Raw genomic sequence first — 230686 nt, 5'->3', positions numbered from 1 at the left:
GTGGGTCACACGTAAAGCCGTACCTCAAATGTCCTGACAGAAACCCCATTCGTCCAGGTACACATGGATACGTATTATCTTCGTCGGCGATCATTTTACCAAATTGCGAATAAGCGTCCTGCTGCCAAGATGGAAGACGCTCAAACAAGGTGTTTATTTCGTCGGCACTATACAGCTCCGCCATTGATTCCCAACTCCATTCCACATGATACCGTTACAGTATTAATGTGGGGGAAGTTGGGTGACTGTCCAGTCTGATTTTATTGTCAGAAAAAAATGGAACGTACAGCTTCGTACCCAAAATACAAACCAAATCCGATCAGGCAGATTCCCGAAATGATGGAGATCCAGCGTAATACATTTTCACTGCTATGTTTGTGGAATCGACTGGCCATTCCAGCCATAATGACATCCCACACCAGGATACCAATGAATATGCCTGAGCTGTAGAGCAGCAAATGAGCCATGTCCGTGTGCTTCACAGTTGTCGCGAGAATAGAGCCATAGATCCCAAGCCAAAATAAAATGTTCAGTGGATTGGACAGGGCCATTAAAAAGCCGGAAATAAAGGATTTTCGAACAGTCGCTTCCGCAGTAGAGGTACCTTGAATCCCCTGTTTCAGCTTCGAGAGCGTTTCCACTCCCGTGTAAATCAGAATAAAACTGCCAAATGACCAGAGAAAAGAGCGCATGAACGGCGTGTCCAGAAAATGGGCAACTCCAAAATAAATCAGCAGCATATACACCAAGTCTGCAAACATAGCTCCGAGTCCTAGAATCCAGGCATGCATGAATCCATGTCGAGCTCCACGGTCCAGTTGAGCAGCATTAATCGGACCGATTGGAGCGGACAATGATATTCCCAGAATAATATAACTGAACAGTACAGACATAAACACGTTCACTCCTTAACGGGTTCGACGAATTGTACCAGTAGTCACATAAAAAGGGTACAAGTCATCGTATTCCCGCAAGGAGTGAATTAGAACAAACTGTGAGGATATAACACTTTAAACGGCAGGCGACTCCACATCGAGTTGAACAGGTGTACAATGATAGCCATTGCAAGAACTTTCCTCGCACGGACAAGCTGATAAACCGATGATCAGATCCATCAAAGCTTCCATTTCAACATAATCCCCTGCACATGATTCGGGAGCGATAACATCAATTTTGCCTTCACCATCTACTACGGAATTCATAAACAGATTGAAAGGATAATGTTGATCCGGGGGAGAGATACCGAAAGGTTCAAGAGCAGTATTCAGATTATTATAACAACTGGGATGATCCTTCTTATCATACAAGAACTCATACATTTCCGGACGACAAGCGGAATTAAAAAAATCATGTATGCCAGCAGTTTCACTTACAATGCTAATCAGAGGTTCATAACGGTTGGAATATAGACATTGTCCCGGTTTAATCCTGTAATTGCGCAGGACATCAAGGGTTACCCCGGGATCAAGCCGATTATTAATATTCTGTGCATCATAAGCGACAAAATCAACCACTTGCTGCCCCTCCAGATCAGTTATACGGATCAGTGAGCCTTTTTTCACTTTAAGAGCGTAGCCTGTCTTGGCAGGAATGTGAATAGATTGCTTATGAGATTCCGTTGAATTCATCCCTATCTCCTCCGAGGTCTTTTACTTCAGTATGCGGAGATGACATTGCTTTCATGCACTATAGCAAGTGATACAGGCATGTGAATATGAAGAATAAGAATAGGGTGGATAAAAGATTACTCATCAGAAACGGTGAAATATTTCGTTTATGCTGGAAACAGTGGATTACCTTTCATTCCAATCCAGAGGTCTGATTGTTCAAGCTGTGCAGCCAGATGTAATAACCAATCTTCGTGTCCTTTGGTAGCCATCACTTGAACGCCCATTGGCAAACCTTCAGGTGTCATATGAAGAGGCACACTAATCGCAGGTTGGCCTGTTAAATTCGCAAGCTGGGTGAAAGGTGTATACGTAAGACTTGGCTCAAACATTTCATAGATGAGTTGCTGCTGCTGGGTCTTGTCCAATTCACTGATTCGCATCAGATTACGGATCTGTTCGTCATGAGGTGTTAATTCACCAATCTTAGGCGCAGGAAAAGCATTAACAGGTGTGACGTAGAAGTCATAACGCTCAAATAAGGTGGACATCTGAGCTGCAGCTACATCCCATTCTGCTAAGCTATGTACAAATTCCGCAGCGGACACCTTTTTGCCTGCTTCAGCCAGAACCCAGGATTCAATCTCCATATCATCGGAGGTCAGAGCCCGGCCCATGGACCGTTCCATGGAAGAGATCATCGCGGCCATCTCACCACTGTTCATCATGTAATAGTTCTCCATCAACCGAACTCCATTGACTGGACTCAGTTTTTCTTCAACATGATGACCTTGATCTTCCAACCAGCGAACGAGCTTGTATACAGACTCTTTGGCTTCTGCGCTGACAGGTGTTCCCACGGGCGAATCCGTTGTGTATGCAATTTTCAGTTTGCGTTGATGTGGATAGCTCATATCTGCCAAGTAACTGCCTGGAAAGAGTGGAGCATGGAATGCAGCTTCAGGTTGAATGACTTGTAAAGTATCAAGCAATGCAGCACTGTCCCGAACCGAGCGAGAGAGGGCAAAATCAATCGATGCGCCTTGCCATTGACGACCAACTCCCGGTCCTACAGGTGTGCGCCCGCGGGTTGGCTTTAATCCAAACAATCCGCTAAAGGAAGCCGGGATACGGATCGAACCTCCTCCGTCACTGGCTCCGGCAAGAGGAACAATACCTGAAGCTACAGCGGCAGCGGCACCACCACTTGAACCACCTGGGGAGTGATTGATATTCCATGGATTACGAGTTGGACCATGAAGCCGGGGCTCGGTAATATTTTTCAAACCAAATTCAGGCGTATTGGTATGTCCTATGAAGATAAAGCCTGCATCACGGAGTCGAGTGACAAAATTGGAATTGCGTAATGCCCGATGCTCGCTGAACAGACGGGAGCCTGAAGTCAGAAATTCGCCTTCCAAGGATTGCGAGATATCTTTCAGGAGCAGGGGCACACCGGCAAAAGGTTGTTCTCCAGGGCGAACCAAACCGGCTTCCTCACGTGCGCGATTTTCATATGTACGAATTACCGCATTAAGTTGCGGATTCACTTCTTCAAGGCGTGCAAACGCCGCTTCCAGCATTTCAACCGGGGATACTTCCCGGGATCGGATCAGTTCAGCCAAACCTACGGCGTCGTAGGAGTTATATGAGAATGAAGACATCATGATCGTTCCTCTCTGAATATAATTCATCTGTTTATTCCATATGTCATCGTACCACCGGATTGGATAAAAGACAAAACATAGAAGAGACTTAGCGCGATGATTTTGATATTCGGTATGAGAGGAGAGAAAAGAGGGGCATTTGCATTTGAGATATAGAAATAAAGCACAGGGTTAATAGCTCATATTGCAAATTGAGAAAATGATCGAGTAATATCGAGTAAATTGAGTAATGGAAATAAAAAACCACTGCTCATCTAATTTGATGTGCAATGGTTTCTTTTTATATTTGACTATTTGTTTATATGTGAACCTCAGATATACCCACTTACTCTGTACGCAGCTTCGGTGCAGCATCGGCCGCAGTTGATGATCTTTCCTGCTGTCTGGAAATGGCGAAGAGGGCCACCCAGATCAGGATAAAACCAAGCAGCTGCTCCCATGTAATCAGTGTACGGAAAGCGATCCAGTTCACCAACACACCCGCCATCGGGAAGCTAAGTTCCGCGAGTGTTGCAACAGACGCTTTGGTTGACGACAGACCTTTGTAATACAACAGAAGACTGAGCAAACCTGGTAACAATGCCTGACCGAGAATGTTGAGGATGACAGCAGTCTGTTCACCCGTTCCGGACGGAAATGTCCATGCCGCACCTTCGTTCCACGTCATAAAGATCAGGAGTGGAAGAGCAACGACAAAGCGCAGGGAGGTGACCGTTTCATAACGCGCCTGCCCCAGCATCAACCGGCCCATAACGGTTGAACCTCCCCATAAGGCAGCAGCCCCAAGGGATAACAAGCTTCCAGCATGAATCCAGTTGTCCCAGTTACCTAATGGCAATGTGAAGCCAAATGTAAGCAGGTACGTTCCTGCTAATGCTATGAAGAACAATCCACCGAAGCGACGAGGCAACGTTTCTTTTAATAATAGTTTAGCCAGCACGATAGCGAAGAGTGGTTGCATTTTTTGCAATAAAAGCACCGTATTCGGATCGTTATGTGTTAGTGCCATGGTGAACAATACCGTTGCGAGTGCTGATCCTCCCCATGAAATAAAAATCACGGCAATCCAGTGGCGAGCGCGCAGGTTTTTCAGATCAGCCCGAAATTTCCACAGCACGGGTATGGCAATAAGACTGACGATGATGTGTTCCACCAGTACAATCTGCGTGGATGTCATCGTGTTTAGCAAAATAATGCGGAAGAGTGGGTCGACACCCCATAAGGCGGCGCCGAGAACTACAAGCCAGAATCCGGTATTACTTCGTTCCTTGCGGTAAACAGGTGATGCTGCTGATGTCTTTTCCATATTCAGGACTCCTTCGTCAGAACACGGAATCTTCAGTTGGCAAAATCGACAAAAGCCCCCGTTTTGGTATATACCAAATAAACGGGGGCTCATCCAAAGACATGCGTCAGGAAAGAGGCCTTCCCATAAACGGCATGTCAATGTGTTGATCTTCTCTCATCCGGACTATACCGTCGGCCTTGGATTCACACCAAGTCAGTCGCTAGATGTCCTTCGTTAAGAACTAATAGCGAGTCGCGGGCTGGTTCCGAAGAACATCACCGCCGGTTGGGAATTGCACCCTACCCCGAAGATCCTATTCAATTATATAGTGTGTTGAACAAGCTGTAACATTAATAAGTTCATCTTATTCCTGTAAGCGCTAGCAGTTCAAGCATTTTTTTTAGAAAACGATTTTCCAGCTTCCTTGCTGTCTGCGAAGGAGCACGATCTGACCTGCGTGATACGCATCATGGAGTACCCAGCGAGCTAGTTCGTGTGCCCATTTCTCTTCGGAGTCCATATATGCGGCTTCAAGATCTGACTCTTGTAGTGCAGCCAATTGATCTCGCAACTGCTGGGCTAATCGAGTTGTACCCTGTAGCAGTGTATTCCATCCAGCTGCATCCGTCGGATCTCCGGAATTCCCAAACGTGTATTCATTGGAGTCTACAGCAGGAAGGGTAGGCTCCTTACCTTGCATGCGACATAATAAGCGATGGTTGTAATAATACATATGGTTAACCAACTGCCAGATGCTTAATCCCCCTGAGGGTGGAATCCAGGCTGCTTGTTCTGCTGTAAGACCCTCCAAGGATTTCGACAAAGGTACAATCCAATTACATTGATCCCAAGTATCATCCTTTTGAATAAGTAATACATCTAGTGCTGTTGTTTTTGTCATTGTCTTTTCCTCCTTGTGTATAATTGTGATTTGTGATGTAACTAGCTAAAACTGATCAATGAGGTTACACTTAATATAACACATCAAAGATGAGTTGTAACCTTCTTTATTTAATTAGATAGTTACAATAAACGGAGGTATATATGGACAGGTTATGGACCGATTTTGTAAACAGCGATTATCACGACTGGCGTGGGGGAGATCGATCGGAGGACAGACTAGGGAAGGCGAGCTGGCAGCAAGATTTTCTGGAACGATGGCAACTTAACGCTTCTGTCCCTTCATCTCCAGAAGATGAGTTGTCGATGAGAAATTTCAGGAATGAATTGATGGCTCTTGGAGCCCGCTTGTCTTCTGGAGAATCATTAACGGATATAGAAAAACAATGGTTGAATGGCGTTATGGAAGCAGGGCATGTGAGAAGAACATTGACTACAATTGATCAGGGACTGAAACTCCAACTGGTAGCTGTAGAAACGGGTTGGCATCAGGTTATGGCTGAGGTAGCTGCTGATTTTGCTACGACTTTGGTAGAGGGAGAAGGCGGCAGGATTCGGATATGTGATAATTCGGATTGTCGCTGGATGTTTTATGATGATACCCGAAGCAGAACACAGAAGTACTGTGATGATAAGATGTGTGGAAATCTGATGAAGGTCAGAAGATTTCGGGCGAAACGCAAATCCCAAAATTGATAAATACTAACAATAACTATATAATGTATATATACTAGCGAAAAAATAGTCAGAAGCAGTACAGATTCGTAAGCAGGATGTGATCGTCTTTCAAACCAAATCAGATGGGAGATGTGTCTTGTGCGGACAAGTTATCTGTTGAAAAATGGCTGTGTGTTGTCGATGGATGCTCGAATTGGACAGTATAAGAGGGCGGACGTTCTGATTCAGGATTCACTGATCATGGCGATCCAGCCCGACCTGGATATTCCAGATGCGGAGATCATTGATGCTTCATCGATGATTATTATGCCTGGGCTGGTGGACACACATCGGCATGTGTGGGAATCACTGGTCAAAACAGCGGGAACCAACTGGTCCTTGCCAGTCTATTTGCAAAATCTCTATTATGGTGCGATGGGAAGCAAGCTCCGTCCAGAAGATAGTTATATTGCCAACTTACTCGGTTCCTTGGAAGCGCTTAATGCAGGAGTGACAACGGTGTTGGATTGGAGCATGCCGTATTCCCCTGACCATACGGATGAACTGATTCGTGGACTTCAGGATGCTGGCATTCGGGCGGTATTTGCTCACGGAGTCCCTGGTGAGACGAACTTCTGGAATCGGGATAGCCAGCTCACGTATTCGAATAATGATGTGAGAAGAGTCAAAGAACGTTATTTTTCATCACGGGATCAATTGCTTACTTATGGGCTTGCCATTCGTGGTCCGGAATTCAGTCATTGGGATACAACGGTGAAAGAGATCGAACTAGCACAAGAGCTGGATGCGATCTGTTCCATGCATGCCGGATTTGGCAGTTGGGGGTCTGTGGATCGTTCCATTAGTCAATTGTACGAAGCGGGGCTGTTAAGTCCACGAGTGAATATCGTTCATGGTAACACCATGGGCATGGATGAATACAAAATGCTGGCAGATAGCGGTGCTTCCTTGTCGGTCACACCTGAGGTTGAAATGATGATGGGTCATGGATATCCGGCCACCGGCTATTTTCTTGAACATGGGGGAACCCCTACACTTGGTGTAGATGTGGTAACGTCCACAGGCGGAGATATGTTCTCGCAGATGAAGTTTGCACTTCAAGCTGAACGATCCAGAGCGAATGAGCAACTTCTGCAGCAGGGTGAGATGCCTGGTGAGTTGAACTTGCAGTCCAGCCAAGTACTGAGATTTGCAACTTCAGCTGGTGCACAAGCATTGGGATTGGAGCAGAAGGTGGGTACGTTGACCCCGGGAAAAGAAGCGGATCTGATCATGATTCGTACCACCGATCTGAATATGTTCCCTGTTCATGATCCAATCGGCGCTGTCGTGCAATTTGCCAATCCATCCAATGTGGATACGGTATTTGTGGCAGGTAGACTTGTGAAGCGAGAGGGTAAACTGTTGAATGTTGATTTGGATGCGATTCGTCATGAGGCGATGCAGAGCAAAGATTATTTGTTATCCCAGTACCGGATGTCGGACGCGGAGAGAATTTCTTTTTCATAATTTACTTTTTCATAAAAACCTGAAATGAAGTCAGTTCGTATTTTTATATACATCTTTACCTATAGTAAAGAAATAAAGGGCCGCATAACACTATGTGGCTCTTTTACATGCCTTCATATCGTCGAATTAGACAGGATAAGGGAGGAAGGGACAGCGGAAAAAGACGAAAAGAGCTCTCATTTTTAAACTTCAGATAACAAGGGATATAAGTTGTTTTTCACGAAAATTAAGGCTCATAAAAACTGCGCATAATATAAATTATACGCAGTTTTGTTTTAAATCGATTTTCATATTTGTCCACGTGCAACAGTTCATGATAATTTTCGCGAAAAAAGAACAAAATAAGTGATCCTTAAAAATAAATTTAACCAAGCAACGCGATAACGTGTAGAATTCGATAGGTTTTTATAGGTGATCGATAAGATAGAACAAATGACTTTTTCATAGAACAGATGGGAAGCCATCCAATCGCTGCTACATCCATAGCACATATTGCACATTCAAGATTCATGACGAGAGGAACATGACTATGCGTGAGAACGAACAACGATCTTCATTATTTCGTAAAAAACCAATTGCCTACGGGGGCGATAACAACAGTGCATTGAAACGGGCGCTTGGTCCATTGGACTTAACCACACTTGGCGTAGGAGCTATTATTGGTACCGGGATTTTTGTGCAAACCGGTGTAGCTGCCGCAACGTATGCTGGCCCTGGCCTTGTACTGTCATTTTTGCTGGCAGGTATCATATGTGCATTCGCGGCATTGTGTTACTCGGAATTTGCCTCAAGCATACCGGCATCGGGTAGTGCGTACACGTATAGTTATACGGCTTTTGGTGAAGTGATTGCCTGGATTCTGGGATGGGATCTGATATTGGAGTATGGATTCGCGAGTGCGGCGGTAGCCAGCGGATGGTCTGGATATTTCCAAACGTTATTGTCCGGATTCGGGCTGGAGTTACCCCATGCGCTTACGAGTGCGTTCAGCCCGGAAAAGGGAACCTATTTTGACATCACGGCTGCGGTCATAACGTTAATTATTACTTTCCTGCTTACCCGAGGAGTGAAGGAAGCTGCTCGTGCGAACGGAATTATGGTTGCGATTAAGATTATTGTCGTGCTGATCTTTATTGGTGTAGGTGTCTTTTATGTAGAGCCAACAAACTGGCAACCATTCTTGCCCTTTGGTATCTCAGGCGTAACTGCGGGAGCAGCAACCGTATTCTTTGCTTACATCGGATTTGATGCGGTCTCCACAGCGGCAGAAGAGGTCAAGCGGCCACAACGGGATTTGCCGATTGGAATTATTGCGTCACTGGCGATCTGTACTGTTCTCTACATTGTTGTATCGTTGATCCTCACAGGGATCGTGCCTTATAACATGTTGAATGTAAGTGATCCGGTTGCGTTTGCATTTGAATTTGTCCAATTGAAGGGATTGTCCTGGATTGTGTCCCTAGGAGCGATTACGGGTATTACGACAGTATTGCTGGTCATGATGTATGGTCAGACACGTTTGCTCTATTCCATGTCTCGTGACGGACTGCTGTCTCCGGTCTTTTCCAAGGTTAGTGGCAAGAGTCAGACACCAGCGGTAGGGACATGGGTTGCAGGCATTATCGTGGCTCTGTTCTCCGGGTTCATCTCGTTGGGACATTTGGCGGAGCTTACGAACATCGGAACGTTGTTTGCTTTTGCAGTTGTAAGTCTTGGCATTATTGTGTTGCGTAAAAATAACCCGGATCTCAAACGCGGCTTTCGCGTTCCACTTGTGCCACTGATTCCGATTCTGAGTGCCTTGGGTTGTGTATACTTAATGACACGCCTTGCGGCGCTGACATGGATTACGTTTTTTGCTTGGTTGATTATCGGATTGATTATCTACTTTGCGTATGGACGTCATTACAGTCATCTGAATCCGGCACGCCGGATCTCCAGTGCTTTCAGAGCGAAGGATAAATAGATTAGTTGAGAACGTCTTTAACCGAGAACATCTTCATTTTTCCTCATTTCGTATCGCTTAGGCGAAGCGGGATGGGGATTTTTTTATATAGAAAGATAAAGGAAGATAACAGCAGGGGAAGGTTGGAATTTTCTTCATATATGGGTAAGTAATTAGGGACGTGACGAACTTAATCACGGGGGCGGGGTTGCGGCTAAGCCAAATATGAAATATATTTGGGGATGTGACATGCCATCAGACATAAGAGAGGGGATGTATCATGAACACACCATTACATACGAATTCAGATCATCAAAATGCAGCTTTTGGATTTGCACTGGCTGACTCAGCTGTACTTGCAGAGGCGCAATTAATTGTTTCACAATTAGAGGATTCACAAACCTTACAGTTGGATATTGATCCACAGCGTCTTCTGAAGGATGGACGTAAGGTATCTGTCATTGCACAACAGTTGGATTCACCCGTCAATCGTCAGGATGCCAATATCATCTATGGTCAGGAGTTAGCATACGTGCAGTATGCTGTTAACCTGAAACCGGATAGCTCGATCTCCATTGCTTCTATTGAAGGCGTTGAACAATCTGTTAATCTTGGTTGGGCAGCATTTCAAGAGGGGGAATACGAACTTCGAATCTCCCTGCATATGAAAACACCTCGTATTGCTGAAGGTACACTCGAACCTGAACAACTTGCAATGGTTAAGTATGCGCAAGTTATCACCGTATATATATCGCTTTTCCCGGCAGAAGCAGCGTCGTTGAGTTCACCATCTCAAGCTGTGTGGAGCAGAAACCATCATGTGTTTGACTCCTACGGGAGAGGAGGATTTATTCTCGCTGACCTGCCTCGACTCGCTAAGCGTGTGGAGGAACTGATTGGACCAGGTAACCATAATCTGATCGAACAATTTGCGGAAGGGGAACTGTCGGATACGTTGCTGGAAGAGGGGTTGATGGCGATCGCCTGGGGCGTGACTCCTTGGTGTTATTCACTCTATTCCGCACCAGATGAGCAGTCTGCTGGAATACTTGCCGTGGACAAGCTGGGCGATGAACCTGAACGGCAAGGGATTTACCAGCTTGATCCTTCCATTCAACAATTAAGTATCGTACCTGCGAATGAGCTGGCTTATTGGCCTGCCTGCGTTCAGAACGATTGGCCTGTCATTGATGTGGCAGGCGAAGGCGAGACGTTGCACATGGATTTATATACTCAGATCTGTGAATCCGTGAATGGGCTGCACGAGAATCCATTGCCATCGTTTGTACTTACCCGTAGTCAAGGCAAACCCGAAGCGATCATTCCGCTGATTGACGTTGTCATTGTGGATGAAGCGTAGGAGCACTGCTTAGCTTAGACTATAATAAATATATAAATTGAACTATTCATTTACACGATAACGGAGAGGACAGAAAGAACCTGAAAAAGCGAAGCTAAAAGCTTTCTGCAAGAAAGCTACTTCGGAAGCATACGCTTCGCCTTTATCCACGGATTTTCCCCTTTAGAAAAGGGAATCAGAAAAATCTGGGGGTAACAGCGATTGGAAGGTTGTTCTGTCATCGTAGTATCAGCGTAAATAATCTTAGTCAATTTTAAAGAACCGAATCGAGGTGACGTAGACAGATGATGACTGAGGAGATCCAGGAGCAATATGCGGACGAGCTAGAAGCTTTTCACATATGGATGAAGGATGCCGGATATACAGGCCATACGGTAAAATCATACACGGGTGACGTGGTGGAATTCCTGGTCTCCATTCAAGGAAAGTCACTGGAGCAGGTCAAAAAGCTGCATGTGCTGTCTTTTCTGTCCCGTGCGCGGGAGCGTGGGGTTAGTGATGCCACGAGAAATCGCAAACATGCGGCGGTGAACTGTTTTTACAAGTCCCTCATTGAACTCGAATTGTTAACAAATAATCCGGCGTTTGGGATCAAAAAATCCAAAACCGAGAAAAACCGTGCGCCCGTTTTTCTTGATGAAAGTGGGCTGACACGTTTTCTGGAGTCGGTAGAAGGCAAGTATCGCACACGTAATCTGGCTGTTTTTCTACTGATGGGATATATGGGATTACGGGTGGGAGAAGTGCACGCGTTGGATTGCAAAGACTATAATGCGGAGCGGCGTACATTGGATGTATTTGGTAAAGGTCGTAAATGGCGCTCGCTCCCTGTACCGGAGACTGTGGCAAAAGTACTGTCTCAAGCGATGGCTGAGCGTCTCGATCCTTGGAGGCCAAAAGAGGAAGCGTTATTTGTCTCGCAAAAAGGGAAAAGACTGTCGATTCGCAGCATCCAGCTCATATCTACGGAAACTTTTGAACGCTTCCAGCAGGAATCACCAGCCAATCAACGTCAAAACTACTCCAGTCATAAGCTGCGTCACTCCTTCGCGACCATGATGTTACGGCGTGGAGCCGATCTGCGTACCGTGCAGGAGCTGCTTGGTCACGCGTCGATACAAACGACAACCGTGTACACTCACGTAACCAGCCGGGAGAAAGAAGAGGCTATGGCTTTGCTGGACGTTAAACTTCCATCATATTAGAAAAAAAAGCCAATATTTAATCCAAAAAGGAGTCTGTCCAAGTGACAGGCTTTTTTTGTTATTGATTTGATGAAGGAGATTTAAACATAATTAATATTATGTAAACTAATATCTGGTATCTAAATACTCATATAAAATAGAAGTCAAACCAAAGAACCATTCGCTCCTTCTCTCTGGAAGAAACAAATGGTTCTTTTAGTAGCACAGATATCTTAATTCACAACGTTTAACATCCTAAATCGTTCACGATATGAATGTCTGCGTGACTTAGATTATTCCAATCCAGCGATCTGTTCTTTTAATTTGTTAGCAGATGCTTGGAAAGCCACTTTCTCGGTTTCATTCAACGGAAGAGGCAGAATCTCGCGCACACCGTTGCGATCAACAACGCATGGAACGCCTAGGTAAACATCCGATACGCCATTGTAATCTTCAAGCAATGTGGACACGTTCAGAACGGAGCCCTCGTTGCCGAGAATTGCAGCTACAATGCGGTCCAGAGCGAGGGCGATTGCATAGGAAGTCGCTCCTTTGGCATTAATAATCTCATACGCTGCATTTTTGGTACGGTCGAAGATATCCTGTTGTGTTTCTTCATCCAATTCCAGATCTGTTCCTGCAACGTTAGCCAGGCTCCATACCGGTACTTCGGAATCTCCGTGCTCACCAATAATGTGTGCGTGAATACTACGCGGGTCGATTCCTTTATTTTTACCAATCAAGTAACGGAAACGTGCGCTATCGAGCAATGTACCTGAACCGATAACACGGGAAGCAGGCCATCCACTTTGTTTCCATGAAGTATAGGACAAAATATCTACAGGATTGGTTGCAATCAGCAAAATACCATGAGAATTCACTTCAGTAATACGCTCGATAATATCTTTGAAAATGCTTGCATTTTTCTTCAGCAGATCAATCCGAGTTTCGCCCGGTTTCTGGGAAGCACCCGCTGTGATAATAATGATATCTGCATCTTTGCAGTCGGAATAATCGCCAGCCCATACTTTCACGCCTCCCGTAAACGGCAGACCGTGGTTCATATCCAGCATTTCGCCGGTTGCTTTATCATGATTCACATCCACAAATACCAACTCGGACGAACGCTGTCTCAACATTAGCGTGTATCCAGTTGTTGTTCCCACCGCACCCATGCCTACAATCACGACACGACTTGGTTTCAGAGCTGCACTATTTGTCATGTTCATATCCTCTCCTTTTTGGGTTATACTCCCATCCATATTAAGGGATTAGAGAATATAAAGCGAGTGTTGTCTATAAAATAGTTCACATTTCATGTCTTTTTACCAATTATTCCGTCGAAAAACAGTTTAGGATGAAATTAATGGTAATAAATGTGCGACATATTAGCCTGAGCATAAGATGGAACAAGGAATGGGCTGTCCGTGAGTGGGCTATGAGCCTTTTACATAAGGTTTGTGGTAGAATAGGAGCAGTGGATTCTGATGAATCGTAAATAAAACGCCATAGGACAGGCATGCGCGCCTGTATATTGGATGAGAGAGGTGGAACCCACTTGCGTTCGCAATGGATTAAAATCGCGCAGACAGCATTGCTGTCTATAGGTATAGCAGCTGTATTGGCTGCATGCACCGACTCAGATCAACCTCCGGTAGCAGAGCCTCCGCAGCAGCAGGAGGACGCCGGGAATACAGGGCAGACATTAACTGTCGTTCCCCCTGTGAACAGTACAGAATCTGCAGATATGGCCAAGTACCAGATACAGACTCGTTTGACCGATTTTCAGTTGCTCAATGACAACGGAGGATTGGCGTGGGGTGTGACGCGGAATGCGCTGCGCCTGTACTACACTCAGGATCAGGGAAAGACCTGGACTAATATTTCACCTTCGGAAAATGTACAGTTTCCGGCTAACCCTAAATATGGACAAAGCATTTATTTTGTAGATCGTGCACATGGTTGGATTGTTCGTGAAGGCATGGGTGGAACAGATACCATGGTGCTTCGCACCAACAATGGGGGCGTAACTTGGAGCCTGTCTTCTCTGTCCAAGACGGATAAAGTGACTGCGATCTCATTTGTATCTCCTGAAAAAGGCTGGATTCTCACCACGGTTGATACCGCTATTGGTAAACAGGACAAGAAACTTTACTTCACCGAGGACGGTGGAATTACCTGGAATCGGATGTCATCCAGTGATGAAGATGGTAAACAGGAAGCAGAAGAGATTTCCAAACGTGGATACACCACGGGGATGACTTTCTCGGATCCAAAGCATGGTTTCTTAACAGCGCTGGAGTTCGGCACACCGAAGTTGTATGTAACATCAGACGGCGGAGAGAACTGGAATACTGGACCATCTTTCTTTGATCGAAACAAATTCAACGGGTGTGGTAATTTCAGTGTTAGTTCACCACAATTTTTTGGACGTGAAGCGCAATCAGCCTGGATGTCAATGTCCTGTTCTCAAGGCGAGAGCACGACATTCAATGGATTCTTTACCACCGATGGCGGAAAGAGCTGGAAGCTGTCCAATTTCACTTTAAACAAACAAAAGGGTCCGAATCGTAACCTTTCACCGGTATTTCTAAACGCATCGGAAGGTTGGGCGATGCAAAAGGGCATAACCTACCACACCAAGGATGCGGGCAAAACGTGGAGCGCTCTTCCTGCAAGCAGTGTACTGGAGAAAATTCTCGAAGATTATCCGGAAATTGTGAAGATTCAGATGGTTAACCCCAAGCTTGGCTGGATATTGGTTGAAAATACAGATGCCAAAAGATCGTTGTTATTGCAAACGGTAGATGGCGGTGTACATTGGAAAGTACTATAAACGTAGAGTGTTATCGATGTGAATAGATAGGAGAAAGGAGAGGAGCCTAAGGGTTTCTTTTCTTTTTTTGCTTAGTTTGTGAAATAAATCACAAATAAATCCACTAAAAGGTGATATATTTAACTCAACAAGAGAAGGAGTGATGAAGATGAGAACCAACGGTCAAACTCAATTCACGCAGGCGGATGAATTAACCAGATATATGCTTCAATTATGCTACACATGTGACGATGCTAATCGTTGTACGACAGAGGAAGCAGTGAAGGCTTGCATGGCAGAACACGCACAGACAGACCAGCCCGAACCAGCCGAAGGTGGAGAAGTAACTCGCGGGTTTATGGATCTAATGTACGCTTAGGCTAATGATACACGGATCAATCACGGAGAACGCTCCTGCGGGAGGGTTCTTTTTGATTTGTTGATAAATGTATGCGCTTTTAAATTCACTTCGCAAATATTGCAGCATGGGTTATTATAGAAATAATTAAGGTAAATTACTCAAAATGTGGAATTGTTTTATTGACTCTTAGTTTGGAGGAAGGTGACATGGATAAACGTAGTATTCATGAAACCAATAGCCTGTCCTGGGATACAAAAGGAAATGATGTTTTAGGAGCGACAGCACTTCCGCTTTATGGAGGACGGATCTATCGGAGAATCAAATTGAAAAAACAAAACAACTTTTGTCATCCACAAATGTGTTGCTGCAGAAGAGGAGAGACTTGTTTTAGCATTTCGGATCGTAAACTATCAACTTATGTAAATGCGTTAGCAAAAGCGGGATTTGCCATTGAGCAGTTCATTGAGGAATCTGATGATGAATTGATGCAACTGCAAAATGATGATTTTGCCAATAAAGCAAAAATGCTCCCTGTAACCTTTGTGATAAAGGCACGAAAACTATAGTAGAACGATAAGGGGATAGCCAATGAAGATGAATCGAAAATATTATTATGTTAAAGTAATCGGTTGTGTTCTGGTACTTGCATTCATCATAATGACGTGTGCGGTACCTGTAAAAGCTGAGGTAGAGAATGTGGAGACTACGCCCTCCAGAATTGCGTTGTCATCGTTAGAGGAAACGATAGATTCATATGTTGCTACTAATCAGAAGAACACCGCTGCCGTTTCGGTTGTAGCTATCAAGAACGGTGAGACCATTGTAAATAAGGCCTATGGATACACAGATCTTGAGCAACAGAGAAAGGCAGACACCTCTACTGTATTTGAATGGGGTTCAACTTCTAAACTATTGGTCTGGACGAGTGTTATGCAGCTTGTAGAACAGGGAAAGCTTGATTTGGATACCGATATTCAGGACTATTTGCCGGAAGGATTTCTAAAGAAACTTGAATACGATGCTCCCATTACCCTAATGAACCTTATGCATCATAACGCAGGATGGGAGGATAGATTGATCGATTTATGGTATTCATCCGAGAGTGATATTGTGGAATTAGGTGAAGCTTTACAAAAATTTGAACCAAGGCAGATCGATAAACCTGGTAGTGTCGTTGCTTATTCAAACTATGGTACGGCTATGGCTGCTTACATCGTTGAAGTGCAAAGCGGACAACCCTTTTATAAATATGTCAACGAACATATATTTAAACCACTGAACATGAAAGACACATCGATTCACCCATCACAATATGATGATCTAAACGTCTTGAAACGAAGAAATGAGATTCAAGGTTACACTACGAATCTGAAACTAATTCCTAAGAACAGAGCATACATAAGCTTGTACCCTGCGGCAGGGGCCATTGGCACAGCAGAGGATGCAGCTAAATTTCTCGCAGCTTTAATGCCGGTGGATCGTAGCAATTTATTATTCACGAACAAGGACACGTTAGAAGAGATGCTGTCAACAAGTCTATATTACGATGGGACTTCAACTCCTCGTATTGCACATGGTTTCTTTGAAGTAGAGTACTGGGTGCCTGCACTGGAACACGCTGGAAGTACGGCTGGATTTACAAGTAAATTTGTTTTTGATCCGGAGTCTAATTTTGGGTTCGTGGTCATGACAAACCAGTCCAATGAAATGGTTTATAACGTTGGTCTTGTCCAGAAGGTGTTTGGAAGTAGTTTCAGCACGAATTCAGTTGAATCTGAGAGTGGAGGATATTATATGCCTGCGCGTCGGGTCGTTTCCGGTTTTACGAAGGCATATTCAATGTTAAGTCTGCAGAAGTATACAACATTTGACCTTAGTAACTTTGCAAATGTTGTTGAGCGTAACGGAACAGTTGAGAAGGTCTCCATTTCTTATAATGACTTTTTGCCCGTATCCAATTTAACGATAAACTTGATCAAAGCATCTTGTATTGCTCTTCCAGTAGCCATCCTACTCAGTTTGAGAGCGATAATTGGTTATTTTATTCGGTTATCCAAATACAAAATAAAAAACTGGGAAAGACCGGGTACAGGATTTGATAAATATCATATTGCTATTAATATTGCCAGTGTAGCATTGATTTTGAATACGATCCTATTGTTCATGCGCGCCTTAGGCTTTTCCCCTTATTCTTCATTACGCATCCATCTCATCTTCAACCTGGTTTATGTGATTCTAGCTGTGGCGTATCTTGTCTTGTTGTTCTACAAACTGCTGAAAAGAAGCTATAGTAAAAAGCAAAAGGCGGTATACATCATGTCTGGCATGTCTGCTTTCCTATTTGCTGCTTTTATTATGGGATGGGATTTGTACTTTTAGAGCAGTAGAAAGGATGAAACCATGAATATTCAGGATCTTCCAATTGAAATAAAAGAACATATAGGGAAAGTTCAGAAAATCACTTTTCCTAAGCAAGGTCATACTTCTACTGTGGCTATTCTGGATACGTTCGACCAAAAGTACATCATCAAAAAGACAGAAAACGATCTTTATAATGAATGGTTATCCGATGAATATAAGGTGCTTCAATACCTTTACCAAACGGGACTCCCTGTTCCAAAGGTATATGTATTTCATACTGAGGAGACATCAAGATGGCTTCTGATGGATTATATTGATGGAATAAGTTTAAGAGAATTTCTTTCTAAGATGCCTGACCTCCAGAGTAAAGAAAAAGCGATTTTTAACTTTGGGCTTTGTCTAAAGAAAATACATGAATGCTCTTGTCCTGTTGAATTATTGAACAATGACACTCCTTGGTTAGATACAATGCTTAATAGAGCAGAATATAATCTAACTCACTTTGCTGTAGACGGATCAGCAGAACTACTTCAACAGTTAAAAGAAGCAAAACCAAAACCAATAGAAAACACTTTCATTCATGGAGATTTTACTATAGATAATGTGCTAGTTAATGATTGCAATATTGTTGGAGTTATTGACTGGGCAGGAGCAGCTTACGGCGATCCAAGATATGATGTAGCATTAGCCATTAGACCGAAACAGAATGCGTTTGATAATGAAAGAGATAGAGAAATATTTTATAAAGGGTATGGAAAGTTAAGAATAACGGATGAAGAATATAATTATTTTGAAGACGGAATATATAACTTTTTTTAGTCTGGCTATAAGTTGTTCTTCAAATGCATATCCAATCTCTTTAGAAGGAGTAAAACAAATGAGCCCTCCAAAACATATCTTATCTGCCGCTGCAATCGTGATAAACGACAAAAATGAATTATTACTTATTAGAGGACCCCGAAGAGGATGGGAAATGCCAGGTGATCAAGTGGAAGAAGGAGAATCTCTAAGTCAAGCTGCGATCAGAGAAACAAAAGAGGAGTCCGGAATCGACATCGAAATCATCAAATTCTGTGGAATATTTCAAAATATCGAGAATTCAATATGTAACACATTATTTCTAGCCAAACCAAAAGGAGGAGAATTAATCACATCAACGGAGAGCTTAGAGTCTGGTTTCTTTCCGATCGAAGAAGCCATTTTAAAAGTCGAATGGAAAAACTTCAGAGAAAGAATAGAGTATTGCTTAAACCCTGAGATGCAACCTTTTTGCATTGAGTTCAGTGATAAGAATAATATTTAATGTTTCCGGAAAGGAAGTTCAATCTATGAAACGAGTCGATGTAGTTTACTCACTACTAACCAATCCATCCAAATCTAAAGTACTTGCAGTAAGAAATGTAGAACGTTCAAGCTGGTCGCTGCCTGGCGGAGCTGTTGAAGCCGATGAATCATGGGAACAAGCAGCAATCAGGGAAGCCAAAGAAGAAACAGGACTTGATGTTGGCATCCACGGTATTGTAGCAATAAACGAGTGTAAATTTGAAGAAATTAAAGAACATGCCATTTTTATCACATTCAGAGCGGAAATCGTCGGAGGGAGAGAAGAAATATCAAGACCAGACGAAATCTCTGAGACTGCATGGTTGGATATAACACAGGTAGATGAGCTTATGCCTTACTACAAGAACGGCTTTAAAAGCTTACTTAATGGCAATGAGATTACATATTTCAACGAAGGTAACAAGTAATGTTCTGGATGTAGTGTTGTGATTAAAGCAAGAAAACGATTATTTAATGAAATGAATCGGAGAGTGGACTATGTTTAAATATCAAATGGATGCCGCTACCCATATATCGCTATTGGCGATGAAAGATGCACCCCAATTATATAATTTGATTGATCGAAACAGGGATCATATAGGAGCGTGGTTAAAGTTCCCCAATATGACATTAACAGAAGAGGATTCAAGCACTTTCATCAAGAGAACTCGTATACGATATGCTCAAGATGATGGTTATTGGTTAGGAATCTGGTGTGGAGACGAGCTTGCTGGCTCTATTGGATACTTATACATTGATCAAGAAAACAAGAAGACCGAAATAGGATATTGGCTAGGTCAGGAATATGAGGGTAGAGGACTTATTACAAAATCGATTAAAGTTCTAATTGATTACGCATTTAATGAACTTAAATTAAATAAAGTTGAAATTGGCATAGCAACAGACAACTTCAAAAGCCGCGCAATTCCTGAAAAATTAGGCTTTCAACGTGAAGGTGAATTAAGAGATTACGAATATATTAACGGTGCATATTTAAACAGGATTATTTATGGTTTGAAAGCAGATCAATGGAGAACGTAATAAATCAAATTTTATTTTAACTAAAGGAGCTAGTTATGAGAAAATTACCGCTTTTTGTAGTGACAGGCGCAAGTGGAACAGGAAAAACAACGATCTCTTCACATGTTCGCAAGCAACTTCCCGAATTTGACGTCTTTGATATGGATATCATCGATAACGTGGATTGGCAGATTGCCAAAGAGAATTGGTTGAGGATTGCGTATAGCATATCCCTAAGTGGACGAGGGACTGTTTTATGTGGAACGATGGTGCCGGAAAACATTGCATCGTCCGATTACATAGATCGATTTGATCGAATTCTATATATGAATTTGCATTGTGACAATGTTACTCGCGAGACGCGTTTAAGAGTTCGTGGGTGGGACGAGAACCTGATAGAAGATCACAAGAATTTTGCAAATTGGCTACTCCAAAATTCGAAAACTGCATTTGACCCGCCAATGCAAACAATTGATACGACAGAACTTACAGCAGTGGGAGTAGCTGAACAAGTTAAAGAATGGGTTTTAAAGAACTGGTGCGAGGAATGAACACCTAAAATAACCTGATAGTTAGATTGAGTGGAGGAACATGATGCTGCCTTTTCAAGTGAATGAATCTATTGTATTAAAGCTGATCCAATCTCGAGATAGAGATGAGTTGTATGCGTTAATTGATGAGAATAGAAAGTACTTGAGAGCGTGGTTACTCTGGGTTGATAAACGACAATCGCCCAGCGATTTAGATTCTGTAATAGATGTATGGACACATAATTATGAAGAGAGGAACGGTTTTGATTCCGGAATATGGTTCAATGAACAATTGGTTGGGATGTTAGGATTGCATTATATTGATTGGAACAATAGAGCAACGAGCATTGGATATTTTTTAGCTGAGTCAGCACAGAGCAAAGGAATCATTACCAAATCAATAGAACAATTGCTTAAATATCTCTTTAACGAGTTGAAGTTAAATCGTGTCATTATTCAATGTGCAGAAAACAACTTTAAAAGCAGGGCTATACCTGAGAAAATCGGATTTTCAAATGAGGGCACATCCAGAGAAGCTCAATGGGTTTACGATCATTACGAGAATATAGTGACGTATAGTTTGTTGTCTAGTGAATGGCTACTTAAAAGGTAGAGTATATCATCTTGATGAGACGAAGGAGGTCACGTATTGTTTCTCAATGTATTACTTTGGTTGATTATCCTCTGGGTGATCTCCCTTTATTTCAGTTTTCCTAAGAAAGATCGCATGTACACAGTCAATATGCCAAGTACATATTACATTCAATCTTCAAATCGGTTGGATATTCAGAAAAACTACGAATGCGCTGCATTTTCCAGTGCTTTTGTCTTGAGACATTTCGGTTTGGAGTCCAACGGAACAAAGATTTATGAAACCTATCCTCGCAAATTACTGGATGGGACAGTATATCCCAAAGCGGTCGTTGTTTTTTTCAGGAAGCTAGGATATCAGGCAATGTACTTACGTGGAAATGTGAATACGTTGAAGAAACAGATCAGCCAAGGGGTGCCTGTTATATTATTTATTAGAGTACATCCCAAACAACGTTATTTGCATTTTGTTCCCGTCGTTGGTTATGATGAAACGCATTTTTACTTGGCAGAATCGTTAGAACACAAGATCAATTGTGATGAAGAATATTACAATCGAAAAATCAGCATAAGTGAACTCAACACGTTATGGAGGTCATGGTTGCCCTTTTGTCAAAACTCATATATCGTTGTACACCCGACGCAGATGTAAGACGGCCCTCTTTCAAGGGACAGGATATATTGGCTTTGAACGAACTAATCGGTATTATTCGGAACGTCTGTGTGGTTAAATCATGAAACTCATGCCCAAATGGCATGAGTTTTTTGGTGAACCAATCTCCTCACGTAAACCAGTTCACTTTAATCGATGGTTATAAACAAAATAGATTAAACATATAGGCAGTTGCTACCGATTTTATTGTTTTACCTGATAATCAGCGGAGTTTTTTAATTAAATTGGTTGTTCGTCCACGCATCTATTCATCTGCATACGTACGTTAAACTATGTCTATAGGGAGGTGTCCACACTGTGAGTTATTCAGAAGTGAAGAAACGTATGAAGAGAAAAAAGGCAACATTACATCCATGTAAAGTTAAAAGAAAAGACCGCCGACTGAAAGTGGTTAAAAAATTCGTTCAAGTAAAATGTCCGCCTCCAGAAGTGAACATATCTAACCCTACTGTTGTTGGCCCAACAGGACCACAAGGTATACAAGGCGTACAAGGCTTACAAGGTATTCCAGGTAAACAAGGGGTAGAAGGGCCACCTGGAGCTCAAGGACCAGCAGGAGGGCCACCTGGACCACAAGGACCTCAGGGACAGCCAGGTCCTGCTGGAGCGGTAGGCGCTCAAGGTCCGGTGGGACCTGCTGGCCCCGTGGGAGCACAGGGGATTCCGGGAGAAGCAGGGGCTGTAGGACCACAAGGTCCGCAGGGTAATCCCGGACCTGCCGGAGCGATTGGACCTCAAGGTTTTCCCGGAGCTGTTGGGCCGACGGGTGCGACAGGAGCTGCAGGAGCTGTAGGCCCGGCAGGCCCAGCCGGTGCAGCAGGAGCTGTAGGTCCTGCAGGAGCAGTAGGAGCTGTAGGCCCCGCTGGAGCAGTAGGCCCGGCAGGCCCAGCTGGTGCAACAGGAGCCGTGGGTCCTGCTGGAGCAGTAGGTCCGACAGGTGCAACGGGAGTAGCGGGTCCCGCTGGGGCAACAGGATCTACAGGTGCAACAGGAGTAGCCGGAAGCGTACTGGGATTCGCTGACTTTTTCGCACTGATGCCACCTGATAATGCAGCAACGGTTGCTCCCGGTACAGATGTAAGCTTTCCTCAGGATGGGCCAACAAGTGGAACAACTATCGCCCGCACGGGGCCTAGTGCATTCAATCTAGCAGCCATTGGTACGTATCAGATTTTATTCCAGGTGAGCATCAATGAAGCAGGTCAACTAATCTTAACTCTCAATGGGGCAGATTTGGCTCCTACTGTAGTTGGGCGAGCAACGGGAACGTCTCAGATTGTTGGTATGGCTTTGGTGCAGACAACCGTGATTAATTCTATTCTGACCGTGCGGAACCCGGCTGGTAATGCTACAGCATTAACAATCACGCCACTTGCGGGCGGAACTAGACCTGTATCCGCACATCTTGTGATCACACAATTAGCATGAGTACGTTATTAACCTAGGCTAATTGTCCTTTGCTTTATTAAATATGCATCCACAATGGTAACATTGGTTTGCTTGAACTGAGATAGCAGTGCTTTACTCAAGGCTGTTATCTCAGTTGGAGCTGATGTTGTACATAGCTTGGTTATATATGATGACTAGAAATAATATCGGCAATGTTTCGGTAGCGGACGAGAGTCATTCAATGAAGCGCAACATATTTATTCACTCATTCTTTGATTTTATTGCTCAAATATTTAATCGGATTAACAAGTTCCGTGTTCGTCCGCATATACATTACAGGAGACGGGTCAAGACTCCGGCTGTCCTAAGTTGTATGAACGGAGGGAGAGACATGGGCATTGAATCATCCTGGATGTTTGATTTGTTTGGAACCGTCTTTCCGGTTGTATTTGTTCTGATTATAGGTATAGTCCTTCTGTCGATGGGAAAGGAGGTATGGAGGTGGGGACGCAACAACTCGGAGCCGCTATTGACCGTGCCTTCACGAATCACCAGCAGACGGATGAAGATGAGTCAGTCGCAATCTGAACCGGGCAGTACAGCACGAACGTTATACTACGTCACCTTTGAAGTAGAAAGTGGAGATCGGCTTGAATTCAAAGTCAATGGCGAAGAGTATGGTTTGTGCGCTGAGGGGGATGAAGGACGGCTCTCGTTCAAAGGAACACGTTATGTAGGCTTCGAGCGATATAATCGCGTATATTCTGAACGCCTACGTGGTTAAACTGAGCAGCTTGCGCCAAGATGGCGTGAGCTTTTTTTGATTATTTACTGGACAAGCGTTTCTTAATGGCCCTGACGTGTATTTATATAAGAAGAGGCATAATGAAATTATGATCAAAGGATCATTACCATAGAGGAGGCAATGAATATGTCATTTACAGATCAGGTTGTTGTTGTAACTGGTGCCGCTCAGGGAATCGGACGGAGTGTGGCTGAGGCTTATGCGGTCGCTGGGGCCAAAGTTGTACTTGCTGACTACAAGGAAGCGGAGGGGGCGGCAGCCGCAGCTTCTATTCGTAATGAAGGCGGAGAAGCCATCTTTGTTCAATGTGATGTTCGGAGCGAGCAGGATATTACGAATCTTTTTCGTACAACCGTGGAAGAATTCAAGCAAATCGATGTTCTGGTGAATAATGCAGGACTCGCCAAGTGGAAGTCACCCTATGAGCTAACGCTGGAAGAATGGGACGATGTACTCAATACCAATGTGAGAAGTTGTTTTTTGGCGAGTCGGGAAGCAGCCAAACATATGAAAAGCAATGAACATGGAGGTGCCATTATAAACATGGCTTCTACCCGTGCGCTGATGTCTGAGCCGGATACCGAAGCTTATGCCGCATCCAAAGGAGCGATTGTAGCTCTAACGCATGCGCTGGCGGTCTCACTGGGCAAGGACCAAATTCGGGTCAATTGTATCAGTCCGGGATGGATTGAGACAGGTGACGCGCAGAAATTGAAAAAGGAGGATCATGAACAGCATCCCTCCGGTCGTGTGGGTGTTCCTTCGGATATCTCCCGTGCTTGTCTATATTTATCTGATCCAAGCAATACCTTTGTCACAGGGACCAACCTCGTTATTGATGGAGGCATGACCCGAAAAATGATATATGAGGACTAGAACCGGGATTGAGCCGGGCGAGCCCTAAGCTATCCCAACTTAAGAGCAATAAGCCCAAGTTAAGCACTTGGGCTTATTTGTTTTTAATAACTCGGTTGCTATAATAAATGTGATTTTACAACAGTAGAGGAATGGAGGGAGTATATGTTCGGGAAACAATCCCGGAAGGTATTTTGGCTGTTACTGCTGATCGGAGGGATGATAATGATAGGGAATGAGTCACCTGCTGAAGCTGACGGCGCAGATATACGGGCGGCCTGGGTATGGCAGGCACAGTCTGTTAGCAACGGAGATGAGCTGTTGGCCAATGCAGCTAAACATAAGATAAACAGACTGTACGTGAATGTAGACATGACGATGCCCAAGGAGGTATACCAGACGTTCATAGCCAAAGCCAGCCGTGCGGGTATTGCGGTTGAAGCTTTGGGAGGCGATCCATCCTGGGCAATCAGTGGCCGTGAAGGTCCCATGCTCAGATTAGCCTCGTGGGTAAGTGATTACAATCAAGCTGCTGAGACCAACGAGCAATTTGATGCCATACATCTGGATATCAAGCCCTATGTTTTACCAGCCTGGAAAGAAGATGCTAAGCCACTGGTACAATCCTGGGTAGCCAATATGAATCTGTTATTTGAGCAAGTGAGACAGGATGGCGCAGTTGCAGTGAATATTGACCTGCCATTTTGGCTGGATTCCTACACCGTCACAGGAAATAGAGTTTCTGAGGATGCAGATAACGAACCATTGTCACGTTGGTTCATTGAACGAGTGGAGCATGTCACTTTACTCGCTTACCGTGATAACGCGCAAGGGAACAATGGTATTATACGTTTAATTGAACAGGAAATGAACTGGGCCGATACTAGCAATGTGAGCGTTACGGTTGGGTTGAACACCAAGCCAATGCCTGGCGAGGAGTTCACGACATTTGCCGGTAAAGGTGCAGCACAACTGGAAAGCGTTATTGAAGAAGTTGCCTCCGCATTCAGCGAACATAGTTCCTACGCAGGTTCTGCTGTACATGACATCGTATACTGGGGACAACTGGAGCCATCAGAACTGCCATCACCGGAGATTCCATCCAATCAACCAGAGATTCGGGGAACGTATATCTGGGAGGCCTCTCAGGTGACAAATGACGGGGGAGAGCACATACTAGCGTTTGCTAGAGAGCAGAATATTAACTGGTTGTATGTCCGTTTGGACCTGGATCAACCCTATTCCAGTTACCGCAGTTTTGTGAAACGGGCAAAAGCGCAGGGCATTGAGATCCATGCGATGGGTGGACACCCCATCTGGGGCAAAAAGGAGAATCGTCCACGCATTAAGCGATTGATTGATTATGTGAAAAACTATAATGCTGAATCCGAGCCGGATGAACGATTTGAAGGCATCCATCTGGATATTGAGCCGTACACTTTGCCAGAGTGGGAGAATAGTCGGGACACCCTGTTGATCGAATGGGCTGCCAACATTACATTTTTCCAGGAAGAAACGAAGAAGGACAGTGATCTCGAAACAAGCGCAGACCTTGCTGTATGGCTGGATAGCTTCGCGTTGCCAGGAAAGGATACATCTGTGGCTGAATTTATGATCCGTACACTCGATCATGTGTCGCTGATGGCTTTCCGTAACAACGCCGAAGGTTCCAATGGGATTGCTGCTGTTGTGAGCCAGGAGATGGAGATCGCGGATCGTTTGGAAAAAAGGTTAATGATTTCGGTAGAAATGAAGCAGAACCACGAAGGTCCTCATATTTCTTTTTATGAAAAAGGGGCAGCGGAGATGGAACTTCAGCTTGCCAAGCTTCCGGATCTGCTGGCCGAACATCAGGCTTACCAAGGCAACATTGTTCATGCTTACGATTATTGGATTGAAGCCAAGCCTTAAACAGGCGAGTATTATAAGAAACGAGTTGCTTCGGGACTTCACCTTGGGTGAGGTTCCGGGCTTTTTTTTATGGAAAAAAGATGGAATCGTGTCACCGAATGGGCTCCTGCACAATACGATGTACGGTGATGAACAGCTGAAACAAGGGAGGAAACAGACTATGGCTGTTATTAAAGCCAACTCAGAGGACGTCAAGCTGCTGGCTAGGCTCATGAGGGCAGAGGCTGAAGGTGACGGCGAACAGGGTATGTTGCTTGTGGGCAATGTAGGTGTGAACCGGGTGCTGGTGGATTGTCTGGACTTCAAGGATATTCGCGATATCAATCGTATGGTATTCCAGAATCCAGGAGGCTACGAGTCAACACAGAAGGGGTACTTTTACCAACGGGCAAGACAGTCCGAGATTCGTCTCGCACAACGGGTGATCAATGGAGAGCGCATCTGGCCAGCGAGCAATTCATTGTGGTTTTTCCGACCTGTGGGCGACTGCCCACCAACATGGTATGACCAGCAAAATACAGGACGTTTCAAAGCGCATTGTTTCTTCAGTCCGACAGGCGATGACTGTCCGGAAGTATATTAAATTTTGGGAGGAATCACTATGATTAATCAGCCTTATCAACCAACGACTCAAACACTGGGTCAGCAAGCCAATTCTGTGTTGGGTCAACAAGCCAATTCTCAGGTTCAAGGTACGTCTTACAAAATTGGTAACGGAATGCCTGCCATGTCACCAACGCCAGGGATGGTATCACCAAGCTCGACAAGTGTACCCCCACTCGTATCCAGTGGAAGCCCAATGACACCAACGGGTGCAGTGATTACAACAACGGCTCCACAGTTTGAGCAGTCATACATTGAGAATATTTTACGTCTGAATCTTGGTAAATTCGGTACGTTCTACATGACATATGAAGGCAATAAAGAATGGAACGCTCGCATATTCCAAGGTATTATTGAAGCAGCGGGACGTGACCATATTATCATCAGTGACCCGAAGACAGGAAGACGGATCATGCTGTTGATGGTCAACTTTGACTATGCTACATTTGATGAGCCGTTGTTGTATCAATATCCAGGAGTGGTAGGCAATTACCCGCAAGCTCCAAGCAGATAATCATTGGCCCTCATCATTTTGATTGATAACTGACATGTCTAACACATACTGATTTACTTCGCTGTCCTGAATGTGGAGGTAATCCGCAGACAGGACAGCTTTTTACATAAACATATATACGAAGGTTACTATAGGTTTAGAGTCATACGTAACCTTTTGGCGATAACATGGCACTTATACATGAATAGAACAAGCAGCATGCTTATATGAAGGGAGTCCATAGCATTGAATTCATGGATTGAAGGAGCGATGAAGGGCGAACCCGAAGCTTACGCACAACTGATGTCTCAATATCGCGGGATGGCACTTGCTGTTGCCTACCACCGACTGGGGGATACATTTTGGGCAGAAGATGTCGTGCAGGAGGCGTTTACTGAAGCCTTTGGCAATCTGTCCAAGCTGGAAGCTCCTGAGGCTTTTCCCGGGTGGTTCAAGGTGATCGTGGAGAGGCAGTGTTATCGCTGGCTAAGACGCAAGCAGCATACCATGATTCCAGTTCAGGAGCTGGAGCATGTATTCCATGAAGAGGATCAGGCGCATAATCCGGAAAAACAAGCGGTGCAAAATGAAATGCATCGTACGCTTCGTGATTCCATTGCAATACTGCCATCATCGATGCGGATTGCTGTTGAACTGTTTTATTTGGAAGGATACTCGCTCAAGGAAATATCGGATTTCCTCGGGGTCAAGGTACCTGCATTAAAGAAAAGGCTGTTCGATGCCCGATCCAAACTCAAGCGTTCTATGCCTGTAAGGGATCTGGTCTCTGTATTCAGTGACTTGTATGAAGGGGGAAAAGGATTGTTACACATTATGAATGGGGATCACGCTGCCAATCGTTTAAGAGAGAGTGGAATTCAGGGAGACATCCTGGTATGGAGAGAGTTGTATACGTTCGGCCCGGTAGCCAAAGAGATGGGAGATACGCAGGAGCGGCAGAATCGGGCATCCGTGTTAGAGCAGCAGTTGGGCATTCCACAGGCGGAATACTTGAAGATTGAGGAGCTTGAACGCAAGTTGCATTCGTTTCAACAATACAAGGAAATTGTCTTATGGTTCGAATACGATCTCTATGATCAGACGATGTTATCGTATCTGTTACATTATTTCAAAGGACAAGCACTCCAGAATACGAAACTGAATCTGCTCTGTATTGACTCGTATCCAGAGATTGAGCACTTTAGAGGACTGGGACAGCTTACCTCCACACAGATTGAACGGCTGTCAGGAAGTTGGCATGTGATTGAGAAAAACGAGTTACAAGCCGGTGCACAGTTCTGGGAAGCCTATACGTCGACTGATTTCCGGCATCATCTGGATTACTTGCAGGCAGACACTTCTGCGCTACCCTTTGCAAAAGCTGCCTTTAAGGCACATTTGTCCCGTCTGCCATCTGTATCGAACGGTCTGGGGCTCATTGAGCAGACAACACTAGAGACCATTAGAGCAGGTGTGGAGCACCCGTATCCATTATTTCGCGAGGTAGGGGACAAGCTGCATATTCTCGGTCTGGGTGATCTTGAATACTGGGCACATCTGAAGCGGATGACAGAAGGACCTCATGCCCTGCTTCAGATGAGCGGTGCAACCACGTTGCCTAATTTCAAGCAGCATGATGAAAAATTCCGTGACGGTGTCCTGTCGCTAACGGAACTCGGAATTAAGGTGTTGAATGAAGAAGTCGATTGGGCACTGCTGAAGCAGGATGAATTCTGGATCGGTGGATTGCATAACCCAACCGGGAAACAAGCCAGATGGCGCTGGAACCCCACTTCTGAAACCGTAGTGGAGATTGAGTAGACATCGTAATTAGCGGATAGAATCTGAGAAAATAACAGTATTACAAAAAGAGAGTATCCAGCCATGCGGAAGCATGAGCGAGGGTGCTCTCTTTGGTTAGTTAAGAATTAGTTGTGATTCTCAAAATGATTTTTCCTTTTTTAATAGTTGTTTGACTAGATGCATACCTATACAGTAGACTGTACATATTACAGTTTACTGTATAGGTATAAACTAAAGTGTAAAGGAGTGAGTTTATGAATCAGTACACTGCAAAGCGTATCTCAGAAATTCTTCAAGAAGATGATACTAAGATGAATCTGAGGACGGTTCGGTACTATACACAAATAGGCATGATTCCTCCGTTAGAGTTGGTAGGAAATAAAAGAGTATACACCGATAAACACATTCATTATTTTCGAGCAATTATAACTTTATCTAGAACTGGTGAGAACTTAGCATCCATCCAAGAAAAATTAAATTCTCTTTCTTTAGAGGAAGTGGAAAAAATCGGCCAATTGATGAGTTTATATAGTCCAGACCGTGTCTTGGAAAACGAAACTCTAACAATAACAGATGATGTTTCAATTACATTAAGTCCTCGAGTTTCAGCCGAATTAAAACAGAAGGTCATTGATTCTGTTTCACAGGTTTTGAAGGGGGGAATTTAATGATGCTTAATTTACGGCTGGCTAAAAAAAAGATGGAAAAAGAAGAAGGAATGAATCATTTATGGATTGAGCTCACCTATACCAATAAATTATTTGAAAATGCAATATTACGTATTCACCTCCCAAATGGTCTTTATCGAGGATTAAATTTGAATGGGAATTTTGAAACAGAAACAGGTGAAATAAAATTAGTGTCACAAGATAAAGACGTATTTATTGAGTTTTATACACAGTCCAGAATAGATTGTGATGAGGCATTGATTAATGTGGAATTATGTTATCAAAGTAGTCATCTAAATTGGAAAGGAATAAAACAGGACATAACAGTTCGCTTTGTAGACGAGGAAGATGTAGATGATGAGCATATCGATCATCAAGTCATTGAACGAGTGATGAGACTCGAAATTAATTCGTCTAGCAAGGCTGGCTCAGATAAGGAATTATTAGTTATCAGACCAAGAACGTATCAAACAAGAGACAGTGAATATGCTTATCTTGAAAAGGACTATCGAATAAACTACTAGTGGAAGAGAGCGCTCAACGTATTTTACGAATGCGTAAACTTATTGATAATGTGATTGTAAAGCACAATAACAATGGGCAGGTGATTAAAAATGGACCGAGAGGCAATCGAATTTTCCGTAGAATTCCAAGATTCTTATGGAATCATATACACTCGAGAATTGAGAGCTGAAAGTATAGCTGAAGCCAAAATTATCATTCAGAATAACTATCCTGATGTTATAGTTCGAGCAGTCACACGTATTACAGAAAATGAAAAGGAATAACTATCTGATGATCTGGAATTTAATCATTTATCAATACAAATACACACGTTGCAGAGGATTCAACTAGTGTAAAAATAAGAAGCATAACGGCGTATTTAGTAAAAATTATTTCCGTGAAAACAGCGTAATCGAGACTTTTGTTAAAGAAAAAAGGCGTTTGTGCCATTTCGTTGTCATAGGACACGGATTGACTGTGTAGTGTAGAATTATATAATAAAAGAAGCATATCTTTGTTATTCGACAGAACAAGGTGGAGGTGGAAGCATTGGGAAGTTGAAATTGCATATGAACGGCAGAATGGCTAATATCCTACATTTTCGAAGGAGGTGGACCTATTTGCCGAAGAATGACGGCGAATAGGATGAAAATTTGAGTGACCCCTTACCGAGTATTTTAAATTTAGTAATAATTGGTTTACTTGTATTAATGAATGGTTTCTTTGTGTCGGCGGAATTTGCGATGGTGAAAGTTCGTGGAAGTCGGATTGAGGCTTTGGTGGAAACAGGCAACAAAAATGCCATCTACGCTTCCAATATCGTACGTAATCTGGATGCATATCTGTCAGCTTGCCAACTAGGTATAACTTTGGCTTCACTGGGACTCGGGTGGCTAGGAGAACCGGCAATTGCACATCTGTTAGAGCCCGTGTTTACCGCATTTGGACTGGGACCAGTCTACGTTCATGGAATCTCTATTGCCATTGCATTTGTGATTATTACGATCTTGCACATTGTACTGGGAGAACTTGCTCCCAAAACGATGGCGATTCGAAAGTCTGAGACGATCACGTTGTGGTCTGCGGCTTTGCTAACGTTCTTCTACAAGTTAATGTATCCATTCATATGGGCACTGAACGGTATGGCTAACGGCTTGTTGAGACTGTTCCGAATGGCACCAGCTTCGGAGATGGACGACGCGCATAGTGAAGATGAATTACGTATTCTCATGAAAGAAAGCAATAAGAGCGGTTTAATTGATAACACTGAATTAGCACTTGTTGATAATATATTTGATTTTACGGATACAACCGCCCGTGAAATTATGATTCCGCGGACGGAAATGATCTGTCTGAACGCCAATGAGTCCATGCTGGAGAATCTGGAGATTGCCAGCGAAAGTATGCGAACAAGGTATCCGGTATATAACGGAGACAAGGATCATATTATCGGCTTTATTCACATTAAGGATCTGATGCGATCCCAACTCACGGATACTATCTCCGTAATCCGGCCCATCCTGGCTGTGCCAGACACCACGCTGATCAGTGATCTGCTCAAGCGTATGCAGCGTAGCAAGACACAGATTGCGATTCTGATTGATGAATACGGCGGAACCTCCGGGCTTGTCACACTTGAAGATATCATGGAAGAGATCGTAGGCGAGATTCAGGATGAATTCGACCAAGAACGTCCTGCCATTGAGCAAGTGGATGAGATGGAATACTCCATTGATGGATTGATGCTGATTGAAGAAGTCAGTGAACGATTTGGACTGGATATGGATCGTGCCGATTACGATACCATCGGGGGCTGGCTATACTCCAGAGTAGATGCCATACCACCTGAGGTCGGTCAATCGGTTGAGTATGGGGGTTATGTATTTGTCATTCAAGAGACAGAGCATAAGCGGATTTCCCGAGTAAATGTGATTAAGCTGGAACTGTTGGTTGAAGAAGAAGGCGCGTAAGCCGGATCGAAATTGTAACGAATGAAGCTGTATGGTGACGTAATGGTCATCGTACAGCTTCTTTTCATGCTCATGATTCTTTGGGTGCATGAAGGACAACATCAGCGTAACGGTTCTCCGTGACCAAGCTATTTTTGATATAAATTCGCTTATAAGTGACATAAACATTCTCTCCAGGAGCGAGATCATGCTGGATATTCAACTTTTTTCGAGTGGATTGGGTTGTTGTCGGTGTCTTAAAGGTGATGATGTCGTACATATCGACGAAAGTAACCTCGTAAGAATTGTAGTCCCCCACCTTAGTAGTGGATAACACCGGATTTTGCTTATATTGGGTTAGGTGATCATTCACCATACTGAGTGTTGCTGGTAACACATAAAACAGAAGTACCAGAGGCAGGAGGCAAAAAGCAATCCCGAAAACACGTAAAAATTTGACATGGGAAAGGGTTCGGCCGCTCTGCTTGAGGAAAAGAAAAGCAAGGATGGGGGACAGTACAAGTCCCCAGATCATAAAGGGCAATACATAGCGGTCAATCCCCATGCTTATCCAGCTTTCCCGAGCTGTAGCCAATAAATATATTAAGGTCCCTGCGGTAAGCGAGCTCACCAAGATAACAAGCCAACGTTTGAACGAGACGGAAACTTCGATGTGTAGTTCATTCGGATTGGAGCTTTGACGATGCCTTTTGGATTTGGATTGAAGTTTACTCAAGTTATACACCTCATTTGCAAATCTTGTTGGTTAATATGATTTCGTGTATCCATTACCCAATACATACGGGCTGGAATAATTTAGGTTTCAATCATGCTGGAGATGCAAGCAAGACAAAAGACGCTGCCGACAGAAACATCGGAGCGTCTAATTTTTTTTGAAACCTGTCACCCGATCCGTCCGTTTATACCCTTACACAAAATCAAGTATAGAAGCGGAGGATGGATCAATATGCGGAAAACAAAAACGAAGAGTGCAGCATCTATACTAAAAATAACCCTTGTTGCCTTGTTAATGGTACCAACGCTTCTGGCTATACCTACGTCTGAACCAGCCGTTGCAAGCCCGGTTATTAATGTGTCCTCTGGTGCTCTTACAGCTCCGCCGCCGCCGGAATCATCCATTCATTCGCTCGCTAACACTCGCGAACGTGGACATATCTATCAGGCGGTCGGTGCAGTCATCCCTGGGGGAGGACTGTCCGCTATCGTCAATACCAAGACCACGACATATACAGCAATGAAGACACTTTCCGTAGATTATCGACTTGAGCGTTGGACAGGAACAGCATGGGTAACTTTCAAATCCAATTCCAACACTGCAACGAATACAAACTTACTGAATGCAACATCGGATTGGACCGTTATGCCAGGATATTATTATCGCGTTACCAGTATTCATACAGTGTATGATGGAAGTACCACGGATACAAGCAAACATGTCTCTGGCACCGTGTTATTCTGATCTTATCAACGGGTGCTGCCGGGAAACTTCTGCTCTTGAAAGTCGTTGGCAATAGCAGTCATTTCTTCTTCCGAAAGGGTGCCAAACAGACTCATATTGTTGGAACCCATCATCCACTGAAAGGAGTTATAGGGTGGGCCGATATACATCAGTGCTTCCGAGCCATCCGCCAGCTTTACGGTGCTCATATCACGAAGCATGGCCCCTTCAATTTTCTCCCCAGGCATGACATAGACATAATCAAACTGGATAATCTCATCCTCTATGCTCTTGCCTTCACTGGTATATTGAACTCTCATTTGTGTGGACTCATAATAATCGTCTGGATTCACAGGGTTTTCAGTATCAAGCACGAGTTCGAATTTGACCTTGTTGAATCGCTCGGGAATGGCATTGGATAACAGAAAGTCACCCATGAACCCTTCGCGTGCGATCTCTTCCGTAACAAGTACTGGACGAAGCAGGTGGCTCGATAACTCATACGAAGGTGTATTAAGAGCTTCTTCTTCTTGTACTTTAAGAATGTCGTCTAAGCTGGTTTCCGGTGGTGGAGGCGTTTTGGCTGTTGACGGATCAGCCCCCAGATGGGTCGTGCGATCCTCAATGATAATGGATTTCATGCCATTGCCCCAATCCTTGATGGATTGTACAAAAGGGGATACCGCTTGCGTACCGGACGGCAGGCTGAAGATTACGGCTCCGATGGTCACGGACGCGGCTACGACAACTGAAAGTCGCAAGGTACGTATTCTTTTTTTACGTAAACCGATTCTGTTAATTTCCCTGTGTACCTTCTGCCAGGATTGCTGCATGGATTCGGTATGGGAGGCGGAAGGGGCAGAGACGGCCTGATGGAAAGCTTCATCAAAAGCCAGGTCAAACGCAGCGTCGAAATATTCGTCTTCCAGCTCTGAATCGAATCGCTCCACGTTTTTATCGGACTTGCCTTTGCTCAATGCTTCCACCCCATTCCTTATGTAATTTCTTCTTGATACTGCCACGGGCTCTGAACAAACGTTGCTTCACAATGTCTTCGGAGGTATCCAGCAGTTCGGCCATCTCTCGGTAGGAGAGACCTTTTTTCCACCGTAACTCCACCAGTACACGATATTCCGGTTTGAGCTGTCTGAGATAATATTCAATGGACTCTTCCATCATCTGCGTTTCTACCATGCTTTCCACGGAAGCTGCCGTCTGATTCATCGTCTCCATATCTATAAAAACACTATCCGTATCCAATTGGTTACGGTTATTTTTATTTTTTCTCAGATAATTAATAGCTGTGTTCCGTGTGACGACCTTGAGCCAGGCTTTCAGTTTGACCTCGTCTTCAAAGATAGGTTTGTTTTTAATGATTTTGATAAAAGCTTCCTGAATAATATCTTCTGCTGCAGCACGCTCCTTGATGATATAAACAATAAGACCATGTACCATATTATAATATTCATAATACACTTCTTCCTGAAGTGCAGAGCCTAAATTATGGAAATCTGAGGCTAGTAATAACTGGAGCCGATTGGCCATGATGTTCTCCTTTCTGGTGAACAATCCACAAACATTGGTATCATTACATTTTACAACATAATATGGAAACGATACAATGGGAGGTTGGTCCGGGAAAAACCAGATGAGGGAAGTGTGTATAACATGCGGGAAAGTTTGCTGAAAATTAATAAAAGGCCGTCTCACCAACCATGAATACATGGTTGCAAGACAGCCTTTTCTACTGTTCAGTGAAAATACATTACGGGAGATAACTCTCCGTGATCAGTTAGAAAGCCCAGTCTCCCTTAAGGAAGATGGCTTCACGTTCGCCGTTTGCCGTAATACCGTAAATGTCCGTCTCAGGCGAGCCCATCATGAAGTCCACATGGGTGATACTGCTGTTCATGCCACGGGCTGCAAGCTCTTCAGGAGACATCGTTTTTCCACCTTCGATATTAAATGCATAGGAACTGCCGATCGCAAGATGGCACGACGCATTCTCATCATACAATGTAGTGTAATACAGGATACCACTCTCAGAGATCGGTGAATGGAAGGGGACCAAAGCGACTTCGCCGAGGTAATGAGATCCTTCATCCATGGAAATGAGTCTTTCCAGCGTATCTTGACCTTCTTCGGCATGAAAATCAATGATACGTCCGTTCTCAAATGTGAGTGAAAAACGATCAATGATACTGCCGCCATAGCTGAGCGGTTTGGTGCTGGACACTTTGCCATTCACGCCATGTTTGGCTGGAGCGGTGAATACTTCCTCTGTCGGGATATTCGCGACAAAAGGGGTGCCTTGCTCATTCACGCTACCTGCCTGCGCCCAGATATGACCTTCTGGAAGCTCGACAGTAAGATCCGTCCCCGGTGAGAGGAAATGTAATGCTTGATACTTCTTGTTGTTCAGGGCAACGGCTTTGGTCTCCAGTCGTTCAATATGCTGTTCCCAAGCCGCTACAGGGTCCTCCAGATCGGCTCTCACCGCAGCAAAAATGGCTTCCCACAGCTGGCTAACCTGCTCGGCTGCCGGGAGATCCGGGAATACTTTGGCTGCCCAATCGGGGGAAGGATAAGCCACACCCGTCCAGCTCATTTTATCCGCCTGTTGATACTGACGGTACTTGGCCATCGCCTGGCCAAATGTACGCTGATGGGTCGAGATCCGCTCAGGGTCAATACCTTTCATCAGGTCTGGACTGGATGACAATACGGTCAGAAAGGCTGCATTATTGGCCGCTAGTTCTTCAAGCTCCGCTGCATGCCATTTCGGCGGCTCTTGGAAGGATTCCTCTGGGGCCATCTCAAACCGCAATCGATTGACGGTTTCATCTCCGTATTTTACAATCACCTGCTTGGCGCCAGCTTCATATCCCTTGCGTACCAGCAAACGTACGAATTCAGCGGTATCAATCATCGCACTGATAACAAATACTTGCCCTGGTTGTACGTTAGCACCTACTTTTACAGCAAGTTCAGCGTAACGATCCAGTTTTTGTTCAAAACTTAACATATGAGTTCCCTCCAATTGTTGAATTGTTGACCTGTTGACACAGGAAAAGAGAGGAGTAATCTCCTCTCTCCTAAATCACATCAAACGGGATTAAAATGCCCAGTTTCCTTGCAGGAAGATCGGCTCTTCCGCACCTTCGGAGGTCACGCCGTGAATGTTCATTTCTCCGGATCCAATCATGAAGTCTACATGAGTGAGACTGGAGTTCATGCCACGTTCAATCAGCTCTTCTTTGGACATCGTTTTACCACCTTCCAGACAGAAGGCATAGGCATTACCAATCGCCAAATGGTTGGAGGCATTTTCGTCAAAGAGTGTATTGTAGAACAAAATATTCGTATCCGAAATTGGTGACTGATGTGGAACGAGAGCAACTTCACCCAGGTAGTGTGCACCTTCATCCATCTCGATCAGGTTTTTGAGTGCATCCAGTCCCTGCTCAGCGGTGTAATCTACGATTCGACCGTTCTCAAATGTAAGGGAGAATCCGTCAATCAGGTTGCCGCCGTAGCTCAGTGGTTTCGTGCTGTGCACTGTACCGTTAACACCCGTTTTCAGCGGAGCCGTGAATACTTCTTCGGTAGGCATATTGGCAATAAAGACATGTCCTTGCTCATTCACACTTCCACCGGATACCCAGATATGGCCTTCTGGAAGTTCAATGGTCAAGTCTGTGCCTGGAGCTGTATAGTGAAGCTTCTTGTATTTTTTGTTGTTCAGCAGATCAGCGCGGGAATCAAGGTTTTGCAAATGGGTTTTCCATTCGGCAACAGCATCCTGCTCACCGATCCGTACTGTTTTGAAAATGACGTCCCACAGGCGATCCACTTGTTGTGCTTCTGGAAGATCCGGGAACACTTTAGCTGCCCATTCTGGAGAAGGAACGGCCACGATAGACCAGCTGAATTTGTCAGCCATCTGATAAGAACGATATTTTTCGAGCGCTTTGCCGCGCACTTTTTGGCTAGTAACAATCCGTTCCTGAGCTACACCGTTCAGCAGATCCGGATTTTCAGCGATGACGTGCAGAATAGCGGCACCTTCTTCAACGAGTTCAGTCATTTCAGCTGCAAACCATTTCGGTTCAATGGAGAAGGCTTCATCAGGTGCAAGATCGTAATGAAGACGTGTAACGGTTTCATCACTCCAGTTTACTTTGACCAATTTGGCACCTTTACCGTAAGCTGCTTTGACAATCAGTCGTACAAAATGTGCTGCCGAGATTGGAGCGTTAACCACAAGTGTCTGCCCAGGATGGACATTGACACCGACTTGTACAGCCAGTTCAGCATATTGCTGAAGATTCGTTTCAAAAGTATTCATGCTATTTTTTCCTCCAATGTGATAATAATATCGTAGCTTGTTGGCTAATATAGATGTTGTTCAAACACGTATTATAATCCTCATTACAACTATGTAAGGACTCAGAATGGTTCCTTCATTGAATAAGGTATACGTTGCTACGTTATATATTGTACAATTAACCAATAATAATTACCAAACTAGGTTTACCAGAAATGTTGGAGACCGGCTGTAGATGAAAGATTAAAGGAGAGAATGATTGTGAATATTGAAATTATAAGTGCTGAAATGCGCCGTGAAGGTGAAAAAGGATACGTGGGAAATACCGTTTACCGCACAGAAGGCGAAAAGTCAGTATATGAGATTACCTTCATGAGCAAGAACGGAAAAGATTGGGACTATAGCTTGCATTTCACGGAGCAATCCGGTGATGAAGAAGAGTTACTTCGTATGGACGAGTTGCTTGAGAATGATGACGATCTGTACAATCAATTGCTCGATGCTGCCTTGGAGGCATTTCCGGCTTAACTGGCCGAGATGTTCTTGTTCTATTGTGTTGTGTCGATGACTATACTAGACGGTGTATGCCCGAAACAGGGTGTATGCCGTCTATTTTATTGGAAATGTTGAATAGATGATCCAGAAAAGGGAAGTCTACGAGATGAATGGAACCAGAGAGACAATCCGCCTAATGGGAGGTAACCGTGAATGGCATCTGACAATCTGATTACAGAAGGGTTGACGGGACTTGAAGAAGTCGCGCCCGATATTCTCAGTCTACGTACACTATTCGTTAATGTCGTGTTCATCGGAGAGCCAGGAAGCAGGAACTGGGTCCTCGTGGACACCGGAATGGCGAGGTTCACAGATCATATTGTTCAGGTTGCAACAGAACGATTTCAAGGTCCGCCGTCTGCGATCATATTGACACACGGTCACTTCGACCATGTAGGAACGGTTATTGAGCTGGAACAATTCTGGGGTGTGCCAGTGTATGCTCATCCGCTTGAAATTCCGTATTTAACGGGATTAAAAGATTACCCCCCAGCGGACCCTTCTGTAGGTGGAGGTTTAATGTCCAGGTTGTCATTCGCTTATCCTAATGAGGCAATCAATCTGGATGATCGGATATTCAGTTTACCCAAAGATCATTCCGTTCCAGGTCTATCAGAATGGGAGTGGGTGCACACGCCAGGTCATACGCCTGGACATGTGTCGCTGTTTCGGGAAGCAGACCGTTTGTTAATTGCGGGAGACGCGATCATTACAGTGAAGCAGGAGTCGCTGTGGAGTGTGTTGCTTCAGGACAAACAGTTGCATGGCCCGCCTTCCTATTTTACAACCGATTGGCAGGCTGCTCATCAATCTGTACAGCATATAAGGCATCTGGAGCCGAAACTTGCGATTACCGGGCATGGGCATGCCTTGAGCGGAGATATGCTGAGTGAATCCTTGAAGCGGCTTGATCTGGACTTTGAAGAGAACGCTGTGCCGGATCACGGCAAATATGTGGATTAATTGAACCATCATATGAAAGACAGCAGAGACAGCCGTAACGTATTGCAGCTGTCTTTTTTGTCTTTCTATTATGAATTTGTTCTCTATCATAGATTGGTATTTTGCGCTCGGGCATGATATAGTCGAGCCGTATAATATAACCTTAGTATGCAGGAGGTACATATAACGATGACACAGCAAAATGCAGCATTTGAAGAACAATTTGGAGGGATTCCGGCCATTTGGCTTCGTTTTAATCAGTTTGAAGCGGCAGTTATTCCAAGCGTGGGTGCCAACCTCGTTGCTTTCCGTGATACAGAAAAGGGTTTCCGTTATTTGAGAGAGCCGAATCAGGATCAGATGGATGAGTTTATGGCTGCACCTGCGGTCTATGGAATTCCGATTCTTTCTCCACCGAACCGATATGAGGATGGACGTTTCCCGTGGAATGGTAAAGTCTATCAGTTGCCTGTGAACGAACCGGCTACAGGTAACCATTTGCATGGATTTTTACATGATGCCGAGTGGAAGGTCGAGGGATACGGTTCTGATCAGCTGGAGAGCTATGTGTTGCTTAGCCAGGACGTGAAAGAAGGGCATACATTCCATCAGTACCTGCCGTTTACGTTCACAGTGACGCTCCGTTATTCTTTGAGCAGCCAAGGACTTCAGCAGCAATTGATCGTCCGCAACAACGGGACTGAATATATGCCGAATTTGTTTGCATTCCACACGGCGATTGCAGTACCTTTTGCACCGGACAGTCAGGCCTCGGATTACACGGCCAAAGTTACGATTGGACAACGTCGTGAATTGAATGAGCGTTCTCTGCCAACAGGACAATTTCAACCGCTTACACCTGAGGAAGAACAATTGAAAAAAGACGGGGTTAGTCCGTTCTTTGCAGCCATGGATAATCATTACACTGCGGAGCCGCAGAATGGACGTAACTATATGGAACTTACGGATCACCGTACTGGAGACAAACTGGTATACGATGTGGGTACTTCGTACAAACACTGGATGATCTGGAACAATAACATGGGTGGCGAATTCTTCTGTCCTGAACCACAGATGAACCTGGTTAATGCTCCTAATGTTGAAGGCATTCCGGCAGAAGAAATCGGATTGATCGGTTTGGAACCAGGTGAACTATTCGAACAGAGCAGCCGATTGTATCCAATTGCGTCACAAAAATAATTCACGCTCATTTTGCGCTACGCTTACAATTTTGTCAAAAAGGTGAAAACCTGCTCGTAAATCATGTATAATATGACGAGATACACAAGCTTTGTAGAGACCCAAACCATCTTTTTGGAGGAGGACAAGCAAGTGGAATACCGCATTGAGAGAGATACGTTAGGCGAAATGAAAGTACCAGCCGACAGGCTGTGGGGAGCTCAGACGCAGCGAAGCAAGGAGAATTTCCCGATTGGCAGTGAACATATGCCGATGGAAGTGATCCGTGCTCTTGCCATTTTGAAAAAAAGTGCTGCGGCCAGTAACCATAAATTGGGTAAATTATCTGCGGCTAAGTCCGATGCTATTGCTTATGCAGCAGACGAGATTATTGCAGGCCGAATTGATGACCATTTCCCATTGGTAGTGTGGCAGACTGGTAGCGGAACACAATCCAATATGAACGTGAACGAAGTGATTGCGAATTTGGGGAACCAACTGCTGGAGCAAAAGGGCAAGGAAGAGCGTCTGCATCCGAATGATGACGTGAATATGTCCCAGAGTTCCAACGATACATTCCCAACGGCTCTGCATGTCGCAGGTGTTCTGGCTGTTGAGGATCAACTCTTGCCGGCCATTGCGGTATTAAAAGCCACTTTTGCAGACAAGTCGGAGGCATTCAAAGATATTATCAAGATTGGACGTACCCACCTCCAGGATGCAACACCAATTACGCTTGGTCAGGAGATCAGTGGTTGGGAAGCCATGCTTGGCAAGAGTGAGCGTATGATCCGTGAAAGTGTACAGTATCTGAAGGAGCTTGCAATCGGCGGTACAGCTGTCGGAACGGGCATTAATGCGCATCCGGACTTTGGGGACTTCACTGCCAAGGAGATTGGCAAACATACGGGGAAAGATTTTGTATCTGCACCAAACAAATTCCACGCACTTACAAGTCATGATGAAGTTGTGTATGCGCACGGTGCTGTTAAAGCGCTTGCAGCTGATTTGATGAAAATTGCCAATGATGTCCGCTGGTTGGCCAGTGGTCCTCGTAGTGGATTGGGCGAGATCCGTATTCCGGAGAATGAGCCAGGCAGCTCTATTATGCCGGGTAAAGTCAACCCAACTCAGAGCGAGGCCATTACTATGGTGGTTACGCAGGTCATGGGTAATGATGCAGCGATTGGTTTCGCGGCAAGTCAGGGTAATTTTGAACTGAATGTATTCAAACCGGTTATCATCTATAACTTCTTGCAATCCGTGCAGCTCCTGGCGGACTCCATTATTGCGTTTAATGACAAGTGTGCCGTAGGCATTGAGCCTAATCTGGATCAGATTGAACATAATCTGAACAACTCGCTTATGCTGGTTACAGCGCTCAATCCGCATATTGGTTATGAGAATGCAGCCAAAATTGCGAAGCTTGCACATAAAGAAGGCTTGTCTTTGAAACAGGCGACGTTACAAACGGGTCTGCTTACCGAAGAGCAATTTGATCAATATGTCGATCCGGCCAAAATGATCGCTCCAAAGGCCTAAAATAAGCTAAAATGAGTAATATAGATCAATGATGAGGACGACCTGCTGAAGTAGGTCGTTTTTCTTATGCTTATCGATGAACTTAAAGCTTGTCAGACTATACGTATACATATAAACTACATATGCACCGTTTTAATTTAATTGAATGGATTCGTATATATTTGGAGGTTTCCGCGTTGTCAAAAACGAGAAGATTTACGATACGCTCCAAAATTTTATTGGGCTATCTTGTGGTTGTACTTTTGTTTGGTGCTGTTCTGCTAGTGCTTACGGCCCAAATTAATGTGTTACAGAAGGAAAATGATTTTATCTCCCATCATGATCTGGAAGTACATAATCTGACCAACGCGATTGAAAAAAATGTCTTGAATATGGAGACAGGACAGCGTGGATTCATGATTACAGGCAATGAAAGTTACTTGGAGCCTTACTCCCAAGGCCTATCCCAGTGGAGTTCCAACTATGATCAGTTGAATGCTCTCATTAGCGATAATCCTTCACAACAGCAGAGTCTGCAAAACATCAAAGCTCATATTACACGCTGGATTGAGATTGCTGGGGAGCCGTCGGTGGACTTGAAAAAGCAAGGGGATCAAGCGAAAGTTGTTGCATTCTTTCAATCTGATCCGGGTAAAACTGAAATTGATCTACTGCGCTCTCAACTTACAACCTTCCGTAACACAGAGATCGCTCTGACCGAGGCGAGGGTGACTGAACTTGCCAGACGCAGTTCCACACTGCTGACGATTATGTACACGCTGTGGGGTATTATTGCAGCATTATCCATTGCAGCCGCGATTGTGATATCAGGAAATATCGTCAAAACGTTGCGAGATGTTATGCAAACCATTAGTGATATCTCCAAAGGTGGAAACCTGAAGCAGCGGATTCAGGTGCGGACACATGATGAAGTGGGAGACCTGGGCCACGAAACCAACAAATTACTGGATGAAGTACAGGAACAGAATCGGGTCAAGGACCAGATCACAGGGATTGCCACACTCTTACAGAACCCGACCAATCTGGAGGGATTGTCCCGCTTGTTCCTGAACGAGATTGCCATGTTGTTTGAAGTTCCATATAGCGTCTTATATTACTGGAAAGACAATCGACTGTTGCGCGTGGCTGCATATGCTGGGGATGGAGAGAAAGAACGTTCGCTCGGTAAAGTGTCGCTTGCCCCGGGTGAGGGACTTGTAGGTCAAAGTGCTGTGGAGAAGCGAGTTCTACGCATGAATGATCTGCCCCAGAACTATATCCGAATCTCTTCGGGTCTCGGGTATACATCTGCCACATCACTTACTGTAGTCCCGGTCTTGTTCGAAGGCAGAACGATTGCGGTAATCGAGCTTGCTTCAATGAAGCCGTTGCAAGAGAATGATATGAAGCTGATGAAAGAACTGACGGAAATTTTTGGTGTTTCACTACACTCGACCGTCACTCGCATGGAATTACAGCAATTATATGATGAGTCACAAGTTCTGAATGAAGAATTACAGGCACAATCGGAGAAACTTCAGGCTCAGACCGAAGAGATGCTGTCTCAGACGGAGGAACTGCAAATGCAGACCGAAGAGCTTCATATGCTTAATGATCGCTTGGAAATACAGAAGAGTGCTGCTGAGACATCAGCCAATGAACTTGCAGTTGTGGCAGATCAGTTACGAACAAGCTCGGGGTACAAATCCGAATTCTTGGCGAACATGTCCCATGAACTGCGGACACCGCTCAACAGCATGTTGATCTTATCTGAAATCTTGTCTGAAAATAAAAATCAACACTTGAATAGTGAAGAGCAGAACTATGCTTCAGTCATTCACAAATCAGGTAAAGACCTGCTGAATCTGATCAATGATATTCTGGATCTATCCAAGGTAGAGGCCGGGCAGATGGAAGTGGATTTCGATGATGTCTATCTGGGCAGTGTTCCTGAAGTCATGAACCAGTATTTCCTGAAAACAGCGGAACAGAAAAAAATAGATTTCCGGATTCAGCTCCAAAGTCCTTTACCGGAAACCATCGTGACGGATGAGATGAGATTGCACCAGATTCTCCGAAATCTGCTCTCGAACGCATTCAAGTTCACGAGTGAGGGTGAAGTTGCCTTAACCATCTCCAAAATGAGTCTGGCTCATCCTGAATTGAAAGATCAAGAGACCGACGTGATTGCTTTCTCCGTCAGTGATACAGGGATTGGCATTGCGGAAAACAAACTTCTACAGATCTTTGATGCATTCAAACAGGCGGATGGGGCTACGGCACGTAAATATGGCGGGACAGGACTTGGCCTGTCGATCTCTCAATCACTTGCGACTTTGCTGGGTGGTTCAATCTCGGCAACAAGTCGTGAAGGACATGGCAGTGTGTTCACGCTGTTCCTGCCACTGCGAAGAGATGAACCTGAGACTATGAATGCATCGCGGTTGTTCCTGAATGAGGTGGCTACCACTACACCTGAGGTCAATAAGCTTCCTTCAATGACTTCCGAACAATCTGATGTTTTATTGACACCTCTGGAAGAATCTCTGCTCAGTGGTCGTCAAGTGCTTGTCGTTGATGATGATATACGAAATGTATATGCGCTGGCTAACGCTCTTGAGCGATACGGCATGAATGTCATTTCAGCTCAGAATGGGTACGAATGTCTAGAATTGTTGGAGCGTGGAGGAGTCAAGCCTGATATCATCATGATGGATATTATGATGCCGGAACTGGATGGTTATGAGACGACTCGCCAGATTCGTGAACGGCTTGGCATGACCCAACTTCCGATTATTGCACTGACAGCCAAGGCCATGAAAGAGGATCGGGAGAAATGCATTGCAGCAGGAGCTTCGGACTATCTCAGCAAACCGCTGAATATCAAAGATGTGTTATCCCGTATGAAATTATGGATGAATCACGAAACCATGGAAATCTGATTGTAGTTGAACTAAAGATTATTTACACGGACACTACGATGACAGAACAACCCTCCAATCGCTGTTATCCCCAGATTTTTTCGATTCCCTTTTTCAAAGGGGGAAATCCGGGGATAAAGGCGAACGCTTCGCTTTTTCAGGTTTTTTCTGCCCTCTCCGTTATCGTGTAAATGGATTACTTCAACATTATGTGGATCATAGTAACTTATAAAACTTATGCCGATTACAGGAAAGTGCGCTGTAATTAGGTCATAGGTTTTATTTTTTTGCCGTGTAAGCTTTATTTAGAAATTTGATGTTATAATACTTAACAACAAATAAAAGTTAAACGCATAAATATGGATTTAATTCGAAAAATGATACGAAATTTAGTTTTGATAATCAGAATGACATAATATTGTGTTATATATATGGGAGGTAGTGTCCATGCAACTTACGGTTAAAGAGGCTTTACAGGTATACCCGTTGTCAGAGGCCAAACTGGTTGCGGGTGGAGAAGGGACTTCACGGATGATGAAATCCGTTAACGTCATGGACGCTCCTGATATCGCGGATTGGATCAAATCCGGAGAAATGTTGTTCACCACCGCTTTTATTATGAAAGACAGTGAAACGGATGCACTGCGTTTGATGCGACGTTTGAATGAACGCGGCTGTGCAGGACTCGGCATCAAACTGGGACGTTTCTGGCAGTCCATTCCCCAAGGTATTGTCGAGGAAGCTGATCGGCTTCGTTTACCGCTGCTTGAGCTCCCCTTCCAATTCACCTTTTCCGACCAGATGAATGCCTTGTTCAAGGCTGAACATGAACGTAGTAACCGATTGCTGCATGAGGTTGTGCAGAAACAGAAAAAATTAATGCAGTTTGCACTGCAACAGCAGCCACATCGGAATGTGTTTGCCGAGCTTGCCACGGTGCTGAACTATCCGCTTGCCGTCATTGGTTCGCGTGGGCATGTGCTCTATGGGAGTGAAGGCATTGCAGGGGATGCTGTAACCCAAGGCTGGCCGTGGAAATCCGTCATGCACCGAGTGAAATGGAATCAGGGAAGTTGTCATCGCGTACCCATCAAGCAGAATGATGAAGAATACGGATCGTTGCTTGTGTTTACCGATTCAGCCTTATCCCTTCGAGCGGAGGAAGAGCTGTTCCAACAGGCTGCGGATGTACTGGCATTTTATATGGATATGACTTATCGCGAGCATATTAATCCGACTGTGCAAGATGAGATGCGTACATTGCTTTCACAGTATCTGGATAACAAAATGACCATCCAGGAATTGACCACTTTGAGTGAAAACAAAGGTGTACATCTGTTCCAGGGCACCTATCAGTGCGTATTGATTACACTTGAACCAACTCTGTTTGCCGAGGGAAAGCTGCTTAAACAGATTCATCGCGAGTTGCAATACAATCCGCTGATGCAATTCACGGCCTCACAGCATTTTCAGATCGAAGATGGCATTCTGTCCATCTATACCTGTCCAACAGGGCGAGATTATGGAGAGGAACTGTCAGGTTTTCTGTTGAACCGGTTCGGTGATGTTCTTGCAGCGCAAGAAGCAAAAGGGGCACCGGCTCCGCGTTTCTGGATCAGCAAAATGAAACATGAACCCAAATCGCTCCGTGAAGCATACCAGGAGTGTCTCGATACTCGACAACTGGCTCGTCGATTCGGTATGAAAGACCGTGCTTTGCAATTTGAAATGCTCGAATTTGCTTACGTTTTTCAACATGTACCGGATAACATTATGGAGAATTACTGCAATAAAGTACTTGAACCGTTACTTGCCAGGGATGGTGATCCCAATCAAGTGCTGATGAATACATTGGAGTCCTTTATCGAGAATGACGGACTGATCAATGAAGCTGCCAAACAGCTGTTTGTGCATCGTAACACGGTCACTTATCGGATGGAGAAAGTCGGCAGCTTGCTGCAAATGGACTTTAAGAAAACGAATGATCTGCTCAAATTAAAGCTGGTATTCACCTTCCGCAAGTTTGTGCGGGACAAAACAGCTTCAAGACCGCACAATGTCCAACTCTAGACCGCACATTGTGCAACATGACAATGTTACCGGGTCATACCCCCAAGAACCGCATTCCCTTGATGGAGTGCGGTTTTTTAATGTTTAAGGACCACAAAAACTGAATTTCCCGTGCACAGCAAACAAATCGCAACTCTGATGTTATGTTATATTACAAAATTGCGTAAATATTGTTGTCGCGACATTGAACGACACTTAGAATGAAGAACAATAATCCACAACAGACCGGAGGTTTTAACATGAGCGACTTAATTAAACTTGTTAACAACTGGTCTATCACACAGTTTGTGCATACGTTTGGCGGCTTATTTGAGGAATCACCATGGGTGGCTGAGCGGGCCGGGCTTTTACGACCTTTTGATTCATTTGAACAGATGATGAAAGTGATGAAAAACGTGGTTCAGGCATCGGATGACCAGGTGAAGTTACAGTTACTTCGAAATCACCCGGATCTTGGAGCGCGAATCAGCATGAGCAGCAACTCCGTTCAGGAGCAGGCTGGTGCAGGGCTTGATTCACTCTCACAAGAGCAATACAACGAACTTCAACAATTAAACAAAGCATATACAAGCCAATTGGGCTTTCCTTTCATATTGGCTGTAAAAGGCCATACCGCAAGCTCCATCCTCGAGTCCATGAGGCAACGTCATCGCCGAGGCAGGGAAGAAGAATTTGAGACTGCATTGAAGGAAGTATTCAAGATAGCGGGCATTCGTTTGGAGCAGTGGCTCGCACAGATCGGTCATGAACATGAGTTCGTGAGCAAACCAGCCGCAGTGCAGCAGCGGACGATGTATTACGGCAAAGGGGATGTGTGGATGTACCGATCCTACGCCAAACCGCTGACGGGTATTCAGTCCATTCCGGAATCTCCTTTTATGGGACGCAGCAATATTCTGTTTGGATTGAACATTAAGGTCGCTGTGCAGGGCGATGAATTCTTGCCTTCTTTTGCAGAAGGGGATAATTCGCTGGTGGTCGCAACCGATTCGATGAAAAATTTCATTCTTAAACATGCAGCGGATTACACAGGGGCGACGGTGGAAGGATTTCTTGCGCTGGTAAGTCGGCGTTTCCTGGAGACGTATCCGCAGATGAGCAAGGTTCAGATGACAGCGGACCAGATTCCGTTTGAAGATATACCGATTGGATTGGAAGGAAATTATCGACCGAGTGCGCTCGTATTTCGTTATTCGCAGAATGATCGTGCAACAGCTGCCGTGGAAGCAGAACGATCAGGAGACTCGATTGAACTCAGCAACCATTTCAGTGGTGTAGCCGATCTGAGACTGATCAAGGTCAAAGGCAGTGAATTTGCCGGATTTATGCAGGATGAATATACCACTCTTCCAGAGACATGGGATCGACCGTTATTTATTTTCCTGAATATTAATTGGCGTTATGAAGATCCGAGAGATGGCATGGATGATCAGCGTGGACGGTATGTGGCGGCGGAACAGGTCAGAGATTTGGCTGCTGCGGTATTTCATGAGTGTCGATCCGCTTCCATTCAACATCTGATCTACCAGATTGGACGAAGGTTGTTAAGCCGATTTGAGCAAATGAGTGAGGTTTCATTTGAATCCAACAATCGGACGTGGGAGACAGTGCTGGAGGAAGTGAACGAGGGAGAAGGCAAAGTCTTTACTGAGCCGAGACCACCTTATGGATTCCAGGGTTTCTCGATGACAAGGGATGATCTGGCAACAGACGGCCGTGACTCCGGGAAAGAAGGTGACGTCTGATGTCGATATCTGGTGGACGAATTACAACACATGTGCTGGATACATCCAAAGGTGTCCCAGCTGCGGGTGTTCGGATCGAACTGTATACCCTGAAGAGGAATGGAGAACAGGAAAGCAAGATAAAAGTGGCTGAGTCGTTGACCAATGCGGATGGGCGTTTGGATGCACCGCTGCTGGATGAAGGCAAGTTGGAGCCAGCCATATATGAGCTTCAATTCCATGTCGAGAGTTATTACGCACAGCGTTCGTTGGAGGAGCTGGGGCAGGCATTATGGACGATTGTTCCGATTCGTTTTGCCGTATCTGATGCCTCAAGCCATTACCATATTCCATTATTAATTGCTCCAGGAGGTTACAGTACATACCGGGGAAGCTGAATATGCACACATCCGGTTCTGATTCAGGGGGAGGGTCATCCACATGACAACATTTGATACCATCATCCGGGGGGCCCGGGTGGTGCTGAGAGATCGGGTAGAACAACTGGATATTGGCATTACTGGTGAGAAAATAACGGAACTATCCACGCGGCTGACTGCTGGTGAAGCGACTTGCATCATAGAAGCTGAGGGGCTTACAGTGATGCCGGGTGTCGTGGACATTCATGTACACTTCAATGAACCTGGACTCGCCAGTTGGGAGGGATTTCGATCGGGTTCGGCAGCTCTTGCCGCAGGGGGAATCACCACCTATGTCGATATGCCACTTAACGGCGTACCACCAACCACAAGGCCGGAAGCATGGGAGATGAAAAAGAAAGCAGCTGCAGACCAATCCTATGTTGATTATGCCTTCTGGGGAGGCTTGGTTCCCGGTAACCGTGAGGAACTTGCTCCACTGGCAGGGTTGGGTGCTGCCGGATTCAAGGCATTTATGTCCGAGCCGGGAGGCGAAGGGGAAGACATCTTTGCCAGAGCTGATGACCATACACTGTTGGACGGGATGCATGCAATTGCAAAAATAAACCGTGTGCTGGCACTTCATGCAGAGGACGAAGGCATGGTTGCCGAACTCGGCGCGAAAAGCATTGCTGAGGGAAAGACGGAACCGATGGACTATGTCCAGTCCCGTCCTGTGGAAGCCGAAGTCGTCGCGGTTGCGCGGGCATTGACATACGGTGAACAGACCGGGTGTGCGCTGCATTTTGTGCATATTAGTACCCGGGAAGCCCTGGATCTAATTGCAGATGCAAAACGGCGTGGGCAGGATGTAACTTCGGAGACATGCCCTCATTATCTGACGCTGACCGATCAGGATGTTGTCCGATTGGGTGCTATAGCGAAATGCGCTCCACCTCTTCGCAGCTCTTCCGAGCAGGAGCAGTTGTGGGATGCACTGACTTCGGGATTGATTGATGTTATTGCCTCAGATCATTCTCCATGTCCGCCATCCATGAAACAATCTGATAACTTCTTTGAAATCTGGGGCGGTATATCCGGAGCGCAAAGCACACTGCTGATCATGCTGGAGGACGGACATCTACAGCGTAATATCGACCTCCCGTTGCTCGGAAGAGTGCTCTCCCTGCAACCTGCCAGAAGGCTTGGTCTGGAGAGCAAAGGAGAGATTGCCGTTGGCAAGGATGCAGATCTGGTCCTGATTGATTGGGAGAAAAACACAATCCTGAACACGGAGGATCTTCTCTATACGCATCAACAGAGCCCTTATGTGGGACGTACATTTAACTGTCGCATTGCAGAAGTATTCTGTCGTGGGCAACGGGTATATAACTCGGAATCTGGGTTATCTCCTGTGCCTATCGGGCAACACATTGCGGCTTACTCTTCTAGTCCCATCGAAGCGGGAACGGAGGAGACGTCATGAATGAGTCTGGAGTATACCGGTCATCCGGTACAAATAACGCACCTCTTCCTTTGCCAAATGTAGAACAGGTGGAGCTGCAAGCCATGCTTGACTGGCTGTCGACCTATGGTGCGGATGCACAGGGTGGCGTCACACGACTGTTGTATGACTCGGCTTGGTGTGAAGCACAAGGTGCCCTTGCTGCCAAAATGCAGGAGAAAGGGCTGTCTCCCGAGTTCGACCAGTCCGGTAATCTGTATGGCACACTCAAGGGTGAGGGTGAGGGTGAGGAATCAGCGACTGGTGTTGAAGAATTACCGGTAGTGACCGGATCACATATGGATACCGTGGTGTATGGTGGCAAATATGATGGTGCTTACGGTGTGGTGGCGGGTGTTCTTGCTTTGGAGTATTTGCAGAAGCATTTTGGAGCACCAAAGCGAACACTTCAAGTGGTATCCCTATGTGAGGAAGAGGGAAGCCGATTCCCTTTTGCGTATTGGGGTTCACGCAGTATAACAGGAATGACAGCTCTGGAAGCTGTAGAGCATTTGAAGGATCAAGACGGCGTTACCTTTGCACAAGCGATCCGCGATGCGGGTTTTGGACCCGGTAGTGCATATAGACCCGCCGCGAAAAATTACGGTGCCTTTATTGAGCTTCACATTGAGCAAGGTCAGGTTCTGGAACGTCTCGGACATTCGATTGGAGTTGTATCCGACATTGTAGGTCAGAAGCGGTTCAGTATTACCGTAAGTGGAGAAGCGAATCACGCAGGAACGACACCGATGTCTTGGCGCAAAGACGCACTTGCAGGAGCAGCCGAGATGATTACTGCAGTAAGGAATATCGCATTGGAAGCAGGAGAACCACTCGTAGCCACGGTTGGGCGAATCACAGCCGATCCGGGTGTTGGAAATGTGGTTGCAGCACGGGCGGTGTTTTCATTGGATATCCGCCATATCCGGCAGGAGAGTATTGATCGGTGCTGGCAGGATATGCTTCAGGCTTTTAGTCGAATCGCAGCCGAGCAGCAGCTCGGACTGGACTGGGAAGAACATCTGTCGGTAACGCCTATTCCTATGAATGCAGAGATGATCTCAGACATTCAGGATACCTGTGAGCAGGAGCAGTTGTCCTATTGGCTAATGCCAAGCGGCGCGGGACATGATTCGCAGATTTTTCAGCCGGCTTGTCCAACAGCCATGATATTTGTGCCGAGTCAGGACGGTATCAGTCATAATCCACTTGAATATACAGCTGAAGCAGACCTGATGCACGGTTTTCGGGTTCTGGTACGGCTACTCTATAAATACGGTTACGGGAGTTGAATGAAGATGTCCACCTATAAAGAGTTATCTCCGTCCTTGCGGACCATTATGACCCCGGGGCCGGTTGAAGTTGATCCACGTGTTCTTAGAGCATTATCCTTTCCGATCCTGGGGCAGTTTGACCCGGAGTTCACATCCTTAATGAACGAGACGATGGCGATGCTGCGTGAGTTATATATGACAGATAACGAGTGGTGTTATCCAGTCGATGGTACATCCCGTTCAGGCATTGAAGCTGTGTTGGTTAGTCTGATCCAGCCCGGTGACAAAGTTCTCGTTCCGATCTACGGACGATTTGGACATCTGCTGGTTGAGATCTCGGAACGCTGCGGTGCAGAGGTTGTCTTTTTTGAAGCAGAATGGGGAACGGTATTTGATCCCGAAGAGGTGATCAAGGCGATTCATACCCATAAACCAAGTCTGGTTGCGATGGTTCACGGTGAGACTTCCACCGGTCAGATGCAGCCCCTTGCCGAGATTGGCAAAGCCTGTCGCGACCTTGATATCTTACTCGTCGTGGATGCTGTAGCAACCATTGGCGGGATTCCGGTGGAGACGGATGCCTGGCATCTGGATGCGGTGATGGGTGGCACGCAGAAATGCCTGTCCGTTCCTTCAGGGATGGCACCTCTCACGTACAACAGTCGTGTGGAACAGAAACTGATGAGCCGCAAAACAGTTGAACGCGGACTCCGAGATGCAACCAGTGCGCGGGCAGAAGGCCGCACCATTGCCAGCAATTATTTTGACCTGAGCCAATTGCAGGATTACTGGAGTTCGGCCCGGCTGAACCACCATACGGAGGCAACCTCCATGCTCTATGGTCTTCACGAAGGATTACGTATTCTGTTGCAAGAAGGTTTGGAGGCCAGGTTCAAGAGACATCTGGTCAATGAACGTGCGTTGGTCGCTGGAATTCAGGGAATGGGATTGCAGTTGTATGGGGATATGTCCAGTAAACTTCCGGTGGTCACTTGTATCACGATTCCGGAGGGGATTGATGGTGAGTCGGTGCGCAGCATGTTGCTGAACGATTTCAGCATTGAGATTGCCAGTTCATTCGGCCCGTTGAAAGGGCAGATCTGGCGGATCGGTACAATGGGATTCAGCTGCCAACGCAAGAACGTACTTCATGTGCTAGGGGCGTTGGAAGCTGTTCTTCTCCGTCATCGTCATGTACTACCTGCCGGTGAAGCAGTGCAGGCCGCATTGGATGTGTATGCAGGGAAGGAGGGCGCTTTATGTTAAACCAGATGCCAATCTCAAGGGAGGTCATGGTCACCACTCCTCATTATCTGGCGAGTGCAGTAGGAAGCTCCATCCTCCAGCAAGGCGGGAATGCTTATGATGCGGCTATTGCGGTCAGTGCAGCACTAGGTGTGGTATATCCGCATATGACCGGACTTGGCGGGGATGCCTTCTTCCTGATTCATGACGGAGCCAGCGGTGAGATTACCGCTTATAACGGAAGTGGTCGCTCAGCAGCAGGCATTCATGCGGAGACGTTCAAAGCGATGGGCATGAGTGCGATCCCTCAGCGTGGTGTGCTTAGTGCCATCACGGTTCCGGGAGTGGTGGATGCCTGGTGGGAAGTCTGGTCCCGGTACGGGAAGTTACCGTGGGAGCAACTGCTTGAACCTGCCGCGCAGTATGCGGAAAAAGGATGCCCTGTATCCCGGAATCTCCGCCTGTGGATGGAAAGGGATGAAGATTTCATTATGGGGCATACACCGCTGCGAGCGGTATTTGCGCCTTTGGGTAGACTTTTGCAGGAGGGCGAGCTGCTGATCCAACCTGATCTTGCTGCCTCCATTCGTCTGATTCAGACGGGAGGGCGAGATGCTTTTTATACAGGAGAACTTGCGGATCGTCTGACTTCGGCTATTCGTGAGGATGGGGGCATGCTTGCACCAGCAGACTTTGCAGGGCATCGGGGCGAGTGGGTGAAACCCGTTAGCACGGAGTATCGTGGCTATGAAGTTCATCAGATGCCGCCCAACTCGCAGGGATTCTCGATGCTGATGATGTTAAATATGCTGGAGCATACGGATCTGTCCTCTGTAGCACGTACCTCACCGGAATTCTATCATCTGATGGCGGAAGTGGTGAAAAAGGCGTTTCGTGATCGTGATCGTTATCTGACGGACCCTGATTTCAGGGACATTCCACTGGATCTTCTGTTATCCAAGAGTTACGGAGACCAATTGTGGAATGAGATTCAGTCTGCTCCACCTGTGGCACAACCGTTTTTGTCTAAAACAATAGGCCAGGACACGGCGTATGCTGCGGTTGTTGATAGCGAAGGCAATGCCGTTTCCTTCATTCAAAGCCTGTATTTTGACTTCGGTGCAGCGTATGTACCAGGGGATACGGGGGTTATCATGCAGAACCGGGGATCTTTTTTCTCCTTAGATCCGAGAGATGCCAATGTACTGGAACCGAATAAACGCTCATTCCATACCCTCATGCCGGGCCTCGTTACACGAGATGGTAAACCTTATATGCTCGTGGGTACGCAGGGAGGAGAAGGCCAGCCACAAACACAATTATCGGTGCTTACCGGAGTGCTTGATTACGGGCTGAACATTCAGGAAGCGATCAGCCTGCCGCGTTGGGTGTACGGACGTACCTGGGGCGAAGAAGGTGATACGATGCGTGTGGAGAACCGATATCACGATGACGTATGTGCAACCCTTGCCCAGTGGGGACATAACGTTGAAGCGAGAGCGCCGTGGGACGGTATTATGGGACAGTCGCAAGGCATTGTCATTCGTGAGGACGGCATGATTAGCGGGGCAGCAGATCCCAGAGGCGATGGTATGGCTATTGGGTGGTAACAGCTACATGAACATATAAGTTCAACTAGATATTTACATGATAACAGCGATCGGAAGGTTAGTCTGTCATTGGAGTGAGAGTGTAAATATGTATGAGTTGTACTATATAGACAGACACAGATAGGGGAGATTGGCATGGGAACGATCCTGCTGAAAGGCGCACAGCTTGTGACGATGAATGCAGAAGAGGAAGTGTTCATCGGAGATCTGTTAATAGAGGATAACAAAATCAAGGAGATTACAGCGCACATCGACGTGCAAGCTGACCAAGTCATTGATGCTCGTGGTAAAGTGCTGTTGCCAGGTTTCATCCAGACGCATATTCATCTGTGTCAGACCTTGTTCCGTGGACGTGCAGATGATCTGGAACTGATGGATTGGCTCCGTCAACGTATCTGGCCGCTGGAAGCAGCGCATGATGAGGAGTCCGTGTATTATTCAGCAATGCTCGGATTGGGCGAATTGATCTCCAGCGGAACCACCACCATTCTGGATATGGAGACGGTACATCACACGGACTCGGCGTTTCAGGCGATGGCACAGAGCGGCATCCGGGTCATCTCCGGCAAGGTGATGATGGATCATGGAGACGAGGTTCCGGAACCTCTGCGTGAGGATACAGCAACTTCGTTGCAACAGAGTGTGGATCTGCTGGAAAAATGGAACGGGTTTGGCGGAGGTCGCATTCAGTATGCTTTCTGTCCACGCTTCGTTGTATCATGTACCGAAGAATTGCTGGTAGAGGTGCGCGACCTGTCCAATAAATATCATGTCAAAGTCCACACCCATGCCTCCGAGAATCGTGGAGAGATCGAACTGGTAGAACATGAACGCGGAATGCGTAACATCGTATACCTTGATCATATCGGTCTGGCGACCCCGAGACTGGTGCTTGCCCATTGTGTATGGCTGAGTGAAGAAGAGAAGGAGATCATCCGTAAACGTGGTGTCAAAGTCACTCACTGTCCAGGATCAAATATGAAACTTTCCTCCGGGGTAGCAGATATTCCGGATCTGCTTAATCGTCAGATCGCTGTTGGGATCGGGGCAGATGGTGCCGCATGCAATAACAATCTGGATATGTTTCAGGAAATGCGCCTCACGGCGCTGATGCAGAAGATTCCTCATGGTCCAACGGTGATGGATGCCCGGACGGTATTACGCATGGCTACCATGGGTGGTGCAGAGGTGCTTGGCTTATCGAAGGAAATCGGCAGTCTTGAAGTGGGCAAAAAGGCAGATATGCTGCTGCTGGATCTGGATGATTTTCACACGTATCCTTCCTATGAGACAGATGTCTATTCCCGTGTGGTCTATTCTGCAACACGTAGCTGTGTGGATACCGTTATTATCGACGGCAGCATTGTACTCAAGAATCGCAAGATTCAGACGATTGATCGTGGCATTGTGCTGCGTGAGTCGGATAAGAGTATTGCGAGATTGATGAAACGTATCTGATCGAAGGAAGCTTATGCAATTCCAGAAAGGATGGAGACCGCTATGGAAATGCATGATCTGTGTGCAATCGCAGCCCGTGAAACGCGCTGCGTGCTCGCAACAGCGATCAAGGTAGAGGGTCATGCTTACCGTAAGCAGGGAGTCTCTATGCTGTTGACCGAGGATGGCATAATGTATGGCAGTATCAGTCCGGGATGCCTGGAGAGTGATCTTCAGGCCCGGGTGAGCCATGTGCTGGATACGAAGCAGATGGAATTCGTGGAATACGACATGCGTCCTGAGGATGATCTGTCCTGGGGTGAGACGATCGGCTGCGGCGGACTTGTTGTTGTGCTACTTGAACCTGTGTGTGGTGAACTCCGATATACGTTACAGAAGATGTACGAGTGTTTTCAATCCGGCTCTGCGATAGTGTTAACCCGAACATTTCAGGATGAGTATACAAGGGTTCGATATGACTGGAAACGGATTGAGCCAACAGATACCCGGCGCGAGCCGATCTTGCGTCCTTCGCTCGTCCCTCCTCATGATCGCGTGACGAACAATAATCCAGCTTCATTGCAGGTTGATGTCCAGCACAGCAGTGGGGATATCAAGCATGAACATACGGCATCAACACAACATTCTCCCAATATACCTCGCCTTACGCTTGTGCCTGAAGTGGCACCTGTTACGTCAAACGGACCTCATTCTTCCCATTTATCTGGTGATTCACAACATATCTCTGAGTCTGATGCTGAAATATTGACAAACGATAAGTTTTCAACGAATTCCTGGGACCTCCCGCAGCAACTTACTTCGCTGTACACACCTAAACCACGTCTGATTATCATCGGAGCCGGGAATGATGTTATTCCTGTTGCAAAACTCGCCCAATCCGCAGGATTCCGTGTTGTGATAGCCGATTGGCGAGAGTCCTTATGCACCACGGAAAGGTTCCCTGAAGCTGAACTAGAAACGGGTTTCCCGCGTGAGATTATGCCTTTGTTAAACGTGCACAAAGGAGATTATTTGATTTTGATGAGTCACAACTTTCCTCGCGAACGTGAACTGCTGGAGATGTTAGTGGACTGTGAGTATACGTATCTTGGCATCATGGGTTCCAAAACACGAACAGCCCGTCTGCTGGATGGCTTACCACCGTTGAAATATGTACATTCTCCCGTTGGTTTGAGCATCGGAGCAGACGGTCCCGAACAGATCGCCATCAGTATTGCAGCGGAATTGATCGCATGTAAACATAAGGTTTCTTCCTTGAGTTCTGAGGTGCAGAAGGGGAGCGTTGCACATGCGAATGACGGGCATAGTTCTGGCAGCAGGTAAGAGTTGTCGCCTTGGTCGGGATAAACTCTCGGTTGTCATGCCAGACGGGAGGTCACTGGCTGCATGGTCACTGGAAGCTGCGCTGAATTCGGATCTGGATCAAGTGGTCTGTGTAGTCAAACCGGAAGATTCATTGGCATGGCTGCCTGTAAAATGGGTTGATTCAGCCACGTATGCTTATCATCCCACAGCGCGACTTCGAATTGTGGCCTGTGCTGACTATGCTTGCGGTATGGCCAATTCTCTTCATTCTGGCGTATTGTCGGCCATGGAGTACAAACCGGAGGGCATTCTCATGTTACTGGGTGATCAGCCTTTGTTAAAAACGCAGGATATTAATCGGGTGACGACAGCACTGGCTACCCACAAGCTGTGTGACTATGTCGCAGCTACCGACGGTGAGGGAGGCAAGCCGCCCGTTGCTTTTCGCTCCCATATGTTCGGACCTCTGTTGTCCTTGCATGGAGATGAGGGGGCACGCAAGATTATGCGCAGCGCTAACTATTCAGGTGTACATGTACCACTGTCTGAGACTAGTTTCTGGGATGCGGATACGGAACCGGAATTGGAACGCATTTTGAATCATGTATATGAATCGGAGCAGACAGACTCATGAACAGGAGAAGATGAAAAATTATGTTTAATTTAATGACATGAACAGGTCAGCCAGGCAGTCTGGTTGGCCTGTTTGTCTTCTTTTATCATGTGATGAAAGAGAGTCTGTGTTAGCTTTCGATAGATCATGATGCATCAAGCACAAATGGAACGCAGGTTTTATACATTTATCCAAAACGATGTAAAGGTAATTGACGTTGCTGCCGAACTCTCATATGATTTGAAGAATTATCTGGATCAGACGGTTGAATTTCCTGCCCAAGGAAGAGAGAGAAAGGGGATGCAGCGATGGTCACACCGGCATACGGTTCTGGAGCATTGCCATCGGTATGGCAGCCTGAGAACCTGCAAGAACTCCAAGCGTTAAGAAGTAGACTCAAGGGAATATGTTGTTTTACGGCAGGCGGAACATTGCTGCGAACCCAGTGGGAGGGTGGCTTGGTTCAAGCGCCTGAACACATGATTAGTCTGGCTTGTATTCCTGAAATGAGTGGTATATCTAATCGTGGAAATGAGATAGTCATTGGCGCAATGACCCGATTAAAGAAATGTGCTTCACAAGCGTTGTTGCATCAACTGCCGATCTTGCAAGAAGCGGTGAATGCAATTGCTGCCCCTTCCATTCGTAATCTGGCAACCATTGGCGGAAATATTGTGTCCGGAGTAGGCGATACGCTGCCTGCTTTGCTTGTATATGATGCGAAGCTGCACTGGTTGACGGACAGCGGAATTGAGATCCGCAGTGTGTCTTCCTGGCTTCAGGGTGGACGGGATGGCAGCCGTAATCCAGGGGATGTATTAATCTCGATTCATATCCCGATGAGACCGTCCTCTCTGCTTAATGTGGACAGTGGGCATAGGCCTGCTGTACGAGAAGTTTCCTTTTACCGCAAGTTGGGTCGACGGGAGACGTTCAGTGCATCACTTGTGACGGTTGCGTTGTATGGAGAGATTGATTCGGATAACCGCTGGACAAAGATTGCGATTGCTGCGGGCGGGGGTTCAGGCATGGCGATGCGACTTCTGGAGTCGGAACAACAGCTTCTTGGTAGTGAAGCTACTGTCATGCAAGCGGCGACTCTTGCAACTGCTGTGGCTGCCGAATTTACGACTTATGGCGATACATTTGCAACAGAACATTATCGCAAACAGACCGCAGGCAATATGCTTGGCGCTGGGCTATGGGAGGCACTTCACGAATAAATGAATGGGATCAAGCAAAGGGGGAGAGGGATCATGCTGCTGAATCGGAAACAGAGCGGGAAACGCTGGCACTTGCGGCCAGATGGGGCACCCAAAGTTACAGGCCAGCTTCAATATCTGACGGATATGACGCTACCTGACATAATTCATGGCAGAGTATTGCGAAGCGAATATCCTTATGCTCGCATATTGTCTATAGATACTTCGGAAGCTGAGGCGTTGGATGGCGTCTATGCGGTTCTGACTTCCAAAGATGTACCTGGTCTGAATCGTTTTGGCATAGCGACCCCGGATCAGCCTGTGTTCTGCGAGGATATTGTACGTTATGTTGGGGATGCCATAGCAGCAGTTGCTGCGGATTCTCCGGAACGTGCGGCACTTGCGCTGGATGCGATTCGCGTAGAGTATGAGGAACTCGCTCCACTGAATAGTACAGACGCTGCCTTGGCTCCCGGAGCACCAGAGTTGCATGAGCATGGTCCAGGTAATGTGCTGCATCGCACGGAGATCAAACGTGGAGATACCGAGCAAGCTTTTGCCACTTGTGATCATATCGTGACTGAGACGTATTATACGCCTCGCCAGATGCATGCTTACATGGAGACAGAAGGTGGCCTGTTTGTCCCGGATGAAGAGGGAAGGCTGAATGTATACGCGGCAACGCAACATGGCTATAAAGACCGGATGCAGCTTGCGCGTATTATTGGCTGTCCTGAAGAAGATATTCGGGTGGTGTCTTCACCGATTGGTGGTTCATTTGGCGGAAAAGATGAACTCAACGTACAGCCCTATGGTGCATTACTGGCCTTGAGATGCGGGCGTCCTGTGAAAATGCATAATTCACGTAAAGAATCTGTACGTGCAGGATTGAAACGGCACCCAATGAAGATTGAAATGAAGACCGGTATGAGCCAGGAAGGTATCATCCAAGCGCATCGTGTCCGTATTACAGCAGATACGGGAGCGTATGCCACATTGGGTGCACCGGTGCTGAATTTCTGTACCGAGCATTGTCTAGGACCATACGCCATCCCTCATGTGGATGTGGAAGGTGTGTCTGTGTATACGAATAACGGACTGTCAGGTGAGTTTCGCGGATTTGGCGGGAACCAGGCGATTTTTGCCATGGAAGGCCAGATGGATCGGCTTGCGGATATCATGAACATGGACCCTTGGGAGTTCCGCAGACGTAATATGAGGGAAAAGAATGATCCCGGCCCGCTGAATCAACGCATTCTGGTCACGGATGGACTGTCCCAAGTATGGGAGGCATTGGATCGCTCCGAACTGTGGCAAAAACATCAGCAACCCCCGGCAGATCCTTCTCTGCCGCCATGGATCAAGCGTGGAGTCGGAGCAGCCATCGCCATGCACGGTGCAGGGCTGGGATACGGGATTCCGGACCCTGCGGGAGGCCGTCTGTCCCTGAATAACGAAGGAAAGATTGAGGTGGCGTTCAGCTACGAGGAATTCGGTCAGGGGCTTATTGCAACGCTGGAAATTATGTTATGTGATCTATTCCAGTGCAGTACATCGGATCTCAGTATCATCATTGGAGATACGGATCGTGTGCCACACAGCGGATCAAGTACAGCTTCACGTTCAACAACGATGGCATGGATGGCTCTTCAACGTTTGCAGACTCCATTTCGTTCCCGTGTTCTCGCTGTCGCGTCTGAAATGTCCGGCGTTCCGGCAGATGAACTGGTGACAGGGCCTGGTGGTATATGGCGTAAAGGCCAGCTTCCTGCCGAAACTTCAGAAGTAGAATCAGAATCAGGCTTTATAGTTTCGTATGCTGAACTCGCGACGCAGGGCAAAGCCGCTGAATGGATTTTCGATACAAAGTTTGATTACCCAACTACGCCAGACAATGTGGTAGGCGGGCATTATTTGTATACGTATGCGGCGGTTGCGGCAGAGGTGGAAGTAAATACTTTGACCGGAGAAACCAAGCTGCTGGATACACGCCATGTTGTAGCGGCAGGCCCGGTGATCAACCCTATGGGCTTTATCGGACAGATTGAAGGCGGCAGTGTCATGGCGCTTGGATTCACGTTGACCGAGGATGCGGTCATGCAGGACAGCCGTTATGTAACCACTAACCTCGACACGTATCTGATCCCAACCATTCAGGATATTCATACCAATCTGGAGGTTGAAGCTATTGAAGACTTGCCCGAAGGTGATTCATTCGGCCCTAGGGGGATCGGTGAGATTGGCTCCGTAGCGCTTGCGCCGGCCATTACAGCCGCAATACATCAGGCGACAGGTGTATGGGTTAACCGTCTTCCTGTACCGAGGGAACAACTGGTCAGACCTTTAAATGTACCTTTGCAGGAAGGAGTGAGTCCATCATGAGTAAACCACTTGAGAGTCACTGGACAGCCGTTGTGAATGGCGAAGAGAAACATCTGGAGATCGCGCAAACGACTCGACTTGTCGATGTGCTTCGGACTCATTTGCAACTGACGGGTACCAAAGTATCCTGCGAAGTGGGACGTTGCGGTGCATGTATGGTTCTGATGGATGGAGAGCCCGTGAACTCCTGTCTTGTCATGGCTTATCAATGTGCAGGCAGTGACATTACGACCATTGAAGGCTTACACGGCAAGGAGAAAGGCACTCTGCATCCGATCCAACAAGCTTTTGTGGAGGAAGGTGGCTTCCAGTGCGGCTACTGTACTCCGGGCATGGTGATCTCAACCAAGGCATTACTGGATGCACATCCTGAGCCTTCTCAAGAACAGATTGAATCGGGATTGTGCGGGAATCTGTGTCGTTGTACCGGCTACGGTGGCATTATTCGGGCGGTACGCAAGGCAGGGAACGTTGTGCGGTAAAGGAAACATCAGCCGAGGAAACCGTTTGTTGAACCGGGACGCAGGACGTGGACATAAAAACAAGGAGAATTGAAGAATCATTCATTGAAAAAGCATCCGATCCAGGAATGCTTTTTTTTGTTTTTTGTAGATTTTCTGCCAAGTACATTCATCTAACAGGAGATGAAGTTTAGGCCTGAAACTGGTTAGATAATGAACCGTTTTCGAATTGTCTTCAATATTGGTGGAACGATGGAAAAATGGCGTTCAAAGTACTGGTACAAAAGAATTTCAAACATTCTCATTAACCATATATTTACAAAAATTGATGCGCATGCTATGTTTAAAATGAAAGCGCCATCATGAATGGGTTCATTGACATTTCATTATCATATTTCACTTGGGAAGGAAGATGGAATTGATGAAAAATTTGCTCAAAAAGGCAACCACAATGATGCTGGCATTGGCCCTACTGATTGGATTAATGACAGCGCCCGTTCATGCAGACACACCATTGTTCACCATCGAAAGCGAAGATGCGCAGCTCACCCCGGATCTTCAAGTGGTTACTTCAATCTATGGGCAACCCAAGCCCGGATTCTCAGGGGTCGGATTTGTCTGGATGCAGAACTCTGGCACATTAACCTTCACAGTTACTGTCCCGGAAACCGGCATGTACGCAATCTCCACACGATATATGCAGGAGCTCAGTGCAGATGGCAGGTCACAAAATTTAATCGTCAATGGTGTTACGAAAGGGGCGTACATGCTGCCTTACACGACAACATGGTCAGACTTCGATTTTGGCTTTCACAAGTTGAATCAGGGTGCCAACACGATTGAGCTGAAGGCTGGCTGGGGCTTCGCGTATTTTGATACTTTTACAGTGGATCATGCTGATCTGGATCCCCTGAATGTGCAGCCAGTTCTCACTGATCCTGAAGCTACACCGGAAACTCAAATTTTGATGAATTATTTAACGGAGGTATACGGAAACAACATTATTTCTGGTCAACAAGAGATCTATGGAGGAGGGAATGACGGAGATACAGAGCTTGAATTCGAATGGATTCATGATCTGACTGGAAAGTATCCGGCAATCCGAGGCTTTGATCTGATGAACTATAATCCGTTGTATGGTTGGGAGGACGGTACAACCGATCGCATGATTGATTGGGTGAATAACCGTGAAGGTATTGCAACAGCTTCCTGGCATATCAATGTGCCTCGTAATTTCAATACGTATGAGCTCGGGGACTTTGTGGATTGGAAAGAGGCTACCTACAAGCCAACAGAAACGAATTTTAATACAGCCAATGCGGTAATTCCCGGTACGAAAGAGTATCAATACGTGATGATGACCATTGAGGATCTGGCAGAACAACTGTTAATTTTGCAGGACAACAACGTGCCGGTTCTGTTCCGTCCATATCATGAAGCAGAAGGCAACGGCGGACTGAACGGGGAAGGTGCATGGTTCTGGTGGGCTTCGGCAGGCGCAGAAGTGTACAAAGAGCTATGGGATCTGCTTTATACCGAATTGACCGAGACGTATGGCTTGCATAATCTGATCTGGACATACAACAGCTACGTATACAGCACTTCTCCTGCCTGGTATCCGGGTGATGATCAGGTAGATCTGGTGGGATATGATAAATACAATACGATCTACAACCGTTATGACGGTTTGTCTGGCGTACCGAATGAGGATGCGATTACCTCGATTTTCTATAAGCTTGTTGAGTTGACAGGTGGTACGAAAATGGTAGCCATGACGGAGAACGACACGATTCCAAGCGTGAAAAATCTGACCGAGGAGAAATCAGGATGGCTGTACTTCTGCCCTTGGTATGGCGAGCATCTGATGAGTTCAGCTTTTAATTACCCGGCAACATTGAAAACGCTTTATCAAAGTGATTATGTCATTACGTTGGATGAGCTGCCAAATCTAAAGGTTAACAATCCCAACCCCAGTGCATCCATCACACCTGGAAACGTTGAATTTGACAAATACACACCCAATCAAAGCGATAAAACCGTAACCGTGAATGCAAACGGCAATACGCTAATTGCTCTCCGGGCAGGCAACAATGCATTGACCGCAACGACAGACTATACCTTGAACGGAAGCACATTGCTGTTGAAAAAAGCTTATCTGGCAACCCTGCCAGTTGGTGAGCATTCGATTGTTCTGGATTTCAATCAAGGTCAGGACCCTGTGTTAAAAATCAAAATTGTGGATTCAACACCGAGTACCAATGCTGTGATTTCTCCTGTGAATGCAACATTTGATAAAGCAACGAATCCCGCACAGGATATTTCCGTATCTCTCACCTTAAACGGCCGTCAGCTTACAAGCATCACAAAGGAGAATGTTACACTTGTAGCGGGTCAGAATTATACAGCATCCAGCTCTGCTGTTGTTCTGAACAAATCCTATCTTGCCACGCTTCCGCTGGGCCAGAACGTATTGACCTTTCACTTCAATGGAGGAAATGACGCTGTGCTAACGGTGAACGTCGTAGACAGCACGGTTATTGTGCCAGCAGGGGATTTGACGATTCAAGCATTTAACGGCAACACAAGTGCATCCACCAACGGCGTCTCACCCAAGTTCAAATTGGTCAACTCAGGTAATTCGGCTATTCCGTTAAGTGATGTAAAACTCCGGTATTACTATACAATTGACGGGGAAGATGCTCAGAGTTTCTGGTCCGACTGGGCCAGTATGGGCAGTGCGAATGTAACGAGTCAATTTGTTAAACTGGCGACTCCAGTTGCCGGAGCGGATCATTATCTTGAAGTGGGCTTTACAAGTGCGGCGGGATCAATGAATGCGGGCCAGAGCGCAGAGGTTCAAGCACGCTTTTCCAAAAACAATTGGACGAATTACACACAGACTAATGATTACTCGTTTAAGGCAACCGGTAGTCAGTTCGCAAACCATGATAAGGTTACCGGGTATGTGAACGGTCAGCTGGTATGGGGAATTGAGCCCTAAGGAATAATGAACGGTTGATGGGCTGGATCAGGGGTTAAACCTCTGATTCAGCCTTTTTATGGTGTAGAAGGTGTACACCGATTAGACGGAATGTTCTTTTTCACTTCTAGTATGTGACGATGTGTCCATGTCTGTTAATATGCGATCTATTATCCTTTTCGTATGGCCCATGATTAACTGAAGAAGCACACCTGCACAACATACGGTTATCAACGTTCCAAGCCCGATCGGTCCACTGAGCAGAAACGCCAGAATTAAAAATACAAGGTAAATGAATGTTCTCGATACAAATAAGGGAGTTCGAGTGATTTCATGCAAGATTAATGTTAAGCGGTCAATTGGAATGGGTGCAAAATTGGTCTGTAAATAAATTGCCGTGCCGATACTTATGATCACTAAACCAATGACAAAAGTCATTAATTTGCTGTACCAAACTTCGGGTGTGATCAAGGAATCAGATACATAAAGCCAGATATCAATCCCCACACCAGTAATGAATGCGGTGATGAGCCCCAGAAACTCGGGTTTTTGCTGCTTCAAAAGCGAATTACATCCAATTAACAGGAAAGCAATGATGACCTCCCAGCTACCTACACTAAGCCCTACATGATGTGACAGCCCTACCAGAAGTGCATCAAACGGAGAGGTACCCAGTTCAGATTGGATGGTAAGGGAAATGCCAAGTGTTAAGATTAGAATACCTGCGACAAAAAGTACATATTTCAATTCATTCGACCTCTTTTTTAAAAAAATTATGTTGCAAATACAACAAAATTGAGCTAAATTCAATGTAACCCTTTTTTAGTGCATTTGCAACAAACGATTAACTTGTTAAAGGAATGTGAATATAGATGACGGTTCGTATAGAGATATGTACCATTGAACATGTATGTGAACTGCAGGAGATTAGTTATGAGACGTTTAATGAAACGTTTAAAGCGCAAAATTCACCCGAAAATATGAAAGCTTATCTGGAAAAGGCGTTTAATCGGGAGCAATTGGAAACGGAACTGTCCGTTATGGATTCACAATTTCTTTTTATTTATGTCAACCATAAAGTGGCAGGGTACATGAAGGTAAATATCAATGATGCTCAGTCTGAGAAGATGGGCGTGGAATCCCTTGAGATCGAGCGGGTGTACATCAAGAAAGAGTTCCAAAAACATGGCCTTGGTAAAGTGCTACTCCATAAAGCCATAGAGATGGCAACAGAACATCACAAAACGAATATTTGGTTAGGCGTGTGGGAGAAAAATGAAAATGCCATCGCATTTTATGAAAAGATGGGGTTTGTACAGACAGGTGCCCATGCTTTTTACATGGGAGATGAGGAACAGATTGATTTTATAATGACCAAAACGCTACTGTAACTGGATCATCGAGGGAAAAGCTTGGGAGAAACATGCTATTGAGCAGAATTCTTTCGGGCTTTTTTATGTTTTATCAGAACCGTTGAGCCATAAAATGAAGAAATTAATGAAAAATAATACATAATAAATATTATGTAAACTTATTATTTTCGATGCCCCTCATAAGCTGCATCTATGGCTTTAGCAAAAGTTAAAGGCCTGATTAATACATAATTGACTGTATAAATTAGCTCAATAACCGTCAAGGAAGCAGGCTGATCTCAAGGATTATCATTGCAGTTTATTAGTTTATTTCTGCGTTTGGGCCGCCAGTCGAAAATCGTTTTCGTTTGTAGGCTATTAGATAGCGTTACGTTCTTAATAATCAGTATATAAGTTGTATATACCTCATGTTAAAAGAACTTTTTGCACATGAAACGGACGTGTTAATCCACCATGTTGAATTATTTAGTTTTAGAGCGGAAAATGGAAAATAAAATTAATATTTCAAGTAATAAATCAGGAGGATTGGACTCTTAAAACCAGCCGAAAAAAAAACGAAATTGATCAAAATATTAATTGGATAAATAAGGTATAAATCGTTCGAAAGGCGCTACTACGCCTTTTATAGATCAATTTCATATGGATTTGCGATGGATTTAGTACCGCTTTCACGTTATGCTTTTGGAAATTGGAAAGGAAGTGGGAAAAATGGAACGCGAACTGGCGTTGGAAATTGTCAGAGTAACAGAATTGGCTGCGTTAGCTTCAGCACCCTGGATGGGAAGAGGCGACAAGAACAGTGCAGATGAAGCGGCTACTTTGGCCATGCGCGCCATGTTCGATTCCGTGTCCATTCGCGGCACGGTGGTAATCGGTGAAGGAGAAATGGATGAAGCACCCATGTTGTACATCGGCGAGGAAGTGGGCAACGCTGAGGGGCCTGAGGTTGACGTGGCTGTAGACCCGCTCGAAGGTACAGAAATCGTAGCCAAAGGACTAAACAACGCTCTATCGGTTATTGCAGTGGCGGGAAAAGGTAACCTGCTCCACGCACCGGACATGTATATGGAGAAACTGGCGGTAGGGCCTGCGCTTGTAGGCAAAGTTAGCATTGAAGACCCGGTTGAAGTCACACTGGAGAAAGCCGCTGCCGCATTGAACAAAAACATCTCGGATCTCACTGTGATGATTCTGGATCGTGTACGACATGAGAGCACAATTAAGACCCTGCGCAAGGTTGGCGTGCGGATCAAGTTCCTCAGTGACGGTGATGTTGCGGGTGCGATGGCACCGGCCTTCCCCGAGGCGGGTATTGATCTCTATGTCGGATCTGGAGGAGCGCCAGAAGGTGTGCTGGCTGCCGCAGCGCTATCTTGCCTTGGGGGTGAGATTCAAGGGCGCCTGATGCCTGCCAACGCGGACGAATTCCAGCGCTGCCTGCAGATGGGGATTGATAATCCTTACAAAGTGTTAACAATGCAGGATATGATCGGTACGGAGGACGTCATTTTTGCCGCAACAGGTGTGACACCAGGTGAGATCTTGGGAGGGGTACGGTATCTTGCGGATGATCGTGCCGAGACGGATTCGATTGTTATGCGTGCCAAAACCAAAACAATTCGGTTTATTCGTTCCCAACACTTCCTTCCTAACAAAGAAGTTCTGCACAAAGTAAGACAGCTCCAATCCACGCCAGAACCCTCGGATCGCATTCCGAGTCATGTGAAAACAATGGAACAGGCTGAATTTAGTCAATCCTCTGTTGATCTTGGCGTTACAACGACGTTGTGAGCTGCACTCCCCATAATTGAACAAATAGGATCAACTTAAATCGTTTTATTGAGTTTGATAAGTAACTTGAACCCCTAAGATTACAGGTGCTTGAATCATTGAAAGTACCATCTCTGGTAAGATAATAATGAGGGCTTGGATTAATCCAAACCCTCATTATTTTTTTGTGTTAAAAGCATTGACAACGGTTACATGGCATGAGAAAATGTACGCGCGTACATAAATATTGATTTTTAATTATTACATCATTAATAGGTGAGCTAGAAAGGGTTGAAATTCATGGCATCTCGTAAAGAAGTGGCTGATCTTGCGGGTGTTTCCGAGGCGACGGTCTCCCGGGTGCTTAATGGGGTAGGTCCTATTAAAGAAGAGACACGCCGCAAGGTTCTTGAAGCTTCCGAACAGTTAGGCTATGTGCCCAGCGCTCTTGCTCGCAGTTTTGCCAGAAGTAAAAGCGGGAACCTTGGCGTAGTATTGCCTTATGTTCCGAAGGCGCATCTGTTCTCGGCGTATTTTTTCTCGGAAATGCTGAGTGGGATTGGAAGCAAAGCCAGAGACAATGGCATGGACCTGCTGGTTATGTTCCGGACACCCGGTGAAGTGATGAATTATACGGATCTGTTCCGGCGGCAGAAAGTGGACGCCTGCATTATCCTTGGTGCCCGAGATGATCATGAAGAACTGGCGGCCATGCAGCAGCTTCACCGGGAAGGACACCCGTTCTGTGTCATGAATCAGCATTTTGAGGGCCAATCGTTCACGGAAGTGGATGCGGATCATGTGGAAGGAAGCAGGCTTGCCATACGTCATCTTACGGATCAGGGATATCGCAAAATCGCTTTTCTCAATGGTCCGGACAGCTATTCCAACAGCCAGGAGCGAATGGAAGGTGTCCGTCTTGGCCTGCTAGAAGCAGGTATGGAGCTGGACCCGAGTCTATTGCTTGAGGGGAATTATAGTAGACGGAGTGGCATTGAGGCGGCAGCGATTGTATCAGATCGCCTACATGAGATTGATGCTGTATTTGCGGCCAATGACCGGATGGCTATTGGGGTCATGCATGGTTTGCGTGAGCGGGGAATCCGGGTGGAGGATTTTCCGGCATTTGTGGGTTATGACGACTCCGATGCCGCCGAGATGGCGGTTCCGCCGCTGAGCAGCGTCAGGGTTCCATTTTTTGAAATGGGTGAACTTGCAGCATCGAAGCTTATGCATGGGTCTGTGGGTGACACACATAAAGCGAATAACTCTGTTGTAGCGGTAACCGAATCAGCGAGAGCGTTGTTGCCTACCGAACTGATCATCCGTGCTTCTTCTATCCGTCAATAGTTTATTGGTACACATATTGAAAGACTTTTTATTATTCCAAAGGAGGAAATGACCATGTCAAATCGTCTTCGTGTCGGAATGGTTGGATACAAGTTTATGGGGAAGGCCCACAGTAATGCCTATCGCAGTCTGCCGATGTTTTTCCCGTCTGCTCCGCTGCAGCCTGAGATGTCTGTGATCTGTGGACGTAACGAGCAGGGAGTGCAGGAGGCAGCGAATCAGTTTGGCTGGTCCGAAAGTGTGACTGATTGGCGTGAACTAGTGAAGCGGGATGATATCGATCTGATTGATATTAATGCACCAAGTGATGCCCATAAGGAAATTGCGTTGGAAGCGGCTCGTCAGGGTAAACATCTGTTTTGTGAGAAACCACTGGCCCTGTCGCTTGCGGATTCGCGTGAGATGCTTCAGGCAGCAGAGGATGCTGGAGTAGCCCATATGGTCGGGTTCAATTATCGTTTCTCACCAGCGGTGCAGTTGGCCAAAGATCTGGTGGAGAGTGGACGATTGGGTAAAATCTATCATTTCCGTGCTTTTTTCCTGCAGGACTGGATCATGGACCCTTCGTTCCCGCTGGTATGGCGTTTGCAAAAAGAAGTGGCTGGCTCTGGTTCCCATGGGGATCTGGGCGCACACTTAATCGATCTGGCTCGTTTCCTCGTTGGTGAATTCCAGGAAGTCATCGGCATGAGCGAAACATTTATCAAAGAACGACCGCTTGCAGCTGAGATGACCGGTCTGAGTGCAAAGGGCAGTTCGAATGCGGATGCACCGAAAGGAGAAGTGACCGTCGACGACGCTACGTTGTTCCTGGCACGATTCGCAGGAGGGGCGCTGGGCAGCTTCGAGGCTACACGTTTTGCAGCGGGGCATCGGAGTACAAACTCGTTTGAGATTAACGGCAGTCTCGGCAGTGTACGATTTGATTTTGAACGGATGAACGAACTGGAAGTGTATTTTACAAAGGATGAAGAGGACGTACAGGGGTTCCGCCGTGTACTGGCAACCGATCCCGCACATAAATATGCTGAAGCTTGGTGGCCTGCCGGACATACGATTGGATTCGAGCACACGTTCACCCATGAAATGCTGGAGCTGGTAACAGCAATCTCTGAAGGACGCCAACCATCACCGAGTTTCCACGATGGGGTCGCTTGTCAGGCTGTACTGGAAGCGGTAGAACGTTCGGTAACAGAACGGCGCTGGGTGACGCTTGAAGAGATGTGAGCAAGCAAGACAGTGACGTCAGAAATAAGGTTGAACACAACTAAACTAGGCGAAAGCGAGTGAATAAACGATGAGTAAAGCACTGATTGTATGGGGCGGCTGGGATGGACATGAACCGGAGCAGGTAGCAGCGATTTTTGAACGTATTTTGAAGGAAGAGCAGTTCGAGGTTGAAGTCTCAAATACGTTGGAGTCTTATGCGGATGCAGAGAAGCTGATGGGTCTGGATCTGATCGTGCCGTTGTGGACAATGGGACAGATTGAGCAAGAACTCGTCAATAACGTATCAGCGGCTGTCCAGAGCGGTGTGGGCTTGGCTGGTCTTCATGGGGGGATGTGTGATGCCTTCCGAAATAACGTAGACTGGCAGTTTATGACGGGTGGACAATGGGTTGCTCATCCAGGCAATGATGGTGTGGAGTACATGGTAAACATGAAGCGTGGCTCTAGCCCGTTATTGGATCATATTGAAGATTTTCAGGTAAAAAGTGAACAGTACTACCTGCACGTAGATCCGGCAGTGGAAGTGTTGGCAACAACTCGTTTCCCAGTGGTGACTGGTCCGCATGCGGCGAATGGCCCCGTAGATATGCCTGTTGTCTGGACGAAAAGATGGGGCGCAGGACGGGTATTCTACAACTCACTGGGACACCATGCAGACATTGTAGACATGAAACCCGTGACTGAAATGATGCGCAGTGGATTCAAATGGACAGCAGCAGGCAAAGAACTTGCCAAGAGTCGAGTAAGTTCAGCAACCGAAGTGTACACAGGTATGGCGGACAACCAGAACTAATGAGATTGTAGTTTGATTGCAAACGTAACTTCAGTGTTAACCATTCATCCTCAATGGATAAACATTCTGATCCACGGCGAAGGGAGCCACAGGCATGAAAACAATGAAAGTAGGCATTATTGGCTGCGGTAAAATCAGCGGTATTTATATGGAAAACTGTCACCGGTTCGAGGTGCTGGAACTTGTTGCTGTTGCGGATCTTGATCGGAAACGTGCCGAAGAGCAGGCTGCTGCCTATAACGTGCCTAACGTATACAGCGTCGACGAAATCTTGGCTGATCCCGAGATTGAGCTGATCATCAACTTGACGATTCCTTCCGTTCATGCGGATGTATGCTTGCGGGCACTTGAATCTGGCAAACATGTTTATGTAGAAAAACCACTCGCTGTTACCCGTGAAGAAGGGCAGGCCGTGCTCGAAACAGCAAAGCGTAAAGGATTACTTGTGGGTTGTGCACCAGAAACGTTCTTCGGTTCGGGTATCCAGACTTCACTTCAATTGGTGGAGGAAGGGGTCATCGGCAAACCGGTGGCGGCGACCGCATTTATGATGAGCCGTGGTCATGAGCACTGGCATCCCGATCCTGAGTTTTATTACGCCTCTGGTGGTGGACCAATGTTTGACATGGGTCCGTACTATCTCACGGCATTGGTTCAACTGATGGGCCCGATCAAGTCGATTGCGGGTATGACAGGTAAAGCGATGGAAGAGCGCACGATTACGAGTGAGAAAAAGAGAGGCCAGACGGTTCCCGTCGAAATTCCAACTCACGTTACCGGTCTGTTACAGTTTGAACAGGGGGCCATTGGCACACTGATTACGAGTTTTGACGTATTTGGCGGAAGTACATTGCCACCGATTGAGATATATGGCACGCACGGTACATTACAGGTGCCTGACCCCAATACCTTTGGCGGTCCCGTTCGTTACCGTTTGTTAGGTGAGCATGAATGGACGGAAGTTCCGCTTCTCCCAGGGTATCAGGAAAATACACGCGGGATTGGTGTGGCAGATATGGCCTATGCAGCTAATAGCGGACGTGCACACCGGGCAAGTGGGGAACTGGCATACCATGTTCTTGAGGCCATGTGGGCATTCCATGATTCATCAGATGAACAGACATTCTACCAGATGAAAAGTTCATGTCAGCGCCCGGCTGCGTTGCCGGTGGACCTGCCATTGTATACATTGGATAAATAAGATAGCCATCATGGCTTATGTCATGATAAATAGCCCCTTTTCCTTTGAACAAGGAAAGGGGCTGTTTTTTATTAAATCAAAAAAATTGGGATAAACAGCGATTGGAAGGTTGTTCTGTCATCGGAATGGCCAGTGTAAATATTCTTTAGTTCAACTTATATAACTATTTAAGGCTCAAATCCCGCCTGACTGATCCAGATTTCATCCTCGGCAAAATAGTCTTTCATCCGCTGAACCACAGTCTGATACGCATCTGGATGATACCAGTGCTCCATCCCTACTTGCTGATAGAGCGACTCCATACCGAGTCGACGGGTGCGCTTGCCCTCGCTACCATCACCCATGAAATAATCGTCAATGCATACACGCTGAACCAGAGGTCTCAAGATGGCTGCAAACTGTTCACTGCTGGGTAATACGGGAGCAATCGCAACCTGCGTGGGTATTCCGGCATCCCGCAACTGTTCCAATGCACGTAAGCGACCTGCAATCGGGGGAGCGGAAGGACTGAAATGCTTGCGCATATCGTCCAGATCCGTCTCCACCGTCATGCTGACCCGAACCCGGTCACCTAACTTCTGTAGCAGATCTATATCTCGGGTAACGAGTGGGCTGCGGGTCTGGACTAATACGAAATCAGGAGGATACTGCACCATCGTTTCAAGCAATGAACGCGTGATACACTCCTTGTATTCGGCGGGTTGATACGGGTCTGTACTGGATGACATGAACAGAGTGACTTTCCCTTTCATTAAGGCACGCTGCAATTCTTTGGCGAATATTCGAGAAGCCTCCTGTTTCACATCCACCCAACTCCCCCAATCCTCTTTGCGAAATAAGGAGACAGGCATCTGTCTGACATAACAATAGGAACAACCAAAGGCGCAGCCTGTGTAAGGATTCAGTGTATGTGTATATCCATGAAGGAACCCTGTCCCCTTGTTGAGTAACGTTTTGGGTATTTTGTAAGTAAGATTCGTCTTCATAAGTTCTCATGCCTTTCGCGGTAGTGTGCAGGTGTGAGACCTGTGTGTTTGCGAAATACAGTAATGAAATAAGCTGAGTTAGGTATACCGACATGGCGGCCAATATCGGTGACGGTGTGTCTGGTATGTTCAAGCAGCTTCCGGGCTTCGGTGATTCGTTTTTCCTGTATATATTGAACCGGTGTGCGGCCTGTAATTCGCTTGAACACACGATGCAGATGATAAGGACTGCCATGACTTACAGTGGCAAGGACATCCAAGGTTAGAGGTTCGGCGTAATGATGTTCGATGTAATCCGTGATTCCGTATATCCACTCCTGATCAGGTACCCGCTCGCCTGTTGGTTTACAACGTTTGCAGGGTCTGAACTTTCGCGCCAATGCTTCTTCAACATGTTGAAATATCAGCACATTTTCAGCTTTGGGTGCTCTGGACTTACAGGAAGGTCGGCAAAAGATCCCCGTTGTCTGCACACCGTAAAAGAACGTTCCATCATAAGAATTATCGTTGTGGATGATGGCATGCCAGTATTTTTCATCTATAGAATTAGGCAGTATGCGATCTTGATCTGGACTTTCCACGGTGATCACCTCATCTCTAATTATACCCCTGATTCCAAGGGATGGACGAAGTTTCAACTTAAAAAGCAAGATATCAATATCTGGGATAAAGTACCTTCCTTCAATCTGAACGAAATATGAGCTACAATATACAAGATGGTATACAGGTTTATATCTCAAATGAAATTTATAGATGAAAGAGGTAGGTAAGCATGGTTCGTTTTGGCGTAGTGGGTACCAACTGGATTACAGAAAGGCTTCTTGAAGCCGCAGCACAGGTTGAAGGTTTTAAATTAACCGCCGTGTATTCAAGAACTGAAGATAAGGCTAATGCATTCGCAGATAAATATGATGTTGAACACCGCTTCACCGATCTGGAAGAGTTGGCGGCAAGTGATGTGATTGATGCAGTCTACATTGCAACACCGAATACGGTTCATGCAGAGCAGGCTGAGCTTTTTCTGAGAAACGGTAAACACGTATTGTGCGAGAAACCTCTGGCTGCAAATAGCGCCGAAGTTCGGAGTATTATCGATACAGCACGAGAACATCAGGTTCTGCTCATGGAAGCGATGAAATCTACTCTTGTTCCCCAGTTCAAAATGGTGCAGTCTAACCTGCATAAAATCGGTCCTGTCCGCAAATACGTAGCAGGATACTCTCAGTATTCTTCGCGTTACGACAAGTACAAAGAAGGCATCGTCCTGAACGCGTTCAAACCTGAACTCGCTAATGGGGCGTTAATGGATCTCGGTGTGTATTGTCTCTATCCATTGATTACATTGTTCGGTGCACCTGACCGGGTTCAGTCCCAAGCGATGATGCTGGAATCCGGCGTGGATGGACAAGGCAGTGTGCTGCTGGACTATGATGGGATGGATGCGGTCGTTACATACTCCAAAATCTCCAACTCTCATGTACCAAGCGAAATTATGGGGGAACTGGGCAGCATCATCATTGACAAGATTGGCTCACCGGAACATGCAGAGATACGTTACAATGACGGTACGGTGGAGCAGCTCACAGTCGAACAAAACCATCCGGCGATGTATTATGAAGTGGAGGAGTTCGTGAATCTGGTTCAGGAAGGCAAAAAGGAGTCTGACATGAACACATATGAACGCTCCTATGTTACGATGCAGGTCATGGATCAGATTCGGAAGCAGATTGGGCTTGTGTTCCCTAACGATTGATTCAAGCGCAGGAAAGGAAGCTGAGACGAGATGAGTAGAGATGAGCAGAGCAACAGTAGAGAGCGTCAGAAGAACAGCCGAGAAGATCAGGAGTTCAATGATTCTGGTGGTTTGGAACTGAAACAAATTGTTTTCATAGGAAGAACCTTCGAGGAATATATGAAGATGTTCAACCTGACTGTGGAGGATCTTACAGGCAAGTCCATTCTGGATTGTCCAGGTGGAGCGTGTTCGTTCAGTAGCCAGGCGCGCAAGTTGGGTGCTGATCCCGTGGCCGTGGATATGGCCTACAAATACGAGATCGACGAGCTTGAAGTAAAGGGATTTCAGGACATTGAGCATACGATGAAACAGATGGAACCGGTGCAAGGCATATATGTGTGGGATCAATTTGGATCAGTCCAGGGGTTAAAGGAAGAACGAACTCGTGCCATCACAGATTGCATCGCAGATATGAGAATGTTTCCTGACCGTTATGTGGCGTCTGTGCTCCCGGATCTACCCTTTGCGGATGAACAATTCGATCTGACGTTATCCGCCCATTTCCTGTTTACGTATGCGGATCGATTGGATGTTGATTTTCATGTTGCAACCGTGATGGAACTGCTGCGTGTGACCAAACGAGAGGTTCGCATTTTTCCAACAGTGGATCTGTCTGGCGAACGTTACAAACACATGGATGAATTAAAATTAATACTTGAAGAGCTTGGGTACACGGTATCCGAAGAACCAACAGCATATGAGTTTCAACGGAACGCTCACACCATGCTTCAAATTGTTAAACATAATCGAACATGATAGGAGGTTTTTCGGATGAATAAAGTTCTTATACTTGGGGGTACACGTTTTTTTGGTAAACGTCTGGTGGATCACTTGCTGTGGGAAGGGAAGTCTCAGATCACAGTCGCAACTCGTGGTAAAACGGATGTTGACTTCGGACCCGAAGTAAACCGAATCAAGATGGATCGTGAAGACCCGGAATCTCTGGCAGAGGTTGCGCAGACAGACATGTGGGATGTTGTGTACGACAATATCTGTTATTCACCGGATGCAGCGAAAGCGGCATGTGAAGCTTTTGCAGGTCGCACCAAAAGATACGTTCTGACATCCACACTCTCGGTGTACGGTGATCCCAGACCTGGATTTAAGGAAACGGATTTTGACCCGTATACATATCCATTACAGTATGGGAGTGCGGCGGATTTTTCGTATGGAGAAGGCAAACGGCTTGCGGAGGCTGTATTTTTCCAGGAAGCGGATTTCCCAGTTGTGGCGATGCGCATTCCCATTGTACTCGGGATTGATGATTATACGAGAAGACTTCATTTTCATATTGAACATGTGCAAAAAGGAAAACCGATTGGCATGCCAAATCCGGATGCGGAGATTGGATTTATCAATTCCACCGAAGCGGCAAGATTTCTCGCTTGGCTTGGACATTCGTCCATTACTGGTCCGGTGAATGCAGCTTCCAAGGGTGCGATTACGCTGTCAGCCATGATACATCTGATCGAGACGGTCACGGGTATGCAGTCCCAGATCCTCACGGAAACCGTAAAAGAGGACATGTCACCCTTCGGAATTGAGCAATCATGGACGATGGAGACAACCAAGGCAGAACAAGCGGGGTATACGTTCGAACCTCTGATGGAATGGTTCCCGGGACTCGTTCGTGAGGTCGCTCTTGCATTACAGTCGGAGCGGTAGAATATCGGCTCGGATGGAACCAAAATGAAACTGAATGAACCTGACGAACCAATCGGTTCGGACGAACGGGTCATTCTAACGAATGAACATCAAACAGGGTGCAACCAGAGCGTAATCTCCGGTGCACCCTGTTTATGTTGTACATTTTTCGAATTTGAACGGGAACTAATCCAGATAAGTGGGACTAATCATTTACACGATAATATTTAGTCAACTCACGTGCTTAACTCTATTTTTGCTCACGTGGGGCAGTGGCTGAAGCACGTATGCGCAGTTCTGATGGTAGAATGACGGTTTGGGCTTCGGAAGGGGCCTTGCCTTCAATCCGGTCAATCAGCATATGTACGCCCTGAAACCCAAAGTCATATGCTGGCTGTGCAGCTACAGTTAGGAAAGGATCAAAAGCAGAAGCCAGATCCAGATCGTCGAAACACACGACGGAGATGTCTTCTGGCACACGCAGTCCCCGTTTGCGCAAAAGCCGAATGACCCCAATCGCCAGCATGTTGTTGGCTGCAAAAATGGCTGTTGGTTGCTCCGGTTGAGAGAGTAGTCGATCCAGTCCCTCGTCATCACTGAAATTCCGGTACCCGGTTCGAAGCATAAGCTCGGGATCGATATCAGCTCCGACCTCACGCAAACCCGCTACATAACCTTCCTCCCGCAGTCTGGCGGTAGAAACCTCAGAAGAACCATTGACCAGTGCAATGCGCCGGTGCCCCAATTGCACAAGGTAGCGGATCAGCTCAATCGCGCCTTCCCGGCTATCTCCGGCAATCATATCTGACGTAATGCCAGGTACGGTGCGATCAAGAAAGACAAACGGAATGTGACGTTCCTGCAGCTGTTTCAGATGAGGAAGAGAACGATCCCCCGCTGGAGCATAGAGTACACCATCCACACGAGTAGACAGAATCGCATCCACGTAATCCTTTTCTTTGTTGTAATCCTCGTCACTATTGCCGAATAAAAGACGGTACCCACGAAGATGGGCTGCATCTTCAGCACCACGGGCCAGTGTTGTATAAAAAGGGTTGGTAATATCCGTAATGAGCAGGGAAAGCATCTGGGTTCGTTGAAGCACAAGGCTGCGTGCATTGGAGTTCGGGATGTAACCCAGTTCGTCGATCACCTGTTGCACACGTTCACGTGTCGCGGAACTTATGCGGCCTGTATGATTAATGACCTTGGAGACCGTCATGGCGGAGACGTTGGCTTTTTTGGCAATATCGTAAATGGTAATCATTAGAATCTAACCTTTCCGCAACATAGTCTTACCATTCTATAGGATAATGCCAATTGACAGCAAGATAGGCTCATGCTATGTTAGGGTTACCGATAACCCTAAAGGGTTCTAAACGTATTTACTACATAAACCATTTCGTTGAATTCGCTCATGCACGTTCCATTTTCTGAATAGAGGAACTACATACATAGCTAATTGATGAAGTGGTTTATTGTTATTTTTAAAAATATGTAAACGCATTCAACACTCAAGTAGAGCTCTTGATAATCTGTGTATGTAGCTCTTGTGTGCCACTCGGGTATCGGTTGTATTTCCGTCATTATCTCATTCCAATCAATGCATATGGATCAGACAGAAGGTTTCTCAATTCAACCCAAACTCTATGAAACGAATTGAAGGAGGACATTCCAGTATGACACATCAGGATTATCGTAATAAGCAGGCTTTCCCCAAGATTGGTATTCGTCCCACGATTGATGGAAGACGCAAGGGTGTTCGGGAGTCACTGGAAGAACAAACGATGCGGATGGCAACATCTGTTGCGGAACTGCTTGCAGCCGAACTGCGTTATCCTGACGGGTCCGAGGTGGAATGTGTTGTGGCCGAGACTTGTATTGGCGGAGTGGCCGAAGCGGCCGCAGCATCAGAACTATTCAGCCGTTCTAACGTGGGCGTAACGATTACCGTGACACCGTGCTGGTGTTATGGTACGGAAACGATGGACATGTCGCCATCCATTCCTACAGCTATCTGGGGGTTTAACGGAACTGAGCGTCCAGGTGCAGTATATCTGGCAGCAGTACTCTCTGCCCATGCACAGAAGGGGATTCCGGCCTTTGGGATCTATGGAGAGGATGTGCAAGACGGCGGGGATACAACCATTCCCGATGACGTGCGTGAGAAATTGCTCCGGTTCAGCCGTGCGGGGCTTGCAGCCGCTACCTTGAAAGGGCAAGCGTATCTGTCCATTGGATCAGTTTCCATGGGGATTGCAGGCTCTATTGTGAACGATTCATTTTTCCAGGAGTATCTGGGCATGCGCAATGAATACGTGGATATGAGCGAACTCACTCGCCGGATCGAAGAAGAAATCTACGATCCTGAGGAGTATAAGCTCGCACTGGCCTGGGTGAAGGAGAATTGTAGCGAAGGTCCGGACAACAACGCTGCCCATCTGCAAACAGATCGTAAACGCAAAGAGTACGAATGGGAAACGGTTGTGAAAATGACCCAAATCGTGCGTGACTTGATGGCTGGCAATCCAAGATTGGCAGAGCTTGGTTTTACAGAGGAATCGATGGGTCACCACGCAATTGTATCCGGCTTCCAGGGACAACGGCAGTGGACGGATCATTCTCCGAACGGAGATTTTCTGGAGTCGATATTAAATTCTTCCTTTGACTGGAATGGCAAACGTGCGCCTTATCTGGTTGCAACGGAGAATGACAGCCTGAACGGGGTATCGATGTTATTCGGTTCGCTGCTTACACATACGGCACAGATCTTCGCTGATGTGCGTACGTATTGGAGCCCGGATTCAGTACAGCGTGTGACGGGGCACCAGTTGGAAGGAAACGCGAAGGATGGCATTCTGCATCTGATTAACTCCGGTTCCGCAGCTTTGGATGGCACAGGACAACAGTCCAGAGACGGGAAGCCTGTCCTCAAGCCATTCTGGGAAATTACAGATGAGGAAGTTCAGGACTGCCTGAAAGCAACATCGTGGAGACCGGCATCCGTAGAGTATTTCCGCGGTGGCGGCTATTCAGCGGATTTCCTGACCAAAGGCGGTATGCCTGTAACGATGACACGTCTGAATCTGGTCAAAGGACTGGGACCCGTGCTGCAAATCGCTCAGGGTTACACGGTCGATCTGCCTGAAGATGTGCATGATACGCTGGATCAGCGGACAGACCCAACCTGGCCATCCACCTGGTTTGCTCCTGTTCTAACCGGATCGGGAGCGTTTACTTCCGTATACGAGGTCATGAATCAATGGGGCGCCAACCATGGCTCCATCTCGTACGGACACATCGGTGCTGATCTGATTACACTTGCTTCCATGCTTCGCATACCGGTCAATATGCATAATGTCCCTGAAACGGAAATTTTCCGTCCGCGTGCATGGGGATTGTTCGGCACAAGTGAGCCGGAGAGTGCAGACTACCGTGCTTGCAGTGTGTTTGGCCCGTTGTATCGTTAAAATAAAGTTCCATTCCTGTCAAACGCCATGTTCCTTGTGAAATGAGGTAACATGGCGTTCTCTTGAAAGCTGTGTTCAGAACTCGAATACGGCTTATCGCGTAGAGTTAAGGAGGCTTGGTAGAATGGGCAATCAAGCAACACATGTGCTTGCTTCTGATTACGGCGCTGGGAGTGGACGCGTAGTCCGGGGTTCTTTTGATGGAAGCAGACTCTCGTTACAAGAAGTGCATCGATTCAACAATGAACCCGTGCAGCTGGGGGACGGATTGTATTGGGATTTCTTGCGACTTTTTCATGAATTAAAACAAGGCATTGTGAAAGGGACGCAAGGCGTCTCTCCATCGGTCCGTTCTATAGCTGTGGATACATGGGGAGTGGACTATGGACTGGTGGATGGTGACGGAAGGTTGTGCTCGAACCCACGTCACTATCGGGAAGCACGCAATGAGCAGTGGATGGAAGAGGTTCTGTACATGGTGAAAGAAGAAGAACTGTATGCCATGTCCGGGGTTTTGCCGCAGCAGATCAATACGGTATTCCAACTGCTAGGCAGTGTACGAGAGCAGGCCGAAGGTTTGCGTCCGGATGTGCGCATGTTATTTATGCCGGATTTATTTCACTATTATCTATCCGGTCAGCAGGCTTGTGAGTATACGATTGCAAGTACCAGCGGGCTGTTGCATGCAGGCGAGGCGCGTTGGAATGAACATCTGATCGGGCGTCTCGGTATACCGGAAACATTATTTCCAAAACTCGTTCAACCCGGAACCGTGCTGGGCGATCTAACAAATGAGTTGTGCGCCGAGTTACGGACTGGACCGATGCAGGTAGTCTCTGTGGGATCACATGATACCGCATCTGCCTTGGCAGCGATTCCTGCGATGGATTCGGATTTTGCTTTTATCAGCTGTGGAACCTGGTCTCTTATGGGGGGGGAGCGTGATACGCCTGTATTGGATGACCGAAGTCGTGCATTAGGATTCACCAATGAAGGGACCGTGAATGGCAAAGTACGTACCCTGAAAAATCGTTCAGGCTTGTGGCTGCTGCAGGAATGCAAACGGCAATGGGAGCGGGAGAATCAACTTTTTACACATGAAGAACTGATTCAATTGGCTACCTTGGCAACGCCGCATCAAAGTTATGTATCGCCGGGAGATGGCGTGTATTTGGCGCCAGGAAATATGTCTGAACGAATACGGCAACAATGCAGTCTCACCGGACAGACTGTGCCTGAAACGACTGGAGCGATTGTGCGCTGTATTCTGGAAAGTCTTGCACTGGAATTCAGACAGACGCTGGATGAACTGCAGTTGATTACAGGTACAAGACCTCGTGTCATTCATATGGTTGGTGGCGGTGTACACAATCGACTATTATGCCAGTTTACAGCCAATGCAGCCGGTGTCCCGGTGGTGGCAGGCCCGGCAGAGGCGACTTCAGCCGGGAATTGCATGCTGCAATTCCTTGCACATGGTGAAGTGAGTAGCTTGGCCGAGGTACGGGAGGTCATGGCTGCTTCCTTTTCCCCCGAGACCTACGAACCTGAGGATACAGAGCTGTGGCAGGAAGCTTATGAAAACTACCAAAGTCTGAATCAAATCAAAAGGTAATGAACAGATTCAATGCAATGAGCATTAACGCAAAATGCTAAAAAGAAAAGTATGAGGAGTGGTGAGCAACATGTCTGAACAGCAAATAAGGGAAGAGTTGACGAAATATGCTTGCAGAGCAGTTGCCCAAGGGCTAGTGGTAGGACCCGGTGGGAATCTGAGCGCTCGCTCTGGGGGAACGATGTTGTTGTCTCCGAGTGGTTATGCACTTGAGGATCTGGAGCCTGACGAATGGATCGCCATTGATATCGAGACAGGAGAGACTCGTGCGGGAGCAACACGCCCTTCTTCCGAAGTATTGATGCATCTGTACAGCTATCGTGTGAATCCTGAGATCCAAGCCATTGTGCATACGCATCCGGCATATACGATCGCACTTAGTCTTGTTTTCGATGAATTGCCACACTTGTTCCCTGATCAGTCTGCATTGGTGGGCGATATCGGGTTCGTTCCATATGTTCTGCCAACAACGAAGCAACTTGCCGATGCAGTCTCAGCCAAGGTAGAAGAACATACGGCACTTATCCTCGTCAATCACGGATTGGTTACGACCGGCAAAAACCTCCGCGAAGCCTATTACCGCACTCAGGTGGTGGAAGAAAGCGCGAAGGTATATATGATCGCCAAGGCAGCCGGGGAACCCAAAGTGTTAACTGCTGAAGAATATAAGGAAATTCAATCCCTTGAAAGTGAAGCCTACCGTGTGCAGTTATTGCAACAACTCAAGTCCTGAAAAGATTGCTATATTAAGGGCAGATTGCATCCTTCAGTTAAACGCTGGAATAAAGGATGTGAAATGCTCTTTTTTAATTTTAATTTTGATTTGAAAAAGCGCAGAGTATAGCTGAGGAAATAATTCGTACTAATTTGATGAGAATTGTTGAAATTGTGATGCCTGCAAGGTATACTAACGTTAATCATCAGTGAGTAACAACTAAGAAGAAGATTAAAAAACAATTAAGTATCTAAGAGGGGTGAAATCAGTGGGTCCTGAGCTAAACGAAATGGAGTTGGAATACGAACTGCTAAAGCAGCTTCGAGACGCTAATGCTCCCATCGGGGCCAGTACGTTGGTTCATACTTTGGGCAAAACGTATGGTCTGAGTCAGGCAACCATCGGAAGAAGACTTATGGAGATGGATGTTGAAGGTTTTACAGTTCTGGAAGGTCGCAAGGGAAGGACTTTGACCGAACAGGGTCTGGATCGAATGAAGACGTTGGAAAAAGATTTGCAGCAACAAAGCGTGAATTCACAGTTAATTCAGATGCTGAACCATTCCGGGGAAAAGGCTCTGCTAGATGTTCTCGTTGCCAGAAGGGCGCTTGAGCGGGAGATCGCTTCCCTGGCAGCACAACGTGCCTCGAAAGAATACATAGTACTGTTGCAAGCATCTATTGCCAACCAGCATGAATTGCTTTCCAAGAATATTATACCATACGAGGAGGACCGGGAGTTTCACAGATTGCTGGCTTATGCTGCGCAAAACCAAATTCTTCTGCACGCGGTTGAACTGGTATGGGAGACAAGCCGCGATTTTCTGGAAACCGCGTATATTCGCCGGAGAGTAGGAAGTGAATTAGTTGTGGATCATCAGCAGATTCTGGATGCTATAGTAGCAGGCTCTCCGGAGCAGGCTGAAGCGGCAATGGTGAATCATATCAACCAAATGATCGATGATGTCAAACGTTATTTCGCCATGCAAAACCAATAACTTACCTTAGAATGAGACCCTGTGATAAAGGAGTTGAGCTTGTGGACACAATCTACCGTTTAGGCATAGATATCGGAGGTACTTTCACAGATGCGCTGGTGATGGACCATCAGGGCAGCGTGATTGCGGCGCTCAAGACGCCATCGATTGCAACAGCTCCGGAACAGGCGATTTTTAACGCACTTGATCAACTCAAGGCGAATGGTGTGAACATTCGTGAGATTGATCTGTTTGTGCATGGAACCACGCTTGGCGTAAACACGTTGATTGAGCGAAATGGCGCAGTTACAGGTCTGCTGGTCACTAAAGGATTCCGTGACATTCTTGAAATCCGCCGGTTGCGACTTGAGGATACAACCAATCTGTATGGTGACAAGACCGATGCGCTGGTACCGAGACATCGCGTTAAGGAAGTCGATGAACGGGTCATTGCGAGTGGGGGCATACTCCAGCCACTGAATGAGGAACAACTGTTGCAAGCGGTGGATGAGTTGGTGGAGGATGGCGTTACCGCTTTGGCGATTAGCTTTTTACATGCTTATGTGAATCCCGCTCATGAGCAGCTTGCGGAAGATCTGATCAGGGAACGTTATCCGCAACTGTTCATCTGCCGAAGCAGCGCCATTTGGCCACAACAGCGTGAGTTCGAACGAACACTCGCAACGGCCATGAACGCTTATGTAGGTGACCGGATGGGGTCTTACTTCCTGCGTCTGCAAGAAGGGATTCAGGCATACGGCCTCAAAGCCAACTTGCTGTCGACCATGTCCAACGGTGGAATTATGACGGCTGCCAGAGCGGCTAATGAGCCGGTACGTACGCTTCTGTCCGGGCCTGCTTCCGGTGTAATCGCCGCGACCCATATTGCTGAACGAGCTGGCATTCATCAGGTCATCACATTTGACATGGGTGGGACAAGCGTTGACGTTGCCCTCATTGACAAAGAACCGAGTTATTCTTCTGAGAACAAGGTTGGAGATTTTCCTGTCATCATTCCTGCTGTTGATGTAACGGCTATAGGAGCTGGTGGTGGTTCAATTGCCTGGCTTGATTCCGTAGGCGTACTCAAGGTGGGGCCGCGCAGCGCGGGAGCCAATCCCGGTCCAGCCTGTTATCAGCGTGGGGGAGAAGAGCCGACAACCACAGATGCTTATCTACAGCTCGGTATCCTGCACGCTGACCGTTTCCTTGGGGGACAAATGCGTCTGTATCCCGAACTTGCAGAGCGTACTCTTTCCAATCTGGGAGAGAAGCTTGGTCTGAATGTCGAACAGACTGCGCAAGCCATTCTTGATGTGGCAACCGCCAATATGTATGCCCAATTTTCTCCCCTAATGGCTCGCAAGGGTGTTGATCCCCGCGATTTTACGTTGCTCGCATATGGTGGAGCTGGTCCGATGCATGCTTTTTTGATGGCACGCGAGGTAGGTATCGGCAGAGTACTGATCCCGCCATCTCCGGGAACATTGTGTGCCATGGGCTGCACGGTTGCCAATCTTCGCAATGATTTCGTTCATACGTTACACAAAAGTACCCAGACTCTGGAGTCTGGTGAATTAAGATCTCTTTTCACTGAATTGGAAAACCAGGGACGTAGCTGGGTCGATGAGGAAGCCCGTGGTGGTGTCAAGCTGGACAATATTTATTGCCTATACAGTGCGGATATGCGATATGAGGGACAGGCCTTTGATCTCGAGGTCACGCTGACATTGGAAGAAATTGAAGATCCCAAGAAGGCAGGGATTAAATTCCATACGTCTTACCAAAACGTGTTTGGCATTAGTCAGCCAGAGGCAGAGGTTATGTTTGTAAGTCTCAGAGCGACCATTGTTGGTGTTTTGCCTACCCATAACACGGTAGCTCCGGCAGATTTGCCATTCGACGAGAGTACAGCAGAAGAAAGGATCATAACCTTTGACCATGTACAGCAGACAGCCAAGGTACTGAAAAGGGGACAGATTCCATCGGTGGATGCTCCCATCCCTGGGCCCGTTATTGTGGAGGAATATGATACAACGATCTTTATCCCGCCTGGATATAAAGTATACCGGGATGGCCACGGGAACGTGATTGGGGAGGTGGAAGCATGATCGGCGACAAGGTCTTTCTTGAGATTTTTAACAACCGGATTCAAGCTGCCGTGGAAGAAATGGCGAATGTTGTTCTGCGCACAGGATTCACCGCTTTTGTCAAAGAAACGGGCGATTTTGGAACCTACCTCTTATCTCCATCCGGGGAAACGTTCGGGTCACCGCTGGAGACGGGTTACAATCTGTCCCTGGGCATCCCTGCTGCTGCGACCATTAACAGCATAGAAGACTGGAAAGAAGGGGATCTCGTCATATGTAATGATCCTTATTCCACTAAAGGCATGGTCACACACCTTCCAGACATTCATCTCATCAAGCCTTATTTTCACGAAGGGCGAATCATCGCTTACGGCATGTGCTTTGTTCATTCATCCGATGTGGGCGGCAAGGTACCGGGGAGCGTATCTCCCAGCGCCTACGATATTCATATGGAAGGCATTCGAATCGCACCAGTCAAGCTGTATGAAGCTGGTGTTCTGAACGAGCAGATCCTGAGCATGTTTCTGGACAACAGCCGAATTCCGGAGCAAAATCTCGGTGATCTCAAAGCACTTATGGCTGCATTGAATCGGGGAGAGCAGCGGCTTGAGGAACTCATTGCACGTTATGGTGTGGAAAAAATTCAGCAGGGCATCGAACAATTGCTGGAATACGCCGAGCTGAAGGCACGTGCTATCGTGCAGGATATCCCGGACGGTTCCTATGACTTCTGGGACTATCTGGAGAAAGGGCCAGGGGGATATCCAATCCGGCTGCGCTGCAAAATGACGATTGCAGGCAGTGACATTCATCTGGACTTTAGCGGCACCGATCCTCAGGTCAGGGCTTCATTCAACATTCCCACCCACAACCAACAGGGGCATTACATGCTGGTGCCAGCACTCATTCGTTATTTCCGTACCCTCGATCCGACCATTCCGTGGAATTCGGGTATGATTCGCATGGTGCGAAATTACGCGCCGCCTGCTTCCGTACTCAACCCGGAGCCGATGGCAGCAGTTGGAGCACGTGCTGCGACCTTTATCCGGCTTATGGACGTCATCACGGGTGCTTTGGGAAAAGCTCAGGGCAGTATGGTTCCCGCTGCAGGAGCTGGACAGGCCTGCATCGTCATGATGGCGATGACAGATGCATCCGATGGCAAGAAAAAGGTGGGAGTAATTCAGCCTATCTGCGGAGGTTCGGGAGCTAGGCCGATGAAAGACGGCATTGATGGCATGGATTTTGCGGTCGGTCATCTTCGGAATATTCCTGCGGAAACGGTGGAATCCGAGATGCCTGTGTTGATCGAACATTATGGTCTTCGTGCCGACTCGGCAGGTGCAGGAACCTTCCGTGGCGGAAGCGGAATTGATTTATGTGTCAGAATTCTAACACCGGATACGGTGATGACGGCCAGAAACATGGAGCGTATGGAGTTCCAGCCTTGGGGCAGGCTCGGTGGCGGCGTAGGTTCACATGGAGAAGCGATTCTTAATGCTGGGCGCGCAAGTGAGCATCATCTGGGAAGAATTGATGAGCTGCTGCTTCAACCTGGAGAAACGGTTACGTTCTTGTCGCAAGGCGGAGGCGGATATGGTGATCCACTTGAACGTGACCCACGCCTAGTTCTGGATGATGTAAGAAGAGGGCTAATATCCACGGAGAAAGCTCTTGAGTTATACGGTGTTGTGATTGACGGCCTGGAGCTGAACGAGAGAAAAACCGAACAAATGCGAGCCAAGCGATCACGCCAGCAGGAGGAATTCGCCTATGGCAAAGCGCGGGAGCAATTTGAAGACATATGGAGCGATGAGATGCAGGTAACGCTAAATCAGGCCTTGCTGAATGCTCCGCTTGCACTGAGAGACTACCTGAAGCGTCAGACCATGGGCGTTGTAGAGGAGAAGTATAAGGATTCCCTGTCTGTAGATCCACGGGAGATATCCGACATTATGGAAGGTTTACGCCAGCAAATAGGGTTGCATTGATCAAGTGTATGGAGACTATCTAGTTCTGTCATATCGGTAAAACCAACTACATGGATGGGGGAATTTGTATGTTCAAATCCAATAAAAAACGCTTTCTCAGCCTCGCCTCTCTGACACTGGCCGGTATATTGGTGCTTTCGGCCTGCGGTGGAGCAGGCAGCTCAAGTAATACTGCCGGAGAGAGCGACTCTTCAGGAGCAAGCGGAGACAAAGTTAAGCTGACGATGTTTATCTGGGCTGGCTCCAATCAGGATGTTGTACCCAAAGAAGTGGTTGCCGAGTATGTGAAAGAACATCCCAACGTTGAAGTCACCTTTGAGGAATCCTCCAATTCGGTAATGTACCCAAAAATGGTCGCAGGCAAGCAGGCTGATGCCAACAATCCGGTGGTTAACTTCGGTTACTTCAATGCAGATGCGACGGCAAAAGGATTGAATGATGACATGTGGGAGCCGCTGGATACAAGTATCGTGACCAATATCAAGGATATCCCGGAATCCTTCCACAAGCCTGATAATAAAGGTGTGGTCTGGGGCGTTTCGAGCTTTGCCCTGGTGTATAACAAAGACCTGGTGAAAACGCCGCCTACCAGCTGGAACGATCTATGGGATAACGAGGAGTTCAAAGGAAAAACTGCGCTTTGGGACTACATGTTCTATTCCTATATCTCTCCACTGATTGCTACCAAAGGTCAGGAGATTGGCGCATCCTATGATAATCCCGAGCCAGCCTTCCAGTTCTGGGCAGATCGCAGTGACCAGATTGGCACATTGGTTTCATCCAATGATCAGCTGAAGGCACTGCTGGAGTCAGGTGATGCTCTCATTGCCCCATTCAGTGCACAGGTTGCACAGACATGGATTGATGGCGGTTCTCCACTCGCCGTAGCATATCCGAGTGAAGGTGCCATCTCTTTCCCGTATACACTTCAGGTAGTGAAAGGCTCAACACCAGAGCAGACACGTGTTGCAAACGAAATTATTAACGAATTGTTGAGCGCAGAGGCGCTGTCACAATACGCAGAAGCAACGGGTACACCAGTAACCAGTACGACAGCTGCAGTTCCGGACAAGTACAAGGATGATCCTTCATTCTCCGTCGAAACGCAAAGTAACGGCATTAATCCAGACTGGGATGTGCTTGCACAGAACAGTTCTTCCTGGAAAGAACTATGGGACCGTCTCGTGAAAACAAAGCTTCAATAAAAGGATTGTTGCCAGAAACACAACGATTCTGGGTTCTGCTCTGGACCCGGAATCGATGGGAGGGAATCAGAGATGAGCAGTGGACAAGAGACCATATCCATTGAAACAAAGGAAGTCACGAAGACCTATGGTGAACGAGTCGCCGTTGATCAAGTAACACTGCAAGTGAAAAAGGGAGAATTCGTTTCCTTGCTTGGTCCGAGTGGCTGTGGCAAAACAACACTGCTGCGCATGCTTGGCGGACTTGAGCAACCGGATCAGGGCACCATTATGCTGGGAGGCCGGGATGTTACCGGCATTCCGGCCTATGGACGTAACAGCAACATGATTTTTCAGCAGCTTGCGCTGTTCCCTCATATGGATGTATTCAACAACATTGCGTATGGGCTAAAGGTGAAGAAGTTACCAAAAGCCGATATCCAACGGCAGGTAGGTGAAATGCTTGATCTGGTCCAGCTCGGAGACTATGGCAGGCGTGCTGTATCCGAGTTGTCCGGGGGTCAGGCCCAACGCGTCGCCATTGCTCGCGCACTGATTAACAGACCGGAAGTGCTGCTGCTTGACGAACCTCTCTCTGCATTGGACATGCAGCTGCGTCTCGATATGCAGCGCGAACTGAAACGGATACAGCGTGAATTTGGCGGAACGTTTATCTTTGTAACGCATGATCAGAGCGAAGCCATGAATATGTCTGACCGAATTGGCGTCATGCGCGCCGGAAAGCTGCTTCAATATGCAACCCCTGATGAAATCTATGAAAGACCGGCTGATAGCTTCGTAGCCAAGTTTATTGGAGATACCAATCTCTTTGAGACGGAAGTGTTGGGACATGAGGTGAATGGAATTCGGGTGGAATGCTTCGGCAAGCCATTACTGGTGAAAGTCAGTGATGGAAATGCTGTACCGAAAGCGGGAGCACGACATTCCTTATCGATCCGCAATGAGTATATTCGACTTGGAGAAGATGCAACTCACTGCCTGAACAAGCTGGATGGACATGTGATTGAAGCGGTGTATGGCGGAGCAAATATTCGATACAGTGTGCAGATTGCTGAGGGTTTTCTAGTTCAGGCCAGTATGCTGCATCAGCGGGGAGCTTCACGTTACAGTCCAGGTGAGCTAATACAAATCGGCTTTGACCCAGAGGACGCGCTCTTGTTATCTGAACCCATGCAAGACCATGTACAGGGTGCAGGAATATGAACCGGATCGCGGAACGGATCGTGAATTTGTATTCCTTTGGAAACCGCACATGGGTAACCCGGTTGCTGCTTCTCTTGCCTGCACTTGCTCTGATGGGCATCGTGTATCTGGGCGGGTTGCTGATCTTTGGCAGATATAGCTTCGATATGTATGAGAATGGAAAGCTTATTCGCGGCTGGGATTGGGGGGCCTATCGTGCTTTTTTATCTGATCCTTACTATTGGAAACTGATTGGCACGACATTTCGCATTGCCTTCAAGGTTACGCTATGGAGTCTAATGCTTGCCTATCCACTGGCCTACTGCATAGCGGGTCTAAAGAAGCCTGGTATGAAACAGTTGTTGCTACTGCTCACGTTTCTTCCGCTACTGGTCAGTGCGGTTGTACGTTCTTACGGATGGCAGCTGTTACTGTCCAAACAGGGCTTCATGAACTGGTTGTTCATCCGGATGGGGCTTACCGAGGAAGGATTCAGCATGATATACAACGAGACTGGTGTTGTTGTTGCGCTTGTCCATATTTTCCTGCCATTTATGGTCTTTCCAATCCTGAATGTATTGTCCCAAAGTGATGCTTCCTTAAAGGCAGCTGCTCAGGATTTGGGGGCGGGCAGCTGGCGAACGTTCCTGACCATTACCCTGCCTTTATCGGCAAGAGGTATTGCAAGCGGGGTGCAGATTGTGTTCACGCTATGTCTCACCGCCTTCACCACACCTCAACTGATTGGCGGGGGAAGAGTCATGACACTTCCGGTATTTATATACCAGCGTACTTTGGATACCAACTGGCCGATGGCTGCGGTTGCCAGCTTGTTCTTGCTTGTGTCTTCCATCGTTGTCTCGATGCTTGTGAATAAAGGAGCAGAAATGTTGATGTTCCGTCGTTCCCGTAAGGGAGGTCAGGCGTATGGTTAAGTCGAACAGGGGCACCAAGCTGTTACTCTACATCTTTGTGGGTGCCGTAGCGATTTATTTGCTGCTGCCACTGCTGATGATTATGTTGACATCTGTAGGCTCAGGTTCAGCCAGCAAATTTCCCCCGGAAGGTCTCACCTTGAAGTGGTATGCCAATCTGAGTGAGCAGACCCAGTTTCTCGATGCATTCAAGAACAGCCTTATTGCTTCTACAGGGGCGGTTCTGCTGGCTTTGATTACAGGTACGCTTGCTGCGCTAGCAATCGTGCAATACCCTTTCCTGGGCTCGGGTATCTTAAGGGCATTTTTTGTGTCTCCGATGGTTATGCCAAAAATTACGCTGGGTATTGCATACCTGATTTTATTCTCAAAAATGCATATTGCAGGCGGACTGTTTGCACTTATTTTGGGTGAAGCGGTCATTGTACTTCCATTTGTGCTCACTATTGTGGGCAGTGCGTTAGCTAATCTGCACCCGGCTCATCGGGAAGCTGCCGCGGACCTTGGCGCAGGGCCGATGCACATTTTTTTCACAATTACGCTGCCACAGCTCCGACTATCCCTGCTTCTGTCAGGCTCAATCGCTTTTGTCTTCACTTTCGATCAGGTTGAGGCTGCACTGCTGTTGCTCCGTCAGGACAGCTACACGCTGCCAATACAGCTATTCCTGTATATGGAGAAATGGCAGGACCCAACGATAGCCGTGGTGTCTGTTGTATTGATCGCGTTTGCGCTGGCTCTGTTTATGACGATTAAACTAGTGCTGCGCTCTGTACCAGGACTTGAAAGTTTGTTTGGTCGCAGGAAAATAAAAGGAGGTCTGGATCAAAATGAATAATTCACAGCATCTATCCCATAGCTCAGGTCTGAACCGGGACCGGGCGGAAGAAGTGATGAAAACTAAGGGGCTAAGCGCCCTGATCGCAACTACTCCGGAGAACATTCACTATGTCATCGGGTCCCAGCTGCGTGCAAGCAACTGGACCATGCAGATTTATGCGGTTCTGCCTGCCGACAGATCTGCTAAGCCGTGTATCATCATTCCAACGAATCGGTTGGGCGTTGTGGCCCAGTTCGGTATTACGGGGGTAGATATATTTGCCTACAGTGATTTCTTCGTGGAAGGTTCAATTGAAGGCAAACCTTCCACTGACGACATTGATCTCTTTTATTCTCTCCTGCAAACGACGGTTATTCATCCAGGTCCTGTTGAAGCACTCAAGGCAGCGTTAAAACAGCTTGAGATCGAAGATCAGCCGATTGGAATCGATGAGATGCGGATCGCTCCCGATATTCTGACGAGAATCAAGGAGGAGGTTCCTGACAGACCGGTAATTCCTGCATATAAGTTGTTCCGAGAAATCCGCCTGGTCAAGACACCTTTTGAAATCGAACAACTTCGTCAGGCTGCCCAATTAAATGAACGGATTGAGCAGGAGCTAATTGACCTGATTGCCGCAGGTGTTCATGAGAAGCAACTTGCGGATCATTATCGTCTGGCTGTGATGCGAGCAGGTGGAACTCCAGCAATGACAGCGGTAGGGGCAGGGCCACGCAGTGCGTTGCCACTCATTGAAAATTATTTTCATACGATTGAGACCGGAGATCAGATCCGTTTCGATCTTTGCCTACAGCTGGAAGGTTACTGGGGAGATACGGGCCGCACGGTTGTTGCAGGGGAGCCTACCGCCTGGATGAAAAAGCATTTTGATGCAGTAAAAAGTGGATGGGAGACGGCACTTGAAACGGTGCGCCCTGGCGTCAGGGCGTCGGAAGTATTCCATGCGGCAGTATCTCGCGTACAGCGTGAGGGGATTCCGCATTACCGACGTCAGCATGTCGGACATGCCATCGGGTTGGAACTGTACGACGATATGACCCTTTCCCCGGGGGACCAGCGGATACTGGAGCCCGGTATGGTGTTATGTGTTGAGGTACCATATTACGAGCTAGGTGCTGGTGGATTCCAAATCGAAGATACAATTGTTGTAACGCCAGATGGTTATGAGTTTCTGACCCATATGGAGCGGAAACTGTTCACTAAATAACGATAAATGGAAGGCTTCACTGACCGGCGATCAGACCACAGTCGATCCAAGAAGCTTTCTTACTGAGAAAGTTGGAACATCCATGATTCAGCAGGGAACTAAGACGTTTCGTAACATTAGCCTTGCACTGTTCGCCGGAGGTTTTGTCACTTTTGCTTTGCTCTACAGCCTCCAGCCCCTGATGCCTGAGATTAGCGACGCATTCTCCATTACGCCGGCACACGCCAGTCTCACGCTATCGGTAACAACGATCGCCATGGCACTGGCGATGCTGTTCATCGGGTCCTTGTCTGATTCTGTGGGGCGACGCTTTATTATGACAGCGGCACTGGTGATATCTTCTGTTATTGCTTTACTGAGCGCATTCAGCTTGGGATATACGGAGCTTCTTCTGCTTCGTATTCTTCAGGGGGTGGCACTCGCGGGGGTGCCAGCGATAGCCATGACATATCTGTCAGAAGAAATTGAACCTAGAAGTCTTGGTTATGCCATGGGCCTATATATCAGTGGCAATTCGATAGGTGGCATGGCCGGCCGTTTCATCAGCGGTGTGGTGACAGATTGGTTCAGTTGGCGCGCTGCAGTGGGTTTCATTGGTATTCTTGGACTGTGTGCAGCCGTTATTTTTTGGCTTGTCATCCCGCCATCCCGTCATTTTGTCAAAGCTGCACCCGGATTCAAAAATCCAATACCTTTTTTGTGGTCACAATGTCGCAATCCAAGGCTGTTATGCCTGTATGGACTCGGTTTTCTCCTGATGGGGGGATTCGTGACCCTGTTCAACTATATCGGTTTTGAATTAACGGGTGAACCCTATCATCTGAGCCAGTCTATCGTTGGAAGTCTTTTTGTGGTATATCTGATGGGCACAGTCAGCAGTACCTGGATGGGCAGGCTGGCAGATCGGTACGGCAGGTCACATGTGCTTGGAATCGCGCTGGGAATTATTCTGGCTGGTGCAGTCTGTACCGTTCATCCAGCACTTTGGGTCAAAATTATCGGACTCGCCCTGTTTGCCTTTGGATTCTTTGGCGGTCATTCCATCACAAGCAGTTGGGTTGGACTCGTGGCCAATCAGCACAAATCCCAAGCCAATGCGTTGTATTTATTTTTCTACTATCTTGGTTCAAGCGTAAGTGGAACAGGAGGTGGACTGCTTTACAGCCATCTGGGATGGATAGGCATTGTGGGGATGATCGGTGTATATGTTTTGATCGGTTTTGTCTTGTGTAATTTGCTTGTTCACAGGTTGAAGGGACAGGCTACATAAATCAACTTTTTCCGACAGCTATTGCATATCCTGAAATACCGAGTATAATACTTGGTAAATAGACGAAAAGGGGATGCAATAAACGATGAAAACACATGCTGAATTGAACTCACTTCTTGTTGACGATTATCTGGATCTCCTGAACATTGCGAAACAGCTAGGTGATGACGAATGGAAAGATGCTATTCTGCAAGCATTGAAGGAAGAAGTCGATGCGAATCATCATCTGGATTCCAAAGAGGTAAGACAGGATTTATGGATTCAATTTGAAGGCATTAATGAACAAATGCATGATCTGTTAATGCAACTGAAGCATGCCGACAGTCCTGAGGAGAAAGAGCAGATTATTGAAATGATCTGGGGATTAAAAGTAGACCGTCATGCGATCACACGTAAACTTGAAACCATGAGCCGTGCCAGCGCTGGACATCAATAAGCTCTAGGTTGATTATACATTGAAAACCCGCGTGTATCCTGGGAATATCTCCTAGGTAGCACGCGGGTTTTGTTTATGTTTTGAGTGTTTACTACACTCTAGTGAGTGTTGAAAAAAGGTCGGTTTTCAGTACCGAGAAGATGGGATGAAGCTAGAAATGGAGTAGCGGAGCGTAGGGAAAGCTACGTGAGCAACTACAATGTTTCCAAAGGAAACATACTTCGTAAGCCTCCCGCTTATTTCTGCTGAATTCCATATTCGATGCTGATGATGCAATTAGGCATCCTTCGTAATCAAAAGCGGACTTTTTGAACTACCTTTCTAAAATTGTTTTGCCAAAGTGCGCGCCTGTTCAATAGCCTGTTGCTTGATCTCATTCGCTCTATCTTTATATTGGTTATGCCCCTCAACAAAAATGCCATCAAGCTTCGGCACACCGAGGAATGACATGATAATGCTTAAGTAACGATGACCGGATTCCATCTGAGCCGCTGGGCCTTCGGAATAGATGCCACCGCGAGCCTGAATATGCAACGCTTTTTTGTCGGACAACAGTCCAACAGGACCTTGTTCTGTATAACGAAATGTTTTTCCAGCTACACAGATGGAGTCGACATAAGCCTTCAGAATTGGAGGGAACGAGAAGTTCCACATCGGTGTTACAAAAACATATTTATCTGCTGCGGCAAATTGATCTGACAGTTCATTCAAACGACTTACTTTCGCCTGCTCTTCGGAAGTCAGATCACTGCCCGATTGCAGTTTGCCCCAACCACTGAAGACATCCGCATCGATATGCGGAATATCCGAACGATACAGATCGAGGTGAACAACCTCATCAGAAGGGTGACTTTCACGATAAGCATCAATAAATGCTTTCCCCGTAGCCATGCTGAAGGAGGTTTCATGATCATGAGGATGGGCAGTAATATACAATAAGGTAGACATGCAGTTCTTCCTCTCTGTGCGATTAATGGGGTGAACCAATCTTGGCAATGATGAAGCGACCGAAGTAGTATGCATCGTTTCCCCCGTTTTATACGTCAGAAAGGGATATGAATATGAATGGATCGATCATGATACTGAATTGGATGCTATATGGTGACCAGATACTCAATCCATGTATAATATACAGGACGAGTATTTATTTTCCAAAGACAATAGGATGAGTGAGATGAGCGCACATGGGAATGGACCTGGAGAAGCAACGATTAAGCATTGAAGCAGCGAAATTGTATTATCAGTCCGATTATAGCCAGCAGGATATTGCCGCAAGGCTGGGCGTGTCGCGTCCAACGGTGTCAAGATTACTTCAGTACGCCAAAGATCGTGGATACGTCCGGATTGAAATTATGGACCCGCTGGAGGATATCGACATCATTGCCGGAGAACTTAAGTCGAAATATGATCTGGATACGGCACTTGTGTGTTTTGCCCCGTTGAAGAGTGATGAGGAAATACAGAAGCATATCAGCAAACGAGCAGCAGACTACCTTCAAGAGACGGTTCAGGATGCGGATATCATCGGGGTGACTTGGGGAACAACCATGCATGCTGTAGCACGCCAACTTCGTCCCAAGCAGGTTAAAGGTGTCGAAGTCGTGCAATTGAAGGGGGGCGTAAGCCACTCCCATGTCAATACGTATGCAGCTGAGATTGTTCATTTGTTCGCTGAGGCATTCCATACGGTACCAAGGTATTTGCCACTGCCCGTTATTTTCGACAACATTGAAGTAAAGAACATGGTGGAAGCCGATCGGCATATTGGCAGAATCGTAGAGCTTGGCAGACAGGCCAACATTGCTTTGTTTACCGTGGGTACTGTGAAGGAAGATGCGTTACTGTTCAGGCTCGGTTACTTCAATGAAGAAGAGCAACAACTGCTGATGAACTCCGGTGCAGGTGACATTTGTTCACGCTTTTTCGACGCGGAAGGTCAGTTGATCAGTGAAGAGATTAACAGCAGAACCGTTGGAATTGATCTAGCCGAGCTGAGAAATAAGGAAAAATCAATCCTTGTTGCCGGGGGACAACGCAAAATTGAAGCCATTCACGCCGCGCTTAAAGGTCATTATGCCAATATTCTGGTTACGGATCAGTACACAGCACAGGCATTACTGCGATTCTAATTTCAAATGGATATGGATGACAACATCTGCCACGCAAAAAGGGCGGATGTTTTGCTTTGTTAGGCAGAAAATAGAACGAAGCAAGAACTGTAAGTTGAATCGTGAACAAAAGTTCAAGTTGCTTTTTACATATGTTCATGTTAGTGTAAGGGTATAGAAAATAACTAGTTCAGATAAGGGAGAGATTCAATTGACTACACCACAATTAGCTAAAATGATCGACCATACGTTGCTTCGTGCGGACGCAACGCATAGTGAAATGGCCAAGTTAACCGAAGAAGCAAAGCAATATCAGTTTGCTTCCGTATGTGTTAACCCAGGCTGGGTTGCTTATGCTGCTGAGCAGTTGCAGGGTTCTGGCGTAGATATCTGCACCGTTATTGGTTTCCCTCTGGGAGCATCTACATCGGAGACAAAAGCTTTCGAAACGAAAGATGCGATTGCTAAAGGTGCAACTGAAGTCGATATGGTCATCAACATCAGTGCTTTGAAAGATGGCAAAGATGATTTCGTTGAACAAGATATTCGTGCTGTTGTTGAAGCGGCTGCGGGTAAAGCTTTGGTGAAAGTTATTATTGAAACTTGTCTGTTGACGGATGAAGAGAAAGTACGTGCTTGTCAGGCAGCTGTGCGAGCTGGAGCTGATTTTGTTAAAACTTCTACAGGTTTCTCCACAGGTGGAGCAACGCCAGAAGATATCGCTTTGATGCGTCGTACTGTAGGTCCTGATGTTGGCGTTAAAGCTTCCGGTGGCGTACGTAGCCTGGAAGATATGCAGAAAATGATCGAAGCGGGTGCGACTCGGATCGGTGCAAGTTCTGGCGTGAAGATTATGCAGGGTGGTCAGTCTACATCTTCTTATTAAACAAAAGCCTCTTATCAAGAAAAAGCTTAATAAATAAAAGTAATGTTATATTCTCTGTACTTGGGCGTTCGACTCAGGTACAGGGAATACAACTTACACTTATATTTTAATTAACGGAACTTATTGTAAGCGCTTCATAAGTTTTCTGAAAGATTACTGATAAAAATGCTTAAGAACCCTTTGAGCTGAATTTCCTCATCCGGCTTAACTACCTTCAAAGGAGAGATCAAATGAAATTTCTAATTGCCCTTCTTGGTTTACTCGTTGTTTTTGGACTGGCTTATATCGCAAGCAACGGTAAAAAGAAGATTCGCTACCGGCCACTGGCCGTAATGGTTGTTTTACAGGTGATCCTGGCGTATGCCTTGCTGAATACAGGGGTCGGGACATGGCTGATTGGCGGCTTCGCCACCGTATTTAAAAGTTTGCTTGATTATGCAAATGAAGGAATTGCGTTTGTATTTGGTGATTTGACGAAGGTTGAAGACGCAACTGGCGGGGTCCCATTCTTCCTGAACGTTCTGATGCCGATTGTTGTCATCTCTGCCCTCATTGGGATATTGCAGTATATCCGAATCTTACCTTTTGTTATAAAATATATTGGTCTGGTATTAAGCAAAATCAACGGAATGGGCAAACTGGAATCATATAACGCGGTTGCTTCGGCTGTATTGGGGCAATCTGAAGTGTTCATTTCTGTGAAAAAACAAATTGGGTTGTTGCCAAAACATCGGCTGTACACCTTGTGTGCTTCGGCGATGTCCACGGTATCGATGTCGATTGTCGGTGCCTATATGTCCATGATTGATCCGAAATATGTGGTTACGGCACTTGTGCTGAACCTGTTTGGCGGTTTTATCATTGCTTCCATTGTGAATCCTTATGAGGTTACAGAGGAAGAAGATATATTGGAAGTACAGGAAGAGGAGAAACAGTCCTTCTTCGAAATGCTCGGCGAATACATCCTGGATGGATTCAAAGTTGCCATCATCGTAGCTGCGATGTTAATCGGTTTTGTTGCCTTGATTGCACTTGTTAACGGAATTTTCAGCGCGGTGCTTGGTATTTCGTTCCAGGAGCTGCTTGGTTATGTGTTTGCACCATTAGCCTTTATTATGGGTGTTCCTTGGAAGGAAGCGATTCAGGCGGGAAGTATTATGGCAACCAAAATGGTATCCAACGAATTTGTTGCCATGCTTGCTCTAGCGAAGGAGACCTTATTGTCTGCCAGAACAACAGGGATCGTATCCGTCTTCCTCGTATCGTTCGCTAACTTCTCTTCCATCGGTATCATTGCCGGTGCGGTGAAGGGACTTCATGAGAAACAAGGTAATGTGGTAGCCCGCTTCGGTCTGAAACTGCTTTACGGTGCATCGCTTGTCAGTGTATTGTCAGCGATCATCGCCGGACTGTTCTTGTAAACCGGATTATTGGAAGGAGTGCTTAGGTTATGTCAACATTCAAAAGAGTACATCTGATCGTTATGGATTCTGTAGGGATCGGCGAAGCGCCGGATGCAGCAGAATTTGATGATTTTGATGTAGATACCTTCGGTCACATTGCACGTGAACGCGGAGGTCTGAAAATGCCTCACATGGCCAGTCTCGGACTGTCCAACATCAAAGAAATCGAGGGTGTCCCTGTAGCGGATGCACCTAAAGCGTATTACACCAAGATGCAGGAAGCATCCAGAGGCAAAGACACAATGACAGGTCACTGGGAGCTGATGGGTCTTTACATTGATACACCTTTCCGTGTGTTCGAGAACGGTTTTCCCGATGAGTTGATTCAGCGCATTGAAGAGAAAACAGGCCGCAAGGTAATTGGAAACAAACCGGCCAGCGGCACGGAAATTCTGGATGAGCTGGGTGCAGAGCATGTTGAAACTGGCGCGCTCATCGTGTACACATCCGCGGATTCGGTTCTGCAAATTGCTGCACATGAGGACGTTGTTCCACTGAAAGAACTGTATGAGATCTGTGAGTTCTGCCGTGAAATTACACTAGAAGATCCGTACATGCTGGGCCGCATTATTGCACGTCCATTTGTAGGTGAAGCGGGTAACTGGAAACGTACTGCAAATCGTCATGACTATGCGCTCAAACCTTTTGGTCGTACGGTTATGAATGAACTGCAAGATGGCGGATATGATGTGATTGCTTTGGGTAAAATCGCAGATATCTATGATGGCGAAGGTGTAACCAAGGCTGTTCGTACCGTCTCTAATATGGATGGCATGGACAAGTTGTCTGAAACAATGGATGAAGAGTTCACTGGACTCAGCTTCCTGAACCTGGTTGATTTTGATGCCCTGTACGGTCACCGTCGTGATCCGCAAGGTTATGCTCAGGCACTTGAAGACTATGATGCACGGTTGCCAGAGATTTTTGCCAAAATGACCAATGATGATCTGCTGCTGATCACAGCTGACCATGGTAACGATCCAACATACCGCGGTACGGACCATACACGTGAATATGTACCACTGCTTGCCTACTCTCCGCGCTTCAGCGAGGGCAAAAAGCTTGATCTGCGCAGCACATTTGCTGACCTTGGCGCAACCGTAGCAGAGAACTTTGGAGTGAAAATGCCGGAATACGGCACCAGCTTCCTGAAGGATTTGAAATAAGTTTTTCAAAAAAATGGATAGGGGAGGTCGGAGTAGCTTGGGCTGCTCCGGTCCTGCCATCATAATAGACTAATTTGTATAACTGGAGGAGATTCATTCATGAGTACACATATTGGAGCAAAACCCGGGGATATCGCAGAAACGATCCTATTGCCAGGAGACCCATTGCGCGCGAAATATATCGCAGATACGTACCTCGAAGATGTTGTATGTTACAACGAAGTTCGTGGAATGCTCGGTTACACAGGTACATATCAAGGACACCGGATTTCGGTGCAAGGTTCAGGGATGGGTATTCCGTCCTTCGCCATCTATGCTAACGAATTGATCAGCGAATATGGCGTAAAAAACCTGATTCGTGTTGGTACTTGTGGCGGTATGCAGGAGCATGTACGTGTACGTGACGTCATCCTTGCACAAGCAGCATGTACAGATTCCAGCATGAACAAACACGTATTCGGTGGTTATGACTTCTCACCAATCGCTACGTTCTCCCTGCTGAAAGAGGCATATGACCGTGCAACAGCTAAAGGTATGAAAATTCACGTCGGTAACGTGTTCAGCTCCGATTCTTTCTACCGCGATGACCGTTCCGTAACCGAGAAGTTGATGAAACATGGCGTACTCGGCGTAGAGATGGAAACAACAGCACTATACACCATCGCTGCCAAGTTTGGTGTTAACGCACTGACGATCCTGACGGTAAGTGACCACTTGCTGACAGGCGAAGAAACATCTGCCGAAGAGCGTCAAAAAACGTTCAACGACATGATGGTAGTGGCTCTGGACACAGCAATTACATTGTAATAGTTGTATTTAATATTCAATATCAATTTTGATTTGGATCGAAACTTTTGTTCTAAGCACGGAGTGAAGGACTCGGAATCGATTCTGAAGAAGCGTTAGCGTTCGCCTTTGTCTCCGAGTTTTCTCCATTGCCAAATGGATCAAAAAAACTTGGAGACAACAGCGATCGAAGGAACGATCCGGAGCCGGAACGGTCCCAGTACAAAGTGTTCTATACAAATCATTTACCCGAGGAGAGATCATCATGAGAATGGTAGACATTATTGCTAAGAAACGCGACGGAAAAGAACTGACAACAGCTGAGATTGATTTTGTTGTTCAAGGATACACACAAGGAGAAATCCCGGATTATCAAGTCAGCGCTTGGGCGATGGCAGTATTCTTCAAAGATATGACAGACAAGGAACGCGCTGATCTGACGATGTCGATGGTGAATTCCGGTGAAACGATCGATCTGTCCGCTATCGAAGGCATCAAAGTAGACAAGCATTCCACAGGTGGTGTGGGCGATACAACAACACTGGTACTCGCTCCACTCGTTGCTGCATTGGATGTCCCTGTTGCCAAAATGTCCGGACGTGGACTTGGTCATACGGGTGGTACAACAGACAAACTGGAATCCGTTGCTGGTTTCCACGTAGAACTTGAAAAAGAAGAATTCATTCGTCTCGTAAACGAACATAAGGTTGCAGTTATCGGACAAAGTGGTAACTTAACGCCTGCAGACAAAAAGCTCTATGCACTGCGTGACGTAACAGCTACCGTTAACTCCATTCCACTGATCGCCAGCTCCATCATGAGTAAGAAAATTGCAGCAGGTGCTGATGCAATCGTATTGGATGTTAAAACGGGTGCTGGTGCATTCATGAAAACAACGGAAGATGCTAAAGAATTGGCACATGCCATGGTAAGCATCGGTAACAATGTTGGCCGTAAAACGATGGCTGTTATCTCCGATATGTCCCAACCACTGGGTCTGGCGATTGGTAACGCACTTGAAGTGAAAGAAGCCATCCTCACCCTGCAAGGTAAAGGTCCAAAAGATCTGGAAGAACTGTGTCTGGCACTTGGACGTCAGATGGTATTCCTTGCTGGCAAGGCAGATTCCTTGGAGCACGCTGAGGAGAAATTGAAAGAAGTGATCCAGAACGGTAAAGCACTGGAGAAATTCAAAGATTTCCTGGCAAACCAAGGCGGAGACGCTTCGGTTGTGGATCATCCAGATCGTTTGCCACAAGCACAATATCTGGTTGAAGTCCCGGCAGACAAAGACGGCTATGTTGCCGGAATCGTCGCTGACGAAATCGGAACTGCAGCAATGCTGCTCGGCGCAGGCCGTGCAACAAAAGAGTCCGAGATCGATCTCGCTGTTGGTTTGATGTTGAACAAAAAAGTGGGTGACCCAGTCAAAGCTGGTGAGTCCCTCGTAACGATTCATGCCAATCGTGAAGACGTAACAGACGTCATCGCGAAGATCAAAGAAAACATTACAATTGCGGATCATGCCGATGCTCCTGTATTGGTTCATGATATCGTAACGGAATAATACAATCAGAGCAGACGAGATGTAATCTCATGTCTGACTGAACATGAAAGCCCCAAAGCGATGTAATCCATAGCTTTGGGGCTTTTTGTCGTTGAAAAGTACGCTGTTGGTTATTGCGAGCAACTACGGGCTCTTTATTTTCTCATACGCCATCACTGAGTCCGCATTGGTATAAATATAAGGCGTGGATGGCTCAGCTACACGTGTCACCTTTGTTGCCCGAATTTCAATCGTATCCTTACCATTCACCTGTGCTGAGCCGATGCTACCATCGATTTGCACCCAGCTATCTGTAGGAAAGCTATCCGCTTCTGGAATGTGAATCATCACGCCAAAGGGAGCCGCATCCGCGGGGCAACACATGACGAGAAATCGTCCCAGTGCAAAATGTGATTCATGATCCATGCTTTTATCACGGTAGACAAACCCGGTTAAGGAGATATCTTTGCCTGCAAATTGTCGCTGGAACATATCAATCGTGCCGAGGGTTTCAGAGAAGATCTCGGGATAGACTCGGATGACCTGTTCTGCATACAACTTCTCCGCCAGTTCAGCGAATTCGCGGCTATACTCGTCTGGAGGAACGAATTGTACTTTGGTAGCCGTTGCAGGCTGAACGGTCGTTGGTTTTTGCTTGAGATCTTGTACATTTAATTGCGTTGCCGGATTAGGTAAAGGCTCTTTCCGACGAATCTCGGGAGGGGTATAAGTGAGAGACATGCCTTTCTGACTGGCCATGGAGCTGCCGAGCGCCCGATCAGGTAACAAAAATCCTAGCAACAAGGGTATGGCAATCAGACCATATACCATTGAGCTACGAAGGAAGCCCGAGGGTGGTGGATGTTCACAGTCGCAATGAACCTCGTTTCTGCCGAACAGTCCATGCCAGGCCATGATAACAGCAATAAACAATAAGGGAACAGGGCAGCATAACAGCAGTTTTTGCATGGTAGGAGCCAAATAATAATGAAGCGAATCACTTGAATTCAAATGAATACTGTATACCGCAAGACCGCCGATCCAGACCGCACGGATCAGGTTATGCCATTGAATGATGTGTGACCTTGGAACAGGAGGTTGGGTCATCGTATAGATAGTGTGGTTCATATCATCACCTCATTTCTATTAATCATCAGGATGAAAGTTCATAGGATTAACCATTTAAGTCATGAAGTATTTTGCTCAACCTTTATACCAGCAGATTAATCAACCATGAGCCAGCGAAGACAAGCGTAATAATGGCTAGACTTAGACCAATAACAAACCGGGTACGGAAGGTCGAGAGCAGCATCAGGGTGCTTTTGAAATCCAGCATTGGACCAAGCACTAGGAATGATACCAGCGGCCCCAGTGCAAACGTATGTGAGAACGCAGAAGCCACAAAAGCATCAGAAGTGGAGCAGAGAGACAATACATAAGCAAATCCCATCATGAATACATAGGAGGCAACAGGACCATTGCCAAGTGAGATCAGATCGCTGCGGCTAATGAATGTCTGGATGCAGGCTGTAATCAGGGCACCGATCACCAGATATTTGCTCATATCGACAAATTCATCTCCGGCGTGAATGAAGAAGCTGCGCCAGTTTTTTACATGGTTATGATCATGTGCATTCGCATGTGCATGAGGTTGCGCCATTTTAAACCCAGGATGTGTCTTGACCTCTGTTCCTGCGACCTTTGGCATCCGAAGGGGATTTCGACGAACGAACAGATACACGAGCATACCTATGGAAGCAGCTACGGCAAAGGCCAGTCCCATGCGGGCAATGGTAATCTCAGGATGGGAGGGAAAGGCGAGCAAAGTTGCGGTAAATACGATGGGATTGACTACGGGACCACTCAAGATGAACGTCACTGCGATATAGGCAGGCATACCTTTGTGCATTAACCGTCTAACTACTGGGATCATGCCACATTCGCAGATGGGAAAAATAATACCGAGCAACCCTGCAACCAGCACACCGCCGATCGGATTCTTGGGCGTGAGTTTGCGGACCATTTCTTCGGATACGAACCACTGCATGAGCGAGGACAATAACACACCCATGAGCAGAAAAGGTGCGGCTTCAAGGAAAATACCTATGAATACGGTTTTCATATTTTGCAAAGCTTCACTGTTCCATGCTTCCTTCAAGTCTGGAGCCATTGTGATCAACACGGGAACAAGAAATGCACAAGGGATCAGGAAGGACAGGAGCTTCAGATTGGCTGCCATTTTCATGAAACAGACCTCCACAACTAGGACTTTGCTAAAATATATGCTTGTACGTGCGGCAACATACATCATTCCTATGTTTTAATCAACATTTTTACGATTAATCAAGATTTTTCATCATATTAGAGTTGACAACCGAGAGAAAACTGCGGTATAGTTCGGATTGCATCTTTAATAGTAATAATTACGATTAAAGTTAAAACTTAAACAGAGTGGAGGAAGCAGAAATGTCAGATCAACAGGTTCAACAGCGGGTTCCAGTAACCGTACTTAGTGGATATTTGGGTGCAGGCAAAACGACACTTCTCAATCATGTGCTTCATAACCGCGAGGGGATGCGGGTTGCTGTTATCGTTAATGATCTCAGTGAGGTTAACATCGATGCAGGTTTAATACGAGATGGTGGAGGATTATCACGTATTGATGAGAAACTGGTAGAGATGTCCAATGGTTGCATCTGCTGCACCTTACGGGAGGATCTGCTGAAAGAAGTCGAGCGGCTTGCGCTGGATGGTTCTTTTGACTACATACTGATTGAATCTACGGGTATTGGTGAGCCGGTACCTGTTGCGCAGACGTTTACGTATATCGATGAGGAACTCGGCATTGATTTGACGAAGTTCACTCGTCTCGACACGATGGTTACGGTTGTTGATGCTGCCCAGTTCTGGCGTGATTTTTATTCCAAAGAAACACTGAAGGATCGTGGACAGGAAGCGGGGGAGGACGATGTTCGCGGAATCGTTCATCTGCTGACGGATCAAGTGGAATTTTGTGATGTACTGATTCTGAACAAATGTGATCTGGTGTCGGAGGAAGAACTTTCGAAGCTTGAGAAGGCGTTACACGCCATGCAGCCAGAAGCTAAGCTTATTCGAACAACACATGGGCATATTGATCCAAGAGAGATATTGAACACAGGACGTTTTGATTTTGAAAAAGCAAGCCAGTCAGCGGGTTGGATCCGCGAATTAATGAAAGAGGAACATACCCCGGAGACTGAAGAATATGGAATTCATTCATTTGTCTATCATCGTAAACGTCCATTCCACCCGGAACGGTTGCTGCGTTGGATTGCGAAATGGCCAGATAATATCGTGCGATCCAAAGGCCTGATGTGGCTGGCAACAAGGAACCATATGGCGATCTCTTTCAGTCATGCAGGCACATCAAAGCAGCTTGCGCCAGCAGGAATATGGGTAGGTGCGATGAGTGAGGAGGAAAGGCAACTTCATTTTGGCGACACGCTGCCAAGCATACCGGACTGGGATGATGAGTGGGGTGACCGGGTGACGAAATTGGTATTCATCGGCATTGACATGGACCGGGCGGAGATTGAACGTACATTGGATGAGACCCTTCTTACGGAGGAAGAGATGTTGATGAACTGGCGTGAACTGAAAGATCCTTTTCCAGAGTGGAGTTGAAGTGAAAAGAAAAGATCTTCAAGTGCAATAGTGCCCCTGAAGATCAATGATTATATTGTATTAAGGACTTTAGCTAAAGTACAAATCGCCAAGATAAAAATCACCGTTGCCGCTTTTTTGCGGACTAAACACAAAGGTAAGGTACACTCCATAGGAACCCGTCCATCCTTGTGGATAATAAATGGCTTTGTAACTGTGTCTTGTTTTGGTTTTATCGTTCATTGCAATCACTTTAAAATCAGCTGATTTGATGTTAATCAACTGATCTGCATATTTAGTCAGCGTTTTTTTATCATTTGCTGCAATGATACCTTTGACTGTAGTCTTAAATTTATCTTTCTGGGATTGCTTACCCAGATCAAAAATGTCGATCTCGGGATTTTCAATAACTTTAGCATCTATGTATTTATCAAATTCACTAGTGCTACCTGTTTTAAGTGCTTTACCATACATTTTGATCAATGTTAAAGATTCTTTTTGCAATTTGACTATCATCTGAGCGTCAGTTCCAGTCATCTTGATTGAGCCAGAAGTGCTTGAGTTACTTGAACTACTTGGTTTACTTGAATCTTCAGAACCTTTGGCACCTGTACTGCTGTTATTACTACTCGAACTGCTTGGCTTACCGCTACCTGAATTAGTGATACTTACAACTTTGTTGCTAACATTCAGAGATACGTTGGCTCCCAGTGCTTCTGCTGTGGTACTTACAGGCAAGTAAACATCACCGTCATATACCAGTGCATTCAGTTTGTCTCCAGCTTCATTCTTGGGTGTCCAAGACAAACCGTTTACTTTAAAGCTAATGTTGCTGTCGAGTGCCGCTTCAATATCTTGAATTCCGTTTGAAGCTGCTACACCCAGGGCACCGAAAGCCAAACTGCATGCTACCAATGACCCAATAAAAGTTGATTTTTTGATCTTCATCTAGTTCCTCCGTAGGTAAAGTATAATGATACCAAAGCAGTATATCATATGAAATTATATTATGCATACAAAATTTTACTGTAACAGATATGGAGTTGACAAAAGAAAAGCTATAGACTAATATCATTAAATAGTAATAATTACGATTAAATAAGAGGAGGCAACAACCATGAGAGTCATTGTAACCTTAGCCTGTACCGAGTGCGGGGACCGCAACTATACAACAACCAAGAACAAACGTAACCATCCAGAGAGACTTGAGATGAAGAAGTACTCCCCACGTTTGAAGAAAATGACGATCCACCGGGAAACCAGATAAAAATTTTTTGTTATTTTTAAATCGTAATATTTACGAAAAGAGGGAGAGGCATGATACTATCCTCCATGCGTGATGTTGTATTTGGATATGGCAAAGAGCCGGTCATTGATCAACTGTCACTGGATATCCATGTGGGAGAGTTCATAGGCATCACAGGTCCCAACGGTTCTGCCAAAACGACCCTGTTAAAGCTGCTACTAGGGCTATTGAAGCCCTGGAGTGGCACGATACATATGAATCCGCAGTTGAAACGTGGGAACAAGTCCAATATCGGTTATGTGCCCCAGCAGGTGGCATCGTTTAATAGTGGATTTCCCAGTACGGTGAATGAACTGGTCCGGTCCGGGTGTTACACCAGGTTGGGATTATTCCGCAGATTCACAGCAACGCAGGATGCCATCGTTGAACGCAGTCTGCGGGAAGTTGGCATGTGGGAATATCGGAATACACGCGTCGGTGAGCTGTCCGGTGGACAGAAGCAGCGGATCTGTATTGCAAGAGCTATGGCTGGGCAACCGCAGGTTCTGGTACTGGATGAGCCAACAACGGGGATGGACCGCCACAGCCGTGAAGGATTTTACAATCTGATGCGCCACTATGTTGATGCTCATGGGATAACTATTATTATGGTTACTCATGGACTGGAAGAGATGGGAGATCGATTGGACCGAACGATTACTCTGGAGCGGCAAGAAAGTGAGGAATGGCAGTGTTTGAGTACGAATTCATGCAACGTGCCTTCTGGGCAGGTGGACTGATTGGAGTCATCGCTCCAATTCTCGGGGTCTATCTGATGCTCAGGCGGCAGGTACTAATGGCAGACACGTTATCCCATGTCTCACTTGCAGGGGTTGCGCTCGGTTCGGTCATGAATCTTAACCCGGTGATCTGCGGATTCGCCATTGCAATTATCGGTGCATTACTGGTTGAACAACTGCGTCGAAGTTACCGAACCTACAGCGAGGTACCTGTGGCAATCATCATGACTTCGGGGCTGGCTCTTGCTGTAGTGTTGATGAGTCTCAAAACCAATCTGTCCAAGACATTCAGCTCATACTTATTCGGATCTATTGTTGCGGTTAGCGATATACAGTTGTGGATGATGGCAGGAGTATGTGTCATGGGTTTACTTTTTTTCATCCTGCTCCGAAGACCGCTCTATAGCTTTACGTTTGATGAAGAGACAGCTTCCATTGGGGGCGTTCAGGTAAAAGGTTTATCGTTTGCATTTGCCATTCTGACAGGAATGACTGTAGCTTCAGCCATGCCGATCGTCGGTGTGTTGCTGGTGTCTGCTCTCATTGTATTACCTGCTGCCTTGGCACTGAGAGTGTCTCGCAGTTTTACAGCAGCCATCATTGTTGCGGTAATTACAGGATTAATCGGTATTTTTAGCGGGCTTACAACATCTTACCATCTAAATACACCACCGGGAGGAACAATTGCACTCATCCTGTTGGTCATCCTATTGACTGGAATATCAGCGCAAAAGCTGATTGCACGATATAACCGCAAGCGTCATAGCAAAGAAACGAAATCACAGCACGTCATTCTGGTCAACCATTCTAGGAGGAATACATCACATGAAATTCAGTAAAAAAGCTACGCTCGGATTGTTGTTTAGTCTTACACTTATCGTCGCAGGCTGCGGACAAAAATCCGCTTCTGATGCAAATACAGCTTCGACAGGCACTTCTGTTCCAGTCGAGACGAAAACGGCAAAATTAAACGTGCAGGTCAGCTTCTACCCGATGTATGAGTTCACCAAAAATGTGGCAGGTGATCTCGCTGAGGTGCATACCCTCGTTCCAGCGGGGATGGAGCCCCATGATTGGGAGCCCACACCACAAGATATTGCCAGCATTGAAAAAGCGGATGTGCTTGTATACAACGGTGCGGGTATGGAATCATGGATGGATCAGGTCACCGGAAGTCTAAGCAACGCTTCACTCATTCAGGTGGAAGCAAGCAAGGGCATCAACCTGCTTGAAGGTGGAGAGCATGATCACCATCATGAAGATTCAGAGGCAACAGAACATGACCACGATCATGACCATGCGAATGAAGCGACTACAGAAGCACATGATCACGATCATGGTGGACTTGATCCCCACGTATGGCTGTCACCTGCATTGGCTGTCAAAGAAGTACGTAATATTGAAGCGGGATTAGCGCAGGCTGCTCCAGAACACGCTGAACAGTTCAAGCAAAATGCAGATGCCTACGTTGCTCAACTGGAGTCACTGGATCAAGACTTCAAGGCGGCTGTGACGGATAGCAAACGTAAGGATTTCATCACACAACACGCTGCATTTGGCTACCTTGCACAGGAATACGGATTGCAACAGGTGCCCATCGCAGGATTGTCTCCTGAGCAAGAACCCTCGGCAGCACAGATGGCATCCGTTATTGATTTTGCAAAAGAGCATCAAGTGAAGACAATTTTCTTCGAAACACTGGTTTCATCCAAAGTGTCTGAGACGATTGCAAGTGAAGTGGGAGCCAAGACGGCTGTATTGAACCCGATTGAGGGACTCACCGAGGAAGAAATTGCGGCGGGAATGGACTACATTAGCGTGATGAGACAGAATCTGGAGGCTCTAAAACTGGCGCTGAACGAATAATAAAAGATCAGTTTGATGCCTTTCACCGAAAAAGGTACAATAATACAACATGCTGAGGAATGGATCGCCATTCCTTTGCCTTTTTGCAAAGCAGAGAGCACAGGGATGTGCTCTCTCTTTGTTGAATAAGGGACCGGATCAAGGATAACAGGAGGACGCATTAGATGAATTTAAATGAGGAACATGAAGTGCTGTTAAGTGAACAGCCTGCCCATCTATGGAGACGGCGGAAGCTGGAGCTGATGCACTGGACGGAACGTGATAAACATACGGTATCCGCGAAGAAAACAGAGATTTGGAACGGTGTTGAAGTTGATGCTGAGCTTGTGAACGCATTGTCCATACTTCAGAGTGTGGGCGTGAGGACGGAATTTTCATGTGCAGGGGTGAGTCCGCTTGATGAACCTGTCGATCATTCCCTTTATGCTTATGTTACCCTGATACAAAGTGAGGTTGCAGATCAATTCGTGCACTATGCTCTCCGTCGGATGCGGAATCGACTGCTCGTTACACTAGAGGCTGAAAAAGGCCGATATGACCTATCTTCTTTTTTCATTGGACACAATCGGAGCTTCTGCTGGTGGATGGAGCACTGCGCCTTACAGTTCGGAAGCCGAAACGAATCGAGTGAAAAAAGCGTAGTATAAAGAATAGGCTTGTTTACTTGAAGGTAAAGGAGGTATGGCACGATTGAATAAGTGGGTCAAAACGATACTGTTCCTACTAGGCTCCGTCTTTCTTACACGATTCATCCCATTTTCGTCCTTGTTCCGTAACCTGGATACGATGATCCATGAATTCGGTCATGCACTAATGACACTGGTATTGTCAGGTAAAGTGTTGCGCATTGAATTGTACGCTGATCATAGTGGTGTAACTTACTCTTCCATGCTGACGCCAGGCAGATCGATCCTGGTTTCTCTGGCGGGATATATCAGTGCATCACTGTTCGCCTGGCTGTTGTTTTACTTATACCGCAAAGGCTTGCACATGTGGGGACTCGGTATTATGACGGCTGTCGCTCTGGTGTCGCTCCTGTTATATGTAAGAGGAGAGTTCGGTATGTTATGGCTGACCGGGTTTATCGTTCTGAATGTGGTCATTATGATTTTTGGCGCTAAGATCGTGAAGTTCTATTATCTGTTACTGGCGTTTCTTACACTGGAAGAGTCGGTTGTTAGTGCGGTATACGTTGGATTTATGTCCTGGACTCAGCCTTCACGGGCAGGGGATGCAGCGAATCTCGCTCAACAGACATTCCTTCCCGCACTGTTCTGGGGAACGCTGTTTGCTCTATTTGCGCTGTGGTGTGCCAAGGGAGCACTCGGTCTCTTTTTCCGCAAAGAAAGCACTTCGCGATCGTCACGGTCTCGGGGATTACGAAGAGCGTAATGGTTATAAAGGTATACAAAGCAAAAAAAGGCACTTCCTTTCTTCATGAAAGGAGAGTGCCTTTTAATTTTGGACGTACATCTGATATTAGAGTCTGATATTGAACACATGGAACCTAATCTCCAAGATTATCCCATAACACATAAAAGTAATAAATCTCTTCCATAATCGCCTTATCATCCTCTGCCGCAACGCCGCCCTTGATCCGAGCAAGCGTGCCCAGAATATCATATATCGTTTCACGCTCTACACTGAACTGAATGCGGTTAACGACCTTATCCCAAGCTTGCATTGCGTAATTAACTTGAGACTTGGCTTCAGTCCATTGTTTTCCCTCAACCTGTTTCTCTAACGTTTGTATAGATTCAAGCAAGCGATCATCGTTGCCAAAGGGCTTTTTGAGAAAGGCTCCGCTAGCCATAATCGCAACGAATACAAGAATGAGGAAGATCGGAAGCACATATAGCAGCCAGAAACGCGTTTTCATTCAACCGCCTCCTTCATGTAAAGAGTTTAGAAAGGCCCCTCATAATCGCCCATATCGATTTTTTCGGTGATCTTATCCTTGAACAGGTCCACATACAATTTGTCATTGGGTAATATGGCGGCAAAAGCGATATCCTGTATCGTAATGTTTTGCTTTTTCAGCTGTTCACTGAGCCAATTAATATCTTTGTGTCTTTCCTCAAGATTTTGCTTAATCAGCAGGCCATCAATGATAATCTCGGTCATCAGCTTGCTCTTCGGCGGGTGCATATGCATGTCTTTTGCGGTTACCGGTTGATTCTCAGGTTTCAAAACAACCGAGAGGCTGCCATCCGGTTCCAGAATCGCATAATCTAACGTCGTAATATCAAATACATCCTTTTGCCGCAGCATCATGGTCAATTCATCAAATTTGACTCGCATTTTACTCAGGTTCTGTTCGAGAATTTTACCGTTCTGGATGATCAATGTGGGATCTGAGTCCATTAATTTGGAGATGGTGCGATTCTTCAGCGTAATATACTGAAAGATGATCGTAATGATTGTGAAAATGGTCAAGGCCACAAAATGAATCCAGGCCTTGGACGAGAGATCGGTTGCAAACGTACCTGCAATGGAACCGATTGTGATGCCGTTAATGTAATCAAAATACGTCAAGTTACCCATCTGCTGTTTGCCCAGCACCCTTGTATAGATGATCAGGGTCAGAAAGGCAATAATAGACCGTACGGCAACAACCCATGTTTCTTCCATCATATATGTATCACCTTCCTTTATTTCACCGTAGCTGTATTATGAGGTTGTTTAAAAAGTTTGCTTTTGAACATGCATTATAACAAGCTTCTCCTATGCTGGATGATCTTATGCTTGAACGCAAAAAACCGAAACCTGGGTATGTATCCCAAGCTTCGGTCTCTATAAATTCTCTATATTAGTTGAACTGATTCATTTGCACGTAACGGAGAGGAAAGAAAAAACCTGAAAAAGCGAAGCGCTCGCCTTTATTCCCGGATTTCTCCTTCGGAGAAGTGAATCGATAAAATCTGGGGATAACAGCGATTGGAAGGTTGTTCTTTCATCGGAGTGTCTGTGTAAGAAATCGTTAAACACCGGAATATGCCATAAATCCGCCATCTACCGGAATGACTGTGCCAGTGACAAAGCCGGACTGTCTTTCATCCGCAAGCCACATTAATGTGCCAAGCAGGTCTTCCGGTTTGCCAAAGCGGCGCATGGGTGTATGCGCAATAATTTTACTGGAACGTTCCGTTGGTGAGCCGTCTGGTTGCAGTAATAGATTACGGTTTTGCTCGGTCAGGAAAAATCCGGGTGCAATAGCGTTGACACGAATACCGGATTCGGCCAGATGAACGGCGAGCCACTGCGTGAAGTTGTTAATGGCTGCCTTCGCAGCGCTGTAAGCTGGAACTTTCGTCATGGGAGATGGGGCGCTCATGGAAGAAATGTTTATGACAGTAGCGGGAACATCGCGCTCTATCATATGTTTTGCAAAGATCTGAGTGGGGATGAGAGAACCGACAAAATTCAGATCCATCACCTGACGAAATCCCTCTACACTTACATCGAAAAATGTAGTGACATCGCTCTTTTCCAGATCTTCCAATCTAAAAATTTCATTGGTGGTGTTGGCACTGGCGTTATTGCCACCGGCGCCATTAATCAGAATGTCGCATGGTCCAAGCTGTTCCAGTACAGCATCTGCCGCCGCTTGTACACTATCGGCCTGGGTTACGTCACAGGCAATAGCAATCGCTCTGCCACCGGCAGCTTCAATCGCAGCTACAACTTCCTGCCCCTTGGACACGGTGCGGTTCAGGATGGCTACACTTGCACCGTGCCGAGCGAGTTCTTCCGCCATGGAGCGGCATAGTACTCCAGCACCTCCGGTGATTACAGCCGTTCTGCCTTCGAGACGAGATGAGCGTTCATATTGACGTTCACTCATGCTTTTGCCCTCCTTTGCAGGGAATCCCAGACGCCCCAGAGATACATGATCCCCAAAGCCCGGTCATAGAGTCCATAGCCAGGTCGGCACTGTTCTCCCCAGAGATGACGACCGTGATCGGGTCTTGCATAACCTTCATAACCGATATCGTGATAAGCCTCAACAACCCCTGCAATATCAACACTGCCATCCTGACTGCGATGTGAGGTTTCAATAAAGTCGCCGTTATCGTATATTTTTACATTACGAATGTGGGCAAATGGAATCCGATCCTTGAACTCGTGTATCATCCCGATAATGTCATTATCAGCATTTGCTCCCAAAGAGCCACTGCATAACGTCACGCTGTTGTAAGGGCTATCATAAAGATTCAAATATTTCCGAACATTCTCCTGATTCGTAATAATCTTTGGTAATCCAAAGATTGGCCATGGCGGGTCATCCGGATGGATGGCCATTCGAATCCCCAGCCGTTCGGCTGTAGGCATAATCTCTTGCAGGAAATAACGTGCGTGCTCCCACATGTGATCCTCGGTTACATCCTTGTAGGCTTCGAACAAACCTGTTAAATACTGCAATCGTTCTGGTTCCCAACCTGGCATGGTGAGTGCGGAGTTTTCCGTAATGCGTCGAACGAGTTCCAGAGGTTCTATATCTGCGAGTTTACTGTGCTCATAGAAGAGGGCAGTTGAGCCATCCTCCATTTCCTTGTGCATATCCGTGCGAAGCCAGTCGAAGATGGGCATAAAGTTATAACAGATGACCTTCACACCAACCTGGGCAAGTTTCTCCATCGTTTTAATATAGTTCGCAATGTATTTATCCCTTGATGGCAAGCCCAACTTGATATCCTCATGGATGTTCACACTCTCAACGACATCCAGATGTAATCCGGCCTTGTCCGCTGCTGTTTTGACAGCGAGTATTTTGTCCATCGGCCATTCGTCGCCAGCAGGAACATCGTGCAGTGCCCACACAATACCTTCAACACCCGGAATCTGCCGGATATGATCCAGCGTTACCGTATCATTGCCTTCGCCAAACCAGCGAAAAACCATTCTCATCACGTTCACCTCATCATGAATAGTAGGAAGAAAAATTCAGTCATTGAAAATAGGAAGGATATGTATCCTGCAGGACAGCCAAATCGGTGACAGTTAAATGCAAATGTTCCTGCATCAGTCGCTCTGCTGTGTCGGCATCATGCTGCTGAATGGCCTTGACCATAGACCGGTGCTGTTCAATTAGGTGATCCCATTGGTGGTCCGAGGACAGGCGTAACATGCGACTTCGATTCAAATGTACATTCATCTGCTGGATAACAGTCCAGGTGTTGCTTTTGTTGCAGCCTGCAAAAAGAGTGCTATGGAATTCCTCATCCAATTGAAACATTCGTTCATCATCCGGTTTGACCCTGCATTCCTGTTGCCACGCAAGGTTCTGTTCAAGAGCTACCATATGTTCGTTCGGAAAGTTCTCGCAGGCGAGCCTGATTACGGCTCGTTCGAGCTGTTCACGCATGAACCGTGCTTCCTCAACGAGATCGACTTGAATCAGAGAGACGTATGTGCCACGCTGTGGATACACTTCCAGCAGACCTTCCTGAGCAAGCCTTACAAAACTTTCTCGAACAGGTGTCCGGCTGACCTGGAACTCAAGCGAAATTTCCTTCTCGGAAATAGCTGTTCCCGGAGGCATTTTTAGACTCAAAATGAGTTGTTTCAGCGTGAAGTAAACGACATCTCGCGTTGAGTAAGATTGCTTATTATTCATGGAAGACATACTGCTCGCAACAGGCAACAAACCGGCTTTGGATGATAACTTTGGGGTATATTCCACAACTTCAACTCCTTCATTGATATACTACCATACTTGTATGGTAGTATGGAAGCGCTTTATCCACATTATATTAAATTTAGTTGAAGGTTCACTTGCAGTTCAAGTGATTGAAGAGTACAATTCAGTTATTAGGTTCGAATGTTTAAACCAACAGACATCAAACAGAGAAAATATACGTAGAATAATGAAGAAGAAATAGTATAGAGGTGAACACCATGGGACAAAAAGCGATCAGCGTTTTTCAAACCTGTATCCCGTTATTTCAAGTATTAAGTGACAACCATCGTCAATCTATTTTGCTGACACTTACCGAGAAGGGCAGAATGACGGTGAATGAAATTACCGAACACTCCAGCCTATCCCGGCCAGCCATATCTCATCATCTCAAGCTGTTATTAGAGAAGGGGCTCATATCTGTGGAACAGAAGGGCACACAGCGATATTATTCGGCTTCATTGAATGCATCGGTGGAACTGCTGAAGGAACTGGTAGCTGCTTTGGAAGAAGAGTGTCTGTAGATTAATAGTGATAAAACATGCTTTTGCATGTGCCTTATAGGTTCGTAAGTTTAAACGCTTGATCAATAATGAATAGAGGAGTATGTATATATGACAACGACTATACAGGAAGTAACCAGTCAGGAAGTTGAACAGATTTTGGAGCAGCAACGACAATTCTTTCGTTCCGGGGCCACACGATCGGCAGAAGCTCGAATTGCCCGTCTGAACCAACTCAAGCAGGCGATTCAAAAGTATGAGACCAGACTGACTGAAGCTCTCTATCAGGATTTGGGCAAAAGTGAGTTTGAATCCTACACAACCGAGATCGGATTTATGATGGACAGCATCACACACACCATTCGTAAAGTGAATAAATGGGTGAAGCCCGTTAAAGTGAAAACGCAAATGGCACTCCTTGGTTCGAAAAGTTATATCATACCCGAACCCTACGGGGCAGTTCTCATTATCGGACCGTTTAATTATCCATTTCAACTCTTAATCGAACCATTGGTAGGTGCTATTGCGGCAGGCAACACAGCCGTGCTCAAAGCGTCAGAGAATACACCTGCGGTGTCCGCTGTTGTACGTGAAATGATTGCGAGCGTGTTCGAACCGGCATACGTACAAGTGCTTGACGGTGCTAAAGATACAACAACAGCACTGATTAACGCGCCATTCGACTATATCTTTTTTACAGGCAGTGTACCGGTAGGCAAGATTGTAATGGAGGCAGCTGCCAAAAATCTCGTTCCCGTTACGTTGGAACTGGGCGGTAAGAGTCCGGTCATTGTTGATGAACAGGCGGATATCAAAGTAGCAGCTGAGCGCATTATATGGGGCAAACTGCTCAATACAGGACAGACCTGTATTGCACCCGATTATTTACTCGTGCATGAGCGCGTGAAGGAAGCGTTAATTACGGAGATGAAAGCAGCGATTGTGTCCTTCTTTGGTTCGGATATCCAGCACAACAAGGACTATGGGCGAATCGTGAACAAGGGACATTTTAAACGGCTGACGACTTTGATTGAGCGGGATCAGGCCAAAGTGATATATGGGGGAGCTTCGGATGAGGAAGATCGCTTTATTGAACCTACACTGATTGATGCGGAGTCCTGGGATGCAGCAACGATGGAAGATGAGATTTTTGGACCAATTCTTCCGATCATTAGCTACCGTAACGTTGATGAAGCTATTGTAGAGATCGTAAAGCGGCCGAAACCACTCGCCTTGTATCTGTTTACTTCCGACACCCGGGTTCAGGACAAAGTGCTGCGCGAAGTTTCTTTTGGAGGCGGCTGCATTAACGATACCATCACGCATGTAGCGAATCCGCGTCTGCCGTTTGGCGGTGTTGGTCATTCTGGCGTTGGCTCGTATCATGGGCAGTACAGCTTCGAAACCTTCTCTCATCTCAAAAGTGTACTGAAAAAAAGCACCAAGTTGAATCTGCCGATTCTATATCCACCGTATGATAACAAGCTCAAGTTGATTAAGCGTTTGTTGAAATAAATAAGAAAGACAAAAAGCCTGCTACTGGACCTTATTCCAGAGCAGGCTGTTCCTGTCGGTAACGGGATGGTGACATGCCGGACCAGCGCTTGAATTGACGACTGAAATGAGCAATATCCTTATAACCAAGCATGACGGCAATATTCTGAACAGACAGCTTCGGATTGCCCAGAAGAAGCTTCGCTTCATGCAAAACCAACTGGGACAATACAGCACGGGGAGACTGACCGAACACCTGCTTGAACACGCGATTACAGTGAGAAGAACTGATGCCCAGCTCTGCTGCAATATCATCAATGCCATAGTGAGCGTTGGATTCGTGTCCCTGTTTGAATTGCTGACTCATCAGGCCTTGCAATCGATTACGAATCTGGTGGGCGAGTTCAATCTTCTCGTGTCCGTCGGTAAACCATTGTGCTGCCTCTTGCGATACCGCCTCCCACAGATGGCCAAATAGTTCAAATACCGCAGATTGCAGCTGCATACGCTGTACCATCGTATTTGCTGTTTCATCATCCGCAGATGACATCAATTTGCGCAAAACCGGCTCAATCTGCTGTGTAACCGGACTATCCGCACTGAATCGCACTTGTTTGATGCGTGCCAGCAACGATAGGAACAACTGATCATCAATGTCAAAATGCATGCAAAAATACGTAAATCCCTTGCCGTTATGGCTCTGGCTGGAATGAATGCTTCCCGGAGGAATCAGGAGCAGTTCGCCAGCCTTTTGAATGTATAGGGTACCATTCACCATCATGCGTTGCTCGCCTTCCGTGACATAATTCAATTCATATTGAGGGTGCTCATGCGCCGGATAATCCCAGTCCGTACCGACACTGCGTAAATGAATGGCGAACAGATTAACCGTTGTTTGCACATCTGGATAAAAAACTTCATGGACACTTTCTCCCAAAGTAGGAGGCAAATACGTTGAAGACATGGAAGATCCCCCTTTATTTAGAGGTTGTTCAAAAAGTGCGATTTTGAACACGCACTTATATCAAATGGAATGGTTTTGTGTAACCGCTTTAATCCATTATAGTCTATCAGCTTGATTTGGGTAAATATCCGATTGATTTGATCATGGTCTGAGGTGAAACCACGTGTTAGGATGGGGCTAATGAAAACGCATGCAAACCATTTTGAGAGGGGTTATGATTCGTGAGCACATCCAAATCCATCTTTTATAATGCACATCACGCACCGATTGGTGCTTTTGCGAGTTTTACACTGGGATACAAAGGAGCCAAAGGCGGGCTGGGTCTTGAACTTGGCAAGCCGGCAGACCAGAATGTATATATTGGATTACAATCTCGCGATGGCGACAATTATCAGGCACTTCCTTTTTATGAAGCTTCCCAGGATGAGAGCAGCCGCTATGATGTAGAGAAGTTGGAGAATGGGGACCCGGCGTCGACAACAGCATCCAAAGTTCCACAACCTCTTATTACAGCTTTTCGCGATGAAGATATTACCCGTGAATTCACCTCAGGTACGGATACGTGGACTGCTGGAGATCTGACGTTCCGTATCTACTCGCCTGTACGTCCAGTACCTGATCCAACGAATGGGGATCGCGAAGAATTAATGGATGCACTCGTACCTGCCGTATTGGTTGAGATGACGATTGACAATACGCAAGGTCAACAACCACGCAAAGCCTACTTTGGCTATCAGGGCAATGATCCGTACTCTGCGATGCGTCTGATTGGGGGACCGGAAGGTGGCTCCATCACAGGTGTGGGACAAGGTCGACTTACAGCAATTATGTCAGCAGATGACGGACTGTGGCCCGCACGCGGATTTACGTTGGAGAAGCTCTTGCAGGAGAAACATCGGGAGAATTTGGCATTTGGACTTGGCTCAACCGCTGCACTACTGATGGAGGTGCCGGCTGGAGAGAAACGTACGTATCAATTCGCAGTATGTTTCTATCGTGGGGGCATTGTGACGACTGGAATGGACACAACGTATTGGTATACGCGGTACTTCTCCGATATTCAGGCAGCAGGAGAGTATGCACTACAACGCTTCAGTGAGTTGACCGCATCCTGTGGAGAGGTTGAACAGCGCCTTGGATCGGCTGCTTTGACCGAAGATCAATCATTCATGCTGGCTCATTCCATTCACAGCTATTATGCCAGTACTCAACTGCTGGATGCCGATGGTGAGCCACTCTGGGTGGTGAACGAAGGGGAGTATCGGATGATGAACACACTTGATCTGACAGCTGATCAGTTGTACTTCGAGCTTGCCTTGAATCCATGGACGGTGCGTAATGAGCTGGAGTGGTTTGTGAAAAGATACAGTTATACGGATCAGGTTCGTTTCCCGGGGGAAGAAAAGTTATATCCGGGGGGAATTACCTTTACCCATGATATTGGTGTTGCCAATGTGTTCTCACGCCCTGGACACTCGGCATATGAACTGGTTGGCATTGACGACTGCTTCTCACAGATGAGTCACGAAGAACTGGTGAACTGGCTCTGCTGCGCGACAGTGTACATTGAACAGACACAGGATCAAGCTTTTGTGAAAAACATGTTGCCTGTTATCCAGGATTGCTTCGAAAGTATGCTTAATCGTGACCATCCCGACGCTGAGCAGCGTAACGGTCTGATGGGTCTGGATAGCAGCCGTACTCAAGGTGGAGCGGAGATTACAACCTACGACAGCCTGGATGTGTCACTTGGACAGTCTCGCAACAATATCTATCTGGCGGGCAAATGCTGGGCGGTCTATGTTGCATTGGAGAAGTTGTTCGCAACGGAGAAGTTGGCCGATCTGTCACATCAAGCAGGTCTTCAAGCGGATCGCTGCGCTGCCAGTATTGCTGCACAGTTGACTGATGGCGGCTACATTCCAGCTGTTATTGCAGAAAATAATGATTCTCGAATCATTCCGGCAATTGAAGGTCTGGTGTTCCCGTACTTTACAGGCTGTGAAGCAGCACTGGATGTCAATGGTCGGTTTGGACCTTATCTGAAAGCACTCCAAACTCATCTGAAGACGGTTCTTGTACCGGGAACATGCCTGTTCGAAGATGGAGGCTGGAAACTGTCCTCAACAAGTAATAACTCGTGGTTAAGCAAAATCTATTTGTCCCAGTTTATCGCTAGAGAGCTGCTAGATGTGGAATGGGATGAGACAGGCAAGGCAGCAGACGCGGCGCATGTCAACTGGCTGCTGCATCCGGAGGAATCCTACTGGTGCTGGAGCGACCAGATCCTGTCAGGTGTGGCGGTTGGCAGCAAGTACTATCCGCGTGGTGTAACGTCGATTCTATGGTTACTCGAAGGAAAAGGGAATCACCTTACGCAGATCTATGCCAGTAAGGAGGCGGTACAATGAACCAATCCGTCGTTCAAACTGCCTTGTCAGGTCCACAGTACGATGCGTGGCTGGGGTATCACTCCGAATTGCCAAGAGCGAATGGACTTGCCCAAAAGACGGCTCCTGCGTGGAGCAAGCTGATACTCGCGGAAGAGAACCATGGAGTAATCACAACAGCTCTGACCGAACTTTCACGAGGACTGGAGAAGTTGTATGGCGTGAAACCGTCGGTCAGTCATCTGTCTGATACTCAGCAAAGTGAGCGGGACAATAACGCTTCCGCTCCCGCGATACGAATCGGTACTTGGACAGGAAGCAATTCGGTGGCTGGTTCGTTCAGTGAGAAAGAGCGTTCAACTGTTCAGGGAGAAGGGTACATCATTCGTGAGAACGAGACCGAGGGTGTACTGGTCATTGGTTCAGAGACTCCCCAAGGTGTGTTGTATGGTGCATTCCATCTGCTTCGGGAACTGACAATGGATCAAGGAATTGCAAGTAAGGCGGATGACGCTGTGAGTAAGTGGAGCTTCATTACAGAGCAGCCTACCAATGCACTGCGAATGATTAATCAGTGGGATAACGTGGACGGCAGCATTGAACGGGGTTACGCTGGAGACTCGATTTTCTATGATAACGGGGAATTCACACTGGACTTGGAACGCATCAGAGATTATGCACGCCTGCTTGCTTCGACGGGTATCAATGCCATATCGATCAACAACGTCAATGTACACCGCCGTGAGAGTCTGTTTCTGACCGAACGTTATCTTAGTGATGTGGCGAAAGTTGCCGCTGAATTCAGAGCATATGGCATTCGATTGTTCCTGAGCGCCAACTACGCGAGTCCGATTGAGATTGGTGGATTACGTACGGCTGATCCGCTGGATGCGCAGGTACGGGAATGGTGGAACGTTCAAACGGCCAAGGTGTACGCAGCGATTCCGGATTTTGGTGGTTACCTGATCAAAGCAGACTCCGAGAATCGTCCGGGACCATTCACGTATAACCGTGATCATGCCGATGGTGCGAACATGTTGGCTGAAGCCCTTCGGCCATTCGGTGGATTGGTCATCTGGCGTTGCTTTGTCTATAACTGCAAGCAGGACTGGCGGGATCGTTCCACTGACCGTGCACGTGCAGCATATGACCACTTTACGCCGCTGGATGGACGTTTTGCCGACAATGTCATTTTGCAGATCAAAAACGGGCCGATGGACTTTCAGGTGAGAGAGGCGGTATCCCCGCTGTTCGGCGCCATGGAAAATACCAATCAGGTGATTGAATTTCAAATTACACAGGAGTATACCGGGCAACAACGTCATCTCTGTTATCTGGTTCCCCAGTGGAAAGAAGTATTGGACTTTGACACATACGCCAAAGGCGAAGGTTCAGAGATCAAGCGAATCGCGGACGGTTCTCTGTATAAACGACCATACAGTGGCTTCGCCGCAGTATCCAATATTGGTGCAGATGCCTGTTGGACAGGACATCCACTCGCGCAGGCGAATCTATATGGATACGGAAGACTTGCATGGAACCCGGAGCTGTCCGCGGAAGAGATTGCCGATGAGTGGGTGAGACTCACATTTGGACATGAAGACGAAGTTGTGCGGCAGGTTACGGGCATGCTTTTGACTTCACTAGATATCTATGAGAATTATACGGCGCCTCTCGGTGTAGGTTGGATGGTTAATCCGGAACATCATTACGGGCCGAATGTAGATGGATACGAGTATTCCAAATGGGGAACGTATCACTTTGCCGATTGTCATGGTATTGGTGTAGATCGAACCGTGAACAGCGGTACAGGATACACTTCACAGTATCACCCTGAGAATGCTGATCGTTATGAGTCCGTAGACACCTGTCCGGATGAGCTGATCTTATTTTTCCATCACGTGCCGTACACCCATGTTCTGCATTCGGGTAAAACGGTCATTCAGCATATTTATGATACACACTTTGAAGGTGTTGCGCAGGCAGAGGCCTTAGCCGAGACATGGAGAGGGCTGGAGGGTAAAATCGACCCGGTTATTTTCAGTAAAGTTGCTTCATTACAGGACAATCAGGCCGAACATGCGAAGGAATGGCGAGACATGATCAATACGTACTTCTATCGGAAGAGCGGCATTGCGGATGAACAAGGTCGAACAATCTATTGATTGGTGATATGAAGAAAGAAGATACCTTGTTTTCTTTGTTGTAGAATAGACAGCATGGACATACATGAGGAGGAGAACCGTATGGGACAACATCAACTGCCCGAGACCATGAAAGCTGCTGTCATGACAGAGCCAGGACACATCATTATTGAGGAACAACCCGTCCCGCAACCGGCAGCAAATGAGGTGTTAATCCAGGTGATGGCTGTTGGGGTGTGTGGCTCGGATGTGCATTATTTTGAACATGGACGTATTGGCAGATTTGTGGTGGAGAAACCGATCATTCTGGGTCATGAGTGTGCGGGGATCATTGCTGCTGTTGGCTCGAACGTATCACGTCTGAAAACAGGGGATCGGGTTGCTATTGAGCCTGGGGTGACTTGCGGGCGTTGCTCGGCATGCAAGGAAGGTCGTTATAACCTGTGTCCGGATGTACAATTTCTAGCGACCCCTCCGGTGGATGGGGCATTTGTACAATACATGGTGATACGTGAAGATATGGTATTCCCGATCCCGGATCATCTGTCTTATGAGGAAGCAGCTATGAACGAGCCATTCTCTGTTGGTATTCACGCTGCACGCCGCAGCAAACTGGCTCCGGGTACAACCCTGGCGATTATGGGTATGGGTCCCGTTGGACTCATGGCCGTGGCTGCAGCCAAATCTTTCGGTGTAGAGAAGATCATTGTAACGGATCTGGAGGAAGTTAGGCTGGAAGCCGCTCGCCGCATGGGTGCCACTCATACCATTAATGTGCGTAATGAAGATGCGCTGGCTGTGATTCGCGAGTTAACAGGTGGTGTGGGTGTGGATACCGCATGGGAAACAGCGGGGAATCCAAAGGCGCTACAATCTGCTCTGTATTCACTTCGACGTGGAGGCAAACTTGCGATTGTGGGCCTGCCTGCACAGGACGAGATCGCACTCAATGTTCCATTTATTGCGGACAATGAAGTTGATATCTATGGCATATTCCGTTATGCCAATACGTATCCGGCAGGAATTGAGTTCCTGAGCTCCGGTCAGCATGACGTGATGTCCCTGATTACAGATCGTTATTCACTCGAAGAGACACAGCAAGCGATGGAGCGCGCATTACACAATAAAAGCGGCAGTCTGAAGGTCATGGTATATCCAAACGGTATGTAAGAACAGCCTGGAAAGAGTCCTGCGGTTCAGGACTCTTTTTTTGTTTTTTTGCAAAAAAGTATGGGTCAAGCTCCCATAACATGGTATAATTCATGAAGATTTTAATATATAAATGGATACACACCATATTGGTGAATAAGTACTTAGCGAAAGGAACTGAAGGTTGTGAGAGTACATGAATTTATGATTCACGCTGATTTTCATCGGGATGATCTGATGTCGGTATCTTCTCAAGCGTCACGTTTTTCCTCGGATATTATTTTGTCGTATATGGAGTCTGAGCATGAGCATCGTGTAGATGTCAAAAGCCTGCTTGGAATGGCGTTACTTCCCATTCGATATGGTAGTGTTGTCAGATTACAGACAAGGGGCAGGGATGAACTGGAGGCTTTGGAGTACATGTTGAATGTACTGGAGAAAGGGACGGCGTAACACCTGATTAGGTGAAAAATCACAGATATCATATTTTTTTTAGCTCTTCCTCAAATCCTGCTGGTACTTTGTCCAAAAAAAGAGTATAATAAAATTTAGTTTGATTCTAAAGAAGTACCCATATTAAAGGAGTGTAAATAGATTATGCCAAAAGTTGACATCCATCCAAAGACACAACTCGTAATTTTTTACGATGCAAGTGCTGATTTCAAATTCCTGAGTTCTTCCACGAAGTTCTCTAACGAAACTATGGAATGGGAAGACGGTAACTCTTACCCAGTAATCCGTGTGGACACTAGTTCCGCATCCCACCCGTTCTTCACTGGTAAACAAAGAAACGTGGATATCGGTGGCCGTGTTGATAAATTTAACCGTAAATACAACATCAACAAATAAGTTTGTCCATACATTACAAAAAAACCTCGGGATTTGTCCTGAGGTTTTTTTGTGTACATTAAAAATTAATTCAACCAATTATTGCGCTTACAACACATTCGGATGTACACTAGGAAACAGAGTATGAACATATTGGAGGAGGAAATAGAGATGAGCAGCATCACACATATGGTAACGTTTACACTTTACGCGGGTAAAGATACACCGGAGGCCGAAGCCTTTTTGAAGGAAAGTTCGGATGCACTGGCTGTCATTCCTGGGGTAGAGCAATTTCAGGTTCTGAGACAGGTAAGTGAAAAGAATGAGTTCGACTACAGTTTCTCGATGGTCTTTGCGGATCAGGCTGCGTATGATGCATACAACAATCACCCGGTTCACCGTCAATATGTAGAAGAGCGTTGGGAAAAGGAAGTCAGTCGCTTCCAGGAAATTGATCTTATTCAACATCATAATTAATAGTCTGCACATATAGGAAAAAAGTTGAACTACCATATACAGCATTGAACAATGCTGTATATCTCTCTGAATAACGCGTAATTAATGAACAAAAATAACAACTTTCCGAAATCGTTTTCGACGACCAAATGAATTCTAGGAGGTTTTCGCTGTTATGCAATTAGATCTCTCAGGAAAAACGGCTCTGGTTACAGGCGCAACCGGACAACTGGGGAGAGTCATCGCCCGCACGTTGGCAGCCTGTGGCGCCAATCTGGCTCTACATTACATAAATAATGATACCAAGGCTCGGGAGCTTCAAGGTGAGATTGAAGCACTCGGTCGTAAGGCTGTAATTGTACAGGGAGATATTACAAAGCAGGATACAGCATTTCGGATGCGTGATGAAATTCAGCCTGTCCTTGGCGGAGTGGATATCGTTGTTGCCAATGCAGTCATTCAATATGAATGGACAACGGTGTTGGAACAGTCTCCTGAAGATTACTTGAGCCAGTTCGAATCCTGTGTCATGCAGAGTGTGTATCTTGCCAAAGCTTTCATTCCACATATGCAAAGTATCAGAGCCGGTCGCTTCATTGGTATCAATACGGAATGTGCAATGCAAAACTTCGCTCACCAATCGGCCTACACCGCTGGTAAGCGTGGAATGGATGGCGTGTATCGCGTACTTGCCAAGGAGGTTGGCGAGTATCAGATTACCGTAAACCAGGTTGCACCTGGATGGACAATTAGTGAACGTGATCGGTCCAGTGAGCCTGGACATGATGAGGCATATACGCGTACCGTGCCGCTGAAGCGCAGGGGTGAAGATCAAGAAATTGCCAATGCGGTAGCTTTTCTCGCTTCGGATCTGTCGTCATTTATTACGGGTGCCTACATCCCTGTAAGTGGTGGCAATGTGATGCCTGCTATCTAGTGTCTGATTTGGATTCGGGAATCCACATGAAATAACAATAAACCTAGTTTAACCGTAATCCGTTTGTCATTCGACAAGCGGATTTTTTGGCATTTTGCTAACAATGAAATAACGGTTCAAGGGGCAGTTTTTTTGTTTCATATATCCAGACATACATATGAGTTGGTTCGGTTTTCGAAAGATTGGGGTATAAGAATAGGTATATTAACAGAGTGGAAACATAATCAAAATGAGCAATTAAAGGAGACCCATCACTTATGAAAAAAACAGTCGCGGACGTTCTGGTTGAATCCTTATTGAACGCTGGCATCAAACGCATATATGGCATTGTTGGAGACTCCTTGAATGCGGTACTCGACTCCATTCGTCGTTCGGGCAAGATCGAGTGGATTCATGTACGTCATGAAGAAGTAGCTGCATTTGCTGCTGGGGCGGACGCTCAGGTCAGTGGAAGTATCGCTGTCTGCGCAGGTAGCAGTGGTCCTGGTAATATGCATCTGATTAATGGTCTGTACGACTGTCACCGCAATCGTGTTCCTGTACTCGCTATCGCTGCACATATCCCAAGTGACGAGATTGGCAGTGAATATTTTCAGGCGACGCATCCGGAGTATCTGTTCCAGGAATGTAGTGATTATTGTGAAGTCATTACAACAGCAAAACAGATGCCGCGTTCTCTGACGATGGCCATTCAGACAGCAGTCGCACGTTCAGGTGTGTCCGTCGTTGTATTGCCGGGGGATGTAGCAGGTCTTGAAGCAGCGGATCTTCCTGTGCCTGAGCATGTGTATCACGCAACCAACCCCGTGGTACATCCTTCTGAGCCTGAACTCGTGAAACTGGCGGAGTATCTGAATCAAGGCAAAAAAATTACGTTATTGTGCGGTGCAGGCTGCGCGGGCGCTCGGGAACCCCTTATGCAGCTCTGTGATCGCTTGAAATCCCCGATGGTTATTGCGTTAAGAGGGAAGGAATATTTGGAGTATGACAACCCCTATTCCGTGGGTCTTACGGGTCTAATTGGGTATTCATCCGGTTATCATGCCATGATGGACTGTGATGTACTACTAATGCTGGGAACGGATTTCCCATATCGTCAATTCTATCCCGAAGATGCGAAAGTCCTTCAGGTCGACATTCAATCTTCCCATCTGGGTCGGCGCACGAAGCTGGATTACGGCGTATGTGGGGATGTGAAAGCGACCATTGAAACTTTGCTTCCTTATCTGACAGAGGAACACAGTGACAAACATTTGCGTAAAAGTGTGGATCGTTATGTGAAAGTACGCAAAGATCTGGACGAGCTGGCCGTTGGAAAACCGGGTAAAAAGCCCATCCATCCGCAGTACCTGACCAAGGTCATTAGTGATGCCGCAGCTGAAAATGCCATCTTCACCTGTGATGTCGGTACTCCGACAGTATGGGCGGCCCGTTATATCGAGATGTCTCGTAATCGCAGGCTGCTCGGTTCATTCAGTCATGGTACGATGGCCAATGCCCTTCCACAAGCAATTGGTGCTCAGGTCGCTGATCCAGGCAGACAAGTCATCTCGTTATCGGGTGATGGTGGTATTACGATGCTGATGGGTGATCTGTTGACACTGAAACAGCATAATCTGCCGATCAAAGTTGTGGTGTTTAATAATGGAGCACTCGGTTTTGTTGAGCTGGAGATGAAAGCTGCCGGATTCCTGGAATCGGGAACAGAGCTTGTAAATCCCAACTTTGCGATGGTTGCTCAAGCCATGGGCATGGAAGGTATTCGGGTTGAAGATCCGGGTGAACTTGAAGGAGCTGTGCAGCGTGCGCTTCAGCATGATGGTCCTGTACTGATTGATGTGGTGGTGAACCGTCAGGAATTGTCTTTACCTCCGAAGATTGATATCAAACAGGCTGAAGGATTCACGTTATGGATGATGAAAGCCGTGCTGAACGGACGCGGGGACGAAATTATTGAATTAGCAAAAACCAATTTGCTAAGATAGCCGTTTCGATAAAGCGGAAATGCACCGTGTGAAGTTGTAGAGATACCGACTTTCAAAGTATTGTTTATGTAAAAGAGGTAAAAGAGGAGCACGTGACAAGACATTATCGTTGCGTGCTTCTTGAATAGAATGCTGAAAATGTGACATATAATATAGTATGAATACATATTATATGATTTGTTTTTATGTCGAAAGTCTATTAGAATAGGTAAAGTCAGGAAGGTTTTATGCCATTTTTGACCTACATATTGCATCATTGCATGTACGTACGTTTCATATTGTATTCATCGATCCAATCACAAGATGACACACACACATGGAGGAGATCAACATGAGTCACGCAGGAAAAGTAGCCATTATTACTGGAGCAGGAAGTGGATTGGGCCAAGCAGCAGCGCTAAAGCTGGCTGAGAAGGGCGCATCCATTGTCGTTGTGGATCTTGTCGAAGAGACAGGTCTTGAAACCGTTAAGCAGATTGAGAAGCTTGGAAGTAAAGCTATTTTTGTACAAGCAGATGTGAGTAAAGCACCTGAAGTTGAGAATTATGTGAAAAAAGCAGTCGAAGAGTTCGGACGAATCGACATGTTCTTTAATAATGCAGGGATTGCAGGTCCTGGGATCAAGCTGATTGAACATACGATTGAGCAGTTTGACCAGATTATTGATATTAACCTGAGAAGTGTATTCTACGGGTTGAAGTATGTAATTACTGAAATGCTCAAAACAGGTGGAGGTTCCATTCTGAATACAGCCTCCACAGCCGGTATTGTTGGTGTACCCGCGGTTGCACCTTACGCAGCAACCAAACATGGCGTGGTGGGTTTGACCCGCACAGCTGCAATTGAATATGGCAAGGACAACATTCGTGTAAATGCGATTGCTCCAGGTACAATTGAGACGCCGATGGTTGTTCAGTTTGGTAAAGACAACCCTGAAGTGTTCAAGGCAACCGTTGATAGCATTCCATCTGGACGCCTTGGCAGACCGGAAGAGATCGCTAACCTGGTTTCCTTCCTGCTTGGAGATGAAGCGCCGTATATTAATGGTGCAGTATATCCGATCGATGGTGCAGTTACGGCCCAATAAGAGTTCAGCTTATCGGCAATAAAATAGCTGTTAAAATGTTTAAAGAGAGGTCACTGTATGCGTACAGAGCCTCTCTTTTTAATTTCTCTTTTATACTACGCATAGTACTGCGAATCCATATCAGGCAACGTTGTGTGATGCATTGGTTTGTTTACTTTTCGTAAATGCTGAACGGTACGAACTTATGACGATGATAACGGCAATAACGACCCCGACAGCCCCAATCCAGGTGATGGATGACAATGAGACGCTGCTTACTGCGATGCCACCAATCCCTGCTCCGGCGGCCATAGCTAATTGCATGACCGAACTATTCAGACTAAGCATAATACCTGAGGATTCGGGAGCCATAGTCACGAGGTTATACTGCTGAGTTGGACCCGAGGACCACGCGGCAAAAGACCACAAAATCAGAACAAGCAAGACAGCGAGATGAGAGCTTGCCGTTATATTCAACAGAAGCAGACTCACGATATGCAACGTCATGCCTGTGATCAGTGTTCGTTTGACACCCCATCTGTCAGCGCTGAATCCTCCAACTTTTGAACCGATCAGACTTGCTATGCCAAATGCGAGTAAAGCTGAACTGAGTAGTGCTTCGCTCATTCTTGAAATGGATACAAGGTAAGGTGAAATATACGTGTAGGCAATGGAATACCCACCTAACCAGAAAAAGGTCACCAGCAGTGCCAGTACAATTCGTGGCTGTTTGAGCAAAGACAGTTGATTCTTCAGCGGAACAGGCGCTTCTGCTTTGGAAGGTGGAATGGCGGCCGCGATCACCAGCATGGCGAGAATGCCAAGAACGGCGATACCGGCAAAAACGAGCTTCCAATCCCAAGATGCAGCCACAAGCCTTCCGAGCGGAACGCCAACAATCAAAGAAGCCGTAAATCCAGTGATTACTGTGGCGATTGCACTAGCTTGTTTGCCCTCAGCCGCTATTTGGGAAGCAACCGTTAATGCCGTGACAACAACAACGCCCGCCCCTAAAGCCATCAACACGCGTGCTGCGACGAACAGTCCATAACCCGGCAACAGATAGGCAAGAACATTAGCCACAACGAATAGACCGAGGAAGTATAGCAACAGCTTGCGACGGTCCCAGCGCGAAGTCAGTGCAATAATGACAGGTGTACCTAGCGCATATACGAGTGAAAAAATCGTAATGAGCTGTCCGGCAGCGATTAAAGAGATATTCATGGTATCTGCAATGCGATCCAAAATGCCGGCAATGACATATTCGGACGTTCCTACAAGGAAGCTGACCAAGGCAAGAACATAGATTTTGAGCGTAGAAGAAGACATGGAAACATAACCTCTTTCTAATTGTAATTATTATATTTTTAGAAATATAGAAATAAAGACGATAGAACAAGAAATGAACTCTCTGAATGCACCCTATCTGGGCGAATGGTAATGTTACAACCTAGATAATGAATATTTGATATAAGCGTAAACTTAGGTGACCTAGTGCTACTAATAAATGTTAAGGTACTGTTTCAATATTTCTAATTATATAGAAATATAACTCAAATTTTTTATTTATTTAGCAGATAGGGAACAAACTTTTGTGCAGTCTCCGTGTTTAGGCTGTAGTAGATATACGTACCTTTCTTCTGCGATGTAAGCAGGCCACAATCGGATAGCTGTTTCAGGTGATGAGACAGAGTCGATAGGGCAACCGTAACAAGGCGGCTCTCCAGATCGGCGGGACACAGGTTGCTTTCGCTCGATAAAATCTGAATGATTTTGTAGCGTGTTTGCTCGCCCAGCGCTTTATGAATTTTGACGACTTGTTCAATCTCATTCGAGTTTGATTGCATCATGATCCGTCCTTTCGTCTTTATTTCTTATTTCTAGTAATATAGAAATAACAGTAGCATATGTCGTTAGAAAAGTAAACTCTCGGTGAAGATTCCACACTTTCTACTGCGTCTGTGTTAACAGCCGAAAGTCTGGAGTAACTTCCCCGGAGAGTTATGTGAGTTGTATATTACCGATCTAGGGAATCAACATAGTCTTTGGCTTCCTTCAACGAAAGACCTCGGGCTTCACGCAGTCGTTTGATCGCCATAATTTTTTTCCCTTGTTGTATAAGTGTAAGCAGTTCCTGATCCAGATCCGATTGGGCTGGTTGGCTTGTGTGGGAAGGAGATGTTTCCTTCGGCGACAATGTGTAATTGAAGTCAGAGCGGGCGCTGACTGTTGAACCGTTCTCCAGACGCTCCACATCACTTTTCAACTCATTTAATTGGCGTTGCAGACTGGTGACTCTGACCAGTAACACAAGGATCAGAAGCAGCAGAACGATCCATACCAAGGTGTTCATTTCCATGATGTCATGTGCCTCGCTTTCATTTATTCATATTTAGCTATTATTTAAGTTGAACCGGGATTTCCTTGACACCACGAACAATCATGCCAGGTCTCCATTCCAGTTCATTCACATCTGCCTGAAGCTGTATATTTGGAAAACGATTCAGAAGTGTGCTGACTGCAATCTCACCTTCCAGACGAGCGAGCGGTGCTCCCAGGCAGAGATGAATGCCTTTGCCAAAAGCCAGATGCGAACTTTTTTCGCGGGTAATGTCGAAGATATCAGCATCCTTAAACTGCTGTTCGTCCCGGTTGGCGGAACCAAGCGCAACAATGACAAGTTCACCTTGAGCGATATGCTCTCCACGGAATTCAATATCTTCCAGAGCCCAGCGAGATGTGCTGAACTCCAAAGGCCCGTTATAACGAAGCATCTCTTCAATGGCATTGTGAATAAGCTCAGGCTGCTTGATGAGCAGTTCGCGTTGCTCTGGATGCTCCAGTAGGGCGAGAATCCCATTGCCGATGAGATTAACAGTTGTTTCATGACCGGCAATGATTAATAAGGAGACCACGCCAAGCAGTTCTTGTTCAGTTAACCGCTGCCCGGATTCTTCTGCAATGACAAGCTGGCTGATCAGATCAGTGCCGGGATCTCGGCGAACTTTCGCAAACCAGGCCGTAAGGTAATCCGTAAACTCCCTTGCATGCTGCTCAAACAGCTCGGCGCTCTCGGCTGTGGAAGCATCGATTACCGTATTGGACCACAAGCGGAATTTGTCACGATCCTCAAGAGGTACTCCCAGAATTTCACTAATGACAATGATAGGCAGCGGGAAGGCAAAGTCATCGATCAGATTCATTTTTTCCTGTGACGGGAGGTTGTCCAGCAGTTCATCAGCAATGTCCCGAATATGGCTTCGCATGTCTGCGACCAGTTTGGGTGTGAATGCTTTCTGCACAAGTCCCCGAAGACGTCTATGATCTGGCGGATCGGAGAACAACATATTATTCGAGAAGATGCTTTGATTGTCAGCGCCGTAACGTCGGACCATGTCTTTGCTGAATCGAGTATCTTTCAGAATCTGGACTGCATCCTCGTATCGGGTAATAATCCAGCCGAATTCCCCATGAGGAAACATGACTCTGAAAACGGGCTCATCTTTTCTTAACTTTTCATACACCGGGTAAGGGTTATGCGTGAATTCTTTCGTGAAAAACGCTGGCTTTGAGGACTCGTTGAGTTCATTCGGGTTCAAATGTAATATCTCCTCTCATATTCCTGCATAATACCTGCACCCTCTATATATTCAATACACAAGCTTTTGAAACCTTGTTTTTTCTTCATATGGATGATAGAGCAGGAAAATAGAGGAAGATGGAAGAAGACATGGTAGAGAGAATCGATTATTATGCTTGCTAAAAATGAAAATGAGGTGAACGCTGACATGTCTTACGCACAACTTCCTTTGCATCACCACCAGATTCCGGCAAGTCGAATGGTTCTTGGCTGTATGCGGTTTGGGGGTGAATGGGATGGGCTCCCCATTACTTCCGATCTTGTCGTAGAAGGTCATCGAGCGGTAGAAGCAGCTATCGAAATCGGCATTAATCACTTTGATCTGGCGGATATTTACACACGTGGTAAGGCAGAGCATGTCTTGGGGCGAGTTTTATCCGAAACTCCCGGCTTGCGTGAGCAGATCATTATACAGTCGAAGTGTGGTATACGTCTTGTAGGTGATGATGAAGGACCGCAGCGTTATGACACCTCACGTGCACATATTCTGGCGAGTGTGGACGGTATCCTGGAACGGCTCGGCATCGATTATTTGGATATTTTGCTGTTACATCGTCCTGATCCACTTGCCCATCCGCAAGAGATTGGAGACGCACTGGCTGAGCTGCATCATTCCGGTAAAGTGCGCCATTTTGGAGTGTCCAACATGGGTTCTGAACAGATTCGTTTTCTTCAGCTTCATAGTAAAGTACCTCTGATTGTGAATCAGCTGGAGATGAGTCTGGACAAAATCGGATTCGTAGAAGCTGGTGTTACGGTGAATCGATCCCAAGCTAGAGATAACGTGTTTCCCTATGGCACGATGGAATATTGTCAGGCAGAGCATATTCAACTGCAAGCTTGGGGTCCCCTTGCTCAGGGGCGTTTTACTGGCAGGGTAGTTGAGGGACAGCGTCCTGAAATTGAGCATACGGCTCAATTGGTTGATCGAATGGCTAAGGAGCGTGGAGTTACACCGGAGTCTATTGTACTGGCTTGGTTAATGAAGCATCCAGCAGGGATACAACCTGTCATTGGTTCGATTCGACCAGAACGTATTCTGGCCTGTCGTGATGCAATAAATATTGAGCTTACCCGTTATGAGTGGTACGAGCTGTATTCCGCTTCATGCGGGCGTAGAATGTAAGTAGGGAATTCTGAGAGAGTGGTTCGTTTCGATCAAAATTCATAGATATTGGGTGAAATTTGAACATATAAGAAGACACAAGCTGCTGATGGCCTGTGTCTTCTTTGTAATAATGGGCTTCATTTGGTTGAAACACATGATCGAAAGTGTAATGAATCCTAAGGTCATATGGCCTACAATGCGTTTGCATGGGTAATAAGCATGCTGATTCGGAGCCGAAAACAGTGTTTAGGCACGGTTGTAAGGATAATTCACCTTCATATTTGTGCTAGAGGCTATGTCCATGGACTTAGGAAGAGTGCTGATAAGAAGGACGTTTCAACCATTTTTATCGTTTTACCGGGTAGTTGTTCGAGGGCTGTGATAAAATGATAGGAATAAGAACATACGATCTGTTTACGTGAGAGGAGACACCTTGACGATGGAGATGCTTAAACCACCCGCCGAGACATTATACGAGGTTGAATTACGTGCGCTGCGAGAGGAAGATCAGGGGAAACGTCCCCCGAACTGGCTGTTATCTCCCGCCTATGTGCGCGATTTTATTATAGGCAGGGATAAGCCTGCGTTATTAAATGGAGAAGAGATCACGATTACCCGCAAATTCTATGGCAATGACGTGTTAATTGAACGTGCCGTGGTTACTCTGGCAGGCAATCGAGGATTAATGCTCGTGGGAGAACCCGGGACAGCCAAGACCATGCTTAGCGAACTGCTGACCGCAGCGATCTCCGGTACCAGTCTAAACACGATTCAAGGTACAGCAGGCACGACGGAAGACATGATCAAGTACTCATGGAATTACGCCATGCTGCTTGATAAAGGCCCTTCGGAAGCTGCGCTTGTGCCATCACCGTTATATAACGGCATGAAGAAAGGAATTCTTACCCGTTTTGAAGAGATTACACGTTGTCCAGCTGAAGCGCAGGATAGTCTGATCAGTATTCTCAGTGACAAGGTCATGAGCATCCCGGAACTGGATGGCGGTGTGCTGTTTGCCCAACCGGGATTTAACGTCATTGCTACAGCCAATATTCGCGATAAAGGTGTTAACGAAATGAGTGGTGCATTGAAACGCAGGTTCAATTTCGAAACAATCAAGCCCATTCATAACGTGAAGATGGAAGCCAAAATTATTGAATCCCAGGCACGAAGCCTGTTATTACATAGTGGAATTGATATTGACATTAACCCGGATGTGGTTGAATTGCTGGCTACAACATTCATGGAACTGCGCACCGGCATGACACGGGAAGGCTACAAACTTGACACCCCTCAAGCATCCATGAGTACGGCGGAAGCGGTGTCTGTCTATGTCCAGAGTGCGATGACTTCCTATTATTACGAAGATAAGGCTATTGCGCTGGATCGGTTGGTGCAGAACATGCTGGGGACCATTGCAAAGGAAAACGACAAGGATCTGTCCATTCTCAAAACCTATTTCTCTAAGGTCGTAAAAGAGCGTTCCAGAGAAGAGGGAATGTGGAAGGACTATTATGAGGAGAGAAAATGGATCGGTTAACAGCGGTACTGGACCCTGATGTTGAGCAGTTACAATCCTTGTTCGAATCCCAGGTATATAACCTGAGTAATCATACGGTCTATTATCCTATTAGACACCATAGCCCTGCATGTTCGTATCACTTGTTACGATTAATTGAGGAGTACAAGCCAGATATCATTTTGATTGAAGGACCGGAGAGCGGTAATCCATTAATTTCGGTGCTGAGTGATGAGGCAACCTTACCTCCTGTCAGTCTGTACTATACCTATGAGAGTGAATTGGAGAGAGAAGCCTGCTATTATCCGATGCTTCGGTATTCACCTGAATATGTAGCTTTGAAAGAAGCAAAACGCCTGAACATTCCGGCGAAGTTTATTGATTTGGACTATCAACACTTCTCCACTCGTGCATCCAAATCCGGCCAGACAGAACAAAAGGAGATCTCCATTCAGGACGAAACCTTGCTTGCGGGCTCTGACTTCATTAACCGTTTGTGTCAAAAAACAAACTGCCGCAGTTTTGATGAATTGTGGGAAAAGGTGTTTGAGATCGGTGGCCTGGAGAAGTCTACTGAGGAATTCGTGCAGGATGTATTCACGTATTGTACCTTATCCCGAATGTGTTATTCCACGGAACGATTACAGTCTTCAGGTGATCTGGCAAGAGAAGCATATATGAAACAACATATTAATCAAGCGGTGCGGGAGCATGACCGTGTGCTTGTCATTACCGGTGGATTTCATACGTATGGACTGTTGATGTCAGAGAAACATGAATCGGAATTGGAACAGCCAGAAATGGATAAACGGCATACAGACCGACGTTTGGATGGACAAGGTAAACCAGGAACGTCTCAACAAAGTGCGGTTAATCCAGACACGGTTCACCAACAAATGTACCCGATGGTCTATACCTTTGCTGAAGCGGATCGGCTCAATGGATATGCGAGCGGCATGCCTTATGTAAATTATTACGATCAGATCTGGAACCAGCTGCTTCGCAAAAAGAGTACACCGTATAATCTAACGGCTCTGGACTTGTTATCCCGGCTGATGCGCCAATTAAGGGATGGTCACGAACATGTATCAACGAGTGATGCGATTGAGGCGTACAGCATGATTCAAGGTCTTGCCGGGCTTCGGGGTAAAAGGGAAGGCGGCGTCTATGAGTTGATGGATGCAGCACTCTCTTCCTTTGTGAAGGGGGAGCTTACCTTGGCGACCGATAAACCGCTGCAAGAGCTGCAGCAGTTATTGACTGGAGACGTCATTGGAAGCGTGGCTCCCAATTCATTCAGTATTCCCATCGTGGAGGACTTCAAGGCGCGTTGTACAGAGTACAAACTGCAGATTCGTACAACAGGTCAACACAAGAAAGTTCTGGATCTGTATGCGAAACCGGAGCATCGTCAGATAAGCCAATTGATTCAATGCATCACCTATCTGGTTCCGGAATTCGCGAAACGGCAATCGGGGCCGGACTGGATCGCAGAGCGTGACATGAATCTTGTTCGCGAAACCTGGGTTTATATGTACTCATCCCGTATTGAAGCCAGATTGATAGAGAACTCTCTCTATGGCGGAACGCTTGCTGGAGCGGCTACACGCAAAATGGAAGAACAGATGCAAGAAATACCGGATCATCATAGCGGTGAACTTGCCCGACTCATGCTTCAAGCGTTACTCATGGGGCTTCAGGACACTGCGATGAAACTCTATGAACAGGTGCGCTCGGCGCTGAGAACCGACGGGAATTTCCTATCCTTATGTAACAGCCTGCATGTCTTGAACCGAATTCATCAACACCGCAGGTTGCTGGGATTATCTGAGGAGCAACATCTCCCTGACCTGGTATCCGAAGCTTATAGGAACGCCGTGGACAAGTTGTTACAGCTCTCCAGAGCCAACCCGGATGAACATGAAGCCATTACTCAGGGATTGAAGCTGCTAGCCATGCTCGCAGAGTCATCGGAGGGGTATTTTCAGGATGAGACATTCCGAATACAGTTGAATGAGCTTCTGTCGGATCACCAGCTTCCGGCTCAGCTGGAGGGTGTATGTGTGGCTATTTCCTCAGGGCTCGGTGACAGGCCCAGAGATGAGATTGTTGATCGTGCTCGTGGTTATATCCATGGTACACCGGATCAGACCCGTCAAACCGCACTTTTTTTACAGGGAGTATTCACTGTAGCACGTGACGCTTTTTTATATGAAGATCAGCTGTTGTCCGAGTTGAATTATCTGATTGAACAGCTTTCATACGACGACTTCATCAGTATGGTACCGGAATTGCGGTTGGCATTCACCTACTTTACACCAATGGAGACGGGCTTGATTGCCGAACGGGTGGCGAGTCTGCATCAGGTTGAGCCAGAGGAAATGTTGAGGCCTGCGGTTGATGAGCAGATGCTGACTCAGTCCAAAGCATGGGACGAAGCGCTTCGAAAGGAGTTTGCCGCATGGAAGCTAATATGAATGAAGCGAATCGGAGAACGGACGATATCAGAGAAATCAATGAAAGTTCCAATCCGGATGGAAGCAACCGAGGGGATCAACATTCTGCTGAAACCTTAAATCGATGGCGTCTGATTCTTGGTGAATCGTCCGAAGAAGGGTTGTGTAATACAGACCAATATACGTCGGCTGAATTTCAATATACGGAAATCGATGAGATTCTGGGGTATCTGTATAACCGTGAATACGGTGAAGAACAAGGTTACCGAAAAGAGGGAGGACGCGGTGCATCTAATCTGACTGTACCAAAATGGCTGCACAAAGTCAGGGACCTATTCCCCAAAACAACGGTAGAAATATTGGAGAAACAGGCGCTTGACCGCTATGGGCTGACAGAATTGTTAACAGACAAAAAGTTGCTTGAATCCCTTGAACCCAACATGAATCTGCTCAAGAACATTATGCAGTTCAAAGGACGGATGAAAGGTGAGGTGTTAAAGAGCGCCAAGGAGATCGTGCGAACCGTGGTTGAAGAGCTACGCAGCAAGCTGGAGTCTCAGACCCGAGCGAGTATCATGGGCAAGCGCAGTCGCTATACCTCGAGTTCAGTTCGATCCTTGCGCAATCTGAATTTCAAGCGAACCATCACCAAGAATTTGAAGAATTACGATAAAAACAAGCGCAGGTTTGTGATTGATCGTCTGTATTTCGACGGGAATATACAGCCCCATAACAAGTGGAACATCATCATTGGTGTAGACGAAAGTGGCAGTATGCTGGATTCAGTCATCTACAGTTCGGTGATGGCCAGCATCTTCTATCGCTTGAATGCGTTGCGCACGAAATTATTCATATTTGATACGCAGGTTGTTGATCTGAGCGACAGACTGGAAGACCCCGTAGACGTGCTCATGAATGTACAGCTCGGTGGGGGGACACATATTACCAAAGCGTTGCGATATGGCGAGACGTTAATCGATAATCCAGGCAAAACCATCTTTATTCTGGTCAGTGATCTGGAGGAAGGGTACCCGATCGCGCAGATGTACAAAGCCTGTAAAGATATCATCGATGCAGGATGCAAATTGCTGGTTCTCACCGCGCTCGATTTTAACGGGGATTCAGTCTATAACAAACATGCCGCACAGACATTAACTAATATGGGGGCACATGTAGCAGCAATTACGCCTAACGAACTCGCGGATTGGATTGGCGAGATCATCACTTAAATTCAAGGAGGAATGTGTAATGCTTACCGCAGACCGCGCAGTTGAAACTTTGGTGGAGAAATTCGCAGTAACCTGTTCAAACGAGTATTCATTAAAAACAGATCGAAGCTCCGAAATTATTGATTATGTCTTAGGAACGACAGACAAGTTTCCGGATATGATGGGAAATTCGAGTCATTATGTGTATCAAACGATTGATCTGCTCATGAAGCTCGCTAAAAAAGACGATGGAGATATCTTTTACCGTGCCGGGGCTATTGTGATATATCTGGAATCCAATTATTCCAAAAGAAATTCATGGAGAACGGATGCCTTTACTGTCTGTATGGGAAATGACTCCGAAGCCTACGGATTAAGCGGGAAGAGCAAGAGCGCTGATCGCATGGATGGATTGTTGTCCCGGTTGAAGAAGATCAAACAGTTTGCAGGCGAGAACGAAATTTTGACTGAATTAAAGAGTAAATTAAAGCGTGCCCAGTGGCTTTTTGATTCCAAAAAGGCTGACACCCAGGGGGATTATCGAGATGTAATCAATGCGTTAATGCTGCTGCAACTATATTCAAGACTCAGTGACACGGCTTCTCATCTTGCAGAGGTTCAATCTTCTGTTCAATCGTTACCAGTGTTGTTTCAACATGTAATGGCTAATGATGCAGATAAGTTGCGGGACGAGCTACATACGTTGATTGAACCTGTAGTGGTCAGTAATATTCAAGGAAAACATAACGGATCTTCCCAAGAATTGAAGGATGAATTCCTCAAGGAGAAGCGTAGTCAGCTCATAGCTGAACTGTATCCCAATACGTCTTTCTCTTCAAAAGAGCAATGTTCAAACACAGTATTCCATCAAACGATGGTACTTGTGAGTGGTGCCTTGTTGTACCTGATTAACATTAGTGGAGGTAAACAACGGTTCCTTGATACAAATAGTGAGATTGGGCATGTTTTGCTTCACACAATACATCAATTACATGAGATTTATCCACTTGAAGTTCGCCGTTACTTGCTGAGTATGGACCCTAGAGCAAAAAGTCCAAATGATCTGCTTGCTGGACTTGTGCCTCTGGATGAGCCTTATCAGTTGGTTGAAATGTTGCGGAACGAGCTTAATTCGTACACGGTATCTTGGAACATGTTACAATCCGCGATCGCGAATCGTCCTGAACAAGCGATTCGAGCATACGAGATTATAAAACCGCCATTCCTGAAACTCTGCATTCAGAAATTCATGAAGGATCAAGGATTGACATTGCCTAATGCGGAGGGCTCACTGGAGCAAGCGGTATTTAACGCTCTTCGGCATCCTTTGGACGGGGGACGTCAAGGACTTGCGATTGCAAGATACTTAGGTGGAGAAAACACCCTGGAGGAATATTGGGAGGACCCGAATAGTCGCGGGTTGTTTAATCAACTGAATCGGGATAAGAAGCGTGTTCACAACCTCATTAGTATTAGTTTTCTGCCCTTGGACTCGGAGGCGATGCGCAGGTTCGCAATCCTGACCACTCATCCCGATTGGACACTGGATATTATCTCGGACATGTACAATTCATACGCGTTTAGTGGAGAGCAGCTGCTTCAACGTTATGGGCAAGATCCTGAGGTGCAACGTGAGAAATTGCTAACCAGCCTGATCTCACTCAATGGCATGACCGACTATAGATACAAATCCATGCCGCATGACGAATACCGCCGAATCATTCAGAAGAATCTGGACTATGCACTGACACAGTACAAGAAACTGCCAACGGATACGCGCATTTTAATTCTGGAGATAACCTTTGAACAGCGTGATGAGTTATCGAAGAAAATATTGGCTGAAGCGATTCGTGCCGGATTGCAGGATTCGTCCAAGAAGGCCAACGGCGTGGCGTTAGCGGAATTCAATCGAATTCCTGATCAGGACTTGTATACGCTCGTATACCTCTCCGAGAAAAAAGTGGGAATCAAAGAGATGGCTCTGACCGCAATCCGCAGTCTGGAAAACAGCAAGGAGCTGTATGGTGAGCTTTTGAAGAAAGAGAAGTCCGATGAGTGGAAGAGCTTGATCCAAATTCTGCTGGATACCGCAGATCTAAGTCCAGAGTATGCCCATGCTGCACTCGCTGATCAGGCGGATGCCAAAAAGTTGTCGAGACTGAGCTGGTTGTCCTTGAAAGATCTCCCTTCACTGATACGTATTGAAGACAATCAGCCTTTAGATGACCGGATTAAACAGTATGCTTTGGTCCAATCATTGGATCATACATCCGGTCCTAATGAACGGTTGAATGAATTACGAGATTACGTAAGTGAGGTATCTCTCGCTCGTTTTGCAAGTGAAATGCTTCAGGTCTGGATTCAGGAAGGTGCTCCTGCAAAAGAGAAATGGGTGATGTATGTATCAGCACTCTTTGGCGATATTCAGATTGTAAATATTTTAGCTCCGCAAATTAAGGAATGGACAGAAAATAGTCGTGGCGCGATTGCAGCAGATGCTGTAAAAGTGCTCGCTTATCTGAAAGATCCATCCGCTCTAATGGCGATTGATAAAATTAAACGTGGCGTGAAGAACCGTCAGGTGAAAGGTGCAGCAGAAGAAGCATTGCAACTTGCAGCCGATAATATGGGACTTACCTCGGAACAACTGGAGGATCGGTTAGTCACCACGCTTGGTTTTGATGAAAAAGGAACCATGCAGCTGAGTTACGGAGAGCGTTCCTTCCTGGTTAAGGTCAATGGAGACTTACAAGTCGTTGTCTTAAATGAAGAAACGGGCAAATCCGTGAAGAGTCTGCCTGCTCCTGCACAGAAAGATGATCCTGAATTGGCAGCCCAGTCCAAGGCACGTTTCACACAGCTGAAAAAAGATCTCAAATCCATGGTTAACATTCAGGCGCAGCGTCTGGAAGAGTCATTGTCCAAGCAACGTCTGTGGTCTGCCGATGAGTGGAAAGCACTGTTTGTACAAAATGTAATCATGCAAAAATTCGCTGTTGGTCTGATCTGGGGAACGTATGAGGATGGCGCTCTGATCAGCACGTTCCGTTATATGGAGGACGGCACCTTCAATTCCGTGGATGAAGACGAGGTTGATCTGCCTTCAGGTGCACAAGTGGGACTTATACACCCGCTGGAACTGGATCAGGCGACGCTTGAAGGTTGGACAACGCAGTTGGAGGATTACGAGATCAAGCAGCCGTTTGAACAACTGAATCGTGAAATCCATCAGCCTGAAGATGAGGACAAGGCGAAGAATGAATACGATCGTCTGCCCGAGTCTGATTTCTCACCAACGTCTTTCCCCAAAGCACTGGAGAAATACGGCTGGATCAAAGGGCCGGCACAGGACGGCGGCTGGTATCATGAATTTTATAAAGAGTACGGAGATCTTGTTGCGGAATTACAATTCAGTGGTACGAGTATTACGTATTACGAGGGATTGGATGACATTACCCTGGATTCCCTACATTTCTTCAAACCAAATAACAAGCAATATTATTACTACGGTGACAATAAACCCATTGCTCTGGGCAACGTTCCAGGTCGAGTATTCAGTGAAACGATCTACGACATTCTGAGAGCAACGGGGCGTTGATGACGTGAGTGGATTCAAGGAAAAATTCCGGATTTTTTCGAAGCTGTGCACGGAGGATTATCTGATCCGGTACGCCAACAAGGGATTGTACAAGAGGTCTTTGAAAGAGTTGGACAATGGTGTAGTTGTAACGTACACATGGAATGAATCATCCGTGAGTTGCCTATTAAGTGATGGGACACACTGTACGCTTGAGAATACGCTGGATCATTGGGAATGCTCCTGCCCGGCCGATCATATCTGCAAGCATGTGCTGATTGCAATTCTGTATGATCAACGGGAATATACGGCAGAGGATTCAATGAATGCAGACGAGAAGCATGCACTGGATAAGTACTCAGGGATATCGGATAATGATCCGTTGGACGTACCCAAAGACGTATCAGTAAAAGAATCAGTATCAAACTTAGTATTAAACGTGGACGATCCAAGCGAAGATCCGCATTCAGTGTCACGTGAGATCGAGTCTCGCTTCCGCTGGTTGACGGAGTCTGATCTTACCGTGTTAATTAAATCGTATAGTTCTTCCATGATTGAGGAAGTTGTTTTCCGACTGAGATACCCAGAGGAAATTAAGATCATTGAAGATTCACTTCTTACGGTTCATCTGACCACCCAGAATATCGAGGTGTCTTTTACTGAGGAACCGAACCTTGCAAAAGCACTATGTAAGGTGCAACAGACTGCTGGGAAAATGGCCAAGCTTGAAGCGTTGTTACGGTATCGGAACCTAAAAGGCCTAGATGATAGGGATGCATTAAGTGGACGGGTGTACGAAGCCAAGTTCTCTCTTCAGACAGTACAGGAATGTCGGGTTATGCTGGCAGGATTGTTGAAGACGGGACTGGCCCGCCTTCCTCAGTCCTTTATGGCACAACTGGAGACTTTGGCAATTGCAGCTCATAGTGGCAACCTGCCTGACATAGAACGCAGTTTACGAGGGATTCAAGGGGAACTACAGTTGTTTTTCAACAGACATATACGATTCTCCATGCAATCCATGTTGGATCGGGTGAGTAAGCTGTATCTTGCACTCCAGGTTCTTGAAGAAGAAAAGGTATCTGTCATTCAGCAGAGTCAGCTCATTGGCAGTTTTCGAAGTAAATACTTTACGGTCCCTTCACTTCACCTGTATGGACTGGGAGCTGATGCGTGGGAGACACGATCCGGTTTCCGTGGAATCACCTATTATTTCTATTGTTTCGATGATGAGGAAATCTACACCTATAGCGATGTACGTGCTGTATATTACGATGATCAGCAGTTCTCATATACAGAGCATTATGGTGCATTCACACCATGGCTGCCTAATCTGACCTTTCGCCAGTTTGTGGGTGAAGAAGTTCAATTCCATTCAGTTAAAGTGAATGAAGAACGCCGGATCTCTTCCGGGGAAGGTGCTAAACTTGCTATTTTGCCACGAACGGGTGTGGAAACGTTGAATCTGGGCAAAACCATGCAAGATGTAACGACTGTACTTCAAGAGGAATCGCGAACATTCGACTTGTTTGCTGCTCCCAAAGAACGATTGGCTGTGATCAAAGTTGCTCGAATCGTGGACCATAACTTTGTCAAACAAACGCAGGATCTTGTCCTGACGGTTGAGGGTGCCGAAGGAGAACGTTTGGCACTTACTCTCCCGTATTCAACAGACTGGCAGACGATGATCCAAAGACTGGAGTCAGGATATGGTTCCCAATCACTTGAACACTTCTATGCCTTTGTGCGTGTGGAACCAAAACGGATTAGCCCAATCAGTTTCCTGAAGGGTCAAACGGTGCTCAGTCTGAAACTGGATATCGGTAATGGGAGGATGGGCAGACTTGGAAGAATATAATCAGTTTATGGAGAGAATTAACGGCTGGTCAGAAGAGTTGCTGCTGCGCGGGTTATCCCAGTTTACGATACGAGATATTGAGGTACTTGAGCAGCTCGCAGCGGAATCCTCGCGGTTGCAGATGAGTTTCCTGCATGAGTTGTTGAATCACCTCATCAAGGAAGGGCGTAGCGTGGCTCTTGGACAAGGTCATGAAGAGTTACTGTTATTTCAGTATTGTCGTCTCACCCAATATGTACAGCTCAGTGTGCAAGAAGAGGCGTGATATTGGTTAGTAATCGAAGCGAAGGCCCATGAGAGCGATATGATGTAGTAAATAAGATGGTAGTATAGAATATAAGAAGATTTGCAGAAGGCCATAAGGTCACTGCAAATCTTTTTTTATCGTGGAGTAAGTAAAAGTCATTTGTTAAACGAATATAGGTAGGTAGCACGGATCAACACGAGCATTCGTGATTATATGAGCATGGAAGGGAGGGTGCATGTAATCGTGGAAGAAGAACAGATACGGAAGGCAGTAGCGAATCGTGATCCTGAGGCCATGGAATGGGTGATGAACCACTACGCAGGTTTGTTATGGAAGATTGCTCATTCCATCTTATATCATGCATCGGCAGAAGAGATTGAAGAATGCGTAGCAGATACATTTTTTGCTTTTTGGCAGAATCCGGATGCATTCCAGTCTGGGCGAAGTAGCCTGAAAAATTACCTTGCAACAATCACAAAACATAAAGCGATTGATCGCTACCGGAAACTTAATCGAAGAACTGAGCTTACATATGAAGAGGAGATTCATTCGGTGAAAACGGATGATTTGTTGGTTCAGATGATCAGTAAAGAGACATATACGGAACTTAATCAAATGATTGAATCTTTTCCAGAACCGGAACGTGAGATTATGAAACGTCGGTTTTATGAAGGACAGAGACCCCATGAGATATCAGAAGCATTGTCCCTACACGTTAGGCAAGTCCATAACAAGCTTTATCGCTCCAGGCAACGATTGAGGACATGGTGGATGAACAGGAAATAAAGGAGGCGATCAAATGCGAAAATCCGAGAAAGAATTCACTGAGCAGAACCTCTTTAATATTAAAAAGTTGTTCTATGATAAATTGGCGCTGAATGAACCACCAACCGTTACGAGATCAGATTCATCATTTTATCCACCTGTATTATATCCATCCGCACAGACCAAGAAGTCCATGAATAAAAGAAAAAGGTATCGCAAAGCCATCTATATTCCTGTAACCGCTGCGTTATCGTTATGTCTGGTTACAGGGGCAGCTGCATCAGTTGGGATCATTGATCTGTCTACTGTTCTTCATTTTATAGGTGCAGATCGGATTGGCATTCTTCAGCCTGTTCACCAGGTGAGTGAAGATCAAGGGATTCGAATGGAGGTTATAGGTGCTGTCAGGGACGGAGATACAACGGAAATCTATGTTTCATTATCCGATCTGACGGGTCATCGCATTGACGATACAATGGATGTATATGATTACAGGGTAACCGGTGGTAATGCAAACAACGCTCAGATTATTCATTATGATGATGCTAACAAAACGGCTATTGTCCGATTCCTCATTCAAGGAAAAGTCAGCAAAAATCGAATTACCGTTCAGATCAATACGCTGATGTCAGGTACATCTCTTCAAGATGGTTACAACGTACAGGTGGACTGGGAGAAGTTGTTACAAGAAAAAAAAATCAATAGCTATGATATTCTGGATCAAGATCGTATAAGTGGCTTGGGAGGTAAAACCGATATTCAATTGGATACTGATCCAATTCCGGTATTGCATCAGGATGTAACGAATATCCCTGTTGAGGGTATTGAATGGATGCATATTTCCAATATGGGTTTTGTGGATGGCAAGTTACACATTCAGATTAATCCGGATAATGAGATTGGCGAGTATAATCATGGATACTTCTACTTCACCGATGAGCAAGGTCGAAAGCGCGATATACCTGAATATTCCGTTAGCTATGGACATTATATGAAAGATGGGGTCGGGTATGGAGGAGATTATGAGGAGTTTGTGTATGATCTGTCTGCTGTTGACGATTTAGATAAGCTGAGACTTCAAGGCAGTTTTACGAGTATTAGTGAAGTTGTAAAGGGAAATTGGAAAACGACCTTTAACTTGAGTGAAAATGGTTTGAGCAAAACAGGAAACGTTCAGCTTGATGCAAATGGAGCCTCACGGGCAAATGTAACCCTTTCCGCAGTTGGCGTCACGCTTACAGGTGAGGCACTGAGCAAGATTCGGGTGGAGGACTTGGGTATTGAAGTTCACCTGAAGGATGGTACAAAGTTGTCTGGCGCATCCGGTTTCCTCCAGCTGGATCAGGATCTCATTAAGTGGATATCCCCTAAGACCATTCCGGTGAATGATGTGAGCTACCTGCTAATCAATGGAGAGAAAGTAACTTTGCAAGATAGATAATATAAAAAGTGAATCAAAGAATCGGGGGATAAGTGCAATCAGAAGGTTGTTCTGTCATCGTAGTGGTAAGTGTGAATATTCTTTAGTTCAACTTATATAAAATGAATTACATGTCATATCCCGATTTATGACGCATACCATTAGGCGAATGCGGTCATAAGGGAGGAAACTGATATGTCCATGAGCGAACCGCTGTTAACGCAGATTGTGAATCAACATATTCCGGCTGGTGCAACGGTCGTCAATATTGATAAACCTGTTCAACATCCAGCGATCTATGCGGCAGATCTTACCGGTGACGGTATGCCGGAGATTGCTGCAGTCTATCAGTTGAACGGTGAGCTGTATTTGCTCATTCTGAAATTTGTTCAAGGACACTGGATCAAGATGGCACTAATTAAGGGATTGGGGTATGGGGTGACTTTAATGACTGCAGCCCCTGTAACTTCAACGGCAAGGAACAATCTTATTATTGGTTGGCGGATTGGTTCTATTTGGTCTAAGCTTGCCGTATATGAGTGGACGGAATCAGGGCTCAAAGATTTGGCGCCTGACGATCTATACTATAGCTATGCAGAGATTATAGATATGCCTGGTCCGCATGGTCGAGATGGGAAAGTGGAGATTGCACTCTGGATACATGACACAGGTGAAGCCTATCGTGTGGAGATTATCCGATGGCAGAATGGGAAATGGGTTCCTGCACCGGACGTATATGCAACCTATTATCCAAAAGTGGTGCAATATTACGAGCAACTAACCCAGCAATATCCTGATTATATCTTTTACTGGTATTACCTTGCGGATGCTCAGTACCATGCGGGCCAGTATCCGGCAGCACTTGCTTCCGTTCAGAAGGCACTCAGTTTCCCGGAAGCTTATCCTTCCAGAGAGGTACTACAGGAGCTGGAAAAGAAAATAAAGCAGGCGATGGTCCCTATAAGTCATGCCCGGGTAACGACATGGTTATATCCAATCTCCGTTCGAACCACGAGTGGGACGCGTTGGGGGTATATGGATGCACAAGGCCACATTCGGCTTGAGCCGGTACTGGATGACGCGCAAGAGTTTCAGCCCAATGGATTGGCTGTGGTTGTGAAGGATGGTCGAGCCGGCGTTATTAATCTTCAGGGGCAGTATGTTGTTCAACCTGTATACGATTCCATCAATTCCTTTTCCGAAGAACGGGCGATAACCATTGATTCTCAAGGATTTAAGATGATTAATGAACAAGGTACAGTCCTGACCAAACGGGCATACCCGTATATCTCGAATATGAAGGATGGCCGAGCGTTGTTTTACGATTCTAATCCTGGTCAGGCAGATGGATCGGTGAGTCGGTATGGTTATTTGGATGCGTCGGGCAATGAGGTGATACCTGCACAGTTCGCTTCTGCGAATGATTTTCAAGATGGCAAAGCGGTTGTGCAGATTAAGGACAATGAGTATGCACTCATTAATCGCAATGGACATCGGCTCGCGACGTATCCATTTGCCTATGTGGGACCATTAGGGGATGGATTGCTCGCTTTTCAAAAAGAGGCCTCGGGCAAATATGGGTACATCGACGAACGGGGTAATATTCGCATTCAGCCCAAATTTTCATCGGCATTTCCTTTCAGCGGCGGGCAAGCGATTGTTAATACAGCAGAGGACTACAAATCGAACTATGGAGTCATTAATACGGAGGGATCGTTTATCATTCAACCCGCGTATAATGACATCCGCGAACTAGGCGAGCATCGTTATGCGCTGGGGCAAGCAATTAATCCGGAGCAGCCGTATATTGGCTCTGTATACGCGATTGCAGATACCAGTGGCAGAAGACTTACGGAGTTCCTATATCGCGAAGTAGGCAATTACAAAAACGGCCTGGCTTCTGCATCGGACGGAAGACAAACCTATCTGCTGGATCTGAGTGGAAGACCTGCCGCTGGATATCCGCATGTAGAAGGTTCGGGTACGTTGGAGGTCGTGGCACCAGATCTGATTAAGGCCTATGTAGACCAGCGCTTATCGTATGTGAATCGGGCCGGACAGATCATCTGGCGGCAAAATACAATCGTTCCACTTCATCCGCCGTACCGTGTACGCGAAGTGAAGTACAAACCAAACAGGGACTATCTCGTATATTATCCGCAGGTGGAGGGATTGACGAACCAAGCGGAGCAGCTTGCACTGAATGCCAAGTTGAAGCAACTCTCCCAGGTTAAACCGATTCCTGCTGATCAACAGCTGGATTACACGTATACAGGGGATTTTGATATTACGTTCTATCAGCAGCAATTGCTGCAACTGCAACTCACAGGTTATAACTACCCGGCAGGTGCAGCGCATGGTATGCCTACGATGATCTATGCGATCATTAATCTGACGAATGGTCAGTTGTATGAGCTGAAGGATTTATTTAAACCGGATAGTGACTACGTAAAAGTGTTAAGCCAGATTGTGGGGGATCAGATCAAAAATGATCCTCAATACTCGTATGTGTTTCCGGACACCTATACGGGGATTAGTGCGGATCAGCCGTTTTATGTCACAGCGGATGCTCTGCATCTCTACTTCAATCCATATGACATCGCGCCCTATGCGGCAGGGTTTCCAACGTTTACAATTCCGTTTGTTCAGATCAAGGATATCATTAATACAGAAGGTTCGTTCTGGAGAGCTTTTCATGAGTGAGTGTCTTCTTACAATCCAACAGATTCAGAGTATGAGGCCATATGTCCAATATGGCTTCTTTGAATTAGATTCACTTATAATCCGTATTGAGGTATTTTTGCTCCGGATTGGGGTAGCGGTTGCCCGCGTACCTGTGAGATATTAATGTGCGTTTTGTACCAGCTCAGAGTGAGACTTGCGGAGCATGTTGCCAAAGTACCCATGGGGTATCACACCCGGGCGGCAACCGGTGAGCTGAAGAAAATCATTGAAGTCAGTGTGGAGAAAATTGAGAAGTTTATCGCCCATCAGTTGCCGGATCTGGTGAGTGCGATCGTCATTCAAGTGATGTTGCTGGGATATTTATTCTGGCTCGATTATCGTATGGCGCTGACGCTGTTGGTTCCGATCGGAATCGGGTTCTGGTTGCAAAGTCGTATCTTTCGCAGTGAACGCGGCCGTCAGGCTTATCGTGATTTTCAGCTTGCCATTGAAGAGATGAATGCGACGGGTGTTGAATACGTGAGAGGTATGCCAGCGGTGAAAGTATTTGGGATTACAGCTGATTCGTTTCTGACGTTTAAACAGGCGGTGACGCGTTATCGGGATATTTCGTTGATAATAACAGATTTGTGTAAAACATCCTACGGGCTGTTTTTTGTAATCATGATCTCGTTGTTTACCTTCATCGTTCCGGTGGGTATTCTGCTGTCGAGTGGACAGCGATGGGAAGAATGGAGCTTATGGACCGCCTGGGTACGATGATTCTGGAAGGGCAAAGGTAATGTTCAATTATAGCAATTCATGATAGATTAACTTTAACTTTTAACAGAACCTAACGGAGGCCTATCTGTAATTGTGTAATTTGTTCGAAATCATGTAACTTGAGCGGCTCTGGCTGCGTTTAGACATTGGGGTGATCTGATGTTGGTGAACGCGGTTCAACGGTACATGGTATTAGGATTTATATTTATCGGGATCTTCTTTACAGCACTCATCGTTCTTGAAAGGGTTGAAGGGTACCATATTACAACGACAGAGTATTACGGTTTACGTAATTTAGGGGGCTTGATATATATATTGTCGCTCATCCTGGGATTCGGTCACTATTTAATCGCTTTTTATGTTGTTATTATAAGCCCGATCTCATGGTTGCTGCGGAAATATGTGTGTTCTCCTATGGTGAGGATTTTCATCTACATGGTTGGGTTTGGATGGGGCGGGCTGTGGGTTTTTGATCTCATGTACAATCCATATTTCGTGAATGGATACCATCTGAACCGAATGACATCGATATGGATATTTGCCATCGCCGGTTTAGTCTATGCCATTGTGGAGAATAAGATTTGGCGAAGAGGGCAGATGCAGAACGAACAGAAAGCTACTTAACAAATGTTGAGTAGCTCTTTTGGTTTACATAATTATTATGGTGTTTTCATTGGAGACTCAGAAGCTAAATACAATATTAGAAAGGATTATGTAAGAGTAAGTAATGAACATGAACTAAGTTAATTCGATAGTTTGTTATAAAATTTACAAAGGGTACAAGTGAAAAGAAATAGGAGTTATATCGTGAATAAGTAAAATTTTTGATATACTACCTGATTTGCGTACATAGAGTTAGATATTTTATGAAGGGAGCTCATGAAGTAAATTAGCCGTTTAGTTTAAAAACGTAGTTTGGAGGAAAATTTTTTTGTATAAAGCAGGTTTTTGGATCAGATTCGGGGCAGGATTGTTGGATGGCATTATTATCACATTTCCTTTAATAATTATTGCAGGGTTGATATGGTCGAACAATCGGTAAGCGCATCTGCGGGATTCGGAAATACGATTCACATGAATCACCAAGGCTGGGTACAATGTTACTACGAGTTGTTGTTGCAGGACTTTTGTATTTTATAACTTTTGGCATTGGTTTCATTGTAAGTGTCATCATGGTTGCTGTACGAGAAGACAAACGTGCAATACATGATTTTATCGCAGGTACCGAAGTCGTTTGGGACTAAAAAGGAGAAGGTAAGCCCTGGGGTAATATATTCGTTATATCCCAACCAAATTATATCTCCCACGTTACAGACTATGAACAGTGTTCATGGTCTGTTTTTTTGTGATCTCAGAAGTACAGTCACAAACCCGCGCCAACACAGCAAATTCAAGGCATTGCAGTTGATTATATAAAGAATTCGTCTATCGTTTTGGCTAAATGATCATTTTGTTCTGACGAAATCAACATGTCATTTCATCTTTTGCGAATATCGCTACAGTGCCCTCTCCCTTAATCTGAGGTAGAGCACAGACATTCCTAAAAGGTGGAGGATAAGGTCCATGAGAAGAAAAGTGTTATCTACGAGTTTGATGATCCTGTTATTAGGTACGACGATCCTTGGGTGTTCGTCCGGAGAAAGTAAAACGGGCGATGCTGATAAAGGGACACCAAGCGGATCAACGGAAGCAACAACCTATCCGATTCAAACGGATAAGACGCTTACGTATTGGGGTGAAATTAACGGCAACCTGATCGGGGTCAAAAATTCGCACAGCGAAATTCCATTCTTTCAAAAATGGCAGGAAAAAACCGGCGTAGCACTCAAATTCACGGCACCACCGACAGGGCAGGTCAGAGAATCCTTCAACGTGATGCTGGCATCCGGGGATTTGCCGGACATGCTGGAATACAATTTCATCGGAGATTTCCCCGGTGGACCGGAGAAAGCCATCAATGATGGTTACATCCTAAAGCTGAACGATCTGATTGACCAGTATGCTCCGAATCTGAAGAAATACCTGCAGGACAATCCAGACATCGACAAGATGGTCAAAACGGATAGCGGCAGCTATTATGTATTCCCGTTCATTCGGGGAGATGAGTATCTCCGTGTCTTCCAGGGTCCAATCATTCGTAAGGATTGGCTGGATGAGCTGGGACTACCGGTTCCGGAAACGATTGATGAGTGGACTACAACCCTGAGAGCTTTTAAAGAGAAAAAAGGCGCATCCGCTCCGTTCTCTGTTGTAAGTAAGCCCCGATTCTTTAACGATTCCGGTAATGGTGCTTTCCTTGGTGCCTTCGGTGTAAACCGTGGATTCTATCAGGAAGAAGGACAGGTCAAATTTGGTCCTGCGGAAGAAAGCTTCAAAGAATACTTGAAGTTATTCCAGGAATGGTACAAAGAAGGTTTGATTGATAAAAACATCTCAACAGCTGATACCAAATCCGTTGACGGTAACCTCGCTTCGGGTGCTACTGGCGCTAGTGTTGGTAACGCAGGCGGAGGTATCGGCAAATGGCAACCGCTCGTAGAAGCAAATGATCCGGATGCCGTTCTGGTCGCCGCACCATATCCGGTGCTTAAAAAAGGTGATATTCCTAAATTCGGCCAGCTTAACCAGGGTTATGCCTCGGAAGGCACTGTTGCCATCTCAACAGCAGCCAAGGACCCGGAACTTGCCGTTCGCATGCTGGATTACGGCTACAGTGAGGAAGGGCACATGTTCTTCAACTTCGGAGAAGAGGGTGTCAGCTATAACATGGAAGGCGATTATCCGAAATTCACAGATTTGCTGCTGAAGAACCCGGATAAACTCGCTCCTGCACAAGCAATTTCACTATATGCCCGCAGCAGCTATAACGGTCCATTTGTTCAAGACAAACGGTATGCCGAGCAGTTCTTTGCACTACAGACTCAGCGCGATGCCATTGATGTATGGAAGAATACACAGGCCGCCAAATATAATCTGCCTTCAATCACACCTACACCTGAAGAGAGCTCCGAATACGCGACCATCATGAATGATATCAACACACTCGTCGATGAGATGACCATCAAGATCATTCTGGGCAACGAACCGGTGGATCAATTCGACAGCTATGTCGCAAAAATGAAATCGTTACATCTGGATCGAGCGATTGAAATCCAAACCGCAGCACTCGAACGCTACAACAATCGGTAATTGTAAAAGGGGAGGGCGCTAACCCTCCCGATTGAAAAGAGGTGAAAAGGTACATCATGAGCAATCGTCAATCCTTTAAAAGCCGGTTCGTGCGGGACTTCATGATGAACAAGTATTTATATATCATGATGATTCCCGTTATTGGATATTATTTAATATTTCATTATGGTCCGATGTACGGCGCAATTATTGCCTTTAAAGATTATTCTCCGATGAAGGGCATTTTGGGTAGTGATTGGGTTGGGCTGAAGCACTTTGAAGAGTTTTTCAACATTTATTATTTCTTACGTGTGCTGAAGAACACCCTTCTTATCAGTTTGTACACGCTGGTCTTTGAATTCCCTGCACCGATTATTCTGGCGCTGCTCATCAATGAAGTACGCAAGCGCACGTTCAAGCGGGTCGTTCAGACGATAACGTATATGCCTTATTTCATCTCTCTCGTCGTCATATGCGGTATTATTACGGACTTCACGAACGCGGATGGTTTAATCAACCGCCTTATCATGATGCTTGGATATGACGGTCAGGCGATGCTGCAAAAGCCGGAGCTGTTCCGTCCAATCTATGTTCTGTCTGAAATATGGCAGCGGATCGGTTGGGAATCCATTATCTATATCGCTGCGTTGATGAGCATCGACCTGGAGCAGTATGAAGCGGCGAAGATAGACGGAGCGAGCCGTCTCAAGCAAATGTTTCACATTACGCTACCCGGATTGCTGCCAATTATTACGATCATGTTCATTCTCCGGATGGGTAATATGCTGAATGTCGGCTTCGAGAAAATCATTCTCCTTTATAATCCGGTGACCTATGAAACAGCTGATGTCATCTCTTCCTTCGTATATCGAAAGGGATTGTTGGAGTTCGGATGGAGTTACAGCTCGGCAGTCGGTCTATTTAACTCGGTGATCAATCTCGTTCTTCTGATTTCGGCGAACTATATCAGCCGCAGAGTGAGTCAAAACAGCTTATGGTGAGGTGGTAACTTTGATTAAGGAAAGTGGTTGGTTTGACCGAATCTTTACGATTTTAAATTATACATTTTTAATCCTGCTTGTCATCGTCACATTGTACCCGCTGCTCTACGTGTTATTTGCATCCTTAAGTGATTCGGCGCAGCTGTTAGCAAACAAGGGGCTCCTGTGGAAGCCGGTCGGCTTTAGTCTGGAAGCTTACAAGAGCGTACTTGCCAATCCAGGTATAGCCACAGGTTTCCGCAATACATTATTTATTCTTGTGTTCGGCGTTATCGTCAACCTGTTCATGACTGCGCTTGGTGCGTATGTGCTATCCCGTAAAAATGTGATGTGGAACAAGGTGTTCATGTTCTTTATCGTGTTCACGATGTTCTTTGGCGGCGGCTTGATTCCACTGTACCTGGTTGTAAAAGGCGTTGGCCTGTTAGATACACTGTGGTCGACCATTCTTCCTTTTGCCATCAGCACGTTTAACCTGATCATCATGCGAACGTCATTTATGGGCATTCCGGACAGCCTGGAAGAGTCGGCCAAGATTGATGGAGCGAATCACTTCACCATTTTGTTCCGTATTATTATCCCGTTGTCCATGCCAGTCATTGCCGTGATGATCCTGTATTACGCAGTTGATAAGTGGAATGGATGGTTCTATGCATCGGTGTTTATCAAAAGCCGAGAGCTGTTCCCGCTGCAATTGGTGCTGCGTGAGATTCTGATTGCCAATTCCACCGAGAGCATGTCGGCTGGTGCATCGGCTGGGGATCGCTTCCAGATCGGGGAAACCATCAAGTATGCAACGATTATGGTAGCGACGATACCGATCCTGTGCATCTATCCATTTTTGCAGCGCTTTTTCGTGAAAGGTGTCATGGTTGGTTCATTGAAGGGTTAAACCAGAGAATTGAAGAACGGTAAGGAGGTATGATGTTACATGAGCGTATTAAATGAAGTGAACAAGGACGTGTGGGATCAGATTAAAAGTAAAGCCGATCAGATGCTAGCAGCCATAGGTGAAAAGTCTCCGCATGTCGCTGGAGCAAATGGCATCTATGACGACATGAGAATCGATTGGTGGACCTCAGGATTCTGGCCGGGCATGTTATGGATTGTGTACGATATGACGGGTGATGAGAAATATAAAGAAGCTGCATGGAATTGGGATGAGCGGCTATCGGCACGGTTTCTCGAAAACAACTACTTTGATCACGATGTGGGCTTTCATTTCCTGCCTACGGCCGTCATCAAATACAAGCTCACCGGAGATGCCGATGCCGCAAGGCGTGCCTTATTTGCCGCGAACTTCCTGGCTGGACGCTTTAATACCAAAGGCAGCTTCATCCGGGCCTGGAATGGCGACATGCTGGGCTGGTCGATCATCGACACCATGATGAACCTGTCCTTGCTCTTCTGGGCGTCTGAGGAGAGCGGAGATCCACGTTTCGGCCATATTGCCAAAGCTCATGCGGATATGGTCATGAAGCAATTTGTCCGGGAAGATGGCTCGGTGCATCATATCATTCGATTTGATCCCGAAACAGGTGAACGTGCAGAAGCGATAGGTGGACAGGGAGCGGGACCGGATTCGGCATGGAGCCGGGGAGCGGCGTGGGCTTTATATGGATTAACGAATACGTATCGGTATACAGAGGACCCGGCATATCTTGATGCTGCACAGCGCGTGGCGAACTTCTTCATTTCCAGACTGCCTGAGGATCACGTTCCGCATTGGGATTTCCGTGCAGAGTCCGAAGAAGAGGAGGAAGTTCCACGTGACAGCTCTGCTGGTGCAATTGCAGCTTCCGGATTGCTTGAGCTTGCAGATGTACTTCCTGATCCGGAGGGCAGACTCTATGCTACCGTTGCCAAACGTATCCTGAGTTCCCTGCGGAATCATTATGGAACTTGGGATCTTCCTGAGCACGAAGGTATGCTCCTGGAGGGAACCGGTCATAAACCGGCAGGTCAGAACGTGAACGTCTCACTCATATACGGTGACTATTTTTACGTTGAGGCGAGTGCCAAATTAAACGGATGGAAGCATCGCATTTTCTAAAAATGCTCTGAGAAAATTTCCGAAAACATTCTCATCTATTCAAAAATGAATTCAAATGAATACGCGTTTTGATACCGAATGCCCGATAGACGAAAGTGGTCTATTCGGGCTATTTGTGCTTGATTTAACGGGGGAAATAGGTGCTTGCGCACCTTTTTGTCAATTGAATTGAACTTTTTATCTATATCCCAATCGCGCTCTTGACGTTATAATAAATTCCTGATCCAAACATCGATAATCTACGAAGAGTTGGGTGATGAACTGTTGCTAAACATTCGATATTTGTGGCAAAAACGAGAAAGCATAATCGTGACCTGGCTTGTCTCATACAGTGCTGTTTTAATTGTGCCGATTCTGATCAGTCTGGTTATTTACATGCAAGCGAATGAGACATTGAAGAGTGAAATACATCGGGCGAACGATTCCTTATTGAAGCAGATGCGTTATACGATCGATACACAAGTTGATCTTATGAAACGGTTGAACATGGAGATGACGTGGAGCCCTAATCTGCAAACGCTGATGTACTCCAATCAACCTGCCAAAGAGGCGCCTTATACGGCTTACCAATTGGTAAAGGAACTTCGTCTCTATAAAACGTCATACGCGTCCATTGATGAATTCTACGTCGTGTGGAAAAAGGACCAATCCATTCTCCGTTCAGGTAATATTCGGGATATGCGAACGGCATTTCATACCCTACATAACACAGGTGTAATGTCTTTCGACGCATGGCGGGATCAGATTCTGGGTGCAGAGACGAATCAATTCGTCATTCTGCCGCATCAGAATGCAGCTCCGGCGGAGTCTTCCATTGCGTACATTACACGTCTGCCTGATGATTTGAATGGTCAGGAGACCGGTACGGTTGTCGTCATGGCGGATACGCGAAGATTCCAGAAAGCGATTGAGAGCATTTCGGGTTTTAGTGATGCCACGCTGCTGATTCTGAACCAGAATAACGAGATTCTGATGAGCAATCATCCCGGATCGGAGGAATTGAAGCCATTCATGAATGGCAATCAGGTTCAGTTGGATAACGCCAGGGTTGGCAAGTCGGAGATGTTCTACATGGACTCCGCGGTATCCGATCTGAAGTACGCATTGATTATTCCCAGCAGCCTTTATTGGGAAAAGGCAGTGTATGTCCGCAATTTTACGTATATCAGTATCGTGGTGAGTCTCATTAGTGCGGGTGTACTGACTTGGTTCTTCATGCGCCGGAATTACTCCCCAATCCAACAGCTCGTGGAATCACTAAAAGACAAAAATAATCAGAACGAACCCGCTGATCGGAACGAACTTCGGTTTATTCAGAAGGTCATCATGAACACACGATCAGAAAAGAACGAGATTGCCCAGCAACTGCAGAAACATCAGCAGGTACTGCGCTCCAATATGATTAATCGGCTTCTGAAAGGCAAACAGGATACGCTCGTGCCCTATGAAGATGCATTCCGTTCCTTCCATATGCCGCTCTATTCAAGTGAATTTGCTGTTATCTTATTTGTAATCGAAAATGAAGAGAATCTCTATGGAAAGCTGCCGGGTATTGATATCAATGAACGAAACAAATTGATCCATCTCATTATTTCCAATGTTGTTGAAGAACTGGCTTCAGAGCGTCAGCACGTCGGATATGTAGCAGAAGTTGATGATATGATGGTCTGCCTTGTAAATATGAAAGCGGATTCTTCGGATTGGAATCATGATCTTCATCACATTGCGGCAGAAGCGCAGCGCTTCCTGGAAAGCTATGATATGGAATTGACGATCTCTATCAGTGGACGCCACACGTCATGGATTGGCATCGCCGAAGCATACCAGGAAGCAGTAGACGCGATGGAATACAAAATGGTGCTTGGCAAGAAAGGCATCATTACCTATGGCGATGTCCGCAGCGATGCGATGGCGGATGCCCCATTTGGCTACTACTATCCGCTTCAAGTGGAACAGCAACTTCTTAATTTCATCAAAGCGGGAGATACCGACCAAGCCAGCGCTTATATGAACGAGATTACAGAGCGAAATTTTGATAAACCGATTATGTCGCTCACACTTGCACGTTGCCTGATTTTCAACCTGGTAGGTACGATGATAAAGGCTATTAATGATCTGGGGGACAGGGATAACCATACGCTAATCCAATACCCGCATCGGATTGAGGACATTATTGCCGGGGATACCATCCAGGAGATGCAGGAGGCTTTGCAGAACTTGCTTGAGGAGGTATGTTCCTATGCCGCTGACAAGCGCGCAACGAATGTATCACAAGAACGTGAGGATTCCCTGCGTCATCTCAGCACCCAAGTCACACAGTATATTGAGAGTAACTATACGGACGTGAATTTGAACGTCAACGCAATTGGTGAGCATTTTGAGCTTAAGGGCAGTTACTTGTCCAAACTCTTCAAGAATCAGACCGGTGAGGGTCTGCTGGACTGCATTCATAAGTGCCGTATCCGACAGGCTAAAGAAATGATTGAGCATAAACAGGAATCCATTACAGAAATATCTCGATTGGTCGGGTATAACGATGCAGCAACTTTCATCCGGGTATTCAAGAAATACGAAGGCATTACACCTGGTAAATATAAAGAAATCAGTTGATTTGAAAGGAGACCGGAACATGAACGTAAAGAGGAAGTTGGCATTCATAGCAAAGGTGACAGGGCTCATCCTGCTGCTTGGCATGCTGACTGCTTGCGATCAGAACGGGACAGATTCGGATGCCAAGCTGGATGAACGTTCCGGCTCATCAGAGTACCAGACCGTCTCAATTGCTTCACCCAATGACGGTGGGAAATTAACCTACTGGGCAGAATTGAATGGCAATGCAGCGAGCATTAAGTCCAGCTTCAATGAAGTGCCTTTTTTTCAGGAATGGCAGCGGAGAACCGGAGTCAACCTTCAATTCATCCGGCCACCCGCCAATCAGGCCAAAGAAGCGATTAATGTGCTGCTTACATCCGGGGAACTGCCGGATATGATTGAATATGAGTGGAGCAATTATCCCGGTGGGCCGGAGAAAGCGATCAAAGACGGATATATTCTGCGATTAAACGATGTTATTGATCAATACACACCTCATCTGAAGCAGTACCTGAACGAGCATCCAGACATTGATATGCAGATTCGCACAGCGAACGGAAGTTATTACGCGTTTCCTTTTATTCAAGGAGATGATAAGCTTCGAACCTATCAAGGACCGATTATCCGGAAGGACTGGCTGGACGAGCTTGGACTTGATGTGCCAACCACGATTGACGAATGGCATACGATGCTTCAGGCATTTAAGGACAAAAAGGGAGCTGACGCCCCGCTTACTTTTCTAGGTGTTCCGAATCCGTTGTTTGGTATCGAAGGCGGCGGTTTTATTGGCGCTTTTGGTATTAAAAAAGGGTTTTACGTGGAAGATGGCCAAATTAAGTTTGGGGCACAGGAACCTGAATATAAGGCATTTCTATCCTTATTTCGTGAATGGTATGCGGAGGGACTCATTGACAAGAATCTGGCTGCCGTAGATTCGGAGACTCAGGATACAAACATGACAACAGGACGCAGCGGCGCGAGTATCTGGAATGCTGGGGCGGGGATCGGTACATGGCTACCCATCTTGCGGGAGACGGATCCCCATGCAAAGCTTGTGCCAGCGCCATATCCTGTTATGAACAAAGGAGATCGTCCGAAATTTGGTCAACTTGCTCCCGCTATCGGTTCCAGTGGGGTCGCCATATCCAACAACAGTCATCATGTAGAAGAAGCAGCACGGATGCTGGACTACGGGTATGGGCCTGAGGGACACTTGCTGTTCAACTTTGGCATTGAAGGTGTCAGTTTTGAGATGAAGGACGGGTATCCGACGTATACCGAGACTATTTTGAAAAACCCTGATAAGTGGTCGCCGGCTCAAGCACTAGCGATGTACACCAGAGCGAGTTATTTCGGTCCATTTGTGCAGGATACGCGATACATGGAGCAATATTATATTTTACCGGAACAGAAAGAGGCGGTGCAGTTATGGTCCAGCACGGATGCTGTTCTCCATCAGGTACCGACCCTGCCCAAAACCGAGAAAGAGAGCACGGAGATGTCAGTCATCATGCAGGAAGCGAACAAAGTGGTGGACGAGATGTCGCTTAAAATCATTTTTGGCATTGAGCCGGTGGATGCTTTCGATACGTACGTCAAGCAAATCAAGTCATTACAGATTGATCGTGCGATTGAGATTCAGCAGCAAGCGTTAGAGCGGTATAATCGCGCTATATCCTCCAAATAAATCCTTATATTATATAAAATAGGCATTGGAGTGTCGTTTTTGTTGATGTAATTTCGTTCCCTCGTGCTCTACAATCGGTTATGACATGCTGAGATGGCATGCACATGACTCTTGCTTGAGCAGGGTTGGAGGTGACTATAGGGTTTCTTGAAACCGCTCACATACTCTGAAATCCAAAAGGAGGAGAACGAAAGCATGCGGAGAAAGTGGCCTTTTTTATTGTTGGCATTTACGTTGACTGTTGGATTGTCTGTACCTGGAACCCAGGAGGTTCGAGCGTCAGAGGGCGACTCACAGCCATCTATTGATCGTGCCGGTGAGAATCTGTCTCTGGGTACGGATGGCAGAAGCAGGCTCTATCCAAACGATTGGTATCCAGGATTTAAAGATGAACAGGGAAGGTTTCTGCATGACTTTTCTTATGCCGGTTATCGGCGTGGGGAGACAGAATTGCCTAAAACGCCTAAAAACAAACTTATCGACGTTACGAAAGCACCGTATTTTGCCGATCCTTCAGGGAGCCGTGATGCAACGCAGGCTATTCAAAAGGCAATTGATGCCGCTGTGACGCGGGGTGGAGGTGTCGTGTATCTTCCCAAGGGTACATATCAGGTTAACCCTCAGGACGGCAAGGATTATTCACTAAACATTCCTGCAAGTCGTATGGTCCTGAAAGGTGACGGGATGAACAAGACTCATATCTATAATGCACAGCAAAATATGAAAAACAAGGATATTATCCGGATCGGTAAAGGAGATTGGAAGAAAACCGGGATTTCTACGAAACTTCGCAAATCCGTTACCGATCCAACCGTCCTGCTGTCCGTTGAGGATACAAGCGGGTTTGCAGTGAATGATTACGTGGTCATTTCATTCGAAACGACGCCAGGATTCTTACGTGAGCTTGGCATGCAAAACAAGTGGTCATCACGTCTTGGTAAAGTAGAACCGTTATTCTACCGCCAAATCGTGGGCGTAGATCCGGATAATAAAACGATTACATTAGACATTCCGACGCGTTATCCAATGAAGCTGCGCGATGATATTACGATTAGTCAGACTGCAGATCCAATTGTCGAAGTCGGTTTAGAGGATTTTTCGATCGCAAACATTCAAAATGTGAAGTCGGGGCTTGGTGAGGATGACTTCAAAGTCGTTGGGACTGCTGGATATGAAGCCGATAATGCCAGAGCGGTCAATGTGATTGCAGTGGCCAACAGCTGGATTCGAAATATTAACACTTATAAACCAGCTGGCAATACAGATTATCATCTGTTATCCAAGGGTATTATTCTGGATCGTACGAAGAACGTCACTGTGGATCATGTAACCATGCAGTACCCGCAGTATCGTGGAGCGAACGGGAACGGTTATTTATATCAATTTATAGGTAATGATAATCTCATTAAGAATAGTAAGGCTATAGGAGCTAGACATAGCTTCACATATGCCAACTTCTCTGCGAACGGAAATGTCCTGCAAGGTTCGTATTCTGAGAAACCTTCATTATTGACTGATTTTCATATGTATTTGAGCATGGCGAACCTGATCGACAACCTGGTAGTTAATGGGGACGGGATCTCTGCCATTACACGGGATTATGGATCATCAGAAACGAATCGTCATGGGGTGGTGACCACTGAAAGTGTCTTCTGGAATACGACCGGTCAGGCGGCACACCCTAGTAAATCCGGTGTTATTGTAGAATCAGAACAATTCGGGAATGGATATGTCATTGGAACAAAAGGAAAGGACACCGGCGTGAACGTCAACATTGTTGGTTCCATTCCGGATGTTGATACGCAGCCATTTGATATGGCGGAAGGCATTGGGGAGGGCGATCGTTTATCCCCGCAAAGTTTATATCAGGATCAGAGCAAGAAGCGAATCAAAGATATTCATCTGGGGCTTCAATCCCTGTTGGTGAATGGCGAAGTCATAGGGGGTATGCAGTTCTTAAGAACGGATTACGTTCACACTTTGCCTTATGGCACAACCGAAACGCCTATCATCTCTGCAAAACCTTTTGCGAAGGATGGGAAGGTTAAAATTAAGCAACCGCAAGGGACAAATGGAACTGGAGAGATCACTGTATCATATCGGGACCACAAACAGAACGTGCGAGTGAAGTTTAAGGTAGCTGATACACCGGTACTTCCAGAGAACATCTCCATAAGTCCTAATAAAGCGGTACCCGGCTGGAGAGTCGCAGGTAATGCGATTAGCGCAGGAGGAAGCGGAGAATTATCTTCGTTTCTAACATTAGATAATGGGGAGATCGTAAACATTGCAGAATTGAACGTTCCTGTCACGTACACAACGAGTGATGATACGATCAGATATACGGAAGGAACTACATTCCATGCAATAAAAGCTGGAAATGTCGACATCATCGTGAGCTGCGTCTTTAATGGAGTAACGGTCGAGGCACGGGAGAAATTTGAAGTCAAGGAGCCTATGGCCGAGCCGGAAGGACCGTTCGCTGTCGTAACCAAGGTTACGGCAAGTGCAGATGATGGCAATCTGCCGATCCATACGATCGACCGCGATCCAGACTCCAGATGGTCTGCAGATGGAAAGGGACAGTACCTGCAGTTAGAGCTTGAGCAACAAACCCAAGTAGGGCAGGTGAGCATTCAATTCTATAATGGGCGTACGCGATCCAATTATTTTGATTTGGAGATATCAACAGATGGTACTAATTACCAAAATGTATTAAGTAACGTCACCAGTCAAAAACAGGCTGCCTATGATACATTTGAATTTGAACCGGTTCAAGCCAAATTCATTCGTTATATTGGGCAAGGAAATGAATCCAACACCTGGAACAGCATAATTGAGTTTTGGGTGCACGGGGATTAAAAATGACGTAGGATCAGATTAAAAGAATTCGATTCAGATTTAGTATCCAATATAATATGTGCTCATTTTAAAACTAAAATGGGTGCATATTATATTGGGATAGATTGGATAGCTGAATTGTGAAGATGCGATATTAGATATGTTATTGTGATTTGTATACAGATCACATATTTATCCATATGAAATTGAAAAGTTCTCGGGGGTTATAAATTTAAAAAGCTACATTTATCCATATGAATGGATCGAACAACGGTTTGATTGTAGTAATCAAAAAGAAGATGACAAAGTTAAAAAAGAAGTTAATACCCAGTCAGAGTACAGTGCACAGTCAGTGAGTTAACTAACTAACTATTAATACTGTTTCACAAAACTCGTATTTTGTACATATGTATTACCCCAATTGATTGGCTCTCTTTGGATTATATTCCCAAATGGTGGTCATCTACAATAACGATTAGATATATGACTAATCGGGAATAGGAAAATGTTCTTGTCCCTCGACATGACTGATTCTGCTTCTTCCCTTTTCCTCAATTTAGCCCAAGTTCATCTAACGGACTTAACACAAAAAAACCGTCGATCTTTTAAGATTAACGGTTTTTAAAAATTCAATTTTTAAAAATGTTTCGGCTTTTTTGGAGTATCTTATGCTCATCACTTTTATTGTTTATGATAAGCATTGCAACTTTTTCTGATGTGTACGATTTCAATTTCTCTCAATTTCCCTCCAACTTGGTACACGATTTCTTGCTTTAGTTCTCTTCAAGAGGGTTTCTGACAGACTATGGATCTGACTTTATAGAATATTTCTATGATCAGAATAACAGGTAATTATGATAATTATGAACGAATAGAAACATCCATAATTCCATCTTCGTGTGTAGTAATGACAACATAACCACCCAACGCATGCTCCATTTTTTTTAATTCATAAGTCGCTATTCCAGATAGTATTATATTTTCTGAAAACATTTTTGATAAATCCGGCATATAAAGGATTGTTTTCCCGTTCTTCCGAGCTTCCCACCTTGCAGTAAGAGTTTTGGTTTGGTATTCATAATGATAAAATAAAAGTTTCCCTGTAACTTTCGCGGGATAACCCCGTTCAAGCCTAGAGAAGTTCGAGTCATACTCCATCCCAGGACGGTATACCCAATACGTACTACTCCAGAGGTAGGCTTCAAGTATACCCGTCATATGCTCTATTAGCGTATTCGTGAACGGTGAACTAGGGAACGCTCCCCACTCACCAATAATAACGGGGCGCTGTAAATCAATTTGTGATCTACGTTTAAGTGCGAAGATCCGATATACATTCTCTCTGCTGAACGCATCATAATTTTCCGAATCCACTACGGCATCGTAACCATGAGGGGCGTAGATTTGTTGCATGTCTACGTTGCCTTCAGGATCGACGAGATGTTCAATTCCCGTCTTAACGAAAGAACTGGAATAAATATTTCCTCCAGTGACAATCGGAATATCGCAAACTTTCCGCACCGCCCTTAATATGCGATTATAGAATGGCATCAGTGTTTCTTTGTCAAACTTCATAAAATGCTCGTTAAAGACCTCATCCATGATTTCGCGTTCTTCATTCGTTAGACTTTGCATTTGGCTATGATTGAAATTCGGATTTATCTCAGCAATTTTGGCAAAGGCCATACCGAACGTTTGTGGAGCAAGGCTACCCATAAATGGTTCGTTCATTGGCTCAAATCCCATTATGTTACTATAACCATGAAACCGCTTGGCCAGATGCTCCCACATGTTTTCATAATGATCCAATAAACCGATGCCGTCAGGAGCTTTGTTATTGGCCCAAAAGTTATCAGCTGCTCTTGCTATGGCCTCACTTGTAAGGTAGGCTTCGTACCAAATGGTGCAATCTTCCGGATGAAAACAACCCTCATCAAGGGTAGCCCAATCTGGTGCACCATCACCATACTTTGCTCCAAATAAATCCTGATGCATATCCAAAAAAATATAGATTCCCAATTCCTCGGCCTTTTGAACAACACGTTCAACTCGATCTAAATATGCTTCATCATAGCTACCTGGTTCCGGCTCAACTCCATCCCAAAAGATCCCCAATCGAACCAGATTAAATCCTTTTCTCGCATACTGGTGGAGCAAATCATGAGTGTTTGGCTCCAGATAACCGTTATGCTTTTCCTTAAAACTAAGTTAATCCCATTCAATATGATCTGATGGCCCTCTTCGTCAAAAAAATGCATCCCATCTACTTTTAAACGGTTCATTTTATATCCTCCTCATCATTTCTAAATTAGCTGTAGTCCTTACAATGTCAATCCGCCATCCACTGTGATGATAGAACCTGTGATGTAGCTTGACTTATCGGATGCCAAGAATACAACCATTTCACTATCTCGAAAGGTTCAGCAAAACGTCCGATACGCTTGTTTGGGAATTCTTTAGGTGTATAACCGGATTCCTGCATCAGACTGGGTAAGCGCTGTGTCAAAACCACCCGGACAGATAGCGTTTACACGATACCTTTGCGTACGCCGCCGACTTGGTCAGACCGATGACGGCGTGCTTGCTCGCAGTATAGGCTGACATACTATGTTCAGCACGAATTCCTGCGGCAGACGCGGTGTTGATGATAAAACCAAATCCTCGGGCGTTCATGATGTGAAGTACCTTTTTCAGACCTAGGAAAACACTTCGCACATTTACGTTCATGATTCGATCAAATTCAGATGAACTGAGATCTTCAATCAATGAAAACTTTTGCAAAATCCCTGCGTTGTTAAAAAAAGACATCAATCCGACCATAACTGTCGAGCGCTGCCTTCGTGTAACGTTCGACGTCTTCTTCCTTAGAAACATCGGCTTGAACAAAAAGCTCTTCTCCACCCTGCGCACGGATTAAATCAATAGTCTCTTCTCCCGTTTCCGCGTTAAAATCTACAGCTGCGATCTTGTATCTAGATTAAGATAGTTTAAGAGATGATGCCCGCCCGATGCCGCCACCGGCTCCAGTCACGATCGCGATGGACCCGTTTATGGAGAGGGGTTCCTTTGAGCTGTCAGTAAGGGTATTTTCTTGTGAAGGTTTTGGATCCCCTACGGGAATGTTTGACAAGTCCGATAATATGGATGAAAGAAGTTCATCAGAAATGTTGGCTTGCGGAATAGCGCTAAGTTGCTTCAGAGTGGAACCCTTTCCCATGCTAACCATAGGCTTGTAGAGATTCCGGGAAGGTATTTTTCCAGCACGTTGACTGCTGTATCATTGGAGAGCAATTCACCTAATTTTGAGTTTTCAGAGAATGTTGTCAGTTTAATCACCTCGTTTAGAATATGTAGCTCATTTTAATATTTAATTCGTACACTTTATGGTATGTTTCTTATGAAAAGAGTATTTAATTATGATGTGTAGGATGTGATTCGAGGTGAGAACAGATCAAGGCCACCAGTGTATTGAAACTTCCTGTAAATTGCTATTCGAAACCGTACAATTACCTGTCTCTTATACAAGAATGAATGATGATCAGATCCATTGTTATGGCGTAGAAGCAATAGAGAGCAACCCACTTTTTGAACACCATTCTGAACTGATTATGTTATTAAAGCAGCAAGTTCAGCAGCCCCTACATGTACCCATTTTTCATACAACCAATTTTGGTGAATGCTTCGTTATTATTCCGTTGCTTCGTAACGGTGATATGGAGGCAATTGTCTTGATTGGTCCGTCTACTGTTATCCCGATGAATAAAGAGATTATTAATGCCTTGTTAAGTGAATTAGATCACGGCGTGACACCGGTGTGGATTTCATATTTGCAGCAACTGCCTCTCTACTCAACAAAACGTCTTAATCATATCGGAATTTTGGCTTTCCATCTATTCAATGGAATCATGCTGGATCTCACCGACATAACCGAAAAGTATGTTCAATTCGAACATCAAGCCGAACCAAGCAACCAAGCCGCAATCGCAATCTCGGATCGACGTGAGTTATTGGAATTCCGTGGCGTATTTGAGATTGAAAAGCAATTGCTGAGATCCATTCGAAACGGAGATAAAACAGCTTTTTACAATATGACATTATCCGTTAATCATGATGGACCCGGTATCTTGTCCAACTACAATCAATTGCGTAAGATCAAAAATCTCGGCGTATATGTTACAGCCCTTGCTACCCGGGCTGCAATTGAAGGGGGACTTTACCCAGAAGTTGCTTATACCGTTAGTGATCTTCATATCGAGCGTATTGAGGATCTGCATGAATATAATAAAGTAGTCGCTGCCATCGGCGCTGCATTAATAGACTTTGTAGATCGGGTATACGAAAGTAAACGCAAACACCTTTCCAAATCTATTGCGACTTGCCAGGAGTATATTTTCAATCACTTATATGAAAGTATACCCCTGGCTGTTCTAGCGGATCTCGTAGGTTTGCAGGAAAACTATTTGTCGCAATTATTCAAGAAAGAAACGGGTGTGACGATCACCCAATTCATTCAACAAGAAAAGGTAGATGAGGCGAAGAAACTTCTGGAGCTGACCTCTGAACCCATCACTGCCATCGCCACCAAACTTAACTTTTATGATCAGAACCATTTCATCAAAATTTTTAAGCGCTATACCGGTCTGACACCGAAAAAATATCGAAACAAGAATAAGTTTGATGCTTTATCCTTTAGTGAATCTTAAAATAATCCTGAATTTCAATTTCCCCTTATTCGAACCTTTTACTGGTATAGTCCACCTTCTTTTGAGGCAGTTCCCTTACGAGGCTGAAATGGGCTGGAAGCAAAAAGAAACGGCAAAGCCGTACTTTACAGACGGCTCCCCTTTCTCGTAGAAATATAAGATAGTATACCGCGAATCTTACAATTAGCTGATCGACTCGGCAATGCGGATGATTTCGCTTCTGTTCACACTACCACTGGAGAGGGAATACAGTGCGTCCTTGGTTTCCCAAAGCAGCGTTCTGTCATCCATCAGGATCGCTTTCACACCGTTCAACTGCAATTCCTCAATCTTGCCGTCTGTACCCGTTTCGAACGCACTCTCTTCATCAGGTAGCCGCTGCTGCATGTAGATACTGCCTTTTGTCTCCTCGTTTGTAAAATGGAGATTGACATATTTGCCGCTTACCTCCTCCAAGTCACGATAGAATTCCGCTCTGTCAAAGGCGTATACCTCTGGCAAATACAGTGGAATCCCTCCCGGATTCTCCTACTTGATAACGATCTTAAGATATTGAACCTATTTACTGATGTCTCATCAGGACTACTCCTCCCTAATTTGTCAGTGTCCATCTCTCACTTTCTCTAAACGAATAAAAAAACTTTTTTAACTCTGTATTCACAGCCTCTTGTGCTCAAAATGATTTTATCACATAAGAAAAAATAAATAAAGTTGAGTTACTTGACTTTAGATTATTATCGTCTTATATTTATCCTTGTAAGTATCTTGCGATGGAGGTTTTAACATGACTAGACTTAATGGTAAACGAGCACTTATTACGGGTGGCACCAGTGGAATTGGCTTGGAGACAGCCAAACAATTTCTGGCTGAAGGTGCTGAATTGATTGTCACCGGAGTAACTCCGGCAAATGTAGAAAAAACGCAAAAGGAACTTGGAAATCAAGTCCTTGTGCTTCAGGCAGATTCCCGAGACCTCAATGCCCAACGTCAACTGGCTGATCGAGTTGAACAACATTTTGGCAAACTGGATATTGCCTTTTTAAACGCAGGTGTATCTGACTGGCGTCCATTCGAGCAAATCGATGAGGAAGCCTTTGACAAATTGTTTGCCATCAACGTAAAAGCTCCATTTTTCTTAATGCAGGCACTAACTTCTGTTATGGCGAACCCCTCTTCTGTCGTTTTAATGGGATCGAGCAGCTCTCATGCCGGATATGCACATTCCAACGCTTATGCGGCTACTAAAGGTGCCATTTCCACCCTGACCAAAGCCTGGAATTCCGACTTATTATCGTCTAACGGAATTCGCTTCAATACGGTGAGTCCTGGACCGATTGATACCCCGCTTTACGATAAGAACAAGCTAGGCGTGTCTGACGAAATTCGTGAGATGGTTATTAACCGCATTCGTGACGGGATTCCGGCTGGACGCATGGGTACTGCCGAAGAGATTGCCAAAGCTGTTGTTTATCTGGCTTCGGATGAGTCACGCTTCACCATTGGCGTTGACTTGGTTCTGGATGGCGCTCAAACGATTCTCTAATATGTTAGCCCTATTGCTGCTTAAGCCCTCCGAGGGTGCTTAGGCAGCTTTTTCTTTTAGAACACGATCAACTGTTGTATAGTAGAGAAGAGGGTGCTATCCCTCTGATAAGACTTAAATCCAACTTTGGAGTGGAATTATGGGAACTAAATCAACTTACCATGAACGTATAAAGGAAGAAAAAAGGGCGTGCGCGATTGCCGCTGCACAAGAACTGTTTTTTGAAAAAGGGTATGCGCGGACTACTTTAGCTCAGATTTCAAAACTTGCTGGTCTCTCTACAGGTACACTTTTCAATCATTTCCCGACGAAGGAATTGATTTTTGAAACCATCGTCAAGCATTTTTGGGAGCTTGATCCCGAATGGGACTTTCCACCGGAGCTCGGCTCTCCCCTGCAAGGATTAATAAAGTTCGGACGAGACTACGCATGCGTGCTGACTCGTGATGGAATGGCTCCTTTATTCCGGGTCGTCATTGCAGAAGCCAAGCAATTCCCCGAGCTCAGTCTTTTTCATTATGAACTGGGCGAAGGCGCCGTGCATCAGAAATTGACGCAATATTTAGTAGATGAAGTTCAATTGGGTAATATAAATCTGCCGGATGCGTCAAAAACGGCCAATGAATTTATGAGTCTAATTGCTGGGCAGGTGCTATGGCCCAAAATGTTGCTGCTTGATTTCAGTATTTCACGAGAGCAGGCTTTTCAAATAGCGGATGAGGCTGCTCATACGATTATAAACAAGTATGCTGACTAAAAAGACGAATACGAGAGATCTCCCAATATGAGACTCCCTCGTATTCGTTTATTTACATTCTTTGTAGAAATGAAGAACCATCAGGGTTTATTGATTATCACCGTATTTTTAGAGCGACTTTTGCTTCAGAGAACTCACCTCTATGTGTGCGGTTTTTGTTATTTTGTTATTGCTGCGTGCTCTGGTTAGGCTGCGATACGTTTCTCCATGCTGAACCATACCAATGAGAATACGAGCTAGCTGTCCAATAAGTTTAACATAGATTGCATCTTGCCCATCCCCCTTTTTCACATTCTGCTTATACCAGCGCTTGAAGTCCGGTTGGTGACGCGCAAGCTGGAGCAACGCCAAAAACAAATACTTTCGCAGCATGCTGTCCCCGCGCAATATTACGGTTGAACGCAAAGGCCGCTTCTCTGGCTTTCTCAAAAACTCCATCGCTCTTCCTGCATGATCTCGCTCGATGACCTTGTATACACGGGACGGTGGATAGGAAGAAAGGATGGGATCGTCCTTCCATAAGGAACCATCGATGGGCATTCTGGAATGGACACCAACTTCCTTCCAATGCTGTTCTACGTCCGCAGGCTTTTGAATGCCTTCCAGCCCTTAGTTTCGGGCTAGATGTTTCTGTTTGTCAGTAAAAAGTATTTTCGTATAACTTCCCCGTATGCGCATCAAGCACTTCGGGCGTCCGCTCGTGCTCGCTACCAATCATTCGATACACTAGTTCGTACTTCGCCTCTTCCGCCCTAGCATTGTGCATCCGTTCCCATTGCAGACGCAGCTTGGCCTGTGCCGTCCATCGGAGGATGGCTGTCTGGGAATCAAATGAACGCACGGTCTCCAGCTTCTTTAACTGTTCTGGCCTTATGGAGGGGGACATCAAACTTTTGACCCTCCCATTAGAGCGGTCAACAGCTAGTTGATAGCATTCATCCCTGACAGATACGTCTTGAACATATACACCAAAGCGAATGATTTCCAAACGATCTTCGTCGTCGGTCTCTTCAGTTAGAAGCTTGAGATACGGCAACATTTCGGCTGCTAGTCCTCGGACATAGTCCATAGCTACTTTTATACATGCGTCTCGATCCCAGGTTAATGGAGCTAGTTGATCTGGCTTACCATGCGAAACAAAGTCAATCAGTTGTCCGGTTTGGCTGTCTACTCGCGCCTTGACCGCTCCCTCCATCTGATCAGCCCAATAGGCCTTCCAAGACCAGTCATTCTTGGCTGGACGCTCTTCATTCTGTTGCTTCCACACCATCAACTTGGTGTTCGAGCCAATATTGTCGTCTTGTACTAACTGAAATTGGTCGTTGTCTACGCCAATCCACTTTTCTAGGCTTCGTGCGGGCGGGAACTCACCTGGCCACTTGTCCAGAGTTCTTGGGTCAGAGGGGACAGCTTCTGCCCTATAGGCTGTCGGAACTTCCTCCTGTGATGATGCAGTATAGATTAGTCCTCTACTTCGGGGGGCGTAAACAAGATGGACCTGATCGTCACCATCCGTGTACACGGCTTTGTCCAATACGCAATATTCCACATGTAGCAAAAAATTCGCCTTTATACACGCCATCTGTTCCTCTTCTGGTGTGATCATGGTTGGGAGTGCTGGCCCTGGAACGGTTCCGTAGTACCTAAATCCGACCACGCGACCGCTGGGGTGAACCATAATCAGGCATCCCGTCTCAGGAAGCGGCAGCCCCATCGCCTTCTGCTGTCGTGTGTACCCAAACATCCCTTCCATCCACTCCATCTCACAATACGGAAAATCACGCAGTGCGCCGGGATAATGATCTTCCAGGAATTGCTCTGCCTGCTGTTTGAGCTCCTCCTCAGATAGCCGTGTCTCGTTGTCCAATGAGGCCCAGGAAATGGCATAGTCTAGCAAGTTGCCGTCCCTGGAGAGCGTGGCAGAAACGGCGTCATCACTCCCCGTTTTAACCCATAAGAAGCCCGCTTCTCCCTTCCCTGTTCCCCTCATTGTGTTTTCTTGATAGTCATTGACGATCAGATCATAATCCGGTGAAACGGCAAACTGGTGCTCTGCTTGTTGTCTTAACTGCAGGCGTAATGTATCCAGGTCTCGTTCGAGAAAATCTTGAGCCATTTCGTTGCGCAAATGTTCCAGCCCCTTCCGTAATTGTGTTTTTACAGTACCTAATGGCATATCCAGGAGATGGGCGATTTGCTGCTGGGTCAGGTCCTTCTTATATTTTAAGAACAGGAGCTGACGCAGCTTCGGATTCAGACTGGCCAATGCACGCTCCAGATCCAGGGTTTGATCGATATCATTAACGACTAATGGCTCTTGCGCCTGCGGGTCTTCGCTCAGGTGAACACGCTTGGATTTCTCCAAATGATTGAGCGCCCGGTTCACCACGATTCTGGTAAGCCAGCTCTCAAACGCTTCGGCTTGCTGCAGCGTTTGCAGTGACTCATAAGCCTTAACCAGGGCATCCTGAACGATATCCTCCGCATCTTTGGACTCCCGTACATAATGGCGAGCCACTCGGTGCAGCTTATCCGTTCGATCCTTTATAAGAGAAACGAAGGCATCGTGATCTCCGTTTTGTGCGGCGTTGATTTGTTGCTGTGCATCGATCATTGTCGTTCACCTCCTGTTATATAGACAGCTAACTCGGGGGTTTGGATTTAATTAATGTAACATTATTCTGGAACTGACCGATCAAATTTCTACGACACGTTATCATGTTCATAGAGATCCACCATGAATCCAGCCATTTCTTTAGCAGTGTTCAACGGCAAGACCTTCTGTAAAGGCACTAATATAGTATTTCGATGCGGAATATGCCACCCCCTCACTGCAATTGCATATCCAAGTGTATGTTTTCATTGGTATATTTTCTTTGTTTAGGTATACATCTAATCGGCAATCGGACGATGTTCTTGCCCATTCCGGCAATCGGTACAAATTCTTGTCCCTCGACGGATTCTATTTGATCAATTCTAGCATAACGATACTCCGTAGTTGGGCTTCTTTGTGCCATATTTACGCCTAAGGTGTTTTGCCGTTGGTTCAAGTTCGCTAGGTAGCTTTTTATTCAACTCCGTTCCCCTTCCAGTTCTGCCAGCTTCGCTATCTCGTAAGCTAAAAGACGCTCTGTTTACCTGCACTCGTTCCTCTGCTCCCTTAATTGCTTTACCTGCTGGCAGTAGCCCCTTATTTCCTCCATCAACTGCTCATAATCTGCTTGAGCCTGGGCAATTGAATGCACCGTTTTCTCTTCCTGTTCACGTTTTGCCATTGTCTGTTCATCTCCTTAGATTTTTTGCACGCAAAAAGGGCTCATTCCATCTTCAACAAGTGGAATAAGCCTTCTAAGTGTGGGTTCAAGTTTATAGTATCAAGGTTGTATTAGCACTGTGTACAACGTACAGTGTACGACCCATTCCTATAGAAGTAAACCCAGCGATTATAATTTAGTCAAAATTAAAGTTGTTGACTGGCAACGGGCATTACACGGTCAGGTTAATTGAATTCGCACTTAAGAAGGGAAAATGCTGAGTTGGACACCACCGGAAATTCCGGTCAAGTGAACGTTATCAGCTGTTTCTAAATACCTCCTCAAGCATATTTAAATAACCACTCTTAATAGTCTTCTTATCTTTTAGTTTTAACAACATTTGATAAAAACCTGTTCTATAATCGGAATAGTGGGAGATGTTCGCTTTTTCCATCATTGTTGCAAATCGTTTTTCAAACTGTGGTGCATCACGCAGCATATACTTGAAATTCATCACCCAGAGCTTCATCAAATGAATCCATGGGTCATTTTCAAACTGTGTTTTGTCATAGACCAAATTCTTATCACTGTTTAGGATACTGACATCATAAAATGCGAAGGGATTGTCTCCTCCAATAAATGTTGATACTAAAAATTTATCAGGCATCAGGCTGTTTGCAAAATCATACCACACCGGTTGGAACTTCGCTTTTACACTTTCGGTCACTTCGAACAATGCGATATCTGGAGTAACATCTTTAATTGTTAGCAATAAATCTACATCCGAGTAAGCGTCTGAGGTTTGTTCAACACGACTTCCAATTACATCTATTCGGGTAATAAAATCCAACCCATTTAAATGTTCTATCAACTGTTGGGTCAAACCTTCACTAGTCGACGTTCCCACTATATCCCCTCCGCTAAACTCCTGTTTGTCTTGTCTACGTTACTATATAAATAATGCTATTATAACATACTGGTCGTATCCTGAAGGATAACCTCGACAGCTTCCTTACGACGCGCCCTCATAACCTTTGCTCCAAAATACGTAAGGTGTTGGGTCATTCAGGCAGGTTCTCAGCAACAATTTGGGCAATCGCTTTATCAGACGCATTGTATTTTGACAAAAGCTAAAATGGAGGTAAAGGCATTAGAGCCCTTACCTCCTTACTATTTTGCCACTTCTATTTACATTTACTGCTGCTTGTATAGGTCTGCCTTTCCCCGGCAGGAGAGACGAAGCTTCTCCAAATCAAGCGCAGGCTCACTGGGAAACCAGAAGAATAAAGAAGTTACGCTGCTTGACGTATAGGAACCGGTCCACATCCCTAGTTTAGCCTCAATCATATTCTGCTTCAGAGCCTCCTCTTCCAGTCTGTCCGCCTTAATCCGATCGTGGATCTGTTTATAGAACACGTTGAATTTTTGCGAAAGTACCTGCTGTCTCTGCTCGTTAGCAACAGTCAGTTCTTTGGCGACCTTAGCAAGGATATCCTGCATGGATTGCATACTCATGGATAACTTGAGAATATATCCGCTCGCCCCGTACTCAAGCGCCTGCTGGGCATATTTGAACTCATTCATACAATTAAGCATAACAAACCGGCTTATCATCTCGTTAGACCGGGCATTTCTCAACAGTTCAATCCCATCCATACCGGGCACGGCGGAGATGCTCATCTGCTAGAACGTGCAATCAGCAACTTGTTGGATAATGCCGTCAGATACACGCCTGATTTCGGAGAAATTAAAATAGATTGCAGCAGCGTAACCGACCAAGTTAGGTTTGCAATCCGCGATACCGGTCCAGGATTTGCAGAGAATGAAATAGATAGGGTATTCGAACCTTTATTTCGAGGAGAGATGTCCCGGAACCGCTTGACTGGTGGCAGCGGGTCTGGGCATGACCATATCCGAACGCATCATCCGGCGGCATGGGGGCGAACTTGTGGCCGACAACAGTAACCTCGGCGGAGCGCTCTTGTCGGGATGGATTCCATCCGTGAAAGATTCGAGTAGGAGGTAATTTTGCATGTGAAAAATTAAAAGAGGGTATTAATTATCCTTTAAAATTATTCTTTCCGACACTATAAAAGGTAATCCCTTTTTTATATATTGTTCTGCTGAAAGAGAACTATTATTTTCCAATCCACAGATGCTCCATAAATTCCCCAACTAAAAATAGTTGAAACAATTTTCAAATCTTCCGAACTCATATTATGTTGTTGTTTTAATAATAGAGAATGAAATAATTCTCCCAATTCTTTTTTTTATTTTCTGTTCAATTATTGAATTAAAGGGTTCCATACTCTTTCTACATTGTGGGCGATATATTCTGTTTTTTTTGTATGAAACTCAGTTAATGTTAAAAAGATAGGATGTCATAATCTAGTTGAATCACGAAGCGGGAGCATTCGATACTCAGGTAATGATGAAGCAGCTCCACTTCCTTATCCAATGCATTATAGGTCTCACCTTTGTCCAGAGCTAGCCGATAATAACGTGCGGACAATTTGGAGATTCGTTCAGTCTCCTGGGCCTTCTCCTTTCGTGCATTCCATGAGATCAGCACCAGCGTATTATATAGAAAATGCTGACGCAAAGGCCCCAGCTCCGCTTTACGTTTGAGTTGTTCGATCTCTCAAATCGTTTGAATCGAATCATCGATTCTGCCCATCATGCGTTATCTCCTACCATTGTTCAATATTATTTCAAAGGAATAATATAAAAGGTTATGTTGGAAAGTTGATTAACTAACCTGCCATTTACCAATTTATCGGAAAATTCCTTCAGTTTCACTCAGTATTAGTACCATTTTGCTGTATTTATATTGTTCGACATGAATCCTTTTGTAATCACAGTCGCTAATAAAAAAATAAAACAAATTCATTACTCCGAGTAATACAGTGCTTAGTAAACAAAACAATATAATCTTATTCTTCAAAGACAGACCCTCCATTTAACTATTCCATAAAAATGAGACCTTCTTCCTTTTGTTATAGTTCTAATAGAAATATGATTGAATTGCGGTCAGGATAATCATATTTAATTGGCAAATCCTCTTTGTCAATCTCTTTAAATCCAACCTTTTTATAGAAACCGTGTGACCGAGTGGCTTTAGATGGGGTATCTAAAATGATCTTTGACAACCCTTGTTCCTTAGCAAAACCAAGCAAAACTTCATAAAGCTTTTTTCCTATCCCAAATTCTTTGCCTCGATAGTCTTTATAAACAAAAAATTTCTTTAATACAGCAACCTCCTTATTTTTCTTTTGCAAACCAATTGAACCTACGACCTCTCCGTTATCATTTAAGGCTATCCAAAAATTACCGCCATCATTTATATAATTTGAATGAATATCTAGAATGTCTGGTTGTTCTTTAACACTAATACCCACTTCATATTCGACATTCTGTACATGCAATATTAATTTAATGACTTCTTCTTTATATCTATCATCGTAAACTGTAATCATTTATTTACTCCCCCAACCGTTTTATTAAATGAATGCTATTATAGTGACCGTATTTGCCAAATTTCCTTAAGATTAACCCGAAACTAATGATTAGTAAAATTGAATTTATAGAAGTTATCCATTGATTTTTTTGATACTATAGAGTGAGATTGCATGGAAAGTTGGTGAACTGATGGAAATACGTCATTTTATTACATTTAGAAAAGTTATTCAATTGGGCAGCTTTACACAAGCAGCAGAACATTTAGGTTACACTCAATCCACTGTCACTTCTCATATTCAAGCACTTGAAGAACATTTGGGTGCATCTCTATTTGATCGAATGGGTCGAAAGGTAAGATTGACTGATATAGGCAAGAAATTATTGCACTATACTCAAGAAATTCTGGATACTTACGAGAAAATCGAAAGCATTACAAATGATGGTGATGATATAAGAGGCGAGTTAAGGATTGCGGCTCCTGAATCTTTAACGGTTTATCGACTTGAACCTATATTAAGAGAATATAGAAATAAGTTCCCCCATGTGAGCATCATTTTAAGTAACGCTACTTGCGGAGATAACAAGAGAGCAATACTTCATGGAAGTGCAGATATTGCATTTCTTATGATGCCAACGTTTCAGGATTCAGATTTCATCGTACATTCTTTAATGGACGAGCCTATTGTCCTTGTTGGAAGTCATGACAACCCGCTGAATGTTTTAGATCAAAGCTATGAAAACCAAAAGTTAAACGAGTGTCTGATCACGAATGAGAAAGAATGCAGTTATCGAACCATGTTTGAAGGATATCTTCGAGAAAGAGGAATCGTACTTTCCAACACGATGGAACTTTGGAGTATTGAGGCGATAAAACGTTGCGTAATGAGTGGGCTGGGTATTGCTTGTTTACCATTAATAACTGTAAATAATGAAATCAAGGATGGAAGATTAAAAGTTATTCCTTGCGAAGGTGATCATAAACCGATCTCAGCCCAAATGGTTTATCATAAAAACAAGTGGGTCTCCCCCGCGCTATCAAAGTTTATCGATATAACATTGAAACACACAAGAGACTGGTCATGTGAGTAAATTATTTTTAAGGCAAGATGAAGATGAACTGGTATCTTATTTTTATAATGCGATGTAACCTCTCGAATTAACACAAAAGGAAGAAATCCTGCAGCCATTTCCCAAAGCATACAGGGTGATGGCTGTACATTTCTTTCTTCCGATGTCTTATTGATGTTCAGGAAGATAGGTTGATGGTTTCTCCGGGTTTAAGGACAATCCCCACTCCTTCCTTGAGGAGCGAGGCGAAGTACTGCGGGTCTTGTTGAATGAACGGGAACGTGTTGAAGTGGATCGGCACAACTTGTTTGGCTTGAAGCCAATCTGTGGCTACGGCGGCGTCTTCCGGTCCCATCGTATGGTTGTCTCCAATCGGGATAAAAGCCAGATCAATGTCGTTGCGTTCCCCAATCACTTTCATGTCGTAGAAAAGTCCCGTGTCACCTGCATGGTATATCGTTTTGCCTTCGGCTGTGAACAGAATTCCGGTAGGCATTCCCGTGTAGATGATGGTTCGGGTCTCCGGGTTAATATAACTAGAGCTATGGAAAGCCTGAGTCAGCTTCACTTTTCCAAAGTCGAAGGTGTACGCCCCGCCAATACTCATGGCATGGGTTCTCACCCCTTCCCATCCGAGCACATCTGCCAGCTCTGCCGAGGCAACGACCAATGCGTTGTTTCGTTTCGCGATGTCTACCGTATCTCCTACATGATCCCCGTGACCGTGGGTCAACAGGATTACGTCTGCTTGTATACTGGCCGCGTCCAGATCGGTACTTGCGTTGCCTGTAATAAAGGGATCAATCAGGATGGTAGTGCCGTTTGTTTCGATTTTCACAACAGAATGTCCATGATAGGATACTTTCATTTTTATTCCCCCTTTGATCGAATTGCTGATGTCGGGTTTCTTTGGATTAACGTGAGGTAACAAATAACTGCGGCGGTCCGGCTGCCAATTGCCCGAACGAGAGTCCCAACATACATGCAGTCAAGCTAATCTGGGCCATGGAAGGTGATGTCTGCAAATCGCTGGCTAGTGCCGGCAGCGCGGGCAAATACATGTCCAGGGAGAACGGGGCGAGCGAAGCCAAGGCACCCAATATGAGCGCCGCCCCTGCTCTTTTACCTGCCTTCAGCCCTGCTTGTGGCTGAAGCTGGGTCATGCTCTCTCCCTCCTTGAATTCACCAAATATGCCTTCGATACGAAAGCACATGAACACTTCCATGAGCGCCCATCCAATGCTCGTATTTCGGAAGCTATGGATGGGCAGAATGTTGTGAAGCATATTCAGTGTGTTAGCTAAATGTAGTCTTAAAAGTTTTTGGCGGCTATGCGTGCTTTCTCAATCGCATCCGCTTTGATTTGTGGAGCGCGATCTCCTGCAGTGGATACGCCTTCTATAAACAGATTATCGAAGTCGGTAATGCCTACGAAGTTCAGGACGGTTTTCAAATGACGGCTGCTGTTCTCCCGATCCGCCACAGGTCCTTCCGAGTAAATTCCGCCTGTAGCTTGGATATGGAAGGCTTTTTTGTTTTCAAGCAGGCCAACGGGACCGTTCTCTGTGTATTTGAAGGTTTTAGCTCTGACGCAGAAGGAATCAATGTATGCCTTCATTACCGGAGGGTAGGAGAAGTTCCACATCGGTGTTACGAACACATACTTGTCTGCAGCAACGAATTCATCAAGTAATGTATTCAGCAGAGCCAATTTTTGTTGTTGTGCGGCAGTCAATTGATCGAACGAACCACCATTCTGAAGGGTTCCCCATGCTTCCCATACGTCAACGTCAATGTGGGGAATGTCGCGTTGATACAAGTCTACATGGACTACTTCATCTCCCGGATTACTCTCTTTGTAAGCTTGTACGAATTGCTCTCCGACGGAAAGGCTGTAAGATGCCTGAAGGTTGCCGGGATCGGCAGTAATATAAAGTAAAGTTGACATAATTAAAACTTCCCCTCTAAATAAGTATAGTTTGTGTATTACACGATGAACGGAGCGAAGCCGTTACCGTAAGACCAGTTTTCTTTGGTGACCTCAACCAGATTGATGAACACATCTTCCATTCTAATGTCGCACTGCTGATGCAGCTGCTCGGCTAAAGCATCATAGAACTCTTTCTTCACTTCGGCTGACCGGCCGGCATTTAGAGTGATCTGTACGATTAGAAAACCGTCACTTCTATCAATATCCAGGCAATTCGGATCAAAGCTGAAATTCTCACGGTCAAGTTCTTCTATAATCAGAAAGCGATCGTTCTGGGGGACGTGCAGTTTGTCTACAATCGTTTGCAAGACGACCTCACCAATAAGTGCTTTCACTTCGCTGGAGCGACCTTTCAATGTGGTAATGCGAGTCAATGGCATGTATGTTACCTCCTTGTTATTGTTACTGTTGTTGTTGTTGTTGATATGGCTAATTATATCTGTTAGAATCCAGAACACGAATGTACATGAGTTCGGGTTTGTTCGTGTGAAGCAGCGGAAACTATGGAATTCAGGTGATAGGATGGAAGACGGGAAATTGTCAAAAGATTGGCCTCATGAATGGATCAAAAAAATTCGTTCAAGACCTGCCAGGCACGGCTTATCCAAGCGGATGCGGCAAGTGGACTTGGCACGGCGGATCGGCGTTGATCCGCGAACCGTGCAGCAATGGGAGAATGGAGACCGGCTCCCAAGTGTGGGTAGTCTCAAAGGAATGATCCAAGCGTTTTGCGAAGAAGGACTTCTCTTGGAAGCGGATCCGCGTCAAGAGGCGGAGGATCTCTGGGATACTGTAAAGCGCTTCTCGGAAGCGCGATCAGCGACCTCGCGGGAGTTTCCGGATTTCGACGCTGCCTGGTTCGACACATTGGTTACTCTGGAAGGGATAACACCGAAACCAACAATTATCACACCGCGTGCTTCAATCGCGGCAACACAACAACTGCCAAAGCTCCCTACACTCTTCGTTGGACGAAGTCTGGCCATGGCTGACTTGCAGGAACGGCTGGATATTCACTCTTTGGTCTCTGTCGTGGGTCCCGGGGGAATAGGCAAGACGTCTCTTGCTGTTCAGGTGGCTTCAACGCTTGGGGGAACGTACCCGCAAGGGATATGGATGTTTGAGTTCGGCTCTATCAAAGAACCGCAAGACTTGGATCAGTTGCTAATGTCCACACTAAGACTGCAGAACCAAGCACACCGGACCGACCTTCAAACGATACTGGAGGCCTTGTCCGACCAGAAAATGCTCTTTATTTTTGATAACTGCGAACATGTCATTGACGCAAGCGCATCTTTGGTTGAATCACTTCTTGCATTCGCGCCGGGACTGACAATCCTCGCCACTAGCCGGGAACCTCTCAATATCCCGGGGGAACTTGTCTACCGGCTTCCTCCGTTATCTTTTCCTGCGGATGAGCATTTACTAGAGGAAATACCTGAACAGGAGATTATAGCCTTTGAATCTGTGCAGCTGTTTTTGGAGCGGGCGCATAGTACTGCGCCCCAGTTTCAGCCCACGTTGCCCAATCTTAGGCTTGTTGGCGCTATTTGCAAGAAGCTGGAGGGAATCCCGTTAGCCATTGAGTTAGCGGTTGCCCGAATGAACATGCTGACACTGGAACAAATCAAGGAACGTCTGGGAAATCTGTTGACTTTGCTGACAGCAGGCAAACGAACGGCTGCGACCCGGCAGCAAACGCTCAAATCCACAATAAATTGGAGTTATGAATTGCTGACCGGCAAGGAACGTCTGCTGTTGAGGCGGCTTAGCGTATTTGCGGGAGGGTTTACTTTGGAGGCGGTGGAAGAGATCTGCATCTGTGAGCCTGGAATGTCAGAGCAGCAAGATCGCATCGCCCGCGAAGACGTGCTCGACCTGTTATCCGGCCTGGTCAACAAGTCTCTCGTATCTATTGAGATCAGCAAGGATTACCGCTTCATCCGCTATTTCATACTGGAAGCTATCAAGGAATACGCAGGCGAGAAGCTGCAGAACGAAACTGACAAACATAAGAGCCACCAGCTTTCTGAACGCCATGTTCGTTATTACAGTCAATGTTTGGTCCGTGCGGAGCCCAAGTTCAGGACTCGTGAACGCGAAGCGTGTATTGATGAAGTACGGCGGGAATATGCGAATCTTCGTTCTGCCCTGGAATGGTCATACTCCAATCCGCATGCCCATTCATTCGGGCTTCACATGGTCTCGAACCTCTATTGGTTTTGGCTGCACGAAGGCAGGCTGAAGGAAGGAATGTTCTGGCTGGATCGCTTTCTGGATAACGAAACACACGAAGGACAGCCTGGCACCGATTCCGCAAAGGCCTTACATGGAAGTGGTGTCATTCAATTTATCCGTGGAGATGTTGAAGGTGCCATGAATTCGGCGATCAGAAGCGTTGAACTCGCTCGCGATTTGGGAGAAAGCTCTCTCCTTGCCTCCTCCCTTCGGCTGCTCGCGTTTCTTCACATCAAACAGAAACGCCTTGGGGAAGCCGAGCCATTGGTACAGATGAGCGTTAATATTGCCAGAACCACGGGCGATTTGTGGAATTTAGCTTCCTCATTGCATGCTTACGGGAAGCTCCGATTAGGGCAGAATAATTATCTTGAAGCGTCTAAGCTCCTGAATGAGAGTGTACATTTCTTCGAAGCCGTCCAGGATCAATGGGAAGTATCCGGTCCGTACGAAAGTCTGGGGTATTCCGCCCTGAAGCTTGAGCAGATTGCGGCTTCTATTGAATATTTCAAAAAATGCATCGCCGCAAGCCAGATCTACAGAGGTTCTTGGATTCTATCGCGCGGTATTGAAGGATTAGCCATTGCGTTGTGTGCTAAAAAAGCCTTCACCGAAGCTGCAATCCTTCTCGGAGCTGCTGAGAAAGGCCGCCAAAACTCTGGCGGGGAGGACATGCCCAATTTTCCCGCAGAGCATGAAGAGGTCATTTTTGATCTTCAGCATGTTTTTTCTGAGCAGGAATTGCAGGAATTGTGGAGTAAAGGCACATCAATGACACGATCACAGGTGCTTGCGTATTCACTGGAAATTTAGGCGATAAGCAATAATAAGTGACGACTGTTTATGGTTTATCAATGATTATCGCCAGTAGATGGGTTAATCAAGGAAACGGAGCCATCCTGTTCCTGGCGATAATCCAGATTACCTAGGGTTAAGGCAAAGGAGTAAATCACTGACTTTTTGCCTGTCGGCTTTTTGTTGAGTTTAAGCTCTTCTTTGAGTCTGTTTTTTCCCAGGGTATAGATTAAATCAGTGTCTGGGCTGGAGGATGAGAATAGAAGCTGCAACAAAAGGTCCGTGTAACGCCAAACCTCTTGATGCAGCTTCTTTTGTATATCTACTCGCTTTGCACAGCGAATTCATAATAACTTTAAGCCTTGCGAAGCATTTGTTTCTCGCTTAGCTGTGAAAGCATATCCTTCGTCATGGCCTTCAGGTCGTAGCAAGTATGAAATCCCCATTCTGTTTTCGCTGCCGTTGCATCAATGGAATGCGGCCAGCTATCGGCAATCGCCTGTCTCTTCGGATCAACGTCATAATCGAGGATAAAGCCGGGAAGCTCATCCCGAATCGCTGCAGCGATCGCCTCCGGATCCACGCTCATTGCGGTGACATTAAATGAATTTCGGTGTATCAACCGGGATGAATCCGCTTCCATCAAATCGATGATAGCGTTCAGGGCATCCGGCATATACATCATGTCCATGTTTGAGTCCTTGGCGATATAAGATGTATACCGGCCAGCCGTCACGGCTGCGTAATAAATTTCCACGGCGTAATCCGTCGTTCCTCCGCCGGGAGGCGTCATATAAGATATCAAACCCGGGAATCGCAGCCCCCTAGTATCCAGGCCGTATTTGTGAAAATAATAATCACAAAGCAGTTCGCCGGACACTTTGTTCACGCCGTACATCGTATTGGGCCTCTGGATCGTATCCTGAGGGGTATTGTCTTTCGGAGTCAAAGGACCAAAAGATCCAATGGAGCTTGGAGTGAAAAATTGGCAGCCGAGTTCCCTGGATATTTCAAGTGCATTCATCAATCCGCCCATATTCAAATTCCAGGCAAGCAGCGGTTTCTCCTCTGCGGTAGCCGACAGCAGCGCAGCCAGATGGATGACGGTATCAACGTCGTACCTCTTGGCAATTTCGAACATCGCCTTATCATTCGTCACATCCAGCAGCTCGAATGGCCCGGATCGGGTAATTTCGTGGGCTGATGACCTGAGATCCGTAGCAACGACGTGATCCGCACCATAAATTTCACGTAATTTAACAACTAACTCAGAACCGATTTGGCCTAGTGCTCCGGTCACCAAAATCTTGTTCATAAGACATTCCTCCCGAAATGTACTCCCGCGAATGCAGCTAAATCAGCTTCATGTCCTTGCCAACTTTCTCATACACGGAGATCACTTGGTCGAGCATCTCCTTGGTATGGGCAGCTGTTGGCATGTTGCGTATTCTTCCAGTTCCTTTCGGAACCGTCGGAAACAGGATTGCCTTGGCGTAAACGCCTTCTTCATAAAGCCGTTTGCTGAACTGTTGGGTGGTTACCTCATCGCCAATGATGCAAGGTGTGATCGGCGTTTCGCTTTGGCCTACATCATATCCAAGCCGGCTCAAGCCATTTTTCAAATCATTGCCGTTCTCCCACAGCTTCTCGATCAGCTCTTTGTCATTCATCAAAATGTCGACAGAAGCGCTGCAAGAAGCGATTGCAGCTGGAGGTAGAGATGTCGAGAACAGAAACGGACGGCTTCTCAGCTTCAACCATTCGATCAGTTGTTTTTTACCCGCCACATAACCGCCGACAACGCCAATCGCCTTGGAAAGAGTACCAATTTGAAAGTCAATGCGGTCGGACAATCCAAAATGCTTCACGGTTCCCGCACCTGCTCCGAGAACTCCCGAACCGTGGGCATCATCCACATAAGTAATCAGATCGAATTCTTCTGCTATTTTCACGATTTCGGGCAGCTTTGCTATATCACCATCCATGGAGAAAACCCCGTCGGTGATGACCATAATTTTATGGTACTGACCGGATTCCTTGGCATCTTTCGCCTGCTGTCTTAAATCATTCATATCCGAATGCTTAAAGCGAATCACCTTGGCTCTCGACAGGCGGCAGCCATCAATAATCGAAGCGTGGTTCAGCTCATCTGATAAAATCGCATCATGCTGGTCCATTACCGCGGATATAGCAGCCATATTGCAGTTAAATCCCGATTGATACACGATAACGGCTTCCGTTTTTTTGAAACGGGCCAGTTTTTCTTCAAGCTCAATATGAAGATCCATCGTACCATTAATTGTTCTCACAGCCCCTGCGCCTGCCCCGTATGTCTGCGACGCCTTAACTGAAGCATCAATCAGGCGGTAATCTGTTGCCAGTCCCAAATAGTTATTGGAAGACAAATTGATTAGGGATTTTCCGTCGATTCGAATAACAGGACCATTTGCACCCTGCAGCGTATCGATGACGTTATATAGACCTTTAGTTTTTAGATCTTTGATGTTCGATTTTAAAAATTGGTCCAATGCTTGACTTGACATTCCATTCCCTCCTCAACATACGCATGTCCTTGTACAGGAGACATATAATTATCTGGGAAAAACCTGTTATAAAAAGGGTTAGATTGATTTTAATGTATCATCATTTTTATTTTTTGTACACATGTGGCGGACAAAAAATAAAAATATCCGCAAAAAAACATAGCGATTGATTCCCCCATTCCCGGAAGCAATCGCTACTTAATCTTTGCTTTGCTTATATCTTTTGCTGCTCGGTAGTTTGCGATCCATGCCGATTAGATACACAACTAATCAGTAATGGGAACAGGTTCTTGTCTTCGGCGCGGGACACGAACTTGTACCGATAAAATTAAAAAGCCGCTAAAATAGCGACTTCAATGGGAATATGTTCTTGTCCCTCGACACTTTCTTCTAGATGATAAAACTCAATTGAGCTTGATAAAGAATTTTTTCATAAATATTTTATTGCTATGTTTGGGAAACTGTTATCTCTTATTTGTTCAATTACGTTCCATTGAGGTACACTTACTTATACACTTCTTTCTCCTGCAATTCTCAATCAATAAAAAAAAGGTTGCGCTAAATTGAGCTACAATCTTTTCTAATATCCAGAATAATGCGTTCTTATCAATCCCCCTTCACTTCTCATTTGATGACTAACGATTTGGGCTGCAAAATATTCTAAGTGATCTCTTATGTTTAATGGTCCTCTTTAAATAAAAAATTATGTTGATCCAATTTATGTTTGAGTGACACAATTGATCCTCCTATCAAAAAAGCAGCCCCTTCAGGAGCTGTCTCATGTTATGCCTTATCTTGTAACCTTATCTGTTACGGCTAACCCGCCAGCTACTCGGCACCTGGATAAGGATTGATCTTCTGGATCGTTCCGTCTTCGTTGTATTTCAGCTCGGAATATTTAACGCAGCGCTTATGGTTGACGCCTTCCGACAGGGAGCTGTCGTGATAGAACAGATACCACTTGTCTTCAACTTGCACAATGGAGTGGTGAGTTGTCCAGCCGATAACCGGAGAGAGAATCTCGCCCTTGAACGTGAATGGTCCCATCGGGTTCTTGCCGATCGCATATACGAGCTTATGCGTGGTTCCTGTAGAGTAGGACAGGTACTTGGCATATTTAAATAAATCAACAAAGCTTATGACTGAGACAAAATTCCTTTTACAAACAATGAGACACTGTGCTTGTAAAAATCTTCCTCGGTGACGAGTTGGGACTGATATTGCCGGTGAATCAGCTCGCTCATCTGAAATCCGTAGCACATCGAGAGAAAAGACATGGCGGCAAGGCGCTCATCCTGTCTGGCTATAACTTTTTTCTTCTGCAGGCGTTCAAAATATTCAACCAGCAAGGAGTGCAGCTTCACCGGCGGATCGGACAGCACTCTGTCCAATTCGGGAAACATTCCTTTGTCGCGGATGCCAATCAAAATGATGTCCGCATTTTTATGAAAAAACAATCGATACTGCTGACTTACATTCAGCAGATCGACTTCCGGATTGTCGGTCGCGTCCTCTTTTAACAGCTTCTCAAATTGCGGGATATCCGAATGTCTTTCAATGATGGCTTCCAATATGCCTTGCTTACTTCCGAATTGCCGGAAAATCGTAGATTCATTGACTTTAGCTTCCGTTGCAATGGCTTTGGTGCTTACTCCCCGATAGCCATTCTTTTTGATGAGCCGTGTCGCGGCTTCAATGATTCTGTCTGAAGTTTGCATTGTATTTCTCCTTTTGCATATGTTAACCCTATTCTACTACAAGTTTTGCAGATGAGCAGATTCAGAGTTCATCATTTTGATAAACGTTTATTTAAGGTAAATCGCTTCTTCTTTCCCAGCGGCTTGGTTCCGTAATCTTGACATGATCAGGCACCAATTGCGTGAGCGTGCCTAATTTATCAAATGTAATCTGGATTCGGTCAGAGGGCAACAGCCATTCTTCGGTCTCGATTGCGCAGCAATCCGGTATCGTCCCCATTCCTATAATCGTGCCAGGGAGTGGCGTGAAAACTTTGAGAACCTCCTCCATCACTTTTGCAGGGTGTGCAGAATACTCGGATGTGCTTCCCTTCCAGTGCAGTCTCTCCCCGATGCGTACATCCACATCCAATGCCAGCGGGTTGTCGATTTCATCCGGCGTTACCAGAAATGGTCCTATTCCTTTGCTACGATCGAAATCTTTGCAGCGCGTCGGTCCGGTCATCGCCTGGAAATCCGGCCACTGCACATCGCGGACAGTACTGTCGTTAAAAATAACATAACCTGCAATGCAGTTCTCCTTTCCTGTAACAAAGGCCAGCTCCGGCTCGATATCCAGGTAGGAAGAGTACGAAGGCCAATGAATCGTATCCCCATCGCCAATTAATGCATTATGATTACACTTATAATAACTGAAAGTTACTTTATTCAAATCTTGCTGGAATTTTTCGGAAATTTTACGTGTGAGCTCTTCTCTTTCCGGTCCTGTATATTCTCTTTGCAGCAGATTTACGCCAGCATTTCTCAGATGTCTTGGCGTCAGCCCGAAATCGATAAGCGCAGCCGGATTCGGAACCGGCGGTAGGAGATTTACCGCTGTAATCGGGCTGATTTCATTTTCATTGAATTGATGCAACTGTTCGATAGCATATTGCATCATTTCCTTAGCAGCATCATAACTCGCCGGCAAATAATGAAGATAGCTGTTCATACTTTCAAGACTGTCAACGAATGTTCCCTGCTTTTTCATGATTGCAGCAAAAGACATGACAAATCTCTCGTTAATTACAAGCCCAAACAAAGGTTCCTGGGATGTATTGGTTTGAAAGGTTACTAGTTTCATGTTGCAGCGCCTCCATCCATGTAGTGTGATGTTGTTCTGTTAGTAGCATACAGTATGGGAACGATGCATGCAAGTACATGCTTGCATTTCTGTTTTCCATTTTCTATAATGAGGACATAGTCAGTATGACTTACCAAAAAAACATAAACACGAAGGAGAATTTTTATGAAGTATGGACGTATTATTCAAAAACCTCGCGTTAAATTTTTTGAAGTCGCAGATGATGTCTTTGCCGGTATTTCGCCGTATCGTGGCATCAGTTGGGCCAATGCCGGGTTCATCAACAAGGGTGAAGGGCTGGTGTATGACACGTTTTTCGATTTGTTCCATGCGCGGGAAATGCGGGAGGCTTTTAAGGAAGTAAGCAACGGCGGCTCTCCCGCATATGTAGTGAACTCGCACTATAACAGCGACCATGCTTGGGGAAACAAAGCGTTTGAAGATGCTTGCATTATTATGCACAAGGAAGCATCCAGAGAGCGTCTTACCGAAAATATCGCCTGGATGGACAGCGTCATCAGAAGAGGAAAGGATTCTCCAGATTCTACTTCGGGCGAGCGGTTTTTTGCAGCGGAATTTGAAGGATTCGACCTGGAAGGCGTAGAATGGTTGCTCCCGAATGTTGAGATAAAGGACGATATCAACATCCGCCTTGGCGATACGGAAGTCATGATTTACAACGTAGCTCCGGCCCACTCTGACAGTGACTTGCTGCTGTGGATGCCAAAAGAAAAAGTGCTGTTCGCCGGCGATGTCGTGTTTAACGGGTGTACGGCATACAGCGAAGAGGGAACCCTCAATTGGGTTAAAGTGCTTGACCGCATTATTGATGAAATTAAACCCGAAATCATTATTCCAGGACATGGCGCCATTTGCGGCCTGGACTTCGTGAAGGAGCAGAGAGACTACCTCCTGAACCTGATCAGCGAGTTCAACAAGCATTACAATGACGAAATTGATGCCTTGTCCCTGACCAAGCAAATTGATATTTCCCGCTTCCTTCATTGGATTCAGCCAGAACGCTTGTATGTTACAGTGGACATCCTATTGAAAAGTAAACGAGGGTTACCACCCCTTCCAATTTGGAACGAGGTGCCTGCTAAACTGGAAGACATGAAAGTTTTTTTGGCCGGAAAATATGGTAATCAAATCAAGCCATGGGACCCTATGAGTGTTTGGCAAGAATGAATAGCAATTTGAAGCTAGCCTACGAAAAACAAAAATCGGCCCTGTCGCAAACGATGCGAACAGCGGCCGTTTTTTTGAATTGTTCCACGGAATTAAAATGGAGTTGGACTTATGACTTACTTTTCCGATAATTTAATAACACAAAGATCTATCAATAATTACAGTTCATTAGATTCAATCGAATTTATGTACATTTTAGCTTTTATGCTAAGACACCCAATGGTATATAAATAATTTAACATTAATATAATGTAAAGGCTGTTGACTAAGTTTACTTAAGGGGGCATTTAATATTGATTAAATTCCAGAATGAGCGTCAGATGATACCGCATCCAATTCTTTTGGAAGCAAAACAGAGTGCAGCAAATCAAATTCTAATTACGTATGATCAGCGGACAGATTTAGGATCAGCAACACATATTTCAAACTACTGGATTAGGAGTACTATGGAACACCTACCGGTATTGCAACTGTGGGAATGAGTGATGCACTGACGTCTTCAAACTCAATACGTCGGGAACTTGAAGGATAAACACAATTAACGTAACGATTAAAAATTATAACTCCAAGAGCGTAACCTAAAATGTAGGCGTTGTTCTTCATATAAATCCCTATTCACTTACCAAGTTCGAAATGTGCTCATTCACTACATTGGTATGGGTCTGTTTCTATGTCCAATGATCGATCGAATCCACAAATTCCTACAGATACTCTGTTTGCTGTGTAGACCTAGCCTAATAAAATATCAGTTATTAGACATACACCCATTAGAATAACTTACATAAACTGGACTGCATAACTAAGAAGGTAAACCATGATTACTGAGCAAACGAATGTAAACTCTTCTTCAAACCTTTGCAAGCTATGCATTTACAGGTATCTGATAACAGGAGCTTTTTATTGTAAGGTGATACCGCTTAATGAAGAGTGTCCCCCAATGTTTGAGTATGAAGAGTTAGGAAGCATAATAATAAGCTGTCCTGTATTGCAATCAGACAACTCTTCAGCTTTAGTTCCCCCACTTCCGATTGAGGTTACAGATGTACCAGCAGATATAAGACAGCGTGATACCATATTAAAGAGCTATAATCAGGGCGAGCTAAAGCACTATGCTGATCAGGTAGCGAACGGACAGCAACCAGATGATCCACTGGATGTCCCTCCTTTGCGCTCCGTACCAATATCAAGTCTCTTGGGCTGTGAAGGAAAATGGGTCAATCTTCTTATAGGTAACGTATTTGCTCTTACCCCAGTTGTGTTCAAATTTAATCGTCTTTTACAGCAGCCGAATGGATACTATCTCGAAGGATGGATGGAACTACCTGATGGAACTTGGCAGCAGTTTGGCACTGTAACGCCTCCCTACCCTGCATCAAATATTCAAGTTATATGGTGCTAAATTATTTAACAGAGACAGTGACCTCAGATTGTAGTTACGTCCAGCTGATCGACACCTGAAGGGTTGAAGAATCAATAACTCCAATCACTTACATCAACGATAATAAGGTTTCATAATAATTCGGTCAGGTCATTCTTTATAGTTTACTTAAAAAACCCCTGAATCTCTCATAATGAGAAATTCAGGGGTTTCTTTTCTTTACTTATTGCACGTGCTGTGGATGGCAACTACCAGTCCTAGCATTAAAATTTGCGTAGTGAACAATCATTGCATTTGTACTTAACAACTGGAGTTTAGTTTCACATATCAGTGCTGCCGCATATCTTGTGTTCTTCAGTAAAACAGAACTAATGTCTAAAGAGCCTTGTTTATTCCTTTGTTGTTTGGAACACTAATGAGATGTAACCATCTCTTCAGCTATTTTGATCAGATCCTCTTTACTTAGATTGCTGTCCGCATTATTGGATATTTCATATAACAAATGATTGTGATCGTCCCTCCATCCAATCCGATGGAAAGTAACGGAATTAGTTTCTCTATCTCTGGTATCGGATTGAATATAATAGACCTCAGTACCTTGAATGTTCAGCTTCTCGGATTTAGCCTCATCGTTCTGGAATATGGTCACTTTGGAGTCAGGGAGTATTTTTGTTGCTGTTACAGTTACAATGTTCTTCCCGTTGACATAGCGTGCCAAAGAGAAGTCAGCCTTGTTCCAATTCAGTTTTTGAATATACACCCGTTGCCCATCCGAAGAAGATTCAGCTTGTTTTTTCAGGTCTTCTGTTAACTTCAGGTAAGCAGGATCTGCGAGATGATTTGTATACAGATCGGCAGGATAAACGTATCCGTAATCAAACTGGTACCCTTGAGGAAGGTGCGTTATTGATTTTAAAACGGGAGCCTGCGTCCGCTTAATTTCAGCTTGTAAACTGCTAAAATTAGAATATTTGATCCATTTATATTCAAATTTTACGGGATTTGATTTATCCGCGTTATTAATTAACTCATCTTTGACATAATAGGCTACGTAATCCCCAGGTTGCAATTGTTCTTTGATCTGATTTGTGTAAAAGCCCAGTCTTTTTGTGTAATTTGTAACAAAGTCAGTAGGCTCTTTGGCGGCGGCAGTGTTTAGTACCACCTCGCCTTTATGGTTAAGGAATTCAATATATTGTGAGGCCGCATACCCTGTCACTGATACTCCAAGAACGAACATTGCTGTTAGCCCGGGAACCACGACTCTTTGACGAACGCGTGCTCTGGCATGCAAGCCTCGCTTGTGAACTGCCAGCTTATGGACCCGAGTCATGACTTTGTCAGTGACATCAAAATTCTGAAACTCCTCTTCGATTAAGAGATCCATTTCTTTCAGATTTTCGTTTTGAGAAGTACGTTGTAATTTTGGCATAGTTCTTCCTCCTTTGGGCTCATCCATTTTTTGAGTTTGATTTTGGTTCTGGCAAAATTTTTCTTGACGGCATCGGGACTTTTATTCAAAATTTCAGCTATTTCTGCAAACGATTTTTCTTCAAAAACGCGTAGAATCAGTAGGTTCCGTTCAGCTACATTTAGTTTTGCAAACGCGCGGCTTAGTGGTTCGTTAAAGAGTTGGCTATCCAGCATTTCTGCAGGACTAATGGCAGATTGATCTTGAGCTATTAGTCTGAATTTCCATTTCTGTTGCATTTTTTTTCGACGGATTATGTTTATGCAGTGATGATAAGCCATTTTGTAGAGCCAAGCGGAGAAATTTACCTCAGGCTTATAGAGATTTATTTTCTCATAGGCCTTAACCAGAACGTCCTGAACAGCATCCTCGGCTTCCTGTTTGTTTGATATAAGTCTCCAGCAATACATAAATATCTGTTTTTGGTATTTTTGAACGATATAAACGTAGTCCTGAATTTCGCCCGCTTGTACTCTTTTAATTCTGTATTCAGTTTCCTCATCCATGTTTCTTTAAGGCACCTCCCAGGTATTCGCGATGAAGTTTATATATGTATAACAAACGAGGTAGTTCTAAAGGGACATTTTTTAGAAAAGTCTCTAGATTGTTGTTCAACCATACTCTATACCAATCAAAACTCAAACACTGTAAGAGCAAATTCAACATCTAAACTTCCAATATTAAATAATACATCCTTTGATCCCTGTGGTGAAACTCTTCTCGGCAATCAGTAATCGGACTATGTTCTTGTCCCTCGATGCTTCAACCTGTATGTTTAATCTCCCATATGATTGTTATTAATTAGGTTTGAACTTAAAAATTTGGAGGCGTCGACACGGCGCTAAGATATGAACTTGCAAGTGTATACCGATCGGTTTATAATGATGCAAACGGTATAGAAAGTGAGGCGATCCATGAACAAGCCCCATTCATGTTTCTGAGCCAAATAGCTTATGTATAAACAAAAAATATACTAACTAATGGAGGTATTTTCCATGTCTAAAGTAAATGTAGGCTCTGAGAATGAACAACCAATTGAACTGTATTATGAAGATCATGGTGCGGGAAAACCAATTATTCTGATTCATGGCTGGCCTTTAAGTGGACGATCCTGGGAGAAGCAAGTTCCTGCCCTGATTGAAGCGGGTTACCGTGTTATCACATATGACCGTCGTGGATTTGGTCAGTCTTCCCAACCTTGGGATGGTTATGACTATGATACTTTCGCTTCAGATTTGCATAAATTGATTCTGCACCTTGATCTGCGCGATATCACATTAGTCGGATTCTCCATGGGTGGCGGCGAAGTTGCACGCTACGTGGGAACTTACGGAACTGATCGCGTTTCTAAAGCTGTATTTGCAGGAGCGGTTCCTCCCTATCTCTATATAACCGAAGACAACCCTCAAGGAGGATTGGATGATGCAACGATTGCAGAATTCCAAAACGGGGTAAAAGCGGATCGTTTAGCTTTCCTGGATGGTTTCACAAACAACTTTTTCGCTGCTGGAGACCGTACAGACCTAGTGAGCGAACCATTCCGTATCTATAATCGGGATATTGCAGCTCTGGCTTCACCTAAAGGCACATTGGATTGTATTGCTGCCTTTGCCCTTACTGATTTCCGTCAGGATCTGGAGAAGTTCAACATTCCAACACTGGTTATCCATGGCGATTCAGATGCCATCGTGCCTTTGGAGGTAAGCGGACAGCGTACTCATGAATCCATCCCTGGCAGCCGTCTGGTCGTTGTTGAAGGTGGACCACACGGATTTAATGCGACCCATTCTGAACAATTTAACGCAGCATTGATCGAATTTTTGCAAGGTTAAATTTAATTCGATTAATGATTTTAGCTAAAAAACAAAATGAGAGAAAAAGTAGAACGCCTCCTATAGAGGAGACGTCCTGCTTTTTCATTATTTCATAGGATTTGCATATGAAGAATGAATGATTAATACACAAAAAGAGCCACTACGCATAAGATTGATGGCTACTTGGTACATTATGGGTCTGAACCGATTCGACATTTGTATTGAATTTCGGATGTAAACTTGCACTTATAAACCGATCGGTTTATATTAATACAAACGGTATAGAAAGTGAGGAAGATTTAATGAATAATTTAACTCCCCCATTCACTCGTGAGACAGCAATTCAAAAAACACGTATGGCAGAAGACAGCTGGAATAGCCGAGACCCTCAGCGCGTCTCCCTTGTGTATACTGAGGATTGTTATTGGAGAAATCGGAGCGAATTTATAACAGGCCGCCAAGAAATTGTGTCTTTACTAACTCGAAAATGGGCCAAAGAACTGGACTACCGCCTTATTAAGGAGCTTTGGTCATTTACGGATAACCGTATTGCTGTTAGATTCGCATATGAATGGCATGATGATAGTGGCAATTGGTTCAGATCGTATGGGAATGAGAATTGGGAATTCGCTGACGACGGCTTGATGAATCGTAGATTTGCTTCGATTAATGATATGCCGATTAAGGAAGAAGAACGAAAATTTCATTGGCCTCTCGGCACACGCCCTGCTGAACACCCAAGCCTCAGTGAGTTAAACCTATGACGCGCACTGTTTTTGAAAAATCCGATGTCATTCCTCTCGTGACTGAGGTATTTCGTGAATTAGGTTATGAGGGCGCATCTTTGAGTAAAATTACAGCCCGTACGCGTCTATCTAAAGGTAGCTTATATTATTTCTTCCCGGGTGGAAAAGATGAGATGGCTGCTGAAATTCTTACTCATATTGATCAATGGTTTATCAAGAACATTTTTGAACCGCTCGAAAAGAATGAACCCCGGGCAGCCATTGATCATATGTGGCAAGAGGTCGATATTTATTTTCAATCGGGTCAGCGGATATGCCTTGTTGGTGCATTCGCTTTGGACGAAACAAGGGATCGATTCGCTGCTGTAATTCGGCAATATTTTATAAGATGGATTGAAGCATTAAGTGCGGCACTAGTTCGAACAGGCATCTCTAAAGAGACTGCTGACCAAATTTCAGAGGAAACCATTGCTAGTATTCAAGGGGGATTAATTCTGAGTAGAGCAATTCATGATGAATCCTATTTTGAACGTATGTTGGCAAATCTGTCACAACGAGTCTCAACTTATGTTTCTGAAAGCAACTCTGGTCACTGACACAAAAGTGTTTTTAGTAAACTGGCGGAATTTCTTCACACGAAAAACAAGTGATTTTTTCTTTTAGCGACTTTATGGGAGGTCAATAACATGAGCAATTTTGTCGCAGATCAATGGGGATTTGTTCGCCGTCAGACAATTGATTATGTGAGGAATATAAATGACTCTGCCTCAGAAATAATTCCAACAGGTTTGAAAAACAATATAAAATGGAATCTAGGCCACATGTATGTTATACATGAGAAGTTCGCTTTCCAACTTACTGGGCAAGAAACCAGATATCCTGCTAATTTTGGTAAGTTGTTTGATCCAGGAACGCAACCGTCTGACTGGAATATAGAGCCTCCAACGATGCCTCAGATAATCGACTTGTTAACCGAACAAATTGAAAGGGTTGAAGCGGTACTTTTAAGCAAATTGAAAGAAGAAATCAATCCTCATTACAAGTCTTCTACAGGACTTATCTTTACAAATGTAGAACAATTACTGGGTTTTCTGATTTACCATGAAGCAATGCACTTTGCAACAATTAAAAATATCAAGAGCATAATTGACAGTTAGGATTAGTAAAAAATTTTCAAAACCAATGTCTCGCCATGAAATATTGCGTTATTTTGATTACATTATTAGTAGTGTCTCTTCACTAAAAGGAACATTCAGAAATCGGACTATGTTCTTGTCCCTCGATATATGTCCATGTAATTTAAAGGCCATCCTTTGTAGGACGGCCCTTCCTTTTGTTTGAACTGCCTGTCTACACGCTGTTCTAAAATACTTTGTAATTGTTCTCGACAATACTTTCACAATATCTCTGTCTTACAAATGGCTTTACTTATTGTGTAGCTTCATCTGAATGCACTTCGTTAGCGTATTTGGATGGATCATAGAGAACTGCCATTGACTCGTCCCTATTCATTCCGATTGATTCTGCAATATCTGCTAATGTATCATGATCGCTAATTAGCTTGGCGTCCGTGTAATAAGAATAGAACAGCTTCTCTGCTAATTCCTTATCTTTACCAATAGATTTGGCATATTGGGTTAAACGATGAGCATCCAACGTATTGGTGGGCTTCACTTGGTCGATATTATACACGAGACCAATCGACGCCGCTTGTTGTTCAAGTTCAGCATGTGTCTTTTTCACTTTCTCGATACTCATACCATGTTTCTCGGAAAGAATTTGATGCATATTTTTGCCTGAGTACATCGATCCTTGCGGATTAAGTTCAAAGCTTTTATATTCAATAACCACTTCATTCGGATGGGCGAACTGCTCGAGTGCAGACTCTAATCGTCGTTTCCCAATATAATAAAATGGTACTCCAATATATCGCATCTACTTTTATGGGCATTGTAATATGGTCGTCAAACAATTTTGTAGGGAACACAGACTGTGCTGTTGGAGACAGTTATTCGTTATGTTGATCTTATTAAGGTTTGAGTGACACAACTGATCCTCCTATTAAAAAAGCAGCCCCTTCAGGAGCTGCCTCATGTTATGCCTTATCTTGTAATCTTATCTGTTTCCGCTAACCACGCCAGCTTACTCGGCACCCGGATAAGGATTGATCTTCTGGATCGTTCCGTCTTCGTTGTATTTCAGCTCGGAATATTTAACGCAGCGCTTGTGGTTGACGCCTTCCGACAGGGAGCTGTCGTGATAGAACAGATACCACTTGTCTTCAACTTGCACAATGGAGTGGTGTGTTGTCCAGCCGATAACCGGAGAGAGAATCTCGCCTTTGAACGTGAATGGTCCCATCGGGTTCTTGCCTATCGCATATACGAGCTTATGCGTGGTTCCTGTAGAGTAGGACAGGTAGTAATAGTCGTTATATTTATGCATCCATGGGCCTTCAAAATATCTCCGTTCCTCATCCCCGGCCAGAATCGGATTCCCGTCTTCATCGACAATTGATATCTCGGCAGGCTTGCCCTGGAAGGACAGCATATCGTCACTAAGCAGTGCAACTTGCGGTCCAAGCGCTGGCTGGTCAGGAGCCGGTCCTTCTGCATCTGGCACGAAGCTGCCGGTCTGCCATTTCTCCAACTGGCCGCCCCAGAGTCCGCCGAAATAGATGTATGACTGATTGTCGTCATCCACCAGTACGGCCGGATCGATACTGAAGCTGCCTTCCATATAATTTGGTTGCGGCGTGAACGGGCCTGCCGGAGACTCTGATGTTGCCACACCCAGACGGAAGATGCCGTCATGATCCCGTGCCGGGAAGAACAGGTAATAGGTATTGTCCTTATAAGCGGCATCCGGTGCCCAGAGCTGCTTCGAGGCCCACGGAATATCTCTCAGATGCAACGCTTCGCCGTGATCGACCACCGGGGAATCGAAGTTGTTCATCGAGAGGACATGATAGTCTTCCATTTTATACTGGTCGCCGTTATCGTTGCTCGGCTCGTCATGATCGAGGTCATGGGAAGGATAGATGTAAATTTTGCCCTCGTAGACATGGGCGGACGGGTCCGCAGTGAAGATGTGGGTTACGAGCGGCTGGTGGGGCTTAGGTAGTTGTTGTTGATTCATAAGGCATCTCCTTTGGTATTGGAATAATAGAATCCTTCATAATTAAGGCTGGGTTCTCTGTACCGTTGCCCAAGGCGCGCAGCCCCAGGTAGACGCCGGTGAAGCAGCTGGCTGAGGAAGCGAACAAGGGAGGCGCTTCATCGTCCAGCATGTAGGTATGTCTGCGGTCCAGGAATAGCGCTCAAATATCCGGCGATTTACGGTAATTCTTTGATTGCATCCTCAGAATTCGAAGCAAGCGTTTACAATCTCTAATGTTATTGTATAAGCACCGCTTATTCTTTCCTATATACATAATAAAGATCTTTCCCCGAAAAAATGTACAATTCCCGCCCATCTCATAATTCTTATATTCTAAATAAGACTACTTTAATGAAGTGATCTTTTTTGCGTTGTCTTGTCACACATATTACTTCTTCTCCTCTGGATCGCAACCATTTTACGAATTAATTTTTTTGGTGGCATTTTCACTTTAAGAAAACAGCGTTCGGCTCCTTTAAACTATCCTGCCCGTTAGCTTAATCTTTACAGTAAGTTATATTGAACACCACCTAGTTCAGCAACCTCGCGCAGGCGGTGAAAAGATTTACTGTATACTCACACGAGTCTATGGTAGGTTTAGGCAAGCATTTGGCACGAATGTTATATTGTTTGTGTTGTCATCTAGTACATAATAAAGATGTACGATTGATTCTATTCAGCCATGAATATGAGCGTTTATTAGCTTCCCAAAGTGGATGTGAAGCATTCACCAGTAAAATGCAATTAGACGAGATGAAGCAAGGTCATGTATGGTGATTACACAACAACAAATTCTGAGGAGTAATTTTACACTATGATCAATCGATTCATCAGCTTATTTTCCCTTCCTTCGTATGCTTTACTCTTTATGTGTATGGCATTACAGGGAATGGGTATTTCACTCAGTACCCCCTTTTTATCTATTTATTTCACGGAACAGCTTGGCGTATCTATTGGTATGTTTGGTCTTTATCTAGCCGTTACACTAATTGCAGGAATATGGATCAGTACACTAATCGGAAGACGTTCTGACCTCGGCTTGAATCGGAAGAGCGTTTATCTTTTTTCTACTCTCTCCAATGTTCTGGCCTTTAGTGGATACTTGTTTATTCAAGATTTTCCGATTTTGTTCATTTACATGACTGTGTTTACTGCCCTTGGTGCAACAGGAATGCCCCAGTTGTTCGCTATTTCTAGAGAAGCAGTGATAAAGAGTCATTTTACGGAGCGTGCGTTTGCTAATTCTACCTTGCGTTCTGCTTTCTCTCTCGGCTTTATTACAGGTCCTTTAATCGGCACTTTATTACTCGCTGCTATTGGATTTAAGGGGATTTTTTTGGGAACGATCGGAGCTTTCCTACTCGCTGCTCTGCTTGTTTTCCTGTTTCTCAAATCAAACACAGAAATGAAGAGCAGTAATGCTGAAGCGAATATAAAAAGTTTCCGACTGGCTCAAAACCGGGATATTCTAATTCCTTTTCTCATTATGATACTCATGTATACAGCTCATTGGATGAGCAGCATAAACACGGCTCTCTTTATTACAAACAATCTTGGGGGAACGACAAGTCATGTCGGTTTAGTCAGCAGTATATGTGCTGCGCTGGAAATTCCCTTTATGATTGTACTCGGTCTACTTAGTGCAAAGTATAGTAATCGAATCTTGGTGTTTTGCGGGGCTATTTTTGGAGGAGCTTATTATTTCGTTATCCTTATCTCGAACGAGATGTGGCAAATGCTTGCAGCACAAATTTTGCTCGCTGTTTTTGTCGCCGTCATTTCTGCGATTGGAATTAGCTACATTCAGGACCTGCTGCCTAGTATGCCGGGATATGCTTCCACACTCTATTCGAATTCATCCACAATCGGCAGGCTAATTGGTAGTCTTGTTGGTGGTGGAGTAGCCAGCATCGTGGGTTACCGATACTCATTTATCTTCTGCTTTATACTTATTATTGTTGCTGTAATTATGCTTGTGGTAAGTGGAAGACAGCCTGTAGATGAACCGCAAATTTCAACCTAACTACGCCGATTCAATGGGATAATGTAGCTTTTTAAGCTTTTCCAGGTATGGGGTATGGCAACTTACTCTAAACTAACCTGCACAATAGTCGAACAAAAGCAGTCGATCATTGATTAGCTGCTCTTGTTCGACTGTTTAATTATAATTTCCTATCAGTTTAGTAAATCATTTCCGATTTGATATCATTTTGATTTAAAAATTTCATTAAATCGTTACTCAGCAGAACAATCTCATTGTTAGCATTATTCGCATAATCCGGCAACATCATATCCCTAACCATATTCGTTCGTAGCCATGTCATAAAGAAAAGATCCAAAATTAAGTTTGGAAAATTAAGCACCATTTTAAGCATTGGTGGATCAATTGAAACGCCAGCTTTTTGTATTGCCCTCAGATACGCTTTTAAAGTGACTGTTATTTTGCGTGCCGTCCTTCTGGTTCTGGCTGTTTTTTTGTCCATTATCTTATTCTCGGATTGTAAAACGCTCAGCATGGCAATGTCTGATACGGAATGTGTGATTAGATACGACTGCATATCCTTTTTAATAACGTAAGGAAGCTTTGCTGTTTTAAATATTTTTGCGAGATTTTCTATGCGTTCTGTCACTACACCATTAATTTCTCCAAATGCTGTTGCCGCTATAATCTCTGGTAGAAATCGAGCATGCAATACTCCATCCTTAATCTGTCCGCCGAAGCCAGGAAAAGCTGGTAAAAGTCTATCCCCCACGATATCCAGCCACGAAGAAAATCCCATTGAATTACTAGTCATCGTAACTACATTTTTGCTTTGATTATCTTTTAGCGCTAACAATGCTGATTCGGACCGATCATAACGAACGGTAACGAAAATGAAATCGTATATATCATCATTTTCGAGCGTATCGATGACATTCACTTGTATCGATCTAACTGTACTTTTCCCCTTATATCGCAGGCCATTTTCTCTTAATGATTTATATTTATTAGAACGTGCAAACAGAGTAACATCAAAACCTGCTTCAATAAGCTTAATTGCGTACATACTCCCGATGACACCTGCACCAAAAATTAAAATTCGATCTTGTTTTGTTGACATTAAAAACACTCCTACTTATTAACATTTCTTTTTGATTATCCGACAACATGTTGTATGATGTGATTATAAATTTTCATTATTCATTGATCAACCATCAGTTTTTTATGATTTGTCGGATGATATTCTTACTCGCTAGTAGGAGGAAAACATGAAAAAGCAACCCCAAATAACGGAGAAAACAAGACAAACATTTGTTGAAGTTTTTTGTGAGTTATATAGCCAAAAACCAATTGAGAAAATCTCAGTTCAGGAAATTGCGAATAATTCAGGATTTAACCGCAGCACCTTTTATCAATACTTTACTGATATTTATGAATTGCTAGACTCTGTTGAAAATGAGTTGTTAAATGACATAAAAAAAGAATTGGCGAATAAAGAGCTATCGATGCATACGGTTCAAGATACGCTCTATTGTCTGGACAGTAGAGAACATCTCCTGGTTCTCAATGCCCTTTTGGGTGATTTTGGAAGTGCGCGTTTTTTAAAACGTTTAAAAAAAGAAATCACTTTGAACCAATTGGAACTAAACGTTCCACAAAACCATGCCTTAACGCCATACTTAATTGAATTTTACCTGACAACTTCCCTTTCTTTATTTCGTCTTTGGCTCCAGCGTCAAAAGGATTTATCGTCAGAAGAATTTTTTAAGTTAGTGGAGAACCTTTATTCAAGAGGGATTACTCCCTATTTTAAAGAATGAGTCTGTCATTCAAACCAAATCCATATGGTTGTTTAACATTGAAAAGCGCGCATAAACTTGATTACACAACCCACTCCCTAAAGAATAACCCACTTTTACCTGCCCGTTAGCTTAACGAAACAGATAAACTTCAATAATATGCTCACATTATCCTCAGGTTGACATAGTTAATAACGTTTTTTTTTAACATTGGCAAGGCATCATGCTTGAAGCATTCCCTAAAAAAGAAACCGACCTTGGTCCTGCAGAAACAGGAAAAAGGTCGGTTTCTTTAATTATAGCTGCGAGAAAATCTTATACAGAACTTGAGCAGCTTCTGCTCTGGTTGTCGTTCCGCCAGGACTCAGGGTGACATTGCTTCGCCCGTTTATGAAACCCATTCTAACCATTCCAGCCATGTCATCAGTTGCGTACTTTGCTACATTTGCCGCATCTGTAAATCTCTTGAGATCCTCAGCTGTACGGGTCTGCTCGGTTTTCCCAACTGCCCGCAAAGCCCGCATGGTCAGCACAGCCAAATCTTGTCTAGCAATTTCCATTTCCGGATAGAAGCTGCCGTTTGATCCCATGGCGATCCCGAGTGCTTTGGCGATTCCGATTTCCTCATAATAGAGGTCTGTTCGCTTCATATCACTGAAGGTGGTGTTTAACTCTGTTTTGAGATCCAGTGTCCTTACCAACCAAGCTAGATACTCACCTCTTGTGACCTTTTGCTCGGGACTAAAGCTTGTTGCTGATGTCCCGTCGATGAATCCTTTGGACGCCATTGTTTCAACCGCTGGTGCGTACCACGAATCCTTGATGACATCATTGAAGAACTTCTTCGTATAAACAACTGCATATTGACCTGTATTTGCCGCTGGAAAAACCATGGCTTGTAGAGCACTGTCGTATTTGCCATTCAGTAGCTGAACAAATGTACTATTTGCAGCCACGTACGAAACTGTAAGGTATTTGGAATTGGCCAATTCTTCAACATCAGGAGTATAAGGCAGTCTGATTTCAACCGGTGCATTCAAGGTTGCGATTTCTTCTCCATCTAATTGCACAACGAATGCAATAACAGGTCTGCTGGCTATCACTGATTTTACATCTGAATGAAGCTTTACAGTATCTAGCCGGCTCAGTGACAGTTCCACATTTTTGGCACCTGATACATACTTCAGCAAATTAGAAGGTACTGCAACGGTTCCAAATTCCGTATTAATCTCGATCTTGATGTTGGCATGCGCTGCGGTTAGTGCAGCTGCAGGAAGCTCAACCGCATAGGAATGGGCTCCCTCTGCTTTCGGAATATCCACCATGATTGTTTTAATATTACTGCTATTCGCCTTTACATGTTCCAGAGCCTTATTAAGGTCTTCCTGACGGATGGGTGCTCCTTTAGCTTTACCGGTTTTGGTATCCGTCTTTGGTGCCACAATCTTAATCCAATTCCCTTCGACTTTGATGTTTTCAGGAACCGGTGAAGGTGTGGTGACTGACACAGGTGCATCCGTTGACGAGGGTGTTTCCGTAGGCTTCGGATTGATGACTGGATTGCTGATAACGACAGTAAGGGATTGGCTCGCATAATGAGTTGCCGTCTCTTTATATCTTACTTCATAGATTCCGTTGCCAAGACCTGCAACCTCTGTGCCTGTGATCGCATTCCAGCTGCCAGCGTCCATTCCTACTAGCCGATATTCCATTGCAGGACTTACACCTGTGATCTTACCATCCTTGGCCCCAGCTGCACTGACATTTACAGCCTTGACCTCTGCACTGGACGGCTGACTTTGCTCCTGCTTGGTTCCGTCAGGCACAACGATCAGGATAGCAGGACTTGGATTGCTCATATCCGTCCCGGCGTACCGTAGCTCATAGCTGCCGGCCTCGAGGCCTTCAATGCTGGATCCACTAACCGGCATGTAACCACCTTGATCCGCCTTCCGGCACTCCATATCGACAGTCACATTTTCAATTCTGCCATCGTTCCCGCCTGCCGCTGTAGGCGGTGTAATGACGAGTCCTTCCGCTGTTGGTGCCTCTCTGTCAGCCTTGGCTTCATTGCGAATGTCCACGGTTACCGGCGGACTTGCCTTTAGGCTGTCTGTGGCTGCATACCGGATCTGATAGCTGCCAGGCTCCAGATCGTTGATACTTGAACCTGTAACAGGCGTGTAGTCCTCTTCGCCCAGCTTCCGGTATTCCATCGTATCATCCAAGCCCTCAATTATGCCTTTAATGTCGGTATCCGAATTGGCGTGTGAGATCACCCACCCACTTGCATCTGGTGCAGCCTGCTCCTGTGTCTGCCCTTCCGGAATAACGACTTCCTTATCCAGGCTGGCGCTCAGCGAACCGGTCTTCATATACCGAACATAATACTTACCAACGGTGAGACCTGTGACCTCAATTCCTGCAATAGCAATATATTCTTCTTCGCCTTCCTTCTTATACTCCATTTCTGTTGTCACACCGATCAGTTTGCCGTCATCTCCATCAAGAATGGACGGTGCCACACCGGTCGGTGTTACTGGGGCCTCACGATCAGGACTGGATATGGCCTGGTGAACTTCCCATTCCCATAGGCCTACACCGTTATCGCCTGCCCGCGATTGTTTGGTCAGGGTAACCCGCAGTGCTTTTACATTCAGCACCCAGTCAAACGTGTACGGATTGAAGGATTCCGCTGGAGTATGTTCAACCACTTTGATTCCCTCCGTAATCGTTCCCGCTGTTATCCATTCATCAGTTCCGCTATCCGCCGGGATGTAGGAATATACAATTTGGGTAGGCGGCTTGATTCCGCCGCCATCTGACCACAGCACCAGATTCGAACTCCGGATAGATGCACCCTGCGGCCATTCATATTGCACCCACTCCTCTGCGCCTTCATGACCCCAGGTTCCCCAATGCGAAATGTTGTTGCCATCTTTCTTTCCGTCGTTTACTGCCGCCAAACTCTCCCAAGGTGAGGTGTAGCTGGAAGAAGCATTCGCGAGGAAAGCCATATTGCCGTCATTCGGACTCAGCAGATGCAAATCCGTCAGCAACTTCTTGAGCGCTAGGGCAATTTCCTCGTCTGTGGCATTCATATTCTTGATCACAGCAGATGCTTCTGTCTTCGCTGCTTCGATTGGCGCAAGACCAGGATCTGCAAGGTTCGAAGCATTTAATGTATTTACATAGTTATAGACCTTGATCAGTTCTGACTTATCTACCGCTCCGGTATAGCCGTATACCTTCCATTCCAGAATACCGCTGCCATTAACGGAAGGCTTCATGTCCATACGAACACCTGTAATATAGGTGGGCTCAAAGGTAGTTGTATTGTATTTATTAAGTTCATTGCCCAATCCCTTTATGGCCCGTGGGGTGTACCATTTCCCATCTTCGTCGCGAAGCATTAGCTGCATATCCTTCGGACGGAAGTTCCCGCCGCCGTCCTGGAAGACATATACATCCATAGAAGAGGCCAGGAATGGCTGATCCCATTCATACATCACCCATGCTGGATCTCCTTCTCTACCCCAGTTATGCCATGCACTGTTGGGGGCACCGCGGTTCGGCGAGAAATCTGCCGAGCTTTTAGGTTCAATGCCGTTATTCATCGCTTCTGGATATCCGTCGCCACCAGAGAAGCTAGCGGAAGCCTTGGCTGTCAGCGCCGCATTTTGTAGCTCAGTATTCACGACATGTACGGTAGCCCAAACCTCCAAAGCACTTCCATTGACCTTTCCTCTGGCTTCAAATTGGCCTACACTAGCATAGCTGCTTGGATCTATAGCATCCCAAGTGATTTCCTGCTCTAGATACCCTTCCTCTGACAGAATAAAGATTTGTCTAGGAAGTTCTGGTTCAATATCCTTTTTGGTGACAACGCTGAGTGCCCGGTAAACGTCAACGGTATCTTCCTTAATCTCTATCGTTATATCCTTGCTAGCCTTCTTGTCTCCGTCTGCCGCACTGAAGTTAAACGTGTAGGTGCCTGCCGTGCTTACACGCGCATAGGCTGCTGCTTTGTCACCATCCACAAATGAAATGTCCGCTGAACCTTCAGGCTTTTGCTTGACGGCCCAAGTGTACTTCAACTGGGGTTCTTCTGCCTCGCTATGCACAGGGTCAGGAATGGCCTCCCCGGACAATACTACGATACTGTTATTGGCAACATCCTGAACCGCTGTTACTTGGCCAATTGCTGGAGGCAGTTTATCCGGCGGTGAAGCCAGTTCGAAGATTACCTGGCCGGAGCCAGTCAGTTGTCCATCACTTGCGCTAAGCTTAACTGTATATGAGCCTGCTTTGGTACCCGTAGCCTGTGTAATACTTGCTTTTGGATGAGTAAAGGTTAGCTTGGCGCCTTCCGGGGCACTGACCACTTCCCATTGATAAGACAGAGTCCCTTTCGGCGCGCCATCATCGGTTACAATCCCATTCAGCATAAATGGAATCAACGCCTGTGGATGTTGTGTCGCCAACTCTACAGTAATTTGCGGAGCTTCATTTTCACCGCCGGCTGACTTTTCAATGATCAATTCAGCACGCTGCACGCTACCCATCTGAAACATGGCAACGCCCTCATTGTTCTGAACATAGAACTGTCCGGCAGCTGCACCATTCAGCTTCATGGTATAGTAGCCATTCTCGATCCCCACTCCATCGAACAAAATCCGTGAAGTATGCTCTTTCCCTGATGGATTCAGGAGCTGAAGTGTAAAACCCTTACCATCTTTTTGAATTTGAGCGCTTTCAACTTTATCACTTTCCAGCTCCAAATAGATTTTCTCATCGATCAGATTGATCCGTTTGCCGAAACCGTCTTTCGGCGTAATGTTGTAGCTGTCTCCTTCGTCACTCACCAGCGCTCCATAACCGAACAACCCGAATATCGGATCTGTAACAATATCAGAGCTGATGCTGAGAAGGGAACCATAGAGGCCTTCTTCCGATTCGCCCGAAAAATCATTCCAGCCGTTACTCATGACGCGTGAGCCGCCATCGTATACGTCCTTCGTACCTGTGCCTCCCTTATACATCGAATATCTCCAAGAGGTACTGCCAACTGAATTAGCCGAAATCTGTCCCATATTGACGGCATTGAAGTTCGAAATCTTCGCGGCATAATTTCGCTGCTGTGCAATGGCCTTCTGCTCCACCGATCTTCCATCATTCTCATACCTTAACCAGTCATCCATAATGTATCCTGCCAAAGACGCAGTATATTGGAAATTCCACCAGCCTTCACCGCCGCGGAAAACGGGCACGGAATAATGGAACCATGTAGGCTGAATCCCGCGCATGGCACGTGTTTTCCAATCGGCCATTTCCATACTTTTCTCAGCTGCACCTGTAAGTGCGTCTGCTGGATAGTACGTGCGCAGTGCCTTCGCTGCTGCATAAGCCCCTTCTTCGCCAGTATTATCATATTCAAATTCCGACCCGTAAGGATAAGTGGCTCTAGTCATATTCCGTCCCTTGTCGAGGGCGAACTTTTTCTGCAGATTGGCTGACTCGGTCTGCATCCCCTCTTCTTTCAGTGCTTCAATCATAGCCGGGATTTGCTGCTCGCCGTAGAATCCGATGGCCCCGGTGGAAACACGCTTATAGTAGATGTTATAAGCTTTCTCCAGATAAAACTGAGATGATTCCCGGTACTCGATCAGATTAGGATAAGCCTTCTGAATCCGGTACATGTTGAAAAATCCGGTAGCTTCCATGATTTCGGAGAACGTACGTGTATAAGGTTTATCTTTGTCAGTGTACGCTCCGGAATCTTTCAGCCAGTTCGCAACGATGTAGCTATCCTGCGTATTCTTCATGTATCGTTCCCACATGAAGTCGATCAGGTATGTCTCGATAGAGCGAATTTCAGCGGGATTGGGAGCCAGATAGTTCTTCATCGTCATGAAGTTGATGTTGTCATGGCTCCAGTCATCTCCCCAATGGCTTGTATTGAGATCCATGCCGCTTGTAAGATACCAGTCGAAATAGTTACCATAAGTTGGACTTTCTGGATTCTTATCCCGTGTTTGCTGGACCATGAATTCGGAATGGGCATCCGAGATTGCATCCAGCTCGGCTAGGACATTGAATTCAAATTGAGTCAATTTATCCACCCATTCGTTGCCGTCCTTCAGCTTATATTCGATACGCACGCTGTTATTGCCGATCGAATCAAACTGAAGCGAATAGATGTGATGCTGTTCACCATTTACGATCTTGGTCTCCACAAACTCAACCGACTCGTTGTAGTCAGGGTTTCCGCCAGGCAGTCCACGTCCAGCCCGCGAGTTGTCAACCATTTCCTTTCTGCTCTTCCCAGGCTTGATAACCGGAATATGCGCTTCATCAAACGGATCATTCTCTGCCACATTTTGAATATCGATGGATTGTACATCAACGATACTGTCGTCATAGTGCAGGTCTAGCTTGACAGGCATATTGATCGCTGTCTGGAAGCCCGGCACCGCTACTGCATCAATCATGCCTGATTTATATAGGATGGACCGCAGATTGGCTTCACGGTCTTCCATCGAGGTCGAACTGTTATTTGGGCTTTGGGCACTTTCCTGCGGCGTGTTGTCTCCTCCACGGACTGCTGAGAATTTGAACTTATATGTCTTGGACTCATCCGGTCCTAGGACGAGGCTGGAAGCATCAGTAAAGTATCCGCGTCCCGTTTTTTGGATTTCTTTGGAGTGAATATAGAGCACGTTCAGCCCCGGATACCAGCCGCCACTATCTCCTGTCCAGTTCTTAAAGGTGTCTGCAGCACGCCGCTCTCCTGCTTCATGCATCCAATAATCTACATACTCGATTCGAGCGCCGCTCTCCGGCACCGGAGTGAAGAGCATGAAGTTCCCCTCACCACTGGTGCGGATGGCATAAGAATACCCACTGTCAGCACCTGCGAAATTATGCACCGTCACACGGTCATCATAGGTATCGGATAAGGTCTGGTATTTGTTGTTCCAAGGCATCGGTAAGCCAATATCCCCGAATTCGATATACTGATTGCTTTTGTTCTTCACCGTAATTTCCCAAAGCATTGAACCATCATCGGTCTCCATATCAAAAACGGATTTCACATCGAAGCCCTTCATTACCCGCTGGTCTGTAGAATTTAGGTTCTGTCCAATAAAGTTGACTTCTACCTTCTTGCCGTCTGCTGATGCGGTCTTGTTCATATAGGGGTTATCCGGATTAATGGTCGAATATTGTGTAGATCCACCGGCAGCCAATGTTTTATTGGTATCAACTTCTACAAAGCCGTCCCTGTTATCAGGGAATTGTCCATTGGCACCCGTACGGTAAGAGAAGATCATTCCCCCCATCCATTGGTGCTGAGTACCATTCTGCGGCGATGTAGTATTAGGCAGGACGAAATTGATTGGCTTCCCCTGTTTATTGGTAGGATTGTTGTTGATATAAAGCTCCTCAATCTGACCTAAGTCGCCAACTTTGGCCGACAGGCTGGCATTGGAGATACCGGTCTTTACCGCAGCCGTCACGGCCGCAGGCAAAGCGCTAACCTGCAGCGGCAGATTTGAAAATGTCAGGAGCAGCGCAATCATGAGCGGCTTCCACTTCTTCGAAATCATTGTCATTATAACCTCCTGTATATATGTGATCATATTCATTAGGGGTTTAATTCTCTTAAACCGGCAAGTATAGTTTCTTCTACGAAATACCTTTGACCGATCCATCGAAAATGACGTTCATTCTTTCGTCTAAAGTAGAATCTCTAAAGAGTGAAGATAAGGTTCTAAACCTGAATCCGTTGAAGGTTAAAACTGAATTTCGTAAGCGCTTTATTTTCTATGTTACTTGCTGTATCATAAAAAATAAATGCTCGATGCCAACATGAATTTTAAATATTTCAACCTGTTCGGAGGTGCCGGATTGGACTCGCCCATCCTTCATTTCATCACCCCGCCCATTCCCTATTTTATTGATTGCGGACGTGCTTGTTACGAAGCCGGTGAATATCACATTAGCCGCAGTGACATCGGTGTCTTTGATCTAATTGTTGTTACACGCGGTTCGCTCGCCATTAGCGAGAACGGGACAGAGTGGCTTCTGAATCAGGGAGAAGCACTGATCCTTAAGCCGGATGGACATCATTACGGCAGCGCAGCCTGTAAGGCGGAAACGGAAATGATCTGGATTCATTTTCAAACCTTTGGCAGCTGGAGAGAGTCTGCCAACATGGACGAATGTCTCGCCAATCAAGCCGAACTAATTGAGACACATAAGGTGAGCGCATATCTAAACCACTGTGATGTCTGTTCCATCTTCATTCCCAAACATTTGCACATTGCAATCAAAGATATGGAACTTCTGGAGCATTTCTCTCAGCTTGATCAGGAGCCGCAGTCCATGCGCAATTGGAAAAGACAGGCGACCTTCCAGCAATTTATGCAGCATCTGGATCTTGGGCTGTCTTCACTGTCAGACGTTGCCGCAATCCGGATTGCCGAGAAAGTTGAACTCTACATCCGCCACAATTACCCGCTACCGATCTCCAATCCGATGCTGCAAAAGGAACTCAACTACCATCCAAACTATCTCGCACGCAGCATGCTTAAAGTGTATGGCATGACACCCATGGAATATCTGCTGCATTACAGAATCGAACAGGCCAAAAAGCTGCTGTTGCAAACCGCCTGGTCCGTTGCTCGCATCGCCGAAGAGATCGGCTTCAATCATGTATCCTACTTCTCTTCCTGTTTCTCGAAAAAAGAGGGCATCTCTCCTTCCAACTTCCGCAGCAAGTTTACCAACTCAGATAAATAAACTGACTCAATCAGAACTGATGCCGTGAAAAAAGTGTCCGCTCACCAAAGATCGCGTTATCCTACAGCGCGTATTTTGGGTCTATCGGGCGCTTTCCTTTTGCATACTTTTTTACAGCAGCACTAGTAGACTTCTTTTTATTCGCTTTCGCGAATCCAAACACTCATTTCTCCTTCATCCCGATTGGCCCAAGTGAAGTAAGGAATGAACCGAAGCTCGGCAGGCTGTGTATCCCAGTGAACATCACTGCGATACAGATGTATTCCCCAGTCTTCTTGGGATACGATTCTCTGCCCAATGGTTGTAAGAGCCGGGACCCCCAGAGGCATCTGTTCCCCGCTACCGATGTGAAACTCGGCATCCCGGGGCAGCTGAATGCGATGCAATCCGCGGGCATTGTCGACTTCTTCGAGACAGTACATAAACGGTCCCCGCTGGATGGCTACTTTTCCGAAAGTGGCTTTGATGTGATCATGTCCTTTCATCCGCAGCAACTCCATAGGGAAGTGAAGTTTAATTTCATCACCGGCTTTCCACAAACGGATCACCTTTATGTAACCGTATTCAAAAGTAAAACCATCTTGTTCGCTCTTCTCCCCATTAATCCACAGCTCGGGAATCTTGCACCAGTCCGGCTTTCTCAGAGCTATCGTAAACTGCATTCCCTCTGGGGAATCAGGCCGAACGATCAGCTTCACATCTCCAGTGGAGGTATAGTCAGAGTCCATGGTTACGGCTGCTCTCCTACCCTCAAGTGTGAATTCCCCATCCCCTCCGATGTACAATTGTACATACAACGTAGCCTGTTCCACAGCCGGGGTATATACATATTGATCCAATGAGGCAATTAATCGCGCAATGTTCGGCGGACAGCAAGCACAACCAAACCACCCTTGCCGGCGTGTTCGCACGTGGGCATAATTAGGATTCACACGTTGCATCTTCGGATCGACTTCAAGCGGATTCACATAGAAGAAACGTTGACCATCCAGAGACATTCCACTAATCACCGTGTTGTACAGGGCTCGCTCCATAACGTCTGCGTACCGGCTATCCTGCTCCATCTGCAGCATACGCTTCGCCCAAAAGATCAGGCCAATTGAGGCACAGGTCTCTGCGTAGGCGGTATCTCCAGGCAGATCATAATCGCCTGTAAATGCTTCTTCTTTGGCTGATGAACCAATGCTTCCCGTAATGTACATTCGCTTGCTTACGATGTTGCTCCACAACCGTTCACAGGCTTCTTTCAGCGATGTATCCTCCTTCTGCGCAGCTACATCTGCCATAGCCGCGCACATGTACACCAGTCGAACCGAATGGCCTTCTGCTGTCGACTGCTCCCTAATAGGCAGATGGGACTGGGAGTACGTGTGTCGGTGAACCATATCCAACTCTCCAAAATGTATGGTACGGCCCCTTTTCTCCCATTCCTCTACAAAAAAATGCGGACTCGCTCCCCGCTGATCCAGAAAATAACGGCTCAGTTCCAGATATTTCTCTTCTTTTGTCGTCTCATACAATTTGAAGAGTGCAAGTTCAATCTCCTGATGTCCATCATAACCTGGCAATTGTCCCGGCTCTGTACCAAACACGGTGCCTATATGATCCGCCAGGCGAATAACCACATCCAGCAGCGTGCGTTTGCCCGTGGCATGATAGTACGCTACACCAGCCTCAATCATATGTCCTGCACAATAAAGTTCATGACACTCGGCGAGGTTCGTCCATCGCGCCCCAGGTTCACGCAAGGTGAAGTACGTGTTCAAATAACCATCGGCTTGCTGTGCCCGAGCTATGGTCTCAATAACAGAATCCACGAGGACTTCCAGTTCCGGGTCGGGCTTCGCGGAGAGCAGGTACGAAGCTGCTTCAATCCATTTCGCAACATCGCTATCCTGAAAAACCATGCCATAATGAACGCCCTCTTCATCCCCAGCAGCAATGCGGAAATTCCGAATGGCCCGGCTTGGTTCAGCTCCTTCGATACGGTCATTGAGCGCTTCCCATTGATAAGGAACAACTACGTTGCGGACCAGTTCAATATAATGCGACCAGAATGGATCATTGATTTTATGGCTATAACCTGATATCTGTGGATGGTGCGGGACGTCTGGCTTTGTCATGGGAACCTCTCCTAGTTCTTTTTTGATAAGCTTATTTTACAAATCATTACATCAGGTTGAAATCATCATTTCCAACTGAAATTTACATAATTACAACCTTGTTCATATGCTGACCTTGTAACAAATCAGAAACTTGCCCGTTACAGTTCCTCTCGCTATAAGTGACTCAAAGCCCGTTTTTGTATCTTATCGAGTTGTTTGTCCCATAAGAAATTTGAATACTGTGCAGAATTTATGCTGCCTGTTAAGATTTAAATTACATCTTATTCTTTAGATGTACTTCTTAACGGTAATAGGACAATGTTCTTGTCCATTCCGGCAATCGATAGAAGCTCTTGTCCTTGGCACGGAATAAAACTCGTACCGATAACATAAAAACAGCCGCCGATCCTATTGATCAGCGACTGTTTTTATTTTTTTGATATGATTTTCCGGGATAACTGGAGCGGCAAGTTTGAAGGCAACTTACCACTAACTGTATTACGGTTCGACGTATTATGTATTGAACGAAGTCGAAGGCACCCAGTAAGGTGCCTTCGATGTTCTAACTCTCTCTCTTTGGCAAGTTGGATAAACGAACTTAAATCCATCAACCAACCTTGCTGGGACACTCGTTCACTGTACAGAACGTGCAAGTGCTGCAACAGAGCCGCGGAAATCGGGTTTGCCGTCAGCCGTCCACAAAAGCTCCGTCACAAATGTATGGCGATTCGGATCGTACAGCGGATCTCCTATAATGTTCTTGTACGTTCTTGCGTGGAACACAAATAGCGTCTTTTCGTCGACCTCTGACACCGTGAAGGAATTATGACCGGGACCATACATTGAGATGCTCTCATCTGTCGAGAGAACCGCTGTTTGCGACTTGCGCCATGAGGTGGCATCGAGCAAATCAGCATCCGCATCGGCTTCAAGCAGGCCCATGCAATAATTGAAATCGGTGGCGCTAGCCGAGTAAGAGAGGAATACCCGATTACCCTTGCGAAGAAATGCCGCGCCTTCGTTCACTTTATAACCAATGATTTCCCAGTCATATTCCGGCAGCGAAATCATCGTTTGCGGTCCAGTCAGCGTCCATGGATTGCTCATTTTGGATATATACAGATTAGAATTACCTTCGATATTCGGATCCTTTTGTGCCCATACGTAATAACGGCTGCCATTATGCTCAAAGGTAGTGGCATCGAGGGCGAAGCTTTCCCACTCGGTACGAACCTGCCCTCTTTCCGTCCAACTGCCTTCGAGCGGATTGGCATTTTCATTCTCTAGCACGTACATCCGATGGTCGAACAAGCCTTCATTCGTTTCCGTCGTGTGTGCGGCAGCGAAATACACGTACCATTTGTCATCAATAAAATGCAGTTCGGGTGCCCAAATATTGGCACTAAGGATACCCGTCTCGCGCTTTCTCCAGATCACTACAGGAGTTGATGTAACAAGCCCCTCAAGGTTCTGGGCTCTACGGATTTCAATCCGATCATACTCCGGAACGGATGCTACGAAGTAATAATAACCGTCCGAATGTCGGTAAATAAAAGGATCAGCTCTTTGCTCAATCAATGGTTGAATGTCATGTAACGCTCGTTGTTGGATTTCCATCTTATCACCTGTTTCATCATAATATACACTACCCTTTGACAGCGCCTGCAGTCATACCATCTATGAAATATTTCTGGAAAGCAATAAATAGTATGAAAATTGGAATGATGGAGAAGAAGGAGCCCACAATCAATAGGTCATAGTTATTGCCATAAGGAGTTAACAACGTTTTTAAACCGATTGGAAGTGTATATTTACTCTGATCTCCGAGCACCATGAATGGCCACAATAGATTATTCCAGCTATTCATACCATTCAGAATGGCCATTGCTGCAAAGGATGGCTTCATAATCGGCATAATTAGTCTGAAATAAATCGCATACTCGTTTGCGCCATCAACCCGCCCAGATTGAATAATCTCTTTGGGTATGCTTCGTAGATACTGCCTGAAGAAAAATATCGTCGCGGCATTGGCTATACCGGGCAGAATGATTGCCGAATAGCTATTCACCATTCCCAAATCATTAATTAGGCTGTACAAAGGAACCAGCAGTATTTCGAAAGGCACCATCATAATGAGCAAAACACATATAAAGAGGAAGTTCTTACCTTTAAAATGATATGCTGCAAAACCATAAGCAACAAATGCGCTTACAAAAAGTGTTAAAACCACTTGAACGATTGTTAAAATCATACTGTTCCAAAACCACACAAAATAATCATGTTGTCCAGTAAACAGATAGATGAAATTATCAAAACTCATGATTTCAAAATCCAAACTTAGGTTAAGACCATATCTAACTAATGATTCACCGGGTTTAAAGGAAGATAGGGCCACTGCGTAGAATGGGATCATAATTATAACGAATAGTATAATGAATAAACAAATAATTACTATTCTAGAGATGAAATCACTCCTCGTCTGACTTCTGCCCACTTTAATCCTCCTCCTTTTTGAACATTCCACTAAATTTCAACTGCGTTAAATTGATAACCATAGCAATGACTAACAGAACGATTCCAACTGCAGCTGCGTAACCCAGCTTATTCTGCTCAATCCCTTGTCTATACAGGTATCCAACAATGGTTAAGCCAATATTTTTGGGTGAATTGTTACCGTTAAACATCATCAGGCTCTCGGTAAACATGGCTAAACCTGCATAAACACTAATTGTCGTAACATATACCGTGGTCGGCTTCAATAATGGCATTGTGATCGTTCTAAACTTCTGCCAAGCAGATGCCCCGTCAATTGAAGCAGCCTCATAATACTCATTGTCAATGCTTTTTAAACCGGATAGATAGTAAAGCATATTAACACCTGTCCATCTCCAACATGCGAGGATTAACAGTGCTGCCATACTCCAATTTCCGTCTTTCAAAAATTTAATAGGCTCTATACCAAATAGACCTAGGAAACTATTCATTAATGAACCTTCCATTTCACCGAATGTAAGGCGGAAAATGGTACCCGCAACTGCGACAGAAGTCAGTGCAGGGAGAAAGAACGAAGATTTGAAAAATTCTCTTCCCTTCATTAACTTACTGTTGATCATAACGGCGAATAACATTGGAAAAGGAATTAACAGCACTAAGGTTCCTAACATGTACACAACGCTATTTTTAATAGATGTCAAAAACACTTTATCAGTAAGTAATTTCGAATAATTCGCTTCACCAATCCATTTAGGATCCTGTCCTAACATTCTATCTTGAAAGCTCATTACGAATGAATTTACAAGTGGAAAAAACCAGAATATCAAAAATATAAGTATAAATGGCAATACAAAAACATAAGGCGCAACTTTTTGAGAGTATACAAATTTCTTTATCATATTCTCAATCTCCCTTGACTAAGGTTAAACCTGCCGACTACTATACCTGCCGACAGGTTTAACCAAATCATTTACTTATTATATTTATTTCAATTCTTGTTCAATTGCTGCTTGTGCTTCATCCAAAGCTTCCTTCACGTCTTGGCCATCTTCAAAGATAGCATTCAAAGTTACCGTATTGAATATATTGCCGATGGTTGGTGAGGCTTTAACGGACTTAATCGCTCTAATTTCGTCCTTGATTTCATTCAAAGTATCAAATGCATTTGTTTTAAAGTATTGGACGTATTCATTATCAGGGTTTTTCGTAACTGCATCATCTTTCCATACTTCCATGTTAATTGGGTCAAATCCAAGTGTATTCCAGATTTCAGTAGTAGCTTCTTTCGAAAGCTTAGCAAAGGCTACAAATTCTTTTGCCAACTGAACGTCTTTACCATTCTTAGTAACAACTGTGCCAGTACCGCCTAAGCCAACAGAACGAGGATTACCTTCTTCAAATACAGGCAATGGAGCTATTGCATACTTACCTTTAAGGTCTTTCATTTCGTTTACAAAGCGGGACATGTACCATTCAGGCATCAATGCACTTGCGTAGTTGCCTTTGTTGTATTCGCCTTTTGCTTCTTCTGTGTCGGGTTGTCCGCCAGGGATCGTATGAATAACATTGTTCTTCTGCAGATCAACTAACATTTCATACGCTTTAATCATTTCAGGCGAGTTAACTTTTGGATTACCATTTTCATCTGTAAAATCAGCGTTTTGCTGAGCTAGTAGCAGCGATGCTTGCCACGTAGCTGATGTATCAGCAGTACCTAAGTACTTGCCAGTCTTTTCATAAACCTTGATACCTGCTTGTTTGTAATCTTCCCACGTTTTGATTGTCTTGTAGTCAACACCTGCTTGCTCGAGAATTTCAGTATTGTAGAAAGCAAGCGTCGCACCTACGTGATAATCGAATCCATAAACCTGTTCGGCTTTGGAATAAATCTCGACACGTGAAGGAACAACAACGTCTTTGTATGGTGCAAATACATCATTCAAAGATTCCAGTGGAACGTTGTCACCTTCCAAGAATTTAGGAAATTGACCAAGCTCAATATCCGCGATATCAGGAGCACCTTTTCCGCTTGTAACTGCCAATAAGAGCTTGTTGTGCATATCATCGTAAGGCATAACCGTTACATTCAACTTAATCTGTTTGTCTGGGTTCTGTTGGTTCCATAATCCCAGCATTTTATCCAAATGCTTGCCGTGCAAATCTACGAATGTCCAAAATGATAATTCTGTTGCATTCTCACCGGCATTAGCGCCTAATTGCTGCGTTTCCGTTTTTGAACCGGAAGGAGTACCACATGCAGTAAAAACAAGTGACATAATAAGGAGTGTAACGATGGAGATTAAAGCACTGCGTTTTTTCATTTGTTCGTCATCCTCTCTTTTTTTGTTATGCATTTGAAAAGTCGGTTGACTAGTTAGTTCTGTTAATTTAAGCGGTTTCAATACACCTTGGCACCACCATCCTTAACATAATTCTAACCTTTCAAAGAAAAGACCCCTTCGCAACAATTTCTCAAATTCCGTATTGTAAGCGCTTTACATGCCGTATTATAATATAGATGAAATAAGCTTTATATAACCAATTGATTATAAAATCATAAAGTTTATGGGGAGATGCTACTCTTTGAAAAAGCTGGCGCTCTACAAACAAATTCGAGAAAACATTATACAGAAAATTAAATCAGGGCAACTTCGGCCAACGGATCGCATTCCTTCTGAGCAAGAACTAATGGACGAATTCAGAGTAAGTAAAATTACAGTCAAGAACGCCCTAACCCTACTAGCTGACGAAGGATTAATTATACGCGTACAAGGCAAAGGCTCATTCGTCTCTTCTAGTCTTGTTGTTTCTAGTATCAATTTCTCGCCATCCCCATGCAGCGCGTCCTCCATGCCGCTCATTGGCTTTATCATTCCGACGATGAGAACCCGTGTCATTCAGAAGCTCGTTGACTACACGGAACACTTCCTGCAAGAAGCTGGCCTCAGCATGGTACTAAGCATCACGCGCGAGTCCTCCTCTATCGAATCAAACGTCATTCGTACACTAACGGAGCTCGGTGTGAAGGGGCTGATCGTTTTTCCAACAGAAGATGAGAAGTACAACGAATCATTACTGCGTCTGTCGCTCGATAAATTCCCGTGTGTGTTCATCGACCGCTATCTGCGCAACATTGAGACGTACACCATTACATCCGACAATTACGGCGGTGCGTATAAGGCTGTATCCCATTTGCTATCCAAGAGTCACCAGCAGATTGCGCTCATCTCACCTGAAAATGCCAATACGGCCGTCGAGGACCGCACGCTCGGCTTCGAGCAGGCGTACACAGATCAAGGCATCTCGATTGACAAGAGCTTGTGGTGTCACATTCCTCTCGACATTCTACGTAGCGAGCAAGCATTGGACTATGTAAGCAACTTCTTGCAGAACCACAGTGGAATTTCGGCAGCCTTCTCCTTGACTGAAGAAACAGCACGCCTTACATCCGCCGCGATCAGTCTTCTGAACGATCACTCAAATATCGATTTACTATCTTTCGATAATCCACATCTTTCAGGCGTAGCTTATGTGCAGCAAGATGAACAGGAAATGGCACGAACAGCCGTAAAGCTGTTATGTGAACAGATGGAAGATATTTATTCTCCTAAGAACGCCGTCATCCCCGTGGAACTCATCTTCCCTTGACACTAATCTAAACTCAACTCTTTGCTTTTATGTTTAAATCAGGTCTTATTTTTTGTTGTAATGCGCTAAACTGAGATCTGAGGATTTAATTTCAGTCCTATATTTTGCTTTTAAACTTCAATCCTTTTATGGCGTTTATCTCTATGACCTTTGAATTAGAGAATAAAAAAAGATGTCGATCTTTATCAGACCAACATCTGCTAGCTCGCTTCCATCCCAAGAATCCCATCATCACTAAACCATATGTTCATGAAGACATTGCTGTCGCTTTTGAGAACGTGAAGCGGGATGATGATTATGCCATTAAGCTTGGTTGGACTCACATCATCATCGCGCATCTAATACGCGAAATTGAATTTGAACAAGTACAGCAACTTCCCGTACAGGACTTATCCAAGAAGCTGAAGATCCTCTAAAGGCTGCTGAATCAGCTTCTAGCATTAAAAATATTTTTATACTGAACAAGTATCTTGACTCTAAAATGGTTATGAGCATATTTGTTTACAAGCGGTACAGCACTAAGCTGATAATCTGCAGTTAATTGTGGGTTTCCAACTCCGTTGTGTAAGGCTGGAACACAAGGTATAACAATAAACAAACATGTACTAAGAAAAAAACAGCCAGCGTATAATCAAAAATTCATATGGCAAGGAGTGTATCTATATTCCGTCCTCAGTTAATATGAGTATAGTCACCGGCAACAAGAACTTGTACCGATAAAACAAAAAAAAGCCGCTAATATAGCGACTTTAATGGGAACATGTCTTATCCCTCGAAATCGTCTAATAAACTCAGTACACAGCCCATTATTAAACAAAAAACCCCCCCGTTAATTTTCAAATAATGAAACTAACGGGGGTATAAAAATTTAATCTTTACAAAAAGTATTCTTTATTTGTTTATTCCATCAAATCTGTTACTGCCCCTTTAGAAGCGGAGGAAACTAATTTAGCATATTTGGCAAGTACACCGGATTTCACTTTCAGTGGCGGTTGTACCCAAGCTTGCGCTCGAGCGGCCAACTCTTCTTCTGGCACTTCAACCTTAATTTCCTGAATGTCGCTATCAATGGTGATAATATCTCCATTTTGGAGCAAAGAGATCGGTCCACCTACTTGTGCCTCAGGGGATACATGGCCGACTACAAATCCATGCGAGCCACCCGAGAACCTACCATCTGTTATGAGAGCAACTTTCCCACCGAGACCTTTCCCTACAATGAGTGCTGTAACGGAAAGCATCTCAGGCATACCTGGTCCACCCTTCGGTCCACAATAGCGTATGACCAATACGTCCCCTTCTTGAATTTCATCATTCATGATCGCTTCTGTCGCTTCATCTTCGCTATCGTACACCTTTGTCGGTCCGGAAAACTGTTGTATCTTCATGCCTGACATTTTGGCAACAGCGCCTTCAGGAGCTAGGTTTCCTCGAAGCACAACCAGTGGTCCATCTGGTTTAAGCGGATTATTGAGTGGACGTATAATCTCTTGATCATTCTGAAGTGGAGTAGCTTCCGCTAAATTCTCCGCCAACGTTTTACCAGTTACGGTGAGGCAATCCCCATGAAGTAATCCCTCAGCGAGCAATAGCTTCATTACCCCGGAAACACCACCAATATCATTCAAATCCTGCATGACATACTGACCACTTGGCTTCAGATCTGCCAAATGAGGAACACGCAAGCGAATTCGTTCAAAATCATCCAAGGTTAAATCCACTTCTACGGAGTGCGCAATAGCTAGCAGATGGAGAAATGCGTTGGTTGATCCCCCTAGAGCCATAACAACGGTGATCGCATTCTCAAATGCTTTCTTCGTCATAATGTCTCTTGGGTAGATTTCCTGTTCAAGAAGTGAGATGACCTGCTTACCGGCTGCTTCGCATTCCAATGCTTTATCCGCTGAGATAGCTGATGTCGAAGAAGAACCAGGCAAACACATACCCATTGCTTCTGCAGCTGCGGCCATCGTATTAGCGGTATACATCCCCCCACAAGCCCCTGGACCTGGACAAACACTGCATTCGACCTTATGCAATTGTTCATCTGTTATTTTTCCATCTTGATATTGCCCAACGGCTTCAAAAGCTGAAACGATATCCACTTTTTTACCGTCGAGATTACCAGGTTGAATGGTTCCTCCATATACATAAACGGAAGGAATATTCATCCGTCCAATAGCCATCAAACATGCAGGCGTATTCTTGTCACACCCACCGATTGCAACAACGCCGTCAAAACGCTCGGCTCCGGTCACAATTTCAATCGAATCAGCTATAGCTTCCCGACTTGGTAGCGAGAACAACATCCCGCCATGCCCCATCGAGATCCCATCAGAAACGGTAATCGTATTAAAAATTAGTGGAGCACCGCCGTTATTACGTGCGCCCTGCTTAGCTTGCACCGCTAAATCATTGATGTGCATATTGCACGGTGTTACTTCACTCCACGTACTTGCTATTCCGATCATTGGCTTTTTAAAATCCTCATCTTGAAATCCAACTGCACGCAGCATCGCTCTGTTCGGTACCCGGTTAGCACCTTCACTGATTACCTTGCTTCGAATGCGAAGATCTTTTTTATTTTCCATGTTTCTTCCCTCATTTCAAAGTATTTCGTTCAGTTCCTGCATCGGTCGAATAAAATTTTGTTTCATTAAATTATGGGCATCGTTGCTATTTTTGCCTTCAAAAGCTTTAATAATCTGATCATGTTCTTCAACTGAAGCTAGTGTAGCCGTAATAGGTTGTTTTAAAAATACGTATTTAAATCGCCTAATGTGAATCTGAAGAGATGTATTAAATGTAGCTACATAAGGATTATCTGAGAGCTCCACAATATAATTATGAAATTGCTCATCCACCTCCATAGCCTGATAAACTTGTCCATTTTTAATAGAACTTGCGAATTCCAAATTTATGGATCTTAGTTTCTCGATCTGTTCTGGAATAATAGTTTGGGCGGTGATTTCAGCAGCTAAGGCCTGAAGAGCAGCCATCGTTGAATACATCTTAAAAATATCGTTTTTCTCAATATTCGTTACTTTTGTTTCTTTTCCTGGATGCATGGACACGAGGCCTTGAACTTCGAGTAACTGAAATGCCTCCCGAATCGGTGTCCGGCTGACTCCAAGCGATTCAGCCATTTCCGCATCAATAAGCTTTTCACCTGGTTGCAGTGTTCCATCAATGATCCATCGCTGAATCTGAGAAAACGCTCTTTCTTTTGCGGACATACGGACTGGTAAGGAAAAATCTTTAGGAATTGGCATTGTTTTCATCCTCATTACAATTATTCTTATATGCAATATATCGCATACACAATCGAGAAGCAATTATTATTTCATTTTTTACTCGCTCCATTAAAGACAAAAAAACATTGCATTGCCGTACCCCATCTATTTTATCCCAATAAAAACCCGTTAATCTCATCAAATCACAGATTAACGGGTTTAAGAAAATTTAGGTTTTTTGATATAAGCGTTTATTTATAAGTTGATTTCCAATTATTTCGAAGACCACAGTTCCATACGCTGAGCATATTTCTCGTTGATGATATCTTCTACTTTCTCATCGCCAGCCTTTTTCATATCCTCCAGCATCTTGTCGAACACGGAATTGGCTTCGGCCTCACTTGGGGCAATAATGGCTCTCGTAATGCTCTGATCCATAATATCCTTCACTTTCTGGGCCGTCAGCGCTTGAGGTGTTCCCCCATCCGGATTCAGGTTGTCATACTGTGCTGTATCCCATACGGAATCGCCCAGACTCTTAATGGCCAGTTCATCCACTTCACTGCGCTGGAATTTAACCGCCATGTCATACGGCTGTCCGTTCGGGTCCAGACCATTTTTGATAAACCATAACCATTTGCGAACGCCGCTTTTCTTCACCGTATCATCCCAATTATCCTTGAAGCTTTGCAGGAATTCAGGTTTCGGTTGCCGCTTGCCATCCACCATGGTGTACTGTTCGCCTTCCTTGCCCCACAGCAGCAAATGCTGTCCTTCATCACTCGCCAGATAATTAAACAGCTTTATCGTTTCTTCCGGGTGTTTGTTGTTTTTGGTAATTGCGATCGCATCCCATCCAAGCGAACTTCTTGGGCCAAACGTCGTTTGAGCCGGATCTACACCTGGAGCAACAACTTTGTAAGCAAAGAGTTGATTCTTTTCCCCGCCGTCCTTCTTCAGGGCCGCATTCCCGTTCCCCGGGTCCCAATATGCACCTGGGGTAGCGAATACCGCTCCAGTCGTCAGCTTTTGAATCCAGGTCTGTGTTTTGCTGATCGCAAATTCCTTTTCGATCAGACCTTCTCTATATAAGCGATTCATATATAACAGCATTTCGCGATATTTGGGGTCCTTGACATCATATTGCAGACGTCCGTTGTTGTCATAATACGTTTTTAAGCCCCACATGCCTTTGAATGTTCCCAGATTTGCGCCCATGTTCTCACCGTTCATCGTCATCGGAATGGACTCTTTGCCATCAATCGTATTGTATTTCTCTTTAAAATTTTTCAGGAGTGATTCGAATTCATCTGTTGTGAGTGGCTGTGAACCATCTGCTTTATCCGGAAGGAACTCTTCCAACAGGCTCTGTCTCATCAGCATACCGAAGACCGGATCACTGTCGAGTCCATACCAGTTTGCCAGATAGTAGTTCTTGCCGTCAGTATTACGTGTTTTGGTCAAGGTGTCTCCGTACATTTCTTTCAGATCAGAACCATATTTCTCAATTAACTCATCCAGTGGAATGAATGCCCCGCTTGAAATGTATTTGTCGAGGGAAGCATCTCCCCGGCTCATGACTACCACATCCGGATAGTCACCACTGGCGAGCATCAGGCTCAGTTTTTCCGTTGGATTACCTGTTGGCTGCTGGATGGAGATCTCTATGCCCGTCTTTTTGGTAATTTCCTGGGCAACTGCATCGGTAAATGGTTCTCCTTTTGTATTGCCATCAAACCAGGTCAGCGTAATCGGGCCTTGTTCCCCATCTTTACCTGCTGTTTTGTTCTCCCCATCGTTAGAGGAGCAGCCCGCTAACAAACCAACGACTAATGCAGCAGTCATACCCATCGTAATCCATTTTTTTGTCTTTATCATTGACACCCTAATTCCTCCCAATGAATAAATTCCTAAAGTGCATGATCGAGCAATTACAAAACAATCTTGGCCCACCCCCTTTCAGGAGAGGTCGCAGGACGAGTCCGTCCCACAACCGGATCATGGAATCGCTTAACTCTTTACCGCTCCCAAAGTCATACCTTTAACAAAGTACTTTTGCAGGAACGGATACACCATCACGATTGGTAATGTGGCTACCATCGTAGCAGCCATTCGAATGGTATCGCTGGAAACGGCATTTCGTTTGGCCGAGTTGGCCAGCATTTGCGTTTGCGAAATCATGCCACCGGTCTGAAACTGATTTAATATTTTCACGAGCACGGCTTGCAGAGTCTTCAGATCCGAACTATAGGTGAACGCATAGGAATCAAACCACGCATTCCAATGCCCGATCGCTTGAAAAAGTCCCACTGTTGCAAGTACAGGTGTTGTCAGCGGCATCACAATTCGGAAGAAAATGGTCAGATCGTTAGCCCCGTCTACCCTCGCCGATTCTTCAATCTCATGGGGTAGCTGTTCCATGAAGGTACGGACAATGATCATATAGAAGACATTCATCAGACTTGGCAAGATGAACACCGAAAAGGTATCAATCATATTCAGCGCCTTAAGCACCATGTAGAACGGAATCAGTCCGCCACTGAAATACATGGTAAAGATAAAGTACAGGTTCCATCCTTTGCGACCAATTAGATTCCGCCGACTTAGCGGATACGCAAGCATCGTAATGACGAGAACCGATAGCGGTGCGCCAATCAGCGTTCGTTTGACGGTTACCCACAGCCCGTTTAAAATCTCGCTATCTTTCAAAATCTGCTGATAGCTGTCCAGTGTCAGATCTCTGGGCCACAGATAAACGCCGCCTCGCACCGTATCCTCCGCGCTGTTCAATGAAAGAACGAGTATATTCCAAAATGGAAGAAATGTAACCAGTAATACGAGAATAAGAATGAAATATACAATAATTTTGAAAATACGATCCCCGAATCGGTTCAGAATCATTACAAGCGCTCCCCTCTGTCTTTTGTAGTTAGAACAACGCCTGGTCGTTCACTTTTCTGGAAATCCGGTTCACGATAAGAACAAGAATGAAGGCGACAACGGATTTGAACATTCCCACAGCAGCACCATAAGAGAACATGCTGTTTTGTAGTCCGTATTTGTAAGCATAAATATCAATAACTTCGGAGTATTCAAGCACGGTATTATTTTGCAGCAGGTATTGCTGTTCAAATCCTGCATTCAAAATGCCTCCGACCGCGAGAATAGCCAATATGACAATTGTAGGGCGCATGGACGGCAGTGTTATATGCCACATTTGCTTGAATCGGCTGGCTCCGTCCACCCTGGCCGCTTCGTAGAGCTCCGGATTAATGGAAGCGATTGCGGCAAGATACATAATGGCACTGAACCCCATTTCTTTCCACATATTCGACAATGCGATAATCCACCAGAACAGAGGCCCGTTTTGCAAAAATGCAACTGGTTCTTTGACAATGCCCAGCAGAACCAGAATATTGTTAAGCATTCCATCCGAAGCCAGCAGCGTAATCACAATGTTGGCTGCAATAACCCATGAGATAAAATGCGGCAGATAAGAAACCGTCTGTACAAAACGTTTGAAAAATCCCTGTCTCGCTTCATTCAGTACAAGCGCAAGGATGATTGGAGCAGGAAATCCGAAGAACAGTGTCAGCAAGCTTGTCGCTAGCGTATTACGCATAACCCGATAGAAATCCCCTGTAGTAAAGAAATACTCAAACCACTGGAAACCTACAAATTCGGCATGGAAGAACTGATGTAAGAACGATCCCCCACCCGGCTGATAGTTTGTAAACGCCATATATAGTCCAAACATCGGACCATAGGAAAATAGCAATGTCGCAATGAAGGCAGGAAGCATAAGCACGAATAACCATTTTTGCTCTTTTAGTCTGCTCATCAGATTATTGCTCCTGACTGTTTTGATAGCGCTTACCTTATGCATTAAGTACCCTCCCTTTTTCTATACAGCAGCATGGTCAGCCATAACTTGATTCAACTTCTCTCCTATTAATCATAAATTTGACACGGATTACTCGCCATAGTTGAATTCTCCGAAAGATACCGCTTTTTAAAGATGTTTTTGTGCAAAGAGAGGATTGGATTTCCATATTCACTCTGCTATGATGAACTGTGCAACGAATATTCAGTCAAGAGAGGGCTTCCGGATGCGCCAATTTTATAGAAAATTTATGTACATGCCTTTTGTAAACCTGAGTTTTCGTTCCAAACTGTTTATGGTATTTGTTCTGGTCACGATCATTCCGATGATGCTGTTGGTTTATTTTTCCTATGAGCTCACCAAAACGAAGCTTACTGAGCAGATTTACATCAACATGACAAACTCAACGGCTCAGATTACTAAAAATCTGGAGAACAAACTGGATAGCTACGAACACATTTCCGCCTCCATTTATTTGGATAACCGCCTTGCCAATTACCTTACAAACGAGTATCAGGATGATCCATCTTATCTGGATGTCTATAATTATATTGGCAATCGAATCGACACCGTGATGGCTGCCTACCCTGATTTTGATAGCGCATTCATTTATTCGAATAATCCGTCGCTGCCCAAAGACAATTATTATATCCGGCCGATCACACCGGAAGTTCAGGACACGGAACTGTTTCACAAGCTGCAGCAATCCTATGGGAACATTATTCATCTCTCCACGCCGCAGACAGAGAACGGACCTGCCATGTTTACACTCGCCCGGCTGCTGAACAACAATAGTAATCAGTACCCCTACGGGATGCTGGTCTTTCAAATTTCCGAGTCGGTCATCTATTCTCTCATGGAAAAAGAAGCAGGTGGCAAAGATATTTTTATTATCAATGACAAGGGTATGATTCTGTCTTCAGCGGACAAACAGTTAATCAATACAAGCCTGCCCGAATTGCTTCATCAGAATTTGGACGAGACGCCTTCAGGCAGATTTGATACAACATATCAAGGCGTGAAGGCTCTAGCCGTCTATAACACGCTCAAAAATGGCTGGAGAACGGTGTCCATTTTCCCGTATGACAGTATTATCAAGGATGCTAAATCCCTCTCTCAGCTCATTATCAAAATTTCTCTGGGCTTCATCGGCGTGGCGCTGCTGCTCATCTATATTACTGCTTCGCTGTTTAGCAATCGTATCAGGACGTTAATTCGGATGATTCGGCGGATTGAGCGAGGGGATTTCAACCCTACTCATGAGGAGCAAATGGGCAGTGATGAGATCGGACAGCTTCACTTTGCATTCGAACAGATGACAACTCGGTTGAAAAGCCTGGTTACAGAAGTCTACCAGAAAGAGCTGCAGAGCAAGGAAGCCGAACTGGACCTGCTTCAAGCTCAGATCAATCCTCATTTTCTGTATAATACACTCGGTTCGATCTCTTCTCTGGCCGTGAAGCATCAGGATCCACAGATTCAGGATATGGTTCTTCATCTGGCCAAGTTTTATCGAATATCCCTGAACAAAGGAAAGAGCATCCTGACCATCAATGAGGAGCTGAAACTGACCAAGAGTTATAATGCCATTCAACTTATACGGTTTAAGGGCAAGCTGAACATCATCTACACGATAGATCAATCGATCCTGCCTTACTCGACCGTGAAGCTTGCGCTGCAGCCTTTTGTGGAGAATGCAGTGATTCACGCTCTTTGGAATCAGGATCGGCCTCTAAATATCCATATCAAGGGTGTCATCGAGAACAATAGTATCATCTTATCGGTTATAGACGATGGCATGGGTATGCGGCGAGAGAAGCTTGAGGCTTTGTTTGAAGAGAAAGAAGGACGGGGTTATGGCATTTCAAATGTGGATCGGCGGATTAAGCTGAAATTTGGTGAATACTACGGTGTTAAAGTGTATAGCAAACTAGGTATGGGAACTACCGTACAGATCCGTTTGCCACAAAAAGAGATCCAATAAAAAAGGAGTGCGATGCAGCCGTTATCGGCCTGCAAAGCACTCCTTTTAAACCGTTCTACAACATCCTATTATACCCGCTCACGAATACGATACACCAGGCTGTCGAAATCGCCGCGCAGAGGCAGCTCCACCCCGATGTTCATCAGCGCACGGCCACTGACCGTTAATCCCAGTTCTTCAATGAGATAGGTCTTGTCAGCTTG

191 protein-coding genes, 5 pseudogenes and 1 riboswitch (2 of these 197 only partly in view) are annotated in these 230686 nt (G+C 45.5%); of the genes and pseudogenes, 130 read left to right on the top strand and 66 right to left on the bottom strand.

The window, feature by feature from the left end; genetic code table 11:
- The 6 genes from NZ043_RS26860 to NZ043_RS26835 form a co-directional block, all read right to left on the bottom strand.
- On the bottom strand, positions 1-184 hold the 5' portion of the coding sequence (locus tag NZ043_RS26860; protein ID WP_036613709.1) for a YqcI/YcgG family protein. It extends 578 nt beyond the left edge of the window; the window shows 184 of its 762 coding nt (coding positions 1-184); the start codon lies at positions 182-184; its stop codon lies beyond the left edge, outside the window.
- Positions 185-266: 82 nt separating this feature from the next.
- The gene (locus NZ043_RS26855) at positions 267-893 is read right to left on the bottom strand and encodes a LysE family translocator (RefSeq protein WP_091029439.1); all 627 of its coding nucleotides are present in this window, start codon (positions 891-893) and stop codon (positions 267-269) included.
- Between the two features lie 117 nt (positions 894-1010).
- Positions 1011-1628 carry an urea carboxylase-associated family protein gene (locus NZ043_RS26850; RefSeq protein ID WP_339309702.1) on the bottom strand — a complete coding sequence of 206 codons (618 nt, stop codon included), beginning with the start codon at positions 1626-1628 and terminating at the stop codon, positions 1011-1013.
- 146 nt (positions 1629-1774) lie between these two features.
- Positions 1775-3271 (bottom strand): amidase, encoded by a 1497-nt coding sequence (locus tag NZ043_RS26845; RefSeq protein ID WP_339312880.1) that lies wholly within the window; start codon positions 3269-3271, stop codon positions 1775-1777.
- A gap of 328 nt (positions 3272-3599) precedes the next feature.
- Positions 3600-4580, bottom strand: coding sequence for a DMT family transporter (locus NZ043_RS26840; protein WP_047843351.1), 981 nt, complete (start codon positions 4578-4580; stop codon positions 3600-3602).
- 144 nt (positions 4581-4724) lie between these two features.
- Positions 4725-4878: riboswitch (FMN riboswitch) on the bottom strand.
- An 84-nt stretch (positions 4879-4962) separates the two neighbouring features.
- Positions 4963-5463 (bottom strand): DinB family protein, encoded by a 501-nt coding sequence (locus NZ043_RS26835; protein WP_091029446.1) that lies wholly within the window; start codon positions 5461-5463, stop codon positions 4963-4965.
- A 143-nt stretch (positions 5464-5606) separates the two neighbouring features.
- Between NZ043_RS26835 and NZ043_RS26830 the strand changes: the two genes are divergently transcribed.
- The 5 genes from NZ043_RS26830 (at position 5607) to NZ043_RS26810 (ending at position 12159) form a co-directional block, all read left to right on the top strand.
- On the top strand, positions 5607-6158 hold the full coding sequence (locus tag NZ043_RS26830) for a CGNR zinc finger domain-containing protein (protein ID WP_133385163.1): 552 nt from the start codon (positions 5607-5609) through the stop codon (positions 6156-6158).
- Positions 6159-6269: 111 nt separating this feature from the next.
- On the top strand, positions 6270-7649 hold the full coding sequence (locus tag NZ043_RS26825; RefSeq protein ID WP_133385162.1) for an amidohydrolase family protein: 1380 nt from the start codon (positions 6270-6272) through the stop codon (positions 7647-7649).
- Positions 7650-8178: 529 nt separating this feature from the next.
- Complete coding sequence (locus NZ043_RS26820) at positions 8179-9615, top strand: amino acid permease (RefSeq protein ID WP_339309701.1); 1437 nt, start codon at positions 8179-8181, stop codon at positions 9613-9615.
- Between the two features lie 259 nt (positions 9616-9874).
- Positions 9875-10954 (top strand): hypothetical protein, encoded by a 1080-nt coding sequence (locus NZ043_RS26815; RefSeq protein ID WP_339309700.1) that lies wholly within the window; start codon positions 9875-9877, stop codon positions 10952-10954.
- 284 nt (positions 10955-11238) lie between these two features.
- Positions 11239-12159: a tyrosine-type recombinase/integrase gene (locus tag NZ043_RS26810; RefSeq protein ID WP_091029457.1), complete on the top strand. Its 921-nt coding sequence runs from the start codon at positions 11239-11241 to the stop codon at positions 12157-12159.
- A 272-nt stretch (positions 12160-12431) separates the two neighbouring features.
- Here NZ043_RS26810 and NZ043_RS26805 read toward each other — a convergent pair whose 3' ends face one another.
- Positions 12432-13361 (bottom strand): L-lactate dehydrogenase, encoded by a 930-nt coding sequence (locus NZ043_RS26805; protein ID WP_091029459.1) that lies wholly within the window; start codon positions 13359-13361, stop codon positions 12432-12434.
- A 335-nt stretch (positions 13362-13696) separates the two neighbouring features.
- Here NZ043_RS26805 and NZ043_RS26800 point away from each other — a divergent pair, with 335 nt between their 5' ends.
- The 21 genes from NZ043_RS26800 to NZ043_RS26700 all read left to right on the top strand — a co-directional run bounded on the left by NZ043_RS26800 (position 13697) and on the right by NZ043_RS26700 (position 32813).
- On the top strand, positions 13697-14974 hold the full coding sequence (locus tag NZ043_RS26800) for a YCF48-related protein (protein ID WP_165980201.1): 1278 nt from the start codon (positions 13697-13699) through the stop codon (positions 14972-14974).
- Between the two features lie 148 nt (positions 14975-15122).
- Positions 15123-15332, top strand: coding sequence for a hypothetical protein (locus NZ043_RS26795; RefSeq protein WP_339309699.1), 210 nt, complete (start codon positions 15123-15125; stop codon positions 15330-15332).
- A gap of 188 nt (positions 15333-15520) precedes the next feature.
- Entirely contained in the window at positions 15521-15880 is a 360-nt protein-coding gene (locus NZ043_RS26790) for a hypothetical protein (protein WP_339309698.1), read from the top strand.
- A 28-nt stretch (positions 15881-15908) separates the two neighbouring features.
- The gene (locus NZ043_RS26785; protein WP_339309697.1) at positions 15909-17693 is read left to right on the top strand and encodes a serine hydrolase domain-containing protein; all 1785 of its coding nucleotides are present in this window, start codon (positions 15909-15911) and stop codon (positions 17691-17693) included.
- Between the two features lie 21 nt (positions 17694-17714).
- Positions 17715-18494, top strand: a complete 780-nt coding sequence (locus NZ043_RS26780; RefSeq protein ID WP_339309696.1) for a phosphotransferase — start codon at positions 17715-17717, stop codon at positions 18492-18494.
- Positions 18495-18552: 58 nt separating this feature from the next.
- Positions 18553-18978 carry an NUDIX hydrolase gene (locus NZ043_RS26775; protein WP_339309695.1) on the top strand — a complete coding sequence of 142 codons (426 nt, stop codon included), beginning with the start codon at positions 18553-18555 and terminating at the stop codon, positions 18976-18978.
- Positions 18979-19003: 25 nt separating this feature from the next.
- The gene (locus NZ043_RS26770; RefSeq protein WP_339309694.1) at positions 19004-19426 is read left to right on the top strand and encodes an NUDIX hydrolase; all 423 of its coding nucleotides are present in this window, start codon (positions 19004-19006) and stop codon (positions 19424-19426) included.
- Positions 19427-19496: 70 nt separating this feature from the next.
- The gene (locus NZ043_RS26765; protein WP_133385154.1) at positions 19497-20039 is read left to right on the top strand and encodes a GNAT family protein; all 543 of its coding nucleotides are present in this window, start codon (positions 19497-19499) and stop codon (positions 20037-20039) included.
- A 35-nt stretch (positions 20040-20074) separates the two neighbouring features.
- Positions 20075-20569: an AAA family ATPase gene (locus tag NZ043_RS26760; RefSeq protein ID WP_091029483.1), complete on the top strand. Its 495-nt coding sequence runs from the start codon at positions 20075-20077 to the stop codon at positions 20567-20569.
- A 40-nt stretch (positions 20570-20609) separates the two neighbouring features.
- Complete coding sequence (locus tag NZ043_RS26755; protein ID WP_256332239.1) at positions 20610-21161, top strand: GNAT family protein; 552 nt, start codon at positions 20610-20612, stop codon at positions 21159-21161.
- Between the two features lie 36 nt (positions 21162-21197).
- A complete protein-coding gene (locus tag NZ043_RS26750; protein WP_091029488.1) occupies positions 21198-21791 on the top strand; it encodes a C39 family peptidase in 594 nt (197 codons plus the stop codon).
- Between the two features lie 318 nt (positions 21792-22109).
- Positions 22110-23240, top strand: coding sequence for a collagen-like protein (locus NZ043_RS26745; RefSeq protein ID WP_091029491.1), 1131 nt, complete (start codon positions 22110-22112; stop codon positions 23238-23240).
- A gap of 352 nt (positions 23241-23592) precedes the next feature.
- On the top strand, positions 23593-23985 hold the full coding sequence (locus NZ043_RS26740; RefSeq protein ID WP_017688132.1) for a DUF2500 domain-containing protein: 393 nt from the start codon (positions 23593-23595) through the stop codon (positions 23983-23985).
- 147 nt (positions 23986-24132) lie between these two features.
- Positions 24133-24882 carry a glucose 1-dehydrogenase gene (locus NZ043_RS26735; protein ID WP_249912504.1) on the top strand — a complete coding sequence of 250 codons (750 nt, stop codon included), beginning with the start codon at positions 24133-24135 and terminating at the stop codon, positions 24880-24882.
- A gap of 204 nt (positions 24883-25086) precedes the next feature.
- Complete coding sequence (locus tag NZ043_RS26730) at positions 25087-26772, top strand: hypothetical protein (RefSeq protein ID WP_249912505.1); 1686 nt, start codon at positions 25087-25089, stop codon at positions 26770-26772.
- A 160-nt stretch (positions 26773-26932) separates the two neighbouring features.
- Positions 26933-27355, top strand: coding sequence for a cell wall hydrolase (locus NZ043_RS26725; RefSeq protein ID WP_074095421.1), 423 nt, complete (start codon positions 26933-26935; stop codon positions 27353-27355).
- Positions 27356-27490: 135 nt separating this feature from the next.
- Entirely contained in the window at positions 27491-27889 is a 399-nt protein-coding gene (gene gerQ / locus NZ043_RS26720) for a spore coat protein GerQ (RefSeq protein ID WP_235193948.1), read from the top strand.
- Positions 27890-28114: 225 nt separating this feature from the next.
- A complete protein-coding gene (locus tag NZ043_RS26715) occupies positions 28115-29689 on the top strand; it encodes a sigma-70 family RNA polymerase sigma factor (RefSeq protein WP_339309693.1) in 1575 nt (524 codons plus the stop codon).
- A gap of 236 nt (positions 29690-29925) precedes the next feature.
- On the top strand, positions 29926-30339 hold the full coding sequence (locus NZ043_RS26710) for a MerR family transcriptional regulator (protein ID WP_091029501.1): 414 nt from the start codon (positions 29926-29928) through the stop codon (positions 30337-30339).
- Entirely contained in the window at positions 30339-30863 is a 525-nt protein-coding gene (locus tag NZ043_RS26705; RefSeq protein ID WP_091029504.1) for a hypothetical protein, read from the top strand. Before NZ043_RS26710 ends, NZ043_RS26705 begins: the two co-directional genes overlap by 1 nt.
- A gap of 633 nt (positions 30864-31496) precedes the next feature.
- Positions 31497-32813, top strand: a complete 1317-nt coding sequence (locus tag NZ043_RS26700) for a hemolysin family protein (protein ID WP_339309692.1) — start codon at positions 31497-31499, stop codon at positions 32811-32813.
- A 70-nt stretch (positions 32814-32883) separates the two neighbouring features.
- Here the strand turns inward: NZ043_RS26700 and NZ043_RS26695 are convergent, their stop codons facing one another.
- The gene (locus NZ043_RS26695; RefSeq protein WP_339309691.1) at positions 32884-33528 is read right to left on the bottom strand and encodes a hypothetical protein; all 645 of its coding nucleotides are present in this window, start codon (positions 33526-33528) and stop codon (positions 32884-32886) included.
- 231 nt (positions 33529-33759) lie between these two features.
- Here NZ043_RS26695 and NZ043_RS26690 point away from each other — a divergent pair, with 231 nt between their 5' ends.
- A complete protein-coding gene (locus NZ043_RS26690; RefSeq protein ID WP_339309690.1) occupies positions 33760-34272 on the top strand; it encodes a hypothetical protein in 513 nt (170 codons plus the stop codon).
- A gap of 5 nt (positions 34273-34277) precedes the next feature.
- On the opposite strand, the gene NZ043_RS26685 is transcribed toward NZ043_RS26690, so the two are convergent.
- The 4 genes from NZ043_RS26685 to NZ043_RS26670 form a co-directional block, all read right to left on the bottom strand.
- Positions 34278-35228: a hypothetical protein gene (locus tag NZ043_RS26685; protein ID WP_249912508.1), complete on the bottom strand. Its 951-nt coding sequence runs from the start codon at positions 35226-35228 to the stop codon at positions 34278-34280.
- A complete protein-coding gene (locus tag NZ043_RS26680; protein ID WP_017688141.1) occupies positions 35206-35796 on the bottom strand; it encodes a sigma-70 family RNA polymerase sigma factor in 591 nt (196 codons plus the stop codon). The genes NZ043_RS26685 and NZ043_RS26680 overlap by 23 nt, the downstream gene beginning before the upstream one ends.
- Before the next feature lie 247 nt (positions 35797-36043).
- A complete protein-coding gene (locus NZ043_RS26675; RefSeq protein WP_091029515.1) occupies positions 36044-37276 on the bottom strand; it encodes an aminopeptidase in 1233 nt (410 codons plus the stop codon).
- A 90-nt stretch (positions 37277-37366) separates the two neighbouring features.
- On the bottom strand, positions 37367-38599 hold the full coding sequence (locus NZ043_RS26670) for an aminopeptidase (protein ID WP_091029517.1): 1233 nt from the start codon (positions 38597-38599) through the stop codon (positions 37367-37369).
- A 240-nt stretch (positions 38600-38839) separates the two neighbouring features.
- Here NZ043_RS26670 and NZ043_RS26665 point away from each other — a divergent pair, with 240 nt between their 5' ends.
- The 19 genes from NZ043_RS26665 to NZ043_RS26575 all read left to right on the top strand — a co-directional run bounded on the left by NZ043_RS26665 (position 38840) and on the right by NZ043_RS26575 (position 65904).
- Complete coding sequence (locus tag NZ043_RS26665) at positions 38840-39106, top strand: hypothetical protein (protein ID WP_074095413.1); 267 nt, start codon at positions 38840-38842, stop codon at positions 39104-39106.
- Between the two features lie 180 nt (positions 39107-39286).
- Complete coding sequence (locus NZ043_RS26660) at positions 39287-40096, top strand: MBL fold metallo-hydrolase (protein WP_339309689.1); 810 nt, start codon at positions 39287-39289, stop codon at positions 40094-40096.
- Positions 40097-40264: 168 nt separating this feature from the next.
- Positions 40265-41275 carry an aldose 1-epimerase gene (locus tag NZ043_RS26655; RefSeq protein WP_074095412.1) on the top strand — a complete coding sequence of 337 codons (1011 nt, stop codon included), beginning with the start codon at positions 40265-40267 and terminating at the stop codon, positions 41273-41275.
- Between the two features lie 132 nt (positions 41276-41407).
- Entirely contained in the window at positions 41408-42796 is a 1389-nt protein-coding gene (gene fumC, locus NZ043_RS26650) for a class II fumarate hydratase (RefSeq protein WP_074095411.1), read from the top strand.
- A gap of 176 nt (positions 42797-42972) precedes the next feature.
- Positions 42973-45717, top strand: a complete 2745-nt coding sequence (locus NZ043_RS26645; protein ID WP_339309688.1) for a CHASE3 domain-containing protein — start codon at positions 42973-42975, stop codon at positions 45715-45717.
- A gap of 426 nt (positions 45718-46143) precedes the next feature.
- Positions 46144-47766, top strand: coding sequence for a PucR family transcriptional regulator (locus NZ043_RS26640; RefSeq protein ID WP_091029525.1), 1623 nt, complete (start codon positions 46144-46146; stop codon positions 47764-47766).
- Positions 47767-48005: 239 nt separating this feature from the next.
- The gene (gene pucL / locus NZ043_RS26635; protein WP_289389464.1) at positions 48006-49511 is read left to right on the top strand and encodes a factor-independent urate hydroxylase; all 1506 of its coding nucleotides are present in this window, start codon (positions 48006-48008) and stop codon (positions 49509-49511) included.
- Positions 49511-49888, top strand: a complete 378-nt coding sequence (gene uraH, locus NZ043_RS26630; RefSeq protein ID WP_091029530.1) for a hydroxyisourate hydrolase — start codon at positions 49511-49513, stop codon at positions 49886-49888. Before pucL ends, uraH begins: the two co-directional genes overlap by 1 nt.
- A gap of 43 nt (positions 49889-49931) precedes the next feature.
- On the top strand, positions 49932-51335 hold the full coding sequence (gene allB / locus NZ043_RS26625; RefSeq protein WP_289389462.1) for an allantoinase AllB: 1404 nt from the start codon (positions 49932-49934) through the stop codon (positions 51333-51335).
- Positions 51332-52645, top strand: coding sequence for a Zn-dependent hydrolase (locus NZ043_RS26620; protein WP_339309687.1), 1314 nt, complete (start codon positions 51332-51334; stop codon positions 52643-52645). Before allB ends, NZ043_RS26620 begins: the two co-directional genes overlap by 4 nt.
- 6 nt (positions 52646-52651) lie before the next feature.
- Complete coding sequence (locus tag NZ043_RS26615) at positions 52652-53893, top strand: alanine--glyoxylate aminotransferase family protein (RefSeq protein ID WP_339309686.1); 1242 nt, start codon at positions 52652-52654, stop codon at positions 53891-53893.
- Positions 53887-55482, top strand: coding sequence for a gamma-glutamyltransferase (gene ggt / locus NZ043_RS26610; protein ID WP_133385137.1), 1596 nt, complete (start codon positions 53887-53889; stop codon positions 55480-55482). The genes NZ043_RS26615 and ggt overlap by 7 nt, the downstream gene beginning before the upstream one ends.
- A gap of 135 nt (positions 55483-55617) precedes the next feature.
- Complete coding sequence (locus tag NZ043_RS26605; protein ID WP_339309685.1) at positions 55618-56940, top strand: 5'-deoxyadenosine deaminase; 1323 nt, start codon at positions 55618-55620, stop codon at positions 56938-56940.
- Between the two features lie 42 nt (positions 56941-56982).
- Positions 56983-58263: an XdhC family protein gene (locus tag NZ043_RS26600; RefSeq protein ID WP_339309684.1), complete on the top strand. Its 1281-nt coding sequence runs from the start codon at positions 56983-56985 to the stop codon at positions 58261-58263.
- Positions 58235-58879, top strand: a complete 645-nt coding sequence (locus NZ043_RS26595; RefSeq protein ID WP_339309683.1) for a nucleotidyltransferase family protein — start codon at positions 58235-58237, stop codon at positions 58877-58879. Before NZ043_RS26600 ends, NZ043_RS26595 begins: the two co-directional genes overlap by 29 nt.
- Positions 58880-59166: 287 nt before the next feature.
- On the top strand, positions 59167-60081 hold the full coding sequence (locus tag NZ043_RS26590) for an FAD binding domain-containing protein (RefSeq protein WP_339309682.1): 915 nt from the start codon (positions 59167-59169) through the stop codon (positions 60079-60081).
- A 33-nt stretch (positions 60082-60114) separates the two neighbouring features.
- Entirely contained in the window at positions 60115-62442 is a 2328-nt protein-coding gene (gene pucD / locus NZ043_RS26585) for a xanthine dehydrogenase subunit D (RefSeq protein ID WP_339309681.1), read from the top strand.
- Positions 62439-62924, top strand: coding sequence for a (2Fe-2S)-binding protein (locus tag NZ043_RS26580; protein WP_339309680.1), 486 nt, complete (start codon positions 62439-62441; stop codon positions 62922-62924). The genes pucD and NZ043_RS26580 overlap by 4 nt, the downstream gene beginning before the upstream one ends.
- A gap of 400 nt (positions 62925-63324) precedes the next feature.
- On the top strand, positions 63325-65904 hold the full coding sequence (locus NZ043_RS26575; RefSeq protein ID WP_339309679.1) for a X2-like carbohydrate binding domain-containing protein: 2580 nt from the start codon (positions 63325-63327) through the stop codon (positions 65902-65904).
- An 81-nt stretch (positions 65905-65985) separates the two neighbouring features.
- On the opposite strand, the gene NZ043_RS26570 is transcribed toward NZ043_RS26575, so the two are convergent.
- The gene (locus tag NZ043_RS26570) at positions 65986-66630 is read right to left on the bottom strand and encodes a YitT family protein (RefSeq protein ID WP_133385130.1); all 645 of its coding nucleotides are present in this window, start codon (positions 66628-66630) and stop codon (positions 65986-65988) included.
- 125 nt (positions 66631-66755) lie between these two features.
- Here NZ043_RS26570 and NZ043_RS26565 point away from each other — a divergent pair, with 125 nt between their 5' ends.
- From NZ043_RS26565 to NZ043_RS26540, 6 genes are all read left to right on the top strand, one after another.
- Entirely contained in the window at positions 66756-67274 is a 519-nt protein-coding gene (locus NZ043_RS26565) for a GNAT family N-acetyltransferase (protein ID WP_339309678.1), read from the top strand.
- Positions 67275-67964: 690 nt separating this feature from the next.
- Positions 67965-69047: a class II fructose-bisphosphatase gene (glpX, locus tag NZ043_RS26560; RefSeq protein WP_091029562.1), complete on the top strand. Its 1083-nt coding sequence runs from the start codon at positions 67965-67967 to the stop codon at positions 69045-69047.
- Between the two features lie 279 nt (positions 69048-69326).
- The gene (locus NZ043_RS26555; protein WP_339309677.1) at positions 69327-70376 is read left to right on the top strand and encodes a LacI family DNA-binding transcriptional regulator; all 1050 of its coding nucleotides are present in this window, start codon (positions 69327-69329) and stop codon (positions 70374-70376) included.
- 54 nt (positions 70377-70430) lie between these two features.
- A complete protein-coding gene (locus NZ043_RS26550; RefSeq protein ID WP_036613779.1) occupies positions 70431-71603 on the top strand; it encodes a Gfo/Idh/MocA family oxidoreductase in 1173 nt (390 codons plus the stop codon).
- Between the two features lie 70 nt (positions 71604-71673).
- Complete coding sequence (locus NZ043_RS26545; protein ID WP_076217226.1) at positions 71674-72399, top strand: ThuA domain-containing protein; 726 nt, start codon at positions 71674-71676, stop codon at positions 72397-72399.
- A gap of 94 nt (positions 72400-72493) precedes the next feature.
- Positions 72494-73600, top strand: coding sequence for a Gfo/Idh/MocA family oxidoreductase (locus NZ043_RS26540; protein WP_133385126.1), 1107 nt, complete (start codon positions 72494-72496; stop codon positions 73598-73600).
- Positions 73601-73767: 167 nt separating this feature from the next.
- Here NZ043_RS26540 and NZ043_RS26535 read toward each other — a convergent pair whose 3' ends face one another.
- Together NZ043_RS26535 and NZ043_RS26530 are read right to left on the bottom strand one after the other, a co-directional pair.
- Entirely contained in the window at positions 73768-74586 is an 819-nt protein-coding gene (locus NZ043_RS26535) for a radical SAM protein (RefSeq protein ID WP_249912530.1), read from the bottom strand.
- Entirely contained in the window at positions 74583-75167 is a 585-nt protein-coding gene (locus NZ043_RS26530) for a bifunctional transcriptional activator/DNA repair enzyme AdaA (RefSeq protein ID WP_249912531.1), read from the bottom strand. The genes NZ043_RS26535 and NZ043_RS26530 overlap by 4 nt, the downstream gene beginning before the upstream one ends.
- Positions 75168-75358: 191 nt before the next feature.
- Between NZ043_RS26530 and NZ043_RS26525 the strand changes: the two genes are divergently transcribed.
- The 3 genes from NZ043_RS26525 to NZ043_RS26515 are packed head-to-tail and all read left to right on the top strand — an operon-like array spanning position 75359 to position 78046.
- On the top strand, positions 75359-76339 hold the full coding sequence (locus NZ043_RS26525) for a Gfo/Idh/MocA family oxidoreductase (RefSeq protein WP_339309676.1): 981 nt from the start codon (positions 75359-75361) through the stop codon (positions 76337-76339).
- Between the two features lie 30 nt (positions 76340-76369).
- Positions 76370-77137, top strand: coding sequence for an SAM-dependent methyltransferase (locus NZ043_RS26520; protein WP_339309675.1), 768 nt, complete (start codon positions 76370-76372; stop codon positions 77135-77137).
- Positions 77138-77152: 15 nt separating this feature from the next.
- Positions 77153-78046, top strand: coding sequence for an NAD-dependent epimerase/dehydratase family protein (locus tag NZ043_RS26515; RefSeq protein ID WP_339309674.1), 894 nt, complete (start codon positions 77153-77155; stop codon positions 78044-78046).
- 229 nt (positions 78047-78275) lie between these two features.
- Here the strand turns inward: NZ043_RS26515 and NZ043_RS26510 are convergent, their stop codons facing one another.
- On the bottom strand, positions 78276-79292 hold the full coding sequence (locus NZ043_RS26510) for a LacI family DNA-binding transcriptional regulator (RefSeq protein ID WP_339309673.1): 1017 nt from the start codon (positions 79290-79292) through the stop codon (positions 78276-78278).
- Positions 79293-79704: 412 nt separating this feature from the next.
- On the opposite strand from NZ043_RS26510, the gene NZ043_RS26505 reads away from it, so the two are divergent.
- The 13 genes from NZ043_RS26505 to NZ043_RS26445 all read left to right on the top strand — a co-directional run bounded on the left by NZ043_RS26505 (position 79705) and on the right by NZ043_RS26445 (position 95958).
- Complete coding sequence (locus NZ043_RS26505; RefSeq protein ID WP_339309672.1) at positions 79705-81495, top strand: L-fucose isomerase; 1791 nt, start codon at positions 79705-79707, stop codon at positions 81493-81495.
- A gap of 124 nt (positions 81496-81619) precedes the next feature.
- Positions 81620-83110, top strand: coding sequence for a rhamnulokinase family protein (locus NZ043_RS26500; RefSeq protein ID WP_339309671.1), 1491 nt, complete (start codon positions 81620-81622; stop codon positions 83108-83110).
- Positions 83111-83180: 70 nt separating this feature from the next.
- Complete coding sequence (locus NZ043_RS26495) at positions 83181-83843, top strand: class II aldolase/adducin family protein (protein ID WP_339309670.1); 663 nt, start codon at positions 83181-83183, stop codon at positions 83841-83843.
- 250 nt (positions 83844-84093) lie between these two features.
- The gene (locus NZ043_RS26490) at positions 84094-84822 is read left to right on the top strand and encodes an FCD domain-containing protein (protein ID WP_245838229.1); all 729 of its coding nucleotides are present in this window, start codon (positions 84094-84096) and stop codon (positions 84820-84822) included.
- A 41-nt stretch (positions 84823-84863) separates the two neighbouring features.
- Positions 84864-86912, top strand: a complete 2049-nt coding sequence (locus NZ043_RS26485) for a hydantoinase/oxoprolinase family protein (protein ID WP_339309669.1) — start codon at positions 84864-84866, stop codon at positions 86910-86912.
- Positions 86909-88882: a hydantoinase B/oxoprolinase family protein gene (locus NZ043_RS26480; RefSeq protein WP_339309668.1), complete on the top strand. Its 1974-nt coding sequence runs from the start codon at positions 86909-86911 to the stop codon at positions 88880-88882. The genes NZ043_RS26485 and NZ043_RS26480 overlap by 4 nt, the downstream gene beginning before the upstream one ends.
- Positions 88883-88950: 68 nt before the next feature.
- A complete protein-coding gene (locus tag NZ043_RS26475) occupies positions 88951-90087 on the top strand; it encodes an extracellular solute-binding protein (protein WP_339309667.1) in 1137 nt (378 codons plus the stop codon).
- Positions 90088-90159: 72 nt separating this feature from the next.
- Positions 90160-91290 (top strand): ABC transporter ATP-binding protein, encoded by a 1131-nt coding sequence (locus NZ043_RS26470; protein ID WP_339309666.1) that lies wholly within the window; start codon positions 90160-90162, stop codon positions 91288-91290.
- On the top strand, positions 91287-92204 hold the full coding sequence (locus NZ043_RS26465; RefSeq protein WP_339309665.1) for an ABC transporter permease: 918 nt from the start codon (positions 91287-91289) through the stop codon (positions 92202-92204). The genes NZ043_RS26470 and NZ043_RS26465 overlap by 4 nt, the downstream gene beginning before the upstream one ends.
- A complete protein-coding gene (locus NZ043_RS26460) occupies positions 92197-93042 on the top strand; it encodes an ABC transporter permease subunit (RefSeq protein WP_339309664.1) in 846 nt (281 codons plus the stop codon). Before NZ043_RS26465 ends, NZ043_RS26460 begins: the two co-directional genes overlap by 8 nt.
- On the top strand, positions 93035-94252 hold the full coding sequence (locus NZ043_RS26455) for a Xaa-Pro peptidase family protein (RefSeq protein WP_339309663.1): 1218 nt from the start codon (positions 93035-93037) through the stop codon (positions 94250-94252). The genes NZ043_RS26460 and NZ043_RS26455 overlap by 8 nt, the downstream gene beginning before the upstream one ends.
- 82 nt (positions 94253-94334) lie before the next feature.
- Positions 94335-95522 carry an MFS transporter gene (locus NZ043_RS26450; protein WP_339309662.1) on the top strand — a complete coding sequence of 396 codons (1188 nt, stop codon included), beginning with the start codon at positions 94335-94337 and terminating at the stop codon, positions 95520-95522.
- A gap of 85 nt (positions 95523-95607) precedes the next feature.
- Positions 95608-95958 (top strand): hypothetical protein, encoded by a 351-nt coding sequence (locus tag NZ043_RS26445; RefSeq protein ID WP_036613800.1) that lies wholly within the window; start codon positions 95608-95610, stop codon positions 95956-95958.
- Between the two features lie 321 nt (positions 95959-96279).
- On the opposite strand, the gene NZ043_RS26440 is transcribed toward NZ043_RS26445, so the two are convergent.
- A complete protein-coding gene (locus tag NZ043_RS26440; RefSeq protein ID WP_339309661.1) occupies positions 96280-96906 on the bottom strand; it encodes an FMN-dependent NADH-azoreductase in 627 nt (208 codons plus the stop codon).
- Between the two features lie 242 nt (positions 96907-97148).
- Here NZ043_RS26440 and NZ043_RS26435 point away from each other — a divergent pair, with 242 nt between their 5' ends.
- The 6 genes from NZ043_RS26435 (at position 97149) to NZ043_RS26410 (ending at position 103934) form a co-directional block, all read left to right on the top strand.
- Positions 97149-98087 (top strand): sugar-binding transcriptional regulator, encoded by a 939-nt coding sequence (locus tag NZ043_RS26435; protein WP_062836066.1) that lies wholly within the window; start codon positions 97149-97151, stop codon positions 98085-98087.
- Between the two features lie 214 nt (positions 98088-98301).
- Complete coding sequence (gene deoC / locus NZ043_RS26430; RefSeq protein WP_339312878.1) at positions 98302-98952, top strand: deoxyribose-phosphate aldolase; 651 nt, start codon at positions 98302-98304, stop codon at positions 98950-98952.
- A 230-nt stretch (positions 98953-99182) separates the two neighbouring features.
- A complete protein-coding gene (locus tag NZ043_RS26425) occupies positions 99183-100373 on the top strand; it encodes a NupC/NupG family nucleoside CNT transporter (protein ID WP_133385110.1) in 1191 nt (396 codons plus the stop codon).
- 29 nt (positions 100374-100402) lie between these two features.
- Complete coding sequence (gene deoB / locus NZ043_RS26420; protein WP_133385109.1) at positions 100403-101581, top strand: phosphopentomutase; 1179 nt, start codon at positions 100403-100405, stop codon at positions 101579-101581.
- A 99-nt stretch (positions 101582-101680) separates the two neighbouring features.
- The gene (deoD, locus tag NZ043_RS26415) at positions 101681-102388 is read left to right on the top strand and encodes a purine-nucleoside phosphorylase (protein WP_017688193.1); all 708 of its coding nucleotides are present in this window, start codon (positions 101681-101683) and stop codon (positions 102386-102388) included.
- Positions 102389-102632: 244 nt separating this feature from the next.
- Positions 102633-103934, top strand: a complete 1302-nt coding sequence (locus NZ043_RS26410; protein ID WP_150366780.1) for a pyrimidine-nucleoside phosphorylase — start codon at positions 102633-102635, stop codon at positions 103932-103934.
- Between the two features lie 123 nt (positions 103935-104057).
- Here the strand turns inward: NZ043_RS26410 and NZ043_RS26405 are convergent, their stop codons facing one another.
- Complete coding sequence (locus NZ043_RS26405) at positions 104058-105041, bottom strand: TIGR03943 family protein (RefSeq protein WP_339309660.1); 984 nt, start codon at positions 105039-105041, stop codon at positions 104058-104060.
- A gap of 82 nt (positions 105042-105123) precedes the next feature.
- Entirely contained in the window at positions 105124-106158 is a 1035-nt protein-coding gene (locus tag NZ043_RS26400; RefSeq protein ID WP_133385107.1) for a permease, read from the bottom strand.
- A gap of 221 nt (positions 106159-106379) precedes the next feature.
- Between NZ043_RS26400 and NZ043_RS26395 the strand changes: the two genes are divergently transcribed.
- Positions 106380-107579 (top strand): GTP-binding protein, encoded by a 1200-nt coding sequence (locus NZ043_RS26395; protein ID WP_339309659.1) that lies wholly within the window; start codon positions 106380-106382, stop codon positions 107577-107579.
- A 69-nt stretch (positions 107580-107648) separates the two neighbouring features.
- Here NZ043_RS26395 and NZ043_RS26390 read toward each other — a convergent pair whose 3' ends face one another.
- Complete coding sequence (locus tag NZ043_RS26390) at positions 107649-108506, bottom strand: hypothetical protein (protein ID WP_133385105.1); 858 nt, start codon at positions 108504-108506, stop codon at positions 107649-107651.
- A gap of 169 nt (positions 108507-108675) precedes the next feature.
- Here NZ043_RS26390 and rpmG point away from each other — a divergent pair, with 169 nt between their 5' ends.
- The 6 genes from rpmG to NZ043_RS26360 all read left to right on the top strand — a co-directional run bounded on the left by rpmG (position 108676) and on the right by NZ043_RS26360 (position 112841).
- On the top strand, positions 108676-108825 hold the full coding sequence (gene rpmG / locus NZ043_RS26385) for a 50S ribosomal protein L33 (protein WP_036613813.1): 150 nt from the start codon (positions 108676-108678) through the stop codon (positions 108823-108825).
- Positions 108826-108875: 50 nt separating this feature from the next.
- Positions 108876-109583 carry a metal ABC transporter ATP-binding protein gene (locus NZ043_RS26380; RefSeq protein ID WP_091029617.1) on the top strand — a complete coding sequence of 236 codons (708 nt, stop codon included), beginning with the start codon at positions 108876-108878 and terminating at the stop codon, positions 109581-109583.
- Positions 109529-110422 carry a metal ABC transporter permease gene (locus NZ043_RS26375; RefSeq protein ID WP_249912543.1) on the top strand — a complete coding sequence of 298 codons (894 nt, stop codon included), beginning with the start codon at positions 109529-109531 and terminating at the stop codon, positions 110420-110422. Before NZ043_RS26380 ends, NZ043_RS26375 begins: the two co-directional genes overlap by 55 nt.
- On the top strand, positions 110409-111449 hold the full coding sequence (locus tag NZ043_RS26370; protein WP_339309658.1) for a metal ABC transporter substrate-binding protein: 1041 nt from the start codon (positions 110409-110411) through the stop codon (positions 111447-111449). Before NZ043_RS26375 ends, NZ043_RS26370 begins: the two co-directional genes overlap by 14 nt.
- A gap of 164 nt (positions 111450-111613) precedes the next feature.
- On the top strand, positions 111614-112096 hold the full coding sequence (locus tag NZ043_RS26365; RefSeq protein ID WP_249912545.1) for a hypothetical protein: 483 nt from the start codon (positions 111614-111616) through the stop codon (positions 112094-112096).
- A 43-nt stretch (positions 112097-112139) separates the two neighbouring features.
- Entirely contained in the window at positions 112140-112841 is a 702-nt protein-coding gene (locus NZ043_RS26360; RefSeq protein WP_091029626.1) for a M50 family metallopeptidase, read from the top strand.
- Between the two features lie 115 nt (positions 112842-112956).
- Here NZ043_RS26360 and NZ043_RS26355 read toward each other — a convergent pair whose 3' ends face one another.
- The 5 genes from NZ043_RS26355 to NZ043_RS26335 form a co-directional block, all read right to left on the bottom strand.
- Positions 112957-113328: a DUF4363 family protein gene (locus tag NZ043_RS26355; RefSeq protein WP_091029627.1), complete on the bottom strand. Its 372-nt coding sequence runs from the start codon at positions 113326-113328 to the stop codon at positions 112957-112959.
- A 26-nt stretch (positions 113329-113354) separates the two neighbouring features.
- Positions 113355-114083, bottom strand: a complete 729-nt coding sequence (locus NZ043_RS26350) for a DUF421 domain-containing protein (RefSeq protein WP_091029630.1) — start codon at positions 114081-114083, stop codon at positions 113355-113357.
- Between the two features lie 346 nt (positions 114084-114429).
- Positions 114430-115293: an SDR family oxidoreductase gene (locus NZ043_RS26345; protein ID WP_091029632.1), complete on the bottom strand. Its 864-nt coding sequence runs from the start codon at positions 115291-115293 to the stop codon at positions 114430-114432.
- On the bottom strand, positions 115290-116357 hold the full coding sequence (gene uxuA, locus NZ043_RS26340) for a mannonate dehydratase (RefSeq protein WP_339309657.1): 1068 nt from the start codon (positions 116355-116357) through the stop codon (positions 115290-115292). The genes NZ043_RS26345 and uxuA overlap by 4 nt, the downstream gene beginning before the upstream one ends.
- Positions 116358-116397: 40 nt before the next feature.
- Complete coding sequence (locus NZ043_RS26335; protein WP_133385983.1) at positions 116398-117075, bottom strand: GntR family transcriptional regulator; 678 nt, start codon at positions 117073-117075, stop codon at positions 116398-116400.
- A gap of 272 nt (positions 117076-117347) precedes the next feature.
- Here NZ043_RS26335 and NZ043_RS26330 point away from each other — a divergent pair, with 272 nt between their 5' ends.
- Together NZ043_RS26330 and NZ043_RS26325 are read left to right on the top strand one after the other, a co-directional pair.
- Entirely contained in the window at positions 117348-117650 is a 303-nt protein-coding gene (locus NZ043_RS26330; protein WP_091029636.1) for a metalloregulator ArsR/SmtB family transcription factor, read from the top strand.
- 90 nt (positions 117651-117740) lie between these two features.
- Positions 117741-119144, top strand: a complete 1404-nt coding sequence (locus tag NZ043_RS26325; protein ID WP_339309656.1) for an aldehyde dehydrogenase — start codon at positions 117741-117743, stop codon at positions 119142-119144.
- Between the two features lie 31 nt (positions 119145-119175).
- Here the strand turns inward: NZ043_RS26325 and NZ043_RS26320 are convergent, their stop codons facing one another.
- On the bottom strand, positions 119176-120087 hold the full coding sequence (locus NZ043_RS26320) for an AraC family transcriptional regulator (protein ID WP_133385099.1): 912 nt from the start codon (positions 120085-120087) through the stop codon (positions 119176-119178).
- Between the two features lie 221 nt (positions 120088-120308).
- On the opposite strand from NZ043_RS26320, the gene NZ043_RS26315 reads away from it, so the two are divergent.
- The 9 genes from NZ043_RS26315 (at position 120309) to NZ043_RS26275 (ending at position 131063) form a co-directional block, all read left to right on the top strand.
- Entirely contained in the window at positions 120309-122498 is a 2190-nt protein-coding gene (locus NZ043_RS26315) for a glycoside hydrolase family 52 protein (protein ID WP_339309655.1), read from the top strand.
- Positions 122495-124642 carry an alpha-glucuronidase family glycosyl hydrolase gene (locus tag NZ043_RS26310; protein WP_289389408.1) on the top strand — a complete coding sequence of 716 codons (2148 nt, stop codon included), beginning with the start codon at positions 122495-122497 and terminating at the stop codon, positions 124640-124642. The genes NZ043_RS26315 and NZ043_RS26310 overlap by 4 nt, the downstream gene beginning before the upstream one ends.
- An 81-nt stretch (positions 124643-124723) precedes the next feature.
- Positions 124724-125791 carry an NAD(P)-dependent alcohol dehydrogenase gene (locus tag NZ043_RS26305; RefSeq protein WP_249912551.1) on the top strand — a complete coding sequence of 356 codons (1068 nt, stop codon included), beginning with the start codon at positions 124724-124726 and terminating at the stop codon, positions 125789-125791.
- Positions 125792-125956: 165 nt separating this feature from the next.
- A complete protein-coding gene (locus tag NZ043_RS26300) occupies positions 125957-126223 on the top strand; it encodes an HPr family phosphocarrier protein (RefSeq protein WP_026081056.1) in 267 nt (88 codons plus the stop codon).
- 144 nt (positions 126224-126367) lie between these two features.
- Complete coding sequence (locus tag NZ043_RS26295) at positions 126368-126619, top strand: type B 50S ribosomal protein L31 (RefSeq protein ID WP_062834756.1); 252 nt, start codon at positions 126368-126370, stop codon at positions 126617-126619.
- 150 nt (positions 126620-126769) lie between these two features.
- The gene (locus NZ043_RS26290; RefSeq protein WP_076215373.1) at positions 126770-127075 is read left to right on the top strand and encodes a Dabb family protein; all 306 of its coding nucleotides are present in this window, start codon (positions 126770-126772) and stop codon (positions 127073-127075) included.
- 154 nt (positions 127076-127229) lie between these two features.
- Positions 127230-127991: an SDR family oxidoreductase gene (locus NZ043_RS26285; RefSeq protein WP_339309654.1), complete on the top strand. Its 762-nt coding sequence runs from the start codon at positions 127230-127232 to the stop codon at positions 127989-127991.
- Positions 127992-128248: 257 nt separating this feature from the next.
- The gene (poxB, locus tag NZ043_RS26280; RefSeq protein WP_133385094.1) at positions 128249-129976 is read left to right on the top strand and encodes a ubiquinone-dependent pyruvate dehydrogenase; all 1728 of its coding nucleotides are present in this window, start codon (positions 128249-128251) and stop codon (positions 129974-129976) included.
- Between the two features lie 331 nt (positions 129977-130307).
- Positions 130308-131063, top strand: a complete 756-nt coding sequence (locus tag NZ043_RS26275; protein WP_062834752.1) for an SDR family NAD(P)-dependent oxidoreductase — start codon at positions 130308-130310, stop codon at positions 131061-131063.
- Between the two features lie 120 nt (positions 131064-131183).
- On the opposite strand, the gene NZ043_RS26270 is transcribed toward NZ043_RS26275, so the two are convergent.
- The 4 genes from NZ043_RS26270 to NZ043_RS26255 all read right to left on the bottom strand — a co-directional run bounded on the left by NZ043_RS26270 (position 131184) and on the right by NZ043_RS26255 (position 134641).
- Positions 131184-132371 carry an MFS transporter gene (locus NZ043_RS26270; RefSeq protein WP_339309653.1) on the bottom strand — a complete coding sequence of 396 codons (1188 nt, stop codon included), beginning with the start codon at positions 132369-132371 and terminating at the stop codon, positions 131184-131186.
- A 233-nt stretch (positions 132372-132604) separates the two neighbouring features.
- Positions 132605-132892 (bottom strand): metalloregulator ArsR/SmtB family transcription factor, encoded by a 288-nt coding sequence (locus NZ043_RS26265; RefSeq protein WP_091029659.1) that lies wholly within the window; start codon positions 132890-132892, stop codon positions 132605-132607.
- A 167-nt stretch (positions 132893-133059) separates the two neighbouring features.
- Positions 133060-133401: a ribosomal protein L7/L12 gene (locus tag NZ043_RS26260; protein ID WP_256332244.1), complete on the bottom strand. Its 342-nt coding sequence runs from the start codon at positions 133399-133401 to the stop codon at positions 133060-133062.
- Positions 133402-133441: 40 nt separating this feature from the next.
- Positions 133442-134641: a cytochrome P450 gene (locus NZ043_RS26255; protein ID WP_339309652.1), complete on the bottom strand. Its 1200-nt coding sequence runs from the start codon at positions 134639-134641 to the stop codon at positions 133442-133444.
- 189 nt (positions 134642-134830) lie between these two features.
- On the opposite strand from NZ043_RS26255, the gene NZ043_RS26250 reads away from it, so the two are divergent.
- The 20 genes and pseudogenes from NZ043_RS26250 (at position 134831) to NZ043_RS26155 (ending at position 165650) form a co-directional block, all read left to right on the top strand.
- The gene (locus NZ043_RS26250; RefSeq protein ID WP_091029665.1) at positions 134831-135808 is read left to right on the top strand and encodes an aldo/keto reductase; all 978 of its coding nucleotides are present in this window, start codon (positions 134831-134833) and stop codon (positions 135806-135808) included.
- Between the two features lie 421 nt (positions 135809-136229).
- Positions 136230-137330 carry an AAA family ATPase gene (locus NZ043_RS26245; RefSeq protein WP_074095349.1) on the top strand — a complete coding sequence of 367 codons (1101 nt, stop codon included), beginning with the start codon at positions 136230-136232 and terminating at the stop codon, positions 137328-137330.
- Entirely contained in the window at positions 137318-139786 is a 2469-nt protein-coding gene (locus tag NZ043_RS26240; protein ID WP_339309651.1) for a DUF5682 family protein, read from the top strand. Before NZ043_RS26245 ends, NZ043_RS26240 begins: the two co-directional genes overlap by 13 nt.
- Entirely contained in the window at positions 139771-140994 is a 1224-nt protein-coding gene (locus NZ043_RS26235) for a VWA domain-containing protein (RefSeq protein WP_339309650.1), read from the top strand. Before NZ043_RS26240 ends, NZ043_RS26235 begins: the two co-directional genes overlap by 16 nt.
- Before the next feature lie 19 nt (positions 140995-141013).
- Positions 141014-144571 carry a DUF4132 domain-containing protein gene (locus tag NZ043_RS26230; RefSeq protein WP_339309649.1) on the top strand — a complete coding sequence of 1186 codons (3558 nt, stop codon included), beginning with the start codon at positions 141014-141016 and terminating at the stop codon, positions 144569-144571.
- A 4-nt stretch (positions 144572-144575) separates the two neighbouring features.
- A complete protein-coding gene (locus NZ043_RS26225; protein WP_339309648.1) occupies positions 144576-146408 on the top strand; it encodes a hypothetical protein in 1833 nt (610 codons plus the stop codon).
- Entirely contained in the window at positions 146395-146673 is a 279-nt protein-coding gene (locus NZ043_RS26220; RefSeq protein ID WP_339309647.1) for a hypothetical protein, read from the top strand. Before NZ043_RS26225 ends, NZ043_RS26220 begins: the two co-directional genes overlap by 14 nt.
- 225 nt (positions 146674-146898) lie before the next feature.
- A complete protein-coding gene (locus tag NZ043_RS26215; protein WP_339309646.1) occupies positions 146899-147441 on the top strand; it encodes a sigma-70 family RNA polymerase sigma factor in 543 nt (180 codons plus the stop codon).
- A 13-nt stretch (positions 147442-147454) separates the two neighbouring features.
- The gene (locus tag NZ043_RS26210) at positions 147455-148861 is read left to right on the top strand and encodes a hypothetical protein (RefSeq protein WP_339309645.1); all 1407 of its coding nucleotides are present in this window, start codon (positions 147455-147457) and stop codon (positions 148859-148861) included.
- Between the two features lie 174 nt (positions 148862-149035).
- Positions 149036-151543, top strand: a complete 2508-nt coding sequence (locus NZ043_RS26205) for a WG repeat-containing protein (protein ID WP_339309644.1) — start codon at positions 149036-149038, stop codon at positions 151541-151543.
- Positions 151544-151687: 144 nt separating this feature from the next.
- Complete coding sequence (locus NZ043_RS26200) at positions 151688-152287, top strand: ABC transporter transmembrane domain-containing protein (protein ID WP_339309643.1); 600 nt, start codon at positions 151688-151690, stop codon at positions 152285-152287.
- Between the two features lie 159 nt (positions 152288-152446).
- On the top strand, positions 152447-152911 hold the full coding sequence (locus NZ043_RS26195; protein WP_289389391.1) for a hypothetical protein: 465 nt from the start codon (positions 152447-152449) through the stop codon (positions 152909-152911).
- 301 nt (positions 152912-153212) lie between these two features.
- Positions 153213-153531: pseudogene (locus NZ043_RS26190) on the top strand (RDD family protein).
- 319 nt (positions 153532-153850) lie between these two features.
- A complete protein-coding gene (locus tag NZ043_RS26185; protein WP_339309642.1) occupies positions 153851-155476 on the top strand; it encodes an extracellular solute-binding protein in 1626 nt (541 codons plus the stop codon).
- A gap of 56 nt (positions 155477-155532) precedes the next feature.
- Positions 155533-156456 carry an ABC transporter permease subunit gene (locus NZ043_RS26180; protein WP_339309641.1) on the top strand — a complete coding sequence of 308 codons (924 nt, stop codon included), beginning with the start codon at positions 155533-155535 and terminating at the stop codon, positions 156454-156456.
- 10 nt (positions 156457-156466) lie between these two features.
- Complete coding sequence (locus NZ043_RS26175; protein ID WP_024631936.1) at positions 156467-157348, top strand: carbohydrate ABC transporter permease; 882 nt, start codon at positions 156467-156469, stop codon at positions 157346-157348.
- Positions 157349-157387: 39 nt separating this feature from the next.
- Entirely contained in the window at positions 157388-158509 is a 1122-nt protein-coding gene (locus NZ043_RS26170) for a glycoside hydrolase family 88 protein (RefSeq protein ID WP_339309640.1), read from the top strand.
- A 309-nt stretch (positions 158510-158818) separates the two neighbouring features.
- Entirely contained in the window at positions 158819-161119 is a 2301-nt protein-coding gene (locus NZ043_RS26165; RefSeq protein WP_339309639.1) for a helix-turn-helix domain-containing protein, read from the top strand.
- 19 nt (positions 161120-161138) lie between these two features.
- Entirely contained in the window at positions 161139-162788 is a 1650-nt protein-coding gene (locus tag NZ043_RS26160; RefSeq protein WP_339309638.1) for an extracellular solute-binding protein, read from the top strand.
- Positions 162789-162983: 195 nt separating this feature from the next.
- Complete coding sequence (locus NZ043_RS26155; protein ID WP_339309637.1) at positions 162984-165650, top strand: discoidin domain-containing protein; 2667 nt, start codon at positions 162984-162986, stop codon at positions 165648-165650.
- 840 nt (positions 165651-166490) lie between these two features.
- Here the strand turns inward: NZ043_RS26155 and NZ043_RS26150 are convergent.
- Together NZ043_RS26150 and NZ043_RS26145 are read right to left on the bottom strand one after the other, a co-directional pair.
- The gene (locus NZ043_RS26150) at positions 166491-167807 is read right to left on the bottom strand and encodes a cellulase family glycosylhydrolase (protein ID WP_339312875.1); all 1317 of its coding nucleotides are present in this window, start codon (positions 167805-167807) and stop codon (positions 166491-166493) included.
- 143 nt (positions 167808-167950) lie between these two features.
- Positions 167951-168681 (bottom strand): annotated as a pseudogene (locus NZ043_RS26145) (SDR family oxidoreductase).
- A 388-nt stretch (positions 168682-169069) separates the two neighbouring features.
- On the opposite strand from NZ043_RS26145, the gene NZ043_RS26140 reads away from it, so the two are divergent.
- Positions 169070-170332 (top strand): helix-turn-helix domain-containing protein, encoded by a 1263-nt coding sequence (locus NZ043_RS26140; RefSeq protein WP_339309636.1) that lies wholly within the window; start codon positions 169070-169072, stop codon positions 170330-170332.
- 183 nt (positions 170333-170515) lie between these two features.
- On the opposite strand, the gene NZ043_RS26135 is transcribed toward NZ043_RS26140, so the two are convergent.
- Positions 170516-170833, bottom strand: coding sequence for a DUF4367 domain-containing protein (locus tag NZ043_RS26135; RefSeq protein WP_339309635.1), 318 nt, complete (start codon positions 170831-170833; stop codon positions 170516-170518).
- A gap of 283 nt (positions 170834-171116) precedes the next feature.
- Here NZ043_RS26135 and NZ043_RS26130 point away from each other — a divergent pair, with 283 nt between their 5' ends.
- Positions 171117-171875 carry an SDR family oxidoreductase gene (locus tag NZ043_RS26130; protein ID WP_339309634.1) on the top strand — a complete coding sequence of 253 codons (759 nt, stop codon included), beginning with the start codon at positions 171117-171119 and terminating at the stop codon, positions 171873-171875.
- A 139-nt stretch (positions 171876-172014) separates the two neighbouring features.
- Positions 172015-172632 (top strand): TetR/AcrR family transcriptional regulator, encoded by a 618-nt coding sequence (locus NZ043_RS26125; protein WP_091029717.1) that lies wholly within the window; start codon positions 172015-172017, stop codon positions 172630-172632.
- A gap of 108 nt (positions 172633-172740) precedes the next feature.
- On the opposite strand, the gene NZ043_RS26120 is transcribed toward NZ043_RS26125, so the two are convergent.
- The 5 genes from NZ043_RS26120 to NZ043_RS26100 form a co-directional block, all read right to left on the bottom strand.
- The gene (locus NZ043_RS26120; RefSeq protein WP_176872620.1) at positions 172741-173172 is read right to left on the bottom strand and encodes a hypothetical protein; all 432 of its coding nucleotides are present in this window, start codon (positions 173170-173172) and stop codon (positions 172741-172743) included.
- Positions 173173-173269: 97 nt separating this feature from the next.
- A complete protein-coding gene (locus tag NZ043_RS26115; protein ID WP_339309633.1) occupies positions 173270-175246 on the bottom strand; it encodes a sigma-70 family RNA polymerase sigma factor in 1977 nt (658 codons plus the stop codon).
- A gap of 520 nt (positions 175247-175766) precedes the next feature.
- Positions 175767-175907 carry a hypothetical protein gene (locus tag NZ043_RS26110; RefSeq protein ID WP_339309632.1) on the bottom strand — a complete coding sequence of 47 codons (141 nt, stop codon included), beginning with the start codon at positions 175905-175907 and terminating at the stop codon, positions 175767-175769.
- Positions 175908-176205: 298 nt separating this feature from the next.
- Complete coding sequence (locus NZ043_RS26105; RefSeq protein ID WP_133385018.1) at positions 176206-176793, bottom strand: hypothetical protein; 588 nt, start codon at positions 176791-176793, stop codon at positions 176206-176208.
- Positions 176794-177080: 287 nt separating this feature from the next.
- Positions 177081-177551, bottom strand: a complete 471-nt coding sequence (locus NZ043_RS26100; protein WP_339309631.1) for a hypothetical protein — start codon at positions 177549-177551, stop codon at positions 177081-177083.
- Positions 177552-177554: 3 nt separating this feature from the next.
- Here NZ043_RS26100 and NZ043_RS26095 point away from each other — a divergent pair.
- Positions 177555-177912 (top strand): annotated as a pseudogene (locus NZ043_RS26095) (ATP-binding protein); the annotation flags it as partial.
- 339 nt (positions 177913-178251) lie between these two features.
- Here the strand turns inward: NZ043_RS26095 and NZ043_RS26090 are convergent.
- Together NZ043_RS26090 and NZ043_RS26085 are read right to left on the bottom strand one after the other, a co-directional pair.
- The gene (locus NZ043_RS26090; protein ID WP_165980188.1) at positions 178252-178488 is read right to left on the bottom strand and encodes a histidine kinase; all 237 of its coding nucleotides are present in this window, start codon (positions 178486-178488) and stop codon (positions 178252-178254) included.
- 394 nt (positions 178489-178882) lie between these two features.
- Positions 178883-179362, bottom strand: a complete 480-nt coding sequence (locus tag NZ043_RS26085; protein WP_339309630.1) for a GNAT family N-acetyltransferase — start codon at positions 179360-179362, stop codon at positions 178883-178885.
- A gap of 172 nt (positions 179363-179534) precedes the next feature.
- On the opposite strand from NZ043_RS26085, the gene NZ043_RS26080 reads away from it, so the two are divergent.
- Positions 179535-180434: a LysR family transcriptional regulator gene (locus NZ043_RS26080; RefSeq protein WP_165980187.1), complete on the top strand. Its 900-nt coding sequence runs from the start codon at positions 179535-179537 to the stop codon at positions 180432-180434.
- Between the two features lie 157 nt (positions 180435-180591).
- Here the strand turns inward: NZ043_RS26080 and NZ043_RS26075 are convergent, their stop codons facing one another.
- From NZ043_RS26075 to NZ043_RS26060, 4 genes and pseudogenes are all read right to left on the bottom strand, one after another.
- Positions 180592-181281 (bottom strand): metal-dependent hydrolase, encoded by a 690-nt coding sequence (locus tag NZ043_RS26075; protein WP_339309629.1) that lies wholly within the window; start codon positions 181279-181281, stop codon positions 180592-180594.
- Between the two features lie 73 nt (positions 181282-181354).
- Positions 181355-181576 (bottom strand): annotated as a pseudogene (locus tag NZ043_RS26070) (MFS transporter); the annotation flags it as partial.
- A gap of 149 nt (positions 181577-181725) precedes the next feature.
- Positions 181726-182361 (bottom strand): FMN-dependent NADH-azoreductase, encoded by a 636-nt coding sequence (locus NZ043_RS26065; RefSeq protein ID WP_339309628.1) that lies wholly within the window; start codon positions 182359-182361, stop codon positions 181726-181728.
- 38 nt (positions 182362-182399) lie between these two features.
- The gene (locus NZ043_RS26060; RefSeq protein WP_339309627.1) at positions 182400-182783 is read right to left on the bottom strand and encodes a tautomerase family protein; all 384 of its coding nucleotides are present in this window, start codon (positions 182781-182783) and stop codon (positions 182400-182402) included.
- Positions 182784-182940: 157 nt separating this feature from the next.
- On the opposite strand from NZ043_RS26060, the gene NZ043_RS26055 reads away from it, so the two are divergent.
- Entirely contained in the window at positions 182941-185454 is a 2514-nt protein-coding gene (locus tag NZ043_RS26055; RefSeq protein WP_339309626.1) for a tetratricopeptide repeat protein, read from the top strand.
- Positions 185455-185791: 337 nt separating this feature from the next.
- On the opposite strand, the gene NZ043_RS26050 is transcribed toward NZ043_RS26055, so the two are convergent.
- The 5 genes and pseudogenes from NZ043_RS26050 to NZ043_RS26030 form a co-directional block, all read right to left on the bottom strand.
- On the bottom strand, positions 185792-186751 hold the full coding sequence (locus NZ043_RS26050) for an NAD-dependent epimerase/dehydratase family protein (RefSeq protein ID WP_339309625.1): 960 nt from the start codon (positions 186749-186751) through the stop codon (positions 185792-185794).
- Positions 186752-186788: 37 nt separating this feature from the next.
- Entirely contained in the window at positions 186789-187979 is a 1191-nt protein-coding gene (locus tag NZ043_RS26045; RefSeq protein ID WP_339309624.1) for a glycine C-acetyltransferase, read from the bottom strand.
- A gap of 828 nt (positions 187980-188807) precedes the next feature.
- Positions 188808-189086: pseudogene (locus NZ043_RS26040) on the bottom strand (alpha-N-arabinofuranosidase); the annotation flags it as partial.
- Positions 189087-189115: 29 nt separating this feature from the next.
- Positions 189116-189697: a TetR/AcrR family transcriptional regulator gene (locus NZ043_RS26035; protein WP_339309623.1), complete on the bottom strand. Its 582-nt coding sequence runs from the start codon at positions 189695-189697 to the stop codon at positions 189116-189118.
- Positions 189698-189788: 91 nt separating this feature from the next.
- A complete protein-coding gene (locus tag NZ043_RS26030) occupies positions 189789-190799 on the bottom strand; it encodes a fumarylacetoacetate hydrolase family protein (protein WP_339309622.1) in 1011 nt (336 codons plus the stop codon).
- 165 nt (positions 190800-190964) lie between these two features.
- On the opposite strand from NZ043_RS26030, the gene NZ043_RS26025 reads away from it, so the two are divergent.
- Together NZ043_RS26025 and NZ043_RS26020 are read left to right on the top strand one after the other, a co-directional pair.
- On the top strand, positions 190965-191987 hold the full coding sequence (locus tag NZ043_RS26025; protein WP_339309621.1) for an MBL fold metallo-hydrolase: 1023 nt from the start codon (positions 190965-190967) through the stop codon (positions 191985-191987).
- A gap of 814 nt (positions 191988-192801) precedes the next feature.
- The gene (locus NZ043_RS26020) at positions 192802-193386 is read left to right on the top strand and encodes a hypothetical protein (protein WP_133385005.1); all 585 of its coding nucleotides are present in this window, start codon (positions 192802-192804) and stop codon (positions 193384-193386) included.
- Positions 193387-193777: 391 nt separating this feature from the next.
- Here the strand turns inward: NZ043_RS26020 and NZ043_RS26015 are convergent, their stop codons facing one another.
- Together NZ043_RS26015 and NZ043_RS26010 are read right to left on the bottom strand one after the other, a co-directional pair.
- Positions 193778-194797, bottom strand: a complete 1020-nt coding sequence (locus NZ043_RS26015) for a DUF4367 domain-containing protein (RefSeq protein ID WP_165980186.1) — start codon at positions 194795-194797, stop codon at positions 193778-193780.
- On the bottom strand, positions 194758-195342 hold the full coding sequence (locus tag NZ043_RS26010) for a sigma-70 family RNA polymerase sigma factor (RefSeq protein WP_133385003.1): 585 nt from the start codon (positions 195340-195342) through the stop codon (positions 194758-194760). Before NZ043_RS26010 ends, NZ043_RS26015 begins: the two co-directional genes overlap by 40 nt.
- A 489-nt stretch (positions 195343-195831) precedes the next feature.
- Here NZ043_RS26010 and NZ043_RS26005 point away from each other — a divergent pair, with 489 nt between their 5' ends.
- The 4 genes from NZ043_RS26005 (at position 195832) to NZ043_RS25990 (ending at position 198553) form a co-directional block, all read left to right on the top strand.
- Positions 195832-196668: an alpha/beta hydrolase gene (locus NZ043_RS26005; protein ID WP_133385002.1), complete on the top strand. Its 837-nt coding sequence runs from the start codon at positions 195832-195834 to the stop codon at positions 196666-196668.
- A 284-nt stretch (positions 196669-196952) separates the two neighbouring features.
- Positions 196953-197414 (top strand): nuclear transport factor 2 family protein, encoded by a 462-nt coding sequence (locus NZ043_RS26000; RefSeq protein ID WP_133385001.1) that lies wholly within the window; start codon positions 196953-196955, stop codon positions 197412-197414.
- Entirely contained in the window at positions 197411-197992 is a 582-nt protein-coding gene (locus tag NZ043_RS25995) for a TetR/AcrR family transcriptional regulator (RefSeq protein WP_133385000.1), read from the top strand. Before NZ043_RS26000 ends, NZ043_RS25995 begins: the two co-directional genes overlap by 4 nt.
- 90 nt (positions 197993-198082) lie before the next feature.
- Complete coding sequence (locus NZ043_RS25990; protein WP_133384999.1) at positions 198083-198553, top strand: DinB family protein; 471 nt, start codon at positions 198083-198085, stop codon at positions 198551-198553.
- Between the two features lie 271 nt (positions 198554-198824).
- Here the strand turns inward: NZ043_RS25990 and NZ043_RS25985 are convergent, their stop codons facing one another.
- Entirely contained in the window at positions 198825-199331 is a 507-nt protein-coding gene (locus tag NZ043_RS25985) for a DsbA family oxidoreductase (protein ID WP_339309620.1), read from the bottom strand.
- Between the two features lie 207 nt (positions 199332-199538).
- Positions 199539-200534, bottom strand: a complete 996-nt coding sequence (locus tag NZ043_RS25980; protein WP_133384998.1) for a glycoside hydrolase family 43 protein — start codon at positions 200532-200534, stop codon at positions 199539-199541.
- Positions 200535-201369: 835 nt separating this feature from the next.
- Between NZ043_RS25980 and NZ043_RS25975 the strand changes: the two genes are divergently transcribed.
- Entirely contained in the window at positions 201370-202578 is a 1209-nt protein-coding gene (locus NZ043_RS25975) for a sugar efflux transporter (protein WP_339309619.1), read from the top strand.
- Positions 202579-202735: 157 nt separating this feature from the next.
- Here the strand turns inward: NZ043_RS25975 and NZ043_RS25970 are convergent, their stop codons facing one another.
- Positions 202736-203656, bottom strand: a complete 921-nt coding sequence (locus NZ043_RS25970; protein WP_339309618.1) for a 2-dehydropantoate 2-reductase N-terminal domain-containing protein — start codon at positions 203654-203656, stop codon at positions 202736-202738.
- 148 nt (positions 203657-203804) lie between these two features.
- Here NZ043_RS25970 and NZ043_RS25965 point away from each other — a divergent pair, with 148 nt between their 5' ends.
- On the top strand, positions 203805-204356 hold the full coding sequence (locus NZ043_RS25965) for a TetR/AcrR family transcriptional regulator (protein WP_339309617.1): 552 nt from the start codon (positions 203805-203807) through the stop codon (positions 204354-204356).
- Positions 204357-204631: 275 nt separating this feature from the next.
- On the opposite strand, the gene NZ043_RS25960 is transcribed toward NZ043_RS25965, so the two are convergent.
- Positions 204632-211948 carry a DUF5695 domain-containing protein gene (locus tag NZ043_RS25960; protein WP_339309616.1) on the bottom strand — a complete coding sequence of 2439 codons (7317 nt, stop codon included), beginning with the start codon at positions 211946-211948 and terminating at the stop codon, positions 204632-204634.
- A gap of 295 nt (positions 211949-212243) precedes the next feature.
- On the opposite strand from NZ043_RS25960, the gene NZ043_RS25955 reads away from it, so the two are divergent.
- Positions 212244-213137, top strand: a complete 894-nt coding sequence (locus NZ043_RS25955; RefSeq protein ID WP_091029796.1) for a helix-turn-helix transcriptional regulator — start codon at positions 212244-212246, stop codon at positions 213135-213137.
- Positions 213138-213274: 137 nt separating this feature from the next.
- On the opposite strand, the gene NZ043_RS25950 is transcribed toward NZ043_RS25955, so the two are convergent.
- The 5 genes from NZ043_RS25950 to NZ043_RS25930 form a co-directional block, all read right to left on the bottom strand.
- On the bottom strand, positions 213275-215260 hold the full coding sequence (locus NZ043_RS25950; RefSeq protein ID WP_339309615.1) for a beta-L-arabinofuranosidase domain-containing protein: 1986 nt from the start codon (positions 215258-215260) through the stop codon (positions 213275-213277).
- Between the two features lie 615 nt (positions 215261-215875).
- Positions 215876-216859, bottom strand: coding sequence for a family 43 glycosylhydrolase (locus NZ043_RS25945; RefSeq protein WP_339309614.1), 984 nt, complete (start codon positions 216857-216859; stop codon positions 215876-215878).
- 28 nt (positions 216860-216887) lie between these two features.
- Positions 216888-217736, bottom strand: coding sequence for a carbohydrate ABC transporter permease (locus tag NZ043_RS25940; protein WP_076333887.1), 849 nt, complete (start codon positions 217734-217736; stop codon positions 216888-216890).
- Position 217737: 1 nt separating this feature from the next.
- Positions 217738-218634 carry a sugar ABC transporter permease gene (locus NZ043_RS25935; protein ID WP_062834705.1) on the bottom strand — a complete coding sequence of 299 codons (897 nt, stop codon included), beginning with the start codon at positions 218632-218634 and terminating at the stop codon, positions 217738-217740.
- An 84-nt stretch (positions 218635-218718) separates the two neighbouring features.
- Positions 218719-220056 (bottom strand): extracellular solute-binding protein, encoded by a 1338-nt coding sequence (locus NZ043_RS25930; RefSeq protein WP_091029804.1) that lies wholly within the window; start codon positions 220054-220056, stop codon positions 218719-218721.
- A 262-nt stretch (positions 220057-220318) separates the two neighbouring features.
- Here NZ043_RS25930 and NZ043_RS25925 point away from each other — a divergent pair, with 262 nt between their 5' ends.
- Both NZ043_RS25925 and NZ043_RS25920 read left to right on the top strand, forming a co-directional pair.
- Positions 220319-221383, top strand: a complete 1065-nt coding sequence (locus tag NZ043_RS25925) for a GntR family transcriptional regulator (protein WP_289389303.1) — start codon at positions 220319-220321, stop codon at positions 221381-221383.
- A 143-nt stretch (positions 221384-221526) separates the two neighbouring features.
- Positions 221527-221799, top strand: coding sequence for a hypothetical protein (locus NZ043_RS25920; RefSeq protein ID WP_339309613.1), 273 nt, complete (start codon positions 221527-221529; stop codon positions 221797-221799).
- 483 nt (positions 221800-222282) lie between these two features.
- Here the strand turns inward: NZ043_RS25920 and ilvD are convergent, their stop codons facing one another.
- The 5 genes from ilvD to NZ043_RS25895 form a co-directional block, all read right to left on the bottom strand.
- Positions 222283-223974 carry a dihydroxy-acid dehydratase gene (gene ilvD / locus NZ043_RS25915; RefSeq protein WP_339309612.1) on the bottom strand — a complete coding sequence of 564 codons (1692 nt, stop codon included), beginning with the start codon at positions 223972-223974 and terminating at the stop codon, positions 222283-222285.
- A gap of 15 nt (positions 223975-223989) precedes the next feature.
- A complete protein-coding gene (locus NZ043_RS25910) occupies positions 223990-224655 on the bottom strand; it encodes a GntR family transcriptional regulator (protein ID WP_339309611.1) in 666 nt (221 codons plus the stop codon).
- Between the two features lie 234 nt (positions 224656-224889).
- Positions 224890-226494, bottom strand: a complete 1605-nt coding sequence (locus tag NZ043_RS25905; RefSeq protein WP_289389300.1) for an extracellular solute-binding protein — start codon at positions 226492-226494, stop codon at positions 224890-224892.
- Between the two features lie 132 nt (positions 226495-226626).
- Positions 226627-227517 (bottom strand): carbohydrate ABC transporter permease, encoded by an 891-nt coding sequence (locus NZ043_RS25900; protein ID WP_029880772.1) that lies wholly within the window; start codon positions 227515-227517, stop codon positions 226627-226629.
- A gap of 28 nt (positions 227518-227545) precedes the next feature.
- Positions 227546-228457 carry an ABC transporter permease subunit gene (locus NZ043_RS25895; RefSeq protein WP_339309610.1) on the bottom strand — a complete coding sequence of 304 codons (912 nt, stop codon included), beginning with the start codon at positions 228455-228457 and terminating at the stop codon, positions 227546-227548.
- Positions 228458-228725: 268 nt separating this feature from the next.
- Between NZ043_RS25895 and NZ043_RS25890 the strand changes: the two genes are divergently transcribed.
- The gene (locus NZ043_RS25890) at positions 228726-230483 is read left to right on the top strand and encodes a sensor histidine kinase (RefSeq protein WP_339309609.1); all 1758 of its coding nucleotides are present in this window, start codon (positions 228726-228728) and stop codon (positions 230481-230483) included.
- A gap of 68 nt (positions 230484-230551) precedes the next feature.
- On the opposite strand, the gene NZ043_RS25885 is transcribed toward NZ043_RS25890, so the two are convergent.
- Positions 230552-230686: the 3' end of an alpha-galactosidase gene (locus tag NZ043_RS25885; RefSeq protein WP_339309608.1), read on the bottom strand. Its footprint extends 1977 nt past the window's final position; 135 of the gene's 2112 nt are visible here — the last part of the coding sequence; the start codon falls outside the window, past its right edge; the stop codon is at positions 230552-230554.

This window comes from Paenibacillus sp. FSL k6-2145, from assembly GCF_037976585.1.
Taxonomy (GTDB): Bacteria; Bacillota; Bacilli; order Paenibacillales; family Paenibacillaceae; genus Paenibacillus.
The sequence above is the reverse complement of the archived record's forward strand: the minus strand, read 5'-3'. Positions and strand labels throughout refer to the sequence as shown.

Excerpts from the sequence above, each read along its gene's own strand:
- NZ043_RS26855 (WP_091029439.1), bottom strand. The coding sequence starts at position 893 with ATGTCTGTACTGTTCAGTTATATTATTCTGGGAATATCATTGTCCGCT.
- NZ043_RS26850 (WP_339309702.1), bottom strand. The coding sequence starts at position 1,628 with ATGAATTCAACGGAATCTCATAAGCAATCTATTCACATTCCTGCCAAG.
- NZ043_RS26845 (WP_339312880.1), bottom strand. The coding sequence starts at position 3,271 with ATGTCTTCATTCTCATATAACTCCTACGACGCCGTAGGTTTGGCTGAA.
- NZ043_RS26840 (WP_047843351.1), bottom strand. The coding sequence starts at position 4,580 with ATGGAAAAGACATCAGCAGCATCACCTGTTTACCGCAAGGAACGAAGT.
- NZ043_RS26835 (WP_091029446.1), bottom strand. The coding sequence starts at position 5,463 with ATGACAAAAACAACAGCACTAGATGTATTACTTATTCAAAAGGATGAT.
- NZ043_RS26830 (WP_133385163.1), top strand. The coding sequence starts at position 5,607 with ATGGACAGGTTATGGACCGATTTTGTAAACAGCGATTATCACGACTGG.
- NZ043_RS26825 (WP_133385162.1), top strand. The coding sequence starts at position 6,270 with ATGTGTCTTGTGCGGACAAGTTATCTGTTGAAAAATGGCTGTGTGTTG.
- NZ043_RS26820 (WP_339309701.1), top strand. The coding sequence starts at position 8,179 with ATGCGTGAGAACGAACAACGATCTTCATTATTTCGTAAAAAACCAATT.
- NZ043_RS26815 (WP_339309700.1), top strand. The coding sequence starts at position 9,875 with ATGAACACACCATTACATACGAATTCAGATCATCAAAATGCAGCTTTT.
- NZ043_RS26810 (WP_091029457.1), top strand. The coding sequence starts at position 11,239 with ATGATGACTGAGGAGATCCAGGAGCAATATGCGGACGAGCTAGAAGCT.
- NZ043_RS26805 (WP_091029459.1), bottom strand. The coding sequence starts at position 13,361 with ATGACAAATAGTGCAGCTCTGAAACCAAGTCGTGTCGTGATTGTAGGC.
- NZ043_RS26795 (WP_339309699.1), top strand. The coding sequence starts at position 15,123 with ATGAGAACCAACGGTCAAACTCAATTCACGCAGGCGGATGAATTAACC.
- NZ043_RS26790 (WP_339309698.1), top strand. The coding sequence starts at position 15,521 with ATGGATAAACGTAGTATTCATGAAACCAATAGCCTGTCCTGGGATACA.
- NZ043_RS26785 (WP_339309697.1), top strand. The coding sequence starts at position 15,909 with ATGAATCGAAAATATTATTATGTTAAAGTAATCGGTTGTGTTCTGGTA.
- NZ043_RS26780 (WP_339309696.1), top strand. The coding sequence starts at position 17,715 with ATGAATATTCAGGATCTTCCAATTGAAATAAAAGAACATATAGGGAAA.
- NZ043_RS26775 (WP_339309695.1), top strand. The coding sequence starts at position 18,553 with ATGAGCCCTCCAAAACATATCTTATCTGCCGCTGCAATCGTGATAAAC.
- NZ043_RS26770 (WP_339309694.1), top strand. The coding sequence starts at position 19,004 with ATGAAACGAGTCGATGTAGTTTACTCACTACTAACCAATCCATCCAAA.
- NZ043_RS26765 (WP_133385154.1), top strand. The coding sequence starts at position 19,497 with ATGTTTAAATATCAAATGGATGCCGCTACCCATATATCGCTATTGGCG.
- NZ043_RS26760 (WP_091029483.1), top strand. The coding sequence starts at position 20,075 with ATGAGAAAATTACCGCTTTTTGTAGTGACAGGCGCAAGTGGAACAGGA.
- NZ043_RS26755 (WP_256332239.1), top strand. The coding sequence starts at position 20,610 with ATGATGCTGCCTTTTCAAGTGAATGAATCTATTGTATTAAAGCTGATC.
- NZ043_RS26740 (WP_017688132.1), top strand. The coding sequence starts at position 23,593 with ATGGGCATTGAATCATCCTGGATGTTTGATTTGTTTGGAACCGTCTTT.
- NZ043_RS26735 (WP_249912504.1), top strand. The coding sequence starts at position 24,133 with ATGTCATTTACAGATCAGGTTGTTGTTGTAACTGGTGCCGCTCAGGGA.
- NZ043_RS26730 (WP_249912505.1), top strand. The coding sequence starts at position 25,087 with ATGATAGGGAATGAGTCACCTGCTGAAGCTGACGGCGCAGATATACGG.
- NZ043_RS26725 (WP_074095421.1), top strand. The coding sequence starts at position 26,933 with ATGGCTGTTATTAAAGCCAACTCAGAGGACGTCAAGCTGCTGGCTAGG.
- gerQ (WP_235193948.1), top strand. The coding sequence starts at position 27,491 with ATGCCTGCCATGTCACCAACGCCAGGGATGGTATCACCAAGCTCGACA.
- NZ043_RS26710 (WP_091029501.1), top strand. The coding sequence starts at position 29,926 with ATGAATCAGTACACTGCAAAGCGTATCTCAGAAATTCTTCAAGAAGAT.
- NZ043_RS26705 (WP_091029504.1), top strand. The coding sequence starts at position 30,339 with ATGATGCTTAATTTACGGCTGGCTAAAAAAAAGATGGAAAAAGAAGAA.
- NZ043_RS26690 (WP_339309690.1), top strand. The coding sequence starts at position 33,760 with ATGCGGAAAACAAAAACGAAGAGTGCAGCATCTATACTAAAAATAACC.
- NZ043_RS26680 (WP_017688141.1), bottom strand. The coding sequence starts at position 35,796 with ATGGCCAATCGGCTCCAGTTATTACTAGCCTCAGATTTCCATAATTTA.
- NZ043_RS26675 (WP_091029515.1), bottom strand. The coding sequence starts at position 37,276 with ATGTTAAGTTTTGAACAAAAACTGGATCGTTACGCTGAACTTGCTGTA.
- NZ043_RS26670 (WP_091029517.1), bottom strand. The coding sequence starts at position 38,599 with ATGAATACTTTTGAAACGAATCTTCAGCAATATGCTGAACTGGCTGTA.
- NZ043_RS26660 (WP_339309689.1), top strand. The coding sequence starts at position 39,287 with ATGGCATCTGACAATCTGATTACAGAAGGGTTGACGGGACTTGAAGAA.
- NZ043_RS26655 (WP_074095412.1), top strand. The coding sequence starts at position 40,265 with ATGACACAGCAAAATGCAGCATTTGAAGAACAATTTGGAGGGATTCCG.
- NZ043_RS26640 (WP_091029525.1), top strand. The coding sequence starts at position 46,144 with ATGCAACTTACGGTTAAAGAGGCTTTACAGGTATACCCGTTGTCAGAG.
- pucL (WP_289389464.1), top strand. The coding sequence starts at position 48,006 with ATGAGCGACTTAATTAAACTTGTTAACAACTGGTCTATCACACAGTTT.
- uraH (WP_091029530.1), top strand. The coding sequence starts at position 49,511 with ATGTCGATATCTGGTGGACGAATTACAACACATGTGCTGGATACATCC.
- allB (WP_289389462.1), top strand. The coding sequence starts at position 49,932 with ATGACAACATTTGATACCATCATCCGGGGGGCCCGGGTGGTGCTGAGA.
- NZ043_RS26620 (WP_339309687.1), top strand. The coding sequence starts at position 51,332 with ATGAATGAGTCTGGAGTATACCGGTCATCCGGTACAAATAACGCACCT.
- NZ043_RS26615 (WP_339309686.1), top strand. The coding sequence starts at position 52,652 with ATGTCCACCTATAAAGAGTTATCTCCGTCCTTGCGGACCATTATGACC.
- ggt (WP_133385137.1), top strand. The coding sequence starts at position 53,887 with ATGTTAAACCAGATGCCAATCTCAAGGGAGGTCATGGTCACCACTCCT.
- NZ043_RS26605 (WP_339309685.1), top strand. The coding sequence starts at position 55,618 with ATGGGAACGATCCTGCTGAAAGGCGCACAGCTTGTGACGATGAATGCA.
- NZ043_RS26600 (WP_339309684.1), top strand. The coding sequence starts at position 56,983 with ATGGAAATGCATGATCTGTGTGCAATCGCAGCCCGTGAAACGCGCTGC.
- NZ043_RS26595 (WP_339309683.1), top strand. The coding sequence starts at position 58,235 with ATGACGGGCATAGTTCTGGCAGCAGGTAAGAGTTGTCGCCTTGGTCGG.
- NZ043_RS26590 (WP_339309682.1), top strand. The coding sequence starts at position 59,167 with ATGGTCACACCGGCATACGGTTCTGGAGCATTGCCATCGGTATGGCAG.
- pucD (WP_339309681.1), top strand. The coding sequence starts at position 60,115 with ATGCTGCTGAATCGGAAACAGAGCGGGAAACGCTGGCACTTGCGGCCA.
- NZ043_RS26580 (WP_339309680.1), top strand. The coding sequence starts at position 62,439 with ATGAGTAAACCACTTGAGAGTCACTGGACAGCCGTTGTGAATGGCGAA.
- NZ043_RS26575 (WP_339309679.1), top strand. The coding sequence starts at position 63,325 with ATGAAAAATTTGCTCAAAAAGGCAACCACAATGATGCTGGCATTGGCC.
- NZ043_RS26565 (WP_339309678.1), top strand. The coding sequence starts at position 66,756 with ATGACGGTTCGTATAGAGATATGTACCATTGAACATGTATGTGAACTG.
- glpX (WP_091029562.1), top strand. The coding sequence starts at position 67,965 with ATGGAACGCGAACTGGCGTTGGAAATTGTCAGAGTAACAGAATTGGCT.
- NZ043_RS26555 (WP_339309677.1), top strand. The coding sequence starts at position 69,327 with ATGGCATCTCGTAAAGAAGTGGCTGATCTTGCGGGTGTTTCCGAGGCG.
- NZ043_RS26550 (WP_036613779.1), top strand. The coding sequence starts at position 70,431 with ATGTCAAATCGTCTTCGTGTCGGAATGGTTGGATACAAGTTTATGGGG.
- NZ043_RS26545 (WP_076217226.1), top strand. The coding sequence starts at position 71,674 with ATGAGTAAAGCACTGATTGTATGGGGCGGCTGGGATGGACATGAACCG.
- NZ043_RS26540 (WP_133385126.1), top strand. The coding sequence starts at position 72,494 with ATGAAAACAATGAAAGTAGGCATTATTGGCTGCGGTAAAATCAGCGGT.
- NZ043_RS26535 (WP_249912530.1), bottom strand. The coding sequence starts at position 74,586 with ATGAAGACGAATCTTACTTACAAAATACCCAAAACGTTACTCAACAAG.
- NZ043_RS26525 (WP_339309676.1), top strand. The coding sequence starts at position 75,359 with ATGGTTCGTTTTGGCGTAGTGGGTACCAACTGGATTACAGAAAGGCTT.
- NZ043_RS26520 (WP_339309675.1), top strand. The coding sequence starts at position 76,370 with ATGAGTAGAGATGAGCAGAGCAACAGTAGAGAGCGTCAGAAGAACAGC.
- NZ043_RS26515 (WP_339309674.1), top strand. The coding sequence starts at position 77,153 with ATGAATAAAGTTCTTATACTTGGGGGTACACGTTTTTTTGGTAAACGT.
- NZ043_RS26510 (WP_339309673.1), bottom strand. The coding sequence starts at position 79,292 with ATGATTACCATTTACGATATTGCCAAAAAAGCCAACGTCTCCGCCATG.
- NZ043_RS26505 (WP_339309672.1), top strand. The coding sequence starts at position 79,705 with ATGACACATCAGGATTATCGTAATAAGCAGGCTTTCCCCAAGATTGGT.
- NZ043_RS26500 (WP_339309671.1), top strand. The coding sequence starts at position 81,620 with ATGGGCAATCAAGCAACACATGTGCTTGCTTCTGATTACGGCGCTGGG.
- NZ043_RS26495 (WP_339309670.1), top strand. The coding sequence starts at position 83,181 with ATGTCTGAACAGCAAATAAGGGAAGAGTTGACGAAATATGCTTGCAGA.
- NZ043_RS26480 (WP_339309668.1), top strand. The coding sequence starts at position 86,909 with ATGATCGGCGACAAGGTCTTTCTTGAGATTTTTAACAACCGGATTCAA.
- NZ043_RS26475 (WP_339309667.1), top strand. The coding sequence starts at position 88,951 with ATGTTCAAATCCAATAAAAAACGCTTTCTCAGCCTCGCCTCTCTGACA.
- NZ043_RS26470 (WP_339309666.1), top strand. The coding sequence starts at position 90,160 with ATGAGCAGTGGACAAGAGACCATATCCATTGAAACAAAGGAAGTCACG.
- NZ043_RS26465 (WP_339309665.1), top strand. The coding sequence starts at position 91,287 with ATGAACCGGATCGCGGAACGGATCGTGAATTTGTATTCCTTTGGAAAC.
- NZ043_RS26460 (WP_339309664.1), top strand. The coding sequence starts at position 92,197 with ATGGTTAAGTCGAACAGGGGCACCAAGCTGTTACTCTACATCTTTGTG.
- NZ043_RS26455 (WP_339309663.1), top strand. The coding sequence starts at position 93,035 with ATGAATAATTCACAGCATCTATCCCATAGCTCAGGTCTGAACCGGGAC.
- NZ043_RS26450 (WP_339309662.1), top strand. The coding sequence starts at position 94,335 with ATGATTCAGCAGGGAACTAAGACGTTTCGTAACATTAGCCTTGCACTG.
- NZ043_RS26445 (WP_036613800.1), top strand. The coding sequence starts at position 95,608 with ATGAAAACACATGCTGAATTGAACTCACTTCTTGTTGACGATTATCTG.
- NZ043_RS26440 (WP_339309661.1), bottom strand. The coding sequence starts at position 96,906 with ATGTCTACCTTATTGTATATTACTGCCCATCCTCATGATCATGAAACC.
- NZ043_RS26435 (WP_062836066.1), top strand. The coding sequence starts at position 97,149 with ATGGACCTGGAGAAGCAACGATTAAGCATTGAAGCAGCGAAATTGTAT.
- deoC (WP_339312878.1), top strand. The coding sequence starts at position 98,302 with ATGATCGACCATACGTTGCTTCGTGCGGACGCAACGCATAGTGAAATG.
- NZ043_RS26425 (WP_133385110.1), top strand. The coding sequence starts at position 99,183 with ATGAAATTTCTAATTGCCCTTCTTGGTTTACTCGTTGTTTTTGGACTG.
- deoB (WP_133385109.1), top strand. The coding sequence starts at position 100,403 with ATGTCAACATTCAAAAGAGTACATCTGATCGTTATGGATTCTGTAGGG.
- deoD (WP_017688193.1), top strand. The coding sequence starts at position 101,681 with ATGAGTACACATATTGGAGCAAAACCCGGGGATATCGCAGAAACGATC.
- NZ043_RS26410 (WP_150366780.1), top strand. The coding sequence starts at position 102,633 with ATGAGAATGGTAGACATTATTGCTAAGAAACGCGACGGAAAAGAACTG.
- NZ043_RS26405 (WP_339309660.1), bottom strand. The coding sequence starts at position 105,041 with ATGAACCACACTATCTATACGATGACCCAACCTCCTGTTCCAAGGTCA.
- NZ043_RS26400 (WP_133385107.1), bottom strand. The coding sequence starts at position 106,158 with ATGAAAATGGCAGCCAATCTGAAGCTCCTGTCCTTCCTGATCCCTTGT.
- NZ043_RS26395 (WP_339309659.1), top strand. The coding sequence starts at position 106,380 with ATGTCAGATCAACAGGTTCAACAGCGGGTTCCAGTAACCGTACTTAGT.
- NZ043_RS26390 (WP_133385105.1), bottom strand. The coding sequence starts at position 108,506 with ATGAAGATCAAAAAATCAACTTTTATTGGGTCATTGGTAGCATGCAGT.
- rpmG (WP_036613813.1), top strand. The coding sequence starts at position 108,676 with ATGAGAGTCATTGTAACCTTAGCCTGTACCGAGTGCGGGGACCGCAAC.
- NZ043_RS26380 (WP_091029617.1), top strand. The coding sequence starts at position 108,876 with ATGATACTATCCTCCATGCGTGATGTTGTATTTGGATATGGCAAAGAG.
- NZ043_RS26375 (WP_249912543.1), top strand. The coding sequence starts at position 109,529 with ATGGCAGTGTTTGAGTACGAATTCATGCAACGTGCCTTCTGGGCAGGT.
- NZ043_RS26370 (WP_339309658.1), top strand. The coding sequence starts at position 110,409 with ATGAAATTCAGTAAAAAAGCTACGCTCGGATTGTTGTTTAGTCTTACA.
- NZ043_RS26365 (WP_249912545.1), top strand. The coding sequence starts at position 111,614 with ATGAATTTAAATGAGGAACATGAAGTGCTGTTAAGTGAACAGCCTGCC.
- NZ043_RS26355 (WP_091029627.1), bottom strand. The coding sequence starts at position 113,328 with ATGAAAACGCGTTTCTGGCTGCTATATGTGCTTCCGATCTTCCTCATT.
- NZ043_RS26350 (WP_091029630.1), bottom strand. The coding sequence starts at position 114,083 with ATGATGGAAGAAACATGGGTTGTTGCCGTACGGTCTATTATTGCCTTT.
- NZ043_RS26345 (WP_091029632.1), bottom strand. The coding sequence starts at position 115,293 with ATGAGTGAACGTCAATATGAACGCTCATCTCGTCTCGAAGGCAGAACG.
- uxuA (WP_339309657.1), bottom strand. The coding sequence starts at position 116,357 with ATGAGAATGGTTTTTCGCTGGTTTGGCGAAGGCAATGATACGGTAACG.
- NZ043_RS26335 (WP_133385983.1), bottom strand. The coding sequence starts at position 117,075 with ATGTCTTCCATGAATAATAAGCAATCTTACTCAACGCGAGATGTCGTT.
- NZ043_RS26330 (WP_091029636.1), top strand. The coding sequence starts at position 117,348 with ATGGGACAAAAAGCGATCAGCGTTTTTCAAACCTGTATCCCGTTATTT.
- NZ043_RS26325 (WP_339309656.1), top strand. The coding sequence starts at position 117,741 with ATGACAACGACTATACAGGAAGTAACCAGTCAGGAAGTTGAACAGATT.
- NZ043_RS26320 (WP_133385099.1), bottom strand. The coding sequence starts at position 120,087 with ATGTCTTCAACGTATTTGCCTCCTACTTTGGGAGAAAGTGTCCATGAA.
- NZ043_RS26310 (WP_289389408.1), top strand. The coding sequence starts at position 122,495 with ATGAACCAATCCGTCGTTCAAACTGCCTTGTCAGGTCCACAGTACGAT.
- NZ043_RS26305 (WP_249912551.1), top strand. The coding sequence starts at position 124,724 with ATGGGACAACATCAACTGCCCGAGACCATGAAAGCTGCTGTCATGACA.
- NZ043_RS26295 (WP_062834756.1), top strand. The coding sequence starts at position 126,368 with ATGCCAAAAGTTGACATCCATCCAAAGACACAACTCGTAATTTTTTAC.
- NZ043_RS26290 (WP_076215373.1), top strand. The coding sequence starts at position 126,770 with ATGAGCAGCATCACACATATGGTAACGTTTACACTTTACGCGGGTAAA.
- NZ043_RS26285 (WP_339309654.1), top strand. The coding sequence starts at position 127,230 with ATGCAATTAGATCTCTCAGGAAAAACGGCTCTGGTTACAGGCGCAACC.
- poxB (WP_133385094.1), top strand. The coding sequence starts at position 128,249 with ATGAAAAAAACAGTCGCGGACGTTCTGGTTGAATCCTTATTGAACGCT.
- NZ043_RS26275 (WP_062834752.1), top strand. The coding sequence starts at position 130,308 with ATGAGTCACGCAGGAAAAGTAGCCATTATTACTGGAGCAGGAAGTGGA.
- NZ043_RS26270 (WP_339309653.1), bottom strand. The coding sequence starts at position 132,371 with ATGTCTTCTTCTACGCTCAAAATCTATGTTCTTGCCTTGGTCAGCTTC.
- NZ043_RS26265 (WP_091029659.1), bottom strand. The coding sequence starts at position 132,892 with ATGATGCAATCAAACTCGAATGAGATTGAACAAGTCGTCAAAATTCAT.
- NZ043_RS26260 (WP_256332244.1), bottom strand. The coding sequence starts at position 133,401 with ATGGAAATGAACACCTTGGTATGGATCGTTCTGCTGCTTCTGATCCTT.
- NZ043_RS26250 (WP_091029665.1), top strand. The coding sequence starts at position 134,831 with ATGTCTTACGCACAACTTCCTTTGCATCACCACCAGATTCCGGCAAGT.
- NZ043_RS26245 (WP_074095349.1), top strand. The coding sequence starts at position 136,230 with ATGGAGATGCTTAAACCACCCGCCGAGACATTATACGAGGTTGAATTA.
- NZ043_RS26240 (WP_339309651.1), top strand. The coding sequence starts at position 137,318 with ATGGATCGGTTAACAGCGGTACTGGACCCTGATGTTGAGCAGTTACAA.
- NZ043_RS26235 (WP_339309650.1), top strand. The coding sequence starts at position 139,771 with ATGGAAGCTAATATGAATGAAGCGAATCGGAGAACGGACGATATCAGA.
- NZ043_RS26230 (WP_339309649.1), top strand. The coding sequence starts at position 141,014 with ATGCTTACCGCAGACCGCGCAGTTGAAACTTTGGTGGAGAAATTCGCA.
- NZ043_RS26210 (WP_339309645.1), top strand. The coding sequence starts at position 147,455 with ATGCGAAAATCCGAGAAAGAATTCACTGAGCAGAACCTCTTTAATATT.
- NZ043_RS26205 (WP_339309644.1), top strand. The coding sequence starts at position 149,036 with ATGTCCATGAGCGAACCGCTGTTAACGCAGATTGTGAATCAACATATT.
- NZ043_RS26200 (WP_339309643.1), top strand. The coding sequence starts at position 151,688 with ATGTGCGTTTTGTACCAGCTCAGAGTGAGACTTGCGGAGCATGTTGCC.
- NZ043_RS26195 (WP_289389391.1), top strand. The coding sequence starts at position 152,447 with ATGTTGGTGAACGCGGTTCAACGGTACATGGTATTAGGATTTATATTT.
- NZ043_RS26185 (WP_339309642.1), top strand. The coding sequence starts at position 153,851 with ATGAGAAGAAAAGTGTTATCTACGAGTTTGATGATCCTGTTATTAGGT.
- NZ043_RS26180 (WP_339309641.1), top strand. The coding sequence starts at position 155,533 with ATGAGCAATCGTCAATCCTTTAAAAGCCGGTTCGTGCGGGACTTCATG.
- NZ043_RS26170 (WP_339309640.1), top strand. The coding sequence starts at position 157,388 with ATGAGCGTATTAAATGAAGTGAACAAGGACGTGTGGGATCAGATTAAA.
- NZ043_RS26160 (WP_339309638.1), top strand. The coding sequence starts at position 161,139 with ATGAACGTAAAGAGGAAGTTGGCATTCATAGCAAAGGTGACAGGGCTC.
- NZ043_RS26155 (WP_339309637.1), top strand. The coding sequence starts at position 162,984 with ATGCGGAGAAAGTGGCCTTTTTTATTGTTGGCATTTACGTTGACTGTT.
- NZ043_RS26130 (WP_339309634.1), top strand. The coding sequence starts at position 171,117 with ATGACTAGACTTAATGGTAAACGAGCACTTATTACGGGTGGCACCAGT.
- NZ043_RS26125 (WP_091029717.1), top strand. The coding sequence starts at position 172,015 with ATGGGAACTAAATCAACTTACCATGAACGTATAAAGGAAGAAAAAAGG.
- NZ043_RS26120 (WP_176872620.1), bottom strand. The coding sequence starts at position 173,172 with ATGCCCATCGATGGTTCCTTATGGAAGGACGATCCCATCCTTTCTTCC.
- NZ043_RS26115 (WP_339309633.1), bottom strand. The coding sequence starts at position 175,246 with ATGATCGATGCACAGCAACAAATCAACGCCGCACAAAACGGAGATCAC.
- NZ043_RS26110 (WP_339309632.1), bottom strand. The coding sequence starts at position 175,907 with ATGGCAAAACGTGAACAGGAAGAGAAAACGGTGCATTCAATTGCCCAG.
- NZ043_RS26085 (WP_339309630.1), bottom strand. The coding sequence starts at position 179,362 with ATGATTACAGTTTACGATGATAGATATAAAGAAGAAGTCATTAAATTA.
- NZ043_RS26080 (WP_165980187.1), top strand. The coding sequence starts at position 179,535 with ATGGAAATACGTCATTTTATTACATTTAGAAAAGTTATTCAATTGGGC.
- NZ043_RS26075 (WP_339309629.1), bottom strand. The coding sequence starts at position 181,281 with ATGAAAGTATCCTATCATGGACATTCTGTTGTGAAAATCGAAACAAAC.
- NZ043_RS26065 (WP_339309628.1), bottom strand. The coding sequence starts at position 182,361 with ATGTCAACTTTACTTTATATTACTGCCGATCCCGGCAACCTTCAGGCA.
- NZ043_RS26060 (WP_339309627.1), bottom strand. The coding sequence starts at position 182,783 with ATGCCATTGACTCGCATTACCACATTGAAAGGTCGCTCCAGCGAAGTG.
- NZ043_RS26050 (WP_339309625.1), bottom strand. The coding sequence starts at position 186,751 with ATGAACAAGATTTTGGTGACCGGAGCACTAGGCCAAATCGGTTCTGAG.
- NZ043_RS26045 (WP_339309624.1), bottom strand. The coding sequence starts at position 187,979 with ATGTCAAGTCAAGCATTGGACCAATTTTTAAAATCGAACATCAAAGAT.
- NZ043_RS26035 (WP_339309623.1), bottom strand. The coding sequence starts at position 189,697 with ATGCAAACTTCAGACAGAATCATTGAAGCCGCGACACGGCTCATCAAA.
- NZ043_RS26030 (WP_339309622.1), bottom strand. The coding sequence starts at position 190,799 with ATGAAACTAGTAACCTTTCAAACCAATACATCCCAGGAACCTTTGTTT.
- NZ043_RS26025 (WP_339309621.1), top strand. The coding sequence starts at position 190,965 with ATGAAGTATGGACGTATTATTCAAAAACCTCGCGTTAAATTTTTTGAA.
- NZ043_RS26020 (WP_133385005.1), top strand. The coding sequence starts at position 192,802 with ATGATTACTGAGCAAACGAATGTAAACTCTTCTTCAAACCTTTGCAAG.
- NZ043_RS26015 (WP_165980186.1), bottom strand. The coding sequence starts at position 194,797 with ATGCCAAAATTACAACGTACTTCTCAAAACGAAAATCTGAAAGAAATG.
- NZ043_RS26010 (WP_133385003.1), bottom strand. The coding sequence starts at position 195,342 with ATGGATGAGGAAACTGAATACAGAATTAAAAGAGTACAAGCGGGCGAA.
- NZ043_RS26005 (WP_133385002.1), top strand. The coding sequence starts at position 195,832 with ATGTCTAAAGTAAATGTAGGCTCTGAGAATGAACAACCAATTGAACTG.
- NZ043_RS26000 (WP_133385001.1), top strand. The coding sequence starts at position 196,953 with ATGAATAATTTAACTCCCCCATTCACTCGTGAGACAGCAATTCAAAAA.
- NZ043_RS25995 (WP_133385000.1), top strand. The coding sequence starts at position 197,411 with ATGACGCGCACTGTTTTTGAAAAATCCGATGTCATTCCTCTCGTGACT.
- NZ043_RS25990 (WP_133384999.1), top strand. The coding sequence starts at position 198,083 with ATGAGCAATTTTGTCGCAGATCAATGGGGATTTGTTCGCCGTCAGACA.
- NZ043_RS25985 (WP_339309620.1), bottom strand. The coding sequence starts at position 199,331 with ATGCGATATATTGGAGTACCATTTTATTATATTGGGAAACGACGATTA.
- NZ043_RS25980 (WP_133384998.1), bottom strand. The coding sequence starts at position 200,534 with ATGAATCAACAACAACTACCTAAGCCCCACCAGCCGCTCGTAACCCAC.
- NZ043_RS25975 (WP_339309619.1), top strand. The coding sequence starts at position 201,370 with ATGATCAATCGATTCATCAGCTTATTTTCCCTTCCTTCGTATGCTTTA.
- NZ043_RS25970 (WP_339309618.1), bottom strand. The coding sequence starts at position 203,656 with ATGTCAACAAAACAAGATCGAATTTTAATTTTTGGTGCAGGTGTCATC.
- NZ043_RS25965 (WP_339309617.1), top strand. The coding sequence starts at position 203,805 with ATGAAAAAGCAACCCCAAATAACGGAGAAAACAAGACAAACATTTGTT.
- NZ043_RS25960 (WP_339309616.1), bottom strand. The coding sequence starts at position 211,948 with ATGACAATGATTTCGAAGAAGTGGAAGCCGCTCATGATTGCGCTGCTC.
- NZ043_RS25950 (WP_339309615.1), bottom strand. The coding sequence starts at position 215,260 with ATGACAAAGCCAGACGTCCCGCACCATCCACAGATATCAGGTTATAGC.
- NZ043_RS25945 (WP_339309614.1), bottom strand. The coding sequence starts at position 216,859 with ATGGAAATCCAACAACGAGCGTTACATGACATTCAACCATTGATTGAG.
- NZ043_RS25935 (WP_062834705.1), bottom strand. The coding sequence starts at position 218,634 with ATGATAAAGAAATTTGTATACTCTCAAAAAGTTGCGCCTTATGTTTTT.
- NZ043_RS25930 (WP_091029804.1), bottom strand. The coding sequence starts at position 220,056 with ATGAAAAAACGCAGTGCTTTAATCTCCATCGTTACACTCCTTATTATG.
- NZ043_RS25920 (WP_339309613.1), top strand. The coding sequence starts at position 221,527 with ATGACCTTTGAATTAGAGAATAAAAAAAGATGTCGATCTTTATCAGAC.
- ilvD (WP_339309612.1), bottom strand. The coding sequence starts at position 223,974 with ATGGAAAATAAAAAAGATCTTCGCATTCGAAGCAAGGTAATCAGTGAA.
- NZ043_RS25910 (WP_339309611.1), bottom strand. The coding sequence starts at position 224,655 with ATGCCAATTCCTAAAGATTTTTCCTTACCAGTCCGTATGTCCGCAAAA.
- NZ043_RS25905 (WP_289389300.1), bottom strand. The coding sequence starts at position 226,494 with ATGATAAAGACAAAAAAATGGATTACGATGGGTATGACTGCTGCATTA.
- NZ043_RS25900 (WP_029880772.1), bottom strand. The coding sequence starts at position 227,517 with ATGATTCTGAACCGATTCGGGGATCGTATTTTCAAAATTATTGTATAT.
- NZ043_RS25895 (WP_339309610.1), bottom strand. The coding sequence starts at position 228,457 with ATGAGCAGACTAAAAGAGCAAAAATGGTTATTCGTGCTTATGCTTCCT.
- NZ043_RS25890 (WP_339309609.1), top strand. The coding sequence starts at position 228,726 with ATGCGCCAATTTTATAGAAAATTTATGTACATGCCTTTTGTAAACCTG.